Below are 185,827 nucleotides of genomic sequence, written 5' to 3' on the forward strand. Positions count from 1 at the left end.
ACCGGAAGGCCCTCACCTGTTCAAGATCCCTCAGCCGAGACCTGGCTCACCCGTCCACAACCTCCCGAGACAGAACACCTAGAGCGCCCCCGTGCGCGCAGTCCGGTATCGCTGGCAAAAACCACCGGCACGCGCACGCCCACCCCGGCGGCGTCATCCACGACAACACCCGCCACACCACCCGCTTCACGGTGATCGGCAACCACCTCGCCCAGCACCCCGAGCTGTCGCTCCTCGCGATCGGGCTGGCCGTACACATCCAGTCGCTGCCCACCGGCGCCCGCATCGACATCAAGACCCTCGCCGCCCGCTTCCCCGAGGGCCCGGACCGTATCGCCGCCGCCCTGCGCGAACTCGAAGCCCACGGCTACCTCCGCCGCACCCGCGAACGCGCCCCCGGCGGCCGGATCGTCACCCGCACCATCTCCTGCAACCAGCCCGGACACCACGGCACGGCCGACGCGCCCAGGCCGCCCGCTCGACGGGCCTCCGTGGAAAAGAAGCCCCCGCGCCGCGCCCTCCCCGCCGTGCCGAAACCGGCGTACGCCTCCCCCACCCTCCTCCAGACCGCCACCGACCTCCTCGCGGGCCTCCGCCGCCACGACCCCCGCCTGCTCCTCTCCGCCACCGACGCGGAACACCTCGCTCCCGGAGTCGCCGCCTGGCTGGAACGCGACCTCACCCCCTCCGCCGTACAACACGCACTGACCACGGACCTACCCCCCGAAGACCTGCGCCGCCCAGCGGCCCTCCTGGCCCACCGCCTGGCCGCCCAACTGCCGCCACCGCCCCCGTTCCGCGCCCCCGCATCGCCGCCCACAGGCACATCCGCCGCCGCCCGGTACCCGCTCAGGAACTGCGACGGCTGTGACCGAGCCTTCCGCTCCCCCGAGCCCGCCGGTCGCTGCCGTGACTGCCAGTCCACTCAACCGTGAGCGCCATGACCACCACCCCGAACGATTCCCAGCCCGCCGCATCCCACCAGTACCGGACCATGCGGAGCTTCCTTCAGTCGATGGACGACACCCTCCCCGGCAAGTTCGAGATCACCAAGGAAGGCATCGTCCACGATCTCCTCTCGCCCAACGCCCCTCACGAACTCACCGCGCTGCGCATCCGGAGAAGCCTGGAGAAAGTGATGCCGGGGGAGATCGTGGCCCATACAGGCAAGCCCGACGTGGAAGACGAGTCGGAGGGCATCCTGCGCCGCCCCGACGTGATGGTGATCGCCGTGACGGATATGGACGTCCCAGGCACCTTCGACCCCCATACGCTGATCGCCGCCATCGAGGTGGTCTCCCGCTCGAACCCTGACAACGACTGGGTCTCCAAGCTCCGCGACTACGCACTGATCGGGATCCGCACTTACGCGATCTTCGATCCCCGCACAGGCGCTGGCGCCGTCCTCGCCGACATCCACTCCACTCCAGACGGCCCGCGCTATGCCACCCGCAAGGACTTCGTCTACAGCGAGGACGTGACCATCGGCGACTGGACGATCTCGACCGGCGATCTGCCCCGCTACAAGAGCAAGGGAAGCGTGCGCCCCGCGCGCTGAGGCACGGCCACTCGGCCGGTCGGACGGACACGTCAGCGGGCCCACTTCCCGGAACCCCCTACAGCCCCGAAGCCGACCCGGCAGGATGAATCCCTCTTTCACCCGACAGGACCTCACGTGCTGCCCTCTTTCGCCGCAAACGGATTTCTTCCGCTGGGCCGGTACTCCATCTCCTTGGACGACGCGGAGGCCATGCTGGTCAGCGCCCCGGCGTTCGCGGACTCCTCGACCCGCACGGAACTGTGGGACGGCCTCCACGACTATCTCGACCCCTTCCTCACGCTGGAGAACGCATACGCGACCGCCCTCGACGGCCTCACCCTCGTCCACAGGCTGTGGCTCGGCGGCAGCTTCGTCAGCGCCAAGCTCGATCCCGGGAACATCGACGCCACACTCCTGATCGACACACGCGCCGAGCGTGCCGTACGCGGAAAACCCGGGTCGAAGTGGCTGACCGCCGCCTTCCAAAGCCGGTCCAGGATGAAGGAGAAGTTCGGCGTCTCGCCGCTTCGCATCGGATACCAGCCCGTTGCCCATATCTTCGAGCCGGAACGCTTCACCCCCGCCGAACGGACATACTTCACGCAACGGGGTGTGTGGGACGACTGGTGGCAGCGCTGCAGACTGCCCGACCAGAACGACCGCTCACCGTCCGAAGAGAGTGCCGCCCCGGCACGCGGCTATCTGGAGGTGCGACTGTGACCGGCGACAGCTGGCGGGAGCGCAGGCGTGCGCTCCAGGAAGACGACTCTGCCGAGACGGAGCGCGCCGCGCGTCTCCTCGACATGCTGGGCACCGAGGACCGGGACGATGAGGAGATCGAGGCAGAACACCGCGCGAGCCGGCTGGCCGCGGCACGTGAGTACGCACCGGAGGCCCGGCTCGACGAGGAACTTCAGCTCCGACTGACCGGACCGGACACTGACGGCGGTGCTCTCCGCTTCCAGTGGGGCGACGCACTGCTCGAACCGGTGGAGCACATGGTCTCCGTCGCCGCAGGCACTCCGGTACAGCTGGAACTCACCGGGATCTCCGCAGGCAGCACCGTCGTGCACGCCCGCCCCGTCACCGCCCCCACCGACTCCGGCGAACCCGACGCCCTGGACGCCCCCGCCACATCCGCCGCTTCCACTGGCCTTGGCACCCTCACCACGCTGCTCGACGCTCTGGAGTCGGAGCGCGACATCCGCGAATGGGCGAGGCTCTTCGACGCGGTCGAAGCGGTGTCCCGGGCACTGAGCCGGTACGAACTGGACCTGGGCGTGACCTGGTACGACGCCGATGGCCACATGCGCCGCGCCCGACTGACCGAGCGGGGCAGGGGCTACGTGAAACGGCTCCGGGAAACCAAGGACCGCGACCAGGAAATCACCATCTCCGGCCGCATCACGGAACTGCGCGAGAGCGGCCTCGTGAAAGTGAAGACGGGCACAGCCAAGAACGCGCCCGCCTACGACGTCCGCTTCGAGGAGCCCGAGGAACTGCTGCGCATGCGCCCCGGCCTCGGGGACAACGTCCACTTCCGGGTCCGCTTCCGGCAGCAGCTGGACTCCATGGGCATCGCGCGGTCCACGGAATACACGTACCTCGGACCGGCCGCCGAACAGACGTCACTTCCACTCGAACCGTAGGCACACCTGCCCTGCCGGACCGTCGTCGGCGACCGTCCGGCAGGGCTCGCTACTCCGGCTGAACTGCGAACGCCGTCACCCGCCGCACACGCACACTCGTCCCCGCGGCTCCAGGTCTCCCCTCACCACCGCCTCCATCCCCTGCCGCCAGGCATCGGCAGCCTTGTTGATGCCTGGCGGCAGCTCCACCCGGACCCTCCGCTGACGCTGGCAGTCCTCGTGGAGGAGGGACCCGTAGATCGTCGCCTTCGACCCTCGTACCCTCATCGCCGCCATCGAAGTGGTCTCCCGCTCCAACCCGGAGAACGACTGGGTCAGCAAGATGCGCGACTATCCCCTGCTCGGCATCCCCGTCTACGTGATCTTCGATCCACGCACGGGAGAGGGTGCCGTCCTTTCCGACATCCACGCCACCCCGAACGGCCCCCGCTACGCCACCCGCAAGGACTTCGTCTACGGCGAAGACGTCACCATCGCCGAGTGGACCATCTCGACCGCGAACCTGCCTCGGTACACGGACAAGTAAGCCGGCCTGCCGCCCCGAAGAGACATCCCGCTGCTCCGCCTGGAGCACTCCCCCGCGACAGCCCACCCCCCACGGCTGAGAGTGGGGGCATGGCAGAAGACACCACCGCCGCCCTGGCCGAGCCGCCCGCCGAGCAGCCCCTTCCTCCCGTCCGCGACTGGCCCGCCGGTGAGCTGCGCGGGACCGAGTTCGAGCCGGTGCTCGCGGAGTTGATGCGGGAGGGGCCGCTGACGCGGATCCGGCTTCCGCACGGGGAAGGCTGGGCGTGGCTGGCGACGCGCTACGACGACGTGAAGATGATCACGAACGATCCCCGGTTCAGCCGGAAGGAAGCCTCCGTCCGGCAGGTCACACGGCTGGCGCCGCACTTCGCGCCAAGGCCCGGCGCGCTGGCGTGGGCCGACCAGCCCGACCACAACCGGCTCCGCCGCGCCGTCGCGAACGCCTACACCGTGAGCGCGGTGAAGCGGCTGCGCCCCCGTGCCCAGGAGATGCTCGACAACCTGGTCGACAGCATGGTGCGGGACGGGGCGCCGGCCGACCTCATCGAGCGGGTCCTCGAACCCTTCCCGATCAACGTCGTCTGCGAGGTCATGGGCGTACCCGTCGACGAACGGCAGAAACTGCACGACTGGACGCGCGAGATCATCTCCACCGCGGGCGGCGCCGAGGCCTCCGAGCAGGCCAAGAAGGGCCTGTTCGGGTGGATCGGAGAAGCCGTCCGCGACCGCCGCGACAACGAAAGCGACGGTGACAGCGACAGCGAGGACGTGCTGTCGTTGCTCGGCGCCGCCGTGCGGCGGGGCGAGCTCGGCATGGAGGAGGCGATCAGCGTCTCCGGCCCGCTCCAGATCGGCGGCGAAGCCGTCACCAACAACAGCGGCCAGATGTTCTACCTCCTCCTCACCCGCCCCGACCTGATGGAACGCTTCCGCAGCGACCCCGCGTCCCGCCCCGCCGCCATCGAGGAACTCCTGCGCTACATCCCGCACCGCGCCGCCGTCGGCCTCCCCCGCATCGCCACGGAGGACGTCGACATCTCGGGCATCCGCGTCAGCGCGGGCGACCCGGTCTACGTCTCCTACCTGGCCGCCAACCGCGACCCGGACGTCTTCCCCGACCCCGACCGGATCGACCTCGACCGGGACACCGGCGCCCACATGGCGTTCGGCAACGGGCCGCACTTCTGCACCGGCGCCGTCTTCTCCCGGATGCAGATCGAGCTGCTGATCGACACCCTGCTGGCCCGCCTGCCCGGCCTGCGCCTCGCCGTGCCCGCCGACGAGGTCCCCTTCCGGCAGCGCACGATGATCCGCGGCCCGGTGGCCCTCCCGGTGACCTGGTAGGCAGGGCTCACCGTCCGGACGCCAGCCCCCTCCCCCACCGCCGCATACGGCTTCGTCACGAAGTTCTCGTCCAGCAGCCCCCAGAAGTAGTCCGCCTGACGGGCCAGCTTCTCGGCGTCCGCGGGCAGGATCATGCATACGTCCACCTCGGTGAACGCCGTCTGCATGCCCAGCGCCGCGAACCGCGCCAGGTTGTCACCCACATCCCCCGGGAAGCCGTACTGAATGCCCAAGTGCCCCTGGATGCCGAACCCATACGGAACCAGCCGCTGGAGCACCAAGGCCGTGACCGGGTACGGCGTCACCCCCGCCCCGTATCCCCGTGACATCCAGCTTCCCGGCGGCGATGTCGTCCCGGAGGTCCCCCGCCACCCGTACGACTCCGGGGTGATCGTCGGGGCTGACCACGACCGGGGCGCCCACCAGCGAGAAGGCTCCGCCGGGTGAAGGAGATTTACGCCCCGGGGTGTCCGTGGACCGCGCGCCCGCATCGGCCCATGCCACGCCGGACAGGACCGGAAGCGCGGCGAGCCCCGCACCGAGCACGGTTCTACGGCGAGGGTCCCTTGGGAACAATGGGTCGTCGGCGTCGAATAGTTTCGGGACGTCGGCATGAACGGCAAACGGCAAAAGGGCCCGCACGACCGAAGTCGTACGGGCCCCTTCAAGAAGCTCGCGAGGAGCTACCAGGTCAAGCGATCAGCAATTACTTGTTGATCTTGGTGACCTGGCCGGCGCCCACGGTCCGGCCACCCTCACGGATGGCGAACTTCAGGCCCTCTTCCATGGCGACGGGCTGGATGAGCTCGACCTTCATCTCAGTGTTGTCGCCCGGCATGACCATCTCCGTGCCCTCGGGGAGGGTCACAACACCGGTCACGTCAGTCGTACGGAAGTAGAACTGCGGACGGTAGTTGTTGAAGAACGGCGTGTGGCGGCCACCCTCGTCCTTGGACAGGATGTAGGCCTGGGCCTCGAACTCGGTGTGCGGCGTGACCGAACCGGGCTTGATGATGACCTGGCCGCGCTCGACGTCCTCGCGCTTGATGCCACGGAGGAGCAGACCGACGTTCTCACCGGCCTGGCCCTCGTCGAGCAGCTTGCGGAACATCTCGATGCCGGTGACCGTGGTGGTGGTCTTCTCCTGCTTGATACCCACGATGTCAACGGTCTCGTTGACCTTGAGGATACCGCGCTCGATACGGCCGGTGACGACCGTGCCACGACCGGTGATCGTGAAGACGTCCTCGATCGGCATCAGGAACGGCTTGTCGACGTCACGCTCGGGCTGCGGGATGTTCTCGTCGACGGCCTTCATCAGGTCGAGGACGGTCTGGCCCCACTCCTTGTCGCCCTCAAGGGCCTTGAGCGCCGAGACCTTGACGACCGGCAGGTCGTCGCCCGGGAACTCGTACTCGGAGAGCAGCTCACGGACCTCGAGCTCGACGAGCTCCAGGATCTCCTCGTCGTCCACCATGTCGGCCTTGTTCAGCGCGACAACGATGTACGGAACGCCGACCTGGCGGGCCAGGAGCACGTGCTCCTTGGTCTGCGGCATCGGGCCGTCCGTGGCGGCGACAACGAGGATGGCGCCGTCCATCTGCGCCGCACCCGTGATCATGTTCTTGATGTAGTCCGCGTGACCGGGGCAGTCGACGTGGGCGTAGTGACGCGTCTCGGTCTGGTACTCGACGTGCGCGATGGAGATGGTGATACCGCGCTGGCGCTCCTCAGGAGCCTTGTCGATCTGGTCGAAGGCCGAGGCCTCGTTCAGGTCCGGAAACGCGTCGTGCAGCACCTTGGTAATGGCGGCCGTGAGGGTCGTCTTACCGTGGTCGATGTGACCGATGGTGCCGATGTTGACGTGCGGCTTAGTCCGCTCGAACTTCGCCTTCGCCACTGGGGTCCTCCTGAGAGTGGTTCTGGTACGCCTTACTCATCGGCGCCAGGTGATCTTTGCTGGGGTGCCGGCCGCCGGGGTTCTCCCTTACCGGTTGAGCCCCGGCGGTCGGTGTCAAGCCTAAAGCGTGTGAACGGGGTGCGTTACTCGCCCTTGGCCTTCGCGATGATCTCCTCGGCGACGTTCCGGGGAACCTCGGCGTAGGAGTCGAACTGCATCGAGTAGCTTGCGCGACCCGACGTCTTGCTGCGGAGGTCTCCGACGTAGCCGAACATCTCCGAGAGGGGCACGAGGCCCTTCACGACGCGGGCACCGGCCCGCTCCTCCATGGCCTGGATCTGGCCACGGCGGGAGTTGATGTCGCCGATGACGTCACCCATGTAGTCCTCGGGCGTGGTGACCTCTACGGCCATCATCGGCTCGAGCAGCACGGGGCTGGCCTTGCGCGCGGCCTCCTTGAAGGCCTGCGAACCGGCGATCTTGAACGCGAGCTCGGAGGAGTCGACCTCGTGGTAAGCACCGTCGAGAAGCGTGACGCGGACGCCCGTCATCTCGTAGCCGGCGAGGATGCCGAACTGCATGGCCTCCTGCGCACCGGCGTCCACCGACGGGATGTACTCCCGCGGGATACGGCCACCGGTGACCTTGTTCACGAACTCGTACGCCGGACCGTCGGCCTCGGTGATGGGCTCGATCGCGATCTGCACCTTGGCGAACTGACCGGTACCACCGGTCTGCTTCTTGTGGGTGTAGTCCACGCGCTCGACGGCCTTACGGATCGTCTCACGGTAGGCGACCTGCGGCTTACCGACGTTGGCCTCGACCTTGAACTCACGGCGCATACGGTCGACCAGCACCTCGAGGTGCAGCTCGCCCATACCGCCGATGATGGTCTGGCCGGTCTCCTCGTCCGAGTGAACCTGGAAGGAGGGGTCCTCCTCCGCGAGACGCTGGATGGCGACACCCAGCTTCTCCTGGTCACCCTTGGACTTGGGCTCGATGGCGACCTGAATGACCGGCGCCGGGAAGTCCATGGACTCCAGGATCACCGGGTTCTTGTCGTCGGACAGCGTCTCACCGGTGGTGGTCTGCTTCAGGCCCATCACGGCGACGATGTCACCGGCGCCCACCGCCTCGATCTCCTCACGCTTGTTCGCGTGCATGCGGTAGATCTTGCCGATGCGCTCCTTCTTGCCCTTGACGGAGTTCAGCACGGCAGTGCCGGACTCCAGGCGGCCCGAGTAGACCCGGACGAAGGTGAGCTTGCCCAGGTGCGGGTCGCTCATGATCTTGAACGCGAGGGCGGACAGCGGCTCGTCCACGGACGGCTTGCGCTTGACGACGACCTCGGGGTCCTTGACGTCGTGGCCCTCGATGGCCTCGACGTCAAGCGGGGTCGGCAGGTAGCGCACGACCGCGTCGAGCAGGGGCTGAACGCCCTTGTTCTTGAACGCGGTGCCACAGAACACCGGGGTGACCGTGGTGTCGTTGGACTTGCCGGACGCGATGGTGATCCGACGGATCGCGGCGTACAGCTGCTCCTCGGTGGGCTCGACGCCCTCCAGGTACAGCTCCATGATCTCTTCGTCGTTCTCGGCGACGCCCTCGATCAGCTTGCCGCGGTACTCCTCGGCAGCCTCGGTGTGCGTGGCCGGGATGTCGACGACGTCGTACATCTCGCCCTTGGCGGCCTCGGCGGACCACACGAGCGCCTTCATGCGGACCAGGTCCACAACGCCCTTGAAGTCGGCCTCGGCACCGATCGGAAGCTGCATGACCAGCGGCTGCGCACCAAGGCGGTCCGAGATCATGTCGACGCAGCGGTGGAACTCCGCGCCGGTCCGGTCGAGCTTGTTGACGAAGCAGATGCGGGGCACGCCGTAACGGTCGGCCTGACGCCACACCGTCTCGGACTGCGGCTCGACACCGGCGACACCGTCGAACACCGTGACGGCACCGTCGAGGACGCGCAGCGAGCGCTCCACCTCGACCGTGAAGTCGACGTGCCCCGGGGTGTCGATGATGTTGATCGTGTAGTCGTTGTCCTCAAGCGGCCAGTGACAGGTGGTGGCAGCAGAGGTGATCGTGATGCCACGCTCCTGCTCCTGCTCCATCCAGTCCATGGTGGCAGCGCCGTCGTGGACTTCACCGATCTTGTAGCTGACGCCGGTGTAGAAGAGGATCCGCTCAGTGGTGGTCGTCTTGCCCGCGTCGATGTGAGCCATGATCCCGATGTTGCGGACCCTGGCCAGGTCAAGTGAAGTGGTAGCCATATTGGCTCAGTCTTCTCTCGGTCTCGATGGGGGTAGCGACTACCAGCGGTAGTGCGCGAAGGCCTTGTTGGACTCGGCCATCTTGTGGGTGTCCTCGCGCTTCTTGACGGCCGCACCAAGGCCGTTCGAAGCGTCGAGAAGCTCGTTGAGCAGACGCTCGGTCATGGTCTTCTCGCGGCGGGCGCGGGAGTAACCCACGAGCCAGCGCAGCGCGAGCGTGTTGGCGCGACCGGGCTTGACCTCGATCGGCACCTGGTAGGTGGCGCCACCAACACGGCGGGACTTGACCTCGAGGGTCGGCTTGATGTTCTCCAGCGCGCGCTTGAGCGTGATGACCGGGTCGTTGCCGGTCTTCTCGCGCAGGCCCTCCATGGCGCCGTACACGATGCGCTCGGCGGTGGAGCGCTTGCCGTTCAGCAGCACCTTGTTGATCAGGGAGGTGACAAGAGGAGAACCGTAGACCGGGTCGATGATGACCGGGCGCTTCGGGGCGGGGCCCTTACGAGGCATTCTTACTTCTCCTTCTTGGCGCCGTAGCGGCTGCGGGCCTGCTTGCGGTTCTTGACACCCTGGGTGTCAAGCGAACCTCGGATGATCTTCGTGAACACACGCGTGCAGACGCCGCGACGCTGGGGCGAACCCTCGAGTGCGGGCGTCTTGTTCTTCTCGACCTTGTCCTGCCGGCCCTTCCGGACCAGCTGCTGGATCGTAGGCACTACTTCTCCGGTTTCTGTGTGCCGAATGGTGAAGCTAACCTGAAACATCTCCGACCCACGCGGTCGGGTGTGTCGAATGCTGCAGACTCCCGCCGCAAGGCGGAAAGAGCGCAGATTACGGTGGCCGGTTACGGCTCGCCTCGCGGTTTAAAGGCACGCACGCGAGCCAGGGCACACCCCAGGCACAAGGTCTGAGCGTACCTATCGCACTGACTCCGGTCAAAACAAATGCCCGGCGCCCCGGCGAGCCCAAGATCAGTGTCGGTCATTCGCTCATGAACGGGCGTCCGCTCACCGGTGAACGGACGCCGATTCTCCCCAGGGACACGGGTTCTCCCCATGATCGAACGTTCACGATCACGAATCCATCACGATCACACAGGAATGCGTGACATCAACCTTAGGCTGCGCGGGTGCCCCAGCAGCCCACTCCCGGTTCCCGTCGTCGAAATCCCCGCAGCAGCGGGCGCTCCGGGGTTCGGCAACGCCTGATCACCGCCTTGGTGTCCCTCTTCGTCATCGCGGGGTCCGGGGCCGCCGTCCTGGCTCTGACCGGCGGCTCCTCCCCGTCCCGCAGTCCCGACGACGGCATCGGCACGTCCGCGTCGGCCGCGACCGGGACGAGCGGCGCCGAGCAGAAGCGCACCCGCGACCTGCGCATCGGTCTCGCGTACGGCGACACGCTGACCTGGATGTCGGACACAGAGCTCACCCGGGCCATGGACGACGCGGAGGAGCTGGGCGTCCGCTGGCTCAGGGTGGACCTGTCGTGGAACAACATCCAGCCGGACTACTCCACGCAGTACCTGTGGGAGCGCTTCGACCAGGTGGTGGACGCGGCCCGTTCCCGCGACCTCGAGGTGCTGCCCACCATCTCCTACGCGCCCCGGTGGGCCCGCGATCCGGTCTGCGCGGATACCAACCAGACCTGCCCGCCCGCCGACAACGCCCGGTTCGCCGAGTTCGCGCGGCTCGCCGCCGAGCGGTACGTGCCCAAGGGCGTGCACACCTGGGAGATCTGGAACGAGCCCAACATCAAGCCGTTCTGGAAGAGCGGCCCCGACGCCGGGCGCTACACCGAGCTGCTGACCGCGACGGCCGAGGCCATCCGCTCAGTCGACTCCGACGCGTATCTGCTCCTCGGCGGACTCGCCGCGGTGGACACCATCCCGTCCAAGCAGTACGTGTCGCACAAGACGTTCCTGAAGGAGCTCGCACGCGAGGGCGCCCTGAAGCAGGTGAACGCCATCTCCTACCACCCCTACACGTATCCGCTGCTGCCGAGCACCGAGACCGCCACGGGCACCCGCTCCCAGGACATCGACCGCACCCGCGACAACCTCGTCTCCATCCTCGAGGCGAACGGCGAGCCCGACATGCCGGTCTGGCTGACCGAGACCGGTGCGCCCACCTGGTCCCCCGGCACCGCCGCGGACAGCGAGGACGCCCAGGGCACCAACCACGTCACCCGGCGGTTCCAGGCCGAGATCGCCGGTGACACGATCCAGGCCGCCGCCGACGTCCCCTCGGTGGACGCGGTGTTCTGGTACTCGTACCAGGACGGGGGGCCCGAGGAGCCGGACAGCCGCAAGTCCCGGCACTACGGCCTGACGCTGTACGACGGCACGCGCAAGCCCGCGTTCGATGCCTTCAAGGACGCCATCAGCGCGTACCGCAAGCAGGGCTGAGAGGGTTCAGAGGGAGGAGCGGAACAGCTCCAGGTACCGGTCCGTCAGGGCGGGCCAGGCGTAGCGCTCCTCGGCCGTACGGCGGCCCGCCGCGCCCATCCGGTCCGCCAGGCCGCCGTCGGCGAGCAGCTTGCCGACGGCCCCGGCCAGGGCGGCCGGATCGCCGGGCGGCACCAGGAACCCCGTCTCCCCGTCGTCGACGACGTGCGGGATGCCGCCGACGTCCGAGCCCACCACCGGCGTCGCACAGGCCATGCCCTCGACCAGCGCCATACCGAAGGACTCCGCCTCGCTGAGGGACGGCAGCACCAGCACCGCGGCCGTGCGGACCGCGTCCGCCAAGGCCTGGCCACTCAGCGCACCCGGGGTTTCCGTCCGTTCCGCGACCCCGAGTTCGGTTGCCAGGGCGCGCAGGTCGGGCAACGCGTCTCCGTCACCCACCAGACGCAGCCGGGCTTCGGGGACCTCCGCCGCCAGCAGCGCGAACGCGCGGACGAGGACATCGACGCCCTTCCACGCCGAGGAGCGGTCCATCCGGCCGACGTAGACGACGGTCCGGGGGCGCCGTGAGGCCGGCTCTCCGGGCGTGAACTGCTCGGTGTCCACGCCGGGCGTGATCCGCACCGTGTGCGGGTGGCCGTCGGCGAGCGACACCGGGGACACCGCGACCAGGCGGCGGGCCCGGGCGAACACCCGGGGCAGCACGGCCCTCTCGTACAGGCCGATCAGCCGGTCGGCGACACCGCTGCCCGGCTCGCCCTTGTGCATCGAGCCCGCGTGGTAAGTGAGCACGGTCGGCCTGCGCCCCGCCAGGGCGATCGCGAGGTCCCCGAGCCCGGGGACGGGCGCGTGCGCGTTCACCACGTCGGCGCCCGTCCGGCGCAGCCAGCGGCGCAGCTGGTACGGCCACAGCGGGCTCAGCGGGGTGTTGGACAGCTTCAGCCAGGCGCCGAGCCGAACGACCCGTACGCCGTCCTCGGTGGTGACCGTGGTGCGCCGCCCGTCGAGGCGAGTGGTGATCACCACGGCCCGCAGATCGGGGGCGGCGGCGACGGCCCGGGCGATACGGGCCGCGTAGTGCTCCACGCCGCCGACCTTGGGCGGGTAGTACGGGGCGACGACGGCGACGGTACGAGGGCGGGGGCCGGGGCGGGTCACACCGCCTCCCGGAGCCGCTCGGGGAGGGACTGGGCGCGGGCGATGTAGCCGGGCAGGTTCTTGTCGAGGAGCGCGCGGTACGCAGCGGGGTCCTTCAGCAGCGGTTCGACCAGCGCCCACAGCAGGTCGTGGGTGACGTCGGCGATGGGCAGCACCCACTCGCCGAGTTCCAGGTCGGCCATGATGCCGCGGGTCTTGTGCTCGTACTCGATGGCCACGCAGGGGACGTTGCTGGTGAGCGAGAAGATCACCGAGTGGAAGCGAGTGCCGATCAACAGGGAGCACTCGTCGTAGACGCCCTTGAGGTCGCGGTAGTCGACGACCTCGTCGATCATCAGCGGGCCGCTGACGCAGTACCCGGCGATGCGGCGCTCCACGATGCGGTCGTCGTCACCGAGGTAGTCGGTGCTCACCTGCGGGATGAGCACCGCGCGCGCTCCGGTGGCCTGGACGGCGTCGATGGTGCGGGCGAGTTCCCGCTCGTAGCGCTCCTGTGCGGCGGGCGCCAGCCAGCGGCGGGCGGTGATGCCGACGAGCCGCTTGTCCGGGCCGACGCCGAGCCGGGCCCGCCAGTCGGTCCGCTTCGGCGGGTCGAACGCGAAACCGGCGTCGACCGCCCGCTCGATCCGGCCCGCCGGTATCCCGCAGGCGAGGAGTTCGCCCACGCTGACGTCCTCACGCGGAAGGATCGCGGCCGAGCGGCGCATGACCCGGCCGACCAGGCGACGCTGGACGGCGGCCGGGAACGGGCCGAACGACTGCGGGGCCCACACCACCGGCACGCCCGCCTTCTGGGCGATCAGCGCCGGAAGCAGGACGAAGAAAATGTTCTGGTAGCCGTCCAGGCCCGGGCGGGCCAGGACGTATCCGCCGCCCATGGACACCACCAGGTCCGCCTTCAGCACGGCGTCGGCCTCGCGACGGGCTTCGGCCGGCAGCGTACGCAGCACCGTGCGGGCGGCGGGGCGCGGCAGGGCCAGGGCAGCGGTGCTGACGACGCCCACCAGCACCTTGCGCAGCAGGCGGCGGGGCAGGGAGACGGTGCCGTCGGCGACGTAGCGGCGGATCGATCCGATGTTCCCCACGCCCTCGAACGACGGGTGGACGGCCGCGTCCTCCATCCCCGCAATGCTCAACTCCCCTTCGGGAAACGCCTCTTGGACGTGGCGAAGGCAGACGGAGAGCAGGGCGGCGTCGCCCGCGTTCTCGCGAACGTACGCGTTGATCACCACGATGTTCAACGGGTGGGCCTCTCGGACGGAACGGGATACGGGAAGGGAGCAGACGCCGGATCGGCACAGGCATCGGAATCGGCGTAGGCATCGGCATAGGTTTCGCCATAGGTACCGGCAGGAGCCACCGGAGTCGGCGCCTGAGCCGATGAACCGCCCCGCGGCCGACCGGTCAGCAGGCTCACCGTGGCGAACACCCCGGCCGCCGCGTTGCCCGCGGCCCACGCGTAGCCGAGCCACACCAGCCCGCGGTCGGCCCACGCGGAGCCCAGGCCGATGCTCAGGGCGGCCATAATCGCGTTGGCGGCGATCAGGTGCCGCATGCGCTGGGCCAGCTTGAGCGCGAAGCAGGCCCAGGTGTTCAGGGCGACCGGAAGGGCCGCGAGGGCGAGCACCGTCAGCAGGGGCCGTGCGTTCTCGGCGTAACTGCCGCCGAACATCCGCAGCAGCAGCCCCCCGCCAAGGACCACCACGGTGGCCGCGGGCACCTGCACCGCGGCGATGATGCGCGCCGAACGCAGCATCAGTTCCCGGAACCGGGACTCCTCATGGGAGACCTCGGCGAAGACGGCCTCGCCCACAGCGGTGGAGACCGCGTTCAGCATGGCCGCGATCTGGAAGGCCACGTAGTAGTAGCCGGTGGCCGCGGCCCCGAGGTGGTGCAGCACGAGCAACGGGATGACGAGCACCGGGGCCAGGTTGATCAGGCTGGAGACGTAACTCGCCGCGGAGAAACGGAACTTCTCGCGCAGCCGGGTGCCGTGGGTGCGCAGGTCGCTGCGGAAGCCCAGGCGGCGCCACATCACCACCAGGGCGACCACCACGGTCACCGCGTAGCCCACGCCCGCCGAGGCGACGATGCCGAACACGCCGAACCCGGTGAGGACGGCCGGGGCGGCAAGCTTGGCGGCCCCCTGGGTGAGCCCGTCGATCAGGACGTTGTACTCGGGCACGCGTGCCCCGGTGAACACCGACCTGATCAGCAGCGTCACCGCGGCACAGCCGCAGAAGCCCGCGAAGGCGACGGCCGACAGCCAACTGTCCCGGACGAACATCAGCTTGGCGCCGTACAGCGGCAGTCCGGCCAGATAGACGGCACCCGCCACACAGGCGATGCCGGCCACCACGACCAGCGCCTGGCTGAGCTGTGCGTTGCGTTTCTCCTCCGGCGCGGGGAACCGGACCAGCGTGCTGTTGAGCCCGAACAGGCTCAGCGTGGCGAGCAGCGTGGTCGCGGAGATCAGCGAGGTGGCGAGCCCGACCTGGGAGGGGCTGTAGAAGCGGGCGACGACCACCCAGAACAGGAAGCTGAGCCCGGCGGTGACCACCGTGGAGGCGAGCAGGAAGAAGGAGCTGCGGTAGATCCGGTCCCGGGGCCGCGCGTGCCTGCGCTTGCCCAGGGGCTCGGCACGGACCGTGGTGCCGCCGCTCATCGCTGCTCGCCGACGTAGTGCGCCAGCAGGGTGCGTACATGTTCGTCCCAGGCGAATGCCTGCTCGGCGTAGGAGCGCGCGTACGCCCCCATGCGGGCGCGCCGCTCCGGGTCGCCCGCCAGTGAGCGCAGCTCCGCGCCGACCGCGGGGGCCTCGCGCGCCAGCAGCGACACCCGGGTGCGGTTCAGTTCGTACGGCGCGTAGCCGGGGTCGTCGGTGGTGACGACGGGCAGCCCGGAGGCCATGGCCTCCTGGACGGTGAGCGGGAAACCCTCGGCGGTGGAGGGCAGGGCGAAGACATCACAGGCGCGGTACGCCTCGGCCACCTCGGCCGGTGGCAGGGCGCCGATGTGGTGGACACCGGGGCGTCCCGCCAGGGCCTTGGCGTCCCCGTCCCCGGCGAACACCAGGTCGTAGCCCGCGTCGGGGGTGTGCGCCGCGAGGAGCAGGTCGTACCCCTTCTTGGGGACGAGTCGGCCCACGAACAGCACAAGGACGCGGTCGGCGGGCAGCCCGAGCCGTTTACGGGCCAGCCGGCGTTCCGTCTCATCGGCCGCCGGTCGGAACAGTTCGGTGTCCACACCGTTGGCGAGGTGCCGGGCCCGCTCCTCGCGTGCGCCGTACGCGCGGACGAACGCGGCGACGGAGGCGTTGAGGGTGAAGACGCTCCGGGCACCGCGCAGCAGGGCCCGGCCGGCCACTCCGTACACCGCGTGCTGCACGGCCCGTACGAGTCGGGACGGGTGGTCGACGACCGCCACGTGCTGGGTGAGGACGTACGGGGTGCGGGTGAGCGCGGCGGCCAGGCCGGCCGCCCACGAGCTGAGGTAGAGGCAGTCGTGGATGTGGACGGCGTCCGCCCGGCGCGCCCAGCGCAGTGCGGCGGTCGCCAGGGCGGGCGAGAACAGCGGGAAGGGCACGCCCGCCCGGCGTTCGGCGCCGTTCCAGGCGGCCACCCGCACCACCCGGACGCCGTCCTCCACGGTGACGCCGGAACGGTCGGCGCTGGTGAGGACGGTGACGTCGGCACCGCGGGCGGCCAGGCCCACGGCCTCGCGGCGCACCACGTTCTCGATCCCGCCGACGTGCGGCGGGTAGTAGTGGCTGACCAGCAGGACGCGCAGCGGCCCTCGTGAGGTGCTCATCGGTAGATCACCGCTCCCCCGTTGCTGTAGATCAGATCCCGGTCGTCCAGGACCTTCATCGGGTAGACGTACGTGATGAGGTCGCCCCGGTAGAAGATCGTCACCTTGCCGGTGCGGGTGGGGGTGGTGCCGAGCAGCACATAGGAGTCGCTGCGCAGCGCCGCCGGATGGATGTCCGCCAGGGTGGGGTGGGTGAGCAGCGCCTGGAGCCGGCTGTAGCTGAACCGGTCCGTCTGCACCAGCCCGCTGCCCTCGTCCGCGATCCGCGCGTCCAGCCAGAGCGCCGCCTTCCGCTCCTCCACATGGGGGTAGTAAATGGCGTAGTACTGACCGGAGTTGGACAACTGCACCTGCGCCGGATAGCCGCCCAGGGCCTTGGGGATCACTCCGGCCAGGTCCAGCAGCAGCGCCGCCAGCAGGGCGCAGGCCAGCGGCACGGTCTTGCGCCCGGCCCAGCGCAGTGCCCACAGGGTGGCGGTGGCCAGGAACGGCGCGAAGAAGAAGAGGCCCTGCTGGAAGGCGCGCAACAGGCTGTAGTCCACCGACAGCTGCGGTACGAGCGTGAACACGGCGACCATGCACCAGGCGCCCGCGGCGATCGTCGCCTGGTCGCGCACCGGCCGGAAGGTGGAGCGGCGCGCCCACAGGGCCACGGCGAACCCGGCCGCCGCCATGACCTGGAAGAACAGCGCGGCCGCCTGACGCAGCGCGCCGTTGAGTCCGGGCACGCTGATCCCGAGGCCGTCCAGGACCCGTCCGGCGGTGGTCAGTTTCAGGGTGGGCACCTCGACGACCGGAGTGTCGAGGTCGTCGATCCGCTTCAGCGACAGGTAGTCGCCGCCGCTGCGCTCCGCCTTGGTCTGTTCGAGCAGCTCCTTCTTGTAGTCCGCCATGCGTTCCTCGGCGGAGACCTGGGCGCCGCCGAAGATGCTGTACGCGGTGTCCGAGGAGCCCCCGCCTGCGTCGTCGGACCCGAGCACGGCCGACGCCACGGCCTGCAGGGTGCGCTCGGCCTGCCCGCCGGTGTGGGTGAGCGGGCCCGACCACAGCAGGGCGAGCACGGCGGGTACGGCGACCACCCACCAGGTGAGGAAGGAATGCATCCGGTCCTCGCGGCGCTTGCGCCGGATGCGGCTGCGGCCGGGCCGTTCCCACAGGCGCCACACCTTGTCGAGGAGGTAGGAGATCGCGAGGGTGCCGACGACGACGTACGTCGTGGAGTAGTGGGACAGCACGATGCCGCCGAGCAGTACCACGAAGACGACGCGGCGCAGCACCAGCGGCCCGCGCGAGTCGGTGAGCACCACCATGGCGCAGCCCAGCAGCAGGAAGGCGATCTCCTGGCGGCCGAGGTAGGGCATGTCGGTGAGGAACGTCGGGAAAACGATGAAGTACACCGCCGACATCAGCGCGATCACCCGCGGGGCGACGTTGCGCACCGCGCGGTGGACCAGCACCGGGGTGAGCGCGAACAGCAGCGGCAGGACGACCTTGAAGATCAGGACGTCGGGGATCGCGGTGAGCTGAAAGATGCTCACCGGCAGCAGTGTGATGCTCAGACAGGCGTTGTACGGGTCGGTGTAGGTGGAGATGTCCCAGTGCTCGCCACCGAGGGCGAGCCGGAAGTACAGGTACTCCTTCTGCACGTCGTGGCCGGTGATGTACTGCCCGCGCAGCGAGGTGAGCAGCAGCAGCGCGGCCGACGCGCAGTACAGGCCGAACTCCAGAACGGGGACCGGGTAGCGGCCCCGGCGCAGCAGGAGCAGGGTGATGAGGCCCGCGACCACGACCATGGCGGCGGCGCTGACCGTGCCGCCCAGGCCGTTGTTGAGCCGGATGGGTCCGGCCACCGACAGGACGAGGGCCAGGCCGCCGAGGGCCGCGACGGGTTTCAGGCCCCGGGTGGCCGGCAGACCGCCGTGCGGGCGCTCCGTCGGCGCCGGGCGCCGTACCTCCGGGGCGAGCACACCGAGCAGGACCAGGGCGCCGGCCATGGCGATGGTCAGCACGAGCCGGGTCAGCGGGCGTTCGACACCGGCCGGCGGGAGGACCGTGTTCACCGTCAGGGCGACCACGATGTCGGTGATCACGGTGAACCCTGCCGACAGCAGGAAGGTGGCGGTCCCCGTGGTCACGACGCGCTGCGCGATCCCCCGCCACAGCAGGACGGGGGCCCCGAACAGCAGCCACAGCCCCGCCACGGTCTGCGGCAGGGCGGGCGGGTCGGGCAGCAGCTGGACGATGCTCGCCGGTGCGAGGCTGAGCAGGATGGCGAGACGGCCGCCGATCACGAGGCGACCGCGCGGGGCGCCGCGGCGGGGAGTGCCGGGCTCCTCCTCGTCGTCCGCCCGCCGCTCCGGGTCCGGCACGGTGCGCAGGGCCAGTGTCTCCGAGCTGGTCACAGGCCGGCCTTGGCGTAGACGTCCTCCACCTGGCGGGCGACGGTGTCCCACGAGTAGCTCCGGGAGCGCTCGGCGCTGGCCCGGGCCAGGCGTGCGGCGAGTTCGGGGTCCGTGGCGACGGCGTCGATCGCGCGGGCCAGCTCGGCCGGCTCGGGCGCGGCCAGCAGGCCGGCGCCGCCGACCAGTTCGCGGGTACCGGGTACATCGGTCGCGATGATCGGCAGGGCGGCCGCCATCGCCTCCAGGACGACCAGCGGCATGCCCTCCTTGTCGGAGGCCAGCACGAAGGCGTCGGCGTCGGCGTACGCCTTCATCAGTTCGTCGCCGAGCAGTCCCCCGCTGAACTCCACGTTCCGCAGGCCAAGTTCGGCGGCCTGCGCCTGGAGCCGCTCGCGCAGTTCGCCGTCGCCGACGGTCCTCAGCCGTACGTCGCCCTGGACCAGGCTCATGGCGTCCAGCAACCGGGCCACGTTCTTCTGCGCGCTGAGTCGGCCGACGTACAGCAGGTTCAGCGGGCGGCCGGACGCGGGCTCGCGGACCGGCAAGAAGTAGGTTTCGCTCACGCCGTTGGGGACGACATGGACGCGTTCGGCGGGCACCCGGTAGGTGTCGGTGAGAAAGGCCGCCTGGGCGTCGGTCAGGGCGATGACCCCGGCCGCGGCCCGCAGCACCCGGCCGAACACCTGCTCCTTGTAGAGCGGCAGGAGCGCTCCCAGCCGCCCGGAGGCGTCCACGTCGAGGTGGAAGTGGAGCAGGAACTTGGTGCGCCGCAGCTGGGTGGTCAGGGCGACCATCTCGGGCAGCAGGGCGTGCGCGCAGTGCAGATGGAGCACGGCGTCCCGCGGCAGGCGGGCGAGATCGGCCGCGAGGCCGGGTGCCACCGCGGTGTGCGCGATCTCCAGCGCGCGATGCCGGCGCACCACGACGCCGTCCTCACGCGCGGTGCGGGGCGCCGCCGAGGAACCCAGGGCGGTGGTCAGTACGCGCACGTCGTGCCGCTTGGCCAACTCCTGGGCGAGGTGGGAGACGACCCTTTCGAGCCCGCCCAGGTGAGGCGGATAGTAGGGGCTGATCTGCACAATCGTGCGCATGAGGCTTCCCGTGGGGGTGATTGCTCTATGGGGCGGGTGACCGGGCCGGTCGGTCACCGCAGGTGGACCTGGAGCCGCTGCGCGTGTCCGGGCAGCGACACCTTGATCAGGTCCGCGTCGCTCTTCTTCCCCTTGATGCGGAGCCGGACGTCGGTGGCGACCTGGGCACCCGGCTTCGTGGTGACCGTGACCGTGTTCGTGGCCAGCCGCTTGCCGTCGGGATCCTGGGCCGATGCCTTGATCTCGTGCCGGCCGCCCGTGTCGCCGTGCTCCGTGAGCGCCAGCGGTACGACCAGGTCATTGCCGTCGAACCACGGGTCCTTGGTGAAGTACAGCTCCATGTAGGACTGTTGACGCTCCGTGAAGGAGTCCCGCAGCACAGTCCGCATCTGGGGTACGGACCACGCGGCACCGGACACTCCGAGCACGGCGACGGCGGCGAGGAGCCCGCCCGCCAACTGCCGGACGGAGCCACGCCTACGCCGTGTTCCGCTCATTTCACGCCATCTCCAGGGGGGCCTCATCGGAGGTCCGCTGCGCCGGCATCGTCGGCAGCATGGCACCGGCGGAGGCGGGCAGCGCACCGGCGGCGGTGAGCTGCTCCACCAGGGCCGCGGCGCGCTGGGCGGCCTCGGCGGCCCGCTCGGCGGCGGCGTTGGCACGTGCCACCGCCGCCTGCGCGCCGGTGCGGGCCGGGCTGTTGCGGAGGCGGTTGTCCCGCAGCTTGTGCTCGAACAGCTGGCGCAGATTGGCGACACCGTCGGGCAGCGCGTTCAGCTTGACCTCGCCGCCCCGCACCCGGTACTCGATGGGAACCTCGAGGCAGCGGAAGCCCGCCCGGGTCGCGGAGTTCTTGATCTCCTGGGAGAAGGCCATGCCGGGCGACCTGACCTCGATGCCGTGCCACACATGACGCCGGAAGATCCACATTCCGGACTGGGAGTCACGCAGACCATTGCGGAACAGCACCCGACTGAGGGCGCTCAGCGCGTGGTTGGCGACCGTGTGGGACGGCTTCATGGCCTGCCGGTTCTCACGGCCCAGCCGGTTGGTGGTCATGAACTCCACGTCCCGCGCCAGCATCAGGTGCAGCAGGTGCGGCAACGCGTCGAACGGGTACGTGCAGTCGGCGTCGCCCGTGGCGATGACATCGCCGGTCGCCGCGTCGAAGCCCGCCTGGTACGCGTTGCCGTAGCCGCGGTTGGGCTGCGAGACGACCGTGGCGCCCAACGACCGTGCCACCTCGGCGGTGTCATCGGTGGACGCGTTGTCGACCACGATGATCTCGGTCGACCAGCCCGCTTCCTTCAGTTCGAGCGTCGGGATGGACTCAAGGACCGTAGGCAGATTTTCGGCCTCATTGAGCGCGGGTATGACAATGGACAGCGATCTCAAAGGAATGCCCCCCCTGGGCAGTCGCGCTGATGCTCATCAGCATCTGTGGAGGGTTCAGGGCCCCATTGCCCACACGGCGGCATCGCTGGCATGTGCCTCGACGGCACGAGCCCCCCTCGGTCCCGCCGGACCCTCGGACATCTATCCACACACTCGTACGAGAAATGGACTGATGTCCCATTCAAAGACTGAACGCACCTTAACTTGCCCTTACCCACCTCATGAGCAGTCGTGATCCACTTGTTACCGGCGTCACGCAGCGGCAACTTTCAGCCAACGCCGAAGGGCGGCCACCCCGTACGAAACGGGGTGACCGCCCTTCAGTACTTCAGACGTACGCCTTACTGGTTGTACGGACCGTAGTCGTAGTCCTCCAGCGGAACGGCCTGGCCGGAGCCCGTGCCGAACGGCGAGTAGTCGATGTCGTCGTAGCCGACGGCCGAGTACATCGCGGCCTTGGCCTCCTCGGTCGGCTCGACCCGGATGTTGCGGTAGCGGGACAGACCCGTACCGGCCGGGATGAGCTTACCGATGATGACGTTCTCCTTGAGGCCGATCAGGGAGTCGGACTTGGCGTTGATCGCCGCGTCCGTCAGAACCCTGGTCGTCTCCTGGAAGGACGCCGCCGACAGCCACGACTCGGTCGCCAGCGAGGCCTTGGTGATACCCATCAGCTGCGGACGGCCGGAGGCCGGGTGGCCGCCTTCCTGGACCACACGACGGTTCTCGGTCTCGAACTTCGAACGCTCGACCAGCTCGCCGGGCAGCAGCTCCGCGTCGCCCGACTCGATGATCGTCACCCGGCGCAGCATCTGCCGGATGATGATCTCGATGTGCTTGTCGTGGATCGACACACCCTGCGAGTTGTAGACCTTCTGGACCTCGCCGACCAGGTGGACCTGGACCGCGCGCTGACCGAGGATCCGCAGCACGTCGTGCGGGTTGGTGGCACCCACGGTGAGCTTCTGGCCCACCTCGACATGGTCGCCCTCGCCCACCAGCAGACGGGCACGCTTCGAGATCGGGAACGCCGTCTCGTCGCTGCCGTCGTCCGGGGTGACGACGAGCTTCTTGGTCTTCTCGGTCTCCTCGATCCGGATCCGGCCGGAGGCCTCCGAGATCGGGGCGACACCCTTCGGCGTACGAGCCTCGAAGAGCTCGACGACACGGGGCAGACCCTGGGTGATGTCGTCACCGGCCACACCACCGGTGTGGAAGGTACGCATCGTCAGCTGCGTACCGGGCTCACCGATGGACTGGGCGGCGATGATGCCGACCGCCTCACCGATGTCGACCAGCTTGCCGGTGGCCAGCGAACGGCCGTAGCACATGGCGCAGGTACCGACGGCGGACTCGCAGGTCAGGACCGAGCGGGTCTTGACCTCCTCGATGCCGTGCTTGACGAGCTCGTCGATGAGGACGTCGCCCAGGTCGGTGTTGGCCGGAGCCAGCACCCGCCCGTCGACGGTGATGTCCTCGGCCAGCGCACGTGCGTACACGCTGGTCTCGACGTTCTCCGCCTTGCGCAGCACACCGTCCGCGCCGCGCTCCGCGATGTGCAGCTTGAGGCCACGGTCGGTGCCGCAGTCCTCCTCGCGGATGATGACGTCCTGCGAGACGTCCACCAGACGACGGGTCAGGTAACCCGAGTCGGCGGTACGCAGGGCGGTGTCCGCCAGACCCTTACGGGCACCGTGCGTGGAGATGAAGTACTCCAGCACGGACAGACCCTCACGGAACGACGCCTTGATCGGACGCGGGATCGTCTCGTTCTTCGCGTTCGACACCAGACCACGCATACCGGCGATCTGACGCATCTGCATCATGTTTCCTCGGGCACCCGAGTCAACCATCATGAAGATGGGGTTCGTCTTCGGGAAGTTCGCGTTCATCGCCTCGGCAACCTCGTTGGTCGCCTTGGTCCAGATCGCGATGAGCTCCTGCGTGCGCTCGTCCTTGGTGATCAGACCGCGCTCGTACTGCTTCTGGACCTTCTCGTCCTGCGCCTCGTAGCCCTTGACGATCTCCTTCTTCGCCTCGGGAACGACGATGTCGGAGATGGCCACGGTGACGCCGGAGCGGGTCGCCCAGAAGAAGCCGGCCGCCTTCAGGTTGTCGAGCGTCGCCGCCACGATGACCTTGGGGTAGCGCTCGGCGAGGTCGTTGACGATCTCGGAGAGCTGCTTCTTGCCGACCTCGTAGTCGACGAACGGGTAGTCCTCGGGCAGCAGCTCGTTGAAGAGCGCGCGGCCCAGGGTCGTCCGCAGCCGGAAGGTGTCACCCTGCTGCCACTCCGGCTCGCCCTCCTCGCGCGCCGGCGGAGTCCAGCCACGCGGCGGGATGGTGCCCACCGGGAAGCGGATGTCCACGGGCGACTGCAGCGAGAGCTCGCCGGCGTCGAACGCCATGATCGCCTCGGCGACGGACGCGAAGGAGCGCTCCCCGCCCTTGACGTTGCGCAGCTCACCGTCGGTGGTCAGGAAGAACAGACCGAGGACCATGTCCTGGGTCGGCATCGTGACCGGGCGACCGTCGGCGGGCTTGAGGATGTTGTTCGAGGACAGCATCAGGATGCGGGCCTCGGCCTGCGCCTCCGCGGAGAGCGGCAGGTGCACGGCCATCTGGTCACCGTCGAAGTCCGCGTTGAACGCGGTGCAGACGAGCGGGTGGATCTGGATGGCCTTGCCCTCGACCAGCTGCGGCTCGAAGGCCTGGATGCCGAGGCGGTGCAGCGTGGGCGCACGGTTCAGCAGAACCGGGTGCTCCGCGATGACCTCTTCCAGGACGTCGTACACGACCGTGCGGCCGCGCTCGACCATCCGCTTGGCGCTCTTGATGTTCTGCGCGTGGTTCAGGTCGACCAGGCGCTTCATCACGAACGGCTTGAAGAGCTCCAGCGCCATGGCCTTGGGCAGACCACACTGGTGCAGCTTCAGCTGCGGACCGACGACGATCACGGAACGCGCGGAGTAGTCCACACGCTTACCGAGCAGGTTCTGACGGAAACGACCCTGCTTGCCCTTGAGCATGTCGCTCAGGGACTTCAGCGGGCGGTTACCCGGACCGGTGACCGGACGGCCACGACGGCCGTTGTCGAACAGCGCGTCAACAGCCTCCTGAAGCATGCGCTTCTCGTTGTTCACGATGATCTCGGGCGCACCGAGGTCGAGAAGTCGCTTCAGACGGTTGTTGCGGTTGATCACGCGGCGGTACAGGTCGTTCAGGTCGGAGGTCGCGAAGCGGCCACCGTCCAGCTGCACCATCGGACGCAGGTCCGGCGGGATGACCGGGACGCAGTCGAGGACCATGCCCTTGGGGCTGTTGGAGGTCTGCAGGAAGGCAGACACGACCTTCAGCCGCTTCAGCGCACGGGTCTTCTTCTGACCCTTGCCGGTACGGATGATCTCGCGAAGCCGCTCGGCCTCTTCATCCAGGTCGAAGGACTCCAGGCGCTTCTGCAGCGCCGCGGCACCCATCGAACCGTCGAAGTACGTGCCGAAGCGGTCACGCAGCTCGCGGTAGAGGAGCTCGTCGCCCTCGAGGTCCTGGACCTTGAGGTTCTTGAACCGGGTCCACACCTCGTCGAGACGGTCGATCTCGCGCTGCGCACGGTCACGCAGCTGCTTCATCTCACGCTCGGCACCTTCGCGCACCTTGCGGCGTACGTCGGCCTTGGCGCCCTCGGCCTCGAGCTCGGCCAGGTCGGTCTCGAGCTTCTTGGCGCGGGCCTCAAGGTCGGAGTCGCGACGGTTCTCGACCTGCTGACGCTCGACGGAGACGTGCGCCTCCAGCGAGGGCAGGTCGCGGGTGCGCCGCTCGTCGTCGACGTACGTGATCATGTACGCCGCGAAGTAGATGACCTTCTCGAGGTCCTTAGGGGCAAGGTCGAGCAGGTAGCCAAGGCGCGACGGAACGCCCTTGAAGTACCAGATGTGGGTGACAGGAGCGGCCAGCTCGATGTGGCCCATCCGCTCACGACGCACCTTGGCGCGAGTGACCTCGACGCCACAGCGCTCACAGATGATGCCCTTGAAGCGGACACGCTTGTACTTGCCGCAGTAGCACTCCCAGTCCCGGGTCGGACCGAAGATCTTCTCGCAGAAGAGTCCGTCCTTTTCGGGCTTGAGGGTGCGGTAGTTGATGGTCTCGGGCTTCTTGACCTCGCCGTGGCTCCACTGACGGATGTCGTCAGCGGTGGCCAGACCGATCCGGAGCTCATCGAAGAAGTTGACGTCGAGCACTATGCGTCAATCCCTCTCAGGGTTGTAAGTCTTAGGGGTCTGATACGGGGGTCCTGGGGCCGGCGGCCTTCTGGTGAAGGCCGCCGAACTCCCGTCAGACCTCTTCGACGCTGCTCGGCTCGCGCCGGGACAGGTCGATGCCGAGCTCCTCCGCTGCGCGGAAGACGTCCTCGTCGGTGTCACGCATTTCGATGGACATACCGTCGCTGGACAGCACCTCCACGTTGAGGCAGAGAGACTGCATCTCCTTGATGAGCACCTTGAAGGACTCGGGGATGCCGGGCTCGGGGATGTTCTCGCCCTTGACGATGGCCTCGTAGACCTTCACGCGGCCGGTGACGTCGTCGGACTTGATGGTCAGCAGCTCCTGGAGGGCGTACGCGGCGCCATAAGCCTCCAGCGCCCACACCTCCATCTCACCGAAGCGCTGGCCACCGAACTGGGCCTTACCACCCAGCGGCTGCTGGGTGATCATCGAGTACGGACCGGTCGAACGGGCGTGCAGCTTGTCGTCGACCAGGTGGTGCAGCTTCAGGATGTACATGTAGCCGACCGAGATCGGCTCCGGGAACGGCTCGCCGGAGCGGCCGTCGAACAGCGGCGCCTTACCGGTCGGGAGCACCATGCGCTCGCCGTCGCGGTTCGGAATCGTGTGCTGCAGCAGACCCGCGAGCTCGTCCTCACGCGCACCGTCGAAGACGGGGGTGGCGACGTTGGTGCCCGGGGCGACCTGGTCGGCCTCGATGGCCTGCAGGCGCTGCGCCCAGTCGTCCGCGAGGCCGGAGACGTCCCAGCCGCGGCTGGCGAGCCAGCCGAGGTGGATCTCCAGAACCTGTCCCGGGTTCATTCGGGACGGGACACCCAGCGGGTTGAGGATGATGTCGACCGGGGTGCCGTCCTCCAGGAACGGCATGTCCTCGATCGGCAGGATCTTCGAGATGACACCCTTGTTGCCGTGGCGGCCGGCGAGCTTGTCACCGTCCGTGATCTTGCGCTTCTGCGCCACGTAGACACGAACCAGCTGGTTCACGCCCGGCGGCAGCTCGTCGCCCTCTTCACGGTCGAAGACGCGGACGCCGATGACCTTGCCGATCTCACCGTGCGGCACCTTCAGCGAGGTGTCGCGCACCTCGCGCGCCTTCTCACCGAAGATCGCGCGGAGCAGGCGCTCCTCGGGGGTCAGCTCGGTCTCACCCTTGGGCGTGACCTTGCCGACCAGGATGTCGCCGGCGACGACCTCGGCACCGATGCGGATGATGCCGCGCTCGTCGAGGTCGGCGAGGACCTCCTCGGAGACGTTCGGGATGTCCCGGGTGATCTCCTCGGGGCCGAGCTTGGTGTCACGGGCGTCGACCTCGTGCTCCTCGATGTGGATCGAGGAGAGGACGTCGTCCTGCACGAGGCGCTGCGACAGGATGATCGCGTCCTCGTAGTTGTGACCCTCCCACGGCATGAACGCCACGAGCAGGTTCTTGCCGAGCGCCATCTCGCCGTTCTCGGTCGCCGGACCGTCGGCCAGAACCTGACCGGCGACGACCCGGGCGCCCTCGTCCACGACAACCTTCTGGTTGACGGAGGTGCCCTGGTTCGAGCGGGAGAACTTGTGCAGGCGGTACGTGGTGTACGTGCCGTCGTCGTTGGCGGTGGTGACGTAGTCCGCGGAGACCTCCTGGACCACACCGTCCTTCTCCGACTTCAGGACGTCACCGGCGTCGACCGCACAGCGGTACTCCATGCCGGTGCCGACCAGCGGCGCCTCGGACTTGATGAGCGGAACGGCCTGACGCATCATGTTCGCGCCCATGAGGGCACGGTTGGCGTCGTCGTGCTCCAGGAACGGGATCATCGCGGTCGCGACCGACACCATCTGGCGCGGCGAGACGTCCATGTAGTCGACGTCCTCACCGGGGACGTAGTCGACCTCTCCGCCACGACGGCGGACCAGGACGCGGGACTCCTCGAAGCGGAGCTCGTCCGTCAGCGGCGCGTTGGCCTGCGCGATGACGAATCGGTCCTCTTCGTCGGCCGTCAGGTAGTCGACCTCGTCGGTGACGACACCGCCGGTGACCTTGCGGTACGGGGTCTCGACGAAACCGAACGCGTTGACCCGGCCGTACGAGGCGAGCGAGCCGATCAGACCGATGTTCGGGCCTTCAGGGGTCTCGATCGGGCACATGCGACCGTAGTGCGACGGGTGCACGTCACGGACCTCGAAGCCGGCCCGCTCACGGGAGAGACCACCCGGGCCGAGCGCCGACAGACGGCGCTTGTGGGTGAGACCCGACAGCGGGTTGTTCTGGTCCATGAACTGCGACAGCTGGCTGGTGCCGAAGAACTCCTTGATGGAGGCGACGACCGGCCGGATGTTGATCAGGGTCTGCGGCGTGATCGCCTCGACGTCCTGAGTCGTCATGCGCTCGCGGACGACGCGCTCCATACGAGCCAGACCCGTGCGGACCTGGTTCTGGATGAGCTCGCCGACGTTGCGCAGACGACGGTTGCCGAAGTGGTCGATGTCGTCGGTCTCGACGACGATCGAGGTGCCGTTGTCGCCAACGGTCTCGGTCTCACCGGCGTGCAGCTTCACCAGGTACTTGATCGACGAGATGATGTCCTCGACGGTCAGGATCCCGGCGTCCAGCGGGGCTTCGCCGCCCAGCTTCTTGTTGACCTTGTAGCGGCCGACCTTGGCGAGGTCGTAGCGCTTCGGGTTGAAGTAGAGGTTCTCGAGCAGCGTCTGCGCGGCCTCACGGGTCGGGGGCTCGCCCGGACGCAGCTTGCGGTAGATGTCGAGCAGCGCGTCGTCCTGGCCCTGGGTGTGGTCCTTCTCCAGGGTGGCGCGCATGGACTCGTACTCGCCGAACTCCTCGAGGATCTGCTCGGTCGTCCAACCGAGAGCCTTCAGGAGAACGGTGACGGACTGCTTGCGCTTGCGGTCGATGCGGACACCGACCATGTCGCGCTTGTCGATCTCCATCTCCAGCCAGGCACCCCGGGACGGGATGACCTTCGCGGAGAAGATGTCCTTGTCGGACGTCTTGTCGATGGAGGAGTCGAAGTAGACACCCGGCGAGCGGACCAGCTGGGACACCACGACACGCTCGGTGCCGTTGATGACGAAGGTGCCCTTGTTGGTCATGAGCGGGAAGTCGCCCATGAAGACCGTCTGGGACTTGATCTCGCCGGTCTCGTTGTTGGTGAACTCGGCGGTGACGAAGAGCGGCGCCGAGTACGTGAAGTCGCGCTCCTTGCACTCGTCGATGGAGTTCTTCGGGGGCTCGAAGCGGTGGTCGCGGAACGTCAGGGACATCGACCCGGAGAAGTCCTCGATCGGGGAGATCTCCTCGAAGATCTCCTCCAGACCGGACTTCGTGGGGACATCCTGTCCGCTGTCCAGAGCCGCCTCGACACGAGCCTTCCACGCGGCGTTGCCGAGCAGCCAGTCGAAGCTCTCGGTTTGCAGCGCAAGAAGGTTCGGAACCTCGAGGGGCTCCTTGATCTTTGCAAAGGAGATGCGCAGCGGGGCGGTGCTGGCGCCGTTGTTCGTATTCGCGGTCGAGGCAGTGCGCGAGGCGGCCAAGAGGGGGTCCTTCCGAGGGCTCGGACTCACTACGCGCGTACCGGTCCCCAGCAGGGGCACAGAGACAGGTCGTTCCTGATTGGCCCAAGAAGGCCAGTTCAGGGATGTTCCAATCGTCGGTGCTCAAGCGAGGCATGCCCCTGGTGACGGGCAGGAGGCAGCTAACAGGCAGCGCAAAGGGTCAGTGTAGCCAGTAGGCCCACTGATGTCCAGTCCCGGTTTTTGAGACCCTCGTTGTTCTCAACACCTGCGGCAAGCCACGCCCTCAATGCACATCGATACTGCCCTCTTCGCCACCGATCCATGCCTCGGATCCGGATCGTTGTGACGACGCGTCCTGAGAATTGCGCGCTGCGTGCTGTTCGTCAAGGCCCCCCATGCCCAAAGCAAGTGCCGCGATCGTCACGTGCAACCTGTCTTGCAGCCCGTCTTGCAGCCCGTCACGGGCGCGGCCGGAGGCACAACGAAGATCACCATACTCGCCGCGACCGACAGCGCAAGACAGCCGCTACGGGGACCCCTGGAACGCCGAAGAGCGACCACCCAGTTGGGTGATCGCTCTTCAGTGCGTCAGCGTTACAGCGCTTCTGGCGTCCGCGTCACGGCGCTACGTGAGCGGCTGTGTACGGCGCCGCGTGAGCGGCTGCGTCGGCTCGCGTGAGTCCGTACTGGACCGTGAAGTCCGTACTGGACCACGAGGGGTTCCACGGACCGCTGAGAGTCCGTGAGAACCCACGAGAGTCCTTGCGGGACCCTCGAGGTGTTACTTGACCTCGACGGAGGCGCCGGCGCCCTTGAGGGACTCGGCAGCCTTCTCGGCGGCCTCCTTGGCGACCTTCTCGAGGACCGGCTTCGGAGCGCCGTCCACGAGGTCCTTGGCCTCCTTCAGGCCCAGCGAGGTCAGCTCACGCACGACCTTGATGACCTGGATCTTCTTGTCGCCGGCACCCGTGAGGATGACGTCGAACTCGTCCTGCTCGGCCTCGGCCTCAACGGCGGCGGCGGGACCGGCGGGGCCGGCAACGGCGACCGCGGCGGCGGCGGTGACGTCGAACTTCTCCTCGAACGCCTTCACGAACTCGGAGAGCTCGATGAGGGTCATGTCCTCGAACTGCGCGAGCAGGTCTTCCTGGCTGAGCTTCGCCATGATGGGCGATCCTTCCACTTGTTCGGCTGGTGCCGGATGTACTGGTGAGGCGGGCGTACTTTCGGCCCGCTACGACCGTTCGCCTAGGCGGCGGCGGTCAATGCGCGAGCCGAATTACTCGGCACCGCCCTGCTCGGCCTGCTTGGCACGGAGCGCGTCCACGGTGCGGACGAGCTTCGAGGGAAGCGCCTGGAAGAGCGAAGCAGCCTGAGACTGCTTGCCCTTGAAGGCACCCGCCAGCTTGCTGAGCAGAACCTCGCGGGACTCGAGGTCCGCAAGCTTCTTGATCTCGTCGGCGGACAGCGCCTTGCCGTCAAGGACACCGCCCTTGATGACGAGGTTGGGGTTGTCCTTGGCGAAGTCACGAAGACCCTTCGCCGACACCACCGGGTCACCGGTGATGAAGGCGACCGCCGTCGGACCGTTGAACAGGTCGTCGAGCGTAGAGATCCCGGCCTCGTTGGCCGCAATCTTGGTCAGCGTGTTCTTCACCACGGCGTACTGGGCGTCTTCACCGAGCGAACGACGCAGCGTCTTGAGCTGCGCCACAGTGAGACCCCGGTACTCGGTCAGCACAGCGGCGTTCGAGCTGCGGAACTGGTCCGCGAGCTCGGCTACCGCGGCAGCCTTGTCGGGCCTTGCCATAGAGCGTCGGCCTCCTTCCGGGTGATGAGGACCGCTCAGAAGGGGCTGAGGAAAACGAAACGCCCCGGCGCAGGCGCACGGGGCGTAGCTCTACCGAAATATTCGCGAGCTTCACAAGCGAATTCCGGGAGCACATCCACAGTCACCTACGCGGGTCGTCCGCAGTGTCAGCGGATCCTTCGGTCACCCTGCCCTCTTGCGAGCGCAAGGCAACGACCAGCGGTCTTTGGCTTCTGGAGAACAGTACGTGAAGGGGTCGCTGTCAAGCAAATCCGCTCGGCAGCGCCCCGGCTCAGCCCTGCTGGGCTTCCTTCATCATCTCGGCGAGGTCGACCGTGTCCTTGGCGGGCGGGGCCTTGACCGTCACCGGCTGGTTGAAGTCGAGGAAGGTCATGGTCACGTCGAACTTGCCCTTGTCGGCGTCCGCGCGCATCCGGAACTGCTTGGTGTGGTCGTCCTCGTCGATCCACATGTCCATCGTGAGCTTGTCGGCGCCCATGTCCTCGTACTGCTTGAGGCTCTTCTCGCGCTTCTCCCGCGTCGCCTTGTCCTCGCTCTTGAGGTCGGCGCGCAGGTCGTCGAGAGCGACCGTCCCCTTGTAGTGGGTGGTCTGGACACCGTCGACCTTCTCGGTGCCGACCTTCTTCACGTCCTTGGAGCCGGTCAGGAAGGTGGACTCCTGGGTCGGGTCCTGGTTGGCCTGGTCCGAGAGCCCGCCGGCGCCGAGACCCGCGGAGGCGTCCTCGGTCATCGCGGAGACGTCGAACTTCATCCAGCTCTTGCCGTCCATCTCCTTGGCGGCGGCCGCGCCTCCGCCCATGTACATCGCGCCGTCGACGAGCCGAATCTCGACCTTGCCGTCGGCGCCCTGGTCGAGGGCCGTCATCTTCATGCTCATGGCCAGCGGCTTCATGGCCATCGACGCCTCGGCCTCGACACGGCCCGACTCCGGGACCGTGCCGGCCATCCGGTAGCTGAGGGACGTGATGTCCTCAGTGTTCTTCGCCGCCTTCGCGACGGCCGCGGCGGGCGTCATGTTCGGCGAGTCGTCCGCACTCTTCGAACAGGCGACCACACCTCCGCCCAGTGCCAGCGCGGCGAGCGCGACCCCCGTCGTCCCACGCCGCACAGAACCACGCACGGAACCACTCACAGAAACCTTCAAGATCCCCCCCAGGGAACAGATGAGCTATGCACAGACATTCGTGAGCCTAGCCCAGGGGGGTTCGAGTGGTCTCCCGAATTCTTTGGAGTCCCTTGGGTTCTTCGGGATCCCTTGGGTTCCCTGGGTTCTTTGGGGCCTCGGAAGCCTCAGCTGGTGGCGCCCTGCGACTTCAACAGGTCCTTGAAGTCGGCGGTGTCGCTCGCCGGAGGCTCCACGGCGGGGACCTTCACGCCGTAGTTGCTGTAGTACGCCGTCGAGGACATCGTGCCGCTGGACAGTTCGCCCTTCTCGACCTTCTTGACGAGCAGGTCGTCGTCGTTGACCCAGATGTCGACCTGCTCCGTGCTGACGCCGGCCTGGGTGAGCTGCTCCTTCAGGTCGGCGAGCTGGCTCTCGGTGAGGTTGGAGTTCTTGGTCGCCATGTCCGCGACGTTCACCGTGCCCGAGTAGTGCGTGGTGTTCTCGCCACGCACCGTCTCCTCGCCGACCTTCTTCACGTCGCCGGAGGCCAGCAGGAGCTTCACCGACTGGTTCGGCGTGGTGTTCTGCATCTGGTCCTTGAGATATGCGCCGGAGCTGCCGCCGAGCTCCGCCAGGTCGTCGTACGCGTACTTGATCCAGTGCTTGCCGCCCGCCTGCTCGGCGAACGTGTCGCCCATCTTCGCGTAGTAGGCGTCGGGCAGATAACGGGCCTGCATGGACGTGCTGCCCGTCTTGCGCATCGTCTCAGCCAGCGTGCCGCCGGTGTACGTGATGGTCATGGTGCCGGTGAGGCCGTCGGCCCAGCCCATGACGCCGTCCGCCTCCATGGACATCAGGGTGCCCATGGTCGTCGTGGACTCGACCTCGGCGGAGTCGGCGCCCTCGGTGGACTTCTCGACGGAGCGCAGGGCGGCTATCGGGCTGAACTGGGTCGTGCCCTTACGGGCCGTCTTGTCGTCGCCGCCGGAGCTCCCGGAGGAGTCCGACGAGCAGGCGGACACTCCCGTCAGCGCGCTCACCAGCACGATCGACAGGGTCACGCGGCGCACGGTCGTGCTCTTCATTCGTCCCACCCCTATGCGAATCCTGAGGGCTGCACGCTAGCGCAGCCCACTGACACACGTATCCGGATTTTGTGTCCCGGAATCCCCCGGCGGCGGCCCCTGAAGGTCTCCGGAAACATCTCCGGAAATGGGGACGGGCCCCGCACCTCGAAAGGTTGCGGGGCCCGTGCCAAGAACGCGTATGCGACGCGGCCTGCGGTGAGCGGGAGGCTCAGACGGCGGCCGGGTCCTCCTCGACGAGGAGGTTGCGGGTGCGGTTCGGGTCGATCGGAACGCCGGGGCCGATCGTGGTGCTGATCGCGGCCTTCTTGATGTAGCGACCCTTGGCGGCCGACGGCTTCAGACGAAGGATCTCGTCCAGCGCGGCGCCGTAGTTCTCCACCAGCTTGGTCTCGTCGAACGAGGTCTTGCCGATGATGAAGTGCAGGTTCGAGTGCTTGTCGACGCGGAACTCGATCTTGCCGCCCTTGATCTCGGTCACGGCCTTGGCCACGTCCGGGGTCACGGTGCCGGTCTTCGGGTTCGGCATCAGACCACGCGGGCCGAGGACGCGGCCGAGGCGGCCGACCTTGCCCATGAGGTCCGGGGTGGCGACGACGGCGTCGAAGTCCAGACGGCCCTTCGACACCTCGTCGATGAGCTCGTCGGAGCCGACGATGTCGGCGCCCGCGGCGAGTGCGGCCTCGGCACGGTCACCGGTCGCGAAGACCAGGACCCGGGCGGTCTTACCGGTGCCGTGCGGGAGGTTCACGGTGCCACGGACCATCTGGTCGGCCTTGCGCGGGTCGACACCCAGACGGAAGGCGACCTCGACGGTGCCGTCGAACTTCGAGGTGGAGGTCTCCTTGGCGAGACGGACGGCCTCGAGCGGGGCGTAGAGCTTCTCCCGGTCGATCTTGGCGTCCGCAGCGCGGAGAGACTTGCTGCGCTTGCTCACTACTGCTCCTGTGTGTTCTGAGGAGTCGTGGTACGGACCGAGCAGGCCCTGCCACGTGCGGCCGAAGCCGCATGGTTCCTACGAAGGTGGGTGTCAGCCCTCGACCGTGATGCCCATGGAACGGGCGGTGCCGGCGATGATCTTCGACGCGGCGTCCAGGTCGTTGGCGTTGAGGTCGGGCATCTTGGTGGTGGCGATCTCGCGGACCTGCGCCTGGGTGATCTTGGCGACCTTGGTCTTGTGCGGCTCGCCGGAGCCCTTTTCGACACCCGCGGCCTTGAGGATCATCTTGGCGGCCGGCGGCGTCTTGGTGACGAAGGTGAAGGAGCGGTCTTCGTAGACCGTGATCTCCACCGGGATGACCCAACCGCGCTGCGACTCGGTCGCGGCGTTGTAGGCCTTGCAGAACTCCATGATGTTGACGCCGTGCTGGCCCAGCGCGGGGCCGACCGGCGGAGCCGGGTTGGCGGCGCCGGCCTGGATCTGGAGCTTGATAAGCCCCGTGACCTTCTTCTTCTTGGGAGGCATTCCGGGTCCTCTTTCGTTTTCGCCTTCCTACGTCCGAGTTGCCCCAGACGGCTGCCTTCACCCGAACCAATGATCCGGATGGAGGCATACCGCACAACGATAACGGGTATCCCTGCGCGGCCAAAAACCGAGCAGGTCAGACCGGCTGCGAGAGCCTGCCTGACCTGTTCGGAAGACTTACGTCCAGAAGGTGCTAGTTCTTCTGGATCTGGTCGAAGGACAGCTCGACCGGCGTCTCGCGGCCGAAGATCTCCACCAGGCCCTTGACCTTCTTGGAGTCGGCGTTGATCTCGTTGATGGTCGCCTGCAGCGTGGCGAACGGACCGTCGGTGACGGTGACCGAGTCGCCGACCTCGAAGTCCAGCACCTGGACCTCGACCTTGCGCTGCGGAGCGGGCTTGCCCTCGGCCTCGGCGGCCTCACGGGCGGCCTTCTCCTCGGCCTCCGGGGCGAGCATCTTGACGATCTCGTCCAGGGTCAGCGGGTACGGGTCGTAGGCGTTGCCCACGAAGCCGGTGACGCCGGGGGTGTTGCGGACGACGCCCCAGGACTCGTTCGTCAGGTCCATGCGGACCAGGACGTAGCCCGGGAGCTTGTTCTGCTTGATCGTCTTGCGCTCGCCGTTCTTGATCTGCGCGACCTCTTCCTGCGGCACCTCGGCCTGGAAGATGAAGTCCTCGACGTTCAGCGAGACAGCGCGCTGTTCGAGGTTGGTCTTCACGCGGTTCTCGTAACCGGCGTAGGTGTGGATGACGTACCACTCGCCGGGGAGCGTGCGCAGCTCCTCGCGCAGGGCGGTGACGGGGTCGACGGGCTCGGCCTCTTCTTCGGCCTCCGCCTCGTCGGCGTCCTCGGCCTCGACGTCCTCGACGGCGAGGGCCTCTTCGGAGACGTCCTCGTCCTCGACGTCCTCACCGGACTCGTCCTCGACGTGCAGGGCCGCTTCCTCGGCGGGCTCGCCGGCGGCAGCGTCGGCAGCCTCGACCTCGTCCTCGACGTCCGCGCCCTCGACGATGTCGAGCTCGTCGTCAACGGACTCGACCGACTCGATGGCGTCGTTCAGGTTCGGGTCAGACACGGTGGCTGCTTCTTCCTGGATACATGGGGGTGGAACACGCGAAAGGGGCGCCGGTGACGGCGCCCTTCGCTCTTGGCTCAGCCAAAGACGTACTTGGCGGCGTGGTCGAGTCCATAGTCAATCACGGTGACCAGACCGATCATGATGACGACGAAGACAATCACCACTGTGGTGTACGTCGTCAACTGGTTGCGAGTCGGCCAGACGACCTTGCGGAGTTCCGCGACGATCTGGCGGTAGAAGGTGGCAAGGCGCTTCAGCGGGCCCTTCTTGGCACGCTTACCGCCCTTACGGGCCTTCTTATTGGACTCGGGCGCCTCGGCATCAGGCATGTCGATGGAGCCCACGGCGTCCGTCACTCGTCCTCACCTGATTCCGGGTCGTGGCCGTGCCGCGCCCGGTTGAGCCGCACGGCGGTGCATTGCAGTACGTACATGCGCACACTTCCTGGCGAAGGAGTGTGTAGCAGGGCCGGAGGGACTTGAACCCCCAACCGCTGGTTTTGGAGACCAGTGCTCTACCAATTGAGCTACGACCCTTTGATTTCCCCCAACGTACCGCATCCATCCGAGTGCTTGGTGTGCACCGGCTGAGTGCGGCCCGTGAGGGCCAACGAGGTGAGAGTGTACGTGGTCCGGGGCCGGTCGTCGAACAGAAAGTGTCCGTACGGGCTTTGTCCGCCGAAGATCGACCGGCGGGAGGTCGCGATCCGGACGGTTGTTCTCTTGTTGTTCAGTCTGTGAAACCCGCGTGCCGGGGGAGTTTCCAGTCTGAAACGATGGGCCCCATGAGCGCTGCAATCCCTCCCACCGCGCGCCGGGTCTCCGCCCGAGTCGGCGCGATCTCCGAGTCCGCCACCCTCGCCGTGGACGCCAAGGCCAAGGCCCTCAAGGCCGCTGGGCGTCCGGTGATCGGCTTCGGCGCCGGTGAGCCCGACTTCCCGACCCCGGACTACATCGTCGACGCCGCCATCGAGGCGTGCAAGAACCCGAAGTACCACCGCTACACCCCGGCCGGTGGCCTTCCCGAGCTGAAGGCCGCGATCGCCGCGAAGACCCTGCGCGACTCCGGCTACGAGGTGGAGGCCGCCCAGGTCCTGGTCACCAACGGCGGCAAGCAGGCCATCTACGAGGCCTTCGCCGCGATCCTCGACCCGGGCGACGAGGTCATCGTCCCGGCGCCGTACTGGACGACGTACCCGGAGTCGATCCGCCTCGCCGGCGGTGTCCCCGTGGACGTCGTCGCCGACGAGACCACCGGCTACCGCGTCTCGGTCGAGCAGCTGGAGGCCGCCCGCACCGAGAACACCAAGGTGCTGCTCTTCGTCTCCCCGTCCAACCCGACGGGCGCGGTCTACACCCGCGAGCAGATCGAGGAGATCGGCCGCTGGGCCGCCGAGAAGGGCCTGTGGGTCCTGACGGACGAGATCTACGAGCACCTGGTCTACGGCGACGCCGAATTCCACTCCCTGCCGGTGGTCGTGCCCGAGCTGGCCGACAAGTGCATCGTCGTCAACGGCGTCGCCAAGACGTACGCGATGACCGGCTGGCGGGTGGGCTGGGTCATCGGCCCGAAGGACGTCGTCAAGGCCGCGACCAACCTCCAGTCGCACGCCACGTCGAACGTGTCCAACGTCGCCCAGGTGGCCGCGCTCGCCGCTGTCTCCGGCGACCTGACGGCCGTCGCGAAGATGCGCGAGGCCTTCGACCGCCGCCGCAAGACGATCGTGCGGATGCTCAACGAGATCGACGGCGTGCTCTGCCCCGAGCCCGAGGGCGCCTTCTACGCGTACCCCTCGGTCAAGGCCCTCATCGGCAAGGAGATCCGGGGCAAGCGCCCCCAGGACACGGTCGAGCTGGCCGCGCTCATCCTGGAGGAGGCCGAGGTCGCGGTGGTCCCGGGCGAGGCCTTCGGCACGCCGGGGTACCTGCGCCTGTCGTACGCCCTGGGTGACGAGGATCTCGTCGAGGGCGTCAGCCGGATCCAGAAGCTGCTGGCCGAGGCGCAGGACTGACGTTGTCGTACGTCCCAGGGGTACGCCCCTGAGGGCGCCGATCTCCTTTTCGTGCTCCACGCGCGTGTGCGGGCCGTTTCCCTTCGGGGAGGCGGCCCGCTTCTTCGTGCGAGCAAGGCCACTAACGGGGAAAGCGCTACCGGAACGGCGGGAACGTACGGCAGGATCCTGGAATGGAGCGCGTACGTGATCTCTCTGAACTGCCGAAAGCCCATCTGCACCTGCACTTCACCGGTTCGATGCGGCCGACGACGCTGCTGGAGCTGGCCGACAAGTACGGCGTCCGGCTGCCCGAAGCGCTGACCGACGCGCTGACCAGCGGGGAGCCGCCGAAGCTGCGGGCGACCGACGAGCGCGGCTGGTTCCGCTTCCAGCGGCTGTACGACGCGGCGCGCTCGTGCCTGAGAGCGCCCGAGGACATCCGGCGCCTGGTGCGCGAGGCCGCCGAGGAGGACCTGAGGGACGGCTCCGGCTGGCTGGAGATCCAGGTCGACCCGACGTCGTACGCGCCGCGCCTGGGCGGGCTCATCCCGGCGCTGGAAGTCATCCTGGACGCGGTGGACTCGGCCGTGCGGGAGACCGGGCTCGGCATGCGGGTCCTGGTGGCCGCGAATCGCATGAAGCACCCGCTGGACGCGCGCACCCTGGCCCGGCTCGCCGTGCGCTACGCGGACCGGGGCATCGTCGGCTTCGGCCTCTCGAACGACGAACGGCGCGGTATGGCGCGGGACTTCGACCGGGCCTTCGCGATCGCGCGTGAGGGCGGGCTGCTGGCCGCTCCGCACGGCGGCGAGCTGACCGGCCCGGCGTCGGTCCGCGACTGCCTGGACGATCTGCACGCCTCGCGGATCGGGCACGGCGTGCGCGCAGCCGAGGACCCGCGGCTCATGAAGCGCCTAGCGGACCGCGGGATCACCTGCGAGGTGTGCCCGGCGTCGAACGTCGCCCTGGGGGTGTACGAGAAGCCGGAGGACGTCCCCTTGCGCACGCTTTTCGAGGCCGGGGTCCCGCTGGCCCTCGGCGCCGACGACCCGCTGCTGTTCGGCTCCCGGCTCGCCGCCCAGTACGAGTTCGCGCGCCGCCACCACGGCTTCACGGACGCCGAACTGGCCGAGCTGGCCCGCCAGTCGGTACGGGCCTCGGCGGCGACGCCGGACGTCAAGAAGAAGCTGCTGTCCGGGGTCGACGACTGGCTGGCGGACCCGGTGGCCTGACGTGGCGGTGGGCCGGGTACGCCTGGAAGCCGATGTCCGGTTCGGTGCGGCGGACGCCGTGCAGGAGCGTCCTGGCGTGGGCGGCACAGGCCCGGTGAACGGCGGGCCAGGACGAGCGGCTGCACCACCCGGTACGCGCGTGGGCCTGAACTCGGTCCCTCTCAGCTGCACACGGGGTGCCTCATGGCCCCGGCGTGACCGTCACGAGGGCTCGTCGGCAACGGAGATCCCGCCCAGCAGGGTGCGCGCGATCGACGTGGCGAACTCGTCGACGGGCGGCGGCTTGCCCTGCTCCGTGGAGTCGTAGGCGAAAGCGCGCTGGGCACAGGCGCCCAGCAGGAGCGAGGCGGCGGCGTAGGTGTCTACACCGGCTCGGACCCGGCCCGCGCCCTGTTCGGCGCGGAGATAGGCGTCCAGGCCCCGGATGGGCATGTGCGGGCCCCTGCCCATGGAGCGCATCGACTCCTCGTGGCGGCGCTTGAGCTGGGTTTCCGCGTACAAGGAGGCGGCGATCGGAAAACTCTGCTCATAGAAGAGGGCCGCCTGGCGCGCGATCTCGGTGAGGTTCTCCAGAAGAGTGCCCCGGCCGGGCTCGGCCGCGAGACTGGCCAGGAGCGGGGCCAGCTGCGGCAGGCGCTCCTTGAGCACGCTGACGAACAGCTCCTCCTTGCTCGGGAAGTACTTGTAGAGCGCCGCCTCGGAGCAGCCCGCCGCCCTGGCGATCTCCTTGGTCGTGGCGCGGGCGAGGCCGACGGTGAGCATGAGCTCGTGCGCCGCGTCGAGGATGCGGATCCGGGCCGGTTTCTGCTGCATGGGACCCAAGGATTCCATGGCGGCTCCATTCAAGCTTGACGGGTGGGTGAGTACTTACTCACCCTAGGAGTGAACAAGGGTGAGTGAATACTCACCCACCTCGATCCCGCCAAGGAGAGCACGCCATGAAACTCACCGTCTTGGGTGCCACAGGAGGCATCGGCCAGGAGATCGTCCGCCAGTCGCTGGACTCCGGCCACCAGGTCACGGCCGTCGTACGGGATCCGGCGCGGCTGACCGTCACGGGTCCGGGCCTGGAGGTGTTCCGCGCGGACCTCACGGACCCGGAGGCGCTGCGCCCCGCGGTGGCGGGCCGGGACGCGGTCCTCTCCGGGCTCGGCGCCCGCAGCCGCAAGGAAGCCGGGGTGGCGACCCGGCTGACCCGTACGGTGCTGGGCGCCATGGAGGCGGAAGGGGCGCGGCGGCTGATCGTGGTGAGCGCGGCTCCGGTCGGCCCGGCCGCCCAGGGCGACGCGTTCGTCGACCGCGCCGCGCGAGGCCTGATCTCGGTGCTCCTGAAGGACGTCTACGCCGACCTGAAGGAGATGGAGGACGAGCTGGCCCGCAGCACGACGGACTGGACGGCCGTCCGCCCACCCCGGCTGTTGAACAGGCCGCTGACCGGCCAGTACCGCACGGTCGTCGGCAGTTCCCCACTCAAGGGCCGGACGATCGCACGCGCCGATGTGGCGCACGCGATGCTGGCGATGATCGACGACCGGGGGACGGTCAAGCAGGGCGTGGGAGTCGCCTACTAGAGGACTCCTACTAGAAGACTCCTACTAGAAGCTCCTGCCAGAGGGCTCCTACTAGAGCTCCACTCCCACGGTCACCGGCTCGTTGACCAGCGTGATCCCGAAGGCTTCGCGCACGCCGACGACGACCTCGCGGGCCAGCGCGAGCAGGTCCTCGGTGGTTGCCTGGCCCCGGTTGGTGAGGGCCAGCGTGTGCTTGGTGGAGATCCGGGCGGGCCCGCCGCCGTAGCCCTTGGTGAAGCCCGACTTGTCGATCAACCAGGCCGCGGAGGTCTTGGTGTGGCCTTCGCCCGCCCGGTAAGCGGGCGGCACGACCTCGGTCCCGAGCCGCTCCGCCACGCGCGCGTGGAACGCGGCGAACTCCTCGTCCGTGAGGATCGGATTGGTGAAGAACGACCCCGCCGACCAGGTGTCGTGGTCCTCGGGGTCGAGCACCATGCCTTTCCCGGAACGCAGTTTCAGGACGGTCTCGCGGGCGGCGGCGAGCGGCACCCGGTCCCCCGGCTCGACGCCGAGAGCTCGGGCCGTCTCGGCGTACTTGATCGGCGCCGACAGCCCCTCCGCGTCCTCCAGCTCGAAACGGACACGCAGTACGACATGGCGCTCGGGGTCGCCCTTGAAACGGCTGTGGCGGTACGAGAAGGCGCAGTCGGCGTTCGTCAACGTGACCGTCTCGCGCGTCTCGCGGTCGTACGCGATCACTTCGGTGATGGTCGACGCCACTTCCTGGCCGTACGCGCCCACGTTCTGGATCGGGGTCGCGCCCGCGGACCCGGGGATACCGGCCAGGCACTCGATGCCGGCCAGCCCGGCCTCCACGGTGCGGGCGACGGCGTCGGTCCACACCTCGCCCGCGGCCAGCTCCAGCCTCGTGCCGTCGAGCGCGAAGCCTCTCGTCGCGATGCGCAGGGCGGTCCCGGCGAAGCCCTTGTCGCCGATGACCAGGTTGGATCCGCCGCCGATGAGCAGCAGTGGCGTACCGGTGTCATCGGCCTCGCGAACGGCGGCGATCACCTCGGCGTCGGTCGTGGCGGTGATCAGCCGGGTCGCGGGACCCCCTAGCCGGAAGGTGGTCAGCGGGGCGAGCGGGGCGTCGTGGAGTTCCTGCACGGGCTCAAGAGTACGAGAACGGCCCCGCCTGTCATGGCGGGGCCGTTGCTGCGTGGCTCGCGAGGGTGTCGAATCCAGAGTTTGCTTTCCGGACTCACGACGGGTGCCGGGGTTTGCTTTCTGGACCCTTCACGCGTCCCGGGTCTGACTTCCGAACCCTCCACCCTTCACCTGAGTTTGACCTCCGAACCCTCCACCCCCGCCTGAGTGGGGCTTCCGAACTAACTTCTACCACCTAGGTTTGACTTCCGAACTCACTGCGCGGCACTCTCCAGAGCCCGCTCCGGCATCGCCGAGGCGACGGAGTCCATCCGTGTCGCGCGCCGCGCGGTCGGAATGAGCAGCGCCGCGATTCCCGCGACGGCGACCACCGCGGCCCCCACCATCAGCGCGGGCCGTATCCCGTCCACGAAGGTCTGCGCGGACTCGTAACCGCCCTGCGCGGAGAAGATCGAGGACATCACCGCGATACCGAGCGCGCCGCCCACCTCGCGCAGGGCGTTGTTGGCGCCGGAGGCAAGGCCCTGCTCCTGCGGCCTGACGCTGGACATGACCAGATGGGAGGCCGGGGCGAAGAAGAGGGACATCCCGAGGCCGCTGATGATCAGGGCGGGCAACTGGGCGGCGTACGAGACGTCGTCGGCGACGACGACGGCGTAGTAGGCGAGCCCCGACGCCTGCAGAAAGAGCCCGGTGGCGACGACCGGACGCCCACCGATGCGGTCGGAGAGATAGCCGGCGATCGGCGCGACGAGCATCGGCATCCCCGTCCAGGGCAGCATCCGCAGGCCCGCCTCGGTGGGCGAGTAGCCGAGGACGCCCTGCATGTACTGGCTGAGCAGGAAGATGGAGCCGAACATCCCGAGGAACATCAACAGGCTCGCGGCATTGATCCCGGAGAAGGCGCGGGAGCGGAAGAGCCGCATCGGCAGCATGGGGGACTTCGCACGGCTGCCGTGGAGGACGAAGCCGGTGAGCAGCGCGGCGCCCGCGAACAGGCCGGTCAGGACAATGGGGCTGGTCCAACCCTCGGCAGGCCCGCGGACCAGGCCGTACACGATCCCGAAAAGACCGCCGCTCGCGAGCAGCGTGCCGGGGATGTCGAGCCGGGTACCGGCGCCGTGGGACTCGGCCAGGCGCAGTCGGGCGAGCGGCAGCAGGGCGAGGCCCAGCGGCACGTTCAGCCAGAAGATCCAGTGCCAGGACACGTGTTCGGTGAGGCTGCCGCCGATGAGTGGCCCGGAGGCGACCGCGAGTCCGTTCACGGCGCCCCAGATCCCGTACGCCATGCCGCGCCTGGCAGCCGGCACCGCGGCCGTCAGCAGGGTCAGTGTCAGCGGCATCATGATCGCCGCGCCGACACCCTGGACCGCGCGGGCGGCGATCAGCGAGTCGATGCCGGGCGCCATGGCCGCGGCCGCGGACGCACCGGTGAAGACCGAGAGCCCGACGAGGAAGAGCCTGCGGCGGCCGAACCGGTCGCCGAGCGCCGCGCCTAACATCAGCAGCACGGCGAAGGTGAGCGTGTACGCGCTTACGGTCCACTCCAGGTCGTGCAGCGCGCCTCCGAGGTCCTCGCGGATGGAGGGCAGGGCGGTGGTGACGACAAGGTTGTCGAGGGCCGCCATGAATCCGGCAATGCTGGTGATGACGAGGGCCCATCCTGCTCCCCCACGACGTGCTGTCTGATGAGACATCGCTCCCCCAAGGAGTCATTCACTCCGACTGATTAGTTATTGATTACTAACTTGTGATGGCATGGAGATCCACGGAAAGGCGACAACCTCCGCCTCCCCCCGATTCCCCCTCGCGGACTTGCCTGTTTCAGATTTCGGACCGGTCCTTGACCCGCGCCGACGGATAGATGCCTTCCCAGACCCTGTGGTCGGCCGGAAATCCCATCGCCACCAGACAGTTGACGAGCATCCCGAACGCCATGAAGACCGTGGTCTCGCCCCGATCGGCGCCGAGGGGCAGGTGGACCGCGTCCCACCACCGCATCCAGCCGGCCCGGACCGCCTGGCCGAACTCGTGGTCACCATCCTCCTCGGCGGCCGCCACCGCGGCGTACGCCTGCATCTGCATGAGCAGCCGCTCCGGATGCTCCGCAATGACCCGCGTGTACGCGGTCGCCATGGAGTGCAGAGCCTCCTCGCCCTCCAGCCCCTCGGCGGCCTCCTCGAAAGTGCGCCGGGTGTCCTCCAGGCAGCGTTCGGCCGCCGCGAGGAAGATCGCCTTCTTGCCCGGGAAGAGCCGGAAGAGGTACGGCTGCGAGACACCCACGCGCTTGGCGATCGCCTCGGTGGACGTGCCGTGGTAGCCACCGCGGGCGAACTCGCTCATCGCCGCGCGGATGACGCTCTCGCGCCTCTCGTCTGCGCTCATCCTGACCATGCGAGTAAGTTAGTCATCAATAACTAACTACGTCAAGGGGCCGCCGGGAACTGTTGCAAGTGCCCCCCTGGGCGACAGGCGAGGGGCGGACGGGTAAGGGACGTCCGCCACAGCGAACGCCCCTTACCTCTCACCCCGTGTCACCGCCGTCAGGCCAGTCGTACGACCGCTCGCGACATGCCCAGGACCTTTTGGCCCGCGCTCATCGCGGTGAGGTCGACGCGGACGGTGTTGTCGTCAAGCTTGACCGCGACCTTGCCGCTGACCTCGATGGTCGCCCCCTTGTCGTCGTTCGGGACGACGACCGGCTTGGTGAAGCGCACGCCGTACTCGACGACCGCGCCCGGGTCGCCGACCCAGTCGGTGACGACGCGGATCGCCTCGGCCATGGTGAACATGCCATGCGCGATGACATCGGGGAGGCCGACCTCGACCGCGAACTTCTCGTTCCAGTGGATCGGGTTGAAGTCCCCGGAGGCACCCGCGTACTGCACGAGTGTGGCGCGAGTCACGGAAAAGGTCTGGGCCGGCAGCTCGGTGCCGACCTCGACGTCGTCGTATGCGATCTTCGCCGTCATGGTCAGCCCTCCGCCCGCGCCACGAGCTTGGTGATCGCCGTCACCACGTGCTCGCCCGCCTCGTCGTGGACCTCACCGCGGATGTCCAGGATGTCGTTGCCCGCCATGGACTTGATCGCCTCGATGGTCGAGGTGACCGTGAGCCGGTCGCCCGCGCGCACCGGGCGGGTGTAGGCGAACTTCTGGTCGCCGTGGACCACACGGCTGTAGTCGAGACCCAATTGAGGGTCCTCGATAACCTGCCCCGCGGCCTTGAAGGTGATCGCGAACACGAAAGTCGGCGGGGCGATCACATCGGGGTACCCGAGCGCCTTGGCGGCATCCGGGTCCGTGTACGCCGGGTTGGTGTCCCCCACGGCCTCCGCGAACTCGCGGATTTTCTCCCGGCCGACCTCGTAGTGGTCGGTGGGCGGGTAGGACCGCCCCACGAAGGACTGGTCGAGCGCCATGGGCTCGGCACCTCCTGGTTGTTCAACCGGTGTAGCGAATCTCGGCCGGTGTCCGATGCGACGGTGACACACGGCAATGGTCGGTGTCGGACGACACACGGCAATGGTCGGTGTCGGACGACACTCGACCGGCGGCCGCCGTCCGCCAAGGCGACACGCGACCGATGACCGGTGCCCGCCCGGGCGACACCCGACCGGCGGCCGATGGCGTCCGCTCGAACGGCACCACTCGGCCGATGAACGACGCGAGGCCGCCCCCGTTGCTGGGGACGGCCTCGTGTACGAGCCTGATTTATCGCGTCTCGCGGTGCGCGGTGTGCGCATTGCAACGCGGGCAGTGCTTCTTCATCTCCAGTCGGTCCGGGTCGTTACGCCGGTTCTTCTTGGTGATGTAGTTCCGCTCCTTGCACTCCACGCAGGCCAGCGTGATCTTCGGGCGGACGTCGGTGGCAGCCACAGGAGTGCTCCTTGACGAACGGATAGGACGATTAACGCATAGAAGAGTAGCCGATCGAAGGACCGACCCCACAATCGGCTACTGTCTGTAGCGGTGACCGGACTTGAACCGGTGACACAGCGATTATGAGCCGCTTGCTCTACCGACTGAGCTACACCGCTGTGATGCGATCGGAACCCGCCTTGCGGCGGGAACCTCACACACCAGAGCCCCAATACGGAATCGAACCGTAGACCTTCTCCTTACCATGGAGACGCTCTGCCGACTGAGCTATTGGGGCGAGCGATGAAGACATTACACGCTCGCCCACCGATCGCCCAAATCCGTTTCGAGGCGCCCGCCCCGGCCTGTTCCCCACCATTCCCGGGCCGTTCCTCACGCCCCTCACGGAGGGTGGACCACAGCCGAGACTCGCGCCTCTCGCGCCCCGAGGGCCACAGGCATACCGCCCGCTCCTTGGACCTCTCCCAGGGGACGGCCCACGCCAGTACGACTATTGCGCTCCTCCCCGACGAGGACGGCTCGCCACCCTAGGCTCGAATCACGCTGAGTGATCTTGATCCCCCGCTCGCCGAACCTCACTCTCCGCAACCCACTCTCCGCACCCCCGGTCTCCGCAGTCGTCCCTCCCCGCAGCCGCCCCCGAAACCCCAGGAGCGCGATGCCCGACAGTCAGCCGCAGCCGCCCCATTCCTCATCGGGACAGTCGGGACAGCCCGAAACCGCCACCCTGCTGCTGTGCGGGGCGCGGCTCACCGACGGCCGGACTGTGGACGTACGGCTGGGCGGCGGGCGCATCGAGGCGGTCGGCACCGCCGGGAGCCTGACGGCGAGCGCTCCCGGGGCGCTCGCCGCGAAGGTGGAGCTCGACGGCTACCTGCTGCTGCCGGCCCCCGCCGAGCCCCACGCGCACGGCGACACAGCGTTGACGGCCGACGGCGTCGGCCCCCTCTCGTACGACACCCAGGAGGTCCAGCGCCGGGCCACCGAGGCCGCGTTGCTGCAGCTCGGCCACGGGGCGACGTCGCTGCGCTCGCACGTGCGCGTCGGCGGCGTGCAGGGGCTCGGCGCGCTGGCGGCGCTGCTCGGGGCGCGGCGGGCGTTGCGCGGGCTGGCCGAGCTGACGGCGGTGGCGATGCCGCGAGTGCTGACCGGGGTCGCCGGGGCCGACGGGCTCGCGATGCTGCGGGACGCCGTGAAGATGGGCGCCTCAGTGGTGGGCGGCTGTCCGGACGCCGACCCCGATCCGACGGGTTACGTGGAGGCGGTCCTGGAACTCGCCTCCGAACACGGCTGCCCGGTCGACCTGCACACGGACGCCACCGACCCCGCCCGTCTCGGACGGCTCGCGGCGATGGCAGGCGGGCTGCGGCCCGGGGTGGTGCTCGGCCCGTGCGGCGGGCTCGGCAGGCTGCCCGCCAAGGCGCTCTCCCGGGCGGCCGACCAACTCGCCGCGGCCGGGGTCACGGTGGTGTGCCTGCCGCAGGGCGGCTGCGGGGGCGTGGACCGGCGTGGGACGGCTCCGGTACGGCTGCTGCGGGCGGCCGGGGTACGGGTCGCGGCGGGCAGCGGCGCCCTGCGGGACGCGGCGAACCCGGTGGGCCGCGGGGACCCGTTGGAGGCGGCGTATCTGCTGGCCTCGCGGTACGGACTACGCCCCGAGGACGCGTACGACGCCGTGAGCTCCGGCGCGCGGGCCGCTCTGGGACTGCCCGAGGTGCGCGTCGAGGTGGGTTTCCCGGCCGAGTTGCTCGCCGTGCGCGGGGACCGGCTCTCGGGGGCGCTGTCGCTCGCGTACAGCCGGATCGTGGTGCACCGGGGGCGCGTGGTGGCGCGGACCAGCGCAGTGCGGGAGTACTGCAACTCGGCGACCGCGGCAGGGTTGGATCTACCTCGGCAGGGGCGCCAGGAGCCTTCGTGAACGGTTTCCCACGCGCGCGTGGCACCCGTTCAGCCTTGTGAACGGACGCCACGCGCAGGGAATGGTCCCTCCGATGCTCAGAGCACGCCGCCGCCCAACACCCCGCCGCCGAACGGACTGACCCGCCCAGGCATCCGGTCCGCGGGGATCTCCGCGGCGCCCGACGGGGCACTGACATCGCCCGCCTCGGCGAACTTCAGGACCAGCGGAAGCTCGGCCGCCTTCGGGTCGTCGGCGAGAACGGAGAGGTCGACCTCGACCTGCTTCAGATCGCCGTTCTTCAGCGTGAAGTCGACCGCGACCTTCTTGTTCGGGGCGTCCTTCAGGTCGTCGCCCGTGGGGAGTTCGGTGCCTGCCGGGAGTTCACCCCGCAGTGGCTGGAGCTTGTCGAAGATCCCGGTGATCAGCTCACGGAAGTTGCCCTCGGCGACGATCCGCTCGGTGCCGTCGCTGCCGCTCTTGGTGCTGAGGGTGACATCGCGGGCGAGGGCACCGCGTACGGCCTTGATGATCTTCTGCTGGGTCTTGGCGTCGATCTCGTCGGCACCGTCGGCGCCGTCCACGGACCCCTCGTCGGAAGTCAGGGCCTCGTCCGCACCTCGGGTGTCGAACTTCACCCACTCGCCCTCGAGGACGCTCCTGAACGCCTTCTCGCTCTCGGGGAGTTCGTCGGCCGAGGGCATGGGGAAGCCCATCGCCTTGCTGAAGGCCTTCATGTCGGTGCGGTAGTACGTGAAGTCGCCGACGACCCGGTATTCGGCCAGGAGCCCGTCGGGGCCTGCGACCTTGACACTCGTACCGACGAGGTCCTTCTCACCCGAATCCGCCAGCGGCTTCCTGGACTTGACGGAAACGTCGATCCGCAGCCCGGCGAGCAGGCTCGCGAACTGCGGCGGGATCTGTCCGTCGGGGTCGGACCCGTCGGTCAGTGAGGTCAGCGCGTCGGGGTCGGCGTCCAGGTCCAACTGGAAGGCGAGCGACTTCTGTTCGCCGAGCCGGTCGACGGCCTGGTCCACCTTCTGCCCAGCGCTGAGGTTCTGGATCGTGCCGCAGGCCGCCACCACGGCGAGCAGCACAGCGGTGGAGCCGACCGCGGTGGCGGTCTTGCGTATGGCGTTGATGATGCTCTCCTCTACGACGCCGCGCGGCTCCCGCACGACATCCCCTCGTTCACTCAGCGACCCAGTCATCGGTTCACTGGAATCACTCATATGACTCATGTGTGACTCATGAGTCGCCCACAGGGTTGTGCGGCGAACGTGTCCGTGCGGGCGTACGGTCGGAAGCATGCGCACTGTCATCGCTGGAGGTCATGGTCAGATCGCGCTGCGGCTGGAGCGGCTGCTCAGCGCGCGCGGTGAGGAGGTCGCCGGCATCATCCGCCGCCTCGAGCAGGGCGACGATCTGCGGGCGGCCGGTGCCGAGCCGGTCCTGTGCGATCTGGAGTCGGCCTCGGTGGAACAGGTCGCCGCACATCTGCAGGGCGCGGACGCGGCCGTCTTCGCGGCGGGCGCGGGCCCGGGCAGCGGCCCGGCCCGCAAGGGCACGGTGGACCGGGGCGCCGCCGTCCTGTTCGCGGACGCCGCGGTACGGGCTGGTGTACGGCGCTACATCGTCGTCTCGTCCATGGGCGCGGACCCGGCACACCAGGGCGACGACGTATTCGACGTGTATCTGCGCGCCAAGGGCGAGGCCGACGAGTACGTACGCGGTCGTACGGCCCTGGACTGGACGATCCTGCGCCCCGGAGGCCTGATCGACGACGCAGGCACCGGCCTCGTACGCCTGGAGGCCTCCGCCGGTCGGGGGACGGTTCCGCGCGACGACGTCGCCGCGGTCCTCGCGGAGCTGCTGGAGACGTCGGCGACAGCCGGGCTGACCCTGGAAGTGATCAGCGGTTCAACACCCATTTCGGTGGCGGTCAAGTCGGTGGCGGGCAACTAGGGCGCCGTCGTCACGCCACGGCGGCAGGCGTACCGGTCAGAACAGCGGGAGCTGCCCGGGGAACTCCGCCACGACGTACCCGTCCAGCGCCGGCTGGGCGGCCCCGAGCTGCGCCTGCCTGCGCGATCCGGGGCACGAGACGAGTTCCCCGTTGCCCCGCGCTCCCGGCGGATCATGCCGGGCGAACCGTCCCGCGACGACGGCGATCTCCCTACGGCACTCGGGGCAGTTCCTGCGACGCGATGACATGGGATCAGTGTGCCCGGCGGGGAGGGAGATGCGGATGAGCCACTGAAGGAGCGGCCCGCGCGGCATCGCCCGCCCTCCCCGCGGCCCCCAACCGGTTTTCCCGCCTCCCACACACGAAGAAACCCCCTTCGAACTGCTCAATCGCGGTTCAGAGGGGGGCTCCCTCGGGAATCTTGCTCTGGTCGCCGACCAACACCCGTACGACCTTCTTCGCGCCGAGATCGCGAGTTAGGCGAAGGATTTCTCGCTTGCGTTAATCGCAGACCAGGACCCTTGCGTGGCGGCCGTTTACACGGCACGGCAACCGCGCGATCGCATTACCTATTTCACGCCCAGCAGGCCGACTTTCAGCCCGGGCAGCGAATGCCTCAGAATGCATTCACGCTGTCTATCAGTAGATCGGTACTGGGGGTATCGAGGTAGAACTCGATGCGCAGCGTCTTGCTGGAGCCCACGTTGGTGAGGTCAAGGGTCGACGTGACCAGTGTCCAGTCCGAGCTGCCAGCAGTGAACCGAGCAGGCATGGGGCGGTCAGGCGGCCCCAGCTGCCAGATCGCGAGCGTTCCCCTCACCTGGCCGACCCGAGCCCGCACCCACGCGAAAGCCGAAATGCTTCGGACTCCCTGAATAGTGAAGTCCTGAGCAATTGACCCTCCTGGCACCGTCGACCGAACAGCGAGGTAGAAATCTCCCGACTTCGCTGGGACCTGAGCGGTTCCCTGAACGATGTCATAGCTGACAGCGCTCGGGATATTCACTCGCTGCCACTGCACGTCCTTATCCTCGAAGCTCGGGTTCAATAGGTACGACATGAACCCCCCTTTCCCTTTTCGACGTGGTGGAGAAAGTACTACGACGATCAATCTTCAGCAAGCCCCGAAATACGAGACTCGTGGTCGCCTTTAAGTAATAAGTGAGCAGCGTGAAGAGAGGTGCCTATTCCACTTTCCATAGGGGCAGCCGCAGCCAGCTCGCCCGCCGGCACGCTGCGGGTAGCCCCAAGGGCGCGCCAAGCCACATGCCTCCATGCAGGGGCCCCATCTCCCCCCAGGCATCTTCCTGGCGCGTACACCCAACGCCTGCCAGATGTCACGAGTCACTGGACGACGGACCGCGCAGGCGCGTCCACGCGGAGCATTCGAACAGGAGGCAAGGTCACAGCAGGCCGGCTTGCACCAGAACACACGACAAGGGGCCCGTGACCAGCGATTCACGCTGGTCACGGGCCCCTTGTTTCCCGTGTGGCGGCGCCCACACCGCCGGGGTTGCTGCCCTGAGGACCGCTTTTCGGCGGTGCTCTGTGGCAACGACGTAAACGATACCCGATGCTCGGGGGTGCTTCGCCACCCGATTGATCTGCGCTCGGAGGGGAGCGGGTGGCTAGGCTTATGCGGATGCGGCCGGGGACCGACGCCGGGCTCGACGGCCGCCCCTACGCACCCCGATACAAGGAGCCACAGGACATGGCCGACTCCAGTTTCGACATCGTCTCGAAGGTCGAGCGGCAAGAGGTCGACAACGCCCTCAACCAGGCCGCCAAGGAGATCTCGCAGCGCTACGACTTCAAGAACGTGGGCGCCTCCATCTCCTGGTCCGGCGAGAAGATCCTGATGGAGGCGAACTCCGAGGAGCGGGTCAAGGCCATCCTCGATGTGTTCGAGACCAAGCTGATCAAGCGCGGCATCTCGCTGAAGTCGCTGGACGCGGGTGAGCCCCAGCTCTCCGGCAAGGAGTACAAGATCTTCGCGTCCATCGAGGAGGGGATCTCCCAGGAGAACGCGAAGAAGGTGGCGAAGATCATTCGCGATGAGGGCCCGAAGGGCGTGAAGGCGCAGGTGCAGGGCGACGAGCTGCGCGTCAGCTCGAAGAGCCGCGACGACCTGCAAGCCGTGCAGGCGCTGCTGAAGGGCAAGGACTTCGACTTCGCGCTGCAGTTCGTGAACTACCGGTAGCGGGTGGTCCGTCGACTGGCGGGAACGGGTCGTTCGTTGCACGCACGACCGGGGGTGAGAAGGGTGGGCATCCTGGATGCCCACCCTTCTCACCCGTCGGCTGCGGCCTCGGAGGTACGCGCTCAGCGGCGCGAGTCGCCGAACAGGATGCGGTAGAGAACCAGCAGGACGAGCGAGCCGCCGATCGCGGCGGCCCACGTGGCGCCGTCGTAGAACTGCTTGGTGATCGGGTGGTCCAGCCAGCGGGCGGAGATCCAGCCGCCTATGAAGGCGCCCGCAATCCCGATGACGGTCGTGCCGATGAAACCGCCCGGGTCACGGCCAGGCAGCAGGAATTTGGCGATGGCTCCGGCCAACAGCCCCAAAATGATCCAGCCGATGATGCCCATGCCGTGAACCTGCCTTTCCGTGCTGTGCCTGCGCTCTGCTCCTGCTCCGGCCGAGCTGTGTTCATGCTTGCAAGCTGCTGGTTGTGCCTGTTGTTCGTGCCTCGTTGGCGGGGAGGACGCCTCATCGGCGCCGGTCGGTTGCGCTGATCAGTAGGGTGCGGGCCATGACACAGTCCGGTGCCGAGTTGCGGCGCACCCTGGGCGTCGGGGACGCCGTGATCATCGGTCTCGGCTCGATGGTCGGCGCCGGGATCTTCGCGGCGCTGGGCCCCGCGGCACGGGCGGCCGGGTCCGGGCTGCTGCTCGGGCTCGCGGTCGCCGCCGTGGTCGCCTACTGCAACGCGATGTCGTCGGCGCGCCTCGCCGCCCTGTACCCGGCCTCGGGCGGCACCTATGTGTACGGGCGCGAGCGGCTCGGGGCCTTCTGGGGATACCTGGCGGGCTGGTCCTTCGTCGTCGGGAAGACGGCCTCCTGTGCGGCGATGGCGCTCACCGTGGGCGCGTACGTCTGGCCGGGACAGGCGCACGCGGTGGCGGTCGGGGCCGTGGTGGCCCTCACCGGGGTGAACTACGGCGGCGTACAGAAGTCGGCCTGGCTGACGCGGGCGATCGTGGCGGTCGTTCTCGCGGTCCTCGCTTCCGTGGTGGTCGTGTGTCTCGACTCCGACGCCTCCGACGCCGGGCGGCTGGACATCGGGCTCTCCGGTGGCGCGGGCGGAGTGCTTCAGGCGGCTGGGCTGCTGTTCTTCGCGTTCGCCGGGTACGCCCGGATCGCGACGCTCGGTGAGGAGGTACGGGATCCGGCGCGCACCATTCCGCGCGCGATCCCGATGGCTCTGGGCATCGCGCTGGTGGTGTACGCGGCGGTCGCGGTCGCGGTCCTTTCCGTGCTGGGGGCGGAGCAGCTCGGGCAAGCTTCGGCGCCGCTGGCCGACGCGGTGCGGGCGGCCGGTGTGCCGGGGCTCGTGCCGGTGGTGCGGGTGGGTGCGGCCCTGGCCGCGCTCGGCTCGCTGCTCGCTCTGATTCTGGGCGTCTCGCGGACGACGTTGGCCATGGCTCGGGACCGTCATCTGCCCGGCTCCCTCGCCGCCGTGCATCCGCGGTTCCAGGTGCCGCACCGGGCAGAGCTGGCAGTGGGCGCGGTGGTCGCCGTGCTGGCCGCGACGGTGGACGTGCGGGGCGCGATCGGGTTCTCCTCCTTCGGTGTGCTGGCGTACTACGCGGTGGCCAACGCGTCTGCCTGGACGCTGAGTCCGGCTCCGGCATCGCGGGTTGTGCCGGTGGTGGGACTCATCGGGTGTGTGACGCTGGCGTTCGCGCTGCCGGGGGTTTCCGTGGTCGCGGGCGCGGCTGTGCTCGGCGTGGGCGCGGCGGCGTACGGCGTACGCAGGTGGGCTGCTTCGCGGTAGCCACAGGCGTGGAGTCGGGGCGTGGGGTAGCCGCTCCGCAAGTTCGTTGGCTATGGCACCTGTGCCGTCGCCGCGCGTATGCGGAAGTCGGGCCAAGGGGCCATGTCCGTACCCTCGTGGGACTCCTCGTACCAACCGGAGCCGTCGAGCCAGGTGTGCAGCCAGGCCTGGAGGTCGGGCGCGTCCACGTACCACGCGTGGTCCGCGTCGTCGGCGTTCGGCTCGAAGAGCAGGACCGTACCCTTGGGGCTGCGGCAGTCCACGCACGCATACATTCCGCAGCCCCAGTGGGATATCGGCAGGACGCCCTCGGGCCAGGGCCATTCGGGGTCCTTGCGGCCGCTCTCGCGGTGGGCGAGGTACTGCGGGACCGCGGCCGGCTCCCCTGACGGGGAGCCGTCGAGCAGCGGCAACAGGCCGTATTCCGGACCGAATCCGCCGTCCCCTATCCGCAGGTAGAGCGACGCGAGCAGGGGTGGCAGGGCGAAGCCCAGGACGGACTCGGCGCGGGTGACCGCCGCCGCCTCCACGGGCTCGGGGAGTGAAGGCCAGCCCCAGGGGCGGGTGTTGCGGGCCTCCGTACTGACCCTTGCCAGCAACTGCTCGATTTCGGTCATGGGTTCATGATGCAGCGCGCCACTGACAATCGGGCGGCCTGTGGATAACCGATCAGGCGATGCGTACGTCGACACCGTTCTCGGTGAGGAATGCGAGCAGTTCCTCGAAAGTCGGCGGTCTGGGGTCGCGGCACGGGGTCACGCCGAGGCAGGCGCGGGCGACGTCGGCGTGGTGCCAGACGAGGCTGAAGGGCGGCTCGGCGCCGAATCCGCCTCCCAGGCAGTCGGCGACTTCGCTCAGGTCATGGCCGAAGTAACCGCCAGGTCCGTTCAACGCCTCGCCCAGAGCGCAGTGGAAGGCCGCCGCATCGGTGACGTACCGGCCATCGAGGTGGTAGGTGGCGCCGGGCACTCTGTCGGGCCCGTACTGGTTCATTCTGTCCCGGGCTCGCTCGAGCCAGAACTCCCGTCCCTGCACGCTGCATCGGGCCCAGCTGTTGGGTTCGGACTGGCGTTCGTGCCACCACAGGTCCCAGGCCTCGCGGGCCGCCCGGGGCAGCCGCCGCGACCAGGGGTCGAGGGTGAGGTCGACCAGGCCCCGACCGTGCGTGGAGGGGATCCACGCGGTGATCTCACCTTCGAGTACGGCGCCGACGGTCCAACCGATCCAGTTGAGACGCAGCACCCTGGCATGCCCCAGGTCCTCGTCCCCCGCGTCGAGCGCGTCGCGCAGGGAGCCGCGCGGGGAGCAGCCGAGGAGGCGCACCGGCGGCTCGGCCGGTTCCATGAATTCACGGGGGACCTGGGCGAGGCCCCGGCAGTGGCCCCATGGCTCGCTCTCCGCACCGAGAAGGCGGTATCCCGAAGAGAGTGATGGTCGTTGGGGATATTCGGCCTGAGCATCGGGGACCGCCGACGCCTCTACGGTGATGTCGCGCAGCGTCAGGTCCAACGCGCACGGGCGGTCGCCGAGGACACGTGCGTTTTCAAGGGGCCATTCCTCGCCGACCGGAGTGTGCGCGGCGTCGAGCGCCCGTAGCACCAGGCCGCCCAAAGGCGCGGAGCCGTCGACACGCGCCCGCTCCAGGGCCGCGGCCAGCTCGCTCTGGGGCGCGCAGCCGAGGAGTTCGTACCGCACGCGCGCCGGAGGGAGCGGATCGGCGAAGAGCTCGTCGGCGGCGTCCTTGCACAGGGCCCAGATCGAGTCGCCGAAGCCTCTGCTGCTGTATGCCTCCACCGCGTACTTCGGACTCTGCACCCCCGCCGCCCTGCTAACGCGTCGCGAACGGCTGGTCCGTGCGCACGATTTCGCGCCCCAGGGGAAGCAGCGAGACCGGGATGAGCTTGAAGTTGGCGATACCGAACGGAATCGTCTCGGAACGTTCCCGATCACGCCACAAGGGCGCTGCGGTTCCGCCTGAACGCCTAACCAGCTGATACTTGTCTTGGCAGGCAGCGCCAGCGGACCGACCTGGAGAGGTACCGATCATGAAGCTGTTCCACCTGCTCTTGAACGTCCTGTGGCTGATCTTCTGCGGCATCTGGATGGCCATCGCGTACACGGTCGCCGCCCTGGTGTGCTTCATCTTGATCGTCACCATCCCGTTCGGCATCGCTTCACTGCGGATCGCGGGCTACGTCCTGTGGCCGTTCGGCCGAACCACTGTAGAGCGCCCGGACGCCGGCGCGCCGTCCTTCATCGGCAACGTGATCTGGGTGATCTTCGCGGGATGGTGGCTGGCGCTGGGGCACCTGATCACGAGCATCCCGCTATTCCTGTCGATCATTGGCATCCCGTTCGGGTGGGCCAACTTGAAGCTCATCCCTATCTCATTGATGCCGCTGGGGCGTGAGGTGGTCCCGACCGATCAGAGGTTCGGTGGGCGCTGATATTGGCTCGCGACACGACGAAGCCCGAGTGCAAAGGGCCTTCCTTGAACGCCTCTCCGCGGTGTCGCCAACTGGGTCACCCCGGGCCGCACCACGCTCGCAGCGCACGCCAGGAGTGACGACTGAACCATGGCGGTGCTCACGGCCGGTTGGTCACGAGCACTGCCTCCAGCCGCGTTGCCGATGCTCCGGCGGCCCCCGGTACCAGCCCCGGCCGTTGTCATAGGCGGCCGCTACGGTTCGCTCGGAGACCGGGGCGGGAAAGTGCGGAGCGTGGGAGGGGCTTTGTGATGGGCGACGCTGGACGGACAGTGGTGGTGTCGTACGCGCAGGGGTGGGATCTGTCCTCGCGTACCACCTTGCGACCGCTCTCCCGTTCCGAGGCCGAGGCGCGGGACGATGCGGGCAAGCCGTATGTGATGGTCCATCGCGTGGGGGAGCGGCTCGCACCGGTCGAGGTGCACCTGGTGGCATGGGGTGATCATTACGCAGGCGTGTGGGCGTACGACGATCAAGGACGCCGGACTCACGAGATGGACTGGCGGTTGATCGAACCGGGGCGTCTGTTCCTGCGCCACCTGGAAGAGTGGCGCTATGACCGGCCGACACAGGCCGAGTTCGCACAGGATGCCTGGCGCACGAGGATGGACCTCTTTCCCGGCGGCAGGGGACGGAAGGTGTCTGAGCCACAAGGCGATCGAGGTTCGTCGCTGCACACCCTTGCGGACATTGCCGATACAGACCGGTGGCGTGACAGGTCGGAGTTCGGCGTACGAGGTACCCGGGAGCTGTTCTTCCCTGAGCCGTCGTCGCTGGGGCACCACATGGCCTGTCAGGATTCTTCCGAGGCCGCACGCGAGGAGGCATCCGTCACTCGTTCTCCCTGGCTGCCGCCTCGCCCGGCCGAGCGGGCTCACTTGCGTGAGTTGTTCGAGCCCGGTACTCGCATTGCGACGCGGTTCGAGCCGGAGATGACGGTCGGTGACGTACGGGAGATCGCCGTGCTGCGTGTGCCCAGCGGCAGACTTACCGTTGCCGATCCTGTGCCCGGAGGGAGAACCGCCGGCCGTGAGCTGTCTGAGCGAATCCCCCCGGGCGAACACTCCTTGCAGGCTGCTGTGGTCGCCTACGAGGGGCGGTACGAAGACGAGTGCTTCCCGGTGGAAGAGGAAGTGGCCGTGCGTCTGCTGCTGGGCACGGAGCCGCCGGTCTCTTGGGACATGGCTCTCGCCGAGGGAGACGATCCCAGGCTTCTGCGGGACGGCGAGATCTTCGGGTTCGACACTGATGCAGCCGCGGGCTGCTTCGCCGACTCCTCCGGTTGGGAAGTGCTCGCGGACAAATATCGGCGCTATGTCGTGGACCAGGAGCACGACGCCGGAGAGAGTATCGGCGACGGGTACTCACGCACTACGGATGACGCAACCGGCGGTGATCTCGTGTCCTTCTACACCGGTGGAGACGGGACGTACGCGGTCTGGCTCGGGCGCTCGGAGTCCGGAGCGTTGGTGTCCGTCGTAGTCGTGTGCGGGTTTCTTCCCGACTTGCGCATCCTGCGAGCAGCACGAATTCCTGGTGAGGAGAATGTCCGGCTGGTGACCGTTCTCGATGAAGATTAGCCAAAAGGAGATCGCGGCAAGCGGGAACAGGGTGTACCTGTCCTTGGCCGACTGAACGTGACGACGGGGCAGACCGTCTGGCCTGCGCGCTGTCGGCGCTCCCGGAGCCTGCGCTACTGCCCCCGATGGTCATCGAAGGGCGAGTTGACCCGACCGCGATGCTTCACGCAGAAGAACGATCCCGAAAATGACGTTCAGGATTGTCTTCACTGGTGGTGACCTGCCATCTTCTCGAGCCGGGAGATGCGCTCCGCCATCGGAGGGTGCGTAGAGAACATCTTCGACACTCCCTGGCCCGGGCGGAAGGGGTTCGCGATCATCATGTGACTCGCTGTCTCGATGCGCGGCTCGGGGGGTAGTGGCAGTTGCTTGATGCCCGCGTCGAGCTTGCGCAGGGCGCTCGCGAGGGCGAGGGGATCGCCGGTGATCTGGGCGCCGGACGCGTCCGCCTCGTACTCCCTGGAACGGCTGATGGCGAGCTGAATGACGGTCGCGGCGAGCGGGCCCAGGATCATGATCAGCAGCATGCCCAGGATGCCGGGGCCGTCGTCGTCGTTCGAACGGCCGATGGGGATCAGCCAGGCGAAATTGACCAGGAACATGATCACTGAGGCGAGGGCACCCGCGACCGACGAGATGAGGATGTCGCGGTTGTAGACGTGGCTGAGTTCGTGGCCGATGACGCCGCGCAGCTCGCGCTCGTCCAGGATGCGCAGGATTCCTTCGGTGCAGCACACGGCCGCATTACGCGGGTTTCGTCCTGTCGCGAACGCGTTGGGCGCTTCCGTCGGCGAGATGTACAGACGCGGCATGGGTTGGCGGGCCTGGGTCGAGAGCTCGCGGACCATGCGGTAGAGGGCGGGGGCCTCGAACTCACTCACCGGGCGCGCGCGCATCGCGCGTAGAGCCAGTTTGTCGCTGTTCCAGTACGCGTACGCGTTCGTTCCGATCGCGATGAACAGCGCGACGACGAGGCCGGTACGCCCGAAGAAGCTGCCGATGACGATGATGAGTGCGGACAGTCCCCCGAGGAGTACGGCGGTCCTGAGCCCGTTGTGCCGGCGGTGCACGGTACGCCCTCCAAGTGGTGCGGCAGGGGAACCCTTTGCTTACTGACGCTCTGCTTCCACTCTTCAGTGGACCCTCCCGTACAGGTCAACGCCAGGCGGGAAGTACTAGTTCCCTTGTGCGCGCACCGGCGCGTGTGGGCCGTCCGAGTGATGGCGCGCATCGGCCCGCGCGCGCGTGCTGTGCGGATGTCAGAAACGGATGTCAGAACAGCCCGGTGTCCGAGAAGCGCAGCACCAGCTGGGGCGCGCCGGAGAGGGCGATGCCCAGGACTGCCGTCAGGGCGATGGCGGCCGTCAGAGGGGCCGGGACCCGGTGCCTCTCGGGCTCGCCCTCGGGGGCGCGGAAGAGCAGGGTCGTCCACTGGAGGTAGTAGAAGAGCGCGATCACGACGTTGACGGCCATGACCACGGCCAGCCAGCCGAGCCCCGCGTCGACAGCCGCCGAGAAGACGGTGACCTTGGCGAACAGCCCGATGATGCCCGGCGGCAGCCCGGCGAGGCAGAGCAGGAAGAAGCCGAGGAGCAGCGCTGACAGGGGGCTCTGCGCGTACAGGCCGCGGTAGTCGCTGATGCGGTTCAGGGGGCTCCTGCGGGCGACCAGCGCGGCCACCGCGAAGGCGCCGAGGTTCACGGCGGCGTACATGAGCGCGTACGCGACGGTGGAGCCGATGGCCTTCTCGGCGTCCTTGGAGTAGCCGGCGGCCGCGATCGGCACCAGGAGGTAGCCGGCCTGGCCGACGGAGGACCAGGCGAGCAGCCGTACCGCGCTGTACGCGCGCGTGGCCTGCTGTCGCAGGGCGCCGACGTTGCCGACGGTCATCGTGAGGGCGGCCAGCACGGCAAGTGCCGGGCCCCAGACGTCCGCGTACGACGGGAGGGCGACGACCGTGACGAGGATCAGCCCGGAGAAGCCGACCGCCTTGCCGATGACCGACAAGTAGGCGGCGATCGGCAAGGGCGCCCCCACGTAGGTGTCGGGCACCCAGAAGTGGAAGGGCACCGCAGCCGTCTTGAAGGCGAAGCCGACGAGAGTGAGGACGACGCCCGCTTGGGCGAGCGTGTGGAACTGCTCGTCGACGTTCTGGATCTTGTCCGCGATCTGGGTGAGGTAGAGGGTGCCGGTCGTCGCGTAGACGAAGCTGACGCCCATGAGGCTCACGGCGGTCGCGGTGACGGAGGACAGGAAGAACTTCAGGGCCGCTTCGGAGGACTTCTTGTCGCCGCGCTTGAGGCCGACGAGCGCGAAGGCCGGCAGGGAGGCGACTTCCAGGGCGACGATGAGGGTCGCGAGGTCCCGGGACGCGGGCAGCAGGGCGGCGCCCGCGGCCGAGGAGAGCAGCAGGAACCAGAACTCCCCTTCGGGGAGTTCCCCCTTGGCGTCCTTCAGGGCCGTGACCGACAGCAGGGCCGTGAGCAGGGCGCCGCCGAGGACCAGGAACTGGATGACGAGGGTGAACCGGTCCGCCGTATAGCTGCAGACGTCCGCGTCGCCCGTCAGGCAGAAGGTGGCGCGGTCGCCGTCCAGGAGGGGCAGCAACATGAGTGTGGACGCGGCGAGTCCCGCGACCGAGACCCAGCCGAGCGCCGCCTTCTTGGCGGCGTCGAGGAAGAGGTCGGCGACCAGCACGACGAGTCCGACGACCGCGGCGATGGTGGGCGGCGCGATCGCGAGCCAGTCGACGGACTGGACCAGGGAGCTCATCGGGTGCCTCCTGCGAGGAGCTGCTGAACGGCCGGGTCGGTCAGGCCGAGGAGGGCCTTGGGCCACAGGCCCGCGACGACGGTGAGGGCGACGAGCGGCGTCCAGGCCGCGAACTCGTAGCTCTGGACGTCGGCGAGCTTCGGGGAGTCCTGCTGCGGGGTGGCACCCATGCAGACCCGGCGTACGACAACGAGCATGTATGCGGCGGTGAGCAGCGTGCCGAAGGCCGCGATCGCCATGAACGTCAGATACGCGGGGCGGTTGAGGTCGTCGGCGGGCTTGAACGCGCCGAACAGCGCGAGCATCTCGCCCCAGAATCCGGCGAGGCCCGGCAGCCCGAGCGAGGCGACTGCGGCGAAGGCGAGGAGGCCGCCGAGGTGCGGGGCCTTGCCGTACAGCGCGGCGCCGGCCCCCTCGGCGAGCGTGTCGAGGTCGGTCGTACCCGTGCGGTCCTTCAAGGCCCCGACGAGGAAGAACAGCAGGCCGGTGATGAGGCCGTGGGCGATGTTGGCGAACAGCGCGCCGTTCACGCCGGTCGGGGTCATCGTCGAGATGCCGAGCAGTACGAAGCCCATGTGGCCGACGGACGAGTACGCGATGAGCCGCTTGAGATCGCCCTTCGCGCCCTGCTTGGCGAGAGCCAGGCAGGCCAGGGATCCGTAGATGATTCCGACCACGGCGAAGGCGGCGAGGTAGGGGGCGAAGGTGTGCATCCCGTCCGGCGTGATGGGCAGCAGAATGCGGACGAACCCGTACGTACCCATCTTCAGCAGCACGCCGGCCAGCAGGACCGAGCCGACGGTGGGCGCGGCGGTATGTGCGTCCGGCAGCCAGCTGTGCAGCGGCCACATCGGCGTCTTGACCGCAAGCCCGATTCCGATCGCCAAAACGGCGATGACCTGCACGGATGTCGTCAGCGATGAGCCGTTGTCAGTGGCGAGTGCCACCATGTCAAATGTGCCCGCGTTGATTCCGATCAGGAGCAGGCCCAGCAGCATGACGACCGAACCGAGCAGCGTGTAGAGGATGAACTTCCAGGCGGCGGCCTGGCGCTGGGCACCGCCCCACCGGGCGATGAGGAAGTACATCGGGATGAGCACCATCTCGAACGCGAGGAAGAACAGCAGCAGATCGAGGACGGCGAAGGTCGCGAGGGTGCCGGACTCGAGGACGAGCAGCAGGGCGACGAAGGCCTTCGGGGTCGGGCCTTCGGGCATCTTGAAGTAGCTGTACAGCGCGCAGAGGAAGGTCAACAGGGCGGTCAGGACCAGGAGGGGGAGGGAAATGCCGTCGATGCCGAGGTGGATCCGCACGTCGAGTGCGGGGATCCAGCTGATGTCCGTCGTGGCCTGCATCTGCTGTGCCTTGGCCGGGGTGTCGTGGTCGAAGCCGAGCGTGAGGACGATCGCGGCGATGAGCACCGCGCCGGTCACGGTCACGCCGTGCCGCAGCACCGCCTGCTCGGGCGACTTCCCCTTCAGCCCGGGCGGGGCGGGCAGAAGAGCGGCGGCGGCGCCGATGAGCGGGCCGACGACGATGAATGCCAGAAGGATCTGCATCACGGATTCACTGATATCGATCACGCCTGCTCACGCTCCCGTGGCGACGAGGAGGGCGGCGACCACCAGGACGACGGTGCCGGCGAGCAGCGCGCTCACATAGGTCTGCACATTGCCGGTCTGCGCACGCCGTACGGCCGTGCCGAGCCAGCGGGGTAGGGCGCCCGCACCGCGTACGTAGGTGTCGACGACCTCGCGGTCGAGGAACCGGACGAGTGCGGCTCCGGCCTGGACCGGGCGGACGAACAGGGTCGTGTACACGGCGTCGAGGTGGAAGCCGACGGCCGCGTGGCGGTGCAGCGGGCCGAGCAGCAGCCGTCCCGGGTCTGCCGGGTCGGGTGCGTAGGCCACGTCTCCGAACGCAGGCGTGTGGAGCGCGATGGCCTCGGCCTCGACATGTCCGGCGTCGGCGTCGGGGTGGGCCACGACCGCACCCAGCGGGACGCGCGCGGCCAGGGCGCTGGTGTGCCGCCAGGCGCCGTAGGTGACGACTCCGCCGACCAGGGCGAGACCTGTACCGAGGACGGAGGTCGTGAGGACCGGCGTCAGGTCGCGGCCGTCGAACCAGTCGGGCAGCGGGCTGTAGGTCAGACCGAAGACGAGCGACGGGATGGCGAGCACCCACAGGACGGCCGTCATGGTGAGCGGCTGCCTGCCGTGGTCGGGGGCCTCGGCGCCCTGGCCGCGGAAGGCCAGCAGCCACAGGCGGGTGGCGTACGCGGCGGTGAGTACGGCGCTGATCAGGCCGGCGACGAGGACGATCCAGCCCGCGGCGCCGGGGGCGTGTTCGGTGTGGCCGATGGCGACGTGCTCGGCGGCGCCGAGGACGGCCTCCTTGGAGAAGAAACCGCTGAACGGCGGGATCGCGGCGAGCGCGAGGAGCGCCACGGTCATCGTCCAGTAGGCGTCGGGGACGCGGGTGCGCAGGTCCTTCATGCGGGACATGACGGCCAGCGAGTTGGTGCCGGCGGCGTGGATGATCACGCCTGCGGCAAGGAACAGCAGCGCCTTGAAGGCGCCGTGCGCAAGGAGGTGGAACACGGCGGCGCCGCGGTCGCCGACGGCGAGGGCGCCGGTCATGTAGCCGAGCTGGCCGATCGTCGAGTAGGCGAGGACGCGCTTGATGTCGTCCTGGGCGAGCGCGGCGAGCGCCGAGCCGGCCATCGTCACGGCGGCCATGACGGCGAGGACGACCATCGCGGCCGAGGAGGCCTGGAAGACAGGGAGGAGGCGGGCGACGAAGTAGACACCGGCGGCGACCATCGTCGCGGCGTGGATCAGCGCGGAGACGGGGGTGGGGCCCGCCATCGCGTCGGGCAGCCAGGTGTGCAGCGGGAACTGCGCCGACTTGCCCGCCACACCGGCGAGGAGCAGCAGGGCGATCAGCGTCGGGTGGTGCAGTCCGCCGCTTGCGACGGTGCCGAGGACCGTGGTGATGCGGAAGGACCCGGCGTCGGTGGCGAGCGCGAACAGACCGATGAGGAAGGGGACGTCGCCGAGCTTGGTGACCAGGAAGGCCTTGATCGAGGCGGCGCGAGCCTCGGGGGTCTCCCAGTAGTGACCGACCAGGAAGTACGAGCAGATGCCCATGATCTCCCAGCCGACCAGGAGCACCATCAGGTCGCCGGAGTAGACGACGAGCAGCATCGCGGAGGTGAAGAGGGAGACGAGGGCGGCGTACGAGGGGTAGCGCGGGTCGTCGCGGAGGTAACCCGTCGAGTAGATCTGCACGCAGGAGGCGACGGCGCAGACGAGCACAGCGACGAGGGCTGCGAAGCCGTCGATGTACAGGGCGAGTTCGATGGGGACCGAGCCGGTCGGCGTGAGCTCGGTGGCGGCGTCGACGGCCTGGTCGCCGCCCTGGCGTACGGCGACCAGTACGGCGAGGACGAGCGAGGTGAGGGGCGGGAGTACGGCGAGGGGGCGGACGAAGCCGGGGGCTGTGCGGCCGAGGAGGAGTCCGGCCGCGGCGCCCAGGAACGGAAGGAGGGGGACGAGGACGGCGAGGGTGGTCGTGGTCACGCGGTGGCCTCAGCCTTCTCGTCTGCCGTGACGGAGGCTTCCTCGGCGCCGTCACCTTCGGGGCCGTCGCCGTCCGGGCCGTCCGTTGCGGGGCCCTCGGCGGTGTCGCGGAGTTTGTCGATGTCCGAGGTGCCGCGGTTGCGGTACACGGCGAGGACGATCGCCAGGCCGATGCCGATCTCGGCGGCGGCGATGGCGATGGTGAACAGGGTCAGCGCCTGGCCGGAGTGGAGCGTGTCGCGGGCCGCCTTGGAGAGCCAGACGTCGAAGGCGACGAGGTTCAGGTTGACGGCGTTGAGCATCAGCTCGACGGACATCAGAACAAGGATCGCGTTGCGGCGCGCGAGAACTCCGTACAGGCCGGTGCAGAAGAGAAGGGCGGAGAGCACGGCGGGATAGGCGAGGTGCATCAGCGGGTGCCTTCCTTGTCGCTCCGGGCGCCGTCGATGCGGGAGTTCGGGACGGTCCCGCCGGCGGGGACGCCCGCGGTGGTCGCCGCGTCCGCGTCCGCCTTGCGAGAGAGGACGATCGCGCCGACCAGGGCGGCGAGGAGAAGGACGGAGAGCGCTTCGAAGGGAAGCACCCAGTTCTGGAAGAGGCTCGCTCCGGTCACCTCGGTGGAGCCGACGGCGGGGCCGTCCAGGTCGACCCAGGTCGTCCGGAAGGCGTCGACGACGACCCAGACCAGGGCGGCGGCCGCGGCGACGGCCACGGTCAGGGCGGCCCAGCGGTTGCCGGAATCGGCGTCCGGGGAGCGGCCGATGGGGGCCCTGGTGAGCATCAGACCGAACAGGAGGAGGACGACGACGGAACCGACGTAGATGAGGACCTGCACCCAGGCGATGAACTCGGCCGTGAGCAGAAGGTACTCGACGGCGAGACCGCCGAGCGCCACCACCAGCCACAGGGCGGCGTGCACCAGCTGCTTGGTGGTGACGGTGACGATCGCGGCGCCGAAGGTGACCAGGCCGACGAGGAGGAAGGCGATCTCGACACCGGTCGGGGAGAGGAAGCCGTGGCTTTCGGCGGCGGTGGTTGTGGTTGTGGATGTAGCCCATGCCGTGGCGGCTGCGAGGGTCACGACTCGCCCTCCCTTGGCTCGGAGGGCTGGGAGGGTTCGGACGGCTTCGCCGGCCTGGACGTGCCTGGCGCCGGGGGCTCGGTCTGGGCTGGCTGTTCTGCCTCGGGAGCGGGTTCGGCTGCCTCGGCGGCGAGCTTCTCGGCGGTTTTGCGGGCGGCGGCCAGTTCCTTCGGTTCCTCGGCGGCGGGGTCGAGGGCGGGCGGGGGCGGGACGGTCCACATCCACTCGCGGAGCTTGTCGCGTTCGTGGGTGAGTTCGTGGATGTCGGTCTCCGCGTACTCGAACTCCGGGGACCAGAACAGCGCGTCGAAAGGACAGACCTCGATGCAGATACCGCAGTACATGCACAGGGAGAAGTCGATGGCGAAGCGGTCGAGGACGTTGCGGCTGCGCTCGCGGCCACCGGGGGCGGCGGGTGGGACCGTCTCCTTGTGGGAGTCGATGTAGATGCACCAGTCCGGGCACTCGCGGGCGCACAGCATGCAGACCGTGCAGTTTTCCTCGAAGAGGCCGATGACGCCGCGGGAGCGGGGCGGAAGTTCGGGCTGGGCGTCCGGGTACTGCGCGGTGACGGTCTTCTTCGTCATCGTGCGGAGGGTGACGGCCAGGCCCTTGGCGAGGCCGGCGCCGGGGATCGGGGCCACGGTTACATCACCACCTTGACGACGCCGGTGAGGGCGATCTGGGCGAGGGAGAGGGGGACGAGGACGGTCCAGGAGAGTTTCTGGAGCTGGTCCTCGCGCAGGCGGGGGTAGGTGACGCGCAGCCAGATGACGACGAAGGCGAGGACGGCCGCCTTCAGGAGGGTCCAGACCCAACCGAGGCCGTCGGCGCCCCACGGGCCGTGCCAGCCGCCCAGGAAGAGGACGGTGGTCAGACCGCACAGGACGACGATTCCGGCGTACTCGGCGAGGAGGAACAGGGCGAAACGCAGGCCCGTGTACTCGGTGTACGCGCCGAAGATGATCTCCGAGTCGGCGACGGGCATGTCGAAGGGCGGCCGTTGGAGTTCGGCGAGGCCCGCCACGAAGAAGACGATCGCGCCGACGATCTGCCAGGGCAGCCACCACCACTCGAAGGCGTCGACGATGCCGGGGAGGGAGACCGTACCGGCCGCCATCGCGACGGAGGCGGCGGTCAGCAGCATCGGGAGTTCGTACGCGAGCAGTTGGGCGGCGGTGCGGAGGCCGCCGAGGAGGGAGAACTTGTTGGCCGAGGCCCAGCCTGCCATCAGCGAGCCGAGGACGCCCACGCCCATGACGGCGAGGACGAAGAAGATGCCCGCGTCGACGACCTCGCCGACGGCGCCCTCGCCCGGGCCGATGGGGATGGCGAGAAGGACCAGGAGGTACGGGAGGAGGGCGACGGCGGGGGCGAGTTGGAAGATACGGCGGTCCGCACCCGTGGGGACGACGTCTTCCTTCTGCGCGAACTTCACGCCGTCCGCAACGAGTTGGGCCCAGCCGTGGAAGCCGCCCGCATACATCGGGCCGAGGCGGCCCTGCATGTGGGCCATCACCTTGTGCTCGGTCTGACCGACGATCAGGGGGAACGTCAGGAAGACGACGAAGACGATGAGGAGTCGCAGGGCGACGTCCAGAGCGTCGTTCACTGCGTGCCTCCGGAGGGTGCCTCGGGGTCAGGGGTGGAGTCAGTCTGGGGTTGGTCGGAGGCTGTCTCGGTCGGGGGTTTCGGGGTCGCCTCGGGTTGTTGTGGGGCCTCGGGTCGTTGTGGGGCCTCGGGTTTCGGGGATTCCTCGGATTCCGGGGTGACCTCGGGCTGCGCCCCGGTGGGTTCGCGCTTCGCCTCGGGCTCGTCGAAGGCGGGGCGGGCGTGGTGCCACGGGGCATCCGAGCTGCGCGGCGCGGCGGGGGGCATCGGTGTGGCGGGAACCGTTGTCTCGCCGGTGCCCGGAGGTGTTGGCCCGGCGCCCTCCGCCGTTCCCTCTGATCCCTCCGCCCGCTGCGAAGCCGAGCCCTGGCTCGCGCTGCGCGCACGGCGGGGGCCCGCAGGAGCTGTCGGCCCCGGGGCCGAAGAGGTCGTCGGAACCTCGGGAGTCCCCGGAGCCGCAGGAGCCTCAGGAGCCTCAGGAGCCGCGGGAGTCCCCGCAGCCGCAGGAGCCTCAGGAGTCCCCGCAGCCTTCAGCTGGTCGGGGGCAGGAGCTACCTGCTGGTCCGGGGCCGGAACTGCCTGCTGGTCGCCGGCCGGGGGGCGGGGTTCGGTCTGCTGCTGGCTTGCCGAGCCCTGGCTCGCGCTGCGCGCGCGGCGCGGCGGTGCCGGGGCGTCCGCAGCGGCGCCAGTCCGCGTACCCGCACCGGCGGCGGCACCGGCGCCGGTGGCCTGGCTTGCCGAGCCCTCCCCCGCCGTACGTGCCCGGCGTACCGGACGGTCGCCGGCGGCACGGGCGGCGCCGCGGGCCGGGCGGGCCGGGGCCGGCGGAAGCTGGCCCTTCAGGGGGCCCCACTCGTTGGGGTCGGGGACGCCGGGCGGAAGCATCTGGCGGCGCTTCGGCCCACCGTGGCCAGCACCCGCCGCAGGCTCCCCGGGTTCCTTCGCGCCGGGCCACGCCTTGGCCACGCGGGCGGCGAGGACGAAGTCCTTGCGGAGGGGATGGCCCTCGAAGCCCTCCGGGAGGAGGAGCGGATCGAGGCCGGGGTGGCCCTCGAAGGTGACGCCGAACATCTCGTGGGTCTCGCGCTCGTGCCAACCGGCGCCCGCGTACACGGACACCGCGGACGGGAGGACAGGTGCCGAGTGCGGGACCGTCGTACGGACGAGAAGACGGCGTACCGGGGAGAGCGCCACGACGTGGGCCGAGACGCGGAAACCCGTGCCGGGTTCGTCGACGGCGCTCAGCCAGTCGAAGTAGGTGCAGCCCAGGGTGGATCGGGCCGTCCGCAGGGCCTCGATCCAGGAGGTCGGCGGCACGTCGACCGTCAGGACCTCGTACGACTCCTCGGCCGTGGCGTCCGGGCCGAAGAGTTCCTCGGCGGGGCCGGGAAGCCAGCCGACGGTCATCGGTCCTCCCCCGGGACGGGCACGGGCGGCTTCACCAGGCCGCTCTGGAGCGCGGCCGCGGACGGACGCGCCGCCCCGGACCCGTAGCGCTCGCCCAGCGACTCACGGGCGATCTTCTCCTGGAGTTTCAGGATGCCCTGGAGGAGGGCCTCCGGGCGGGGCGGGCAGCCGGGGACGTAGACATCCACCGGGATGATCTGGTCGACGCCCTTCGTGACGGAGTACGAGTCCCAGTACGGGCCGCCACAGTTCGAGCAGGCGCCGAAGGAGATGACGTACTTGGGCTCGGGCATCTGCTCGTAGAGGCGTTTGACGGCCGGGGCCATCTTGTCCGTGACGGTGCCCGACACCACCATCAGGTCGGCCTGGCGCGGGCCCGGCGCGAAGGGGATGACGCCGAGGCGGATGAAGTCGTGGCGGGCCATCGACGCGGCGATGAACTCGATCGCGCAGCAGGCGAGGCCGAAGTTGAAGACCCACAGCGAGTAGCGGCGGCCCCAGTTCAGGACCACCTTCATCGGCTCGGGGGCCAGGCGGGAGAGCGCGCCCAGCCGCTTCGGCTCCGGCAGCAGAACCGGCTGCTCTGAGGTCTCCGGGGTCACGTCCATGTCAGGACGCCCTTCTTGTATGCGTACAGCAGGCCCACGGCCAGGAAGCCGAGGAAGATGAACATCTCCACAAGCGTCGCCGCGCCGTAGCCGGGCGCGGCGAAGACGGTCGCCCAGGGGAAGAGGAAGATCGAGTCGACTGCGAAGATCACGTAGAGGAAGGCATAGACGTAGTAGCGGACCTGAGTGTGGGCCCAGCCCTCGCCGACGGGGTCGACGCCGCACTCGTACGTCAGAAGTTTCTCGGGGGTGGGGACCACCGGCCGCAGCAGGCGGCCCGCCCCGAAGGCGACGGCGACGAAGAGCACGCCCACGACGGCGAGCAGTCCGACAACCGAGTAGGACTGGAAGTAGTCCGCCGCGACGACGGTCCCGGTCGCCGTGACAACGGTCGGTTCCGGCACGTCAGCCCCTCACTCCCTGACCTCGCTGCGCCCCGTCGTGCGCACCGTCGCGCACTCTGTGATGCGCCCTGTTCGACGATCTGTACGGACGGGAGTCTAGGGCCTGCTAAAGAAACGGTAAGCAGCCCGTCACGGCTGGGCCATCGTGGACGCCTCCGGCCCATCCGCCGCGGGATCCTTGTCCGTACCTCGCGGACGCATGCGGCTCGTGCGGCTCACGGGCCTCGGGACTCCCGTCCGTACGTCCCGGTCACGTCCCATTGCACCTCGCGGGCCCATCCCATTGCCATCCCCTCGCCCTCTTATTCCATCTCCCGTTCCCTTGCACCTCGCGGGGCCATCCCGTTCGTCCTGTGGGCCCATCCCGTTTCATCTCTCGGGGCATCCCGCTTCATCTCGCGGGCCCATCCCGTTTCATCCTGCGGGCTCGTGCGGTTTCACCTCAGGGGGTGGGGTTTTCCCCAGGGGATCGTGGCGGTCCACCTCATGGCGCGGCGGCTCGCGGCCGGGCAGGCTAACGGATATGACCGAACGCATCACCTCTGTCGCCCTGCCGGACGTCCTGTCGGACGGGATATCCGGCGGGACCTCCCGCAGGGCGCCCGACGGGACGCTCGACACGACTTCCGGCTCAACCGTCGGCTCGACCGCCGGTTCCAGCGCCGGTTCGACCGCCGACGGGACCTCCGGCAGCGACCAGTTGCCTCCCGCCCGCCTCGCCCTGAACGGACGGACGTGGGCGGAGATCGCGCATCTCCTCGCCAATCTGCCGGTCTCGATCTTCGGCTTCGTGTACGTCGTGACACTGATATCCACGGGAGCGGCGCTCGCGGTGACAGTGGTCGGCCTGCCGCTGCTCGCGGGCGGGCTGCTCGGCGCGCGGCAGCTGGGCAAGATGGAGCGGGCCCGGGCGCGGGCGCTGCTCGGCGTGCGGATCGACGAGCCGAGCCCGCTGCCGGTGCGCCGGACCGGCTTCTTCGCCTGGCTGTGGTCGAGCCTGAAGGACCCGGTGGGCTGGCGAACGGTGCTGTACGACTTCATTCGGCTGCCGTGGGGCATCGTCACCTTCACGGTCACGCTCACGTCGCTGTTCGTGTTGTGGCCGGTGCTGCCGTTCATCGCGCGGGGGCTGACGAACGTGGACCGGGCCCTGGTGCGCGGGCTGCTGTCGCCCTCCGACGAGCTGGAGCGGCGCATCGCCGAACTGGAGTCGGACCGCGGGGTCGTGGTCGACACGGCGGCGGCCGACCTGCGCCGCATCGAGCGGGATCTGCACGACGGGGCGCAGGCCCGGCTCGTCAACCTCGCGATGGGGCTCGGCCTGGCCAAGGAGAAGCTGCTGGAAGATCCCGACGCGGCCGCGGCCATGGTCGACGAGGCGCACGGCGAGGTGAAACTGGCCCTGCAGGAGCTGCGCGACCTGGCCCGCGGTATCCACCCTGCGGTCCTCACCGACCGGGGCCTGGACGCGGCGTTGTCGTCGGTCGCCTCGCGCTGCACCGTGCCGGTGAAGGTGACGGCCGACCTGGAGACGCGACCGGCCGCGGCCATCGAGGGCATCGCCTACTTCACCGTCTCCGAGCTGTTGCAGAACGTGAGCAAGCACAGCGGAGCGAGGTCCGCGTCCGTCGACGTGTGGCGGACCGACGAACGGCTGCTCATACAGGTCCGGGACGACGGGCACGGCGGGGCCGGCCTCGACGGCGGTACGGGGATGGCGGGGCTCGCGGACCGGCTCGGCGCGGTGGACGGGCTGTTCGTCATCGACTCTCCGCCCGGCGGGCCGACGACCATCACGGCGGAGCTGCCGTGGCGGGACCGGGGGGACGAGACCGCGCGGTAGCCGTAGCGCGACGTAGCTGTAGCGCGCGGTAGCGGTGGTGCGCGGTAGCCGTAGCGCCTGATAGTCGTCGTGCCGTTCCGCGCGGTAGCCGTGCCGCGCGGGTGCGGTCGTTTCGAGGTTCCGTCGGCGCCTGCCTCGTACGGCTGCCGCCGTCGTGACGTTCCGTACGCCCCCGCAGGTCTCCGGCGGTCTCCGGCCGGCTCCGAGGTAGGGAAAACCCCCGCTCCAAGACGCCGACCCGCTCCATGGCCGGAAAGGGCCGGGGACAACAAGGTGGAGGTACGAGCCGACGAGCAGGACGAGCAGAACGGACGACACCGATGGCCACGGAGTACGGACAGGGGTACGGGCACGGGAGCGGGCCCGGATTCCACGGGGCGGGTGCCGAGGCGCGGCGGCACCGCCTCCCGGCACCGCTGCGGGCGCCGATCGAGGCCCGCAGCTGGCGCGAGTTCAGCTACGTGATGCTGAGCCTGCCGCTCGGCATCATCATGTTCACGTTCGCCGTCACGATGTTCTCGCTCGGTGCCGGGCTGCTGGTCACCTTCCTGGGGATACCGGTGCTCGCCGCGACCTTGGCGGGCTGCCGCGGGTTCGGTGCGCTGGAGCGGGCGCGGGCGCGCGGGCTGCTCGGCGTCGAGGTGGCCACGCCGGAGCCGCCGCGAGCAAAGAAGCGGGGGGTGATGGCGTGGATGGGGGCGATGCTGAAGAGCGGTTCGTCGTGGCGGCAGCTGCTGTACACGCTGATCCAGTTCCCGTGGGCGGTGTTCTCGTTCTCGGTGGCGCTGAGTTTCTGGGCGTGCGGCTGGACGATGCTGACGTATCCGCTGTGGTTCTGGGTCTTCCCGGTGTACGCCGGACAGGACGGCCTTCAGATCTTCGGCGACGACACCCACAGCGTCCAGTTGGACAACCCCTTCGAGCTCATGGTCACGGTGCTGCTGGGGCTGCTGATCACCATAGCCACGCCGTGGATCGTGCGGGCGCTGACCTCGGTGGACCGGCTGATGGTGCGGGGGCTGCTCGCGCCGTCGCGGCTGGCGACGCGGGTGGTCGAACTGGAGTCGGACCGGGGGGTCGTCGTCGACACCGCCGCGGCCGATCTGCGCCGTATCGAGCGGGATCTGCACGACGGGGCGCAGGCCCGGCTCGTCAACCTTGCGATGGGGCTCGGCCTGGCCAAGGAGAAGCTCACCGAGGATCCGCACGCCGCGGCGCGGATGGTGGACGAGGCGCACGGTGAGGTGAAGACGGCCTTGCAGGAGCTGCGGGATCTGGCCCGCGGGATCCACCCGGCCGTGCTGACCGACCGCGGGCTGGACGCCGCGCTGTCCTCGGTGGCCTCGCGATGCACGGTGCCGGTGCAGGTGGAGGTGGACCTTCCCGCCCGGCCCGCCCCCGCGATCGAGGGCATCGCCTACTTCACCGTCTCCGAGCTGCTGCAGAACATCAGCAAGCACTCCAGCGCGAGGCACGCCACGGTCGATGTCTGGCACGTCGACAACCGGCTGATGCTTCAGGTCGTCGACGACGGGGTGGGCGGCGCCGATGTCTCCGCGGGGTCCGGGCTGGCGGGGCTTGCGGAGCGGCTCGACGCGGTGGACGGGATCCTGGTGGTGGACTCGCCCCCGGCCGGGCCCACCCGGATCACTGCGGAGCTGCCCTGGCGAGGGTGAGCGGAATCGCTCCGCTCGGGGTGAGCCGGTTCGCTCCGCTCGGGGTGAGCCGGTTCGCTCCGCCGAGAGGTGTGCGATGGGCCCGGGGGTGTGCGGTGGGCCGGGGGGTGTGCGGTGGGCCGGGGGGTGTGCGGTGGGCCGGGGGGTGTGCGGTGGGCCGGGGCCAGGGTTGTTTCGCCCCCGCCGCCCCTACCCGGTCCCGTCCCCTGGGGGCTGCGCCCCCAGACCCCCACCCCCTATCGCGCTGACGCGCTCGTCCTCAAACGCCGGACGGGCTGAAGAATCCCCCCGCCGAAGCCCGGAGTCATGTGCACCGATTCGCGTCACCCGGGCGCAGGCTGGTCCGAATGCTGGAATGCTGAGGACTGCCGTATGGGCAGAAACCAAGTAGCGACCGGGCGGGGACGAACCGGCGCGGGCCGGCGACGGGCTGTGGGGGGCCGAGAATCGTGGAGGACAGGGTGCGGGTGGTCATCGCCGAGGATTCAGTGCTGCTCAGGGAGGGCCTGACCCGGTTGCTGACCGACCGCGGGCACGACGTCGTGGCCGGTGTCGGGGACGGCGACGCGCTGATCAAGACCATCACCGAGCTGGCGGCCGAGGGCGCGCTGCCGGACGTCGTGGTCGCCGATGTGAGGATGCCGCCGACGCACACCGACGAAGGCGTCAAGGCGGCCGTACAGCTGCGCAAGCAGCATCCCGGACTGGGCGTGCTCGTGCTGTCGCAGTACGTGGAGGAGCGCTACGCCACCGAACTGCTGGCCGGTTCGAGCCGCGGCGTCGGCTATCTGCTCAAAGATCGCGTGGCCGAGGTCCGCGAGTTCGTGGACGCGGTGGTGCGGGTGGCCCAGGGAGGCACCGCGCTGGACCCCGAGGTGGTCGCGCAGCTGCTCGGGCGCAGTCGCAAGCAGGACGTGCTCGCCGGACTCACCCCGCGGGAGCGGGAGGTCCTAGGACTTATGGCCGAAGGCCGGACCAATTCGGCGGTCGCGCGGCAGCTCGTCGTCAGTGACGGCGCCGTCGAGAAGCACGTCAGCAACATCTTCCTGAAGCTGGGTCTTTCCCCAAGTGACGGGGACCACCGGCGTGTTCTCGCCGTCCTTACCTACCTGAACTCCTGATGACCTGACACTGTGTCAGGTATCGAGATGTGTCAGAGGCGAGACCGGCGCAGAACCAAAGGATGAGTCGAGAGCGTCTGGAGAGGAAGCACCCAGGGGGAGGGTAAATCATGACAAGTCAGGGCCTCCAATCGTCTCAAAATGGTGTCCATCATGCGAACGGCCGCGGGAAGGCGACCCTAAGCGACGTAGGGTTGATCCTGGGAGGGCCTGCGGGAAGGCCACTCCCGGACAGCCGCCTCGAAGGAGGTTCAGTTAAGTGACCAGCAAGGTCAGTAGCCCAGCGGAGCATGCCGACGAAGCAGTCCTAGGAGAACTCGGGGAACAGCGCAAGCCGGCGGGGGCGAAACACGTCCGCCGCCTGGACCGGGTGATCATCCGGTTCGCGGGGGACTCCGGTGACGGCATGCAACTCACCGGCGACCGCTTCACCTCCGAGACGGCATCCTTCGGAAACGACCTCTCCACACTCCCGAATTTCCCCGCCGAGATCCGAGCGCCCGCAGGCACCCTGCCGGGCGTTTCTTCGTTCCAGCTGCATTTCGCCGACCACGACATCCTCACTCCGGGCGATGCGCCCAACGTCCTCGTCGCGATGAACCCGGCCGCGCTGAAGGCGAACATCGGCGATGTGCCGCGCGGCGCGGAGATCATCGTCAACACGGACGAGTTCACCAAACGGGCGATGCAGAAGGTCGGCTACGCCACCTCACCGCTGGAGGACGGCTCGCTGGACGGCTACAGCGTCCATCCCGTGCCGCTCACGACGATGACGGTCGAGGCGCTCAAGGAGTTCGAGCTCTCCCGCAAGGAGGCCGAGCGCAGCAAGAACATGTTCGCGCTGGGGCTGCTGTCGTGGATGTATCACCGGCCGACCGAGGGCACCGAGAAGTTCCTGACCGCCAAGTTCGCGAAGAAGCCGGCCATCGCGGCGGCCAATATCGCCGCGTTCAGGGCGGGCTGGAACTTCGGCGAGACGACCGAGGACTTCGCGGTCTCCTACGAGGTCGCGCCGGCCGCCCAGACCTTCCCGGCCGGCGTCTACCGCAACATCTCCGGGAACCTGGCCCTGTCGTACGGCCTGATCGCCGCGAGCAAGCAGGCGGACCTGCCCCTCTACCTGGGCTCGTACCCGATCACCCCGGCCTCCGACATCCTGCATGAGCTCAGCAAGCACAAGAACTTCGGCGTGCGGACCTTCCAGGCCGAGGACGAGATCGCGGGCATCGGCGCCGCGCTGGGCGCGGCGTTCGGCGGCTCGCTGGCCGTCACCACCACCTCCGGCCCGGGCGTGGCGCTGAAGTCGGAGACCATCGGGCTGGCCGTCTCCCTGGAACTGCCACTGCTGGTCATCGACATCCAGCGCGGCGGCCCCTCCACCGGTCTGCCGACCAAGACCGAGCAGGCGGACCTGCTGCAGGCGATGTACGGCCGCAACGGCGAGGCCCCGGTCCCCATCGTCGCCCCGCGCACCCCGGCCGACTGCTTCGACGCCGCCCTCGAAGCGGCCCGCATCGCCCTCACCTACCGCACCCCCGTCCTCCTCCTCTCCGACGGCTATCTGGCCAACGGCTCCGAGCCATGGCGCATCCCCGAGACCGACGAACTCCCCGATCTGCGGGTGCAGTTCGCACAGGGCCCGAACCACACCCTGGACGACGGCACCGAGGTCTTCTGGCCGTACAAGCGTGACCCGCAGACCCTCGCCCGCCCGTGGGCGATCCCGGGCACGCCGGGCCTGGAACACCGCATCGGTGGCATCGAGAAGCAGGACGGCACGGGCAACATCTCCTACGACCCCGCCAACCACGACTTCATGGTCCGCACCCGGCAGGCCAAGGTCGACGGCATCGACGTATCGGATATCGAGGTCGACGACCCGTCCGGCGAGGCCACCACCCTGGTTCTGGGCTGGGGCTCGACCTACGGACCCATCACCGCGGCCGTACGGCGGCTGCGCGCGGCCGGGGAGAACATCGCGCAGGCCCATCTGCGCCACCTCAACCCCTTCCCGCACAACCTCGGCACGGTGCTGGAGCAGTACGACAAGGTGGTGATCCCCGAGATGAACCTCGGCCAGCTCGCCACCCTCGTCCGGGCGAAATACCTGGTCGACGCGCACTCGTACAACCAGGTCAACGGCATGCCCTTCAAAGCTGAGCAGCTCGCCACGGCTCTCAAGGAGGCCATCGATGGCTGAGACGACCCCGGAAGGCACGGGCACGATCGAGGCGCTCACTCTGGTGCCCAAGGCCGAGGCCAGGCAGTCCATGAAGGACTTCAAGTCCGATCAGGAAGTGCGCTGGTGCCCCGGCTGCGGTGACTACGCGATCCTCGCCGCCGTGCAGGGCTTCATGCCCGAACTCGGCCTGGCGAAGGAGAACATCGTCTTCGTCTCGGGTATCGGCTGCTCGTCGCGCTTCCCGTATTACATGAACACGTACGGCATGCACTCCATCCACGGTCGCGCCCCCGCCATCGCGACCGGGCTCGCCTCCTCCCGCCGCGACCTGAGCGTATGGGTCGTGACCGGTGACGGTGACGCGCTGTCCATCGGCGGCAACCACCTCATCCACGCCCTGCGCCGCAACGTGAACCTCAAGATCCTTCTCTTCAACAACCGGATCTACGGGCTCACCAAGGGGCAGTACTCGCCCACCTCCGAAGTCGGCAAGATCACCAAGTCGACCCCGATGGGCTCCCTGGACGCGCCCTTCAACCCGGTGTCCCTGGCGATCGGCGCCGAGGCGTCCTTCGTCGCCCGCACCGTGGACTCCGACCGCAAACACCTCACCGAGGTGCTGCGCCAGGCCGCCGCCCACCCCGGCACGGCCCTGGTGGAGATCTACCAGAACTGCAACATCTTCAACGACGGCGCCTTCGAGGTCCTCAAGGACAAGCAGCAGGCCGAGGAGGCCGTGATCCGCCTGGAGCACGGGCAGCCCATCCGCTTCGGCGTGAACGGCGCCCGAGGTGTCGTACGGGATCAGCGGACCGGTGACCTGAAGGTCGTCACCGTCACCCCGGACAACGAGGCACAGATCCTGGTCCACGACGCCCACTCCGCGTCCCCGACCACCGCCTTCGCCCTCTCCCGCCTCGCCGACCCCGACACCCTGCGCCACACCCCCATCGGCGTCCTCCGCTCCGTAGACCGCCCGGTCTACGACACACAGATGGCCGACCAGCTGGACGCGGCCATCGAACAGAACGGCAAGGGCGACCTGGCCACGCTGCTCGCGGGCGGCGACACCTGGACCGTCATCGGCTAGGCCGCCGGTTCGATTCGTACGACTTATGCGCGAATTTCTACGCCAACGAGGCTCGGGCCATCAGGTCCGGGCCTCGTCGTACGCCTCGCGGGCCTTCGTCACGTCGTCCATCCGATCCTTGGTCCAAGCGGCCAGCGCGCGCACCTGCTCGGCGGCTTCCCGCCCCAGGTCGGTGAGGGAGTAGTCGACGCGCGGCGGGATCACGGGCTTCGCGTCCCGGTGGACGAGACCGTCGCGTTCCAGGGTCTGCAGGGTCTGGGCGAGCATCTTCTCGCTGACGCGTCCGATCGCGCGGCGCAGCTCGCTGAAGCGGTAGGGGCGGTCGAGGAGCTCGATCAGTACGAGGACACCCCAGCGGCTGGTGACGTGCTCCAGGACGAGGCGGTACGGACATAGCGCCTCGCCGGTGTCGTACTTGCCGACCGGTGTCGCATCCGGGGTTACTGCCCTCACACTTACGGTCACGCCAGTACCTTACTTCAAAGTGGGTACTTTCCCAGAGTTAGCGCACCTCCTATGGTTAGCGACAGACCGCACCCCATGAGGAGTTGTTTCAGACATGAGCATCGTCGTCACCGGAGCCACCGGACACCTCGGCCGTTTCGTCATCGAAGGGCTGCTGGAGAAGGTCCCGGCCGATCAGATCATCGCCGTCGTCCGCGACGCGGAGAAGGCCGCCGGATTCGCGGCCCGCGGCGTGAAGATCGCGGTCGCCGACTACAACACCCCCGAGACCTTCGACGGTGTCATCTCCGCCGGCGACAAGGTGCTGCTCATCTCGGGCAACGAGTTCGACAAGGGCCGCGTGGGCCAGCACAAGGTCGTCCTCGACGCCGCCAAGGCCGCCGGGGTGGCACTCTTCGCGTACACCAGCGCTCCTGGCACCCTGACCGCCGCGCTGGCCGACGACCACCGGGGCACCGAGGCGGCGATCCTGGAGTCCGGCGTGACGTACGCCCTGCTGCGCAACGGCTGGTACAACGAGAACTACACCGAGAACCTGGCCCCGGTCCTGGAGCACGGCGCCGTCGTCCAGGCCGCCGGCGAGGGCAGGGTCTCCTCGGCCGCCCGCGCGGACTACGCCGCCGCGGCCGTGGCCGTACTGATCGGCGAGGGCCACGAGAACAAGACGTACGAGCTGGGCGGCGACACCGCGTGGAGCTTCGCCGAGTACGCCGCCGAGGTGGCCAAGCAGTCCGGCAAGGAGATCGCTTACAGCCCCGTCCCCCTCGATGTCTACACGGGCATCCTGACCGGCGCCGGGCTGCCCGAGCCGGTCGCCGCGATCCTGGCCGGCGTGGACGTGTCCATCGCGGAGGACCAGTTGGTCGTCACCAGCGGCGACCTGTCCCGGCTGACCGGCCGCCCGACCACGCCGATCGCCGAATCGATCGCGGCGGCGCTGAAGGGCTGATCCCCTCTGGCCCGGAGCACCTCCCGCCCAGAGCGCCTCGGGCCCTGAGCTCCGCCACCCCACCCCCCGCCTGTCATGACCGTATGGCGATACGGGCATGACAGGCGTGGGCGCTCGGCGCTACCTTCTTGGAGGCCGCGCGGGAGCGGCGGTCAGCCGAGAGCTGCACAAACGGGACACGAGCGGGACATGAGGGGGCGACGCCGGTGGCCGGGACGTCGAAGAGCGAGCAGCGCATAGGTTTGCTGAACGGCTTCGCGGCGTACGGCATGTGGGGGCTCGTCCCCCTCTTCTGGCCCCTGTTGAAGCCCTCCGGGGCCCTTGAGATCCTCGCCCACCGCATGGTGTGGTCCCTCGCCGTGGTCGGCGTCGCGCTGCTGGTGATGCGGCGCTGGGCCTGGCTCGGCGAGCTGCTGCGGCAGCCCCGGAAACTGGGGCTGATCACCATCGCGGCGGCCGTGATCACGGTCAACTGGGGTGTCTACATCTGGGCCGTGAACAGCGAGCACGTGGTGGAGGCGTCGCTCGGCTACTTCATCAATCCGCTCGTCACCATCGCCATGGGCGTGCTGCTCCTGAAGGAACGGCTGCGCCCGGTGCAATGGACGGCGGTAGGCGTCGGCGTCGCCGCGGTCCTCGTGCTCGCCATCGGCTACGGGCGCCCGCCCTGGATCTCCCTCACGCTCGCCTTCTCCTTCGCCACGTACGGACTGGTGAAGAAGAAGGTCAACCTCGGCGGCATCGAGTCACTCGCCGCCGAGACCGCGATCCAGTTCCTGCCCGCGCTGGCCTATCTGCTGTGGCTGGGTTCGAGCGGCGAGGCGACCTTCGCCGCGGAGGGCGCGGGACACGCGGCGCTGCTCGCGGCGACGGGCGTGGTGACCGCGCTTCCCCTGGTCTGCTTCGGCGCGGCCGCGATCAGGGTGCCCTTGTCCACGCTGGGACTGTTGCAGTACCTGGCCCCCGTCTTCCAGTTCCTCCTCGGCATCCTCTACTTCCACGAGGCCATGCCGCCCGAGCGCTGGGCCGGGTTCGCGCTGGTCTGGCTGGCACTCTCGCTGCTCACCTTCGACGCGCTGCGCACCGCCCGCCGCGCCGCCCGCACGCTCAGGGCCGCGAGCAGCGTGCCGAGCAGCACCATCGCCACCGGCACCGGCACCGGCACCGGCACCGTCAGCGCCGCGCGGAACGCGGACACTGTGGCGGCCGAACCTGATGCGGTGACCGGCCCCGATCCGGTGGAAGCCAAGCCGTAGACCGCGGTCACCGCGGAGATCCCGATCGCCGAACCGAACTGCGTCGCCGTGTACGACCAGTCACGGCCGACCGGCAGGAACAGCCCGTACGCGACGACGGCGAGGACGAAACCACCTAGGACGACACGGGCGTTGCCGTACCGCTCGACGAGTTCATCGCCCTCCTCGCCCGGCAACGGCTGCGCTTCACCGAGCTGCGGCGGGAGATCGACGGGATCAGCCGGCGACGGAAGAGCATCAAGCGGAGATCGCGGCGGCCCGACGGACGTATGACGAGCGGGAGTCGGCAGCGAGCCAGGGAACTTCCCCTGCGGGTTACGGGACTTCCCCGCGGGTTACGGGACTTCCCTGCGGGCGCGGTGGGCGCGGGCCTTGTGGCGGTTTCCGCAGTGTTCCATGGCGCACCAGCGGCGGCGGCCCGGACGGGAGGTGTCGACGAAGAGCAGATGGCAGTCGCGGCCTCCGCACTCGCGGATGCGGGTCGCGTACGGGCCGGTGAAGAGGTCGATCGCGTCGCGCGCGACAGTCGACAGAAGCTGGGTGCCCCTGGCCGCGCCCGGCGCCCAGGCGCGGGTGCCGTCCGCTTCCATCCGAGCCGTGAGCGGCGGCTCGGCGGCGGCCGCGTTGACGATCGCCGCCTCACCGGCTTTCGACGGGCGCCCGTGGGCACGGTCCGCGGCGAGCAGGAACAGGGCGTCCCGCAGGGCCCTTGCCGCCACCAACTCACTCTCACTGACGGCTAGTTCAAGCCTTCGCGGCAGACGGCTCCGGGCGGCCCAGGCCGCCAGATCGGCCGGTTCGCGCAACACCTCATGGCGCGCGAACCCGCCGGGACCGCCCGTCGTCAGCAGTTCCAGACAGAGCGCTCCCGGATCGAAAAGGAACGGCTTCCCGCCGTACGACACGAGGGCCGGCCCGGGCGTTTCCACTGCGCGCTCACTCACGTAACCACTATAAGTAGTTACCATGACCCACACGTCCGCGCAGCCCGTGCACTGGAAGCTCGTCATCGACGCCGCCGACCCGCACGCCCAGGCCGACTTCTGGGCCGCCGCGCTCGGTTACACCGTCGAGGACAACAGCGCGTTCGTCGAACGGCTGCTGAGCCTCGGCGCCCTGCCCGCCGAGGCCACCCTCGAGTTCCACGGCCGTCCCGCCTTCCGGGACCTGATCGCCGTACGGCATCCGGACGATCCGTACGACGAAAAGAGCGGCACCGGGCTCGGGCGGCGACTGCTCTTCCAGCGCGTGCCGGAACCGAAAACCGTGAAGAACCGGCTACATCTCGATCTGCACCCGGGCGACGGGCGACGCACGGACGAGGTGGCACGGCTGACGGAGCTGGGAGCGAGCGCGCTGCGGCACGTCGAGGAACCGGGGGGCAAGTGGGTGGTGATGGCGGATCCGGAGGGAAACGAGTTCTGCGTGCAGTGAGCGGTAAGTGTTCCTGACGGGTCGAGTCCGCTATACGAACTCCCTTGACCGGATTGCGCTCTTGACGGAACGTTGGCCTCAGCTTCACCATCAGGCACCCCATTCACTGTGGAACCCCTGTGGTTTCCCAAGGAATTCGGAGCCCCCCACATGAAGCTCTCCGTTCCCGGGCGTGCCGTCCCGGCTGCCGTCGTCGCGGCCGTCACGCTCCTCACGACCGGCGCGACTGTCGGTGCGGCGCCCGCGCCTACAGCCGCGGCCGCCGCGCCCGATCTCCCCGTGGCCAACGTCAAGGCCCATCTCGCCCAGCTGCAGTCCATAGCCACCGCCAACGGTGGCAACCGTGCCCACGGACGCACCGGGTACAAGGCCTCCATCGACTACGTGAAGGCGAAGCTGGACGCGGCCGGATTCACCACGACCCTGCAGCAGTTCACGTCCTCCGGCCGCACCGGTTACAACCTGATCGCGGACTGGCCCGGCGGCGACACCAATCAGGTTGTCATGGCTGGGTCACATCTCGACAGCGTGACGACGGGGCCCGGCATCAACGACAACGGATCCGGGTCGGCGGCGGTGCTGGAGACCGCGCTCGCCGTCTCCCGCGCGCAGTACCAGCCCACAAAGCATCTGCGGTTCGCCTGGTGGGGCGCGGAGGAGCTGGGCATGGTCGGCTCGAGGTACTACGTGAACAACCTGTCCACAGCGAATCGTTCGAGGATCAGCGGCTATCTGAACTTCGACATGATCGGCTCGCCGAACCCCGGGTACTTCGTCTACGACGACGACCCCGCCATCGAGAAGACCTTCAAGGACTACTTCGCGGGCGTCGGCCTCGCGACGGAGCCGGAGACCGAGGGCGACGGCCGCTCGGACCACGCTCCGTTCAAGAACGTGGGCATCCCGGTCGGCGGCCTGTTCAGCGGCGCCGACTACATCAAGACGGCCGCCCAGGCGGCGAAGTGGGGCGGCACGTCGGGCCAGGCCTTCGACCGCTGCTACCACGCCTCCTGCGACACCGCGTCCAACATCAACGACACGGCACTGGACCGGAACGCGGACGCACTGGCGTACGCGGTGTGGGAGCTGTCCTCCTAGCGTGCCTCTGGCCGTAGCGCCCGCTATCTTCGCGGGCGCTACGGATAGCTAGTGCCGCAACAGGCAACGTTCGCCCCGTCGCGACGCCCGGCACGCACTCTCGCCGCACCGGCCGAAGACCCAAGTACGTCCAGTACGAGGGCCTCCGGCCGGCACGCCGAGAGCACGCACCGGACGCCGCTCCTTGACGGGCAAACGTTGCCTGCCGCGGCACTAGGTGGTGTCGGCTCGGGCGCCTGCGCGGTGGGCGAGGCGGGCCATGCGGGAACGGGCCGACTCGAGTTGCTCGAGGTCGTCGGCGGCGGGGCCGCCGTCGACCACGAGCTCGGTCCACAGGCCGATCAGGTCCCGTCCGAGGTGCAGGCCCTGCGAGGGGTCGCGGACCGCGCGCCAGGCCGTGTACGCGCTCTGCACATTGCCGTACGCGGCGTCCGGGTCCTGGTGACGCCTGCGGACCTGGGCAAGGTCGAGCGACAGATGGAACGACCTGAGCGCGTCATCCGCCAAGTAGGCGATGTACGCAGTCAGTTCCCGCAGCCGCAGCACCTCCGGGTGCTCGGGGCCCAGCGACCGCGACGCCTCCGCCACGGCCCGCTCGGCCAGCCCCGCGGCCTCTTCGATCCGGCCCTTCCTGACGGCCTCGTTGATCCGCGTCACCGGCCCCCCGAGGAGGGCCGCGCCCTCCGTCTCCGCCGCCCCCGCCTCCCCCGGTGCCGACGCCAGCACCGACTCCGCGACGGCGTCGAAACCACGCGCGGGAGTGGGCTTCGGCTCCCGCTCGGACTCCATCACGGCCGTGGCCTCCATCAGGGCCGTGGCCTCCGTCGCGGGAACCTGCTGCTCGGGTACCGGGCCGAGCTCCTCCGGCGGAGGCGTCACGGCACCGGTGGCGGCATCCCGCGCCGACTCCGGCTCCGGCACCGGCACCGGCACCGCCCGCAGCGCATGCGCCACCGCGGCCCCGGGCAGCGGCTTCGGTTCCGGCACGGCCCGACTTGTGTACGTCGACGGGGCCGGACCACTTTGCGCCGGACCACTTCGTGCCGAACCACTCGGCACCGGGACCTCGGTCATCCGCACCGGCGCCCCCGCGTATCGGCTCGACCCGTCCACACACACCTCGAGCGGTACGACGAAGCCGATCCGTTCGTCGTGGATCGTGGCGAGGACGGGCCGGCCGGTGGCGAGGGCAACGCGGTGGAGATGGTTCAGGACGGCGTCCTGGACGGCCTCGCCGGGGACGGCGGTGACCGGCATACCGCCGACCGTGGCTCCGCTCCCGGTGCCCTCGGCGGGCACCGGCACAAGCACCTCGATCGGGGGCACCCCGGAGGCTGCCGCCGAGCGCTGCCGCTCGAGTTCTTCGCGGCTGAGTCGAGACATCGGTTCCCTCACTCGGGTCGATCGGGGGAGGAAGGAGAGGAAAGGAAAGGAAGGGGAGAGCGGACGGGAGGAAGGGCGAGACGGAGGAAGTCGAGGAGAGGGATGTGGCCGGCGTGTCGGTGGGACCGTCATCGTCGGACGTCACCTCCCCTATCGTCCACGACTCGGAGACCTCGGACGCACGACCACGTGGGGGATCTGCGATCTGGCTTGGTTGGTTTCCCTTGATGGTTCCATGAGTCTTTCGGCTCACACCCGACTCTCGCGTCACCGCGGCGTCACAGACTCGTCCCAGGACCCCACACCCCGCTACCGAACCTTTCCCGGCGCCGTGAAGACCGACGGGCCGACGACAGCTGATCGATGCGGTCATCGACGTCTACCGGGTGTCGTGCGTGCCCGCCTGGCACACCGGCGACCTCGCCGTCGGACCACCTCGCGAAACGGCCGTGTCGGCACGGTTTTTCCAGCGCGGCCAGCGCGGCCAGCGCGGCCAGCGCGGCCAGCGCGGCCAGCGCGGCCAGGGCTACGCCGTGATGTCCTTCGCCGTGAACCGCGCCCACGCCGCCGAGCCGAATATCGCCGCGTACAGGCCTTGCAGGCCGAGATTGCGGACCAGGTCGTCCCAGTACACCGGGTCGCGCATGAGGTCGGCAAAGGAGAGCCAGTAGTGGGAGAAGAAGTACGGCTGGAGGGCGTGGAGCTGGGGGATCTGGTCGAGGATCTGGATGGTGATCAGCAGGCCGACGGTGGTCGCCATCGCCGCGATGCCGCTGTTCGTCAGCGTCGAGACGAACAGGCCGAGGGCCGCGACGCCGATCAATGACGCGGCGACGACCAGCGCGATGAGAAGCGCCCGCCCCAACCCCTCCGCGAAGCTGATCCGCGTCCCGGAGATGGTGGTCAGTTCACCCAGGGGGAAGAGCAGCGCCCCCACCACGAGCGCCGAGACCGCCACCACCAGCGTCGCGACCAGGCAGAACGTCATCGTGGTCGCGTACTTCGTGATCAGCAGGCGGGTCCGGCCGGCGGGGGCGACGAGGAGATAGCGCAGGGTGCCGGCGTTCGCCTCGCCCGCGATCGCGTCGCCCGCGATGACACCGATCGCCATCGGCAGGAAAAAGGGGAGCGTCGCGGCGAGCGCCGTGAACACCAGGAACAGGCCGTTGTTGGTGACCTGCGCGATGAAGGCCGGTCCCTCGCCGCCTCCGCCGCCCGCGGACGAGCCGTCACTCGTCTCTATCTTGATGGCGACTCCGATGAGAATCGGTACAGCCGCCAGCACGCTCAGCAGTGCGATGGTCCGCCACCGCCGGAAGGTCGTGACGAGCTCGCTGCGGAAGAGTCCGAACGTCCACAGCGGGCTGGGCGCGCGCCCGACATCGACCTGCGAGTCAGCCCCTGCCTGTTCTGCCTGGCCTGCCTGGCCTGCCTGGCCTGCCTGTTCTACCTGGGATACAGCCCCGGCCTTCGAGACAGCTTTAGCCCGCGACATCGAATCCCTCCCCCGTCAGCGCCACGAACGCGTCCTCCAGCGAGGCCCGTTCGACCCCGAAGCCGCGTACTCGGACGCCCGCCGTGACCAACGCGGCGTTCAGGTCGGCGAGTTCCCGGTCCCGATCCGGCGGCTCGGCCGTCACCCCCGTCTCGGTCACCACCACGTCCGCGACCCCCTGCTCCTTCAGGACGCGCGCCGCGTCCCCGGGGTCGGGTGTGGTCACCAGAAGACGGCCCCGTGCCCCCGCCGCGAACTCCGCGACCGCGCCCTGCCTGATCAACCGCCCCTGCGCCATCACGGCCGCATGCGTGCACACCTGTTCGATCTCATCGAGCAGATGCGAGGAGAGGAAGACGGTCGTACCGTCCGAGGCCAACTCACGGATCAGGGACCGGATTTCCCGCATGCCCTGCGGGTCGAGGCCATTGGTCGGCTCGTCCAGGACGAGGAGGCGGCGGGGCTGGAGCAGCGCGGCCGCGAGCCCGAGCCGCTGCTTCATGCCGAGTGAGTACGCCTTCGCCTTCTTGCCCGCGGCGGCGGCGAGTCCGACCCGGTCGAGGGCGGCGGCGACGCGCGTACGCCTGGTGCGCGGATCGGCGGTCGGGTCTGCGGCGTCGTACCGGACGAGGTTGTCGCGGCCGGAGAGGAAGCCGTACAGCGCGGGGCCCTCGATGAGCGCGCCCACGTGCGGGAGCACGGCGCGGGTGGCGCGGGGCATGGGCTGCCCCAGCACGCGCGCCGTGCCCGAGGTCGGCTCGATCAGGCCCATCAGCATGCGGATGGTGGTGGTCTTGCCCGAGCCGTTCGGTCCCAGGAAGCCGAACACGCTGCCCGCCGGGACGGTCAGATCCAGGCCGTCGACGGCGAGCTGCCCGCCGCGGTAGCGCTTGGTGAGCGCGCGGGTGGCGATCACCGTGTCCTCGCCGGGCACGGTGTCGGTGCCGGTGCCTCCCGTGTCGTCCACCAGATCGGGCTCCGCGGCGGACAGTTCCTCCATGGGCTCCCTCGATTCGTCGTGCACGCGGCGAACCTACTGGGCCGCGTCGGCCGCCTTCACCAGCGCGTCCTTGGTGACCGCACCGGCGTACACCTTGCCGTCGTCCGTGATCAGCGCGTTGACCAGGCGGGTCGAGAAGACCGTGCCCGAGCCGAACTTGCCGGTGACCTGGTCGCCGAGGACGTCCAGGAACCCGGAGAAGTCGTCGCTGCCGGACGCGGAGCCCGACGGCAAGCCCTGGCCACCGGTGTCGAACTCGGCGATGGAGTTCCAGCCCTCACCTATGATCTTCAGGCCGTCGAGTCCCTCGCCGATCCCCTCGCGGGACTCCGGTGCCTTCGCGTCCTCGCCCTCGGTGACCTTCGCACCCTTCGGCGGGGAGAAGTCGAAGGTCGAAGCGGCCGGCTCGGCGAAGTCGACCTTGGTGAAGCCGGCGTCCACGACGGCGGCGCCGCCACTCGCCGGGGTCAGCGTGAACTTGAGCGGCACCCCGGTCTTCGCGTCCACCACGACGGTGATCGCGCCGATCGTGGAGCCGGACTGCTTCGGCTTGATCAGCAGTTTGTAGCCGTCACGGCCCGCGATCTGGGCGGTGCCATCGACGGTTACGGAAGTCGTGCCGTCGACCGCTTTCAGGGCCTCGTCGGCGAGTTCCTCGGGCGTGGCCGGAACATCCTCCGGCGCCTTCTCCTTCGTACCCTCGGAGTCGGGGGCGGTCGAGTGGTACACCTCGTTCGACTTGCTGTCGTACGCCCATACGTCGTCGCCGTTACGGATGACGCTGTACTCGGCGGCGCTGTCCAGGACGGAGATCTTGCCCTTGTCCGGGCCGTCGACCGCGACGCGCAGCGTGTGCGTGCCGGAGGCCAGCTCCATGAGCTTGGACTGCGGGTCCGCGGAGGAGCCGTCGTCACCCTGTGCGGCGCCGGACATGAAGCCGCTCTCCAGCCCGCCCAGGTCGGGCAGCCCGAAGTCGGTGCTTATCTTGACCGTGCCGGACAGCTGCTGGGCGTCCGACTCGGCGATCTTCTCGATGAGTTGCTGTGCGGTGATGTCCGGCAGGCTGGGGTCGCCGGAGTCGGCGAGCGCCGGGACGAGCCCGATGGTCGCAGCCGCCACCCCCACCACCGCGACCGGGACGACATACCGAGCGGCCTTGCGGCGGCCCGCGCGCATGTCCTCGGCCTGGGCCTTGCCGGTGCTCGTGCGGTCGTCGGATTCGTACGGATCCATCGGTGACATCGGTGCCTTCGGTGCCATGTGTGCCTTACCTCCGTCGTCGGCGGCGGCCTACCGTCCTGCACTTCTCCACCCGTGTAGCCGCCATTCTCACCCGAACCGGTGAGAAGTGTCGGGGGTCCGAGGGGGTCCCCCGGAAAACTGCTGCCTCAAGCAGACCAAATCGGCCGACGGGAAGCGTCAGCCCCCGGAGCCAACCTCGCGTACTCCTGCGGTATGACGTGAGGAGGCGGTGGCTGCCCCGACCCGTAGGGGTTGGGGCAGCCACCGCCTCGCACCAGCGGGTCAGCGCGCCGCGGATCAGCGCTGTACGAACACGTAGTCCGCCTGGTACGGCACGCCCACGATCGTGCCCGGTGAGCAGGACCCGGCCGGGGCGACGCCGCCCACGGTGTTGAGGCGCAGGATCTCCTGCGTGTCGGCCAGCAGACCGCGGTGCTTGCCGGACTGGGTGGCCTTGAGATCCAGCTCGGGGATGTTCTTGTCGCCGTTCGGGGTCCTGGAGATCACCGACCCGGTGACCGCGCTGCGGTCGGGCGCGACCCACTGCGGCGTACCGGAGTTGGGTTTGACGAACGTGTGCGCGATGCTGCCGCCGAGCACGGCCGAGACGTCACGCTGGGCGAAGGCGTAGCCGCCTCCCTCGGCCGGCTTGCACTCGTAGATCTGCTTGCCCTTGACGACGGAGGCCTGGAAGTTGTCGAGGGCGTCCCGGAAGTCGAAGGAGCCGGTGACCTTGTGGAGCTGACCGCGCACGGCTCCGCCCGGGAACTCGGCGGTGTGCAGATTGGCGTAGAACGCGCCCGGATCGTTCTTCAACTGCTCGAGCAGGGCGGCGTCCTTGACCCTCACCGTGCCGACCACATGGTGGCCCTTGATCTTCCCGAGCAGCTTGGTGAAGTCGACCTTGACTCCGCCGTTGGCGCCCTTGGCACCCTGGTGGATGTGGAGCAGGGTCGGCTTGCCGGTGCCGCGCCAGGTCACGGCGACGGACACCTTGTCGCCCTTGACCTTGATGAACTCCAGCGCCGCGCCGTCCTTGTCGCCGACGGCGGGGCCGCCCTGCACGGGCACCTCGTTGGCGCCGTTGAGGCTGGTGGCGAAGATGGTGCCCCCGGTGCCGCCCATCACTCCGCTCTGCACGGCGATGGTCTGGTCGCCGTGCGCGGAGTGACTCTTGCTCCCGTGGCTGCCGCTGTCGGCAACCGCCGGGATGACAGCGGCGGCGACACCTGCCGCGGCGGCCACCGCGACACCGGCCAGGATCAGGCTCTTACGACGCCGCGGAAACGTGGCGTCGGGTCGGGCGTCGGATCGGACATCAGGTCGGGCGGTGGATCGAGCGGTGGATCCGGCGTCGGATCGGGCGTTAGATCCCATGATTCTGTTTTCTCCCCGTATGTCAGCCGACGCCCCCTGCGTCAGCTTCTGGGGAGGGTTACGGAATGGATCTGAGCTTGGACTCAATCTAAGAGTGTGACCTGCGCCACCTACACTTACGGTCCGTCCTGCGCTCGCGGAACCCTCACCCGGCCCGGTGCACCACCGCATCGACCAGCTCCACCAGCGCCGCCTTCGCGTCACACTCGGGCAGCGGAACCAACGCCGCCCGGGCCTCCTCCGCGTAGCGCACGGTGTCCCGCCGCGCCTGCTCGAGAGCGGGATGGACCCGCAGCAGCGAGAGCGCCTCGGCGTGCCGGGCGTCGTCCGTCAGATCGGAGTCGAGCAGCTCGCACAGCGCGATGTCCTCCGCCAGGCCGAGCCGCTCCGCCCGCTCACGCAACCGCAGTACCGGCAGCGTGGCGATCCCCTCGCGCAGATCCGTCCCCGGCGTCTTCCCCGACTCGCGCGAGTCGGACGCGATGTCCAGCACATCGTCCGCGAGCTGGAAGGCGACACCGAGCCGCTCCCCGTACTGCGTCAGCACGTCGACGACCGTCTCGTCGGCCCCCGACATCATCGCGCCGAACCGGCATGCGACGGCGACCAGCGACCCGGTCTTGCCGCTGAGCACGTCGAGGTAGTGCTCGACCGGATCGCGGCCGTCGCGCGGCCCCGCCGTCTCCAGGATCTGCCCGGTGACCAGCCGCTCGAACGCCTCGGCCTGGATGCGGACGGCCTCGGGCCCGAGGTCGGCCAGGGTGTGCGACGCGCGCGCGAAGAGGAAGTCGCCGGTGAGGACGGCCACCGAGTTGCCCCAGCGGTTGTTCGCACTGGGCACTCCGCGCCGCGCGTCCGCCTCGTCCATGACGTCGTCGTGGTACAGCGTGGCGAGATGAGTCAGCTCGACGACCACGGCCGAGGGCACGACACCCGGCGCGTACGGATCCCCGAACTGCGCGGCGAGCATCACGAGCAGCGGGCGAAACCGCTTCCCCCCGGCCCGCAGGAGATGCTGCGCGGCCTCCGTGATGAAGGGGACCTCGCTCTTGGTGACTTCGAGCAGGCCCTCCTCCACAGCCGTCAACCCGGCCTGGATATCGGCTTCGAGAGCCTGGTCCCGCACGCTCAGCCCGAACGGCCCGACGACGGTCACGAGAGGTTCTCCTGTCTGCTGACGATCACATGGCGAACTCGGTCGATCATTCGGTCGATGACACGGTTTGTCGATGTGTCGCTGCCATCACTCAAGTCAGCGTATCCGGTCACGTTTCGATCACCACGAGCGCCCACCGTCCCCACTGTCGACTTCCTCCCGACTTCCCCCTCGCTTGCCACCCGATGCCCCCCGAGCGGCAGACAGCCCCACGCCGAGCAACGGATTGCGCCGCGCCAGGGCGACATCGAGGCATGAGCGGTATGTCCTTGATCTGCTGGTATGAATCGATATATCCGGATCGAATGGAGCCATACGAACACGAGGCACAGGGACACGAGGCATAGGAACACGGTGACGCTTCAGGGCGCAGTCGCGTAGGGAACGCTCGTCCATATGGCCCCAGTCTCGGGCTTCCCTCACCTTCCGGCCGCACCACACCGCGCACCCCGTCCACCGAGGTCACCCACTCCCCCGAGGTCACCCCGATGAACCCGCTGAACCCGCACATCCGTACGTCCTTCCCGTACGAGACGACTCACGAGGACCTCTGGATCCCACTCCCGGACGGCACCCGTCTGTACGCACGCGTATGGCGCCCGATGACCGACGAGCCCGTACCCGCCCTCCTCGAATACCTCCCGTTCCGCCTCACCGACTGGACCGCACCCCGCGACTGGCAGCGCCACCCCTGGTACGCGGGCCACGGCTACGCGTCCGTCCGCGTGGACGTCCGTGGCCACGGCAACTCGGAGGGCATGCCGACGGACGAGTACGCGCAGATCGAGCCGGCCGACGGGGTGGACGTGGTCGACTGGCTGGCCGCCCAGCCCTGGTGCAGCGGCAGTGTGGGCATGTTCGGCATCTCCTGGGGCGGCTCCATCTCCCTCCAGATCGCGGCCCGCGCGCCCGAGTCGCTCAAGGCGATCGTCACGGTCGGCTCGACGGACGATCGCTATGACAACGACGTGCACTACATGGGAGGTTCCGTCCTCGCCGTCGACACGCACGCGTGGGCGGCCACGATGCTCGCGTTCGTCGCCCGACCGCCGGACCCGGTGCACATTGGCCGGGTGATGTGGCGCGACATGTGGGTGAAGCGGCTGAAGGCGGTGGACCCGTACGTTCACACCTGGCTGGCCCACCAGACCCGCGACGCGTACTGGCGCCACGGCAGTGTCCGCGAGGACTACGGCGCGATCCGGGCGGCTGTCCTCGCGGTGGGCGGCTGGCACGACCCGTACCGCGACACGGTGCTGCGGCTGATCGAGAACCTCCCGCCGGACCGCGTACGCGGCCTGATCGGCCCCTGGTGCCACGAGTACCCGGACAGGGGTCTCCCGCCGGGTCCGGCGATCGGCTTCCTGCAGGAAACGCTGCGATGGTGGGACCACTGGCTCAAGACGCCCGGCTCGCCCCCGGACCCGTCCACCGACTCGTCCACCGGCCCGTCCACCGGCCCGTCCACCGACTCGTCCACCGGCCCGAGCACCGGCCCGAGCGTGATGTCAGAACCACTCCTGCGCTCCTACGTCATGGACGCGCACGCCCCTGCCACGACCTACCCCGCCCTCCCCGGCCGCTGGGTGGGCGACGCCGCCTGGCCCTCTCCCTCCGTGACCCCGATCTCGTACCCACTCCAGGGAGCACCGGTACTGGTGCGCTCCCCCCAGCACACCGGTGTGGACGCGGGCCGCTTCTCCCCCTTCGGCAACGACGCCGACCTGCCGCCCAATCAGCGGGAGGAGGACGCGAGATCCGCGTGCTTCGAGTTCGAGGCCCCGGAGGAGACCTGGATCCTGGGCTGCCCGAGGCTCCGTCTGCGTCTGACATCCCACTCACCCCTGGGCCAGGTGATCGCCCGGGTCTGCGACGTGGCTCCCGACGGCGCCTCGACCCTGGTGACCCGGGGTGCACTGAACCTGTCCGCGCGCCATGGCCGTGACCAGGCAGTTTCCTGGAAACCGGGCTCTACGGAGGATGTGGTTTTCGACCTGACCGGTATCGGCTACGCGTTCCCGCCGGGGCACCGCATCCGTCTCTCCGTCTCCTCGGCGTACTGGCCGTGGATCTGGCCCCAGCCGGGCTCGGAGGCGGGCTTCACCCTGGACCCGAACGGGAGTTCCCTCGAACTTCCCGTACGCGCACGCGAGTCGGACCCCTCGATCGCCTTCGAGGAGCCCGAGCAGTCCGAACCCCTCGGGGTGGCCTCCCCGACCACCTTCGACGAACCCCGCCCGGAACGTGTCGTCGTACGCGACGTGGCGAAGGGCGAGTGGCGCCTGGAGGTCGACCCCCGCCACGGAGGTACCCGCGTCTACCCGGACGGCCTCGAATGCACGGAGGACGCACGGGAGATGTACACGATCCAGGAGGTCGACCCACTGAGCGCCCGCGCGCGCTCGGACTGGTCGATCCGCCTCCACCGCCCGGACCTGGCATGGAACGCGACAGTCGAGGCGCACTCCGAAATCACCTGCGACGCCGAGGACTTCATCACGTCGAACGAACTGATCTGCAAGGACGGCAACGAGGTGGTCTTCCATAGGACGTGGGAGAGGAGATTCCCCCGCACGGCGGCCGTCGCCGACGCAGCACCCCACTGGAGTCCCGGCGGCGCGATGGGGTAGCTCTGAGGACCGTGGCACGGACCGAAGAATTCCTCATGTACCTCGACGAGGGGATGCTCGCGTACTTCCGCGAGATGGCCCACGAGATGGTGACGCGCTTCGGGATCGCGCGGGCGGAAGCGGTCGCGAGAATCAACAGGGCTTACAGCGGCCGGGAGTTCGCCCGCTACCCCGACCTGATGTGCCACGAACTCCCCGAATACTGGGCCTACGGCCTGTACTTCAAGCCCAACGCGTGCCGGCTCCCGGACGACGACCCGGACACAGACCTGTCGATGCGGGAGGTGCGGCCGGCCCCACCCGACGGCTCTGCCGCTTGGACGCGCGAAGCGTAATGCCCGAGTTGCTCCCATTGCCGCTTTACTCATGCTTGGTCGCGTGAAATGAGTCACGCCCGAACGCGCGAGAACCCTTCCCGCCGCTCAGCTATTCCCCCTTTGCGGAAAGCAAGTTGAGCGTCACGTTCCGGAATAATCGGGCAATTCATCCCTCGCGTTGACCAGGAGAAAGCGATCTACACCGGGAAATCAGGCCTTGTTTCCGACATGTGCTCTCGCATACGTTCACGTCGATCCGGACGGACCACCCAATCCTGCCGCCGTCCGGAATCCCCACCCACCCGCACGCACGGCAGGAGCGGGGGACCCAAGCACATCGCCGATCCGGACTCCGGAGCGGCTAGGGGTGAAGCCGCACCCAATCGCGGCCGGGCACCTCCCGCCCGAACCCGACAGCTCACCTCGCAGGCGCCCGAGAGGAATTCACCATGGCCGCACGTCAGCACCGCCACCCCAGGACCAGCACCCTCACCCGCGGTTTCATCGCCGCGGCAACGGGCGGAGCCGCCCTCGTTCTCCCGATCCTGGGCGCGACCGGCGCACAGGCCGCCCCCGCCGGCGCCACCCCTCAGGTCCAGCTCATCACGTACAAGGTGGTCGCGGGTGACACCCTGGGCACGATCGCCGCGAAGTACCCCAAGAGCGGTGGCTGGAAGAAGCTGTACGAGGCCAACAGCGCGGTCATCGGCGCCGACCCGACCACGCTCCGCCCGGGCCTCACGCTGACGGTGGGCACGAAGACCGTCAAAGCCGCCACCAAGGCGACCACGGCCGCCCCCGCCTCGGCGAAGACCTACACCAACAACCTCGACGGCTGGATCAAGCAGTCGCTGGACATCATGGCCAAATCCGGCATACCGGGCACCTATAACGGTATCTACCGCAACGTCATGCGCGAGTCCTCCGGAAACCCCCTGGCCATCAACAACTGGGACTCCAATGCCGCGGCCGGCATCCCCTCCAAGGGCCTCCTCCAGGTCATCGACCCGACGTTCAAGGCCTACCACGTGCCCGGCACGTCGATGGACCCCTACGACCCGGTCGCGAACATCACGGCGGCCTGCAACTACGCGGCGGCGAAGTACGGCTCGATCGACAACGTCAACGGGCCCTACTGAACGACGTCAAACGGGGCCCACCGACCGCGGAACCACCGCACTGGAGACACCGCCCCGGAAACAACCGCTCCGGAACAACCGCTCCAGCACCACCGCGATCCCATCCTCCTCGTTCGACAGGGTCACCTCGTCGGCCACCGCCTTCAGTTCCGGGTGGGCGTTGGCCATGGCGACCCCATGGGCGGCCCAGTCGAACATGGGGATGTCGTTGGGCATGTCACCGAAGGCGATGGTCGCGTCGGGGCTCAGCCCCAGGTGCTCGGCGGCGAGAGCCAGACCCGTCGCCTTGGTCACGCCGCATGGCTGGAGTTCGACGGTGCCGGGGCCCGACATGGTGACGGTGGCCAAGGATCCCACCGCGCCGCGGGCCGCCGAGGCCAACTCGTCGTCGGACAGCGAGGGGTGACGGAGCAGCACCTTGCTGATCGGCTCTGTCCAGAGGTCGTCACGGCGGCCCACCCGTACCGCGGGAAGGGTCGGATGCGGCATGACGTACCCCGGCTCGATGAGCGTCAGTCCGTCCACGCCGTCCTGGTCCACCGCCGCGTAGAGCAGCCCGACCTCCGCCTCGATCTTGCCCAGCGCCGTCTCCGCGAGCTCCCGGTCCAGGGTCACCGACCACAGCAGGCGGGCCGCCCCCGCGTCGTACAACTGCGCTCCCTGTCCGCACACCGCCAGCCCCGCACCGCCGAGTTCGTCGAGGAGCGGTCGCACTCTCGGCGCCGGGCGCCCGGTCACGACCAGGTGCCTGGCGCCCGCTTCGACCGCCCTCGCCAACGCGGCCCGGGACCGGTCGGAGAGGGTGTCGTCGCCGCGGAGCAGCGTTCCGTCCAGGTCAGTGGCGATAAGTGAATATGCAGTCGGAGCGGCCATGATCCGAAGAATACGGATCGATCGACTCATCGGCCCGGCGTGAACCGGACGACGTCCGGTATCCCGTCAGCAACGCCGTTCACCGTACGGGGTGTACGAGGTCCTGTTCCGCCCGCACGGTCATGCGGGGCGAGGACCCTGGCGTGACACCCCACTGGCCGGTGGCATGTCGACGAGGAGCGGCCCGCACCCCAACTCGTCACTCTCCGTCGGCCGGCACGCGCCTGATCTCCGGATTCATGTGACGGAGCGTGGCTACCCTGCCCGGCCCTGATGGCATTCGGACACGTGCGTACGGTGACCGCCCTTGGGTGTACAGGGCGGTTCCGCTGTGTGTGGAAGGTGAGCGCGGCGGTCGGGATGGTCCAGGACAGCGCGAACGAATCCGAGTGGGATGTCACTCCGGAGGATGACGCGACTGCGACGTCTGTGACCGCCGACAGCCAACTCGAGCCCTGACGCGAGGGGTTGAGCCGCTCTCGCCCGTACGGTCACCTCACCCGTGCGCCGCCACCACATGCTTGGCCACCCGCGGCGAAGCGAACTCCGTGCCGCACACGAACCGCATCACCGGCCCGTACGAAGCCGCCGCCGGCAACCCCGTGAAGTACAGCCCGGGAACGGAGGACCGATACCCGGCGCCGAGCTTCGGCGTGCCGCGGCTCACCGCCAGCTCCGTACGCAACTCGTGGCCCAGGAAGTCCATCGCGGCGATGTCGACACGGTAGCCGGTTGCGGATATGACGTGGTCGGCGGAGAGCTCCTCGGTCCGGCCGCCGTCGGCGTGTAACGGTCCTCGGCAATCGCATACATCGGTATGCCGAGGCGGCCCAGACTTCGGATGGCGCCCACTCCGCCGTGGTGCAGCGGATAGTCGCCGAACTTCACGATCAGGCCCGGTACGTCCTGGTCAGCGTCGACCGGCACGCCTCTGGCGCTCCTGGCCACGGGTCCCCCCACGTGCCCCCCTACGGACCGGACCCACCCCGTCCGTGTCCCCAAAGGACGCTAAGCCGGAATTGCCGCGTCCAACAAGGTGCCCGATTCGGACATTGCGAACTCTTCAGGCACTGCCACAGCACAGCCACTCCCCCGTAACGTGTGCCGCGACCACATGGAACACGTTGAACACGCGGAACGCATGAATACCGTGGCGAACACGAAAGTGAGGCGACACCCCGATGCCCCCCTTCGATGTCCCCGAGGGCGACCCCTTCGGTCCGCACAATCTTCCGTACGGCGTTTTCAGCCGGGCGGACCCGTCCGAGCGGAGCATCGGCGTCCGGCTCGGCGACCACGTGCTCGACGCAGGCGCAGCGGCTCGGGCGCTCGGCTCCCCCTATGCCGACCTGCTCGCGCGGTCGACCTTGAACCCGCTGCTTGCGGCGGGCCGCACGGCCTGGTCCGACGTACGCCGCGCGCTCACGGCATGGGTGACGGTGCCGGCCCACCGAGAGACCGTCGAGCCTCTCCTCCACCCCCTCGCGGAGGTGACGCTGCACCTCCCCTTCGAAGTCGCGGACTACGTCGACTTCTACTCCTCCGAGAACCACGCCCGTAACGTCGGACAGATCTTCCGCCCCGACGCCGCGGACTCCCTCACCCCCAACTGGAAACACCTCCCCATCGGCTACCACGGCCGGTCCGGCACAGTCGTGGTGTCGGGCACGGATGTCGTACGTCCGTCGGGCCAGCGCAAGGCCGTCTCCGCCACCACCCCCGTCTTCGGGCCCTCCACCCGGCTGGACATCGAGGCGGAGGTCGGCTTCGTCGTCGGCGCCCCGTCGAGCCTGGGCACCCCCGTCCCCCTCTCCTCCTTCCGCGACCACGTCTTCGGCCTCTGCCTCCTCAACGACTGGTCGGCGCGCGACATCCAAGCCTGGGAGTACGTCCCTCTCGGCCCCTTCCTCGGCAAGTCCTTCGCCACATCGGTGTCGGCGTGGATCACCCCCCTCGACGCCCTGGACAGCGCCCGGATCACACCCCCGCCGCGCACGCACCCCCTCCTCCCCTACCTTCACGACTCCGACGACGAGCCCGGCGGCTATGACCTGCGCATTTCCGTAGCCCTCAACGGCCACGTCATCTCCGAGCCGCCCTTCTCCACCATGTACTGGACGGCCGCCCAGCAACTGGCCCACATGACAGTCAACGGAGCATCGCTCCGCACGGGTGACCTGTACGGCTCGGGCACGGTCAGCGGCCCCTCCGAGGGCGAGCGCGGCTCCCTCCTCGAGCTCACCTGGAACGGCCGCGACACCCTCGAACTCCCGGACGGCAAACGCACCTTCCTGGAGGACGGCGACGAGGTGACGCTCACTGCATGGGCTCCCGGTCCCGACGGCACCCGCGTGGGCCTGGGCGAGGTGACCGGCAGGATCGCCCCGGCCTCCTGACCCCCGGCCTCCAGACCCGCCGGATGGCCGGGACCGCGAGTCCCGAGACCCCGGCTGCTGAAGCCCGGCCTCGTACCCGCGCTCCCCGTATCCCCTATATCCAGTCCTCCGGCTCCGGTTCCGCATCCATCTCTGGCCAGTCCGGGTCCGGGGCCGGGGCCGCGTCCGTCGCCGTACCCGGCGTTCCCCCGGGAGCGCCGCCGCCCAGGGAGGCGAGCACCCCGACGACGCCTTCCCCGTACGTCGCCAGCTTCTTCTCACCCACCCCGCTGATGCCGCCCAGGTCCGCCACCGAGGTGGGCCACACCGTGGCGATCTCCCGGAGCGTGGCGTCGTGGAAGATGACGTACGCGGGGACGCCCTGTTCCTTGGCCTGCTCGGCACGCCAGGAGCGCAGGGCCTCGAAGGCGGGGACGAGTTCCTGGGGCAGCTCGGCCGCGGCGCTCTTGGCCTTGCGCTCGCCCCGGGAGGACGAGGACGAGGAGCGGGCCACGGTCGGCTTCGGCGCCTCCTTGCGCAACGGCACCTCCCGCTCGCGCCGCAGCACCGTCCCGCTTGCCTCGGTCAGCACCAGCGTCCCGTACTCGCCCTCGACCGCGAGCAGCCCCTGGGCCAGCAACTGTCGTACGACGCCGCGCCATTCGGACTCGGCCAGTTCCTCTCCGATGCCGAACACGGACAGCTGGTCGTGGTCGAACTGGATCACCTTGGCGGTCCGGCGCCCCAGCAGGATGTCGACGAGCTGGACCGCGCCGAACTTCTGCCCGCGCTCGCGCTGCAGCCGCACCACCGTGGACAGCAGCTTCTGCGCCGCGATCGTGCCGTCCCAGGTCTCGGGCGGCGCCAGGCACGTGTCGCAGTTGCTGCAGGCAGGGGTGTGCGGGTCCTGGCCGAAGTAGGCCAGGAGCTGGGAGCGCCGGCACTGGACCGTCTCGCACAGGGCCAGCATCGAGTCGAGATGGGCGGCCGCCCGGCGGCGGAACGCCTCGTCGCCCTCCGAGCCCTGGATCATCTTGCGCTGCTGGACCACGTCCTGAAGGCCGTACGCCATCCATGCCGTCGACGGCAGTCCGTCACGGCCCGCGCGTCCCGTCTCCTGGTAGTAGCCCTCGACCGACTTCGGCAGATCGAGATGGGCGACGAACCGGACGTCGGGCTTGTCGATGCCCATGCCGAAGGCGATCGTGGCGACCACGACGAGGCCCTCTTCACGCAGGAAGCGCGACTGGTGGGCGGCGCGGGTGCCCGCGTCCAGGCCCGCGTGGTACGGCACCGCCTCGACACCGTTGCGGGAGAGGAACTCGGCCGTCTTCTCCACCGAGTTGCGCGAGAGGCAGTACACGATGCCCGCGTCGCCCGCGTGCTCCTCGCGCAGGAACGACAGCAGCTGTTTCTTCGGGTCGGCCTTCGGGACGATCCGGTACTGAATGTTGGGCCGGTCGAAGCTCGCCTCGAAGTGGCGGGCGCTCGGCATGCCCAGGCGCTGGGTGATCTCCCGGTGCGTCGCGTGTGTGGCTGTGGCCGTCAGCGCGATGCGCGGGACGTCCGGCCAGCGCTCGCCGAGCAGTGAGAGGGCCAGGTAGTCGGGGCGGAAGTCGTGGCCCCACTGGGCCACGCAGTGCGCCTCGTCGATCGCGAAGACGGAGATCTTCGCCCGCGACAGCAGGTCCAGCGTGGTGTCCAGGCGCAGCCGCTCCGGGGCCAGGTAGAGCAGGTCCAGCTCCCCCGCCAGGAGCTCGGCCTCGACCACGCGCCGCTCGTCGAAGTCCTGCGTGGAGTTCATGAACCCGGCGCGCACGCCCAGCGCCCGCAGCGCGTCCACCTGGTCCTGCATCAGGGCGATGAGGGGGGAGACCACGACTCCCGTACCCGGCCTGACCAGGGCCGGAATCTGGTAGCAGAGCGACTTTCCGCCGCCCGTCGGCATCAGGACGACGGCGTCACCGCCTGTCACCACATGCTCGATGATCGCTTCCTGCTCGCCCCGGAAGGCGTCGTACCCGAAGACCCGGTGGAGCGTGGCCAGTGCCTCGCTCTCCCCCAGCTTCTCCGTCGCGTCCGCTTCGGTCATCACACCCGTCCCGCCCATCCCGCTCATCGCTCGTCGTCCCCCGTATGTCGTGCTTCGCCCACGACAGCCACCATAGGGCTCCGCACCGACAGCCTCAGAGTTATCCACAGGCTGCGACCGGCCGGCTCCGGTACGCACCGGCGAGACGCGGGACGACAAGACCCTGAACACGCCTCGGACCCGCTCCCATGGAGGGAGCGGGTCCCGGCGCCTACGTGGTTCAGACGCCTACGCGGTTCAGCGGACGAAGACCCCCGCCTGGCTCGCCAGGTCCAGGAAGTACTGCGGCGCCACACCCAGCACCAGCGTGACCGCCACACCGAACCCGATCGCCGTCATGGTCAGCGGCGACGGCACGGCCACCGTCGGACCCTCCGGCCGCGGCTCGCTGAAGAACATGAGCACGATCACGCGGATATAGAAGAACGCCGCGATCGCCGACGAGATCACACCGACCACGACCAGCGCGCCCGCTCCGCTCTCCGCCGCCGCCTTGAACACGGCGAATTTCCCGGCGAAGCCGGAGGTCAGCGGGATGCCCGCGAAGGCCAGCAGGAAGACCGCGAAGACGGCCGCGACCAGCGGGGACCTGCGTCCGAGGCCCGCCCACTTGGACAGGTGCGTCGCCTCGCCGCCCGCATCCCGGACCAGGGTCACGACCGCGAAGGCTCCGATCGTCACGAACGAGTACGCGGCCAGATAGAAGAGGACCGACGAGACGCCGTCCGGCGAGGCCGCGATGACACCCGCGAGGATGAATCCTGCGTGCGCGATTGACGAGTACGCGAGCAGCCGCTTGATGTCGGTCTGGGTGATCGCGACGATCGCACCGCCCAGCATGGTGACGACCGCGACGGCCCACATGACCGGCCGCCAGTCCCAGCGCAGGCCCGGCAGGACGACGTAGAGGAGTCGCAGCAGGGCTCCGAAGGCGGCCACCTTGGTCGCCGCCGCCATGAAGCCGGTGACCGGTGTCGGGGCGCCCTGGTAGACGTCCGGGGTCCACATGTGGAACGGCACCGCGCCGACCTTGAAGAGCAGGCCCATGACGACCATCGCGGCGCCGATGAGCAGCAGCGCGTCGTTGCCCATGGTGTCGGCGAGCACCGGGTCGATGTTGGCGATCGTGCCGTCGACGACCTGCGCGATCGTCGCGTACGACACCGAGCCCGCGTAGCCGTACAGCAGGGCGATGCCGAACAGGGTGAACGCGGAGGCGAAGGCGCCGAGCAGGAAGTACTTGACCGCGGCCTCCTGCGACATGAGCCGCTTGCGGCGGGCCACGGCGCACAGCAGATACAGGGGCAGCGAGAAGACTTCCAGCGCGATGAACAGCGTCAGCAGGTCGTTGGCCGCCGGGAAGATCAGCATGCCGCCGATCGCGAAGAGCAGCAGCGGGAACACCTCGGTGGTGGTGAACCCCGCCTTCACCGCGGCCTTTTCGCTGTCGCTGCCGGGCACGGACGCGGCCTGGGCGGCGAACGAGTCGACGCGGTTGCCATGTGCCTCCGGGTCGAGCCGCCGCTCGGCGAAGGTGAACACGCCGAGCAGACCGGCGAGCAGGATCGTGCCCTGAAGGAACAGCGCGGGCCCGTCGACGGCGATCGCGCCCATGGCCGCGATGCGCGCCTTCGTGGTGCCGTATCCACCCGCCGCGAGTGCGACGACCGCGGCGAAGGCGGCGGCGAGCGCGACGACGGACACGAACACTTGAACGTAGTAGCGGGACTTGCGGGGCACGAAGGCCTCGACCAGCACCCCGACGACAGCCGCACCGATGACGATCAAGGTGGGCGACAATTGCCCGTATTCGATCTTCGGTGCGCCGATCTTCGAGATCGGTTCGGCCGCGGTTGCCGCCGTTGTCCACAGGCTGTGGACGGCTGATGCGCTCACTTGGCCGCCTCCACCTCGGGCTGGGGGTCCTTCTCGTGTACGTCTGACATGGTCTGCTGGACCGCCGGGTTGATGATGTCGGTGACCGGCTTCGGGTAGACGCCCAGGAAGATCAGCAGAGCGATCAGCGGGGCGACCACCAGGAGCTCACGCACCCTGAGGTCGGGCATCTCGGCGACCTCCGCCTTCACCGGGCCCGTCATCGTCCGCTGGTAGAGGACGAGCGTGTAGAGCGCGGCGAGGACGATGCCGAAGGTGGCGATGATGCCGACGGCCGGGTAGCGCGCGAACGCGCCGACCAGGACCAGGAATTCACTCACGAAGGGCGCGAGCCCGGGGAGCGAGAGGGTCGCCAGGCCGCCGATCAGGAAGGTACCGGCGAGCACCGGAGCGACTTTCTGCACCCCTCCGTAGTCGGCGATCAGACGCGAGCCGCGCCGCGAGATCAGGAAGCCCGCCACCAGCATCAGGGCGGCCGTCGAGATCCCGTGGTTGACCATGTAGAGCGTCGCGCCCGACTGGCCCTGGCTGGTCATCGCGAAGATGCCCATGATGATGAACCCGAAGTGCGAGATCGACGCGTACGCCACCAGCCGCTTGATGTCCCGCTGGCCGACCGCGAGCAACGCCCCGTAGATGATGCTGATGAGCGCCAGTACGAGGATGACCGGCGTCGCCCACTTCGACGCCTCCGGGAAAAGCTGGAGACAGAAGCGGAGCATCGCGAAGGTGCCGACCTTGTCGACCACCGCCGTGATCAGTACGGCGACGGGGGCCGTGGCCTCCCCCATGGCGTTGGGCAGCCATGTGTGCAGCGGCCACAGCGGTGCCTTCACCGCGAACGCGAAGAAGAAGCCGAGGAAGAGCCACCGTTCCGTGTTGGTCGCCATGTCGAGCGAACCATTGGCCCGGGCTTCGGCGATCTCCTGGAGCGAGAAGTTTCCGGCCACTACATAGAGGCCGATTACGGCGGCCAGCATGATCAGGCCGCCGACCAGGTTGTAGAGGAGGAACTTCACCGCGGCATACGACCGTTGGGTCGCCGCCACCTCGTCCCCGTGCTCGTGGGCACGGTCCCCGAAGCCGCCGATGAGGAAGTACATCGGGATGAGCATGGCTTCGAAGAAGATGTAGAAGAGAAAGACGTCGGTGGCCTCGAAGGAGAGGATCACCATCGCCTCGACGGCCAGGATCAGGGCGAAGAAGCCCTGCGTCGGCCGCCAGCGCTTGTTCCCGGTCTCGTGCGGGTCGGCGTCGTGCCAGCCCGCGAGAATCACGAACGGGATGAGCAGGGCGGTCAACGCGACGAGCGCCACCCCGATCCCGTCCACCCCCAACTCGTACCGCACCCCGAAGTCCTTGATCCAAGGGTGGGATTCGGTGAGCTGGTAGCGGTCGCCGTCGGGATCGAAGCGTACGAGCACGATCGCGGCCAGGACGAGCGTGGCGAGCGAGACGAGCAGCGCCAGCCACTTGGCGGCGACGCGCCGGGAAGCCGGCACGGCGGCCGTGGCGATCGCCCCGATCGCCGGGAGCGCCGCCGTCGCTGTCAGCAGAGGAAACGACATCGGTATCAGACCGCCCTCATCAGCAGGGTCGCGGCGATGAGGACCGCCGCACCGCCGAACATCGAGACCGCGTACGAGCGCGCATAGCCGTTCTGCAGCTTGCGCAGCCGCCCGGAGAGGCCACCCATCGAGGCAGCCGTGCCGTTGACGACCCCGTCGACCAGGGTGTGGTCGACGTACACCAGGGAGCGCGTGAGGTGCTCCCCGCCGCGCACCAGCACGACGTGGTTGAAGTCGTCCTGGAGCAGGTCGCGCCGGGCGGCCCGGGTGAGCAGGGAGCCACGCGGGGCGACGACCGGGACGGGGCTGCGCCCGTACTGCGCGTACGCGATGGCGGCGCCGATGACCAGCAGGACCATGGTGGCGAGCGTGACCGTGAGGGCGCTGACCGGGGAGTCCCCGTGGCTGTGACCGGTGACCGGCTCCAGCCAGTGCAGAAAGCGGTCACCGATGCTGAAGTAGGCGCCCGCGCCCACTGATCCGACGGCCAGCACGATCATCGGGATCGTCATGGACCTCGGGGACTCGTGCGGGTGCGGCTCATGGCCTTCTGCGTCCGGCTGCCACCGCTTCTCTCCGAAGAACGTCATCAGCATCACGCGCGTCATGTAGTACGCGGTGATCGCCGCGCCCAGCAGGGCCACGCCGCCGAGGATCCAGCCCTCGGTGCCGCCCTTGGCGAAGGCCGCCTCGATGATCTTGTCCTTGGAGAAGAATCCGGACAGGCCCGGGAAGCCGATGATGGCCAGATAGCCGAGGCCGAAGGTGACGAAGGTGATCGGCATGTACGTGCGCAGGCCGCCGTACTTCCGCATGTCGACCTCGTCGTTCATGCCGTGCATCACCGAGCCGGCGCCGAGGAACAGCCCGGCCTTGAAGAAGCCGTGCGTCACCAGGTGCATGATCGCGAAGACGTAGCCGATGGGGCCGAGGCCCGCGGCCAGCACCATGTAGCCGATCTGCGACATCGTCGAACCGGCGAGCGCCTTCTTGATGTCGTCCTTCGCGCAACCGACGATCGCACCGAACAGGAGCGTGACGGCACCGACCACGGTGACGACGAGCTGCGCGTCGGGCGCCGCGTTGAAGATCGCGCCGGAGCGGACGATCAGGTACACACCCGCGGTCACCATCGTCGCGGCGTGGATGAGGGCCGAGACCGGAGTAGGACCTTCCATCGCGTCCCCGAGCCAGGACTGCAGCGGCACCTGGGCGGACTTGCCGCAGGCCGCGAGCAGCAGCATCAGGGCGACGGCGGTGAGCTTGCCCTCGGTCGCGCCGCCGACGAGTCCCGGCTCCTCATGGGTGCCGAGCACCGGCCCGAAGGCGAAGGTCCCGAAGGTGGTGAACATCAGCATGATCGCGATCGACAGGCCCATGTCGCCGACACGGTTGACCAGGAAGGCCTTTTTCGCGGCGGTGGCGGCGCTGGGCTTGTGCTGCCAGAAACCGATCAGCAGGTACGAGGCGAGGCCGACGCCCTCCCAGCCGACGTACAGCAGAAGGTAGTTGTCGGCGAGGACGAGCAGCAGCATCGCCGCGAGGAACAGGTTCAGATAGCCGAAGAAGCGGCGCCGCCGCTCGTCGTGCTCCATGTACCCGATCGAGTACAGGTGAATGAGCGAGCCGACGCCGGTGATCAGCAGGACGAACGTCATCGACAGCTGGTCGAGCTGGAAGGCGACGTCCGCCTGGAAGCCCTCGACGGGGATCCAGCTGTACAGGTGCTGGTCCATGGACCGGTGGTCGGCGCTCTTGCCCAGCATGTCGGCGAACAGGATCGCGCCGATCACGAAGGAAGCGGCCGCGAGGGCCGTGCCGATCCAGTGGCCGACGGCGTCCAGCCGCCGGCCGCCGCACAGCAGTACGGCCGCTCCGAGCAGAGGCGCCGCTACCAGCAGCGCAATCAGGTTCTCCACGATTCAGCGACCCCTTACAACTTCATCAGGCTGGCGTCGTCGACCGAGGCCGAGTGGCGGGAACGGAACAGCGACACGATGATCGCGAGCCCGACCACGACCTCCGCGGCGGCGACGACCATCGTGAAGAAGGCGATGATCTGGCCGTCGAGATTGCCGTGCATGCGGGAGAAGGCGACGAACGCGAGGTTGCAGGCGTTGAGCATCAGCTCGACGCACATGAACACCACGATCGCGTTGCGCCTGATCAGCACACCGGTGGCGCCGATCGTGAACAACAGGGCGGCGAGATAGAGGTAGTTGACCGGGTTCACTTGGACGCCTCCTCCGTCTTCGTGCGATCCAGGCGTTCTTCGGCGCGCTGCTCCAGGGCTTTCAGCTCGCTCAGCGACTCGGCCGACACATCGCGGATCTGGCCGCGCTCCCGCAGCGTCTTGTTGACGGTCAGCTCGGACGGCGTGCCGTCGGGGAGGAGGCCCGCGATGTCCACCGCGTTGTGCCGGGCGTAGACACCGGGCGCCGGCAGCGGCGGCAGGTGCTTGCCCTCGCGTACGCGCTGCTCGGACAGCTCGCGCTGGGTCTTGGCCCGCTCGGTACGCTCGCGGTGCGTGAGCACCATGGCGCCAACAGCGGCCGTGATCAGCAGAGCGCCGGTGATTTCGAAGGCGAACACGTACTTCGTGAAGATGAGGGCCGCGAGGCCCTCCACGTTGCCGCCGGAGTTGGCCTGACTCAAGCCGTTGAACTCCGTCAGAGACGCGTTGCCGATGCCCGCGACCAGCAGGACGCCGAAGCCGAGTCCGCACACCAGGGCCAGCCAGCGCTGCCCCTTGATGGTCTCCTTCAGGGAGTCCGCCGCGGTGACACCGACGAGCATGACCACGAACAAAAACAGCATCATGATCGCGCCGGTGTAGACGACGATCTGCACGACGCCCAGGAAGTACGCGCCGTTGGCGAGGTAGAAAACCGCCAGAACAATCATGGTCCCGGCGAGACAGAGCGCACTGTGCACGGCCTTCTTCATGAAGACGGTGCACAGGGCGCCGATCACGGCGACGGTGCCGAGGACCCAGAACTGGAATGCCTCTCCGGTGGAGGTGGAGTAGGCGGCCAGGTCGGTCATGTCCCCACCCCCTCTTCCGTGGGCTTCTCACCCTTGGAGACGGCGACTTGGCGCTCCGTGCCCGGAGCTGCCTCGGTCACCAGACCCCGGTAGTAGTCCTGCTCGTCCATGCCGGGGAAGATCGAGTGCGGTGTGTCGACCATGCCCTCTTCGAGCCCGGCGAGCAGCTGCTCCTTGGTGTAGATGAGGTTGGCGCGGCTCGAGTCGGCGAGCTCGAACTCGTTCGTCATCGTGAGCGCGCGCGTGGGGCACGCCTCGATGCACAGGCCGCACAGGATGCAGCGGGCGTAGTTGATCTGGTAGACGCGGCCGTACCGCTCGCCCGGCGAGTAGCGCTCCTCGTCGGTGTTGTCCGCGCCCTCCACATAGATGGCGTCCGCGGGGCAGGCCCAGGCGCACAGCTCGCAGCCGACACACTTCTCCAGGCCGTCCGGATGGCGGTTGAGCTGGTGCCGGCCGTGGAACCGCGGGGCGGTGGTCTTCGGTTGCTCCGGGTACTGCTCCGTCAGGCGCTTCTTGAACATGGCCTTGAAGGTCACGCCGAAGCCGGCGACGGGGTTCTGGAAACCGGGCTTGGTCTCCTTCGGCTCCTCAGCCATCGGACCCCTCCTTTCCGTCACGAGATCCGCCAATCGATCCGTCACTCGCAGTATCGGACCCACCACTGACAATCAACTCGCGCTCGCGGCGCGGGCGGCGCCGAGGCACCGGTGGCAGTTCCTGCCCGGGCAGTGGCGGTACGGGGAATCCGCCCGCCATCGGGTCGAAGCCGACAGGTTCGGCGGGCGTCTCCTGGGCCTGCGCGCCCTGCTTGTCCCGGAAGATGTCCACGGCGAACGAGAGCAACAGCAGGGCCAGGACACCGCCGCCGACGTACAGGGCGATGTCGGCGAAGTCGTAGTTCTCGTTCCTGAGGGTCCGTACGGTCGCGACGAGCATCAGCCAGACCACGGAGACCGGGATGAGGACCTTCCAGCCGAGCTTCATCAGCTGGTCGTAGCGGACACGCGGGAGCGTGCCGCGCAGCCAGATGAAGAAGAACAGCAACAGCTGCACCTTCACCACGAACCAGAGCATCGGCCACCAGCCGTGGTTGGCGCCCTCCCAGAAGCTGCTGATGGGCCACGGGGCCCGCCAGCCGCCAAGGAAGAGCGTGACCGACACGGCCGAGACCGTCACCATGTTCACGTACTCGGCAAGCATGAACAGGGCGAACTTGATCGACGAGTACTCGGTGTTGAAGCCGCCGACCAGGTCGCCCTCGGACTCCGGCATGTCGAAGGGGGCGCGGTTGGTCTCCCCGACCATCGTCACGATGTAGATCACGAACGAGACCGGCAGCAGGATGATGTACCAGCGGTCCTGCTGCTGTTCGACGATCGTCGACGTCGACATCGACCCGGAGTACAGGAACACCGAGGCGAACGCGGCGCCCATGGCGATCTCGTACGAGATCATCTGCGCGCAGGACCGCAGACCGCCGAGGAGCGGATACGTCGACCCGGAGGACCATCCCGCGAGCACGATTCCGTAGATGCCCACCGAGGCGACCGCGAGGATGTAGAGCAGCGCGATCGGCAGGTCGGTCAGCTGCATCGTGGTGCGATGGCCGAAGATCGAGATCTCGTTGCCCGCGGGCCCGAAGGGGATCACCGCGATCGCCATGAAGGCCGGGATGGCCGCGACGATCGGCGCGAGGACGTAAACCACCTTGTCCGCGCGTTTGACGATGACGTCTTCCTTGAGCATGAGCTTCACGCCGTCGGCGAGCGACTGGAGCATGCCCCAGGGACCGTGCCGGTTGGGGCCGATGCGCAACTGCATCCAGGCGACGACCTTGCGCTCCCACACGATGGAGAAGAGCACGGTCACCATCAGGAAGGCGAAGCAGAAGACCGCCTTGATGACAACCAGCCACCAGGGGTCGCGGCCGAACATGGAGAGGTCTTCCGCGGCGAGGTACGGAGTCATGCCTCCACCTCCTTGGGGCCCTCGGTGGCGAGCGTCGCCGGGCCGATGTGGACGAGTGCGCCGGGCAGCGCCCCCGTGTCGGAAGCGACGCCGCCCCCGGTGGAGTTCAGCGGGAGCCAGACCACGCGGTCGGGCATCTCGGTGATCTGCAGCGGGAGTTCGACAGTTCCGGCACTACCGGTGACGGCGAGGAGGTCGCCCTCCTTGACGCCGGCCTCGGCGGCCGTGGCGGGCGACACACGCGCGCGTGCGGCATGCCGGGTCCCGGCGAGCGCATCGTCGCCCTCCTGGAGGCGGCCCTGGTCGAGGAGCAGCCGGTGGCCCGCGAGCACGGCCTCCCCGGCAGCGGGGCGCGGCAGCGGGGCCGCGGTCTCCAAGGGGTCGGTGGCCCGCGGCCCGTCCCAGGCGCCGAGCCGGTCCAGCTCCCCGCGCGCGGTGCGCAGATCCGGCAGGCCCAGGTGTACGTCCATCGCGTCGGCGAGCATCTGCAGCACGCGCGCGTCGGCGGGCGCCGACCGGCGGGTCATCTGGTCGGGCTTGAGCGCGGCCTCGAAGAGGCGGACCCGGCCTTCCCAGTTGAGGAAGGTGCCCGCCTTCTCAGCGACGGCGGCCACCGGGAGGACGACATCCGCCTGCTCGGTGACTTCGCTGGGACGCAGTTCGAGGGACACCAGGAAGCCGACTTCGGAAAGAGCCGCACGCGCGCGTGCCGGATCCGCGAGGTCGGCGACCTCCACGCCCGCCACCACCAGAGCCCGCAACTCACCACCGGCGGCGGCCTCGACGATCTGGCCGGTGTCACGGCCATAGCGGTGCGGGAGTTCAGAGACCCCCCAGGCGGCCGCGACCTCCTCCCGCGCGCGCGGGTCGGTGGCCGGACGTCCACCCGGCAGCAGCGACGGCAGCGCACCCGCCTCGATCGCGCCTCGCTCTCCTGCCCGGCGCGGGACCCACACCAGATGGGCGCCGGTCGCGGACGCGGCCCGTACGGCGGCGGTGAGCCCGCCCGCCACCGCGGCGAGCCGCTCACCGACGATGATCAACGCACCTTCGGTGCGCAGTGCCTCCGCGGCCCTGGCGCCGTCGCCCTCCAGGCTCACGCCACTCGCGAGGGCATCCAGCCATTCGGTCTCGGTGCCGGGCGCGGCGGGCAGCAGCGTGCCACCCGCCTTCTCCAGACCGCGTGTCGCATGCGTGGCCAGCGAGAAAGTCCGCTGCCCGTGCCCGCGCCAGGCCTTGCGCAGCCGCAGGAAGATGCCGGGCGCCTCCTCCTCCGACTCGAAGCCGGCGAGCAGGACGGCGGGCGCCTTCTCCAGGGAGGTGTACGTGATGCCCGTACCGTCGAGGTCCCGGCCACGTCCGGCGACCCTGGCCGCCAGGAAGTCGGACTCCTCGGCGCTGTGCACGCGCGCGCGGAAGTCGATGTCGTTCGTGTCGAGGGCCACGCGCGCGAACTTGCTGTAGGCGTAGGCGTCTTCGACGGTGAGACGGCCACCGGTCAGGACACCCGTCCTGCCGCGGGCGGCCAGCAGCCCCTGAGCCGCCGCCTCCAGTGCCTCCGGCCAGGAGGCCGGTTCAAGGACACCGTCGGCATTGCGGACGAGGGGCGTATCCAGCCGGTCCCGCTGTTGCGCGTATCGGAATCCGAACCGCCCCTTGTCGCAGAGCCACTCCTCGTTGACCTCGGGGTCGGGAGACGCGAGGCGCCGCATGACCTTGCCGCGCCGGTGGTCGGTGCGGGTCGCGCAGCCGCCGGAGCAGTGCTCGCACACGGAGTGCGAGGAGACGAGGTCGAAGGGCCGGGAGCGGAAGCGATACGCCGCCGAGGTCAGCGCGCCGACCGGGCAGATCTGGATCGTGTTCCCGGAGAAGTACGACTCGAAGGGGTCGCCCTCGCCGGTGCCGATCTGCTGGAGCGCGCCCCGCTCGACCATCTCGATCATCGGGTCGCCCGCGATCTGGTTGGAGAAGCGGGTGCAGCGGGCGCACAGCACACACCGCTCGCGGTCGAGCAGCACCTGTGTGGAGATCGGGACCGGCTTCTCGTACGTCCGCTTCCTGCCCTCGAAGCGGGACTCGGTGTGGCCGTGCGACATGGCCTGGTTCTGCAAGGGGCACTCGCCGCCTTTGTCGCAGACCGGGCAGTCCAGCGGGTGGTTGATGAGCAGGAGCTCCATCACACCCTTCTGGGCCTTTTCGGCGACGGGCGAGGTGAGATGAGTCTTGACGACCATCCCGTCCGTACAGGTGATCGTGCAGGACGCCATGGGCTTGCGCTGACCCTCGACCTCGACGATGCACTGGCGGCAGGCACCGACCGGGTCGAGCAGCGGATGGTCGCAGAATCGGGGGATCTCGATGCCGAGCTGTTCGGCCGCGCGGATGACCAGGGTGCCCTTGGGCACGCTGATCTCGACGCCGTCGATCGTCAGCGAGACGAGGTCCTCCGGCGGGACCGCCGCCTCCCCCCCTCCGGAGGGGGCGCTGGTGGTCACGGTCATGCGTTCACCTCCGTGCGGTCGGCCCAAGCCGTGGACTTGGCCGGGTCAAAGGGGCAGCCGCGGCCCGTGATGTGCTGCTCGTACTCCTCACGGAAGTACTTGAGCGAGGAGAAGATCGGCGAGGCGGCACCGTCGCCGAGGGCGCAGAACGACTTGCCGTTGATGTTGTCGGCGATGTCGTTCAGCTTGTCGAGGTCGGACATGACGCCCTTGCCGGCCTCGATGTCGCGCAGCAACTGCACGAGCCAGTACGTCCCTTCGCGGCACGGCGTGCACTTGCCGCAGGACTCATGCGCGTAGAACTCGGTCCAGCGGGTGACGGCGCGAACGACGCACGTCGTCTCGTCGAAGCACTGGAGTGCTTTTGTGCCGAGCATGGAACCCGCGGCACCCACTCCTTCGTAATCAAGAGGGACGTCGAGGTGCTCGTCGGTGAACATCGGCGTCGAGGAGCCGCCCGGCGTCCAGAACTTCAGCCGGTGGCCAGGCCTGATCCCGCCGCTCATGTCGAGGAGTTGACGCAGTGTGATGCCGAGCGGGGCCTCGTACTGGCCGGGGTTGGCGACATGGCCGCTGAGCGAGTAGAGCGTGAAGCCCGGGGACTTCTCGCTGCCCATCGACCTGAACCATTCCGTGCCTTTGTGGAGAATTGCGGGAACTGATGCGATCGACTCGACGTTATTTACAACAGTTGGGCACGCATAGAGGCCCGCGACGGCAGGGAAGGGGGGACGGAGTCGCGGCTGCCCACGGCGGCCTTCGAGCGAGTCGAGCAGTGCGGTCTCCTCACCGCAGATGTACGCGCCCGCGCCCGCGTGCACGGTGAGCTGGAGGTCGAGTCCGCTGCCCAGGATGTTCTCGCCGAGGTAGCCCGCCGCATAGGCCTCTCGGACGGCCTCGTGCAACCGCCGCAGTACGGGGACGACTTCACCGCGGAGATAGATGAAGGCATGCGAAGACCGGATGGCATAACACGCGATCACAATGCCCTCGATGAGGCTATGCGGGTTCGCGAAGAGGAGCGGGATGTCCTTACAGGTTCCCGGCTCCGATTCGTCGGCGTTGACAACTAGATAGTGAGGCTTGCCATCACCCTGAGGAATGAACTGCCATTTCATTCCGGTGGGAAATCCCGCGCCGCCTCGGCCGCGCAGGCCGGACTCCTTGACGTACGCGATCAGGTCGTCCGGCGACATGGCCAGCGCCTTGCGCAGCCCCTCGTACCCCTCGTGCCTCCGGTAGACGTCCAGCGTCCAGGACCTGTCCTCGTCCCAGAAGGCCGACAGCACGGGTGCGAGCAGCTTCTCGGGGCTGCTCTCGTTGATCTCGGGTGCCAAGGTCATCACTCCCCCTCCTCTGCGACAGGCCCCGCCGGGTGGGACGGGTCGGAGGCCGACGTGTCCTGCGGCGCGTCATGCGAGCTCAGGTGCTCTGCGGGCGGCCGGTCCTGAGGCGCCTCACCACCGCGCGGGTGCACCACGCGCGCGGGGGCTGTCTCGCCCTTGGCCAGGCGCAGCCCGATCAGTGATGCCGGACCCGCGCTGCCGCTCGCCTCGACGGCCCCCTCGCGCTCGTCCGGGAAACCCGCCAGGATCCGTGCGGTGTCCTTGAACGTGCACAAGGGGGCACCGCGGGTGGGTGCGACCTGTGCTCCCGCGCGCAGGTCGTCGACGAGGCGCTTCGCGGAGTCCACGGTCTGGTTGTCGAAGAACTCCCAGTTGACCATCACGACCGGCGCGAAGTCGCAGGCCGCGTTGCACTCGATGTGCTCCAGGGTGACCTTGCCGTCGTCGGTCGTCTCGCCGTTGCCGACGCCCAGGTGGTCCTGGAGGGCCTCGAAGATCGCGTCGCCGCCCATGACCGCGCACAGGGTGTTGGTGCAGACGCCCACCTGGTAGTCGCCGCTCGGCCTGCGCCGGTACATCGAGTAGAAGGTCGCGACCGCGGTGACCTCTGCCGTGGTCAAATGCAGCGCGCCCGCGCAGAACTGCATGCCCGTGCGCGTGACATGGCCCTCCTCCGACTGCACGAGATGCAGCAACGGAAGGAGCGCCGAGCGGGAGTCCGGGTAGCGGGCGATGATCTCGCGTGCGTCCGCTTCGAGCCGGGCTCGAACGTCGTCCGGGTAGTCGGGCGCGGGCAGTTGGGGCATGCCCAGGCTGACGCCCTCGGCGGGAGTGGTGGTCACCGGTCGACGCCTCCCATCACGGGGTCGATGGACGCGACGGCGACGATGACGTCGGCAACCTGGCCGCCCTCGCACATCGCCGCCATGGCCTGAAGGTTGGTGAAGGACGGGTCGCGGAAGTGGACCCGGTAGGGGCGGGTGCCTCCGTCGGACACGGCGTGCACCCCGAGCTCGCCCTTGGGTGACTCGACCGCCGCGTACGTCTGTCCCGGCGGGACGCGGAAGCCCTCCGTCACCAGCTTGAAGTGGTGGATCAGGGCCTCCATGGAGGTGCCCATGATCTTCTTGATGTGGTCGAGGGAGTTGCCGAGACCGTCGGGGCCGAGTGCGAGCTGGGCGGGCCAGGCGATCTTCTTGTCGGCGACCATGACCGGCCCGGGCTGCAGCCGGTCCAGGCACTGCTCGACGATGCGCAGCGACTGGCGCATCTCCTCCAGACGGATCAGGAAGCGCCCGTAGGAGTCGCAGGTGTCGGTGGTCGGGACGTCGAAGTCGTACGTCTCGTAGCCGCAGTAGGGCTGGGACTTGCGCAGATCGTGCGGGAGGCCGGCCGAGCGGAGGATGGGGCCGGTGGCGCCGAGTGCCATGCAGCCGGCCAGGTCGAGGTAGCCGACGTCCTGCATACGGGCCTTGAAGATGGGGTTCCCGGTGGCCAGCTTGTCGTACTCGGGAAGGTTCTTCCTCATCTTCTTGACGAACTCGCGGATCTGGTCCACCGCGCCGGGCGGCAGGTCCTGGGCGAGTCCGCCGGGTCGGATGTACGCGTGGTTCATCCGCAGGCCGGTGATCAGCTCGTAGATGTCGAGAATGAGTTCACGATCACGGAAGCCGTAGATCATGATCGTGGTGGCGCCCAGTTCCATGCCGCCGGTGGCGATGCACACCAGGTGGGAGGAGAGCCGGTTCAGCTCCATCAGGAGCACCCGGATGATCGTGGCGCGGTCGGGGATCTCGTCCTCGATGCCGAGGAGCTTCTCGACGGCGAGACAGTACGCCGTCTCATTGAAGAACGGCGTCAGGTAGTCCATGCGCGTCACGAAGGTGGTGCCCTGCGTCCACGTGCGGAACTCGAGGTTCTTCTCGATGCCGGTGTGGAGGTAGCCGATGCCGCAGCGGGCCTCGGTGACCGTCTCGCCGTCGATCTCCAGGATGAGCCGGAGCACGCCGTGAGTGGACGGGTGCTGCGGGCCCATGTTGACGATGATGCGCTCGTCGTCGGACTTCACCGCGGACTGGGCGACCTCGTCCCAGTCGCCACCGGTGACCGTATATACGGTGCCCTCGGTCGTCTCGCGGGCCGAGGCGGCGGACGCGCCGGAAGAAGGGGTCTGCGTGCTCATGAGTACGACCTCCGCTGGTCCGGAGCCGGGATCTGGGCGCCCTTGTACTCGACGGGGATGCCGCCGAGGGGGTAGTCCTTGCGCTGCGGGAAGCCCTGCCAGTCGTCCGGCATCATGATCCGCGTCAGCGCTGGGTGGCCGTCGAAGATGAGACCGAAGAAGTCGTAGGTCTCGCGCTCGTGCCAATCGTTCGTCGGATAGACGGAGACGAGCGACGGGATGTGCGGGTCGGCGTCGGGGGCGCTGACTTCGAGGCGGATCAGCCGGTTATGGGTGATCGAGCGCAGGTGGTAGACGGCATGCAGCTCGCGGCCCTTGTCACTGAGGTAGTGCACTCCGCTCACGCCCGTGCACAGTTCGAAGCGGAGGGCCGGGTCGTCGCGCAGGGTCTGGGCGACGCGGACCAGGTACTCGCGTTCGATGTGGAAGGTGAGCTCGTCACGGTCGACGATCGTCTTCTCAATCACGTTTTCCGGGACGAGGCCCTGTTCCTCCAGGGCGCCCTCCAGCTCGTCGGCGACCTCGTCGAACCAGCCACCGTAGGGGCGGGTGGCCGGGCCGGGCAGCCGGATGGAGCGGACCAGACCGCCGTAGCCGGAGGTGTCGCCGCCGTTGTTGGCGCCGAACATCCCGCGCTGGACGCGGATCTCCTCGCCGCCCTCGCCACGCTGGCCGGGGAGATTGGACGCGCCGAGGTCCTTCTCCGGGTTCACGCCGTCGCCGGCGCCATTCGCGTCGCTCACCGCAGCAGGCCCTTCATCTCGATGGTGGGGAGCGCCTTGAGCGCCGCTTCCTCCGCCTCGCGGGCCGCCTCCTCGGCGTTCACGCCGAGCTTCGAGGTCTGGATCTTCTGATGGAGCTTGAGAATCGCGTCCAACAGCATCTCGGGCCGCGGCGGACAGCCGGGCAAGTAAATGTCGACCGGGACAATGTGGTCGACGCCCTGCACAATGGCGTAATTGTTGAACATTCCGCCCGACGACGCACAGACCCCCATGGAGATCACCCACTTCGGGTTGGGCATCTGGTCATAGACCTGCCGCAGCACCGGCGCCATCTTCTGACTGACACGTCCGGCGACGATCATGAGGTCCGCCTGGCGCGGTGATCCGCGGAAGACCTCCATACCGAAGCGCGCCAGGTCGTAGCGGCCCGCGCCGGTCGTCATCATCTCGATGGCACAGCAGGCCAGTCCGAAGGTGGCGGGGAAGACGGATGCCTTGCGCACCCAGCCCGCGGCCTGCTCGACGGTGGTCAGCAGGAATCCGCTCGGCAGCTTTTCTTCGAGTCCCATGTCTTAAGGCCCCTCAGTCCCATTCCAGGCCGCCGCGCCGCCATACGTACGCGTACGCGACGAAGACGGTGAGCACGAAGAGCAACATCTCCACGAGCCCGAAAACACCCAGGGCGTCGAAGGTGACAGCCCAGGGGTAGAGGAAGACGATCTCGATATCGAAGACGATGAAGAGCATCGCCGTCAGGTAGTACTTGATGGGGAAGCGCCCGCCGCCGGCCGGCGTGGGGGTCGGCTCGATTCCGCACTCATAGGCCTCGAGCTTGGCCCGGTTGTAGCGCTTTGGACCGATAAGCGTGGCCATGACCACGGAGAAGATCGCAAAGCCTGCCCCGAGGGCTCCCAGTACGAGGATCGGCGCATACGCGTTCACGCTCCTCGCTCCTCTCAGTCGGCACTGACTGCATGGCGGGTCCCCCCTGCCCGAGCGAAGTCGAGACCGGGGGAGGTTGCGTCAGGCAAGCACTCCCGCCCCACCTGTCCCACGAGCCCCGTGTGTCCCGACGAAGATCGCGTACATGTGAAGCAGGTCACAAGCCCAACCGCCTCGCATCTTATGCCCGTCGGTCTGTGATCTGCGACACGGGGTGCAGCAAGGACTTTGTGATCTCCACCACCTGACGAAGGATCATGAAGTCGGATGAGCGGGGATCATCACACACGAAGCGTCCGCGCGATCACGACAGGTGACATTTGCGCTCGTCACCGCAGGTCCGGAGTGGCATCTCCATATCAAGAGACTTCCCCTGCATGCAAATTAGTGCTGGACGCGAGGGCTTGATAGAGGGCGCATTCACACATCAGAGGGAGGGGTGTGGATGAGTGTGGACGCGTGCACGCGTTCACGAGGGGTGACCGTCCGGATACATGCGCGGGACACGGTCGCCGCGGTGACCGCTCCGTGACCTGCGCCACACTCACGTATGGGTCGAATAAGCCGGGCTTGGCCACCCGCTCCAACCAGTGGTAGGTGGCGGGCAATCCGGACGTAATACAGAAAGAGCATGATCACAGGCCTGATCACCCCTGTCCGCAATGCCCGTTACGGCGTCAATAAAGAGTGACGCGCCCGGGATTCAGCCGCGGATTGAACAACTGTGGCGCACCACACGTTTCTTGAAGGTATGAGGGAGCCCCTGATACCGGTTGTACCCATGTCCCACACCGCTCACATACGCAGCCACCGGAAGCCCCGCCGCAACGCGTCGACGCTCGCGATGCGCACCGGAGTTGCCGGTGGCGTTCTCAGCACCCTGGCCGTGGCCGGTGCGGCCGGTTCGGCGAATGCAGCCGAGCCCGTGACGCAGACGCTCGAACTGCCCACCCTGACGGCCGACCTGGCCACCCAGCTCGCGCAGTCCGCGGAAGTCACGCAGCAGGCCGCGGCGAACTACGAGCTGCAGGCAGAGCGCGACGCCGCCGCCGCCAAGGCCGCCCAGCAGGCCAAGGCGGACCTCGCCGACGCCAAGAAGAAGGCGGAGGCCAAGAAGAAGGCGGAGGCCGCACGCAAGGCCGCAGCCGCCGAGGCCGCCTCGCGGTCCGCCGAGCGGACCGTCCTGTCCTCCTCCGCCTCCCCCTCCGCCTCCCCCTCCACGTCCTCGAACGTCTCCGCCCCGGCCAGCGGCAGTGTCGCGACCGTCATCGCCTTCCTCAAGGCGCAGGTCGGCGATGCGTACGTCATGGGCGGTACGGGCCCCAACGCGTGGGACTGCTCCGGCCTCGTGCAGGCCGCGTTCAAGCAGGTCGGTGTCGATCTGCCGCGCGTCTCGGGGGCTCAGTCGACGGCCGGTACGCCGGTCTCGCTGTCCAACCTCGAGGTCGGGGACATCCTGTACTGGGGTTCGGCCGGGTCGGCGTACCACGTGGGCGTGTACATCGGTGACGGCCAGTACCTGGACGCGGCCAACCCCTCCAAGGGTGTGGTGATTCAGGACCTTTCGGGCTATCCGGCCACGGGCGCGGTGCGCGTCCTCTGAGTCGCACAGCTTTCTGAGTCATCCGACTTGAGGGGCGCCGCCTGAGGGCGGCGCCCCTGTCGCCGAGTCCGTCGTCGAGCCTGGCGAGCATCGTCACAGCAACGGGAACAGGCGGCTGACGACCGCGACCGGGCGTGCCCCCGCGGGGCGGATGGACGGTCGCTGTTCGCGGTCCTGATAGCGCGCGAGAGTCCGCCGTACGGTCGCGGCGACCGCCGCCAGTTCCTCCGGCGTGAGGTAGACCACCGCGCTGAATGCCTCGTCCTGCCGCCATTCCTCGGGCACTTGGTCCTTCTGGGCGAGCCACTGCTGATAGCTCTCGTCCTCGAGCCCTCGCGCCAACTCCCCGAAGTCGGATTCCAAGGCCGACTCCGAGCCCGTTTCCGAGCCCGTTTCCGAGGCCGAGTCGGCCGTCTCCCGCCGCAGCCGCCATGGACGAGCACGCCCGCCGCTCTGCGGCACCTCCTCGATATGCCCATACCGTGCCAACTGCCGCAGATGGAACGAGCAGAGGCCGGAGCTGTATCCGAGCCGTGCCGCCGCCTCCGTGGCCGTCACCGTCCCCACCTCCGCGAGCAGCTCCAGCAGGGCCGTGCGTATGTCGTGCGCCGGCAGTTGGTCCGATCCCCGGTCTCGCTCGCGGTGCCGGCCAAGGCCTTGGTCCTGATCCTGATCCTGGTCCTGGTCCTGGCTCTGGTCCTCGCCCTGATCCTGGCCCCGGTCCTGGCCGCCGTCCCCGTCTCGGTGCACATCGCCTTCAGTCACTTTGCAAAGCCTGCTACTTTGCAAAGCGCTTGGCAAGTTGCCGAGTTGGCCAGATGAACGAGGGGGCGTCATGTCCGTCAGGCGCGGGGTGTTCGTGCAGGGAGTGCCCGTCGAGTCGTATCCGATGGTGCCTCCGGAGGCCGCGCGGGGCTCGATGCGGCGGATCACCGAGGTGGGCGAGGAGGTGCTGCACCGGCCGAGCAGGGAAGTGATCCGGGCCGGTGCGGAAGGGATCGGGTTCGGCAGTCCGGAACTCTCCGCGCTCGTCGACGACATGTTCCTGACGATGTACGTCGCTGACGGTGCGGGACTGGCCGCGAATCAGGTCGACGTCGATCTGCGGCTCTTCGTGTACGACTGCCCGGACGACGACGGCGTCCGGCACGTCGGACACATCGCCAACCCGGTCCTGGACCAGCTCGCCCCGGCCGGACGACGCCTCCTCGACGAGGGCGAGGGCTGTCTGTCGGTGCCGGGGGCGGTCATGGACGTACCGCGTCCCGATCGCGCGGTGGTGCGCGGCTTCGACAAGGACGGGAACCCCCTCGTCATCGAGGGAACGGGCTACTTCGCCCGCTGTCTGCAGCACGAGACCGACCACGTCGACGGGCACGTCTACTTGGACCGGCTGTCCCGGCGCGAACGCAAGGACGCGCTGCGGCAGATGGAAGATCGCCGCGAGCACGTCTTCGCTCGGAGGCTCAGTAAGGCGGCCGAGCTGAGGGGCTGACGTCCTCGCTGCCCTGTCTCAGCCGCGGCGCCCCGGCTTCCGCGTCACGCCTTCGGGGCCACCTTGGACAGCCCGTTGATGATCCGGTCCATCGCGTCGCCGCCCGTCGGGTCCGTCAGGTTCGCGAGCATCTTGAGGGTGAACTTCATCAGCAGGGGGTGGGTCAGGCCTCGCTGCGTCGCGATCTTCATGACCTTGGGGTTGCCGATGAGCTTCACGAAGGCGCGGCCGAGGTTGTAGTAGCCGCCGTAGGTGTCCTTGAGGACGCGGGGGTAGCGCTGGAGGGCCAGTTCGCGCTGGGCGGGGGTGGAGCGGGCGTGGGCCTGGACGATGACGTCCGCGGCGATCTGGCCGGACTCCATGGCGTAGGCGATGCCCTCGCCGTTGAAGGGGTTCACCAGGCCGCCGGCGTCGCCGACCAACAACAACCCCTTCGTGTAGTGCGGCTGGCGGTTGAAGGCCATCGGGAGCGCGGCGCCTCGGATCGGGCCGGTCATGTTCTCGGGCGTGTAGCCCCAGTCCTCCGGCATCGAGGCGCACCACGCCTTCAGGACCTCGCGCCAGTCCAGTTCCTTGAAGGAGTCGGAGGTGTTGAGGACGCCGAGACCGACGTTCGACGTACCGTCGCCCATGCCGAAGATCCAGCCGTAGCCGGGGAGGAGACGGTCCTCGGCGCCGCGGCGGTCCCACAGCTCCAGCCAGGACTCCAGGTAGTCGTCCTCGTGGCGCGGGGACGTGAAGTACGTACGGACCGCGACGCCCATCGGGCGGTCCTCGCGGCGGTGCAGGCCCATCGCCAGGGAGAGCCGGGTGGAGTTGCCGTCGGCTGCGACGACCAGCGGGGCGTGGAAGGTGACCTCCCGCTTCTCCCCCGAGTCGACGTCGCCGAGCTTGGCGTGCACGCCGGTGATGCGGCCGGTGCGGTCGTCGACGATCGGGGCGCCGACGTTGCAGCGCTCGTACAACCGCGCGCCCGCCTTCTGCGCCTGCCGTGCCAGCTGCTCGTCGAAGTCGTCCCGCTTGCGGACGAGTCCGTAGTCGGGGAAGGAGGCGAGATCCGGCCAGTCCAGCTGGAGGCGGACGCCGCCGCCGATGATGCGGAGGCCTTTGTTCCGCAGCCAGCCGGCCTCCTCCGAGATGTCGATGCCCATGGAGACGAGTTGTTTGGTGGCGCGCGGGGTCAGGCCGTCACCGCAGACCTTCTCCCGGGGAAACGCGGTCTTCTCCAGGAGCAGGACGTCGAGTCCGGCCTTCGCCAGGTAGTACGCGGTCGTGGAACCGGCTGGTCCCGCCCCGACGACGATCACATCTGCGGTGTTTTCGGAGAGGGGTTGGGGCTCGGTCACGGCGGGGTCTCCCCAAGACTCGAAATCTGCGTGCTGACGGGCACTGGACACGGGCAGTCTATGCAGCGGTACTGATCACCTGGTTGAAGGGCTGCCCCCATGAACCGAGCTCTCCCCGACGTACGGCTCCGTGTCCCCACCGACGAGGACGCTTTCGCCTGGCACCGGGTCTTCGCCGACCCGGAGGTCATGGAGTTCCACGGCGGCCGGGCTGCCGAACTGTCGGTGTACGAGGAGCTCACCGCACGGCAGCGGCGGCACGACGCCGAGCTCGGGTTCTGTCTGTGGACGATGGTCGACTCCGGGGGTGAGGTGCTCGGCTTCACCGGTGCGCAGCCCTGGCCGCACGCGTGGGGCCCGACCGGGCAGATCGAGATCGGCTGGCGGCTCGGACGGGCGCACTGGGGCAAGGGGTATGTCACCGCTGCCGCGCTCACCACCCTGGAGCGGGTCCGTGGCGCGGGCGTATCCAGCGTGGTCGCCATGGTCAACACGCACAACGAGCGCTCCATCGCGGTGACGAGACGTCTCGGCATGGAGCTCGCCGAGACGGTCACGTCGCCGACGACGCAGCAGCAGGCACACCGCTACCGGCTGGCTCTCTGACGGGCCTCACCCCTTTCGGGCGAGCTCTCTGAAGGCTTCCGGAAGGGCCCGGCCGGGCTTACCCTTCCGGTACCGCTGGGGGTGACGTCTGTGCGTATAACACCCAAGACACCCGAAGTGCGCGTGCCGCGGTTCATCGGCCTGATGGCCGTGGACGCGCGCGAGACGGCCGAGGCGCGAGGTGTGCTGCTCGCCGCGCCGGACCGGCCGGATTTCCATCTCACGGTCGTCGACTACGTCGTACGCCAATATCCGCCACCCGGCTCCGAGGTTCCGCGGGGTGCCATGGTCACCGTGTGGTTCGACCTGAGTGACGCGGAGGGCGGCGCGGGTGTGCGCGAGCCGCGCCTGCCTCGTCCGCCGTCGGGCGGACTGCGCCGCGAGCTCGACGCGCCGGGGGACCCGTTCGAGGTGCTCAGGTGAAACAGGTGGTCAGGTGGTCAGGTGGTGAACAGGTGGGCACCTGAGCCGGCCAGGTGGTCACCTGGTCACCTGCGCCAAGTGACCAGGTGGGCCACTAAGCGGTCTTGAAGCCCCGGTGCAGCGCGACGATGCCACCCGTCAGGTTCCGCCAGGCCACCTTCGACCAGCCGGCCTTGCGCAGCAGCTCGGCCAGGGCGGGCTGGTCGGGCCAGGCGCGGATGGACTCGGCGAGATAGACGTACGCGTCGGGGTTGGAGGACACCGCGCGGGCGACCGGCGGCAGCGCGCGCATCAGGTACTCCGTGTACACGGTGCGGAAGGGCGCCCACGTCGGGTGCGAGAACTCGCAGATCACGACCCGGCCGCCCGGCTTGGTCACCCGGTACAGCTCGCTCAGCGCCGTCTCGGTCTCCTGGACGTTGCGCAGCCCGAAGGAGATCGTCACCGCGTCGAAGGTGTCGTCCTTGAAGGGCAGCTTCGTCGCGTCGCCCGCGGTGAGCGGCAACCAGGGGTGGTTCTTCTTGCCGACACGGAGCATGCCGAGGGAGAAGTCGCACGGGACGACGTACGCACCCGTGCGCGCGAAGGGGAGGGACGAGGTCGCCGTGCCGGCCGCCAGGTCCAGGATCTTCTGTGCGGGGCGCGCGTCGACCGCCTTCGCGACCTCTCTGCGCCACACCCGGTCCTGGCCGAGCGACAGCACGTCGTTCGTCAGGTCGTACCGTTCCGCCACGTCGTCGAACATCGAGGCGACTTCGTGCGGCTGCTTGTCCAGGGATGCGCGGGTCACGCCCCCATTGTGGCAGCACGGGCCGGGCGACTCTCCAGCACCCGGCCCGTACGCCGGTCGCACACAACCCCCTCAGGGGAGCAGTTTCGGCTTCTTCTTGGCGGCCACGTCCTCGACCCAGCCGAACAGCGGGATCGCGATCCAGATCAGCACCCAGCCGATGCCGAACATGAACCACTGGCTCTCCAGCGGCAGCCACTTCTCGAAGGCGGGCACCTTCCAGAACTGGTCGATCAGCGGGACCGCGAGGATCAGCGCGATCTCGTGCCAGAGATAGATCGTCACCGCCCGCCCGTTGAAGATCGTCACGATCCTGTCGAGCCGCTTGAATCGGGCCAGCCAGGCGAAGTCGACGTTGTAGTACGCCTTGAAGTACATCAGCAGCGTCACGAAGCCGGCCGACCAGAAGGTCTGCGCGAGCGGGATCTCGTCCAGGTCGTAGGTGCCGAACTCCGCCTGGTGGGCGAAGGCGTACCAGCCGCCGTACGCCAGCAGGCCCAGCGACGCCAGAACCACCAGGGCCGGCTTCAGCCGCTGGAGCACGCCCTCGCGGTGCGCGAAGCCGACGAGCCAGCAGAACAGGTAGGTGGCGAGGTCCGTGAGACCGCTGCCGAAGCGGTCGTACGGGGGCTGCCACCCGTACTGGAAGACCACGATCGGCGCGAGAGAGAGGAGCAGAACCGGAATGGGAGCCTTCCGGAAGACCCACAGGAGCAGCGGGGAGAGCAGGACGAACCAGAGGTACGTCCGTAGGTACCAGAGGATCTCCCAGGCCTGAACGCCCCACTGGTTGCCCGGCGGGTCACCGACCGGCACGATCCAGAAGACGATCTGCCAGCCCGGCATCCAGTCGTGGATCAGCATCGCCACCACGACGAAGAATCCCCAGAACCAGAAGGGCGGCAGCAGTCGCCGCATCCGGCTCTTGACCACCTTGAACGCGGGGCGCTCCAGGGACTTGGCCATCAGCGTGCCGGCGAGCGCGAACATCACGCCCATCGACGGGAAGACCATGCCGGCCCAGGCCCAGCCGAAGGTGTGGTAGGTCACGACACGGACCAGTGCGACGGCGCGCAGCGCGTCGAAGTAGCGGTCGCGTCCCCCGGCCTTGGGCTTCGGCTTCGGCTTCGATTCCGGTCCGGACCCCGATTCCGGTTCCGGTTCCAGTTCCGGCCCCGGCTTCGAATCCGGGTTCGACTTCGGCTTCGGCTTCGGAGAGGGCTCGGATGACGCATCGGGCTTGAGCTCGGACGGCGGCGCGGCGACAGTCACAGGCTCCGGCTCGACCGCCGGCAGGGGCGCTGTGTCACTGGCGTACCCCTGCCCGTGGGCGACGTACGCCTGCCCGGTGCCGGAGTAGCCCTGGCCCTGGCCATAGCCGTACGGCTGGGGCTGCTGCACATAGCCGCCACCGTAGGGATCGGGATGCTGCCCGTACCCATAGCCGTACCCCGGCTGCCCGTGCTGCCCCTGATACCCCGGCTGCCCCTGCTGCCCTTGGTACCCCTGCTGCCCTTGTTGTTCCGAGCCCCAGCTCATATCAGCTCACTCCTGCCGGAGTCCCGACCTCGCCCGTGCGCTTGAGCTTCTGCCAGCGGAGGCGGCCGCCGGTGAGAGCCGTGACGGAGGAGTGGATCAGGACGAGGTACATCATCTGGCGGTACGCGAGTTGCTGGAGCGGCAGCATCGCGAGGTAGCGGTACTTCTCCCGGTCGAGCCGGAACGCGTAGGCCGCGCAGACGAGTTGGACGACCAGCACCGCAAGCCAGGCCAGCAGCGAGGCCCAGAAGTCGACGAAGATCATCGAGTAGATGGTGAACACGTCGATGAGCGGCGCGAGAACCGGCGTGATGATCTGGAAGATGACCACAAGCGGCATACCGACGCGACCGAAGCGGCCGGACGGACCCTTGTCCGTCAGGGACTTGCGGTGCTTCCACAGCGCCTGCATCGTGCCGTACGACCAGCGATAGCGCTGCGACCACAGCTGCTTGAGCGAACCGGGCGCCTCCGTCCAGGCCTTGGCGTGCTCCTGGTAGACGACCCGCCAGCCCGCGCGGTGCATGGCGATGGTGATGTCGGTGTCCTCGGCAAGCGTGTCCTCGCTCATGCCGCCGACCTCGAGCACCGCGTCCCGGCGGAACGCGCCGATCGCGCCCGGGATGGTGGGCATGCAGCGCAGCAGGTCGTACATGCGACGGTCGAGGTTGAAGCCCATCACGTACTCGATGTGCTGCCAGGCGCCGATGATGGTGTTGCGGTTGCCGACCTTGGCGTTGCCCGCGACCGCACCGATCTCCGGGTCCGCGAACGGCTGCACGAGTTGGTGCACGGCGTCCGGCTCGAAGACGGTGTCGCCGTCCATCATCACGACGATGTCGTAGCTGGCGTTGCGCACACCGTTGTTGAGTGCGGCCGGCTTGCCCGCGTTCTCCTGGCGGATGACGCGGACGTTCGGGATGCCCATCGCCTCGACGATCTCCGACGTGCCGTCCGTCGAACCGTCGTCGACGACGATGATCTCGATCGGATGGGTGGACCGCGTCAGGGAGTCGATCGTGTTGGCGATGCACTCCTTCTCGTTGTACGCGGGCACGATCACGGTCACCGGCCTGGTGACCGTCGGCCCCCAGCTGAATTTCCCGCCCTTGCCGCGCTTTTTGTTGCGCTGTCTGTAGTGGCGGCGGGCGAGGACCAGCATCAGCCCGAACCGGCCCATGACGGACACGCCGACGACGAACAGCAGCCAGGACAGCACCGGCAGGACCCACTCGGCGACCGCGACCGCGTAGATGAGGGCCTTGCCCTCGTACAGCGTCGCGCCGGTCGCCTTCGACTGGCCGGACTGCTCGACGTTCACGTTGGCGGCGTCGGTCGAGCCGGGCCCGGACTGCGTGCCACCCGACTGCCCACCCGGAACACCGGTCGGCGCGGCCCCGGCCTCGACGGTCTGCCCGGAACCGGTGTTTCCGCCCGGTCGGCCGTTCTGGCCCTGGTTCAGCTTCGCCATCGCGCCGCTGACCGTGGTGAAGGAGTAACCCTTCTTCTTCATCTTCTTGATGTACGTGTCGAGCGCCTTGACCGTCTGCGAACGGTCACCGCCCGCGTCGTGCATGAGGACGACGGCGCCCTCGTTGTTCTTCGGGGTGGCCCACTTGACGATCTTCGAAACGCCCGGCTTCTTCCAGTCGTCACTGTCGGTGTCGACGAAGACGCTGACGTAGCCCAGGTCGCCGATGTCCTGGTAGACCGGCCAGCTGTAGTTGTCGACCGCGTTGATCTCCGACGAGTACGGGGCGCGGAACAGCGTGGTCGTGACCCCCGCCGCACCGGCCAGCGCGAGCTGCGTCTGCGTCAGCTCACGCTTCAGCCGCCCTACGCCCTGGTAGGAGAGGTCGACGTGCGTGAAGGTGTGGATGCCGACCTCGTTGCCCTGGTCCACCAGGTCCTTCACGACACTCGGGTAGCGGGAGACCATCGAGCCGACCATGAAGAACGTGGCTTCGATGTCGTTGTCCTCGAGGACCTTGAGGATCTTGGGAGTCCAATCCCCGGTCGGACCGTCGTCGAAGGTGAGCACGATGGTCTTCTCCGGTACGGACTGCGTCTTCGCCGTGCCGTTGTTGAAGGTCAGGAGAGGACCGCCGTCGAGGATTTTCTCCGGCACCTTGTCGTAGGCGGCGCCGTCGCGCACCCGAGAGTCATTGCCGATCTCGGAGCGCAGATAGCCGTCGAGCAGCATCACGCTGGTGAGTCCCAGCAGGAGCAGCAGGGCGAGGATCACACGGGGTTTCTGCAGCGCCGCGGCCCTGCCCGCCGCCCGCTCCATCTTGGAGGGGGCACGCCGGCGGCCGCGCGAGGGCGTCGTCGAAGTCATGTGGGTGGGTCCGTTCCGGTCAGTTGGCGCCGGTGGAGGCGGACGCAGAGGGAGCCGAGGAGGGGGCCTCGCCGGTGGGCATGCCCGACGGCGGGTTGCCGGTGGGCCTGCCGGTGGTGGCCACGCCGCCCTGCGGCTGGAGGTTGCCTCGGGGGGCGGAGCCGGCCTGGCCGCCGCCGAACGGGATCAGCGAGTTCGGGGTGAGCGAGGTGCCCACGCCCATGAAGGCCATGCCGAGGACGACCGCGTAGCCGAGGCACACGGCGCCGAAGAGCATGCCGACTCGGCGCAGGAGACGTGCTCTGCGCCCGGAGCTGTCAACGAACACGGGCCCATCCCCGGACCCGTTGCCGCGTTTGCGGCGGCGGCCGCGCACTTGGGCGCGGTTTTCGATGGCTGACTCGGATTGCATTCCCCGGATATTAGGACGCCTTTATGTGGCCAATTCTCTGGTTCTCATGTGAGGCGCCCATGAAACTTGGCCCAACCTGTCCGTATCCTGAGAGAATTCTCGATCTTCCACGCAGCTCGGGGCCGACACATACAGACCTTATGCACCATTTTTACGCCCGACTTACCCGATTCAGCACCCCTCCCCTATGCACTTTCTATGCATTTCCTGTGTTCCTGAATCAACACCGAATGTGCCACCTTTGAACTCCGGAATCGCACTTTGTTTCCGTCCTGAGACAGAAATCACGAGAGCGGGTGCATGCGCAATGAGGAGTTTCCTGAAGCCGGCCGCCGGCCTCGTCTGCCTGGTGGCCCTGGCCTGTGCGGGGTGCTCCTCCGGTGGTGACGACGCCTCGGACGCGGCGCCCGCACAGACCCCGCAGACGAGTGCCGCCCCGTCCGAGACCGAGGCCACGTCCACCACCTCGTACGCGCCCTACGTGAGCGCCACGGCCGCCTCCGCCACGGACGCGACCGGGTCCCCGACCACCTACAACCTGGCCTTCGTAATCTCGGACGGCAGCGACTGCACGCCCAAGTGGAACGGGACGGAGACCATCGACAAGGCCGCGGTGACATCCCGGATCTCGGCGCTCAAAGAGTCCGGCGCGAGCGTGCGCGTCTCGTTCGGCGGGGCGTCCGGCAAGGAGCTGGCCGAGACCTGCGACAGCGCGAGCGCGCTCGCCGAGGCCTACGGCGAGGCGCTCGACGCCGCCGGATCCACCCAGGCGGACTTCGACATCGAGGGCGACACGCTGACCGACTCCGACTCGGTCGCGCTGCGCTCCGAGGCGATCGCGCTGCTCCAGAAGGAACGCAGCGACCTGAAGGTCTCCTTCACACTGCCGGTCATGCCGTCCGGACTCGACGCCGACAGCCTGGCGCTGCTGGAGTCCGCCAACGACAACTCCGTGGCGGTCTCCACCGTCAACATCATGACGATGAACTACGGCACGTCGTACAGCGGTGACATGGGTGACTATGCGGAGACCTCAGCCGAGGCGACCCACGACCAGTTGGAGGACGTCTTCGGGCTGTCGAGCGACGGTGCGTGGCAGGGGCTCGCGCTGACCTCGATGATCGGCGACAACGACGTGGCGGGCGAGACGTTCACCCTCTCGGACGCGGCTCAGGTGCGGGAGTTCGCCGAAAAGAAGAAGATCGCGTGGGTTTCCATGTGGTCGACGTTCCGTGATCAGCAGTGTTCGAGTGACGATGCGGATTCGGACAATGCGGCAACCAATTGCAGTGGGGTGAAGCAGAGTTCGGGGGCGTTTGCGGAAGCGTTGGCCGGATGAAAACTGCGGGCCGTGGGGGCTTGTCGCGCACTCGGCGGAGCCCGCACATGGCACAGCCCCGCGCACCTGAAAAGGATCGCCGCAGCGGACGAGCGTGAATGAGCTCAGCGGCGTCTGTGTACCAAGCGGCCTGCGCACACCGTCGCAATGCACGTGCCGTCCTGGTCGAAAACGGCCAGGTCGGCGCGGGCCGTTTCGGTGATCATCGGCATTCCTGTACGAGGAAGTACAGCAACCTCGTTACGGGAAGCCGCCGCTCGGAGGTCGGCCGTGTCGGCGTGTTCCGCCAGTACGGCGGTGGCGCCCAGTTTCAGTACGGCGTGGACACGCTCTCGAGGGCTCGGCGCCTCGGGCAGGGCCCCCTCGTGGACGAGCGCCGGCCCGAGCACGCCGGGCCAGCGTCGCAGCCGCGCGCCCGGAAACCGCTCCACCAGCTCGGCGAGCGGCCCGAAGCCCGCGACGCGGTCCCCGTCGACGGCGACCGCGCCCTCCTTCACCGGCTCGGCGTCCCCGGTGACCCGTAGCTCGTCTGCGGCGTGAATCGTCAGCACGACGGCGCTAGTTGGAGGTCAGCAGCTTCAGCTCGGGGTGCGCGGTGCCACCCTCGATCGCGGTCGACGAGATGTGCGACATGACCCGCTCGTCGACCGGGTCGTTCGCCGGGTCGTCGTGGACGACAAGGTGCTCGTACGTCGTGGTCCGCTGGGCCGGGACGCGGCCCGCCTTGCGGATGAGGTCGATGATCTCCAGCCGGTTGGAACGGTGCTTGGCGCCCGCCGAGGAGACGACGTTCTCCTCCAGCATGATCGAGCCGAGGTCGTCCGCGCCGTAGTGCAGCGAGAGTTGGCCGACCTCCTTGCCGGTGGTCAGCCAGGAGCCCTGGATGTGGGCGACGTTGTCGAGGAAGAGGCGGGCGATCGCGATCATCCGCAGATACTCGAACAGCGTGGCCTGGGTGCGGCCCTTGAGGTGGTTGTTCTCGGGCTGGTAGGTGTACGGGATGAAGGCGCGGAAGCCGCCCGTCCGGTCCTGTACGTCACGGATCATCCGCAGGTGCTCGATGCGCTCGGCGTTGGTCTCGCCGGTGCCCATGAGCATGGTGGAGGTCGACTCGACGCCCAGCCCGTGCGCGGTCTCCATGATCTCCAGCCAGCGCTCGCCGGACTCCTTGAGGGGAGCGATCGCCTTGCGCGGCCGCTCGGGCAGGAGCTCAGCGCCCGCGCCCGCGAAGGAGTCGAGACCGGCGGTGTGGATGCGCTGGATCGCCTCCTCCACGCTCACCTTGGAGATGCGGGCCATGTGCTCGACCTCGCTCGCCCCCAGCGAGTGGATGACGAGCTGCGGGTAAGCGGCCTTGATCGCGCCGAAGTGCTTCTCGTAGTACTCGACGCCGAAGTCCGGGTGGTGCCCGCCCTGGAACATGATCTGCGTACCACCGAGCTCGACGGTCTCGGCGCAGCGGCGCAGGATGTCGTCGAGGTCGCGGGTCCAGCCCTTGGCGGTGTCCTTCGGGGCGGCGTAGAAAGCGCAGAACTTGCACGCCGTGACACACACGTTCGTGTAGTTGATGTTGCGCTCGATGATGTACGTGGCGATGTGCTCGGTGCCCGCGTACTTCGCCTTGCGTACGGCGTCGGCGGCGGCGCCGAGCGCGTGCAGCGGGGCGTCGCGGTAGAGGTCGAGCGCCTCTTCGGGGGTGATCCGCCCACCCGCGGCGGCACGGTCGAGGACGGACTGAAGGTCGGCCTTCTCGGTCACCGGGAGCGTCCCTTTCATAGGGGTGTGGACGGACCTTGCCAGCCTACGCCAGCCCTGCTCTGAGCCCGACGTCAGGCCGCGAACGCCCCGATCAGCAGCCCGACATACGCGCCCGCGATCAGGAACGGCCCGAAGGGGATGGACGTCTTGCGCCCGGCTCGCCGCGCGATGACGAGCCCCAGCCCGTACAGCCCCCCGAACAGAAACCCCGCGAAGGTCCCCAGCACGACGGTCCCCCACCCGTACCAGCCGAGCACGGCCCCGAGCCCCGGCGCGAGCTTCACGTCCCCGAACCCCATCCCGTTCGGGTTGATGAGAAAGAGAAGGAAGTACGCGCCGCCGAGGCCGAGTGCTCCGAACAGCGCGGTCGGCCAGTCCCCCGCGTGCTCGGGCACGGCGGCGACCACCCCGAGCAGCCCGAGCGCGCCGACCGCGAGCGGCAGAGTCAGCGCATCGGGCAACCGCTGCACCCTGAAGTCCACGACAGCGAGCAGCAGGCCGAGGGGCGCGAGCAGCAGCCAGACGCCGAGTTCGGGGCGGGTGCCGGTGGCGAGGGCCAGACCGGCGCAGACGAGGGCGGTCGTGAGGGCGGTACGGGGGGTGCCGGGTCCGTACGGCGGCGTACGAGATGTACGGAACATACCGAAAATACGGAATGCACCGGGAGTGCGAGATGTACTGGATACGCCGGATGGGGCGGATATCCGGACGGAGTCGGCGCACTCGACGCACCCGGCGAGTCCGAGCCAGCCTCGCGCGATGCCGGTGATCGGATGACCGTCCGGGCACCGGTCCCGCCAGGTCTCGTCCGGTTCCACCGCGAACCGGTACGCGGCCCGCGGCACCAGCAGCCCCACCGTCGCGCCCCAGAGGGCGGCGACGGCGGTCAGCCAGAGGTCGGGATCCACGGGCCCACCCTACGCAGCCGCCTCACACCGCGGGCAGTGCGTGGATCTCGTAACCATGGGTCGTCAGAAGGCGGTTGCCGGAGATGGCCACCTGCCAGGGCTCGCCGGGATCCTTCTGGTCGTTGTAGACCCAGCGCAGCTTTCCGGTCCTCGCCGTCAGGGCGCAGACGCCGCCGCCGTCCATGTCCGTGGCCGCGTACAGGTTCTGCCCGGCCCGCAGGAACGTCGTCGCGGCCTCGTCGATCTCGTCGTCGCCGCTGAGCCAGATCTTCCTGCCGGTGCTGACGTGGAGGGCCCAGACGCCGTGGTCGTAGTCGCTGACGTACACGACGCCGTCGATGACCGTGGGGTTGTGGAAGCCGCGGCGGCCGTTGGGCGACAGCGTCCAACGGGGCTTGCCGGTCTCCACGTCCACCGCCGTCAGCTTGTCGCCGGGGAGGATCCTCGCGACCTGGCGGCCCAAGCGCCACCGCGACTACGAGTGCTACAGCAGGGGCGGCCCCTGCTGGGTCCACGAGGAGTATCCGTACGTCTGGGCCCTGGGGCTGGGCTCGACGCTGCTTCTCGGCGCGGCTCTGATCGCCGTACTCGTCAGGCGCTCCGCCGTCCGGAAACCGGCCGAGCCCCCGACTACTTGATCTTCGCCATCCGAGCCACCGGATCCCCCGCCTCCGAATTGTCCGTCTCGTACGTGAGTTCGGCCCCGACGGGAATCAGCCGCACCTCGTGTCTGCCGGTGGTGCACGTGCCGGGGTTGGACTCGTCGGCGATGCTCGTCGCGGTGAGCTGTTTCTCGGTGACCTTCTTCAGGACGAGTACGTCGTCGCAGACGCCGCCGATCAGGTCGGTCGACCGGAACGTACCCACCTCCTTGCCCACGGCGGCCCGGTGCAGGGTGACCCGGAAGGTGCCCGCGGGCAGCTTGCCGTCCAGGGCGAAGGCGTCGCCCTCCCATGTGCCGAGGTACTTCGCCGGCACGGAACCGGGCTCCGCGTCCACCGGCTCGGACGCGCTCGGTGTCGCCGCCGGAGGGGGACTCGCCGCGGAGTCGGAGCCACTGGAAGCCGCGTCGTTGTCGTCGCCCCCGGGCATCAGGTCGAACACGAACGCCGAGCCCACCGTGACCGCCGCCAGCGCTCCGGCGACGGCCAGCGCGACCGTACAACTCAGCTTGCGACCACGGCCGTTCCTCCCGGGGGCCGAGGTCGCGGCCACACTGACGGAGAGCTTGCCGGGGCGGTCGACGGGCGGGGGCACCATGTCCTGAGGCTCGGCCCGCGCCTCACCCTGCCCCGGCATGTAGGTCGGCTGCTGCCCCGGCACGTATACCGACTGCTGCCCCGGCACGTATGTCGACTGCTGCCCCGGCACGTATGTCGACTGCTGCCCCGGCCCATACGTCGGCATCGCGGGCGGCGGCCCGAACACCCCGCCGGACACCGGCACGCCCGCGCCGGAACCGGACGCCGGCACCTCCGCGCCGGAATTCGGGCCCACCGAAGGGCTGCTGAATCCCACCGGACCCGAGGGCGCCGCCTCCGTCGCCTCAAGGTTCAGCAGCTGTACGGCACTTCGGCTCACCTGCTCCACCAGGGCTCCCGGCAGCCATCCCGCCGTCACCAGCCGGGCCGCGCCCTCGGGAGCCAGCCGCGCGGCCGCCTCACCCGGAGTCGGCCGCCCGACCGGTTCCTTCGCCAGGCACGCCGACACGAGATCCCGCAACCCGCCCTCCAGGGAGCCGAGTCGGGGCTCCTCGTGCACCACCTTGTAGAGGAGGGCAGCCGAGGAGTCACCGGAGAACGGGGACTCACCCGTCGCCGCGTACACCAGCACCGCGCCCAGCGAGAAGACGTCCGCCGCCCCCGTGACCCCCTGGCCGAGGATCTGCTCGGGCGACATGTAGCCCGGGGATCCGACGGAGACGCCCGTCGAGGTGAGCGAAGCCGTGCCGTCCGTCGCCCGCGCGATGCCGAAGTCGATCAACAAGGGGCCGTCGAGGGTCAGCAGGACGTTGGACGGCTTGACGTCCCGGTGGACCAGACCCAGCGCGTGGACCGCCGAGAGCGCCTCGGCGAGGCCCGCGCCCAGGACTCGTACGGAAGGGAGCGGCAGCGGGCCGCCGTCCGCGACGGCGGCCGCGAGCGAGGGGCCGGCCGCGTACCCCGTCGCGACCCACGGCACCGATGCCTCCGGGTCCGCGTCCAGGACCGGCGCCGTCCACGCGCCGCCCACCCGCCGAGCGGCCTCGACCTCACGGCGGAAGCGGGCGCGGAACTCCTCGTCGAGCGCGAAGTGCGGGTGCACGATCTTGACCGCGACCGTACGGCCGCCCGCGCTACGGCCCAGATACACCCGCCCCATGCCGCCGGAGCCCAGCCGGCCGAGCAGCCGGTAGGGCCCCACGACAGTGGGCTCGTCGACTCCGAGCGGCTGCATGACGCTCACACCTCCCCCGTACGCACTCCACGCACTGCCCAGCAGAGTAGTGCCGTACGCGCCCCGAGCCTCAGGACTCCAGCAGCCGCACCTTCACATCCGCCGGAAACCCGGTGGTCGAGCCGACCCGCCGCGCGAACTCCCCCACCGCCGCCAGCTGCGGGCCGCCGAAGCGGAAGTCGAGCGTGGTGAAGTACTGCTCCAGAATCCGCTCGTCGAAGGCCTCCCAGCGGGCGGCCTGCTCGGCGACCTTGCCGACCTCGTCCAGCGAGAGATCCCGGGACGCCAGGAAGGCCTCGTGCACCTTGCGGGTGACGACCGGCTCCCGCTCCAGATAGTCACGTCGGGCGGCCCACACGGCGAAGACGAACGGCAGCCCCGTCCACTCCTTCCACAGGGAGCCGAGGTCGTGCACCTGCAGACCGAACTTCGGCCCGTCGAACAGATTGGCCCGAAGCGCCGCGTCACCGATGAGTACCGCGGCCTCGGCCTCCTGCATCATCAGGCTGAGGTCGGGCGGGCAGGTGTAGTACGACGGCTGGACGCCCACGCTCTCGGCCAGCAGCAGCTGCGCGAGCCGAACGGACGTACGAGAGGTAGAGCCGAGGGCGACCCTGGCGCCGTCCAGCTGGTCCAGCGGGACCTGCGAGACGATCACACAGGACATCACCGGACCGTCGCAGCCGACGGCGATGTCAGGGAAGGCGACCAGCTCGTCCGCGTGCTTGAGGAACTCGACGAGGGTGATGGGCCCGATGTCGAGGTCGCCCTGCACGAGCTTCTCGCTGAGCTTCTCCGGGGTGTCCTTGGTGAGCTCGAAGTCGAGAAGCGTGCCCGTTCTTGCGAGCCCCCAGTAGAGGGGCAGGCAGTTCAGGAACTGGATGTGGCCGACGCGCGGCCGGTTGCGTGAATTGTCCACATCGCGAGGCTAGCCCCCATGGGGTACCGTGCAGAGCTCAGGGTCCGGAGTGGTTCTGGAAAGCACTCCGACCGCTTGTGTCAACCCTCACGACACGACTTTGTCACCTCTTGTGACCTCACCTCGTCAACCCACACCCCGGCAGGGTCAAACATCCGAGTGACGTGATCTTGCCCTCTATTGCTTTCGGCTGCCCGGGTGCTAAGCTCGCCGCAAGTTGCAGTTTGGTTTCCCTTGCAGTACAGAGCCTGCGGAGCATGTGACCGCGGGCTCTCGTCGTTTTCAGACGTATGCAGTTGTTTAGACAATCGCAGGTTCTGGAGCAGGGCAACCCTTTGGGCCCAAGGAGGGCTTATGGCTACCGGAACCGTGAAGTGGTTCAACGCCGAAAAGGGCTTTGGTTTCATCGCCCAGGAAGGCGGCGGCCCGGACGTCTTCGTCCACTACTCCGCGATCAACGCGAGCGGTTTCCGCTCTCTCGAAGAGAACCAGTCGGTTTCCTTCGACGTCACGCAGGGTCCGAAGGGCCCGCAGGCGGAGAACGTCACCCCGATCTAAGCCTGCGGCTCCATGAGCCTCATGTCTTGATCCGGAACGGATAGCAGTACCCAAGGAGCCCCGCGCCAGCCGGTCGCGGGGCTCCTGCCTTTTGTCCCGACGGCACCGTTTCATTCCCTTTCACCCGGCGGCGCTGTTTCGTCCCCGCGGCTCTGACACGGGTTGAACAGCCACCTCTCCGGCACCGTATGTGCCTGTGTGAATCAGCCGGGAAAGCACACCCCGGCTGTAGCGGACATCCGTACGCATTACATCCGTACGCATTACATCCGACGCATTACGAGCGTGCAATGCCGATCGTGCACACACCATGAGGTGATCCCAGATGGTCAGTCGATCCAGCGCACCCAACCCCCACCGAAAGCGCCGCGGCAGGCTCGTGCGCAGTGCTCCTGATGGCCTGTGCATCCTTGGTGCGACTGGGTATCACGGGGTGGTGCTCAATGTGGTGTGATGAGGTTTTTGTGGCACTTTCCGGTGACTGTGCGTCTGTGAGGTGCAGGAGCATGGTGGTGCGCCCGGGTGCGTGTCACTGCGAGGCCGGTGGGAGCAGCAATCACGATTCCGGTCTCCTTGAGAATCCGCCCCGTGCCCAGGAAAGCGACGCGGGGTCCCCGCCCCGCCCGGGTCCACACCGGAGCGGAAAGCGTCCGGCGGGGCGGATACCGCAGCCTCCGAATCGCCGCAGCCAGCAGCGTTACAGGCGGCAGGTACCGCACACGATGAGCACCCGCACCGCACCCGGCGGCGACGGCCCACGGTCCACGGTCCACGGTCCACCGGCAGGCATCCACACCCCGCCCAGCACGACGGACCGCTTCCCCGCATCCAGGAAAACCCAGGATCGCCCAGGGAACCTCAGCTCATCAGCGACGCTCTGGTTGATCGGAGCCGTCACTCGAGAGATCGTCCCTTGCCAGAAGTTCGAGGGCGTCACCGAAGGCGAACCGACCGAACTCGGCTCCGACGCCGACGGCACGAACTGCGTCTTCGCCGAGTCCGACATCACCTTCCAGTAGGCCAGGAGGTGAGGTGAAGCCCCGGTGTTTCCCGACCGGGGCTCAAGTGGGGCTCAGCCGATGACGCGTCAGCGGTTCGCTGGTCCGCTGGTTCACCCAACACAAAGATCCCGCCCGATCAATCAGATCGGACGGGATCTTGTCAACCATTCTCGAGCTGACTCAAGAACAGTCGTTGCGGTGGACCTGAGGGGATTTGAACCCCTGGCCCCCTCGATGCGAACGAGGTGCGCTACCGGACTGCGCCACAGGCCCTTGCAACGAGTGAAACTCTAGCATCCCCGTCCCGCTGCTCGGAAATCCGTTCCTGGCAGGTCAGCCGGGGGTCCCGAGCGGGTGGTCAGCGGGTGGTCATTCGTTGGCCGCACGCGGCCGCCCTCCGTCGTCGTACTGGTCGAACAGCGGGGTGCGACCACGCTCGCGGGCGCGCCGGGCGGACGCGGCGCGCCGGGCGTCGCTGCGACCGTCGTCCGCGATCTCGCCCTCCTCGTCGGCATCGGGCCCCTCCTCGGCGGCAAGGTCCGCCTCCGGCTCGCTCGGCTCGACGGCACTGGAGCGCGCGGAACTCCACGCGTCCGGCGCCCCCAGGTCGACGCTGGAGGTGGCCCGGGGCGCGACCGGCGCGGTCACGTACGTCGGCAGCGGAACCGGCACCGGGTCCCAGCTGTCACCCCGGCCGGGGCCCCGCTGCCGCTCGCGCTGCTGGTCGACCCACTCGGCGTGATCGGTCTGCTCGACGAGGGCGCGGCGGTCGGCCGCGAGCGCGGACAGCCCGCCGTCGGTCTCCGGCTCGGGGCCGTCGTCCGGCTCGTCGGCGCCCGGGTCGAGGGTCGATCGCCGGCGCGGCTGCCGCTCCCGCAGTCGCTGCGCCGCGGCCTCGGCCCGCCGCCGGTCCATGGTGTACGTGAAGCGGCGTCGCTCCTGGGCACGCAGATAGACGATGTACGAGCTCAGCATCACGGCGGGCACACCGGGCGCCCACAGGAAGGCGAGCCCCCCGACGGCCGCCACGATCGCACCGAACGTGAAGGCCAGGAAGAGCATCACGGTCGTACGCCGTCGACGCGCGAGCACCTTCGAGCGCTGGGCGCGCGCCGCGGCCTCCGCCGCGGAAGCTCCCCGCGGAGCCGGAACCTGCGAGCCCGCGGACTTACCCGACGAGTTGGGCCCAGGTTTGGGTACGGACCTGGGCGCCGACTTGGCCGACTCCTGCGGCACCGGCTCGGCGCCTCTCGAAGAGCCGACGGGGGAACCGGCCGAAGACCCCATGGGGGAACCGGCAGGAGAACCGATCGGCGAACCCGCCGAAGAACCCGTCGGGGAACTCGCCGAGAAGCCCTGCTGCGCGCCCTGCCGGACGGCGGCCTGCGGCGCCTGCTGTGGCTCCGGCTGGGCGGGCGGCGGGAGTTGGGCCTTGGTCTGCTGCCGGACCGGAGGCATGGCGAAGGCCCGGACGTCCACCGAATCGGTGACGCCGTCCCGATCGGCGCTGTGCTCCCCCTCTTCGGTGGAGCGCGCCCGCAGGTCCTTGGCGTACCGGCGCTCCATTCCCGCCCGTCCGGACAGCAGCCGGATGGCGGTGCTGAAGCGTTCCGTCGGACGGGCTTCGTTCAGCTCGTCCTGCCTACGGAGCCACATAGGCACCAAGTAGGCGGCCCAGGCCCCGACGATGACTGCGTAGATGAGGCCGCTGCTGCTCACGCCTCACACGGTAGAGGGGTTTGCGTGAGGCCATCTGCCAATTGGGCCGGTGTGTCGCACGATCTGGCTGATATTTCGAGCTTTTTTTGTGACCGACGCGATCAGCAGGCCACCGGGACCGCGAATTTAATGCCTCGAGATGCCACCGAGATGCACCCAAGACGCTCCGAGGTGATCGCCATCTCGATCATTTTCGAACATCTATTTCATTTATTGGCGTTGCCGGGCTTGCTCGGGTTCTGCGACCCAGCCCGCTCCGACCCTGCCTGATCGGAGCGCGTCCGCTCCGATCGTGCCCGCCGCCACCGTCCGAGCAACCCGTCCGGCACCTCTTCGGCGGTGAGCGCGAAGACGAGATGGTCCCGCCAGGCGCCGTCAATGTGAAGATAACGTGGACGCAGCCCTTCCTCGCGGAATCCGAGTTTCTCCACGACCCGGCGGCTGGGCCTGTTCTCCGGGCGAATACAGACCTCGATGCGGTGCAGTCCGACCGCGCGGAAGCAGTGGTCGGTCGCCAGCGCCACGGCCGTCGGCATCACCCCGCGGCCCGCCACCGACTGGTCCACCCAGTAGCCGATGTGCCCCGAACACATGGATCCCCAGGTGATCCCGGCGACCGTCAGCTGTCCGACCAGCCGCCCCTGGTACTCGATCACGAAGGGCAGCATCCGGCCCGCGTTGGCCTCGGCGCGCAGGTGCCGGACCATCTGGCGGTAGGTCGGCCGGTGCGCGATCGGGCCGCTGGGGGTGGGCGGCGGGATCGTCGCCTCCCAGGGCCGCAGCCAGTCCCGGTTGCGCCGGTTCACCTCACGCCAGGCCCGCTGATCGCGCACCTTTATGGGCCGGAGGACGACGTCGCCGTCCACCAGTTCGACGGGCCAGGCTGGGCTGTTCAGCTCGCACCCCCACTGCCGCTGGGTCTGGGGTGATCGCCGCCGCGGATCTGGTCGACGGCGTGGATCAGGAGGGGCTCCAGGACGGCCAGACCGTCCCTCACCCCGCCGGTCGAACCCGGCAGGTTGACGATCAACGTCCGTCCCGCGACTCCGGCGAGCCCCCGGGACAGCGCCGCCGTCGGCACCTTCTCTCTTCCGAACGCCCTGATGGCCTCGGGAATGCCCGGCACCTCGTGATCGAGCACGCGCCGCGTCGCTTCCGGGGTCCGGTCGGTGGGCGAGATCCCCGTACCACCCGTCGTCACGATGACGTCGTACCCGGCCTCGACGCCCGTGCGCAGCGCCGCCTCCACCGGGTCACCGTCGGGGACGACCCGCGGGCCGTCGACCGTGAAGCCGCACGCCGTGAGCCCCTGGGCGATCAAGGGCCCCCCCTTGTCCTCGTAGACGCCCGCGGCGGCCCTGTTGGAGGCGGTGATCACCAGTGCGCGATAAGACGACGGCGTCATGCCCGGCTCCAGTCGCCCGACTTTCCGCCCGTCTTCTCCTCGACGCGTACGTCCGTGATGACCGCTCCCTTGTCGACCGCCTTGACCATGTCGATCACGGTGAGGGCCGCCACGCTGACCGCGGTGAGGGCCTCCATCTCGACGCCCGTGCGGTCGGTGGTCTTCACGGTGGCCAGGATCTCGACGGCGTCGTCCGCGACCGACAGATCAATCTTGACACCCGACACCGACAACGGGTGGCAGAGCGGGATCAGGTCCGGCGTGCGCTTGGCGCCCATGATGCCCGCGATGCGCGCGGTGGCCAGGGCGTCGCCCTTGGGGACCCCCTCGCCGCGCAGCAGCTCGACCACACGGGGAGAGACCAGGACACGGCCGCTGGCGCGGGCGGTGCGCGCGGTCACGTCCTTGCCCGATACATCGACCATGCGGGCGGCGCCCGCCTCGTCGACATGGGTCAGTCGGTCCTGCGCGGAGGGTCCGGGGGTCTCCCCCCGGGATGGAACGGTCATGTGCTGCTGCGCTCCCGGTCGGGCCTGTTGTGCGCGACACGCTACCGCCAACCGGGGGTGCTCAGCCGAGCAGGACCACCTCGACCTCGGTGCCGGACTCCACCGAGGTGGTGTCCTCGGGGACGACGATCAACGCGTCGGCCTGGGCGAGGGCGGCGACCAGGTGGGATCCGGCGCCGCCGACCGGCGTCACCTTTCCGTCGGCGTACCTCCCCCGAAGGAACTGTCTGCGGCCCGCCGGCGAGGTCAGTGCCTTGTCCGTCTCCAGGATCGCGCCGGTCGTGGGCCGGTGGACGTCGTCCAGACCCATCAGGGTGCGGATCGCGGGGCGGACGAACAACTCGAAGGAGACGTACGACGACACGGGGTTGCCCGGGAGCGCGAGCAGCGGGGTGTGCTCGGGGCCGATGGAGCCGAAGCCCTGCGGCTTGCCGGGCTGCATGGCGAGCTTGCGGAACTCGATGCCGCTGCCCGGCTCGTCCTCGTCGCCCACGGAGGACAGGGCTTCCTTGACGACGTCGTACGCGCCGACGCTCACGCCGCCCGTCGTGACCAGCAGGTCCGCGCGGATGAGCTGGTCCTCGATGGTGGAACGGAGGGTCTCGGCGTCGTCGGAGACCGCGCCCACGCGGTAGGCGATGGCTCCGGCGTCGCGGGCGGCTGCGCAGAGGGCGAAGCTGTTGGAATCGTAGATCTGGCCGGTACCGAGCGGCTCGTCGGGCTGGACCAGTTCGCTGCCGGTGGACAGGACGACCACGCGCGGGCGCGGGCGCACGCGCACGGTGCCGCGGCCGATCGCGGCGAGCAGGCCGATCTGCGGCGGACCGAGGACGGTGCCCGCTTCGAGGGCGCGGTCGCCGGCCTTCACATCGCTGCCCATCGCACGCACGTGCGCGCGCGCCTCGGCCGGGCGGTGCACGTGCACCTGACCGGCGGCACCCTCGGGGGCGGCGCTGTGGGCGCGCATCCCCGAGACCGGACCCTCGCCCAGGCCGCCGTCGGTCCACTCCACCGGGACGACGGCCTCGGCGCCGGGCGGCAGCGGAGCGCCGGTCATGATGCGGGCGGCCTGGCCGGGGCCCACGGAGGGCTGCTCGGCCTGGCCGGCCGCGACATCGCCGACGACCGTGAGGACGGCCGGGTACTTCTGGCTCGCGCCCGCGACATCGGCGACCCGGACCGCGTACCCGTCCATCGAGCTGTTGTCGAACGGCGGCAGTGAGACCGGCACCGTGACGTCCTCGACCAGGACGCAGCCCTGGGCGTCGAGGAGTTGCAGCTCGATGGGTTCGAGCGGGCGGACGGTCGCGAGGATGTCCTCCAGGTGCTCGGTCACCGACCAGAGGTGGTCCTGGCCGGTGACGCGGGTCGCGGCGCTGCTCAAATCGCTACATCTCCTCGGCTACGTAACTGCGAAGCCAGGTCCGGAAGTCCGGGCCCAGGTCTTCACGTTCGCATGCGAGTCTGACAATGGCACGCAGGTAGTCGCCGCGGTCGCCGGTGTCATAGCGGCGACCCTTGAAGACGACGCCGTGGATGGGGCCGCCGACCTTCTCGTCCGCGGCGAGCTGCTGGAGAGCGTCGGTGAGCTGGATCTCGCCACCGCGGCCCGGCTCCGTCTTGCGCAGGATGTCGAAGATGCGCGGGTCGAGGACGTAGCGTCCGATGATCGCGTAGTTGCTGGGCGCGTCCGCCGGGTCCGGCTTCTCGACCAGGCCCGTCACCTTGACCAGGTCGCCCTCGTCGGTGGCCTCGACGGCGGCGGAGCCGTAGAGGTGGATCTGCTCGGGCTCGACCTCCATCAGCGCGATGACGCTGCCGCCGTGCTGCTCCTGGACCTGGACCATGCGGGCCAGCAGGGGGTCGCGCGGGTCGATCAGGTCGTCGCCGAGGAGCACCGCGAAGGGCTCGTGGCCGACGTGCGGGGCGGCGCACAGCACGGCGTGGCCGAGACCCCTGGGGTCGCCCTGGCGCACGTAGTGCATGGTGGCGAGGTCGCTGGACTCCTGGACCTTGGCGAGGCGGTCGGCGTCGCCCTTCTTCTGGAGGGCCGATTCGAGCTCGTAGTTACGGTCGAAGTGGTCCTCGAGGGGGCGCTTGTTGCGGCCTGTGATCATCAGGACGTCGTCGAGGCCCGCCGACACAGCCTCTTCGACGACGTACTGGATCGCCGGCTTGTCCACGACCGGCAGCATCTCCTTGGGAGTGGCTTTGGTGGCCGGCAGAAACCGGGTGCCGAGGCCCGCTGCGGGAATGACAGCCTTGCTGATCCTGGGATGCGACTCAGTCATGGCGGTAACCATATCCGGTCGCTATGAGCGGAATCTGTCACTCCCGTTAAATAACTCTCATATGACCGCATAAGCAACGACACGGGAGCGTCTTGTGGGCCACGTCGGACGTGAAACAGAGCCTGACAAGCGAATGTTGCGGCGAGGATTCCTCTCGGTGAGAAGCAGGTTGACGCCCGGTGACCTGCGGGAAACCGCCGCGGCTCTCGCCGTGCGCGCCCTGGAACTGCCCGAGCTGGCGCACGCGCGCACGGTGGCAGCGTACGTCTCCGTCGGGAGCGAGCCGGGAACCCTCGCGCTCCTGAACGCACTCCACGCGCGGGGCGTACGCGTACTGCTGCCCGTCCTCATGGCGGACAACGATCTGAACTGGGGCGTGTACGCCGGAGAAGGTTCCCTCACGGGCGTCCAACACGCCGGAAGGATGGCCCTCTTGGAGCCCGCGGGCGAGCGGCTCGGCCCCGAGGCGGTCCAGGAGGCCGACGTCGTCCTGCTGCCCGGTCTGGCGGTGGACCGGCGCGGGATGCGCCTCGGCCGCGGCGGCGGCTCGTACGACCGTGTGCTGACCCGTCTGGAGCGCGCGGGGGCCGATCCCGCGCTGGTGGTGCTCCTGTACGACGCGGAGGTCGTCGAGCGCGTTCCCGACGAGCCGCACGACCGCCCGGTGCGCGCGGTGGTGACGCCCTCGGGAGTGCGGCGGTTCCGCTGACGGGCCCGGGTGCGCGAAAGGGCCCTCCACGCGCGCGTGGAGGGCCCTTTCACATGCCGCCGTCAGTGGCTCACGGCTCCAGCACCAACGTGTCGCTCGTGCTGTCGTCGACCGCCTTCTTCGAGAAGGACCACGACAGCAGTTCACCCTTGGCCCATTTGTCCGTCTGGTCGGTGTAGTGGGCGCTGTAGGCGTGCCCGGAGGCTCCGGAGAGGTTGATCCACTTGGACTTGTCGAGGTCGTCGAGGTTGACCACCATCCGCATGGAGGGCACCCAGACCACCTCGTAGCCGCCCGCGGCGTTCCAGCCGGTCGCGTTGACCGTCGCCTCGCCGCCACTGAGCTTCCAGGGGCCGCGGTTGAGCATGTACTGCAGGACGTCGGGACCGCTGGTGCCCAGGGTCTGGTTCTTCAGGAACAGGCGGTGCAGCCGGCCCCAGCTCCAGGTGTCCATGTCCTTGCCGAGCTTGGCGGTCAGCTCCCAGCGGGCGTCCTTCATGGCCCGTGCGAACAGCTCGTCACGGGTGTCGGTCGCCTTGTCGAGGCGCGTCTTGGGCGCCTTCCACCAGTCGTTGTCCTCGTCGTCGATGATCTTGCGGATCACCTCGAACCAGCGGTCGCCGCCGTCCGGTTGCGCCTGGTCCGCGTCGCGCTGACCGCATTCGCGCACCGACTGGTCCTCGTCCACCGGACCCGTGGTGTCGACCGGGTCGACGTACAGACACTGGCCCTTGACCCGCAGCTCCTTGGGCAGCTTGTTGCCGAAGGCGAGCTTGAGGATGTTGCGCCAGGTCGCGTTGAAGTACGCGGCCGCCGCGGAGTCGGCGTCCTGGGTGTAGTCCCAGCCCTCGAGCAGCTTCTGCGTCTGGCGGACGTTCTTGTCGGCGACGTCGATCTTGAGCAGCTTGGGCACGATCAGCTTGGCGATCTCGCTGCTGTTGTCGAGCTGCATCTGACGCATGTCGTCGGTCGAGATCTTGCCGTCGCCCTTGATCTTCGACTCGATCAGGTCGGTGATCCGCTGACTGCGGGTTCCGTAGCCCCAGTCCGTGGTGAGCGTGTAGGGGTACTCGTCCTCGTCGACCACGGCCTGGTTGGCGGTGACGATGTAGCCGCGCTCAGGGTTGTACTCGTAGGGCAGCTCGGCCTGCTTGATGTAACCGGTCCACTCGTACTTGGAGTCCCAGCCGGGCGCCGGGAGCTTGCCGTCGTAGCCGTTCGCGCGGGTCGGGATCCTGCCGGGCAGCTGGTAGCCGATGTTGTTCTTGGTGTCGGCGTAGATCAGGTTCTGCGAGGGCACGTCGAAGGAGGCGGACGCCTCGCGGAACTCGGTCCAGTTCGACGCCTTGTCCATCTCGAAGACGGCGTCCATGGAATTGCCCGGTTCCAGGGCGGTCCAGCGCAGCGAGATGCCGTAGCCGTCGCCGCGGTCGGGCGCCGCGGTGTCGACGGTGGCCTTCTTGCCGACCTTGACCAGTTCGTCGTCGCGGTCGGACAGCAGGGGTCCGCTGTTGGTCTCGCGGACGACGATCGTCTTGCTCCCGCCGCCCGCGATCTTGATCGTTTCCTTGCGGGTGGTGAAGGGCAGCACCTTGCCGTCGTACTGGTAGCCGTCGCCGGTGATCTTCTCCAGGTAGAGGTCGGTGACGTCGACCCCCGAGTTGGTCATGCCCCAGGAGATGTCCGCGTTGTGGCCGATTATCACGCCGGGCATGCCCGCGAAGGTGTAGCCCGAGACGTCGTACTGGCACTTGGCGGAGACGGTGGTGCAGTGCAGGCCCATCTGGTACCAGACCGAGGGCAGCGAGGCCGACAGGTGCGGGTCGTTGGCCAGCAGCGGCTTGCCGGTGATGGTGTGGGCGCCGCCGACGACCCACGAATTGGAGCCGATGCCGTTGCCGTTCACACCGACGGCCGTGGGCACGTCGTCGAGGACGTCGTAGAGCCCCGAGAGCTGGCTCTGCAGGTCGGAGGGCGCCGTGGTGTCGCCCGCGAGCCCGGTGCCCGCCGTGGACGCGGACTCCGTCGTGCCGGTCGTGCCGCTTCCCTGGACGTACGACTGCGTGACGTTGTCGTACTCGCCCTCCTGGACGATCGTCGCGTTCCGGCTGTACGGGTACTTCGGGTACAGGTCTTCGATCTGCTTCGGGCCGAGGCGGCTGGTCATCAGGGACCGGTCGATCTCGTCCTGCATATTGCCGCGCAGGTCCCAGGCCATCGCCTTGAGCCAGGCCACGGAGTCGACCGGGGTCCACTCCGTGGGCGCGTAGTCGTTGCTGAAACCAAGGGCCGCGTACTCCAGGGAGATGTCCTCGCCGTCCTTGCCCTTCAGGTAGGCGTTGACTCCCTTGGCGTACGCCTGGAGGTACTTCTTCGTGGAGGCCGACAGCTTCGTGTCGTACTCCTTCTTGGCGACCCGGTCCCAGCCCAGCGTGCGCAGGAATTCGTCGTTCTTGACCTGGCTCTTGCCGAACATCTCGGACAGCCGGCCCGAGGTCATGTGGCGGCGCACATCCATCTCGTAGAACCGGTCCTGCGCCTGGACGAAGCCCTGCGCCATGAACAGGTCCTCGTCGGACGAGGCGTAGACCTGTGGGATCCCGTAGCTGTCCCGCTTGACCTCCACGGACCCCGAGAGCCCGTCGAGCGTGAGGGAACCCTCGGTCTGCGGGAAGGAGGCTCGGACGGTGCTGACGCCCCAGTAGCCGCCGCAGGCGACGCCTCCGATCACAGCAAGAACCAGGACGATAAGGACCAGTCGGGCTTTGCGCCCCTTCTTCCTGCCGGACTTGCCGGGCTTCTGGCCGGAAGATGCGGTGGTGTTCGGGGGCATCGCTGTCCTTGCTGTCCTAACGCGAGCGGCAGGCGGTCCTGGAGTGCTGGAGCAACCATAGGCGCAGGGCCCGCCGCACCTTGACGCGGAGTCGGGTACCCGGATGGACCAGTGCTCGATCTTGGCCTGAGAAGCGTCAAGAAAGCGTCAAGAGTTAGGTAAGGTAACGAAGTACTTGGACTTATGCACGCACCTCCGGTGTTCGGATCGACGTGATCGACTCGATTGACTCGATCCATGTGATGCATGTGATCCACGTGATCCACGTGATCCACGTGCGCCATGTGCGTGATCCATGTGCGTGATCCATGTGTTCGGATCCGGCGTCCGGATTGGCAAGAAGGGACCAGCCGCTGACTGTCCACGACCTCAACCAGCTCCTCCTCATCTGCTCGCTCGTTCTGCTCGTCGCGGTGGCAGCGGTTCGTATCTCCTCGCGCAGCGGGTTCCCCAGCCTGCTCGTCTACCTGGGCATCGGCATCGCCATGGGCCAGGACGGGATCGGCAACATCCACTTCGACAACGCCGAGATGACCCAGGTCATCGGGTACGCGGCCCTGGTCGTGATCCTGGCCGAGGGCGGTCTCGGCACGAAGTGGAAGGAGATCAAGCCGGCACTTCCGGCCGCCACCTCACTGGCGCTGGTCGGCATCGCGGTCAGTGTCGGGGTGACGGCCACGGGCGCCCACTATCTGGTCGGCCTGGAGTGGCGGCAGGCGTTCATCATCGGTGCGGTGGTGTCCTCGACGGACGCGGCGGCGGTCTTCTCGGTGCTGCGGAAAGTGCCCCTCCCCGCGCGCGTGACGGGCGTCCTGGAGGCTGAATCGGGCTTCAACGACGCTCCGGTGGTCATCCTGGTCGTCGCCTTCAGCACGGCGGGCCCGGTCGAGCACTGGTACGCACTGCTGGGCGAGATAGCCCTGGAGCTGGCCATCGGCGCCGCCATCGGGCTCGCGGTCGGCTGGCTCGGCGGGCTCGGGCTGCGGCATGTGGCGCTGCCGGCCTCCGGCCTCTACCCGATCGCCGTGATGGCGATCGCGGTCACGGCGTACGCGGCCGGAGCGCTCGCCCACGGCAGCGGATTCCTCGCCGTGTATCTCGCGTCGATGGTGCTCGGCAACGCGAAGCTGCCGCACTGGCCCGCCACCCGCGGCTTCGCCGACGGACTCGGCTGGATCGCCCAGATCGGCATGTTCGTCCTGCTCGGCCTGCTGGTCACGCCACACGAGATTGGCGACGACATCTGGCCCGCGATCGTCATAGGCCTGGTGCTGACCATGGTCGCGCGGCCCCTGAGCGTCGTGGTCGGCCTGCTGCCGTTCCGTGTGCCGTGGCCGGAGCAGGTGCTGATGTCCTGGGCGGGGCTGCGCGGCGCCGTGCCCATCATCCTGGCGACCATCCCGATGGTGAGCGGCATCGCGGAGAGCCGCCGGATCTTCAACATCGTCTTCGTCCTGGTCGTCGTCTACACCCTCGTCCAGGGACCCACGCTGCCCTGGCTGGCCCGGAAACTGCGGCTTGGCGAGGGTGCGGGCGCCGCCGACCTGGGCATCGAGTCGGCACCCCTGGAGCGGCTGCGCGGCCATCTGCTGTCCGTCGCGATCCCGAAGGGATCGCGCATGCACGGCGTCGAGGTGGCCGAGCTGCGGCTGCCCGCGGGCGCCGCCGTCACGCTCGTCGTGCGCGACGGGAAGTCTTTCGTGCCCCTGCCCACGACCGTCCTGCGGCGCTACGACGAGTTGCTCGTGGTGGCCACCGATCCGGTCCGGGACGCCGCGGAACAGCGGCTCCGCGCGGTCGGCCAGGGCGGCAAGCTGGCGGGCTGGCTGGGGACCGCGGGCAACGGCACCGGAACGGAAACCGGAACCGGCCGTTAAGGGCGGATCTACATTCGCAGGCGAACGGTGCCATGGTGCCTGCTTTCACAGGCACCCACCCCTCCATCCCTGTACGATGAAGGCACATCTTGATCGAACCAACTCTGTCTGACGCAGAGCTGGCGCGACCGTATGGCGGCCACGATGCCCTCACAGGGGCAGCGCGGCATCTACCGCAGTTCCGCGCAAGAGGACAGCTCTCGGCGCCCCCCGCAGGGCGTGTGAGCCGAAGGAGTGCGCCGGTGTCGAGAGGGTGAGCGCGCGGAGGCCCTAAGGGCTGAGCACGGTCGCCCTCTCGACACCGGCTGTAGCGCTCCGGAGGCGAACGCGCCCGATGAAAGGGGTCGCGCTACCAGGCGGCAGAAAGGCACGGGCCGTGGCATCCACGGTCACCTCCCGCCCGGGGTACGGACAGCTGCTGCGCACCCGCGGCGCCTGGACGTTCCTGCTTCCCGGCTTCGCCGCACGCCAGCCGTTCGCGATGCTGACCATCTCCCTCGTGCTCCTCGTCCAGCACACCACCGGCTCGTACGGCGCCGCCGGCGCCGTCGCCGCCGTCACCGGTGTCTCCATGGCGCTGTTCGCCCCCTTCACCGGCCGTCTCGCCGACCGCTACGGGCAGCGCGCCGTCCTGCTGCCCGGCGTACTGGCCCACACCCTGTCCGGCGTCTTCCTGACGGCGCTCGCGCTGATGGACGCCCCCCTGTGGGCCCTTTTCGTCGCCGCCGTGCCGACCGGTGCCTCGGTACCGCAGATCGGGCCCATGGTGCGCGCCCGCTGGGGCGTGAAGCTCCAGGACTCGCCCCTGATGACCACCGCGGCGGCCTTCGAGTCCGTGACGGACGAGCTGACCTTCGTGTTCGGCCCGCTGGTGGCGACCGCCCTGTGCACCACCGTGGACCCGGCCGCGGGCCTGCTGACCGAGGCGGCGCTGACCCTGGTCGGCGGTCTCCTCTTCGCCGCGCAGAAGAGCACCCAGCCCGCTGTCGTTTTCGACGGGCACGCGCGCGTGGAGCACGGTTCCGCTCTGCGGGTCCCCGGAGTGCGCGTCCTGATCGTGACCTTCCTGGGCATCGGCTCGGTCTTCGGCGGCATGCAGGTCTCGCTCGCCGCGTTCAGCGAGTCGATCGGCGAGCCCGGCCTGAACGGCGTCCTGTACGGCGTCTTCGCCGCGGGCAACATGCTCTCCGGCATCGTCTGCGGCGCCATCGCCTGGAAGGTGGCCCCGCAGCGGCGCCTCGTCATCGGGTACGCCGCCCTTGCACTCACCGCGTCGGGGCTGTGGGCCGCCCACTCCGTGGTCGTGCTCGCCGGAATCGGACTTCTGGTGGGCATGTGCATCGCTCCGGCCCTGATCACCGGCTACACGCTGGTTGAGGGGCTGGTACCGACGGGCGCCCGTACCGAGGCCTTCACCTGGCTGACCGGCGCCGTCGCGCTCGGCCAGGCAGCGGCCGTCACGGTCGCCGGACAGCTGGAGGACCGCCTCTGGGACGGCGCCGGGTTCCTGGTGCCGATGACCGGTACGGCACTGGCTCTGGTGACCCTGGTGGCCCTGCGGTCACGGCTGGATTCGCGGCCCCCCGGCCGCACCGTCGCACGTGGCGTCGGTCACCGAGTGCCGGTGACAGTGGACTGATCTCTCGGAATAGGTCAGTATGGATCGTCGTTAGCACTCATTGAGTGAGAGTGCCAGGAGGAAGACAAGTGCCGACCTACCAATACCAGTGCACCGAGTGCGGCGAGGGCCTCGAGGCGGTGCAGAAGTTCACCGACGATGCCCTGACCGAGTGCCCCAACTGCGGTGGCCGCCTGAAGAAGGTGTTCTCGGCCGTCGGCATTGTCTTCAAGGGCTCCGGCTTCTACCGCAACGACAGCCGCGGCTCCTCGTCGAGCACCTCGCCGGCGTCGGCCAAGCCGTCGACCTCTTCGTCTTCGTCGTCGACGACCTCGTCGTCCTCCTCGGACTCGAAGTCGTCGAGCTCCAGCTCGTCGGGCACCGGCTCGTCCAGCAGCAGCTCGGCCGCATAAGGCTTCCCGCGAGGACCCTGCCGTCGTACGACGGCAGGGCCTTCGGCGTTTCCGGGGCCAGCTAATGTGCTCGTCATGGCGAACGCAGAGATCGGTGTCATCGGCGGCTCAGGCTTCTACTCCTTCCTCGACGACGTGACCGAGATCCAGGTGGACACCCCCTACGGGCCGCCCAGCGACTCCCTGTTCCTCGGCGAGATCGCCGGGCGGCGGGTCGCCTTCCTCCCCCGCCACGGCCGCGGCCACCATCTGCCACCGCACCGCATCAACTACCGGGCCAACCTGTGGGCGCTGCGCTCCGTCGGCGCGCGCCAGATCCTCGGCCCCTGCGCGGTGGGCGGACTGCGACCCGAGTACGGGCCGGGGACACTCCTCGTACCGGACCAGCTGGTCGACCGTACGAAGGCGCGGCCGCAGACGTACTTCGACGGACTGCCGCTGCCGGACGCCACGGTGCCCAACGTGGTGCACGTGTCGCTGGCCGACCCCTACTGCCCCATCGGCCGCAAGGCCGCCCTCGCGGCGGCGCGCGGACGGGACTGGGAGCCCGTGGACGGCGGCACGCTCGTGGTGATAGAGGGGCCCCGGTTCTCCACCCGCGCCGAATCGTTGTGGCACCAGGCTCAGGGCTGGTCCGTGGTGGGCATGACCGGCCACCCCGAGGCCGCGCTCGCGCGTGAACTCGAGCTCTGCTACACCTCGTTGACCCTGGTCACCGACCTCGACGCGGGCGCGGAGCACGGCACGGGCGTCTCGCACGACGAGGTGCTGAAGGTGTTCGCGGCGAACGTGGACAGGCTGCGGGATGTGCTGTTCGACGTGGTGGCGGGGCTGCCGGCGAACGGAAAGCGGGACTGTCTGTGCACGACGGCGTTGGGTGGGATGGATCCGGGGTTCGAGATGCCGTGACGGCCGCCCACACGAGGCGGAACCTCCACGAGCCTTCGTGAACTTCCATGAACCTCCCGTTCGGGTGAGGCAGTTGTCCACAACTCATGAGTAGTCCACGGGCTTCAGCGGGATCCGCCGCGACGCCTCATCGTGGGATCGCAAGCCGATCCCTCGTCGCAGGTGGTGGTCCCCATGGCACATCTCTCCCCTCTCGTACGCCCGCAGGGCACGGATCCTGTACGCCCACCCGGCGTGGACGCTCCTCCGATCTGCGAGGTGCCTCAGTTCGCGCCGGTGCGTGTGCGCGGCGGGCGGTACGGGCTGCGGCGCCTCACCCGGCACAAACGGCGGGCCGTGGCCGCGGGACTCGCGGTCACGGCGGCTGCCCTCGTTGCGGCGGGCCCTCATGACGCCGAGCGGGCGCGGGGGCATCCGGCGACCGCATCCCCCTCCGCGTCCACCTCCACGTCCCCTCCCTCTTCCTCTTCCGCCTCCTCCCCTTCCTCTCCCTTACGTCGGGGGCGCGGGGTCGAGATGGTGGCGGCTCCGGTGCGGATCGCCGACGCGGCCACGGTGCGGCTGCTCGGGCCGGGCGACCGGGTCGATGTGGTCGCGGCGGACGGTGTAGGCGAGGGGCGAGTGGTCGCGGCCGGGGCGCGAGTGACCGAGGTGCCGGACTTCGACACCACCGAGACCGGGGCGCTGGTCGTGCTCTCGGTGCCGCGGCCCACGGCGGCGCGGCTGGCCGGCGTCGGCACGACCGCACGGCTGGCGGTGACGCTGTGCTGAGTATCGAATCGGTGTCAAGTCCCTCGTCACAACTACCGAATTGGACAGCCGCGGCACGCCCTGCCGTAGGTTGCGGAGCTGTTTGTTCCACAACTTGCGCAGAGGGGCCCCTTGGTGAGCGAGAAGAAGAAACCCGGCGTCTGGGATGGCTTCAAGGTCTTTCTGACGCGGGGCAACGTCGTCGATCTGGCCGTCGCGGTGGTCATCGGCGCGGCCTTCACCAACATCGTCAACTCGGTGGTGAAGGGCATCATCAACCCGCTGGTGGGCGCGATCGGCACGAAGAACCTCGACAGCTACAGCTCATGCATCAAGGCGCCCTGCACCGGCAGCGGGGACACCGCGACGGGCGTCCGGATCCTGTGGGGCTCGGTGCTGGGTGCCACGCTCAGCTTTGTGATCACCGCGGCCGTCGTCTACTTCCTGATGGTTCTACCGATGTCCAAGTACCTGGCACGGCAGGCGGCCCGCCAGAAGGCGAAGGAGGGCACGCACGAGGTCATCGAGGTGACCGAGCTGGAGGTGCTGAAGGAGATCCGCGACGCCCTGGTCGCACAGCGCGGTTCGGGACACAGCCAGGAGTGACGGCCCGGCTCCGGGCGGGGGCTCAGAGTCTCCGGGCCAGGACCCAGCGGCTCCGCCGGGCCGGGGCTCAGAGGTGGTGCGGCGGCTTCTCGTCGAGGAAGCGCTTCAGGTCGGCCGCGCTGTCACCGTCGCCGGCAGCCTGCTCGCCCCACCCCCGGTCCGTGTCGTCGGAGGACTGCTGGCTCAGCGGGTCGTCGAAGTCCAACGCCGACTTCCGGACAGCCGGGGACTCCCCCCGGGGCGACGCGGTGCGTGGTTCGGGGGCGGGGCCGGTAGTCATGCCTCCAGGGTACGCCGAGGGGCTGGCGACCCATCCCGGCCCAGCTGCGGGTCCCAGTCCTCAGCCTGGGCAACCGAGGCCCTTTTCTGCTGTGCTTGGCCCTATGACGTCCGGTTCCGCATCCGCATCCGCATCCGCATCCGATTCAACACCGCAGCCTCCCCCGCACAGGCGGCCCCTGCGCAAAATGACCGCGCGGGGGCGGGCGGAGGCTCACCGGGTCGCGTCGCCGCTGGAGCTCTTCTTCGACCTGTGCTTCGTCGTGGCCATCGCCCAGGCCGGCGCCCAACTGGTGCACACGATGGCCGAGGGACACGCGGGCGAGGGCATCCTCAACTACGCGATGGTCTTCTTCTCCATCTGGTGGGCGTGGATGAACTTCACCTGGTTCTCCTCGGCGTACGACAACGACGACGTGGCCTTCAGGGGCGTGACGCTGGTACAGATCGCCGGTGTCCTGGTCCTTGCCGCAGGGGTGTCCCAGGCGTTCGACAACCACAACTTCCTGATCGTCTGGCTCGGCTACGCGATCATGAGATTCGCGTTGATCTCGCAGTGGCTGCGGGTGGCACGGTCCACCCAGGGCGCCGAGAAAACCATGGCGCTGCGGTACGCGGGTGGGGTGCTGCTGTGCCTGATCGGCTGGCTGGGGCTGCTGATCCTGCCGGAGTCCGGTCGTCCCTGGTTGTTCCTGGTGATGGTGCTGGTCGAGTTGTGCGTCCCGGTGTACGCGGAGAAGGACTCCACCACACCTTGGCATCCACACCACATCTCCGAGCGGTTCGGCCTGTTCACGATCATCGTGTTGGGCGAGACGATCGCCGCGGCCACGGTTGCCGTGAAGTCGGGCGTGGACGAGCACGAAGCACTGGGCGAGCTGCTGCCGATCGCGGCGGGCGGACTGCTGATCGTCTTCTCCGCGTGGTGGATCTACTTCGCGGTGCCCATCCACGGGCATCTGCGGTCCAGCGCGCAGGCGTTCGTGTGGGGCTACGGCCACTACCTGATCTTCGCGTCGGCGGCCGCGATCGGCGCGGGTCTGGAGGTCGCGGTCGAGCAGGCGGTCGGCAAGGCCCACATCTCGACGCTCTCCGCGTCCGCGTCGGTGACACTGCCGACTGCGCTGTTCCTCCTCACCGTCTGGGGGCTGCACGCGCGCTACTTCAAGGTGGGCATCGCCGAGCAAATCGTGCTGCCGACGTCCGCGTTGCTGGTCATCCTGTGCACCTTCCTGGGTGACTGGGCGGTGCCCACCGCGGGCATCGTGGCGGCGCTGACGGTGGCGGTCGGGGGGACCTTGACGGCGTACAGGGGCGCTCGGCAGGCGGTGAGCCCTGATCACGAGTCGGCGCCTGGAGCCTGACGGCTCCCCGTGCGGCAGGTTGGATACGGTCATGTGTTCGATAAGGCAGCCCCTGCCTAGGCTTTGCGGGCGAGCAGTTGAACCTCCTGGAACTGCCTTCGGTCGGTGGGCTGAGGCTCGCGAACCATCCGGGCCACCTCGGCCAACCCGGACTTGCGCAGCATCGCGGCGAGGTGATCAGGCCACCACCGATAGGCCGGCGCGACTGTGTGATCGAAGACCTGCGTCGGGTGAGACGGATCATCGCTTGCCGAAAAGCCGACCAGAAGGTGGCCGCCAGGTGCCAGCACACGATGGAACTCCGCCAGGATGACGGGGAGTTCCTGCGGCGGAGTGTGGATGATGGACCAGCGCGAGAGTACGCCGCCCAGCACGCCGTCAGCGATGTTCAACGCGGCCATCGAGCCCACGTCGAACCGCAGGCCCGGACAGGCCTGTCGAGCCAACTTGATCATCGCAGGAGAGGCATCGACACCAAACGCCGCCAGCCCCAACTCGTCAAGATAAGCAGTGATATGGCCAGGACCACACCCCAGGTCCGCGACCCGACCGTCCCCACTCGCCCTTACAACCTCGGCGAAGGCACCCAAGATCGCGCGGTCCAGGGGCCTGTCACGCAGCGCGTCGCGGAACAGCTGCGCATAGGTGGGGGCCGCAACGTCGTAAGCCTCGCGGGTAGCACTGAGGGCATCGTGTTCGACCATGCCCGCGACAGTAGTTCCTGGCCCCGAGGCGAGCCGAGACAATCATGATCTTCCCTCCCGCCCGTTCGCCCGGGCTATCGCCAGTCCAGAGAAGCCTGCATCCGTTGGCCTGCGCTCCGGCTCGATCCGCAGCAGCGGCCCCGCCTCATCGAGATCATCCGGAACCTCCGTGAGCGCATCACCGAGGCCAGTGCCAACGGCTGGCTCGACGAGGTCGAAGGACTCCAGGTCAGCCTCAACGCCGCGCTGGCCAAGCTCACCCGCCTCAAGCGCGCCTACTGACGGCCGTCCCCAGCTCGTTGACCTTGGCATGCCTACCGAGGCACCCAAAGTCCTCATGCTGCATTCGCTGCACGACCCGGCGAACAACTACACATGGGCGACCAACGTGCACCGGCAGACCCGCAAGACGACTGTCCTGCTGCCTTACCAGGGCGCGGGACACAGCGTCTACGGCCGCAGCGACTGCACACGCGACGCCGTTGACGATTACCTCACGGAGCTGAAGCTCCCGAGCGCTGGGAGCCGTTGTCCCCCCGCCGCGAAGAACTGAGCCACAGACAACTGTCCCACCCACCCAGCAGGCCGCCGGTGAACTGCCGGACGGAGGCAAAGCGAAGGATCCTCAACCTTGATCGCTTTCTTGGTCCGGAAAAGTGACACGGGAAGCGCCGGGCCGAAACACTGGGCCCATGACGGTTGACGCTCTGACGGATGTGGCGGGCCTGCGCGTGGGACACGCGACGTGTACGGGCGGCGGTTGGCTCACCGGCACCACGGTCGTGCTCGCCCCTCCGGGTGGCGCCGTCGCGGCCGTGGATGTGCGGGGCGGCGGGCCCGGCACCAAGGAGACCGACGCGCTCGACCCGCGCAACCTGGTGCAGAAGGTCGAGGCGGTCGTGCTGACCGGTGGCAGCGCCTACGGGCTGGACTCGGCCTCCGGCGTGATGGGCTGGCTGGAGGAGCGAGGACGCGGGGTGCGCGTGGACGCCGATCCGGCGCACGTCGTGCCGGTCGTGCCCGCCGCCTGCGTCTTCGACCTGGGCCGCGGCGGCGACTTCCGGGCGAGGCCGGACGCGTCCACCGGCAGGACCGCGGTCGAGGCGGCCGGCGCGAGCGAGGAGGGTGCCCCGGTGCCGGAGGGGTGCGTGGGCGCGGGGACCGGGGCGGCGGTGGGGCAGATCAAGGGCGGGGTCGGGACGGCGAGCGTCGTGCTCGACTCGGGGATCACGGTGGCCGCGCTGGTGGTGGCCAACGCGGTGGGTTCGGCGATGGACCCGGAGACGGGGGTGTTGTACGGGGAGCTGCTGCGAGGCGGACGTACGACGTATCCCGCGTCCGAGGTCCACGAGGCGGCCCGGCGGCGGCTGGCCGAGGCGGCGGCGAAGAGCGGGCCTCCCCCGCTGAACACCACGCTCGCCGTCGTCGCCACCGACGCCGACCTCACACGCGCGCAGGCGCACAAGCTGGCGGGCACGGCACACGACGGGATCGCGCGCGCGGTGCGGCCGGTGCATCTGCTCAACGACGGGGACACGGTGTTCGCGCTGGCCACGGGTGCCAGGCCGCTCGCCGAGCATCCCCTCGCGCTCAATGAGGTCCTCGCGGCGGGCGCGGACCTGGTGACGCGGGCGATCGTCCGGGCGGTGCGGGCGGCCGCACCGGTGGACGGGCCGGGTGGGGTGTGGCCGTCGTACGGGGAGCTGTACGGGGAGTTGTAGGGGCCCCGAGTACTTCACGTCGCCCGCTGACAACTGAGATCGAGGGATTGTCCCGGTTCTGTCACGTGCTGGTGTTCCGCGCGGGTGGAGGGAACCCGTTCCGCTGCCGCTCGCTCTTTCTCCACGTACTGGAGCGGATCACGCACATCACAAGAAACCGGAGCAGCCCGTGACAACGCCGAACTCGACAGCGTGGCGCGCACTCGGGGCCTGTGCCGCCCTGATGGTCGGCGCCCTCACCCTCACCGCCTGCGGCGGCGACGCCAGCGCCGACAACAAGGATGGCAAGGACGGCGGGAGCGGAAAGAGCTCGGCCAACACGTCCACGGCGAAGATCGCCATCTCCGCCAAGGACGGTTCGACGGGCGCGTCCATCAACGCGACCGGGGTGCGGGTCAGCGACGGCAGGCTGACCGACGTGAAGATGACGGTCTCGGGGACCGGGGCGGCGGTGCCGGGGGCGATATCGGCGAACGGCGGCAGCTGGAAGCCGAAGGAGCAGTTGGAGCGCGGGACGAAGTATCGGATCTCGGCCACCGCCAAGGACACGAACGGGCGCACGGCCGCCGCCAACTCCATTTTCACGACGGTCTCTTCGGACAACAGCTTCATCGGCACGTACACGCCCGACCACGGCACCACGGTCGGCGTCGGGATGCCGGTGTCGTTCACCTTCGACAAGGTGATCAACAATCAGAAGGCTGTGCAGTCGCACATCACGGTCTCCTCCAGCAGTGGGCAGCAGGTGGTCGGGCACTGGTTCGGGGCGCAGCGGCTCGACTTCCGGCCCGAGGCGTACTGGAAGGCCGGCTCCAAGGTCACGATGAAGATCGACCTGGACGGCGTCGAGGGTGCGAACGGCGTCTACGGGGTGCAGGACAAGACGGTCACCTTCACCATCGGCCGCTCCCAGGTCTCCACGGTCGACGTCAACACGCAGACCATGACGGTGGTGCGGGACGGCAAGACCCTCAAGACGGTGCCGATCTCGGCAGGCAGCCCGGAGCACACCACGTACAACGGGCAGATGGTGATCTCCGAGAAGTTCACGCAGACCCGGATGAACGGCTCGACGGTGGGCTACGGCGGCGAGTACGACATCCCGGACGTGCCGCACGCGATGCGACTGACCTCGTCGGGGACGTTCATCCACGGCAACTACTGGTACAACAAGGGCAATCCGCCCTTCGGTCGCCAGGGCACCAGTCACGGGTGCGTGGGGCTGGCGGATGTGCGGGGCGCGCAGGGGGACACGACCGCCAAGTGGTTCTACGACAACTCTCTCGTCGGGGACGTCGTGACGGTCAAGAACTCGCCCGACAAGACGGTCGCGCCGGACAACGGACTGAACGGCTGGAACATGTCATGGAGCGCGTGGACCGCCGGAAGTGCCGCCTGACGAGGGCCTTTTGACGTCGCGGCGGGCCGTGTGGGAACTTGCCGCGCGGCCCGCTCGTTTTACCTCCGTACGTTTTCTCGGTTCGCGGACATGATGTCCGACCGAGGGGCTACGGTATGCACCCACAAGGTGACATGCAGCAACGCCGGGAGAAGCCTTGAGCGTTCCGTACGAGACAGCAGCGTACGAACAACCCGAGTCGCCCGAGTCTCCGGAGGAGCACCTCGCGCGACTCCTCGGCCGTGCCCTGAACTCCTTCGAGTTGCCCGACGAGACGATACGGCGACTCGACTGCGCGCTGGCGCAGGACAGTTCGCTGCACTCCGCGCACCACAGCGCGGGGCTGCACCGCGAGACGTACCGGCACACCTGGCTGCTCGCCGACGGCTCCGCGGTCACACTGTGGGAGCTCGTGCACAACACGGCGCCGGGCCGTGAGCCGCAGCACGAGGTGTACGACGACGAGGAGGAGCTGCGCGCCGCCACCGCCCGGCTGCCGCTGCCGCCGGACGCGCCGGACTTCGAACTGCCCGTGACGGTCCAGTTGGCGCCGGTCCCCGAGCCGCGCCACGCCTACGTGCCCGACGACTCGGCGGACCACGCGCGCCGTCTGCTGCGGCGGGCGGAGAACGCGGACCGGCCGGGGTCCGACCTCTCGACTCTGCTGCTGCGCACCGCTTTCGCGCACCAGATCACACAGGCCTTCGGCCGCCCCTGCCGGGCGGGCCAAGTGGGGCTGTGCTTCTCCCTCTACGAGCACGCGTTCCTGCTCCGCGACGGCCAGGAGATCTCCCTGTGGGAGGTCGAGCACACGGCGACGCCGGACGGACGCCACATGTGCGAGGTCTACCCGACGGAGCACGCGGCACGCGAGGCGATGGAACGGCGGGCGGCGCGGCTCGCCTAGCGGCGGGCGGCGCGGCTCGCCTGGCAGCGGGCGGCACGGGTCGCCCAGCGGCGGGCGGCACGGCCGGAGGATCGCGGGTCACCTAGCGGCACGCGCTCGGCCGGAGGATCGCGGGTCGCGGGTCGCCCAGCGGCACGCGCTCGGCCGGAGGAGCGCGGGTCGCCCAGCGGCACGCGCTCGGCCAGAGGATCGCGGGTCACCCAGCGGCACGCGCTCGGCCGGAGGATCGCGGGTCGCCCGGCGGCGGGCGGGTCCGTGGGCGGTGGGGCTCGGCGAGGAGCGGCTGCCGGACGGAGGGTGGAGCTGGGCCAGGGGTGCGTGGTCCCGCGGGCTGTAGGGCTTGGTCAGGGGTCCGCTGTGAGTGGGCCGCCCGGTCGGCGGCGAGGCTCGGTCGCGGCGGCTGCGGGTGGGTAGCCCGGAGCCGCTCGGCTGAAGGCGGGGGAAAGCGGGGGGCTACGGGCGGCTGTCGCTGAACTGGCGCACCAGGCCGGCGAAGGCGGCGTGTTCCGCGGGGGTGAGTTCGACGGACTCCGCGACAGGGCCGGACTGTCGCTGGTGGGGCATCGCCCGGAGCGTGTCCTCGTGGCGCCGCACCGCGGCGGCCTTCATGCGAGCCCGGCGCAGCAGATGGCGCACGCCGACGATCCACAGGGCGGTCACGAAGGCGAGGACGGTCACGCCTATCAGCTGAGGGATCGACACATGCTCGGGCATACGCTCCAGTAAACACCGCGGCCCGGGACTTTGGTCCCGGGCCGTGACGTATATCGCAGATGCCCTGAAAGGGCGGGGTGTGCGGTCGGCGACTCAGGCCGCGACCGGCTCCTTGGACTCGGCCTTCGCCGCTATCGCGCCGTCGACGACGCTCGCACCGGCGCCCTCGGGGGCCTGCTTGCGCATGCCCTTCAGGACGACCACCAGGGCGGTGGTGACGCAGACGCCCGCGGCGATGGCGATGAGGTAGAGGAACGGGTTGCCGATCAGCGGGACCACGAAGATACCGCCGTGCGGGGCGCGCAGTGTGGTGTCGAAGGACATCGCCAGGGCGCCGGTGACCGCGCCACCCGCCATCGCGGAGGGGATGACCCGCAGGGGGTCGGCCGCCGCGAACGGGATCGCGCCTTCCGAGATGAAGGAGGCGCCCAACACCCAGGCCGCCTTGCCGTTCTCACGCTCGGTCTGGGTGAAGAGCTTGCCGCGCACGGTCGTCGCCAGCGCCATGGCCAGCGGCGGAACCATACCGGCCGCCATCACCGCGGCCATGATCTTCATGGCCGAGTCGCTGGGGCTGGCGACCGCGATACCGGCGGTGGCGAAGGTGTACGCGACCTTGTTGACCGGGCCACCGAGGTCGAAGCACATCATCAGGCCGAGCAGCGTGCCGAGCAGGATGGCGTTGGTGCCGGTGAGTCCGTTCAGCCAGTCGGTCATGCCCTTCTGGGCGGAGGCGATGGGTTTGCCGATGACGACGAACATCAGGAATCCGACGATCGCCGCGGAGATCAGCGGGATCACCACCACGGGCATGATGCCGCGCAACGCCGCCGGGATCTTGACCTTCTGGATCCCGATCACCACACCACCGGCGATGAGACCGGCGGCCAGACCGCCGAGGAAGCCCGCGTTGATGGTGAGGGAGATCGCACCGCCGACGAAGCCGGGCACGAGACCTGGCCGGTCCGCCATGCCGTACGCGATGTAGCCGGCCAGCACCGGGACGAGGAAGCCGAAGGCGACGCCGCCGATCTGGAAGAGCAGCGCGCCCCAGCTGTCCGCCTGGGTCCAGATGAAGTGGTCCATGACCGACGGGGCCTTGTTGATCTCGTAGCCGCCGATGGCGAAGCCCAGGGCGATCAGCAGACCGCCCGCGGCGACGAACGGGACCATGTAACTCACGCCGGACATCAGCCACTTGCGGAGCAAGCTGCCGTAGCCCTCGCCGGACTCACCGGCGCGCTCCACCGGTGTGCCGGGCGCGGAGCCCGCGGTGACCTCGCCGCGCTCCGCCTTGCCGCGGACCTCGGAGATCAGCTCGGTGGGGCGGTTGATACCCGCCTTCACGCCGACGTCGACGGTCGGCTTTCCGGCGAAGCGGTCCTTGTCCCGTACGGGCACGTCGTGCGCGAAGATCACGGCGTCCGCCGCGGCGATGACCGCCGGGTCGAGCCGGGTGAAGCCGGCCGAGCCCTGCGTCTCGACGACGACTTCGATGCCCGCCTCGCGGCCCGCGTTCTCCAGCGACTCGGCCGCCATGTAGGTGTGCGCGATGCCGGTGGGGCAGGAGGTGACGGCGACGATCCGGAACGGAGGGGCAGCGGGGGCGTCAGGCGTGGTGTCCGTGGCGGTGTCGGCGGAGGCCGCCGCCGAGACCGCCACGGAGTCCTTGGAGCCGGCAGCGGAGTCCTCCGACTCCGCGGGCGCGGCCGAGGTCGAGGCCGCGGCCGCGGCCGCCGGGGACTCCTCCCCGCGGATGAGCGCGGCCGCGGCCGCCGCGTCGTCCACGGCCCGCAGCGCGGACGTGAACTCGGCGTTCATGAGCTGGCGGGCCAGCGACGACAGGATCGTCAGATGCGCGTCGTCCGCACCGGCGGGGGCGGCGATCAGGAAGATCAGGTCGGCGGGGCCGTCCGGGGCGCCGAAGTCGATCCCGGCCGCGCTGCGTCCGAAGGCGAGCGTCGGCTCGGTGACGTGTTCGCTTCGGCAGTGCGGGATGCCGATGCCGCCGTCGAGGCCGGTGGGCATCTGGGCCTCGCGGGCGGCCACGTCGGCGAGGAAGCCGTCGAGGTCGGTCACCCGGCCCAGGGTCACCATGCGCTCGGCGAGGGCGCGTGCCGCCGCCTCTTTGGTCTCGGCGGACAGGTCGAGATCGACCAGGTCCGCGGTGATCATCTCACTCATCGCGGGCTCCTTCGCACGCGTATCGCCCTGGGAAAGTCGTGGGCGGGGGTGGGGACGGGGGTGAGGATGGTGGTGCAGTAGTGAGGTGGTGCGGGGGTGGCGGAGGCGGGGCCGGGGGAGCCCCGCCTCCCCTCGTCGACGGGACCGGGGAGGTCCCGCCTGCGTGTGGCTGCGGCGGGGAAGGGGAGGCCCCGCCGCTTCAGGGCCTGTCCATGGGGCGTGGCCGTCATGGCAAAGACAGAGGTGGGCGTCATGACACCGGCTCCGTCAGTACGCGGTCCACGGGGATCTCCGACGTGACGGTCACGGCGGAGGAGTCGAGGTCGGCCGGGCCCGGCATCACGCTGCCGGGGAGTTGTACGGCCGCGGCGCCATGGGCGACGGCGGAGGCCAGGGCTTCCGGGCCGCGGCCGCCGGCGATCAGGAAACCGGCGAGGGAGGAGTCACCGGCGCCCACGTTGCTGCGCACGGTGTCCACCCGGGCGCTGCCGAACCAGGCGCCCTCGCTGTCCACGAGCAGCTGCCCGTCCGCGCCGAGGCTGGCGAGTACGGCACCCGCGCCCAGTTCGCGCAGTTCCTCGGCCGCCTTCACCGCGTCGCCCACCGTGGCGAGGGGGCGCCCGACGGCTTCCGCGAGTTCCTCGGCGTTGGGCTTCACCACGTCGGGCCGCTCGCGCAGCGCCGCGAGCAGCGCCGGTCCCGAGGTGTCGAGCGCGATCCGGGCGCCCGCCGCATGGGAGCGGGCGACGAGATCGGCGTACCAGGAGGGTGCGAGCCCGCGCGGCAGGCTGCCGCAGCAGGTGATCCAGTCGGTGTCGCCGGAGCGGTACTGCCGGCGCACGGTCTCCAGGAGCAACTCGGCCTCGGCGGCGGAGAGTTCGGGGCCGGGCGCGTTGATCTTCGTGAGCGTGCCGTCGGGTTCGGCGACCGAGATGTTCGAGCGGGTGGCGCCGGCGACCGGGACCGGCGCGACCTCGATGCCCTGCGCGTCGAGCAGGTCGGCGACAAGTGCGCCGGGCGCACCCCCCAGGGGCAGGACGGCGACCGTGCGCTGCCCCGCCGCCGCGACCGCGCGCGAGACGTTCACACCCTTGCCGCCCGGATCCATGCGCTCGCCGGTGGCCCGGATGACCTCGCCGCGGTCGAGCGACGGGACCTCGTACGTACGGTCGAGGGACGGGTTGGGGGTGACGGTGAGGATCATGTACGCACTACTTCCGTGCCGTTGCGCTCGATGGCGGTGGCGTCTTCGGGGCTCAGCCCGCTGTCAGTGATCAGCAGGTCCACATCGCTCAGGTCACCGAAGCGGGCGAAGTGCTCCTGGCCGTGCTTGGAGGAGTCGGCGAGCAGCACCACGCGGCGCGCGGCGCGCACAGCCGCGCGCTTCACGGCGGCCTCGGCGAGGTCGGGGGTGGTCAGTCCGCGCTCGACGGAGAAGCCGTTGGCGGCGACGAACAGGATGTCGGCGCGGATCTCGCCGTACGCGCGCAGCGCCCAGGCGTCCACGGCGGCGCGCGTACGGTGCCGGACGCGCCCTCCGACCAGGTGGAGCTGGATGCCGGGGTGGTCCGCGAGGCGGGCCGCGACCGGCAGGCTGTGGGTGACGACGGTGAGCGTCGCGTCCAGCGGAAGGGCGCCGGCGAGGCGGGCGACCGTGCTGCCCGCGTCGAGGATCATCGTGCCCTCGCTCGGCAGTTCGGCCAGGGCCGCCTCGGCGATGCGGTCCTTCTCGTCGGCCGCGGTGGACTCGCGCTCGGCGAGGTCGGGCTCGAAGTCCAGCCGTCCGGCCGGTATCGCACCGCCGTGCACCCGCCGGACGAGACCCGCGCGGTCGAGGGCCTTCAGGTCGCGGCGGATGGTCTCCGCCGTGACCTGGAACTCCTCGGCCAGCGACACCACGTCCACCCGGCCGCCGTCACGAGCGAGCCGGAGAATCTCCTGCTGCCGCTCCGGTGCGTACATGTCCGTTCGCCTCCGACCAATGCCCGAACTTGTGGTTTCAACCGCAGGCTACGCTCGGATTTCCAGAAAGTAAACAGGTTCGGGCGTCATGCGGGCATGAACGGACTTTGGGTCGCTGAGGCAACGAAAGGGGCCCGGCACCTGAGGTGCCGGGCCCCTTCCGCCATGGCTCATGGAACGAGCACCGGCTCCTTCTCCCCCGTCTCCTCCCTGCCCTCCGTCACGTCAACCGTCTCGCCGGGCGCCGCGGCGGAGGGACGGGCCGGCAGCGCGAACATCAGCAGGAAGATCGCCCCCATCACCGCCGCGACCCAGCCCAGCGCGTGCTGGAAGGCGTTCACGAAGGCGGGGCCCACCTCGGCCGGGGTCAGCCGGTCCGCCATCGTGCCGAAGAAGACCACGGACACCAGTCCGAGCCCCAGCGCGTTCCCCATCTGCTGCACGGTGTTGATGAGCCCGGACGCCGAACCGGCGTGCTCACGCGGCACCTCCGACAGCACCGCGTCCGTCAGCGGGGCCACGATGAAGCCCATCCCCACGCCCATGACCACCAGCGGAAGCGCCATCTGCCAGGAGGCGAGGGACATCCCGTACCGCTCCGACTCCCAGATATAGAGGAGTACGCCGACCGCCATGATCAGCGCGCCCGCCTGGAGCACCTTGCGGCCGAAGCGCGGGACCAGCAACTGCACCGACGTCCCCGCCGCCGCGGACACCGCGATCGAGAACGGCACCCCGGTCAGCCCGGCCCGCAGCGGGCTCCAGCCGAGCCCGAACTGCATGTACAGCGTCCAGACCAGGAAGAAGATGCCGAGCCCGAGCCCGAAGACGGTCTGTACGGCGATGCCCGCCGCGAAACTCTTCACCTTGAACAGCGACAGCTCGACCAGCGGCGAACCGTCCCGCGCCGTCTTCCGCCTCTCGTACGCCACCAGCGCCACGAAGACGACGAGGGCGCCGGCCATCATCGCGTACCCCCACAGCGGCCAGCCCAGCTCGCGCCCGCGGGTGAGCGGGTAGAGCAGCATCAGCAGACCGAGCGTGACCAGGGCGACGCCGACGAGGTCGAGCTTGAGTGCCCGCGGGGCCTTGGACTCACTGATGAACCTCCGGCCGAGGATGAGCGCGGCTATGCCGACCGGCAGGTTGATGAGGAAGATCGGCCGCCACTCCAGGCCGAAGAGGTTCCACTCCATGAGCAGCGCGCCGAGGAGCGGGCCGGACACCGCACCCAGCCCCACGACGGCGCCGAAGAGCCCGAACACCTTGCCGCGCTCGTGCGCCGGGAAGGTCGCGTGCACGATCGACAGCACCTGCGGCACCATCAGCGCGGCCATCGCGCCCTGCAGGATGCGCGCGGCGACGAGCATCTCCGGGTTCGCGGCGAAGCCGCACAGCGCCGACGCGATCGTGAAGCCGCCTACGCCGACGAGGAAGATCCGCTTGCGGCCATGGATGTCGCCGAGCCGCCCACCGGTGATGAGCCCGGCGGCGAAGGCCAGCGCGTAGCCCGCGGTGATCCACTGGATCTGGCTGAACGACGCGCCCTCGTCGCGCTGGATCGACGGAATCGCGATATTGACGATCGTGACGTCGACCAGGTCCATGAAGGCCGCGGTCATGACGATGGCGAGCGCGAACCAGCGCCGCCGGTCTGGCTCCGGCCTGATGGACGGGAAAGTACTGCTGGAGGAAGTCATGCCGTCAAGCTAGAAGCCCTATAGGTCAGATCGTGTCCTAGTTGCCGGGCATCCTGGGAGGCATGACCACCGACACCCCGGCCCGGCTCCTCCAGCTTCTCTCGCTCCTCCAGACGCCCCGCGAGTGGCCCGGCGGTGAGCTGTCCGAGCGGCTCGGGGTGTCCCGTCGTACCGTCCGGCGGGACATCGACCGGCTCCGGGAGCTGGGCTATCCGGTGCAGGCGACCAAGGGGGCCGACGGCGGGTACCGGCTGGTGGCGGGGAAGGCGATGCCGCCGCTGGTCCTCGACGACGAGGAGGCGGTGGCGATCGCGGTGGGGCTGCGGGCCGGCGCCGGGCACGCCCTCGAGGGCGTGGACGAGGCCTCCGTACGGGCCCTCGCCAAGCTCGAGCAGGTGCTGCCGTCCCGGCTGCGGCATCGCGTGTCCACGCTCCAGGCCGCCACCACTCCGCTGACCACCGGGGACGGGGCGAGTATCGCGCCCGAGACGCTGACCGTGATGGCCGCGGCGGTGGCCGGGCGGGAGCGGCTGCGGTTCGCCTACCGCTCCGGGGACGGGACCCCCTCGCAGCGGCTGGCCGAGCCGTACCGGCTCGTCTCCACCGGCCGTCGCTGGTACCTCGTCGCGTACGACCTCGACCGCGCGGACTGGCGCACCTTCCGCGTCGACCGGGTCGCCGAGCCCTTCGCGACGGGCGCCCGCTTCGCACCGCGTGAACTGCCGACGGGGAGCGCCGCGGAATTCCTGCGGCAGTCGATGCACCGCCGTCAGGAGACGTACGACTTCGAGGTCGCCTTCGCCGCGCCCGCCGAGCTCGTCGCGGCGCGCCTGCCGGCGTGGCTCGGGGCGCCCGAGCCGATCGACGAGCACAGCTGCCGGCTGCGGTCCTCGTCCAGCGATTCCGTGGAGTGGCTGGCGGTACGGATCGCGATGGCCGACTGCGAGTTCACGGTGCGGCGGCCGCCGGAACTGGTCGGTTGTGTACGGGAGTTGGGTGGGCGGCTGGCGCGGGCGGCGGGCGGTTCGCAGGAGTCGGGCGCCGGCCGAGGGTGACGTACGCCGACGGCGGCGGGGCGGTGCCGACGGCGCGGGGCGAGGTGGGTTCAGGTGGCGCGGGGCGAGGCGGGTTCAGGTGGCGCGGCGGGGCCGGGCGTTGCTCACACGGCCCCCCAAGGGAAGTCGCCCAGGGCTTGGAGGTGGCGCACCGCCAGCGCGACCGGGCCGGCCGGGCCGTCGGCCGGGTCGTCCCCGGCGGCCCAGGCCTCCACCGCCACACGGACCGCCGCGCTGGCCACGGCGGCGCTGAGACGGATCTCGGAGGCGGGCGACGCGTCGTCGGCGGGTGCCGAAATCCTCGCGGCCAGCACCGTCGCCAGCGTCCGTTCCGCCGCCTGGCACTCCTGGCCCCACACCCTGAACAGGGCCGGGCTCCCCTCGGCCAGCCGGAGCAGGGAGCGGACCCACTCCATGGACTCCAGCCGCACCCCTACGCCGGGCGTGAGGGTCTGGACGACGGCGTGGTGGAGCGCTTCGGGAACGGTCAGCTCGGCCGGGGCGTCGCGTACGGCCTCGGCCCACTTCTGCACGCCCGCGGCGAAGAGGGGGCCGAGGCATTCTTCCTTGCCGGCGAAGTAGCGGTAGAAGGTGCGCGGCGCGACTCCGGCGGCGCGGGCGATGTCCTCGGCGCGGGTCGCGCGCAGGCCGTCCCGCATGAAGAGCCCGGCCGCGGCTCGGGCGATCTCCATCCGCGTGGCAGCCTTGCGCCGCTCCGTCAACGAGGGCCCGTCGGCACCGCCCCGCCCGTCGGACGGTGCGGACCGCGCAGGGCGCGCAGCGTGGACGTCGGTCGCCGCGAGGGCGGCAGCGCGATCGGCCGAGGACAAGGAACCCTCGACCCGGTCGGCCGAGGACGAAAAGCCGCCGGCACGGGCGGCGGAGGCGCGGGCCGCGGGGTTGGTACCGGTCATGAACGGCAGGTTATGCCCCTGTGGCAGAATCTGCCATTCGGGTCACCCCGGGGTTCAGGTACGGGGTGACCCGTCAATCTGCCCCAAAAAAGCCTTCCCCACACCGAGATTGCCGACCTCCGCGTCCCCCGAAGGACAAGGCCCGGCCCAGGTCTCCGGAAAGCGCCGGAAAGCCCCCGCTCCCGCCCCGCCCCGCCCCCGAGGCCCCAAGGGATCCCGCGCCCCGAGGCATAAAGGAGCCGAGCCCCGGCGCCAGGGGGGGGAGGCGCCGGAGCTCGGCTCTGGAAGAGTCCCGGCGCGGGGGGGGGAGTGCGTCGGGACTCGGCTCTGGGGGGCTTGGGGCTGTGCCCCGGGACCCCGAAACCCTGGGCCCTGAAGTCTTGTGCCCAGAGCCCAGCGAGTTGAAGCGGCCTTACATGGCCATGTCCGGTCGACTTACAGCCGACCTCAAGCGCATGTCAGGCCCACGGCCCACGTTCTCACGCCGCCGCGTCGAAACCCGTATCCCGCGCCAGCTTCTTCAGCTCGAGCAGTGCGTGCTTCTCGATCTGGCGGATGCGCTCGCGCGTGAGTCCGTGTTCCTTGCCGACCTCGGTGAGCGTGCGCTCGCGGCCGTCGTCGATGCCGTACCGCATCTTGATGATGGAGGCGGTGCGCTGGTCGAGGCGGCCGATCAGGTCGTCCAGCTCCTCGCTGCGCAGCAGCGTGAGGACCGACTGCTCGGGGGAGACGGCCGACGTGTCCTCGAGCAGGTCGCCGAACTGGGTGTCGCCGTCTTCGTCCACCCCCATGTTCAGCGAGACCGGGTCGCGGGCCCAGTCCAGGACGTCGCCCACGCGCTCCGGTGTCGAGCCGAGCTCGGTGGCGATCTCCTGGTGCTCCGGCTCACGCCCGTGCTCGCGGTTGAACTCGCGCTGCACGCGGCGGATCCGGCCCAGCTCCTCGACCAGGTGCACGGGGAGGCGGATCGTGCGCGACTGGTCGGCGATGGAGCGGGTGATGGCCTGACGGATCCACCACGTCGCATACGTCGAGAACTTGAAGCCCTTGCGGTAGTCGAACTTCTCGACCGCGCGCACCAGGCCCGCGTTCCCCTCCTGGATGAGGTCCAGCAGCGGGAGACCGCTCCGGGGATAGCGGCGCGCCACGGCCACGACCAGCCGCAGGTTCGAGCGGATGAAGATATCCTTGGCCCGCTCCCCCTCGGCGACCAGTGCCTCGAGCTCCTCGCGGGTGGCGTCCGCCTCGGGGGCGTCCGCCTCACCTTCGAGGATCTGCCGCGCGAACACACCGGCCTCGATGATCTGGGACAGCTCGACCTCCTTGGCGGCGTCGAGCAACGGTGTACGCGCGATCTCGTCGAGGTACATGCCGACCAGGTCGCGGTCGGCGATCTCGCCGCCTACGACGCGAACACTGCGTGCCGCGTCGGTGGTCTCGCCGCTGGCGGACTGACGACGGGCGACGGCACGGGTTGCCATGCGTGCTCCCTTGCGATGGTGGGCTTGCGGGTCCTAGTGGCGGCCCGGACACTCCTCCGAGTGCCCGGCATCCGAAGGAAACAACGACTGGAATCCGGACAGAATTCCCAACCCACCCCCCTATTTTTCTGATCATGCAGTACCCTGTGCGCCACAGAGGGAGGCATGGTGCCGACGGAACGTACAGAGGTGCAGGTCAGGCCGGGGGTCGAGAGTGACCTCGAAGCCCTCACGGACATCTACAACCACTATGTTCGCGAGACTCCCATCACCTTCGACACCACCGTCTTCACCCCACAAGAGCGCCGCCCTTGGTTGCTCTCCCACCCTGAAGACGGACCGCACCGCCTGATGGTTGCCACGGACACGGACTCACAGGCGATTCTTGGGTACGCGACCAGCAGCACCTTCCGCGTGAAGCCCGCCTACGCCACCTCGGTGGAGGTCACCATCTACCTCGCCCCGGACGCGGGCGGGCGCGGCATCGGCACGCTCCTCTACAAGGCCCTCTTCGAAGCGCTCGCCGACGAGGATCTGCACCGCGCCTACGCGGGCATCACCCAACCCAACGAAGCGTCCGCGCGGCTGCACGAACGCTTCGGGTTCCGGTACGTCGGCACGTATCGGGAGGTGGGCCGGAAGTTCGGCCGCTACTGGGATGTCGCCTGGTACGAGAAGGAGCTCGGGTAGGTCCTGGTACGAGAAGGACCTCGGGTAGATCCGCCGGAGCCGGCTCAGCCGAACTGCACCGACCGCTTCGCCATTCCCATCCAGAAGCCGTCGATCACCGACTTCTGCCCGTCCAGCTCACCGGCCGCGTCCGCCGCACCCATGGTCACGAAGAGGGGGGCGAAGTGCTCGGTGCGCGGGTGGGCGAGGCGGCCCGCCGGGGACTTGCGCTCGAAGTCGAGCAGCGCGTCCACGTCGCCGGCGTCCAGGGCGCGGTGCCCCCAGTCGTCGAACTCGCTCGACCAGGAGGGCACTCCCCCGCCGGTGTGCCGCAGCGCCGCGAGGTTGTGCGTGAAGAACCCGGAGCCCACGATCAGGACGCCCTCGTCGCGCAGCGGCGCCAGCTTGCGCCCGATCTCCATCAGCCGGACCGGGTCGAGGGTCGGCATGGAGATCTGCAGGACCGGGATGTCGGCCTCGGGGAACATCTCGACGAGGGGGACGTACGCCCCGTGGTCGAGGCCGCGGTCCGGGATGTCCTGGACCGGGATGCCGGGCGTGCGCAGCAGTTTCCGTACGGACTCGGCGAGTTGAGGGGCGCCCGGAGCGGCGTACCGGACCTGGTAGTAGTGCTCGGGGAAGCCCCAGAAGTCGTACACGAGCGGCACGGCCTCCACCGCACCGAGGGCCAGCGGGGCCTCCTCCCAGTGGGCGGAGACCATCAGGATCGCCTTGGGGCGGGGCAGCTCGGCGGACCAGGCGGCCAGCTCGCCGGGCCAGATCGGGTCGTCGGCCAGCGGCGGGGCGCCATGACTGAGATAGAGGGCGGGCATGCGCTCCTGCGGGGCACGCCCCTCGGTGGCGGCAGACATGGCGACCGACATGGCGGCTACTCCCTCCGTTGAGTTCAATCGTCAGACCGTAAGAACCGCAAGAACCGCACGCACGGCATGAACGGTGAACCATAAGACCAATAGTTGAAGTCTCAAGTTCTTGTTTTCATGACCCTAGCATCACCTTGTTTAATCTTCAAGAAGAGGCTCGTACAGTGGAGTACATGAACACGGCATCCCCACCCGCTGAAGAGCCGCTCTGGCTCACCGACGAGGAACAGCGCACCTGGCGTGCCTACATGCATGCCGCCACCCTCCTGGAGGACCATCTCGACCGTCAGTTGCAGCGCGACGCGGGCATGCCGCACGTCTACTACGGCCTGCTGGTCCAGCTCGCCGAGGCGCCGCGCCGGCGGCTGCGGATGACCGAGCTGGCGAGGAACGCGAAGATCACCCGCTCCCGTCTCTCGCACGCGATCGCGCGCCTGGAGAAGAACGGCTGGGTGCGCCGCGAGGACTGCCCCTCCGACAAGCGGGGCCAGTTCGCGGTGCTGACCGACACCGGCGTCGAGGTGCTGGGCAAGGCCGCGCCGGGTCATGTCAGCGCCGTACGGCAGGCCATCTTCGACCGGCTCACGCCCGAACAGCAGAAGGCCCTCGGCGAGGCCATGCTCATCATCGCCGAGGGCCTGCAACCGAAGGACGCGGGCGCGGACCTGCCCTGGCTGCGCTAGGTCCTCTCGTGGAGGGCTCACTCGTGGAGAGCCCCGTCACGGAAGGGCCCGGACGCGGGTCCGCCCCGGTTCCGTCGAACTCGGAACCGGGGCGGACCCTGGGATTCGTACGGGCGAGGCGTCCCCACCCCGCGCCCGTACGCGAAGTACCGAACGAAGTACCGAACGAAGTACCGAACGAAGCACCCGAAGCACCCGAAGTCCTCGGGGTGCCCGTACGGGTGATCAGTGGGCGATCACCGGCACCTTCACCTCGTCCTCGGCGCCCTCGCCCGCGCCGGACGCCGCGGTCATGTCCGGGCGGCCGGTGTTGATGAGGGTCACGGCGATCAGCGCGGCAACCACGAGGATGCCGACAGCGAACCAGATCGCGCTCGTGTAGCCCTGCACCATGGCCTGCGCCTGGACCAGCTGCCGCTGGGACGCGGAGGCGGCACCGGCGATGTGGTCCTCGATGTACGAGGTGGTCGCCGAGGCGGCGATCGTGTTCAGCAGGGCCGTACCGATCGCGCCGCCCACCTGCTGCGAGGTGTTGACCATCGCGGAGGCGACACCGGAGTCACGCGGCTCCACTCCGAACGTGGCGAGCGACATGGCGGGCATGAACGCCGTACCCATGCCGAGGCCGAGCAGCAGCATGGCGGGCAGGATCAGACCGGCGTACGACGAGTCGATCTCCAGCTGGGTCAGCAGCAGCATGCCGACGGCGGCGGCCAGGAAGCCGGGGCCCATCAGCAGCCGCGGCGCGACCCGGGTCATCAGACGGGCGCCGATCTGGGTGGAGCCCGTGATCATGCCCACGATCATCGGCAGGAAGGCGAAGCCGGTCTTGACCGGCGTGAAGCCCTTGATGATCTGGAGGTAGTAGGTGAGGAAGAGGAAGAGGCCGAACATCGCGATGATCGCGAGGCCGAGCGAGAGGTAGACACCGCCGCGGTTGCGGTCGGTGATCACGCGCAGCGGCAGCAGCGGGGCCTTGACCTTGGACTCGACGAGCACGAAGGCCGCGAGCAGGAGCGCCGACGCGACGAACAGGCCGATCGTCATGGAGTTGCCCCAGCCGTCGGACTCGGCGCGGGTGAAGCCGTAGACGAGCGAGACCAGACCGAGGGTGGACAGGACGACACCCGGGATGTCGAGCGGCGAGCGGTTGCGGCTGCCGGACGGCTCACGGATGACGAAGTACGCGCCGACGGCGGCGACGATCGCGAACGGGATGTTCACGAAGAAGGTCCAGCGCCAGTTCAGGTACTCGGTGAGGAAGCCGCCGAGGATCAGGCCGACGGCGCCACCGCCACCGGCGATCGCACCGTAGATGCCGAACGCCTTGGCGCGCTCCTTGGCGTCCGTGAACATCACGGCGAGCAGGGAGAGCGCGGCGGGCGCGAGCAGCGCGCCGAACGCGCCCTGGAGAGCGCGGGAGCCGAGCAGCATGGCCTCGTTGGTGGCGGCACCGCCCAGGGCGGACGCGCCGGCGAAGCCGATCAGGCCGGTGACGAAGGTGCGCTTGCGGCCCCACAGGTCGGCGATACGGCCGCCGAAGAGCAGCAGACCACCGAAGGCGAGGGCGTAGGCCGTGATGACCCACTGCCGGTTGCCGTCCGATATCCCCAGGTCCTGCTGGGCGGAGGGCAGCGCGATGTTCACGATGGTCGCGTCCAGGACGACCATCAGCTGGGCGAGCGCGATGAAGACGAGCGCTTTCCAGCGGTTGGCGTTCGCCGTGTCCGGCGTTGCCATTGATGTTCCCGTTTCAGACATGGGGATACCCACTCCGGTACTTCGCAGCGAAAAAAGGCAGGGGAAAAGAGACGGCTCGTCGTCCGCGACGGGCCGGAAGCTTCTTGGTAGTTACGAGTTACGACTGTTACGACTTATGAGTGACGACTTACGACTTACGACTTACGAGTTACGAGTTACGAGGACAGACTCGTCGCAGTTCCTCCACGGTGGCGGCCACTCCGGGCAGTTCGGAGGGGGCCGGTGCCCGCAGTCCGTCCAGGAACAGCTGCAGATGACGGTGCACGAAGGGGTCGATGCCCTGGCACGCGGTGCCGGGCAGCGGCCTGGTCAGTTGACTGACGGCGACCATCAGGTCGCCGGACTCGACATCGGTGCGCAGTTGGCCGGCCTCGCGGGCGCGCGCCATCAGCTCCTCGATCAGCGCCAGGGTCCGCTCGCGTGCGGCGAACAGATCCGGATGGTTGCGGTCGAAGCTCTCGGCAAGCATGGGGCACATGGCGCCGATCCGCTCGTCCGCGGCGAAGTGCACAAAGCCGCTCAGCGACTCGAAGGCGTCGTTGCCTTCGGCGAGTGCCGCCTCGATCCACTCCGACGTACGATCCATGACCGCGCAGACGACCTCTTGGGCCAGCGCGTCGCGGTCCGGGAAGTTGCGGTACACCGTGGCGTTGCCGACACCCGCGCGGCGGGCGATCTCGTCGAACGGCACGTCGGGGCCGAACTCGACGAACATCTCGCGCGCGGCCGTGACGATCCGCTCCCGATTGCGCAGAGCGTCGGCGCGAGGCCTGGGCGCTCGGCGCCGCTCGGGGGTGGCGGTTTCCACGGCGTACTCCTCGTTGACGGATGAAGACTGTGGTGCGATCCGGGGAATCAGTCCCCGCTTCGCTCGGACACATGGCTAAACGGGGAAAGCGTCCCCGGTTATTTCCCACCCCAGAGGTGACCTGCATCACACCCACGGGGCCAAGAAACCCACGATCGGGCTCCTCCAACGCGCGCCCGCGCATCCCTCGACACAGGGTGATCGCACAGGGTGCAGTCGGTGAACGGGCGGCTGCCGTGAGCGAAGGGCCCCTGCATGCAGCCGACCAGCCGCCGCCGGATACGCCCGCGCCGCGTGGCCGCGCTCGCCGCGGTGACCGTTCTGACGCTGGCGGTCAGCACCTCCGCCGGCACCGGGCACCTCACGGCCGGCTCCACGACGGCGGGCTCCATCGCGCTGGCCCGCGCCACGGCGCTCGGTCCCTGCATGATCACCGGCACGATCGGCGTCCAGATGGGGGAAGGCATTCCGACCTCCTCCGGCTACGCCCGCTCCACCGGCACCGTCCGGGCCCTCACCCTGATGGTCGACTTCTCCGACGCGCCCGGTGAGGGCAGCGCGCTCGACCGGCTCGGCGAGTTCTTCCCGAAGACCCAGGAGTGGTTCCGCACCGCCTCCTACGGCCGCATCGACTACCGCCCCGAGACCCCCGTCCGGGACTGGCTGCGGATGCCCAAGCCGTTCAAGGCGTACGGCATAGAGCGCGGCGCCCCCTTCGACCCCGGGTACCGCGACCTGGTCCAGGATCTCGTGACCACGGCCGACCCGAAGGTGGACTTCCGCTCGTACGACCTCCTGAACGTGCTGGTGACGCCGAATGCCGGGCCCTCCGCCCTGGACACGGTCCTGTCCGTCACCTTCGCCGGCAACATGGACGCGCCGGTCGCCGACGGCGTCCCGATCTCCAACGCGTCCTTCGTCTACAGCCGCCAGGACGACGGCTCCGGCTCCTACGCCGACACCGGCTACCGGGTACTCCCCCACGAGAACGGCCACACCTTCGGCCTGCCCGACCTCTACACCCAGGACGGCGGGGGCGCGGTCGGCCACTGGGACATCATGAGCGAGGACTGGGGGGCCGACAACGATCTGCTCGGCTGGCACAAGTGGAAGCTGGGCTGGCTCGACCACTCGCAGGTCGGCTGCGCCGCGACGCCCGGGACGACGGAGTACACCCTCACCCCGCTGGCCCGGCCCGGCGGCACCAAGCTCGTCTTCGTCCCCACCGGCACTAGGACGGGGTACGCCCTCGAGCTGCGCACCCGCGAGGGCAACGACTCCACCGTCTGCCGCCCCGGCATCCTCATCTACATGGTCGACGCGGGCATCGACACCGGAAACGGCCCCATCACCGTCTACGACTCCCAGCGCGACACCGGCGGCTGCACCCGCAGCCCCAACGTCCACGCGGAACTCTCCGACGCTCCCTTCACCCCCGGCGAGGCCTTCAAGGACCCCCGAACGGGCATCAAGATCTCCGTCGCGAAGGCGGATCTCGCGGGGCACTACCACGTGCACGTGACGCGCCGGTGAGAAGCGCGCGGGAGGCAGCGGCCGACCTGCTGAGTCGGTCGGGCACGCACTACGGTGTCTCTTCTGAGATCTCTGAGATCTCAGAAGATCTCTGAGATCCGCAACGGAGAGCCCATGCCATCGAACGTCGTGCCGACCGCCGACCCCCGGGACCGGTAGTGAGATCGACCGGTAGTGAGACCGAGGCCGCGGTGCCCGCCGAGGCCGTCACCCCCCTCATCCGCGGTATCGCCGTGCTGCGCCGGCTGACCGAGGCCGACGGCGTGTCCAGTCTCAGCGGCCTGGAGCGGTCCACCGGACTCGCACGTTCCACCGTCGACCGCATCACGGCGACCCTCGCCCGCAGGGGGTACGTACGTCTCGACGGCCGGGACGCCGTACTGGCCCCCCGTCTGATGGAACTCGGCAACGCCTACCTGGCCGCCCTGCGCCTGCCCCGCCTCCTCGACGCACACGCCGACGCCCTCGCCGACGAACTCGACGAATCGGTGTCGCTCGCGGTCGGCGACCGGGACGGCATCCGCTTCATCCACCAGGCGACCCGGCGCCGCGCCATGTCGCTGAGCTTCCGCATCGGCGACCTGCTCCCCGCCGAACGCACCGCGCCGGGCCCGCTGTTCGCCACCGAGTGGGGCGAGCCGGAGTGGGCGTGGTGGCACGAGCGGCGTACGGCCGATCCGGAGGACCGGGGATTTCCGGCGGTCCCGGCACGGAGCCGGCCGCTCGATGCCGACTCCCATGAGGAGGCCCGACTCCCCACCGTCGGCGACGACTTCGAGCGGCGTACGGCCGAGGCGCGGGAGGCCGGGTGGGCGCTGGACGACCAGTTGATCGAACCGGGCCTGGTCGCCATCGCCCTGCCCGTGCGGGAGGCGGGCCGGATCGCCTGTGTGGTGAGCGTGGTGAGCCACACCAGCCGGCGCACCGCGGCCGACCTGCGCGACACCCTGCTGCCACGACTGCGGACGGCCGTCGCCGCGATGGAGCGGGAGTTGCGGGAGGCCCCGCCCGCCGAACCCGTCGCCCCCTCCGGCCTCGCCGTCTGGACCGGCGCCTCCAAGCAGGAGCTGGGCCGGGAGTTCATCGAGTCGCTGGCCCGCGGCCTGACCGTGATCACCGCCTTCGGCGAGGGCCGCGCCCAACTGACCCTCACCGACGTCGCCCAGGCCACCGGGCTCGCCCGCGCGACCGCCCGCCGCGCCCTGATCACTCTGGAACACCTCGGATACGTCACCGCGCACGACCGCTTCTTCCGGCTCACCCCCCGGGTGCTGGGCCTCGGCTTCCCGCCGCTGTCGCGGACCTCGCTCGCCGAGATCGCGGCCCCGCACCTCACCGAACTCTCGCAGCGACTGCGCGACTCGGTGTCGCTGGCGGTCCTGGCCGGCGACGAGATCCAGTACACGGGCCGCGTCAGCATCAGCCGCATCATGAGCGTCAACGTCAGTGTCGGCACCCGGCTGCCCGCGTACGCGACCTCACTGGGCCGGGTGATGCTGGCGGACCTGCCCGACCCCCGACTCCCCGAGCCGCTGCTCGCGTTCACCCCCCGCACGGTCACGGACCCGGGCCGACTGCGGGCCGTCCTGGACCGCGTACGGGAGGAGGGTTACGCCCTCGTCGACGAGGAGTTGGAGCAGGGACTGCGGGCGATCGCCGTACCGGTGCGGGAGCGCGGTGGGCGGGTCGTGGCCGCGGTCAATGTCGCGATGCACAGCAGTCGTCGTACGGCTGAGGAGTGCGTGGCCGAGGTGCTGCCCCCGTTGCGTGCGGCGGCGGAGCGGATCGAGGGGGATCTTCGGGTGGCGGGGCGGTTTCGGCGGGTGCCGAGCGCGTGACCCTGTGACCACGCGTTCACGCGTGAACGCACTTCGCGCTGACTCCGGCCGAGGTGGGCCCCGCCTTCGACGCGACCGACACCGGAGTGCGCGGCGGGCCCGATCCCGACGGTGTCGGGCTCAACACCTTCGGCAGTCGCTGACGTACGGCCACTGACGTGCGTCCGCTGACGTGCGGTCACCTCGACTACGGAGCCGACGACTTCGAGGCTGAGGACGGCTCCTGAGCGGCCACGTCGAGGAGGACCAGCTTGTCGTACTCGGGGCTGCCGGGTTCGGCGTAGTAGGCGACGAGGCGGTGGCCGGGGGTGCCTTCGAGCTGCATGGACTGGTAGCCGATGGTGAGGTCGCCGACGTCCGGGTGGCGGAACGTCTTGATCCCATGGGTGTGCACCTGGACGTCGTAGCGGTCCCAGAGGCGGGCGAAGTCCGGGCTCCTGAGCAGGAGTTCGTCGATGAGCCGGGACACGTCGGGGGCGTCCGGATCGGTGCCGGCCAAGGCGCGCATCCGGCCGACCAGGGCGCGGATCTGCTCCTCCCAGTCGTCGAACAGCTTGCGCGCTTCGGGGTGCAGGAAGACGTAGCGCATGATGTTGCGCTCCTCGGCCGGCCACTGGTCGAGACCGGCGAACAGCCGCAACCCGCTCCGGTTGCAGGCGAGCACGTCCGTCGTACGGTTGAGCAGGTAGGCCGGGTAGGGGCGCAGACGCTCCAGCAGCAGCGTGACGCCGGACTGTACGGCCACGCTCGGCGGCGTCGGCGGCTCGGGTGCGATGCGGGCCAGGCACGCGGCAAGGTCACGCAGGTGCTCGTGCGTGTGCGCGTCCACCTGGAGGGCGGCGGCGATGGCGTCCACGACGGCCGGGGCTGGGGTGTGCCTCCTTGCCCCGTTCCAGGCGCGTGTAGTAGTCGATGCTGATGCCGGCCAGCGTGGCCAGCTCCTCGCGGCGCAGCCCCGGCGTACGCCGCACTCCGGCACCCGTCGCGAGGCCGGCCTCCTCGGGGGTCAGCTGGGCGCGATGGGCGCGCAGAAAGCGCCCCAGCTCGGTGCCGTCGCCGCCGCTGCGCTGCTCACGTGCCATGGGTCCAGTGTGGCAGGTTGGACGCGGCCAGCCCCATGACCTGCGTAAACGAAAAGTGGGGGCCAATGGTGGGGCACGAGGTGGGCTCGAGGTGGGGGCCAGAGGTGGGGGGCCCTGTCGCACCCCGGAACGCGGCTCCCCTGCTCAGCACGGCCTGCCACCCGGCGCGCGGAGCCCGCAGGCTGGATACCGGCCGAAGAACTCGGCCGTGGCCGACTCCGCCCACCCCGGGTCGTACGCGTAGTCGTAGTCGTACTCGTAGCCACATTCGTAGCCGCATTCGTAGTCGCACTCGTAGTCGCACTCGCGAAGGAGAAAACTGCATGACAACGTGGACGAGCGAGGAACTCGACAGCGTCGGACACGCGGAGGAACTGGAGATCGCGTCCCTGCGCAGCGGCGGCACGCTGGGCAGTCGGCGGACCATCTGGGTCGTGCGCCTGGGCGACGACATCTACGTCCGCTCGGTCAACGGGCCGGGCTCCGACTGGTACCGAGGCACCCGGGCCCGCCAGGAAGGCCGGATCGAGGCCGGCGGCGTGACAAAGGACGTCACCTTCGTCGACGCCGACGACGAGATCAACGACGCCGTCGACGCCGCCTACCGCGCCAAGTACGGCCACTACGCCGCGTACATCATCAAGGCCATCACCAGCCCCGAGGCGAGCTCGACCACGATGCGCCTCGCCCCCCGCTGAACCGCCCCCACCCCCCAGCACCAAGGCTCCAAGCACACCCCCCACTGGAGAATTCATGTTCACCGTCAACGCCTACGCCGCGACGTCCGCGACCGCCCCCCTCGCCCCGGCCACCATCGAGCGCCGCGAGGCAGGCCCGCACGACGTCGTCATCGAGATCAAGTACTGCGGCATCTGCCACTCCGACATCCACCACGCCCGCAGCGAGTGGGGCCCGACGACCTACCCCGTAGTGCCCGGACACGAGATCGCGGGCATCGTCGCGCAGGTGGGCTCCGAGGTCACCAAGTACGCCGCCGGTGACCGGGTCGGCGTCGGCTGCCTGGTCAACTCCTGCCGCGAGTGCGCGCCCTGTCTGCGGGGCGAGGAGCAGTACTGCCTCCAGGGCAGCACCCTCACCTACGGCTCCGTCGACAAGGACGGCACGGTCACCCAGGGCGGCTACTCCACCCACGTCGTGGTCACCGAGGACTTCGTGGTCGGGATCCCCGAGGGCATCGGCCTGGACGAGGCGGCCCCGCTGCTGTGCGCGGGCATCACCACGTACTCCCCGCTGCGCCGCTGGGGCGCGGGCCCCGGCAAGAAGGTCGCGATCGTCGGCCTCGGCGGGCTCGGCCACATGGCCGTCAAGCTCGCGCACGCGATGGGCGCCGAGGTCACCGTGCTGTCGCAGTCGCTGAAGAAGATGGACGACGGCCTGCGTCTGGGCGCCGACCACTACTACGCCACCAGCGACCCGGCCACCTTCGAGCAGCTGGCCGGCACCTTCGACATCATCGTCAACACGGTGAGCGCGAAGCTGGAGCTGGACTCCTACCTGTCACTGCTGGCGGTGGGCGGTGCCATGGTCAACGTCGGCGCCCCGGCCGAGCCGCTGTCGCTGAGCGTCTTCTCACTGATCATGCAGGGCCGGTCGTACGCCGGTTCGCTGATCGGCGGCATCCGCGAGACCCAGGAGATGCTGAACTTCTGCGCCGAGCACGACATCGGCGCCGAGGTCGAGGTCATCCCCGCCTCCAAGATCAACGAGGCGTACGAGCGTGTCCTCGGCTCCGACGTGCGCTACCGCTTCGTGATCGACACCGCGACGCTGGCCTGATCCGCGGCCGCGTCCCCCTGAGACCACCCCGTACGAGGCGCCGTCCCCCGAGCCCTCGTACGGGGTGCTGTGCCGCACCCGCCTGTCGTCTCCGCCGTACTCATCGCCGTACGCTTCGCCTTCCTCTTCCTCGTGACCTACCTGATCCGCCTCCTCGACCTCCGCCCCGAGCAGCGACTGCGCCGGGTCAGCCACCGCGCCCGGGTGATCAGCGGGCTCTGCGGCTTCCGGGGCGCGGTGTCACTCGCGGCCGCCCTGGGCGTACCACTCCACCTCGGCCCGCGCGAGCCCTTCCCCGACCGCGACATGATCTCTCCGCGCCGAGTACGGGACCCACCTGCAGGTCGTACAAGCGGGCGCCGACGACAACGACGCCGACGCCGAAGCCGCCACGGAAATCCTGCTCCGCCACCACCAGCACTACACCGCCCTGCGCCTCGCCCGGCCGGCCCGCAAACGCGCCACCGTCGTCCGCCTCCGCGACGAGCGCCACATCGACGACACCGTCCTGCGCCAGGTGCAGGCGGCCCTCGACATCGAAGAGGTACGCCTGTCCCGACGCGAGGCCGTCGAGTGATCCACCGGCGCGTACACGACACCGCCCACGAACATGACCACCCCGACGACAGGAACCACCGTGCACACCTCACCCGACCAGAGCGCCCACGAGGGAGTCATCAGGGCCTACCGCGCCCACCTGCAAGCGATGACCGACGGCGACACCGACGCCCTCGACGACATGCTCGCCAACGGCTTCACCCTCACCCACATGACCGGGTACGTGCAGCAGAAGGCCGAGTGGCTGTCGCAGATGCGAGCCGGACAGTTCGTCTACCACCAGGTCGAGGAGAAGAACGTGACCGTCGAGGTCGAGGGCGACACGGCCCACCTCATCGGCCGGATCATCACGGACGCGACGGTCTACGGCTCCCACGCGAACTGGCGGCTGCAACTGACCATCGACTACGCCCACGAGAGCGACACCTGGACCGCCCTCCGCTCAGTCGCCACGACCTGGTGAACACCGCAGTTCCCAGCCCGGACCGCTATTTGTACGCCAGCCCGCGAAGCGCGATCTCCAACGAAGACACGCGCGATCGACATCACCGAAGAACTCCCCGCCCCTCGGAATCCCCCGCTGCCTTCCGTCCGGTCCCGCAAGAGGACCACTGCCCTCCGAGCCCCCCATGACGCCCCGGCGCCCGACCGACAACCGCTAGACTGTGCGTGGTGCACCGCCTCGGCGGGGCACCCTGTGGATGTCTGGGGCCCCGAAGGTCGAGATCCGCCCACTATGGGCAGATTTCCCACACCTTCACCCACGCATCCCCGCCTTCGTAGCTCAGGGGATAGAGCACCGCTCTCCTAAAGCGGGTGTCGCAGGTTCGAATCCTGCCGGGGGCACAGCACTAAGGGCCAGTTCGGAGGCTTGATCCTCTCGAACTGGCCCTTTCGCATGATCGCGGCCGTGCCACACGCGTGCCACATGACCCGCTAAGAGTCCACCCGCCTCAGGTCGCGTGGAGGGGGCACCGCTCGTCAGCCGCGAGGTGAACGGCTCCCTCCCAGACGTAGAAGCCTCCGTCAAGCCACCCTGTGCCTGCACAGGCGCAGTCGGCAGGGTCGGGGGAGAGCCGCAGGCTCACGGTGTAGTGGGCTCCCTTGGGCACCTCGCCGGGGCTGTGGGAGCCGAGGGAACAGGAGCAGGGGAGGGACTTGCCAGGCTTCCCGGTCACGGAACCATCATCGATGGTGGCGCAGCTCCCAGAACAGGTCGAGCAGGGCTCTTCTGCGATGATGAGGGTGGATCGATTCGACATGGCTTCGACTCCTTCGAATCGGACGAGGCCGTGCCCGGTGTTTGACGGGTGCGGCCTAACTTTCACTGCTCCGCGCTCTTGCCCCAACGGGCCACGGATGCGCGGGAGATGCCAGTGAGCTCGGCGACGCGGCGATAGGGGACACCGGCGCTGATGGCTTCGAGGATCAAGGGGCGGAGATGGGTGTCCAGCCGCTCCAACTCGGCCGCGAGGCGGACACGTTCTTCGCCTGGCTCTACGAGCTGTCGTACGGCGTTGGCCCGAGCGTCTTCGGGCGTGCTCGCGGGGGCGTCCGATGCAGGGGCTTGGACGGTACGGGGCGTTCGCTGCGCGGCCTTGGGCCGTTGTCGATTTCGGCGGGTGGACATGCATCCATGCTGCCGATTCGTCTCACCTGAGACAAGCAGTTGCGAGCAAGACGCATATGACAACTTGGGACGCCACAAAGCCCCAGCTCAGAGGCTTCTCGTGATCCTGAACAGGCCATGGGGCATGAGAGCTGTTACAGGTTTCTCTACCTCATCAAGCCCCGGCTGCGCTCCGCTCCGCCGGGCGCGCTTCCCGGCTCCGCTCCGCGCGCCGCTCCTGCCTCCGGCCCGCTCCGCGCGGGCTGCGCCGACGCGCGCCCACATGTGGACAGGGCCGGTGGCCATGAGTCGATCACCGAATAGCGCGGCCACGGTCAAGACCATGCCTCCGGCGGGGGATCGGCCGACACCGGGATGGAGGGGGCGCCGTTCCCTGCTGCGGGTCCGTAGGGGCGTGCGCGGGGTGCTCCCATCCCGTACGCCATCGACCCAGGCAGAGCCGAGCAGACGCGGCCCATGGCGTCCAGGTCGTTCGTACAGTGGCGCGCTCCACCTGGACGCCATGAACCACGCCTGCTCCACGGCGTGTGGGTCGACGGCGTACGGGATGGGAGCTGGGGAGAGTGGTGGGCTGGGCTGTGGAAGTGAATGTTGCGCTTGTAGTCTCCGCACGAGGGCGTCGAGTAGTGGGGGAATTATGCGTGTTTGGTACTTCTTTATCTCGTTGCCATTTTGCGCAATCGCCATGTATTGCACCTTTGCTGCATTTGTTACCTGGTTGGACCACAATGATTCGCGGAGGCGCAAGAACTTGGCGGTGTTTTCGGTTGTCGGAGTCGTGAGCTGGGCGGTAACGCTCTTCCTCTTGTGGCTGTGAGAGCCACCGCGTCGGCGACCATGTGTCAAGCGGTCCGCTGACGTCTGACACCAACAGCTGACACCAACAGGAGCGAACGGCGGCGACCGACGTTGAACCTCGGCGGATCGGCGACCCAGGCAGAAGGTTGATTGGCCCAGCGCGTCGAGCCCAAGTGATCGACCTGATAAGGATGAGGCCACAGGCTCAAATCCTGTGCCCAGCGCGGGGCCCGACTCGCCGGAAGCTTACGGGGCCATGATCACTCGCCCCGTGGCAGCTCCAGCCCAAAGTCTCGCAGCCAACCTCTCGCCGTCGCTCGACTGCAGGTCGATGTGGTGGGTTACGGGGTTGGCATCCCAAAGAGGAGGACAGCCACCAGTATGCACACCGGAATGGCTAGGGCCACGGCCAACCCGACAAGGCAGCCCCCGACGGTCAATCGCGTACTGGTTCGCTCGTAATCATCGTTCTTCGGCACGCCCGCATCTAACAGTGCGAAACGCCCGACTCTCTACCCCTCAAAGGTGGGTAGCGGGCTGTGGGGACCCCCGACTCCCCGTGACCAGGCATGGAGACTGCAGCGACCCGCCCGCCCGTAGTTCGCATCGAGGGAGTCAGGGCACCGCGCCGGGCCGTGCCACTCTCGTGCCAGAACGGACGGGGACTCACGGGGAACCGGGGCGCCCAGGGTGACATCGGCCGAACTCTGGCCAAGACAGGGAATCGGCAGGTCACACCTGCGATCGCCCAACCTCGCTCCTAAAGCGGGTGTCGCAGGTTCGAATCCTGCCGGGGGCACCAGGCAAAAGGCCCCGGACCGATCATGGTCCGGGGCCTTTGACATCCACGTCTGACATCAACGAGCACGGTCACTGACGGCCGAAACGCTTCCTGAGCAGCCGGTCCATGTGACTCATGGCCTCGCGCTGGGTGTCCTGCACGACGTGCGTGTAGACGTCCATGGTGATGCTGATCTGAGAGTGGCCGAGGATCTCCATCACGACGCGGGGCGCGACTCCGGCCGCCGTGAGCAGGGTCGCTGTGCCATGCCGAGCATCGTGGAGCCGGACGACGCGGATGCCGGCGGAGTCGGCGATGCGGGTGAAGCACCGGTAGACGTTCCGCGGCTCGACCTGGCGCCCGGTGCGGATGGTGAAGACGTAGCCGGACTCGTGCCACTGCTCCCCCGCCTTGGCGCGTGCGGCCGACTGCCGCATCCGGTGCCAGCGCAGCGGGGCGATGCAGAGTGCGGGCAACGGGACGCCGCGGCGACGGCGGCTCTTGGGGTCGTCGTCGTAGAGGACGCCACGGCGGCGCTGAGTCTGCTGCCGGACGTAGAGGACCCGGTTGTCGAGGTCGAGATCCGACCACCGGAGGCCGATGATCTCGCCCCTTCGGAGCCCCATGGCGATGGCGAGCACGAAGGCCGATCAGCTCACTGTCCGTCATCGCAGCAGACCACTGAATCCCGCGATGCGATCAACAATGTGCCCCAGGTGATCACGGGTAGATCTTCACGCGGTGGTATCTCCTGTCACCGTGACAGGAGATACCACCGCGTTCATTTTCAGGGCAGGAATTCGTAGACCGGGCCGTCAGGCGCGAAGTTGCGAGAACACAACGTCACGTCCCTACCCTTGAGATAAGCCAGCAACCACTCACTGAACGTCATCTCGTAGAGAGTCCAGGCCGGACTGTCGAACTCCTGGACCACGACGCGCCAGGGCGACGAGGGGTTGTCGGGAATGCGAAGGAAAACCGCCTCGCCCGTCGTGGCCGACGCCACCGGCATCAGTTCCCCGGGGTTCGCCCCCACCGGACTCGGTAGGAACTCCGCCATGTCCTCCTCACGCCAGAGCTCGAGATCCCCCCTGATGTCTTTTCCCAGACTGTGCAAAAGATGGCCGGCGGGGTGCGTCAGATACAACTGCCTGTTGATCTCGATCGAACCGTAGGCGTCCACGATCTCACGGAAGTCCGCAGGAAATTCGATACCGAGTTCTTGCTCCAGTTCGATCCATGGAGCCGGATCCGACCAGTTGAACCGGGATTCGCCCAACAGGGCTGTGATCTCTGGAAGCGTTGCCACCACTAGGTCCTTCTAGATCTAGACGTCGAGCGGATGCATGCTTTGGAGCTGACCGCAGTGCAGGAGAAAGTCTTCTCGACCCTCCTGGGGTCCGTACATGGGCATCCCCACCTGATCGGTGGCAGGAACGGCTGAGTGAGGGTCTCCGTATACGAGCACGTTCTGACCAGCCCCGCCACGACCGGGCCGACTCTGCCTGGCCGTCGAGTGCTATTGCACGTCGACGTAGTCGCCGGTCGCCGAAACGGCCGGGGTGGTCGAGGTGCCGGCGAAGTTCCAGCGCCAGTAGCCGTCCACGGACGCGGTGGTCGTGGTCTGCAGGTCACCCGTGCTGGAGGTGTTCACCGTCTTGATGGTGGTGTAGGTGCTGGTGCCCGCCTTGCGGAACTGGAGCTTGACCGGCTGCACGGTGTAGCCCGCGTAGACATCGGTATCCCAGTTCGCCCGGGTGAGCTTGCCGGTGATCTTGAGGGTCTTGCCCTTGGCTATCGGTTCCGGGCCGGCGTTGACGGTCAGTTTCGAGTACCGCTGGATGCGGGTGGTCGTATAGGCGTCCCGCTGGGTCCAGCTGTCGTCGTTGGCCCATACGTCGACTCCGACCTTCCAGGTCCCGGCGTCGGTGTTGGTGAGCCACCAGTCCGGTTCGAAGGTGAAGGTCTTCGAGCAGGTGGACGTGGTCGCGCTGGAGGCCACGCAGTCCGCGGGGGTGGTGTCCTCATTCGGCGTGATGTAGACGTCGGGGTTGTTGGGATCCGTTCCGCGCCACAGGTAGAAGTCCGCGTCCCAGATGCCCGACGGATCGGTGGCGGTCACCGAAACCGTGACCGTCTTGTCGGCGAGGCCGACAGCGATGCCTTTACCGCCGTTGATGGAGACGGTGGTGATCTGGATGTCGCCGACGGTCTCGTCCGCGTGCGCGGCAGGGCCGGTGAATCCGCCCAGCGCGGCGGCGGCGGTGAGCACAGCGAAGGTTGCGCGCTTGCGCATGAATCTCCCCACAGTGAAAAGAGGACGCGCCCGCCGGATACATGACACGGCGGGCAGGATGAGGGGCCAACTGCAAACCAGTGATGTCAGCTGATCTCGTGGCCACCTTGGGTCAGGACTTGGAGAGCGTGACCTCCGACTCCTGCTGTCCGGTGTCGACAGTCACCGGGTAGTCCAGGTCATTTGCCCGGGCGCTGCCGCGCACCGTTGCGGGGCCGGACTGGAACGAGGTGCCGGCTTCCTGGCTGGTGAGGCTGACGGACCATGGGACGGGCGAGCCCGGGGTACAGGCCACGGTTGTCTCATAGGACGCGCCCGACGTTCCCTTCTTCTGGATCTGGAAGACCTGGCCGACGAGCGAGACGCTCGCAGGCTTGTTGCACGTCACGGTGCCACCGACGGTGATCTGACCATCTGGGGCGTTCACCGTGCCCTCGGGGTTGATGTTCATCCCCATGGCGAGTTCCAGCGGAGGCTCGGGCATGACCGCGTGAACCGCACCGCGCAGAGGCACCGTTGATCCGTTGCAGTACTGCTCGAAGGTGGCGTCGAGCTCATGGACGTAGCCGTAGGGGCCGAACGCGATGTGCTCGATGGTGAAGGAGCCGGAGTTGGTGTTACACCATTTGTCGGTCCCGTTGTCGGTCCCGCTGAACACCAGTTCCGGATCCCCCGGCTGGGCGTCGGGCCATTGCTTCGCCCCGGTGTACGTGGTGCCCTCAGTCAGCTTCTGACCATCGGGCGCGGCGACGTTGAGACGCCAGAGCGTGTCTTGGTCCGCATCTATGGCGACGGTAAGGCTGTTCTCGTCCGTGCTGCCCTGGACGTCGAACATCTGGACTGCTCCAGTCGTGTACTCATACGACTGACCGCCTGAAATGGGCTCACCCGCATCGCCGCTGAAGCTCAGCGTTCCCGATGTTGAGCTGTAGGCCTGCGCAGTGTCCGCCAGTGGCGCGGCCGTGAGCGCGACCGTCATCGCCGCGACAGCGCCCACTGGCCGGGCCAGTATGCGTTTCGGCATGGCACTTCTCGTCAAGGTTGCCCCAAGGGAGTATTTCGATCTTGGCCGATCAGGCGCGCGACTCATGCGCCATCGAGGGCCAAGTCAGACGAAATATGGCTGTGGGTGAGGCCGTCGAGCCTCACTGAAGAAGCGCAGAAGCTTCAGCAAACATCACACTGCTGCCGTCGACTGGTGCGACGGTCGGACAGGGATGCTGACGTACGCCCCCGTCCGGCGTCGTTGATGTCAGCCGTGGATGCCAGAAGCCTTCTGATCCGTAGCTCTGTATGGATGGTGCGGGAACGGTGATACCGGTCGCTCCGGAGCCGCTGGAGGGCGTTCCTGGTCGGGGGCGGCGCTGGGGTTGCTGTGCCGCATTCACAGATCCTCGGGGCATGGGCGGCTGCGTGGTGTCGCCATGACGATGGAGTCGGCTTCCTGTGACGGGCGAGCCGACGCCAGGGCCTGTCCGGCATGATCCGCCGGACAGGCCCTAAGCCGAGGGGGCGATCCCCGGTGCGCGTTCGCCTGGCCGGACCAGCCTCCGGTGCCCCGTTAGGCCCAATGCCGGTGACTTGTTGGCTTCCAAGACGTGCCGAACGGGGCATCGTTGCAGGTCATCTACTCGCGAGCTTTTCGCACGCCGCCCAAACTGATGGATGAGCGCATGGGGCACATCAACGGATCGGTACAGGCGCGCTACTCGCACATCACTTACTGATCGTTTCAGAATGAAATGTGTTGTGGGGCTTGGCAGTTGGGTGTTGTGTCGGCAGGATCTGTTGGATGCCTGCTGATCTT

The 185,827-nt window shown here is 68.9% G+C and carries 162 protein-coding genes, 5 tRNA genes, 8 pseudogenes and 1 riboswitch; of the genes and pseudogenes, 58 read left to right on the plus strand and 117 right to left on the minus strand.

Annotation, left to right across the window (positions count from 1 at the left end):
* Window positions 1-41: 41 nt before the first annotated feature.
* The 6 genes and pseudogenes from ACX28W_RS16745 (at window position 42) to ACX28W_RS16770 (ending at window position 5,061) form a co-directional block, all read left to right on the plus strand.
* On the plus strand, window positions 42-935 hold the full coding sequence (locus ACX28W_RS16745) for a helix-turn-helix domain-containing protein (protein WP_458999910.1): 894 nt from the start codon (window positions 42-44) through the stop codon (window positions 933-935).
* Window positions 936-940: 5 nt separating this feature from the next.
* Window positions 941-1,558: a Uma2 family endonuclease gene (locus tag ACX28W_RS16750; protein ID WP_458999760.1), complete on the plus strand. Its 618-nt coding sequence runs from the start codon at window positions 941-943 to the stop codon at window positions 1,556-1,558.
* A 117-nt stretch (window positions 1,559-1,675) separates the two neighbouring features.
* Window positions 1,676-2,260, plus strand: coding sequence for a DUF6932 family protein (locus tag ACX28W_RS16755; protein WP_458999761.1), 585 nt, complete (start codon window positions 1,676-1,678; stop codon window positions 2,258-2,260).
* Window positions 2,257-3,189 (plus strand): hypothetical protein, encoded by a 933-nt coding sequence (locus ACX28W_RS16760; protein ID WP_458999762.1) that lies wholly within the window; start codon window positions 2,257-2,259, stop codon window positions 3,187-3,189. Before ACX28W_RS16755 ends, ACX28W_RS16760 begins: the two co-directional genes overlap by 4 nt.
* A 244-nt stretch (window positions 3,190-3,433) precedes the next feature.
* Window positions 3,434-3,715: pseudogene (locus tag ACX28W_RS16765) on the plus strand (Uma2 family endonuclease); the annotation flags it as partial.
* Window positions 3,716-3,804: 89 nt separating this feature from the next.
* Window positions 3,805-5,061, plus strand: a complete 1,257-nt coding sequence (locus ACX28W_RS16770; protein ID WP_458999763.1) for a cytochrome P450 — start codon at window positions 3,805-3,807, stop codon at window positions 5,059-5,061.
* 143 nt (window positions 5,062-5,204) lie between these two features.
* On the opposite strand, the pseudogene ACX28W_RS16775 reads toward ACX28W_RS16770, so the two are convergent.
* The 6 genes and pseudogenes from ACX28W_RS16775 to ACX28W_RS16800 form a co-directional block, all read right to left on the minus strand.
* Window positions 5,205-5,390: pseudogene (locus tag ACX28W_RS16775) on the minus strand (hypothetical protein); the annotation flags it as partial.
* A pseudogene (locus tag ACX28W_RS16780) lies at window positions 5,371-5,637 on the minus strand (hypothetical protein); the annotation flags it as partial. The pseudogenes ACX28W_RS16780 and ACX28W_RS16775, both read right to left, overlap by 20 nt.
* A 130-nt stretch (window positions 5,638-5,767) precedes the next feature.
* The gene (gene tuf / locus ACX28W_RS16785; protein ID WP_362065405.1) at window positions 5,768-6,961 is read right to left on the minus strand and encodes an elongation factor Tu; all 1,194 of its coding nucleotides are present in this window, start codon (window positions 6,959-6,961) and stop codon (window positions 5,768-5,770) included.
* A 143-nt stretch (window positions 6,962-7,104) separates the two neighbouring features.
* Complete coding sequence (gene fusA, locus ACX28W_RS16790; protein WP_458999764.1) at window positions 7,105-9,234, minus strand: elongation factor G; 2,130 nt, start codon at window positions 9,232-9,234, stop codon at window positions 7,105-7,107.
* A 39-nt stretch (window positions 9,235-9,273) separates the two neighbouring features.
* The gene (gene rpsG / locus ACX28W_RS16795; protein WP_003974303.1) at window positions 9,274-9,744 is read right to left on the minus strand and encodes a 30S ribosomal protein S7; all 471 of its coding nucleotides are present in this window, start codon (window positions 9,742-9,744) and stop codon (window positions 9,274-9,276) included.
* A 2-nt stretch (window positions 9,745-9,746) separates the two neighbouring features.
* Window positions 9,747-9,950 carry a hypothetical protein gene (locus tag ACX28W_RS16800; protein WP_441265749.1) on the minus strand — a complete coding sequence of 68 codons (204 nt, stop codon included), beginning with the start codon at window positions 9,948-9,950 and terminating at the stop codon, window positions 9,747-9,749.
* 503 nt (window positions 9,951-10,453) lie between these two features.
* Between ACX28W_RS16800 and ACX28W_RS16805 the strand changes: the two genes are divergently transcribed.
* Window positions 10,454-11,638: a cellulase family glycosylhydrolase gene (locus ACX28W_RS16805; protein ID WP_458999765.1), complete on the plus strand. Its 1,185-nt coding sequence runs from the start codon at window positions 10,454-10,456 to the stop codon at window positions 11,636-11,638.
* A 6-nt stretch (window positions 11,639-11,644) separates the two neighbouring features.
* Here the strand turns inward: ACX28W_RS16805 and ACX28W_RS16810 are convergent, their stop codons facing one another.
* The 19 genes from ACX28W_RS16810 to ACX28W_RS16900 all read right to left on the minus strand — a co-directional run bounded on the left by ACX28W_RS16810 (window position 11,645) and on the right by ACX28W_RS16900 (window position 36,400).
* Window positions 11,645-12,796 carry a glycosyltransferase family 4 protein gene (locus tag ACX28W_RS16810; RefSeq protein ID WP_458999766.1) on the minus strand — a complete coding sequence of 384 codons (1,152 nt, stop codon included), beginning with the start codon at window positions 12,794-12,796 and terminating at the stop codon, window positions 11,645-11,647.
* Window positions 12,793-14,028, minus strand: coding sequence for a polysaccharide pyruvyl transferase family protein (locus tag ACX28W_RS16815; RefSeq protein WP_458999911.1), 1,236 nt, complete (start codon window positions 14,026-14,028; stop codon window positions 12,793-12,795). Before ACX28W_RS16815 ends, ACX28W_RS16810 begins: the two co-directional genes overlap by 4 nt.
* A 5-nt stretch (window positions 14,029-14,033) precedes the next feature.
* Window positions 14,034-15,461, minus strand: a complete 1,428-nt coding sequence (locus ACX28W_RS16820; protein ID WP_458999767.1) for a lipopolysaccharide biosynthesis protein — start codon at window positions 15,459-15,461, stop codon at window positions 14,034-14,036.
* Complete coding sequence (locus ACX28W_RS16825) at window positions 15,458-16,606, minus strand: glycosyltransferase family 4 protein (RefSeq protein ID WP_458999768.1); 1,149 nt, start codon at window positions 16,604-16,606, stop codon at window positions 15,458-15,460. Before ACX28W_RS16825 ends, ACX28W_RS16820 begins: the two co-directional genes overlap by 4 nt.
* On the minus strand, window positions 16,603-19,008 hold the full coding sequence (locus ACX28W_RS16830; RefSeq protein ID WP_458999769.1) for a hypothetical protein: 2,406 nt from the start codon (window positions 19,006-19,008) through the stop codon (window positions 16,603-16,605). Before ACX28W_RS16830 ends, ACX28W_RS16825 begins: the two co-directional genes overlap by 4 nt.
* Window positions 19,005-20,099 carry a glycosyltransferase family 4 protein gene (locus tag ACX28W_RS16835; RefSeq protein WP_458999770.1) on the minus strand — a complete coding sequence of 365 codons (1,095 nt, stop codon included), beginning with the start codon at window positions 20,097-20,099 and terminating at the stop codon, window positions 19,005-19,007. Before ACX28W_RS16835 ends, ACX28W_RS16830 begins: the two co-directional genes overlap by 4 nt.
* A gap of 53 nt (window positions 20,100-20,152) precedes the next feature.
* Entirely contained in the window at window positions 20,153-20,596 is a 444-nt protein-coding gene (locus tag ACX28W_RS16840) for a hypothetical protein (RefSeq protein ID WP_458999771.1), read from the minus strand.
* A 1-nt stretch (window position 20,597) separates the two neighbouring features.
* Window positions 20,598-21,494, minus strand: coding sequence for a glycosyltransferase family 2 protein (locus ACX28W_RS16845; RefSeq protein ID WP_458999772.1), 897 nt, complete (start codon window positions 21,492-21,494; stop codon window positions 20,598-20,600).
* Between the two features lie 341 nt (window positions 21,495-21,835).
* Complete coding sequence (locus ACX28W_RS16850) at window positions 21,836-25,735, minus strand: DNA-directed RNA polymerase subunit beta' (protein ID WP_458999773.1); 3,900 nt, start codon at window positions 25,733-25,735, stop codon at window positions 21,836-21,838.
* Between the two features lie 94 nt (window positions 25,736-25,829).
* On the minus strand, window positions 25,830-29,315 hold the full coding sequence (gene rpoB, locus ACX28W_RS16855; protein ID WP_362065395.1) for a DNA-directed RNA polymerase subunit beta: 3,486 nt from the start codon (window positions 29,313-29,315) through the stop codon (window positions 25,830-25,832).
* A gap of 763 nt (window positions 29,316-30,078) precedes the next feature.
* Window positions 30,079-30,462, minus strand: coding sequence for a 50S ribosomal protein L7/L12 (rplL, locus tag ACX28W_RS16860; RefSeq protein WP_362065392.1), 384 nt, complete (start codon window positions 30,460-30,462; stop codon window positions 30,079-30,081).
* Window positions 30,463-30,576: 114 nt separating this feature from the next.
* On the minus strand, window positions 30,577-31,107 hold the full coding sequence (rplJ, locus tag ACX28W_RS16865; protein ID WP_362065389.1) for a 50S ribosomal protein L10: 531 nt from the start codon (window positions 31,105-31,107) through the stop codon (window positions 30,577-30,579).
* Between the two features lie 292 nt (window positions 31,108-31,399).
* Window positions 31,400-32,248: a DUF1396 domain-containing protein gene (locus ACX28W_RS16870; RefSeq protein ID WP_458999775.1), complete on the minus strand. Its 849-nt coding sequence runs from the start codon at window positions 32,246-32,248 to the stop codon at window positions 31,400-31,402.
* Between the two features lie 170 nt (window positions 32,249-32,418).
* Entirely contained in the window at window positions 32,419-33,318 is a 900-nt protein-coding gene (locus ACX28W_RS16875; protein ID WP_458999776.1) for a hypothetical protein, read from the minus strand.
* Between the two features lie 211 nt (window positions 33,319-33,529).
* Window positions 33,530-34,255: a 50S ribosomal protein L1 gene (rplA, locus tag ACX28W_RS16880; protein ID WP_458999777.1), complete on the minus strand. Its 726-nt coding sequence runs from the start codon at window positions 34,253-34,255 to the stop codon at window positions 33,530-33,532.
* Between the two features lie 93 nt (window positions 34,256-34,348).
* On the minus strand, window positions 34,349-34,783 hold the full coding sequence (gene rplK / locus ACX28W_RS16885) for a 50S ribosomal protein L11 (protein ID WP_095853122.1): 435 nt from the start codon (window positions 34,781-34,783) through the stop codon (window positions 34,349-34,351).
* A 193-nt stretch (window positions 34,784-34,976) separates the two neighbouring features.
* Window positions 34,977-35,861, minus strand: a complete 885-nt coding sequence (gene nusG / locus ACX28W_RS16890) for a transcription termination/antitermination protein NusG (RefSeq protein WP_362065378.1) — start codon at window positions 35,859-35,861, stop codon at window positions 34,977-34,979.
* A 77-nt stretch (window positions 35,862-35,938) separates the two neighbouring features.
* Window positions 35,939-36,220: a preprotein translocase subunit SecE gene (gene secE / locus ACX28W_RS16895; protein WP_362065376.1), complete on the minus strand. Its 282-nt coding sequence runs from the start codon at window positions 36,218-36,220 to the stop codon at window positions 35,939-35,941.
* A gap of 107 nt (window positions 36,221-36,327) precedes the next feature.
* A tRNA-Trp gene (locus tag ACX28W_RS16900) sits at window positions 36,328-36,400 on the minus strand.
* Between the two features lie 248 nt (window positions 36,401-36,648).
* On the opposite strand from ACX28W_RS16900, the gene ACX28W_RS16905 reads away from it, so the two are divergent.
* Window positions 36,649-37,875 (plus strand): pyridoxal phosphate-dependent aminotransferase, encoded by a 1,227-nt coding sequence (locus ACX28W_RS16905; protein WP_458999778.1) that lies wholly within the window; start codon window positions 36,649-36,651, stop codon window positions 37,873-37,875.
* A gap of 173 nt (window positions 37,876-38,048) precedes the next feature.
* A complete protein-coding gene (locus tag ACX28W_RS16910; RefSeq protein WP_458999779.1) occupies window positions 38,049-39,089 on the plus strand; it encodes an adenosine deaminase in 1,041 nt (346 codons plus the stop codon).
* A 201-nt stretch (window positions 39,090-39,290) separates the two neighbouring features.
* Here the strand turns inward: ACX28W_RS16910 and ACX28W_RS16915 are convergent, their stop codons facing one another.
* On the minus strand, window positions 39,291-39,902 hold the full coding sequence (locus tag ACX28W_RS16915; protein ID WP_458999912.1) for a TetR/AcrR family transcriptional regulator: 612 nt from the start codon (window positions 39,900-39,902) through the stop codon (window positions 39,291-39,293).
* A 125-nt stretch (window positions 39,903-40,027) separates the two neighbouring features.
* Between ACX28W_RS16915 and ACX28W_RS16920 the strand changes: the two genes are divergently transcribed.
* Window positions 40,028-40,660 carry an NAD(P)-dependent oxidoreductase gene (locus tag ACX28W_RS16920; RefSeq protein WP_458999780.1) on the plus strand — a complete coding sequence of 211 codons (633 nt, stop codon included), beginning with the start codon at window positions 40,028-40,030 and terminating at the stop codon, window positions 40,658-40,660.
* Window positions 40,661-40,711: 51 nt separating this feature from the next.
* Here ACX28W_RS16920 and ACX28W_RS16925 read toward each other — a convergent pair whose 3' ends face one another.
* The 8 genes from ACX28W_RS16925 to ACX28W_RS16960 all read right to left on the minus strand — a co-directional run bounded on the left by ACX28W_RS16925 (window position 40,712) and on the right by ACX28W_RS16960 (window position 45,925).
* On the minus strand, window positions 40,712-41,845 hold the full coding sequence (locus ACX28W_RS16925; RefSeq protein WP_458999913.1) for a UDP-N-acetylmuramate dehydrogenase: 1,134 nt from the start codon (window positions 41,843-41,845) through the stop codon (window positions 40,712-40,714).
* A 176-nt stretch (window positions 41,846-42,021) separates the two neighbouring features.
* The gene (locus ACX28W_RS16930) at window positions 42,022-43,464 is read right to left on the minus strand and encodes a DHA2 family efflux MFS transporter permease subunit (RefSeq protein WP_458999781.1); all 1,443 of its coding nucleotides are present in this window, start codon (window positions 43,462-43,464) and stop codon (window positions 42,022-42,024) included.
* Between the two features lie 127 nt (window positions 43,465-43,591).
* Window positions 43,592-44,161, minus strand: coding sequence for a TetR/AcrR family transcriptional regulator (locus tag ACX28W_RS16935; RefSeq protein WP_458999782.1), 570 nt, complete (start codon window positions 44,159-44,161; stop codon window positions 43,592-43,594).
* Between the two features lie 149 nt (window positions 44,162-44,310).
* On the minus strand, window positions 44,311-44,739 hold the full coding sequence (locus ACX28W_RS16940) for a MaoC family dehydratase (RefSeq protein WP_458999783.1): 429 nt from the start codon (window positions 44,737-44,739) through the stop codon (window positions 44,311-44,313).
* 2 nt (window positions 44,740-44,741) lie between these two features.
* The gene (locus ACX28W_RS16945; RefSeq protein WP_458999784.1) at window positions 44,742-45,188 is read right to left on the minus strand and encodes an FAS1-like dehydratase domain-containing protein; all 447 of its coding nucleotides are present in this window, start codon (window positions 45,186-45,188) and stop codon (window positions 44,742-44,744) included.
* Between the two features lie 292 nt (window positions 45,189-45,480).
* Window positions 45,481-45,645 (minus strand): 50S ribosomal protein L33, encoded by a 165-nt coding sequence (gene rpmG, locus ACX28W_RS16950; protein ID WP_004571794.1) that lies wholly within the window; start codon window positions 45,643-45,645, stop codon window positions 45,481-45,483.
* Between the two features lie 88 nt (window positions 45,646-45,733).
* Window positions 45,734-45,806: transfer RNA gene (locus ACX28W_RS16955), tRNA-Met, on the minus strand.
* 46 nt (window positions 45,807-45,852) lie between these two features.
* A tRNA-Thr gene (locus ACX28W_RS16960) sits at window positions 45,853-45,925 on the minus strand.
* Window positions 45,926-46,306: 381 nt separating this feature from the next.
* Between ACX28W_RS16960 and ACX28W_RS16965 the strand changes: the two genes are divergently transcribed.
* Window positions 46,307-47,566 carry an amidohydrolase family protein gene (locus ACX28W_RS16965; RefSeq protein WP_458999785.1) on the plus strand — a complete coding sequence of 420 codons (1,260 nt, stop codon included), beginning with the start codon at window positions 46,307-46,309 and terminating at the stop codon, window positions 47,564-47,566.
* Between the two features lie 77 nt (window positions 47,567-47,643).
* Here ACX28W_RS16965 and ACX28W_RS16970 read toward each other — a convergent pair whose 3' ends face one another.
* Entirely contained in the window at window positions 47,644-48,756 is a 1,113-nt protein-coding gene (locus ACX28W_RS16970; protein ID WP_458999786.1) for a hypothetical protein, read from the minus strand.
* Window positions 48,757-48,853: 97 nt separating this feature from the next.
* On the opposite strand from ACX28W_RS16970, the gene ACX28W_RS16975 reads away from it, so the two are divergent.
* Window positions 48,854-49,510 (plus strand): SDR family oxidoreductase, encoded by a 657-nt coding sequence (locus tag ACX28W_RS16975; RefSeq protein WP_458999787.1) that lies wholly within the window; start codon window positions 48,854-48,856, stop codon window positions 49,508-49,510.
* A gap of 36 nt (window positions 49,511-49,546) precedes the next feature.
* Here the strand turns inward: ACX28W_RS16975 and ACX28W_RS16980 are convergent, their stop codons facing one another.
* Together ACX28W_RS16980 and ACX28W_RS16985 are read right to left on the minus strand one after the other, a co-directional pair.
* Window positions 49,547-49,759: a hypothetical protein gene (locus tag ACX28W_RS16980; RefSeq protein WP_168529599.1), complete on the minus strand. Its 213-nt coding sequence runs from the start codon at window positions 49,757-49,759 to the stop codon at window positions 49,547-49,549.
* 368 nt (window positions 49,760-50,127) lie between these two features.
* Entirely contained in the window at window positions 50,128-50,571 is a 444-nt protein-coding gene (locus ACX28W_RS16985) for a hypothetical protein (RefSeq protein ID WP_458999788.1), read from the minus strand.
* A 651-nt stretch (window positions 50,572-51,222) separates the two neighbouring features.
* Here ACX28W_RS16985 and ACX28W_RS16990 point away from each other — a divergent pair.
* A complete protein-coding gene (locus ACX28W_RS16990) occupies window positions 51,223-51,711 on the plus strand; it encodes a YajQ family cyclic di-GMP-binding protein (protein ID WP_355789823.1) in 489 nt (162 codons plus the stop codon).
* A gap of 122 nt (window positions 51,712-51,833) precedes the next feature.
* Here the strand turns inward: ACX28W_RS16990 and ACX28W_RS16995 are convergent, their stop codons facing one another.
* On the minus strand, window positions 51,834-52,100 hold the full coding sequence (locus ACX28W_RS16995; RefSeq protein ID WP_362065346.1) for a GlsB/YeaQ/YmgE family stress response membrane protein: 267 nt from the start codon (window positions 52,098-52,100) through the stop codon (window positions 51,834-51,836).
* 164 nt (window positions 52,101-52,264) lie between these two features.
* Here ACX28W_RS16995 and ACX28W_RS17000 point away from each other — a divergent pair, with 164 nt between their 5' ends.
* The gene (locus ACX28W_RS17000; protein WP_458999789.1) at window positions 52,265-53,509 is read left to right on the plus strand and encodes an APC family permease; all 1,245 of its coding nucleotides are present in this window, start codon (window positions 52,265-52,267) and stop codon (window positions 53,507-53,509) included.
* Between the two features lie 50 nt (window positions 53,510-53,559).
* Here the strand turns inward: ACX28W_RS17000 and ACX28W_RS17005 are convergent, their stop codons facing one another.
* The 3 genes and pseudogenes from ACX28W_RS17005 to ACX28W_RS17015 form a co-directional block, all read right to left on the minus strand.
* Window positions 53,560-54,126, minus strand: a complete 567-nt coding sequence (locus ACX28W_RS17005; protein WP_458999790.1) for an SMI1/KNR4 family protein — start codon at window positions 54,124-54,126, stop codon at window positions 53,560-53,562.
* Window positions 54,127-54,178: 52 nt separating this feature from the next.
* Window positions 54,179-55,324, minus strand: a complete 1,146-nt coding sequence (locus tag ACX28W_RS17010) for a barstar family protein (RefSeq protein WP_458999791.1) — start codon at window positions 55,322-55,324, stop codon at window positions 54,179-54,181.
* 13 nt (window positions 55,325-55,337) lie between these two features.
* Window positions 55,338-55,436: pseudogene (locus ACX28W_RS17015) on the minus strand (YccF domain-containing protein); the annotation flags it as partial.
* A gap of 118 nt (window positions 55,437-55,554) precedes the next feature.
* Here ACX28W_RS17015 and ACX28W_RS17020 point away from each other — a divergent pair.
* Together ACX28W_RS17020 and ACX28W_RS17025 are read left to right on the plus strand one after the other, a co-directional pair.
* On the plus strand, window positions 55,555-55,956 hold the full coding sequence (locus ACX28W_RS17020; RefSeq protein ID WP_458999792.1) for a YccF domain-containing protein: 402 nt from the start codon (window positions 55,555-55,557) through the stop codon (window positions 55,954-55,956).
* Window positions 55,957-56,246: 290 nt separating this feature from the next.
* A complete protein-coding gene (locus ACX28W_RS17025) occupies window positions 56,247-57,575 on the plus strand; it encodes a DUF4241 domain-containing protein (RefSeq protein ID WP_458999793.1) in 1,329 nt (442 codons plus the stop codon).
* A gap of 206 nt (window positions 57,576-57,781) precedes the next feature.
* On the opposite strand, the gene htpX is transcribed toward ACX28W_RS17025, so the two are convergent.
* From htpX to ACX28W_RS17080, 11 genes are all read right to left on the minus strand, one after another.
* A complete protein-coding gene (gene htpX / locus ACX28W_RS17030; protein WP_458999794.1) occupies window positions 57,782-58,645 on the minus strand; it encodes a zinc metalloprotease HtpX in 864 nt (287 codons plus the stop codon).
* A 202-nt stretch (window positions 58,646-58,847) separates the two neighbouring features.
* Window positions 58,848-60,347 carry an NADH-quinone oxidoreductase subunit N gene (locus tag ACX28W_RS17035; protein WP_458999795.1) on the minus strand — a complete coding sequence of 500 codons (1,500 nt, stop codon included), beginning with the start codon at window positions 60,345-60,347 and terminating at the stop codon, window positions 58,848-58,850.
* On the minus strand, window positions 60,344-61,930 hold the full coding sequence (locus ACX28W_RS17040; RefSeq protein WP_458999796.1) for an NADH-quinone oxidoreductase subunit M: 1,587 nt from the start codon (window positions 61,928-61,930) through the stop codon (window positions 60,344-60,346). The genes ACX28W_RS17035 and ACX28W_RS17040 overlap by 4 nt, the downstream gene beginning before the upstream one ends.
* Before the next feature lie 6 nt (window positions 61,931-61,936).
* On the minus strand, window positions 61,937-63,928 hold the full coding sequence (locus tag ACX28W_RS17045; RefSeq protein WP_458999798.1) for an NADH-quinone oxidoreductase subunit 5 family protein: 1,992 nt from the start codon (window positions 63,926-63,928) through the stop codon (window positions 61,937-61,939).
* Window positions 63,925-64,338 carry an NADH-quinone oxidoreductase subunit NuoK gene (nuoK, locus tag ACX28W_RS17050; RefSeq protein WP_362065318.1) on the minus strand — a complete coding sequence of 138 codons (414 nt, stop codon included), beginning with the start codon at window positions 64,336-64,338 and terminating at the stop codon, window positions 63,925-63,927. Before nuoK (ACX28W_RS17050) ends, ACX28W_RS17045 begins: the two co-directional genes overlap by 4 nt.
* Window positions 64,338-65,009, minus strand: a complete 672-nt coding sequence (locus ACX28W_RS17055; protein ID WP_458999799.1) for an NADH-quinone oxidoreductase subunit J family protein — start codon at window positions 65,007-65,009, stop codon at window positions 64,338-64,340. Before ACX28W_RS17055 ends, nuoK (ACX28W_RS17050) begins: the two co-directional genes overlap by 1 nt.
* On the minus strand, window positions 65,006-65,653 hold the full coding sequence (locus ACX28W_RS17060) for a NuoI/complex I 23 kDa subunit family protein (protein WP_458999800.1): 648 nt from the start codon (window positions 65,651-65,653) through the stop codon (window positions 65,006-65,008). Before ACX28W_RS17060 ends, ACX28W_RS17055 begins: the two co-directional genes overlap by 4 nt.
* Before the next feature lie 2 nt (window positions 65,654-65,655).
* Entirely contained in the window at window positions 65,656-66,621 is a 966-nt protein-coding gene (locus tag ACX28W_RS17065) for a complex I subunit 1/NuoH family protein (RefSeq protein ID WP_458999801.1), read from the minus strand.
* Window positions 66,618-68,027, minus strand: coding sequence for an NADH-quinone oxidoreductase subunit C (locus ACX28W_RS17070; RefSeq protein ID WP_458999802.1), 1,410 nt, complete (start codon window positions 68,025-68,027; stop codon window positions 66,618-66,620). Before ACX28W_RS17070 ends, ACX28W_RS17065 begins: the two co-directional genes overlap by 4 nt.
* Window positions 68,024-68,635, minus strand: a complete 612-nt coding sequence (locus ACX28W_RS17075) for an NADH-quinone oxidoreductase subunit B (protein WP_458999803.1) — start codon at window positions 68,633-68,635, stop codon at window positions 68,024-68,026. The genes ACX28W_RS17070 and ACX28W_RS17075 overlap by 4 nt, the downstream gene beginning before the upstream one ends.
* Entirely contained in the window at window positions 68,626-69,039 is a 414-nt protein-coding gene (locus ACX28W_RS17080; RefSeq protein WP_326786120.1) for an NADH-quinone oxidoreductase subunit A, read from the minus strand. Before ACX28W_RS17080 ends, ACX28W_RS17075 begins: the two co-directional genes overlap by 10 nt.
* Window positions 69,040-69,562: 523 nt before the next feature.
* Between ACX28W_RS17080 and ACX28W_RS17085 the strand changes: the two genes are divergently transcribed.
* The 5 genes from ACX28W_RS17085 (at window position 69,563) to ACX28W_RS17105 (ending at window position 76,951) form a co-directional block, all read left to right on the plus strand.
* Window positions 69,563-70,882, plus strand: coding sequence for a sensor histidine kinase (locus ACX28W_RS17085; RefSeq protein ID WP_458999804.1), 1,320 nt, complete (start codon window positions 69,563-69,565; stop codon window positions 70,880-70,882).
* A gap of 320 nt (window positions 70,883-71,202) precedes the next feature.
* The gene (locus ACX28W_RS17090; protein WP_458999805.1) at window positions 71,203-72,558 is read left to right on the plus strand and encodes a sensor histidine kinase; all 1,356 of its coding nucleotides are present in this window, start codon (window positions 71,203-71,205) and stop codon (window positions 72,556-72,558) included.
* Window positions 72,559-73,019: 461 nt separating this feature from the next.
* Entirely contained in the window at window positions 73,020-73,679 is a 660-nt protein-coding gene (locus ACX28W_RS17095; RefSeq protein WP_458999914.1) for a response regulator, read from the plus strand.
* A gap of 259 nt (window positions 73,680-73,938) precedes the next feature.
* Window positions 73,939-75,879 carry a 2-oxoacid:acceptor oxidoreductase subunit alpha gene (locus tag ACX28W_RS17100; RefSeq protein WP_458999806.1) on the plus strand — a complete coding sequence of 647 codons (1,941 nt, stop codon included), beginning with the start codon at window positions 73,939-73,941 and terminating at the stop codon, window positions 75,877-75,879.
* Complete coding sequence (locus ACX28W_RS17105; protein WP_458999808.1) at window positions 75,872-76,951, plus strand: 2-oxoacid:ferredoxin oxidoreductase subunit beta; 1,080 nt, start codon at window positions 75,872-75,874, stop codon at window positions 76,949-76,951. The genes ACX28W_RS17100 and ACX28W_RS17105 overlap by 8 nt, the downstream gene beginning before the upstream one ends.
* A 60-nt stretch (window positions 76,952-77,011) precedes the next feature.
* On the opposite strand, the gene ACX28W_RS17110 is transcribed toward ACX28W_RS17105, so the two are convergent.
* Complete coding sequence (locus ACX28W_RS17110; RefSeq protein ID WP_458999915.1) at window positions 77,012-77,404, minus strand: winged helix-turn-helix transcriptional regulator; 393 nt, start codon at window positions 77,402-77,404, stop codon at window positions 77,012-77,014.
* A 106-nt stretch (window positions 77,405-77,510) separates the two neighbouring features.
* Here ACX28W_RS17110 and ACX28W_RS17115 point away from each other — a divergent pair, with 106 nt between their 5' ends.
* Window positions 77,511-78,365 (plus strand): SDR family oxidoreductase, encoded by an 855-nt coding sequence (locus tag ACX28W_RS17115; protein WP_458999809.1) that lies wholly within the window; start codon window positions 77,511-77,513, stop codon window positions 78,363-78,365.
* A 206-nt stretch (window positions 78,366-78,571) separates the two neighbouring features.
* Complete coding sequence (rarD, locus tag ACX28W_RS17120) at window positions 78,572-79,621, plus strand: EamA family transporter RarD (RefSeq protein WP_458999810.1); 1,050 nt, start codon at window positions 78,572-78,574, stop codon at window positions 79,619-79,621.
* A 335-nt stretch (window positions 79,622-79,956) separates the two neighbouring features.
* Here the strand turns inward: rarD and ACX28W_RS17125 are convergent, their stop codons facing one another.
* Window positions 79,957-80,589, minus strand: coding sequence for a CGNR zinc finger domain-containing protein (locus ACX28W_RS17125; protein WP_458999811.1), 633 nt, complete (start codon window positions 80,587-80,589; stop codon window positions 79,957-79,959).
* On the opposite strand from ACX28W_RS17125, the gene ACX28W_RS17130 reads away from it, so the two are divergent.
* On the plus strand, window positions 80,588-81,055 hold the full coding sequence (locus tag ACX28W_RS17130; RefSeq protein WP_458999812.1) for a VOC family protein: 468 nt from the start codon (window positions 80,588-80,590) through the stop codon (window positions 81,053-81,055). The genes ACX28W_RS17125 and ACX28W_RS17130 overlap by 2 nt on opposite strands.
* A 150-nt stretch (window positions 81,056-81,205) precedes the next feature.
* Window positions 81,206-82,153 carry a M28 family metallopeptidase gene (locus ACX28W_RS17135; RefSeq protein ID WP_458999813.1) on the plus strand — a complete coding sequence of 316 codons (948 nt, stop codon included), beginning with the start codon at window positions 81,206-81,208 and terminating at the stop codon, window positions 82,151-82,153.
* Window positions 82,154-82,366: 213 nt separating this feature from the next.
* Here ACX28W_RS17135 and ACX28W_RS17140 read toward each other — a convergent pair whose 3' ends face one another.
* The 6 genes from ACX28W_RS17140 to ACX28W_RS17165 all read right to left on the minus strand — a co-directional run bounded on the left by ACX28W_RS17140 (window position 82,367) and on the right by ACX28W_RS17165 (window position 89,806).
* A complete protein-coding gene (locus ACX28W_RS17140) occupies window positions 82,367-83,536 on the minus strand; it encodes a tetratricopeptide repeat protein (protein ID WP_458999814.1) in 1,170 nt (389 codons plus the stop codon).
* A 526-nt stretch (window positions 83,537-84,062) separates the two neighbouring features.
* Window positions 84,063-85,031 (minus strand): ABC transporter permease, encoded by a 969-nt coding sequence (locus ACX28W_RS17145; RefSeq protein WP_458999815.1) that lies wholly within the window; start codon window positions 85,029-85,031, stop codon window positions 84,063-84,065.
* Window positions 85,018-86,031 carry an ABC transporter ATP-binding protein gene (locus tag ACX28W_RS17150; protein ID WP_458999916.1) on the minus strand — a complete coding sequence of 338 codons (1,014 nt, stop codon included), beginning with the start codon at window positions 86,029-86,031 and terminating at the stop codon, window positions 85,018-85,020. The genes ACX28W_RS17145 and ACX28W_RS17150 overlap by 14 nt, the downstream gene beginning before the upstream one ends.
* A gap of 33 nt (window positions 86,032-86,064) precedes the next feature.
* Complete coding sequence (locus tag ACX28W_RS17155; protein WP_458999917.1) at window positions 86,065-87,264, minus strand: LolA family protein; 1,200 nt, start codon at window positions 87,262-87,264, stop codon at window positions 86,065-86,067.
* Between the two features lie 306 nt (window positions 87,265-87,570).
* Window positions 87,571-88,650, minus strand: a complete 1,080-nt coding sequence (locus ACX28W_RS17160; RefSeq protein ID WP_458999816.1) for a CHRD domain-containing protein — start codon at window positions 88,648-88,650, stop codon at window positions 87,571-87,573.
* A gap of 145 nt (window positions 88,651-88,795) precedes the next feature.
* Window positions 88,796-89,806: a polyprenyl synthetase family protein gene (locus ACX28W_RS17165; RefSeq protein WP_458999817.1), complete on the minus strand. Its 1,011-nt coding sequence runs from the start codon at window positions 89,804-89,806 to the stop codon at window positions 88,796-88,798.
* A gap of 488 nt (window positions 89,807-90,294) precedes the next feature.
* Here ACX28W_RS17165 and ACX28W_RS17170 point away from each other — a divergent pair, with 488 nt between their 5' ends.
* The 3 genes from ACX28W_RS17170 to ACX28W_RS17180 all read left to right on the plus strand — a co-directional run bounded on the left by ACX28W_RS17170 (window position 90,295) and on the right by ACX28W_RS17180 (window position 93,892).
* Window positions 90,295-92,436, plus strand: a complete 2,142-nt coding sequence (locus ACX28W_RS17170; RefSeq protein WP_458999819.1) for a CocE/NonD family hydrolase — start codon at window positions 90,295-90,297, stop codon at window positions 92,434-92,436.
* Between the two features lie 11 nt (window positions 92,437-92,447).
* Window positions 92,448-92,771, plus strand: a complete 324-nt coding sequence (locus tag ACX28W_RS17175) for a hypothetical protein (protein WP_458999821.1) — start codon at window positions 92,448-92,450, stop codon at window positions 92,769-92,771.
* Window positions 92,772-93,081: 310 nt separating this feature from the next.
* A riboswitch (cyclic di-AMP (ydaO/yuaA leader) is annotated at window positions 93,082-93,200 on the plus strand.
* Window positions 93,201-93,202: 2 nt separating this feature from the next.
* The gene (locus ACX28W_RS17180) at window positions 93,203-93,892 is read left to right on the plus strand and encodes a LysM peptidoglycan-binding domain-containing protein (RefSeq protein WP_458999823.1); all 690 of its coding nucleotides are present in this window, start codon (window positions 93,203-93,205) and stop codon (window positions 93,890-93,892) included.
* Window positions 93,893-93,898: 6 nt separating this feature from the next.
* On the opposite strand, the gene ACX28W_RS17185 is transcribed toward ACX28W_RS17180, so the two are convergent.
* From ACX28W_RS17185 to ACX28W_RS17195, 3 genes and pseudogenes are all read right to left on the minus strand, one after another.
* Complete coding sequence (locus ACX28W_RS17185) at window positions 93,899-94,765, minus strand: HAD family hydrolase (RefSeq protein ID WP_458999825.1); 867 nt, start codon at window positions 94,763-94,765, stop codon at window positions 93,899-93,901.
* Between the two features lie 496 nt (window positions 94,766-95,261).
* A pseudogene (locus ACX28W_RS17190) lies at window positions 95,262-95,540 on the minus strand (NAD(P)/FAD-dependent oxidoreductase); the annotation flags it as partial.
* Window positions 95,537-95,692, minus strand: a pseudogene (locus ACX28W_RS17195) (ATP-grasp domain-containing protein); the annotation flags it as partial. The pseudogenes ACX28W_RS17190 and ACX28W_RS17195, both read right to left, overlap by 4 nt.
* A 254-nt stretch (window positions 95,693-95,946) precedes the next feature.
* Here ACX28W_RS17195 and fahA point away from each other — a divergent pair.
* Window positions 95,947-97,161, plus strand: coding sequence for a fumarylacetoacetase (gene fahA / locus ACX28W_RS17200; protein ID WP_458999827.1), 1,215 nt, complete (start codon window positions 95,947-95,949; stop codon window positions 97,159-97,161).
* 94 nt (window positions 97,162-97,255) lie between these two features.
* Here the strand turns inward: fahA and recQ are convergent, their stop codons facing one another.
* From recQ to ACX28W_RS17275, 15 genes are all read right to left on the minus strand, one after another.
* The gene (gene recQ, locus ACX28W_RS17205) at window positions 97,256-99,250 is read right to left on the minus strand and encodes a DNA helicase RecQ (protein ID WP_458999918.1); all 1,995 of its coding nucleotides are present in this window, start codon (window positions 99,248-99,250) and stop codon (window positions 97,256-97,258) included.
* Window positions 99,251-99,469: 219 nt separating this feature from the next.
* Window positions 99,470-101,128: an NADH-quinone oxidoreductase subunit NuoN gene (gene nuoN, locus ACX28W_RS17210; RefSeq protein WP_458999828.1), complete on the minus strand. Its 1,659-nt coding sequence runs from the start codon at window positions 101,126-101,128 to the stop codon at window positions 99,470-99,472.
* Window positions 101,125-102,696 (minus strand): NADH-quinone oxidoreductase subunit M, encoded by a 1,572-nt coding sequence (locus ACX28W_RS17215; RefSeq protein ID WP_362065231.1) that lies wholly within the window; start codon window positions 102,694-102,696, stop codon window positions 101,125-101,127. The genes nuoN and ACX28W_RS17215 overlap by 4 nt, the downstream gene beginning before the upstream one ends.
* 5 nt (window positions 102,697-102,701) lie before the next feature.
* Window positions 102,702-104,615: an NADH-quinone oxidoreductase subunit L gene (gene nuoL / locus ACX28W_RS17220; protein ID WP_458999831.1), complete on the minus strand. Its 1,914-nt coding sequence runs from the start codon at window positions 104,613-104,615 to the stop codon at window positions 102,702-102,704.
* A 14-nt stretch (window positions 104,616-104,629) separates the two neighbouring features.
* Window positions 104,630-104,929: an NADH-quinone oxidoreductase subunit NuoK gene (gene nuoK / locus ACX28W_RS17225; protein WP_004927567.1), complete on the minus strand. Its 300-nt coding sequence runs from the start codon at window positions 104,927-104,929 to the stop codon at window positions 104,630-104,632.
* Window positions 104,926-105,741 carry an NADH-quinone oxidoreductase subunit J gene (locus ACX28W_RS17230; RefSeq protein ID WP_458999834.1) on the minus strand — a complete coding sequence of 272 codons (816 nt, stop codon included), beginning with the start codon at window positions 105,739-105,741 and terminating at the stop codon, window positions 104,926-104,928. Before ACX28W_RS17230 ends, nuoK (ACX28W_RS17225) begins: the two co-directional genes overlap by 4 nt.
* Window positions 105,738-106,340, minus strand: coding sequence for an NADH-quinone oxidoreductase subunit NuoI (nuoI, locus tag ACX28W_RS17235; protein ID WP_458999837.1), 603 nt, complete (start codon window positions 106,338-106,340; stop codon window positions 105,738-105,740). Before nuoI ends, ACX28W_RS17230 begins: the two co-directional genes overlap by 4 nt.
* A complete protein-coding gene (gene nuoH, locus ACX28W_RS17240) occupies window positions 106,333-107,712 on the minus strand; it encodes an NADH-quinone oxidoreductase subunit NuoH (RefSeq protein ID WP_362065218.1) in 1,380 nt (459 codons plus the stop codon). Before nuoH ends, nuoI begins: the two co-directional genes overlap by 8 nt.
* Window positions 107,709-110,213 carry an NADH-quinone oxidoreductase subunit G gene (locus ACX28W_RS17245; protein WP_458999839.1) on the minus strand — a complete coding sequence of 835 codons (2,505 nt, stop codon included), beginning with the start codon at window positions 110,211-110,213 and terminating at the stop codon, window positions 107,709-107,711. The genes nuoH and ACX28W_RS17245 overlap by 4 nt, the downstream gene beginning before the upstream one ends.
* A complete protein-coding gene (gene nuoF, locus ACX28W_RS17250) occupies window positions 110,210-111,559 on the minus strand; it encodes an NADH-quinone oxidoreductase subunit NuoF (protein WP_362065212.1) in 1,350 nt (449 codons plus the stop codon). The genes ACX28W_RS17245 and nuoF overlap by 4 nt, the downstream gene beginning before the upstream one ends.
* Window positions 111,556-112,401, minus strand: a complete 846-nt coding sequence (gene nuoE, locus ACX28W_RS17255; protein WP_458999841.1) for an NADH-quinone oxidoreductase subunit NuoE — start codon at window positions 112,399-112,401, stop codon at window positions 111,556-111,558. Before nuoE ends, nuoF begins: the two co-directional genes overlap by 4 nt.
* Window positions 112,398-113,741, minus strand: coding sequence for an NADH-quinone oxidoreductase subunit D (locus ACX28W_RS17260; protein ID WP_458999843.1), 1,344 nt, complete (start codon window positions 113,739-113,741; stop codon window positions 112,398-112,400). The genes nuoE and ACX28W_RS17260 overlap by 4 nt, the downstream gene beginning before the upstream one ends.
* The gene (locus ACX28W_RS17265; RefSeq protein ID WP_458999845.1) at window positions 113,738-114,484 is read right to left on the minus strand and encodes an NADH-quinone oxidoreductase subunit C; all 747 of its coding nucleotides are present in this window, start codon (window positions 114,482-114,484) and stop codon (window positions 113,738-113,740) included. Before ACX28W_RS17265 ends, ACX28W_RS17260 begins: the two co-directional genes overlap by 4 nt.
* Window positions 114,481-115,035 carry a NuoB/complex I 20 kDa subunit family protein gene (locus tag ACX28W_RS17270; RefSeq protein WP_056552623.1) on the minus strand — a complete coding sequence of 185 codons (555 nt, stop codon included), beginning with the start codon at window positions 115,033-115,035 and terminating at the stop codon, window positions 114,481-114,483. The genes ACX28W_RS17265 and ACX28W_RS17270 overlap by 4 nt, the downstream gene beginning before the upstream one ends.
* Window positions 115,036-115,048: 13 nt before the next feature.
* Window positions 115,049-115,408 (minus strand): NADH-quinone oxidoreductase subunit A, encoded by a 360-nt coding sequence (locus tag ACX28W_RS17275; RefSeq protein WP_007383963.1) that lies wholly within the window; start codon window positions 115,406-115,408, stop codon window positions 115,049-115,051.
* 751 nt (window positions 115,409-116,159) lie between these two features.
* Between ACX28W_RS17275 and ACX28W_RS17280 the strand changes: the two genes are divergently transcribed.
* A complete protein-coding gene (locus ACX28W_RS17280; RefSeq protein ID WP_458999846.1) occupies window positions 116,160-117,011 on the plus strand; it encodes a C40 family peptidase in 852 nt (283 codons plus the stop codon).
* 93 nt (window positions 117,012-117,104) lie between these two features.
* On the opposite strand, the gene ACX28W_RS17285 is transcribed toward ACX28W_RS17280, so the two are convergent.
* Window positions 117,105-117,626, minus strand: coding sequence for an ArsR/SmtB family transcription factor (locus ACX28W_RS17285; protein ID WP_458999919.1), 522 nt, complete (start codon window positions 117,624-117,626; stop codon window positions 117,105-117,107).
* A gap of 220 nt (window positions 117,627-117,846) precedes the next feature.
* Between ACX28W_RS17285 and def the strand changes: the two genes are divergently transcribed.
* Entirely contained in the window at window positions 117,847-118,506 is a 660-nt protein-coding gene (gene def, locus ACX28W_RS17290) for a peptide deformylase (protein ID WP_458999847.1), read from the plus strand.
* 44 nt (window positions 118,507-118,550) lie between these two features.
* Here def and ACX28W_RS17295 read toward each other — a convergent pair whose 3' ends face one another.
* Window positions 118,551-119,852, minus strand: a complete 1,302-nt coding sequence (locus tag ACX28W_RS17295) for a geranylgeranyl reductase family protein (RefSeq protein WP_458999848.1) — start codon at window positions 119,850-119,852, stop codon at window positions 118,551-118,553.
* A gap of 99 nt (window positions 119,853-119,951) precedes the next feature.
* Between ACX28W_RS17295 and ACX28W_RS17300 the strand changes: the two genes are divergently transcribed.
* Complete coding sequence (locus ACX28W_RS17300) at window positions 119,952-120,458, plus strand: GNAT family N-acetyltransferase (protein ID WP_458999849.1); 507 nt, start codon at window positions 119,952-119,954, stop codon at window positions 120,456-120,458.
* 90 nt (window positions 120,459-120,548) lie between these two features.
* The gene (locus ACX28W_RS17305) at window positions 120,549-120,881 is read left to right on the plus strand and encodes a PASTA domain-containing protein (protein WP_458999850.1); all 333 of its coding nucleotides are present in this window, start codon (window positions 120,549-120,551) and stop codon (window positions 120,879-120,881) included.
* Window positions 120,882-120,975: 94 nt separating this feature from the next.
* On the opposite strand, the gene ACX28W_RS17310 is transcribed toward ACX28W_RS17305, so the two are convergent.
* The 4 genes from ACX28W_RS17310 to ACX28W_RS17325 form a co-directional block, all read right to left on the minus strand.
* On the minus strand, window positions 120,976-121,671 hold the full coding sequence (locus ACX28W_RS17310; RefSeq protein WP_362065185.1) for a demethylmenaquinone methyltransferase: 696 nt from the start codon (window positions 121,669-121,671) through the stop codon (window positions 120,976-120,978).
* A 72-nt stretch (window positions 121,672-121,743) separates the two neighbouring features.
* Window positions 121,744-123,210, minus strand: coding sequence for an acyltransferase family protein (locus tag ACX28W_RS17315; RefSeq protein ID WP_458999851.1), 1,467 nt, complete (start codon window positions 123,208-123,210; stop codon window positions 121,744-121,746).
* Window position 123,211: 1 nt separating this feature from the next.
* Window positions 123,212-125,548 (minus strand): bifunctional polysaccharide deacetylase/glycosyltransferase family 2 protein, encoded by a 2,337-nt coding sequence (locus ACX28W_RS17320; RefSeq protein WP_458999852.1) that lies wholly within the window; start codon window positions 125,546-125,548, stop codon window positions 123,212-123,214.
* Window positions 125,549-125,567: 19 nt separating this feature from the next.
* Window positions 125,568-125,876 carry a hypothetical protein gene (locus tag ACX28W_RS17325; protein ID WP_458999853.1) on the minus strand — a complete coding sequence of 103 codons (309 nt, stop codon included), beginning with the start codon at window positions 125,874-125,876 and terminating at the stop codon, window positions 125,568-125,570.
* A gap of 391 nt (window positions 125,877-126,267) precedes the next feature.
* Here ACX28W_RS17325 and ACX28W_RS17330 point away from each other — a divergent pair, with 391 nt between their 5' ends.
* Entirely contained in the window at window positions 126,268-127,299 is a 1,032-nt protein-coding gene (locus tag ACX28W_RS17330) for a chitinase (protein WP_458999854.1), read from the plus strand.
* Window positions 127,300-127,403: 104 nt separating this feature from the next.
* Here the strand turns inward: ACX28W_RS17330 and ACX28W_RS17335 are convergent, their stop codons facing one another.
* The 4 genes from ACX28W_RS17335 to ACX28W_RS17350 form a co-directional block, all read right to left on the minus strand.
* Window positions 127,404-127,850 (minus strand): imidazolonepropionase-like domain-containing protein, encoded by a 447-nt coding sequence (locus ACX28W_RS17335; RefSeq protein WP_458999855.1) that lies wholly within the window; start codon window positions 127,848-127,850, stop codon window positions 127,404-127,406.
* A gap of 7 nt (window positions 127,851-127,857) precedes the next feature.
* Complete coding sequence (gene mqnC, locus ACX28W_RS17340; protein WP_458999857.1) at window positions 127,858-129,057, minus strand: cyclic dehypoxanthinyl futalosine synthase; 1,200 nt, start codon at window positions 129,055-129,057, stop codon at window positions 127,858-127,860.
* A gap of 71 nt (window positions 129,058-129,128) precedes the next feature.
* On the minus strand, window positions 129,129-129,965 hold the full coding sequence (locus ACX28W_RS17345) for a prepilin peptidase (RefSeq protein WP_458999859.1): 837 nt from the start codon (window positions 129,963-129,965) through the stop codon (window positions 129,129-129,131).
* Between the two features lie 22 nt (window positions 129,966-129,987).
* Entirely contained in the window at window positions 129,988-130,380 is a 393-nt protein-coding gene (locus ACX28W_RS17350; RefSeq protein WP_458999860.1) for an outer membrane protein assembly factor BamB family protein, read from the minus strand.
* A gap of 10 nt (window positions 130,381-130,390) precedes the next feature.
* Here ACX28W_RS17350 and ACX28W_RS17355 point away from each other — a divergent pair, with 10 nt between their 5' ends.
* The gene (locus ACX28W_RS17355) at window positions 130,391-130,603 is read left to right on the plus strand and encodes a hypothetical protein (RefSeq protein ID WP_458999861.1); all 213 of its coding nucleotides are present in this window, start codon (window positions 130,391-130,393) and stop codon (window positions 130,601-130,603) included.
* Here the strand turns inward: ACX28W_RS17355 and ACX28W_RS17360 are convergent.
* A complete protein-coding gene (locus tag ACX28W_RS17360; RefSeq protein ID WP_458999862.1) occupies window positions 130,596-132,401 on the minus strand; it encodes a serine/threonine-protein kinase in 1,806 nt (601 codons plus the stop codon). The two genes, ACX28W_RS17355 and ACX28W_RS17360, sit on opposite strands and share 8 nt — an antisense overlap.
* Window positions 132,402-132,471: 70 nt before the next feature.
* Window positions 132,472-133,320, minus strand: coding sequence for a menaquinone biosynthetic enzyme MqnA/MqnD family protein (locus ACX28W_RS17365; RefSeq protein WP_458999863.1), 849 nt, complete (start codon window positions 133,318-133,320; stop codon window positions 132,472-132,474).
* A 354-nt stretch (window positions 133,321-133,674) separates the two neighbouring features.
* Between ACX28W_RS17365 and ACX28W_RS17370 the strand changes: the two genes are divergently transcribed.
* Window positions 133,675-133,878, plus strand: coding sequence for a cold-shock protein (locus ACX28W_RS17370; protein WP_028805073.1), 204 nt, complete (start codon window positions 133,675-133,677; stop codon window positions 133,876-133,878).
* 722 nt (window positions 133,879-134,600) lie between these two features.
* Complete coding sequence (locus tag ACX28W_RS17375; protein ID WP_458999864.1) at window positions 134,601-134,897, plus strand: hypothetical protein; 297 nt, start codon at window positions 134,601-134,603, stop codon at window positions 134,895-134,897.
* Between the two features lie 181 nt (window positions 134,898-135,078).
* Here ACX28W_RS17375 and ACX28W_RS17380 read toward each other — a convergent pair.
* The 7 genes from ACX28W_RS17380 to galU form a co-directional block, all read right to left on the minus strand.
* Window positions 135,079-135,152, minus strand: a tRNA-Ala gene (locus tag ACX28W_RS17380).
* A 96-nt stretch (window positions 135,153-135,248) separates the two neighbouring features.
* A complete protein-coding gene (sepX, locus tag ACX28W_RS17385; RefSeq protein WP_458999865.1) occupies window positions 135,249-136,598 on the minus strand; it encodes a divisome protein SepX/GlpR in 1,350 nt (449 codons plus the stop codon).
* Between the two features lie 206 nt (window positions 136,599-136,804).
* Complete coding sequence (locus tag ACX28W_RS17390) at window positions 136,805-137,464, minus strand: GNAT family N-acetyltransferase (RefSeq protein ID WP_458999866.1); 660 nt, start codon at window positions 137,462-137,464, stop codon at window positions 136,805-136,807.
* A gap of 26 nt (window positions 137,465-137,490) precedes the next feature.
* Complete coding sequence (locus ACX28W_RS17395) at window positions 137,491-138,003, minus strand: MogA/MoaB family molybdenum cofactor biosynthesis protein (RefSeq protein WP_458999867.1); 513 nt, start codon at window positions 138,001-138,003, stop codon at window positions 137,491-137,493.
* A complete protein-coding gene (gene moaC, locus ACX28W_RS17400) occupies window positions 138,000-138,512 on the minus strand; it encodes a cyclic pyranopterin monophosphate synthase MoaC (protein WP_458999868.1) in 513 nt (170 codons plus the stop codon). Before moaC ends, ACX28W_RS17395 begins: the two co-directional genes overlap by 4 nt.
* A 61-nt stretch (window positions 138,513-138,573) precedes the next feature.
* Window positions 138,574-139,896, minus strand: a complete 1,323-nt coding sequence (gene glp, locus ACX28W_RS17405) for a molybdotransferase-like divisome protein Glp (RefSeq protein WP_458999869.1) — start codon at window positions 139,894-139,896, stop codon at window positions 138,574-138,576.
* Between the two features lie 4 nt (window positions 139,897-139,900).
* Complete coding sequence (gene galU, locus ACX28W_RS17410; RefSeq protein ID WP_458999870.1) at window positions 139,901-140,803, minus strand: UTP--glucose-1-phosphate uridylyltransferase GalU; 903 nt, start codon at window positions 140,801-140,803, stop codon at window positions 139,901-139,903.
* Window positions 140,804-140,936: 133 nt separating this feature from the next.
* Here galU and ACX28W_RS17415 point away from each other — a divergent pair, with 133 nt between their 5' ends.
* Complete coding sequence (locus tag ACX28W_RS17415) at window positions 140,937-141,512, plus strand: 5-formyltetrahydrofolate cyclo-ligase (protein ID WP_458999871.1); 576 nt, start codon at window positions 140,937-140,939, stop codon at window positions 141,510-141,512.
* A 70-nt stretch (window positions 141,513-141,582) separates the two neighbouring features.
* Here the strand turns inward: ACX28W_RS17415 and ACX28W_RS17420 are convergent, their stop codons facing one another.
* Window positions 141,583-144,345, minus strand: coding sequence for a penicillin acylase family protein (locus ACX28W_RS17420; protein ID WP_458999872.1), 2,763 nt, complete (start codon window positions 144,343-144,345; stop codon window positions 141,583-141,585).
* Between the two features lie 308 nt (window positions 144,346-144,653).
* Here ACX28W_RS17420 and ACX28W_RS17425 point away from each other — a divergent pair, with 308 nt between their 5' ends.
* From ACX28W_RS17425 to ACX28W_RS17450, 6 genes are all read left to right on the plus strand, one after another.
* Window positions 144,654-146,222 (plus strand): potassium/proton antiporter, encoded by a 1,569-nt coding sequence (locus ACX28W_RS17425; protein WP_458999873.1) that lies wholly within the window; start codon window positions 144,654-144,656, stop codon window positions 146,220-146,222.
* Between the two features lie 376 nt (window positions 146,223-146,598).
* Complete coding sequence (locus ACX28W_RS17430) at window positions 146,599-147,861, plus strand: MFS transporter (RefSeq protein WP_458999874.1); 1,263 nt, start codon at window positions 146,599-146,601, stop codon at window positions 147,859-147,861.
* A gap of 68 nt (window positions 147,862-147,929) precedes the next feature.
* A complete protein-coding gene (locus ACX28W_RS17435; RefSeq protein ID WP_458999875.1) occupies window positions 147,930-148,253 on the plus strand; it encodes an FmdB family zinc ribbon protein in 324 nt (107 codons plus the stop codon).
* 75 nt (window positions 148,254-148,328) lie between these two features.
* On the plus strand, window positions 148,329-149,162 hold the full coding sequence (locus tag ACX28W_RS17440; protein ID WP_458999876.1) for an S-methyl-5'-thioadenosine phosphorylase: 834 nt from the start codon (window positions 148,329-148,331) through the stop codon (window positions 149,160-149,162).
* Window positions 149,163-149,336: 174 nt separating this feature from the next.
* Complete coding sequence (locus ACX28W_RS17445; RefSeq protein WP_458999877.1) at window positions 149,337-149,933, plus strand: hypothetical protein; 597 nt, start codon at window positions 149,337-149,339, stop codon at window positions 149,931-149,933.
* A gap of 114 nt (window positions 149,934-150,047) precedes the next feature.
* Window positions 150,048-150,518, plus strand: a complete 471-nt coding sequence (locus ACX28W_RS17450) for an MscL family protein (RefSeq protein ID WP_458999878.1) — start codon at window positions 150,048-150,050, stop codon at window positions 150,516-150,518.
* A 67-nt stretch (window positions 150,519-150,585) separates the two neighbouring features.
* Here the strand turns inward: ACX28W_RS17450 and ACX28W_RS17455 are convergent, their stop codons facing one another.
* A complete protein-coding gene (locus ACX28W_RS17455) occupies window positions 150,586-150,798 on the minus strand; it encodes a hypothetical protein (protein WP_458999879.1) in 213 nt (70 codons plus the stop codon).
* 103 nt (window positions 150,799-150,901) lie between these two features.
* Between ACX28W_RS17455 and ACX28W_RS17460 the strand changes: the two genes are divergently transcribed.
* Window positions 150,902-152,161 (plus strand): low temperature requirement protein A, encoded by a 1,260-nt coding sequence (locus ACX28W_RS17460; protein WP_458999880.1) that lies wholly within the window; start codon window positions 150,902-150,904, stop codon window positions 152,159-152,161.
* 56 nt (window positions 152,162-152,217) lie between these two features.
* Here ACX28W_RS17460 and ACX28W_RS17465 read toward each other — a convergent pair whose 3' ends face one another.
* A complete protein-coding gene (locus tag ACX28W_RS17465; protein ID WP_458999881.1) occupies window positions 152,218-152,865 on the minus strand; it encodes a class I SAM-dependent methyltransferase in 648 nt (215 codons plus the stop codon).
* 310 nt (window positions 152,866-153,175) lie between these two features.
* On the opposite strand from ACX28W_RS17465, the gene ACX28W_RS17470 reads away from it, so the two are divergent.
* The 4 genes from ACX28W_RS17470 to ACX28W_RS17485 all read left to right on the plus strand — a co-directional run bounded on the left by ACX28W_RS17470 (window position 153,176) and on the right by ACX28W_RS17485 (window position 156,892).
* Window positions 153,176-153,418, plus strand: coding sequence for an alpha/beta hydrolase (locus ACX28W_RS17470; RefSeq protein WP_458999882.1), 243 nt, complete (start codon window positions 153,176-153,178; stop codon window positions 153,416-153,418).
* A gap of 139 nt (window positions 153,419-153,557) precedes the next feature.
* A complete protein-coding gene (locus ACX28W_RS17475) occupies window positions 153,558-154,586 on the plus strand; it encodes a P1 family peptidase (RefSeq protein WP_458999883.1) in 1,029 nt (342 codons plus the stop codon).
* A 169-nt stretch (window positions 154,587-154,755) separates the two neighbouring features.
* A complete protein-coding gene (locus tag ACX28W_RS17480) occupies window positions 154,756-155,985 on the plus strand; it encodes a L,D-transpeptidase (protein WP_458999884.1) in 1,230 nt (409 codons plus the stop codon).
* Between the two features lie 157 nt (window positions 155,986-156,142).
* Complete coding sequence (locus ACX28W_RS17485; protein ID WP_458999885.1) at window positions 156,143-156,892, plus strand: DUF6227 family protein; 750 nt, start codon at window positions 156,143-156,145, stop codon at window positions 156,890-156,892.
* A 453-nt stretch (window positions 156,893-157,345) separates the two neighbouring features.
* Here ACX28W_RS17485 and ACX28W_RS17490 read toward each other — a convergent pair whose 3' ends face one another.
* The 5 genes from ACX28W_RS17490 to ACX28W_RS17510 form a co-directional block, all read right to left on the minus strand.
* The gene (locus ACX28W_RS17490) at window positions 157,346-157,606 is read right to left on the minus strand and encodes a hypothetical protein (protein ID WP_458999887.1); all 261 of its coding nucleotides are present in this window, start codon (window positions 157,604-157,606) and stop codon (window positions 157,346-157,348) included.
* A 93-nt stretch (window positions 157,607-157,699) separates the two neighbouring features.
* Window positions 157,700-159,790, minus strand: coding sequence for a PTS fructose transporter subunit IIABC (locus ACX28W_RS17495; RefSeq protein ID WP_458999888.1), 2,091 nt, complete (start codon window positions 159,788-159,790; stop codon window positions 157,700-157,702).
* A 250-nt stretch (window positions 159,791-160,040) separates the two neighbouring features.
* Entirely contained in the window at window positions 160,041-160,994 is a 954-nt protein-coding gene (pfkB, locus tag ACX28W_RS17500) for a 1-phosphofructokinase (protein WP_458999889.1), read from the minus strand.
* Entirely contained in the window at window positions 160,991-161,752 is a 762-nt protein-coding gene (locus ACX28W_RS17505) for a DeoR/GlpR family DNA-binding transcription regulator (RefSeq protein WP_458999890.1), read from the minus strand. The genes pfkB and ACX28W_RS17505 overlap by 4 nt, the downstream gene beginning before the upstream one ends.
* 170 nt (window positions 161,753-161,922) lie before the next feature.
* A complete protein-coding gene (locus ACX28W_RS17510) occupies window positions 161,923-163,452 on the minus strand; it encodes an MFS transporter (protein ID WP_458999891.1) in 1,530 nt (509 codons plus the stop codon).
* Window positions 163,453-163,514: 62 nt separating this feature from the next.
* Between ACX28W_RS17510 and ACX28W_RS17515 the strand changes: the two genes are divergently transcribed.
* On the plus strand, window positions 163,515-164,507 hold the full coding sequence (locus tag ACX28W_RS17515; RefSeq protein ID WP_458999892.1) for a helix-turn-helix transcriptional regulator: 993 nt from the start codon (window positions 163,515-163,517) through the stop codon (window positions 164,505-164,507).
* A gap of 104 nt (window positions 164,508-164,611) precedes the next feature.
* Here ACX28W_RS17515 and ACX28W_RS17520 read toward each other — a convergent pair whose 3' ends face one another.
* Entirely contained in the window at window positions 164,612-165,421 is an 810-nt protein-coding gene (locus ACX28W_RS17520) for a TetR family transcriptional regulator (RefSeq protein WP_458999893.1), read from the minus strand.
* A gap of 479 nt (window positions 165,422-165,900) precedes the next feature.
* Complete coding sequence (locus ACX28W_RS17525) at window positions 165,901-166,902, minus strand: sigma-70 family RNA polymerase sigma factor (RefSeq protein ID WP_458999894.1); 1,002 nt, start codon at window positions 166,900-166,902, stop codon at window positions 165,901-165,903.
* Window positions 166,903-167,067: 165 nt separating this feature from the next.
* On the opposite strand from ACX28W_RS17525, the gene ACX28W_RS17530 reads away from it, so the two are divergent.
* Entirely contained in the window at window positions 167,068-167,592 is a 525-nt protein-coding gene (locus ACX28W_RS17530; protein ID WP_458999895.1) for a GNAT family N-acetyltransferase, read from the plus strand.
* A gap of 44 nt (window positions 167,593-167,636) precedes the next feature.
* Here the strand turns inward: ACX28W_RS17530 and ACX28W_RS17535 are convergent, their stop codons facing one another.
* Window positions 167,637-168,455, minus strand: a complete 819-nt coding sequence (locus ACX28W_RS17535) for a dioxygenase family protein (protein ID WP_458999896.1) — start codon at window positions 168,453-168,455, stop codon at window positions 167,637-167,639.
* A gap of 173 nt (window positions 168,456-168,628) precedes the next feature.
* Between ACX28W_RS17535 and ACX28W_RS17540 the strand changes: the two genes are divergently transcribed.
* Window positions 168,629-169,138 carry a MarR family winged helix-turn-helix transcriptional regulator gene (locus ACX28W_RS17540; protein WP_458999897.1) on the plus strand — a complete coding sequence of 170 codons (510 nt, stop codon included), beginning with the start codon at window positions 168,629-168,631 and terminating at the stop codon, window positions 169,136-169,138.
* 225 nt (window positions 169,139-169,363) lie between these two features.
* Here ACX28W_RS17540 and ACX28W_RS17545 read toward each other — a convergent pair whose 3' ends face one another.
* Together ACX28W_RS17545 and ACX28W_RS17550 are read right to left on the minus strand one after the other, a co-directional pair.
* Window positions 169,364-170,878 carry an MFS transporter gene (locus ACX28W_RS17545; protein ID WP_458999898.1) on the minus strand — a complete coding sequence of 505 codons (1,515 nt, stop codon included), beginning with the start codon at window positions 170,876-170,878 and terminating at the stop codon, window positions 169,364-169,366.
* Between the two features lie 169 nt (window positions 170,879-171,047).
* Window positions 171,048-171,707, minus strand: a complete 660-nt coding sequence (locus tag ACX28W_RS17550; RefSeq protein ID WP_458999899.1) for a TetR/AcrR family transcriptional regulator — start codon at window positions 171,705-171,707, stop codon at window positions 171,048-171,050.
* A 255-nt stretch (window positions 171,708-171,962) separates the two neighbouring features.
* On the opposite strand from ACX28W_RS17550, the gene ACX28W_RS17555 reads away from it, so the two are divergent.
* A complete protein-coding gene (locus tag ACX28W_RS17555) occupies window positions 171,963-173,240 on the plus strand; it encodes a M6 family metalloprotease domain-containing protein (protein ID WP_458999900.1) in 1,278 nt (425 codons plus the stop codon).
* A gap of 158 nt (window positions 173,241-173,398) precedes the next feature.
* Window positions 173,399-175,078: an IclR family transcriptional regulator domain-containing protein gene (locus ACX28W_RS17560; protein ID WP_458999901.1), complete on the plus strand. Its 1,680-nt coding sequence runs from the start codon at window positions 173,399-173,401 to the stop codon at window positions 175,076-175,078.
* A gap of 187 nt (window positions 175,079-175,265) precedes the next feature.
* On the opposite strand, the pseudogene ACX28W_RS17565 reads toward ACX28W_RS17560, so the two are convergent.
* Window positions 175,266-176,160 (minus strand): annotated as a pseudogene (locus tag ACX28W_RS17565) (helix-turn-helix transcriptional regulator).
* A gap of 323 nt (window positions 176,161-176,483) precedes the next feature.
* On the opposite strand from ACX28W_RS17565, the gene ACX28W_RS17570 reads away from it, so the two are divergent.
* The 4 genes from ACX28W_RS17570 (at window position 176,484) to ACX28W_RS17585 (ending at window position 179,361) form a co-directional block, all read left to right on the plus strand.
* A complete protein-coding gene (locus ACX28W_RS17570; protein WP_458999902.1) occupies window positions 176,484-176,858 on the plus strand; it encodes a DUF2255 family protein in 375 nt (124 codons plus the stop codon).
* Between the two features lie 55 nt (window positions 176,859-176,913).
* Window positions 176,914-177,957 (plus strand): NAD(P)-dependent alcohol dehydrogenase, encoded by a 1,044-nt coding sequence (locus ACX28W_RS17575; protein ID WP_458999903.1) that lies wholly within the window; start codon window positions 176,914-176,916, stop codon window positions 177,955-177,957.
* Between the two features lie 610 nt (window positions 177,958-178,567).
* Window positions 178,568-178,978 carry a nuclear transport factor 2 family protein gene (locus ACX28W_RS17580; RefSeq protein ID WP_458999904.1) on the plus strand — a complete coding sequence of 137 codons (411 nt, stop codon included), beginning with the start codon at window positions 178,568-178,570 and terminating at the stop codon, window positions 178,976-178,978.
* 310 nt (window positions 178,979-179,288) lie between these two features.
* A tRNA-Arg gene (locus tag ACX28W_RS17585) sits at window positions 179,289-179,361 on the plus strand.
* Window positions 179,362-179,468: 107 nt separating this feature from the next.
* Here the strand turns inward: ACX28W_RS17585 and ACX28W_RS17590 are convergent.
* From ACX28W_RS17590 to ACX28W_RS17615, 6 genes and pseudogenes are all read right to left on the minus strand, one after another.
* On the minus strand, window positions 179,469-179,693 hold the full coding sequence (locus ACX28W_RS17590; RefSeq protein ID WP_458999905.1) for a hypothetical protein: 225 nt from the start codon (window positions 179,691-179,693) through the stop codon (window positions 179,469-179,471).
* A 146-nt stretch (window positions 179,694-179,839) separates the two neighbouring features.
* Window positions 179,840-180,145, minus strand: coding sequence for a hypothetical protein (locus tag ACX28W_RS17595; protein ID WP_458999906.1), 306 nt, complete (start codon window positions 180,143-180,145; stop codon window positions 179,840-179,842).
* A gap of 1,668 nt (window positions 180,146-181,813) precedes the next feature.
* A pseudogene (locus ACX28W_RS17600) lies at window positions 181,814-182,374 on the minus strand (tyrosine-type recombinase/integrase); the annotation flags it as partial.
* A 137-nt stretch (window positions 182,375-182,511) separates the two neighbouring features.
* On the minus strand, window positions 182,512-183,033 hold the full coding sequence (locus ACX28W_RS17605; RefSeq protein ID WP_458999907.1) for an SMI1/KNR4 family protein: 522 nt from the start codon (window positions 183,031-183,033) through the stop codon (window positions 182,512-182,514).
* 210 nt (window positions 183,034-183,243) lie between these two features.
* Window positions 183,244-184,020 carry a DUF5707 domain-containing protein gene (locus ACX28W_RS17610; RefSeq protein WP_458999908.1) on the minus strand — a complete coding sequence of 259 codons (777 nt, stop codon included), beginning with the start codon at window positions 184,018-184,020 and terminating at the stop codon, window positions 183,244-183,246.
* Window positions 184,021-184,132: 112 nt separating this feature from the next.
* Complete coding sequence (locus ACX28W_RS17615) at window positions 184,133-185,017, minus strand: hypothetical protein (RefSeq protein WP_458999909.1); 885 nt, start codon at window positions 185,015-185,017, stop codon at window positions 184,133-184,135.
* Between the last annotated feature and the right edge of the window lie 810 nt (window positions 185,018-185,827).

The sequence above is a fragment of the Streptomyces sp. SD15 genome, assembly GCF_054462255.1.

Coding starts and splice junctions, on each gene's coding strand:
- ACX28W_RS16750 (WP_458999760.1), top strand. CDS start 941: ATGACCACCACCCCGAACGATTCCCAGCCCGCCGCATCCCACCAGTAC.
- ACX28W_RS16770 (WP_458999763.1), top strand. CDS start 3,805: ATGGCAGAAGACACCACCGCCGCCCTGGCCGAGCCGCCCGCCGAGCAG.
- fusA (WP_458999764.1), bottom strand. CDS start 9,234: ATGGCTACCACTTCACTTGACCTGGCCAGGGTCCGCAACATCGGGATC.
- rpsG (WP_003974303.1), bottom strand. CDS start 9,744: ATGCCTCGTAAGGGCCCCGCCCCGAAGCGCCCGGTCATCATCGACCCG.
- ACX28W_RS16820 (WP_458999767.1), bottom strand. CDS start 15,461: ATGAGCGGCGGCACCACGGTCCGTGCCGAGCCCCTGGGCAAGCGCAGG.
- ACX28W_RS16825 (WP_458999768.1), bottom strand. CDS start 16,606: ATGAGCACCTCACGAGGGCCGCTGCGCGTCCTGCTGGTCAGCCACTAC.
- ACX28W_RS16835 (WP_458999770.1), bottom strand. CDS start 20,099: ATGCGCACGATTGTGCAGATCAGCCCCTACTATCCGCCTCACCTGGGC.
- ACX28W_RS16840 (WP_458999771.1), bottom strand. CDS start 20,596: ATGAGCGGAACACGGCGTAGGCGTGGCTCCGTCCGGCAGTTGGCGGGC.
- rplL (WP_362065392.1), bottom strand. CDS start 30,462: ATGGCGAAGCTCAGCCAGGAAGACCTGCTCGCGCAGTTCGAGGACATG.
- rplJ (WP_362065389.1), bottom strand. CDS start 31,107: ATGGCAAGGCCCGACAAGGCTGCCGCGGTAGCCGAGCTCGCGGACCAG.
- ACX28W_RS16875 (WP_458999776.1), bottom strand. CDS start 33,318: ATGAAGAGCACGACCGTGCGCCGCGTGACCCTGTCGATCGTGCTGGTG.
- rplK (WP_095853122.1), bottom strand. CDS start 34,783: ATGCCTCCCAAGAAGAAGAAGGTCACGGGGCTTATCAAGCTCCAGATC.
- ACX28W_RS16905 (WP_458999778.1), top strand. CDS start 36,649: ATGAGCGCTGCAATCCCTCCCACCGCGCGCCGGGTCTCCGCCCGAGTC.
- ACX28W_RS16910 (WP_458999779.1), top strand. CDS start 38,049: ATGGAGCGCGTACGTGATCTCTCTGAACTGCCGAAAGCCCATCTGCAC.
- ACX28W_RS16915 (WP_458999912.1), bottom strand. CDS start 39,902: ATGCAGCAGAAACCGGCCCGGATCCGCATCCTCGACGCGGCGCACGAG.
- ACX28W_RS16920 (WP_458999780.1), top strand. CDS start 40,028: ATGAAACTCACCGTCTTGGGTGCCACAGGAGGCATCGGCCAGGAGATC.
- ACX28W_RS16930 (WP_458999781.1), bottom strand. CDS start 43,464: ATGTCTCATCAGACAGCACGTCGTGGGGGAGCAGGATGGGCCCTCGTC.
- ACX28W_RS16935 (WP_458999782.1), bottom strand. CDS start 44,161: ATGGTCAGGATGAGCGCAGACGAGAGGCGCGAGAGCGTCATCCGCGCG.
- ACX28W_RS16940 (WP_458999783.1), bottom strand. CDS start 44,739: ATGACGGCGAAGATCGCATACGACGACGTCGAGGTCGGCACCGAGCTG.
- ACX28W_RS16945 (WP_458999784.1), bottom strand. CDS start 45,188: ATGGCGCTCGACCAGTCCTTCGTGGGGCGGTCCTACCCGCCCACCGAC.
- ACX28W_RS16965 (WP_458999785.1), top strand. CDS start 46,307: ATGCCCGACAGTCAGCCGCAGCCGCCCCATTCCTCATCGGGACAGTCG.
- ACX28W_RS16970 (WP_458999786.1), bottom strand. CDS start 48,756: ATGACTGGGTCGCTGAGTGAACGAGGGGATGTCGTGCGGGAGCCGCGC.
- ACX28W_RS16975 (WP_458999787.1), top strand. CDS start 48,854: ATGCGCACTGTCATCGCTGGAGGTCATGGTCAGATCGCGCTGCGGCTG.
- ACX28W_RS16980 (WP_168529599.1), bottom strand. CDS start 49,759: ATGTCATCGCGTCGCAGGAACTGCCCCGAGTGCCGTAGGGAGATCGCC.
- ACX28W_RS16985 (WP_458999788.1), bottom strand. CDS start 50,571: ATGTCGTACCTATTGAACCCGAGCTTCGAGGATAAGGACGTGCAGTGG.
- ACX28W_RS16990 (WP_355789823.1), top strand. CDS start 51,223: ATGGCCGACTCCAGTTTCGACATCGTCTCGAAGGTCGAGCGGCAAGAG.
- ACX28W_RS16995 (WP_362065346.1), bottom strand. CDS start 52,100: ATGGGCATCATCGGCTGGATCATTTTGGGGCTGTTGGCCGGAGCCATC.
- ACX28W_RS17000 (WP_458999789.1), top strand. CDS start 52,265: ATGACACAGTCCGGTGCCGAGTTGCGGCGCACCCTGGGCGTCGGGGAC.
- ACX28W_RS17005 (WP_458999790.1), bottom strand. CDS start 54,126: ATGACCGAAATCGAGCAGTTGCTGGCAAGGGTCAGTACGGAGGCCCGC.
- ACX28W_RS17020 (WP_458999792.1), top strand. CDS start 55,555: ATGAAGCTGTTCCACCTGCTCTTGAACGTCCTGTGGCTGATCTTCTGC.
- ACX28W_RS17025 (WP_458999793.1), top strand. CDS start 56,247: ATGGGCGACGCTGGACGGACAGTGGTGGTGTCGTACGCGCAGGGGTGG.
- ACX28W_RS17035 (WP_458999795.1), bottom strand. CDS start 60,347: ATGAGCTCCCTGGTCCAGTCCGTCGACTGGCTCGCGATCGCGCCGCCC.
- nuoK (WP_362065318.1), bottom strand. CDS start 64,338: ATGCACCTCGCCTATCCCGCCGTGCTCTCCGCCCTTCTCTTCTGCACC.
- ACX28W_RS17070 (WP_458999802.1), bottom strand. CDS start 68,027: ATGACCGTCGGCTGGCTTCCCGGCCCCGCCGAGGAACTCTTCGGCCCG.
- ACX28W_RS17075 (WP_458999803.1), bottom strand. CDS start 68,635: ATGGACGTGACCCCGGAGACCTCAGAGCAGCCGGTTCTGCTGCCGGAG.
- ACX28W_RS17085 (WP_458999804.1), top strand. CDS start 69,563: ATGACCGAACGCATCACCTCTGTCGCCCTGCCGGACGTCCTGTCGGAC.
- ACX28W_RS17090 (WP_458999805.1), top strand. CDS start 71,203: ATGGCCACGGAGTACGGACAGGGGTACGGGCACGGGAGCGGGCCCGGA.
- ACX28W_RS17105 (WP_458999808.1), top strand. CDS start 75,872: ATGGCTGAGACGACCCCGGAAGGCACGGGCACGATCGAGGCGCTCACT.
- ACX28W_RS17115 (WP_458999809.1), top strand. CDS start 77,511: ATGAGCATCGTCGTCACCGGAGCCACCGGACACCTCGGCCGTTTCGTC.
- ACX28W_RS17130 (WP_458999812.1), top strand. CDS start 80,588: ATGACCCACACGTCCGCGCAGCCCGTGCACTGGAAGCTCGTCATCGAC.
- ACX28W_RS17125 (WP_458999811.1), bottom strand. CDS start 80,589: ATGGTAACTACTTATAGTGGTTACGTGAGTGAGCGCGCAGTGGAAACG.
- ACX28W_RS17135 (WP_458999813.1), top strand. CDS start 81,206: ATGAAGCTCTCCGTTCCCGGGCGTGCCGTCCCGGCTGCCGTCGTCGCG.
- ACX28W_RS17140 (WP_458999814.1), bottom strand. CDS start 83,536: ATGTCTCGACTCAGCCGCGAAGAACTCGAGCGGCAGCGCTCGGCGGCA.
- ACX28W_RS17145 (WP_458999815.1), bottom strand. CDS start 85,031: ATGTCGCGGGCTAAAGCTGTCTCGAAGGCCGGGGCTGTATCCCAGGTA.
- ACX28W_RS17150 (WP_458999916.1), bottom strand. CDS start 86,031: ATGGAGGAACTGTCCGCCGCGGAGCCCGATCTGGTGGACGACACGGGA.
- ACX28W_RS17155 (WP_458999917.1), bottom strand. CDS start 87,264: ATGGATCCGTACGAATCCGACGACCGCACGAGCACCGGCAAGGCCCAG.
- ACX28W_RS17160 (WP_458999816.1), bottom strand. CDS start 88,650: ATGGGATCTAACGCCCGATCCGACGCCGGATCCACCGCTCGATCCACC.
- ACX28W_RS17170 (WP_458999819.1), top strand. CDS start 90,295: ATGAACCCGCTGAACCCGCACATCCGTACGTCCTTCCCGTACGAGACG.
- ACX28W_RS17180 (WP_458999823.1), top strand. CDS start 93,203: ATGGCCGCACGTCAGCACCGCCACCCCAGGACCAGCACCCTCACCCGC.
- ACX28W_RS17185 (WP_458999825.1), bottom strand. CDS start 94,765: ATGGCCGCTCCGACTGCATATTCACTTATCGCCACTGACCTGGACGGA.
- fahA (WP_458999827.1), top strand. CDS start 95,947: ATGCCCCCCTTCGATGTCCCCGAGGGCGACCCCTTCGGTCCGCACAAT.
- recQ (WP_458999918.1), bottom strand. CDS start 99,250: ATGGGCGGGACGGGTGTGATGACCGAAGCGGACGCGACGGAGAAGCTG.
- ACX28W_RS17215 (WP_362065231.1), bottom strand. CDS start 102,696: ATGTCGTTTCCTCTGCTGACAGCGACGGCGGCGCTCCCGGCGATCGGG.
- ACX28W_RS17230 (WP_458999834.1), bottom strand. CDS start 105,741: ATGACCGACCTGGCCGCCTACTCCACCTCCACCGGAGAGGCATTCCAG.
- nuoI (WP_458999837.1), bottom strand. CDS start 106,340: ATGGCTGAGGAGCCGAAGGAGACCAAGCCCGGTTTCCAGAACCCCGTC.
- nuoH (WP_362065218.1), bottom strand. CDS start 107,712: ATGACTCCGTACCTCGCCGCGGAAGACCTCTCCATGTTCGGCCGCGAC.
- ACX28W_RS17245 (WP_458999839.1), bottom strand. CDS start 110,213: ATGACCGTGACCACCAGCGCCCCCTCCGGAGGGGGGGAGGCGGCGGTC.
- ACX28W_RS17260 (WP_458999843.1), bottom strand. CDS start 113,741: ATGAGCACGCAGACCCCTTCTTCCGGCGCGTCCGCCGCCTCGGCCCGC.
- ACX28W_RS17270 (WP_056552623.1), bottom strand. CDS start 115,035: ATGGGACTCGAAGAAAAGCTGCCGAGCGGATTCCTGCTGACCACCGTC.
- ACX28W_RS17280 (WP_458999846.1), top strand. CDS start 116,160: ATGAGGGAGCCCCTGATACCGGTTGTACCCATGTCCCACACCGCTCAC.
- def (WP_458999847.1), top strand. CDS start 117,847: ATGTCCGTCAGGCGCGGGGTGTTCGTGCAGGGAGTGCCCGTCGAGTCG.
- ACX28W_RS17300 (WP_458999849.1), top strand. CDS start 119,952: ATGAACCGAGCTCTCCCCGACGTACGGCTCCGTGTCCCCACCGACGAG.
- ACX28W_RS17315 (WP_458999851.1), bottom strand. CDS start 123,210: ATGAGCTGGGGCTCGGAACAACAAGGGCAGCAGGGGTACCAAGGGCAG.
- ACX28W_RS17320 (WP_458999852.1), bottom strand. CDS start 125,548: ATGACTTCGACGACGCCCTCGCGCGGCCGCCGGCGTGCCCCCTCCAAG.
- ACX28W_RS17330 (WP_458999854.1), top strand. CDS start 126,268: ATGAGGAGTTTCCTGAAGCCGGCCGCCGGCCTCGTCTGCCTGGTGGCC.
- ACX28W_RS17360 (WP_458999862.1), bottom strand. CDS start 132,401: ATGCAGCCGCTCGGAGTCGACGAGCCCACTGTCGTGGGGCCCTACCGG.
- ACX28W_RS17370 (WP_028805073.1), top strand. CDS start 133,675: ATGGCTACCGGAACCGTGAAGTGGTTCAACGCCGAAAAGGGCTTTGGT.
- ACX28W_RS17375 (WP_458999864.1), top strand. CDS start 134,601: ATGAGCACCCGCACCGCACCCGGCGGCGACGGCCCACGGTCCACGGTC.
- ACX28W_RS17395 (WP_458999867.1), bottom strand. CDS start 138,003: ATGACGCCGTCGTCTTATCGCGCACTGGTGATCACCGCCTCCAACAGG.
- moaC (WP_458999868.1), bottom strand. CDS start 138,512: ATGACCGTTCCATCCCGGGGGGAGACCCCCGGACCCTCCGCGCAGGAC.
- galU (WP_458999870.1), bottom strand. CDS start 140,803: ATGACTGAGTCGCATCCCAGGATCAGCAAGGCTGTCATTCCCGCAGCG.
- ACX28W_RS17415 (WP_458999871.1), top strand. CDS start 140,937: ATGTTGCGGCGAGGATTCCTCTCGGTGAGAAGCAGGTTGACGCCCGGT.
- ACX28W_RS17420 (WP_458999872.1), bottom strand. CDS start 144,345: ATGCCCCCGAACACCACCGCATCTTCCGGCCAGAAGCCCGGCAAGTCC.
- ACX28W_RS17425 (WP_458999873.1), top strand. CDS start 144,654: ATGTGTTCGGATCCGGCGTCCGGATTGGCAAGAAGGGACCAGCCGCTG.
- ACX28W_RS17440 (WP_458999876.1), top strand. CDS start 148,329: ATGGCGAACGCAGAGATCGGTGTCATCGGCGGCTCAGGCTTCTACTCC.
- ACX28W_RS17445 (WP_458999877.1), top strand. CDS start 149,337: ATGGCACATCTCTCCCCTCTCGTACGCCCGCAGGGCACGGATCCTGTA.
- ACX28W_RS17455 (WP_458999879.1), bottom strand. CDS start 150,798: ATGACTACCGGCCCCGCCCCCGAACCACGCACCGCGTCGCCCCGGGGG.
- ACX28W_RS17460 (WP_458999880.1), top strand. CDS start 150,902: ATGACGTCCGGTTCCGCATCCGCATCCGCATCCGCATCCGATTCAACA.
- ACX28W_RS17465 (WP_458999881.1), bottom strand. CDS start 152,865: ATGGTCGAACACGATGCCCTCAGTGCTACCCGCGAGGCTTACGACGTT.
- ACX28W_RS17470 (WP_458999882.1), top strand. CDS start 153,176: ATGCCTACCGAGGCACCCAAAGTCCTCATGCTGCATTCGCTGCACGAC.
- ACX28W_RS17475 (WP_458999883.1), top strand. CDS start 153,558: ATGACGGTTGACGCTCTGACGGATGTGGCGGGCCTGCGCGTGGGACAC.
- ACX28W_RS17490 (WP_458999887.1), bottom strand. CDS start 157,606: ATGCCCGAGCATGTGTCGATCCCTCAGCTGATAGGCGTGACCGTCCTC.
- ACX28W_RS17495 (WP_458999888.1), bottom strand. CDS start 159,790: ATGAGTGAGATGATCACCGCGGACCTGGTCGATCTCGACCTGTCCGCC.
- pfkB (WP_458999889.1), bottom strand. CDS start 160,994: ATGATCCTCACCGTCACCCCCAACCCGTCCCTCGACCGTACGTACGAG.
- ACX28W_RS17505 (WP_458999890.1), bottom strand. CDS start 161,752: ATGTACGCACCGGAGCGGCAGCAGGAGATTCTCCGGCTCGCTCGTGAC.
- ACX28W_RS17510 (WP_458999891.1), bottom strand. CDS start 163,452: ATGACTTCCTCCAGCAGTACTTTCCCGTCCATCAGGCCGGAGCCAGAC.
- ACX28W_RS17515 (WP_458999892.1), top strand. CDS start 163,515: ATGACCACCGACACCCCGGCCCGGCTCCTCCAGCTTCTCTCGCTCCTC.
- ACX28W_RS17520 (WP_458999893.1), bottom strand. CDS start 165,421: ATGACCGGTACCAACCCCGCGGCCCGCGCCTCCGCCGCCCGTGCCGGC.
- ACX28W_RS17525 (WP_458999894.1), bottom strand. CDS start 166,902: ATGGCAACCCGTGCCGTCGCCCGTCGTCAGTCCGCCAGCGGCGAGACC.
- ACX28W_RS17530 (WP_458999895.1), top strand. CDS start 167,068: ATGGTGCCGACGGAACGTACAGAGGTGCAGGTCAGGCCGGGGGTCGAG.
- ACX28W_RS17535 (WP_458999896.1), bottom strand. CDS start 168,455: ATGTCGGTCGCCATGTCTGCCGCCACCGAGGGGCGTGCCCCGCAGGAG.
- ACX28W_RS17540 (WP_458999897.1), top strand. CDS start 168,629: ATGAACACGGCATCCCCACCCGCTGAAGAGCCGCTCTGGCTCACCGAC.
- ACX28W_RS17545 (WP_458999898.1), bottom strand. CDS start 170,878: ATGGCAACGCCGGACACGGCGAACGCCAACCGCTGGAAAGCGCTCGTC.
- ACX28W_RS17555 (WP_458999900.1), top strand. CDS start 171,963: ATGCAGCCGACCAGCCGCCGCCGGATACGCCCGCGCCGCGTGGCCGCG.
- ACX28W_RS17570 (WP_458999902.1), top strand. CDS start 176,484: ATGACAACGTGGACGAGCGAGGAACTCGACAGCGTCGGACACGCGGAG.
- ACX28W_RS17575 (WP_458999903.1), top strand. CDS start 176,914: ATGTTCACCGTCAACGCCTACGCCGCGACGTCCGCGACCGCCCCCCTC.
- ACX28W_RS17580 (WP_458999904.1), top strand. CDS start 178,568: ATGACCACCCCGACGACAGGAACCACCGTGCACACCTCACCCGACCAG.
- ACX28W_RS17595 (WP_458999906.1), bottom strand. CDS start 180,145: ATGTCCACCCGCCGAAATCGACAACGGCCCAAGGCCGCGCAGCGAACG.
- ACX28W_RS17610 (WP_458999908.1), bottom strand. CDS start 184,020: ATGCGCAAGCGCGCAACCTTCGCTGTGCTCACCGCCGCCGCCGCGCTG.